The 229,344-nt window shown below is 64.2% G+C and carries 196 protein-coding genes, 1 tRNA gene, 3 other RNA genes and 2 pseudogenes (1 of these 202 only partly in view); 100 read left to right on the forward strand and 102 right to left on the reverse strand.

Annotation, left to right across the window (positions count from 1 at the left end):
* Window positions 1-2,695: S8 family serine peptidase (locus EO170_RS08205; RefSeq protein WP_164740971.1), on the forward strand; the 2,695-nt coding region annotated here is incomplete at its 5' end.
* 76 nt (window positions 2,696-2,771) lie between these two features.
* On the opposite strand, the gene EO170_RS08210 is transcribed toward EO170_RS08205, so the two are convergent.
* From EO170_RS08210 to EO170_RS08220, 3 genes are all read right to left on the reverse strand, one after another.
* Window positions 2,772-3,872 (reverse strand): Glu/Leu/Phe/Val dehydrogenase dimerization domain-containing protein, encoded by a 1,101-nt coding sequence (locus tag EO170_RS08210; protein ID WP_126944009.1) that lies wholly within the window; start codon window positions 3,870-3,872, stop codon window positions 2,772-2,774.
* Between the two features lie 156 nt (window positions 3,873-4,028).
* Window positions 4,029-5,279: a 2OG-Fe(II) oxygenase gene (locus tag EO170_RS08215; RefSeq protein ID WP_126944012.1), complete on the reverse strand. Its 1,251-nt coding sequence runs from the start codon at window positions 5,277-5,279 to the stop codon at window positions 4,029-4,031.
* Window positions 5,280-5,465: 186 nt separating this feature from the next.
* Entirely contained in the window at window positions 5,466-5,993 is a 528-nt protein-coding gene (locus tag EO170_RS08220; protein ID WP_104583449.1) for a M48 family metallopeptidase, read from the reverse strand.
* Between the two features lie 175 nt (window positions 5,994-6,168).
* On the opposite strand from EO170_RS08220, the gene EO170_RS08225 reads away from it, so the two are divergent.
* Window positions 6,169-6,342 carry a DUF1328 domain-containing protein gene (locus tag EO170_RS08225; protein ID WP_003489471.1) on the forward strand — a complete coding sequence of 58 codons (174 nt, stop codon included), beginning with the start codon at window positions 6,169-6,171 and terminating at the stop codon, window positions 6,340-6,342.
* A 174-nt stretch (window positions 6,343-6,516) separates the two neighbouring features.
* Here the strand turns inward: EO170_RS08225 and EO170_RS08230 are convergent, their stop codons facing one another.
* On the reverse strand, window positions 6,517-6,771 hold the full coding sequence (locus EO170_RS08230; protein WP_115676431.1) for a DUF2789 domain-containing protein: 255 nt from the start codon (window positions 6,769-6,771) through the stop codon (window positions 6,517-6,519).
* Between the two features lie 131 nt (window positions 6,772-6,902).
* On the opposite strand from EO170_RS08230, the gene EO170_RS08235 reads away from it, so the two are divergent.
* Window positions 6,903-7,169 (forward strand): DksA/TraR family C4-type zinc finger protein, encoded by a 267-nt coding sequence (locus EO170_RS08235; RefSeq protein ID WP_115676432.1) that lies wholly within the window; start codon window positions 6,903-6,905, stop codon window positions 7,167-7,169.
* Window positions 7,170-7,341: 172 nt separating this feature from the next.
* Here EO170_RS08235 and EO170_RS08240 read toward each other — a convergent pair whose 3' ends face one another.
* The 3 genes from EO170_RS08240 to EO170_RS08250 form a co-directional block, all read right to left on the reverse strand.
* Window positions 7,342-7,935 carry a mechanosensitive ion channel family protein gene (locus EO170_RS08240; RefSeq protein ID WP_164740972.1) on the reverse strand — a complete coding sequence of 198 codons (594 nt, stop codon included), beginning with the start codon at window positions 7,933-7,935 and terminating at the stop codon, window positions 7,342-7,344.
* A gap of 233 nt (window positions 7,936-8,168) precedes the next feature.
* A complete protein-coding gene (locus tag EO170_RS08245; RefSeq protein ID WP_039520183.1) occupies window positions 8,169-8,417 on the reverse strand; it encodes a hypothetical protein in 249 nt (82 codons plus the stop codon).
* Window positions 8,418-8,540: 123 nt separating this feature from the next.
* Window positions 8,541-8,616: non-coding RNA, sX9 sRNA (locus tag EO170_RS08250), on the reverse strand.
* Between the two features lie 132 nt (window positions 8,617-8,748).
* Here EO170_RS08250 and EO170_RS08255 point away from each other — a divergent pair.
* The 3 genes from EO170_RS08255 to EO170_RS08265 are packed head-to-tail and all read left to right on the forward strand — an operon-like array spanning window position 8,749 to window position 10,765.
* A complete protein-coding gene (locus tag EO170_RS08255) occupies window positions 8,749-9,336 on the forward strand; it encodes a sigma-70 family RNA polymerase sigma factor (protein WP_126944018.1) in 588 nt (195 codons plus the stop codon).
* Complete coding sequence (locus EO170_RS08260) at window positions 9,333-9,869, forward strand: hypothetical protein (RefSeq protein ID WP_102256801.1); 537 nt, start codon at window positions 9,333-9,335, stop codon at window positions 9,867-9,869. The genes EO170_RS08255 and EO170_RS08260 overlap by 4 nt, the downstream gene beginning before the upstream one ends.
* 11 nt (window positions 9,870-9,880) lie before the next feature.
* A complete protein-coding gene (locus tag EO170_RS08265) occupies window positions 9,881-10,765 on the forward strand; it encodes a DUF4097 family beta strand repeat-containing protein (protein ID WP_126944021.1) in 885 nt (294 codons plus the stop codon).
* 83 nt (window positions 10,766-10,848) lie between these two features.
* On the opposite strand, the gene EO170_RS08270 is transcribed toward EO170_RS08265, so the two are convergent.
* From EO170_RS08270 to EO170_RS08285, 4 genes are all read right to left on the reverse strand, one after another.
* On the reverse strand, window positions 10,849-11,034 hold the full coding sequence (locus EO170_RS08270) for a hypothetical protein (protein WP_010366034.1): 186 nt from the start codon (window positions 11,032-11,034) through the stop codon (window positions 10,849-10,851).
* Window positions 11,035-11,223: 189 nt separating this feature from the next.
* Window positions 11,224-12,600: an Hsp70 family protein gene (locus tag EO170_RS08275; protein WP_126944024.1), complete on the reverse strand. Its 1,377-nt coding sequence runs from the start codon at window positions 12,598-12,600 to the stop codon at window positions 11,224-11,226.
* Between the two features lie 124 nt (window positions 12,601-12,724).
* Window positions 12,725-13,198 carry a peptidylprolyl isomerase gene (locus EO170_RS08280; RefSeq protein ID WP_047130752.1) on the reverse strand — a complete coding sequence of 158 codons (474 nt, stop codon included), beginning with the start codon at window positions 13,196-13,198 and terminating at the stop codon, window positions 12,725-12,727.
* Window positions 13,199-13,482: 284 nt separating this feature from the next.
* The gene (locus EO170_RS08285; RefSeq protein ID WP_080960782.1) at window positions 13,483-14,535 is read right to left on the reverse strand and encodes a cation diffusion facilitator family transporter; all 1,053 of its coding nucleotides are present in this window, start codon (window positions 14,533-14,535) and stop codon (window positions 13,483-13,485) included.
* 98 nt (window positions 14,536-14,633) lie between these two features.
* Between EO170_RS08285 and EO170_RS08290 the strand changes: the two genes are divergently transcribed.
* Window positions 14,634-14,969 carry a zinc ribbon domain-containing protein YjdM gene (locus EO170_RS08290; protein WP_126944027.1) on the forward strand — a complete coding sequence of 112 codons (336 nt, stop codon included), beginning with the start codon at window positions 14,634-14,636 and terminating at the stop codon, window positions 14,967-14,969.
* Window positions 14,970-15,080: 111 nt separating this feature from the next.
* Here EO170_RS08290 and EO170_RS08295 read toward each other — a convergent pair whose 3' ends face one another.
* The 4 genes from EO170_RS08295 to EO170_RS08310 all read right to left on the reverse strand — a co-directional run bounded on the left by EO170_RS08295 (window position 15,081) and on the right by EO170_RS08310 (window position 18,736).
* A complete protein-coding gene (locus tag EO170_RS08295) occupies window positions 15,081-15,869 on the reverse strand; it encodes a hypothetical protein (protein WP_241239399.1) in 789 nt (262 codons plus the stop codon).
* 231 nt (window positions 15,870-16,100) lie between these two features.
* A complete protein-coding gene (locus EO170_RS08300; RefSeq protein ID WP_126944308.1) occupies window positions 16,101-17,156 on the reverse strand; it encodes a L,D-transpeptidase in 1,056 nt (351 codons plus the stop codon).
* A gap of 363 nt (window positions 17,157-17,519) precedes the next feature.
* A non-coding RNA gene (locus EO170_RS08305) (sX9 sRNA) lies at window positions 17,520-17,582 on the reverse strand.
* A 59-nt stretch (window positions 17,583-17,641) separates the two neighbouring features.
* Complete coding sequence (locus EO170_RS08310) at window positions 17,642-18,736, reverse strand: alkene reductase (protein ID WP_126944033.1); 1,095 nt, start codon at window positions 18,734-18,736, stop codon at window positions 17,642-17,644.
* A gap of 246 nt (window positions 18,737-18,982) precedes the next feature.
* Between EO170_RS08310 and EO170_RS08315 the strand changes: the two genes are divergently transcribed.
* The 6 genes from EO170_RS08315 to EO170_RS08345 all read left to right on the forward strand — a co-directional run bounded on the left by EO170_RS08315 (window position 18,983) and on the right by EO170_RS08345 (window position 24,438).
* Complete coding sequence (locus tag EO170_RS08315) at window positions 18,983-20,191, forward strand: MFS transporter (protein WP_164739067.1); 1,209 nt, start codon at window positions 18,983-18,985, stop codon at window positions 20,189-20,191.
* A 601-nt stretch (window positions 20,192-20,792) separates the two neighbouring features.
* A complete protein-coding gene (locus EO170_RS08325) occupies window positions 20,793-21,248 on the forward strand; it encodes a PA2169 family four-helix-bundle protein (RefSeq protein ID WP_016903501.1) in 456 nt (151 codons plus the stop codon).
* Between the two features lie 255 nt (window positions 21,249-21,503).
* Window positions 21,504-22,106, forward strand: coding sequence for an RNA 2',3'-cyclic phosphodiesterase (gene thpR / locus EO170_RS08330; RefSeq protein WP_126944036.1), 603 nt, complete (start codon window positions 21,504-21,506; stop codon window positions 22,104-22,106).
* Between the two features lie 35 nt (window positions 22,107-22,141).
* The gene (locus EO170_RS08335; RefSeq protein ID WP_126944039.1) at window positions 22,142-22,750 is read left to right on the forward strand and encodes a hypothetical protein; all 609 of its coding nucleotides are present in this window, start codon (window positions 22,142-22,144) and stop codon (window positions 22,748-22,750) included.
* A 62-nt stretch (window positions 22,751-22,812) separates the two neighbouring features.
* A complete protein-coding gene (locus EO170_RS08340) occupies window positions 22,813-22,995 on the forward strand; it encodes an oxidoreductase-like domain-containing protein (protein ID WP_104648309.1) in 183 nt (60 codons plus the stop codon).
* A gap of 69 nt (window positions 22,996-23,064) precedes the next feature.
* Complete coding sequence (locus EO170_RS08345) at window positions 23,065-24,438, forward strand: AcvB/VirJ family lysyl-phosphatidylglycerol hydrolase (protein WP_126944042.1); 1,374 nt, start codon at window positions 23,065-23,067, stop codon at window positions 24,436-24,438.
* 546 nt (window positions 24,439-24,984) lie between these two features.
* Here the strand turns inward: EO170_RS08345 and mprF are convergent.
* Window positions 24,985-27,549 carry a bifunctional lysylphosphatidylglycerol flippase/synthetase MprF gene (gene mprF, locus EO170_RS08355; RefSeq protein WP_126944048.1) on the reverse strand — a complete coding sequence of 855 codons (2,565 nt, stop codon included), beginning with the start codon at window positions 27,547-27,549 and terminating at the stop codon, window positions 24,985-24,987.
* Between the two features lie 261 nt (window positions 27,550-27,810).
* Here mprF and EO170_RS08360 point away from each other — a divergent pair, with 261 nt between their 5' ends.
* The gene (locus EO170_RS08360; RefSeq protein ID WP_115676573.1) at window positions 27,811-28,518 is read left to right on the forward strand and encodes a DUF998 domain-containing protein; all 708 of its coding nucleotides are present in this window, start codon (window positions 27,811-27,813) and stop codon (window positions 28,516-28,518) included.
* 10 nt (window positions 28,519-28,528) lie between these two features.
* On the forward strand, window positions 28,529-28,876 hold the full coding sequence (locus tag EO170_RS08365; protein ID WP_104583431.1) for a RidA family protein: 348 nt from the start codon (window positions 28,529-28,531) through the stop codon (window positions 28,874-28,876).
* 232 nt (window positions 28,877-29,108) lie between these two features.
* On the opposite strand, the gene EO170_RS08370 is transcribed toward EO170_RS08365, so the two are convergent.
* The 18 genes from EO170_RS08370 to EO170_RS08455 all read right to left on the reverse strand — a co-directional run bounded on the left by EO170_RS08370 (window position 29,109) and on the right by EO170_RS08455 (window position 48,588).
* The gene (locus EO170_RS08370) at window positions 29,109-30,179 is read right to left on the reverse strand and encodes a cyclopropane-fatty-acyl-phospholipid synthase family protein (RefSeq protein ID WP_126944051.1); all 1,071 of its coding nucleotides are present in this window, start codon (window positions 30,177-30,179) and stop codon (window positions 29,109-29,111) included.
* Window positions 30,180-30,196: 17 nt separating this feature from the next.
* A complete protein-coding gene (locus tag EO170_RS08375; protein ID WP_126944054.1) occupies window positions 30,197-30,979 on the reverse strand; it encodes a DUF1295 domain-containing protein in 783 nt (260 codons plus the stop codon).
* Window positions 30,976-31,521: a DUF2878 domain-containing protein gene (locus EO170_RS08380; RefSeq protein ID WP_126944057.1), complete on the reverse strand. Its 546-nt coding sequence runs from the start codon at window positions 31,519-31,521 to the stop codon at window positions 30,976-30,978. The genes EO170_RS08375 and EO170_RS08380 overlap by 4 nt, the downstream gene beginning before the upstream one ends.
* A gap of 8 nt (window positions 31,522-31,529) precedes the next feature.
* On the reverse strand, window positions 31,530-32,813 hold the full coding sequence (locus tag EO170_RS08385; RefSeq protein ID WP_126944060.1) for a cyclopropane-fatty-acyl-phospholipid synthase family protein: 1,284 nt from the start codon (window positions 32,811-32,813) through the stop codon (window positions 31,530-31,532).
* A complete protein-coding gene (locus tag EO170_RS08390; protein WP_126944062.1) occupies window positions 32,810-33,715 on the reverse strand; it encodes a DUF1365 domain-containing protein in 906 nt (301 codons plus the stop codon). The genes EO170_RS08385 and EO170_RS08390 overlap by 4 nt, the downstream gene beginning before the upstream one ends.
* The gene (locus EO170_RS08395) at window positions 33,715-34,965 is read right to left on the reverse strand and encodes an FAD-dependent oxidoreductase (protein WP_104583424.1); all 1,251 of its coding nucleotides are present in this window, start codon (window positions 34,963-34,965) and stop codon (window positions 33,715-33,717) included. The genes EO170_RS08390 and EO170_RS08395 overlap by 1 nt, the downstream gene beginning before the upstream one ends.
* Complete coding sequence (locus EO170_RS08400) at window positions 34,962-35,960, reverse strand: fatty acid desaturase (protein WP_115676578.1); 999 nt, start codon at window positions 35,958-35,960, stop codon at window positions 34,962-34,964. Before EO170_RS08400 ends, EO170_RS08395 begins: the two co-directional genes overlap by 4 nt.
* A 226-nt stretch (window positions 35,961-36,186) precedes the next feature.
* Entirely contained in the window at window positions 36,187-37,029 is an 843-nt protein-coding gene (locus EO170_RS08405) for an anti-sigma factor (RefSeq protein WP_164739068.1), read from the reverse strand.
* Window positions 37,026-37,589 (reverse strand): sigma-70 family RNA polymerase sigma factor, encoded by a 564-nt coding sequence (locus tag EO170_RS08410; RefSeq protein ID WP_104583421.1) that lies wholly within the window; start codon window positions 37,587-37,589, stop codon window positions 37,026-37,028. Before EO170_RS08410 ends, EO170_RS08405 begins: the two co-directional genes overlap by 4 nt.
* 58 nt (window positions 37,590-37,647) lie before the next feature.
* Window positions 37,648-38,019, reverse strand: a complete 372-nt coding sequence (locus EO170_RS08415) for a DUF4345 family protein (protein ID WP_104648322.1) — start codon at window positions 38,017-38,019, stop codon at window positions 37,648-37,650.
* An 85-nt stretch (window positions 38,020-38,104) separates the two neighbouring features.
* The gene (locus EO170_RS08420; protein WP_126944068.1) at window positions 38,105-38,893 is read right to left on the reverse strand and encodes a hypothetical protein; all 789 of its coding nucleotides are present in this window, start codon (window positions 38,891-38,893) and stop codon (window positions 38,105-38,107) included.
* Between the two features lie 385 nt (window positions 38,894-39,278).
* Window positions 39,279-39,710, reverse strand: a complete 432-nt coding sequence (gene rnfB / locus EO170_RS08425) for an Rnf electron transport complex subunit RnfB (RefSeq protein WP_104583418.1) — start codon at window positions 39,708-39,710, stop codon at window positions 39,279-39,281.
* A gap of 1 nt (window position 39,711) precedes the next feature.
* Window positions 39,712-40,302 (reverse strand): HAD family hydrolase, encoded by a 591-nt coding sequence (locus EO170_RS08430; protein WP_126944071.1) that lies wholly within the window; start codon window positions 40,300-40,302, stop codon window positions 39,712-39,714.
* A gap of 203 nt (window positions 40,303-40,505) precedes the next feature.
* Window positions 40,506-42,590: a methionine--tRNA ligase gene (gene metG, locus EO170_RS08435; protein WP_126942235.1), complete on the reverse strand. Its 2,085-nt coding sequence runs from the start codon at window positions 42,588-42,590 to the stop codon at window positions 40,506-40,508.
* A 256-nt stretch (window positions 42,591-42,846) separates the two neighbouring features.
* A complete protein-coding gene (locus EO170_RS08440) occupies window positions 42,847-43,296 on the reverse strand; it encodes a DUF2147 domain-containing protein (protein ID WP_104583415.1) in 450 nt (149 codons plus the stop codon).
* Between the two features lie 262 nt (window positions 43,297-43,558).
* A complete protein-coding gene (locus tag EO170_RS08445; RefSeq protein WP_126942238.1) occupies window positions 43,559-47,149 on the reverse strand; it encodes a M1 family aminopeptidase in 3,591 nt (1,196 codons plus the stop codon).
* A gap of 12 nt (window positions 47,150-47,161) precedes the next feature.
* A complete protein-coding gene (locus EO170_RS08450; protein ID WP_126942241.1) occupies window positions 47,162-48,055 on the reverse strand; it encodes an ABC transporter ATP-binding protein in 894 nt (297 codons plus the stop codon).
* A 143-nt stretch (window positions 48,056-48,198) separates the two neighbouring features.
* Window positions 48,199-48,588 carry a VOC family protein gene (locus EO170_RS08455; RefSeq protein WP_104583413.1) on the reverse strand — a complete coding sequence of 130 codons (390 nt, stop codon included), beginning with the start codon at window positions 48,586-48,588 and terminating at the stop codon, window positions 48,199-48,201.
* 379 nt (window positions 48,589-48,967) lie between these two features.
* Here EO170_RS08455 and mmuP point away from each other — a divergent pair, with 379 nt between their 5' ends.
* The gene (gene mmuP / locus EO170_RS08460) at window positions 48,968-50,365 is read left to right on the forward strand and encodes an S-methylmethionine permease (RefSeq protein WP_126942245.1); all 1,398 of its coding nucleotides are present in this window, start codon (window positions 48,968-48,970) and stop codon (window positions 50,363-50,365) included.
* Window positions 50,362-51,324, forward strand: a complete 963-nt coding sequence (mmuM, locus tag EO170_RS08465) for a homocysteine S-methyltransferase (protein WP_119132362.1) — start codon at window positions 50,362-50,364, stop codon at window positions 51,322-51,324. The genes mmuP and mmuM overlap by 4 nt, the downstream gene beginning before the upstream one ends.
* A gap of 187 nt (window positions 51,325-51,511) precedes the next feature.
* On the opposite strand, the gene EO170_RS08470 is transcribed toward mmuM, so the two are convergent.
* Window positions 51,512-53,452 carry a DUF885 family protein gene (locus EO170_RS08470; RefSeq protein ID WP_126944076.1) on the reverse strand — a complete coding sequence of 647 codons (1,941 nt, stop codon included), beginning with the start codon at window positions 53,450-53,452 and terminating at the stop codon, window positions 51,512-51,514.
* A gap of 151 nt (window positions 53,453-53,603) precedes the next feature.
* Here EO170_RS08470 and EO170_RS08475 point away from each other — a divergent pair, with 151 nt between their 5' ends.
* Window positions 53,604-54,476 carry an AraC family transcriptional regulator gene (locus EO170_RS08475; protein WP_164740973.1) on the forward strand — a complete coding sequence of 291 codons (873 nt, stop codon included), beginning with the start codon at window positions 53,604-53,606 and terminating at the stop codon, window positions 54,474-54,476.
* Here EO170_RS08475 and EO170_RS08480 read toward each other — a convergent pair.
* From EO170_RS08480 to EO170_RS08490, 3 genes are all read right to left on the reverse strand, one after another.
* Window positions 54,440-55,042 (reverse strand): LysE family translocator, encoded by a 603-nt coding sequence (locus EO170_RS08480; RefSeq protein WP_164740974.1) that lies wholly within the window; start codon window positions 55,040-55,042, stop codon window positions 54,440-54,442. The two genes, EO170_RS08475 and EO170_RS08480, sit on opposite strands and share 37 nt — an antisense overlap.
* Before the next feature lie 219 nt (window positions 55,043-55,261).
* On the reverse strand, window positions 55,262-56,038 hold the full coding sequence (locus tag EO170_RS08485) for a queuosine precursor transporter (protein ID WP_104583407.1): 777 nt from the start codon (window positions 56,036-56,038) through the stop codon (window positions 55,262-55,264).
* 4 nt (window positions 56,039-56,042) lie between these two features.
* On the reverse strand, window positions 56,043-56,717 hold the full coding sequence (locus tag EO170_RS08490; RefSeq protein ID WP_053046264.1) for a DUF502 domain-containing protein: 675 nt from the start codon (window positions 56,715-56,717) through the stop codon (window positions 56,043-56,045).
* Window positions 56,718-56,870: 153 nt separating this feature from the next.
* On the opposite strand from EO170_RS08490, the gene EO170_RS08495 reads away from it, so the two are divergent.
* Entirely contained in the window at window positions 56,871-58,229 is a 1,359-nt protein-coding gene (locus EO170_RS08495; RefSeq protein WP_104583464.1) for a hypothetical protein, read from the forward strand.
* Between the two features lie 128 nt (window positions 58,230-58,357).
* On the opposite strand, the gene EO170_RS08500 is transcribed toward EO170_RS08495, so the two are convergent.
* Entirely contained in the window at window positions 58,358-59,917 is a 1,560-nt protein-coding gene (locus EO170_RS08500; RefSeq protein ID WP_053045252.1) for an alginate export family protein, read from the reverse strand.
* Between the two features lie 346 nt (window positions 59,918-60,263).
* On the opposite strand from EO170_RS08500, the gene EO170_RS08505 reads away from it, so the two are divergent.
* A complete protein-coding gene (locus EO170_RS08505) occupies window positions 60,264-60,632 on the forward strand; it encodes a PadR family transcriptional regulator (protein WP_126944082.1) in 369 nt (122 codons plus the stop codon).
* A gap of 271 nt (window positions 60,633-60,903) precedes the next feature.
* Here EO170_RS08505 and EO170_RS08510 read toward each other — a convergent pair whose 3' ends face one another.
* Window positions 60,904-62,211: a polyhydroxyalkanoate depolymerase gene (locus tag EO170_RS08510; protein ID WP_039520278.1), complete on the reverse strand. Its 1,308-nt coding sequence runs from the start codon at window positions 62,209-62,211 to the stop codon at window positions 60,904-60,906.
* A gap of 431 nt (window positions 62,212-62,642) precedes the next feature.
* Window positions 62,643-63,245, reverse strand: a complete 603-nt coding sequence (locus EO170_RS08515; RefSeq protein ID WP_162490522.1) for a class I SAM-dependent methyltransferase — start codon at window positions 63,243-63,245, stop codon at window positions 62,643-62,645.
* A 74-nt stretch (window positions 63,246-63,319) separates the two neighbouring features.
* Between EO170_RS08515 and EO170_RS08520 the strand changes: the two genes are divergently transcribed.
* Complete coding sequence (locus EO170_RS08520; protein WP_104583405.1) at window positions 63,320-63,766, forward strand: CopD family protein; 447 nt, start codon at window positions 63,320-63,322, stop codon at window positions 63,764-63,766.
* A gap of 395 nt (window positions 63,767-64,161) precedes the next feature.
* Here the strand turns inward: EO170_RS08520 and EO170_RS08525 are convergent, their stop codons facing one another.
* From EO170_RS08525 to lpxD, 7 genes are all read right to left on the reverse strand, one after another.
* Window positions 64,162-65,121 carry an acetyl-CoA carboxylase carboxyltransferase subunit alpha gene (locus EO170_RS08525; protein WP_053045248.1) on the reverse strand — a complete coding sequence of 320 codons (960 nt, stop codon included), beginning with the start codon at window positions 65,119-65,121 and terminating at the stop codon, window positions 64,162-64,164.
* Between the two features lie 156 nt (window positions 65,122-65,277).
* The gene (gene dnaE, locus EO170_RS08530; RefSeq protein WP_053045247.1) at window positions 65,278-68,865 is read right to left on the reverse strand and encodes a DNA polymerase III subunit alpha; all 3,588 of its coding nucleotides are present in this window, start codon (window positions 68,863-68,865) and stop codon (window positions 65,278-65,280) included.
* Window positions 68,866-69,151: 286 nt separating this feature from the next.
* Window positions 69,152-69,889: a ribonuclease HII gene (locus tag EO170_RS08535; protein ID WP_126944088.1), complete on the reverse strand. Its 738-nt coding sequence runs from the start codon at window positions 69,887-69,889 to the stop codon at window positions 69,152-69,154.
* Window positions 69,886-71,157, reverse strand: a complete 1,272-nt coding sequence (gene lpxB / locus EO170_RS08540; RefSeq protein WP_164740975.1) for a lipid-A-disaccharide synthase — start codon at window positions 71,155-71,157, stop codon at window positions 69,886-69,888. The genes EO170_RS08535 and lpxB overlap by 4 nt, the downstream gene beginning before the upstream one ends.
* 29 nt (window positions 71,158-71,186) lie before the next feature.
* Window positions 71,187-71,978: an acyl-ACP--UDP-N-acetylglucosamine O-acyltransferase gene (gene lpxA / locus EO170_RS08545; RefSeq protein WP_104583403.1), complete on the reverse strand. Its 792-nt coding sequence runs from the start codon at window positions 71,976-71,978 to the stop codon at window positions 71,187-71,189.
* 23 nt (window positions 71,979-72,001) lie between these two features.
* Complete coding sequence (fabZ, locus tag EO170_RS08550) at window positions 72,002-72,463, reverse strand: 3-hydroxyacyl-ACP dehydratase FabZ (RefSeq protein WP_053045245.1); 462 nt, start codon at window positions 72,461-72,463, stop codon at window positions 72,002-72,004.
* A complete protein-coding gene (lpxD, locus tag EO170_RS08555; protein ID WP_126944091.1) occupies window positions 72,460-73,473 on the reverse strand; it encodes a UDP-3-O-(3-hydroxymyristoyl)glucosamine N-acyltransferase in 1,014 nt (337 codons plus the stop codon). Before lpxD ends, fabZ begins: the two co-directional genes overlap by 4 nt.
* Before the next feature lie 128 nt (window positions 73,474-73,601).
* Between lpxD and EO170_RS08560 the strand changes: the two genes are divergently transcribed.
* The gene (locus EO170_RS08560; RefSeq protein WP_126944094.1) at window positions 73,602-73,796 is read left to right on the forward strand and encodes a hypothetical protein; all 195 of its coding nucleotides are present in this window, start codon (window positions 73,602-73,604) and stop codon (window positions 73,794-73,796) included.
* Window positions 73,797-73,868: 72 nt separating this feature from the next.
* Here the strand turns inward: EO170_RS08560 and bamA are convergent, their stop codons facing one another.
* The 16 genes from bamA to EO170_RS08640 all read right to left on the reverse strand — a co-directional run bounded on the left by bamA (window position 73,869) and on the right by EO170_RS08640 (window position 91,971).
* A complete protein-coding gene (bamA, locus tag EO170_RS08565) occupies window positions 73,869-76,286 on the reverse strand; it encodes an outer membrane protein assembly factor BamA (protein ID WP_164740976.1) in 2,418 nt (805 codons plus the stop codon).
* An 83-nt stretch (window positions 76,287-76,369) separates the two neighbouring features.
* Window positions 76,370-77,716 carry an RIP metalloprotease RseP gene (gene rseP, locus EO170_RS08570; RefSeq protein ID WP_126944100.1) on the reverse strand — a complete coding sequence of 449 codons (1,347 nt, stop codon included), beginning with the start codon at window positions 77,714-77,716 and terminating at the stop codon, window positions 76,370-76,372.
* 26 nt (window positions 77,717-77,742) lie between these two features.
* Window positions 77,743-78,933: a 1-deoxy-D-xylulose-5-phosphate reductoisomerase gene (locus EO170_RS08575; protein WP_126944103.1), complete on the reverse strand. Its 1,191-nt coding sequence runs from the start codon at window positions 78,931-78,933 to the stop codon at window positions 77,743-77,745.
* 2 nt (window positions 78,934-78,935) lie between these two features.
* Complete coding sequence (locus tag EO170_RS08580) at window positions 78,936-79,763, reverse strand: phosphatidate cytidylyltransferase (RefSeq protein ID WP_126944106.1); 828 nt, start codon at window positions 79,761-79,763, stop codon at window positions 78,936-78,938.
* Window positions 79,760-80,521, reverse strand: a complete 762-nt coding sequence (gene uppS, locus EO170_RS08585) for a polyprenyl diphosphate synthase (RefSeq protein WP_164740977.1) — start codon at window positions 80,519-80,521, stop codon at window positions 79,760-79,762. Before uppS ends, EO170_RS08580 begins: the two co-directional genes overlap by 4 nt.
* A gap of 17 nt (window positions 80,522-80,538) precedes the next feature.
* Window positions 80,539-81,096 carry a ribosome recycling factor gene (frr, locus tag EO170_RS08590; RefSeq protein ID WP_016902392.1) on the reverse strand — a complete coding sequence of 186 codons (558 nt, stop codon included), beginning with the start codon at window positions 81,094-81,096 and terminating at the stop codon, window positions 80,539-80,541.
* 193 nt (window positions 81,097-81,289) lie between these two features.
* A complete protein-coding gene (gene pyrH / locus EO170_RS08595; RefSeq protein ID WP_104648342.1) occupies window positions 81,290-82,012 on the reverse strand; it encodes a UMP kinase in 723 nt (240 codons plus the stop codon).
* A 106-nt stretch (window positions 82,013-82,118) separates the two neighbouring features.
* Window positions 82,119-83,642, reverse strand: a complete 1,524-nt coding sequence (locus tag EO170_RS08600) for a GGDEF domain-containing protein (protein ID WP_119132350.1) — start codon at window positions 83,640-83,642, stop codon at window positions 82,119-82,121.
* A gap of 279 nt (window positions 83,643-83,921) precedes the next feature.
* Window positions 83,922-84,800 (reverse strand): translation elongation factor Ts, encoded by an 879-nt coding sequence (gene tsf, locus EO170_RS08605; protein WP_104583393.1) that lies wholly within the window; start codon window positions 84,798-84,800, stop codon window positions 83,922-83,924.
* A 168-nt stretch (window positions 84,801-84,968) separates the two neighbouring features.
* Window positions 84,969-85,790 (reverse strand): 30S ribosomal protein S2, encoded by an 822-nt coding sequence (rpsB, locus tag EO170_RS08610; RefSeq protein WP_026064294.1) that lies wholly within the window; start codon window positions 85,788-85,790, stop codon window positions 84,969-84,971.
* A 360-nt stretch (window positions 85,791-86,150) separates the two neighbouring features.
* The gene (locus EO170_RS08615; RefSeq protein WP_126944112.1) at window positions 86,151-86,858 is read right to left on the reverse strand and encodes a fimbria/pilus periplasmic chaperone; all 708 of its coding nucleotides are present in this window, start codon (window positions 86,856-86,858) and stop codon (window positions 86,151-86,153) included.
* 2 nt (window positions 86,859-86,860) lie between these two features.
* Window positions 86,861-87,193 (reverse strand): hypothetical protein, encoded by a 333-nt coding sequence (locus EO170_RS08620; protein ID WP_104583391.1) that lies wholly within the window; start codon window positions 87,191-87,193, stop codon window positions 86,861-86,863.
* A 48-nt stretch (window positions 87,194-87,241) separates the two neighbouring features.
* A complete protein-coding gene (locus EO170_RS08625; RefSeq protein ID WP_164740978.1) occupies window positions 87,242-88,276 on the reverse strand; it encodes a spore coat U domain-containing protein in 1,035 nt (344 codons plus the stop codon).
* Window positions 88,273-90,624, reverse strand: coding sequence for a fimbria/pilus outer membrane usher protein (locus EO170_RS08630; RefSeq protein WP_126944115.1), 2,352 nt, complete (start codon window positions 90,622-90,624; stop codon window positions 88,273-88,275). Before EO170_RS08630 ends, EO170_RS08625 begins: the two co-directional genes overlap by 4 nt.
* 16 nt (window positions 90,625-90,640) lie before the next feature.
* Window positions 90,641-91,411: a molecular chaperone gene (locus tag EO170_RS08635; protein WP_104648346.1), complete on the reverse strand. Its 771-nt coding sequence runs from the start codon at window positions 91,409-91,411 to the stop codon at window positions 90,641-90,643.
* 8 nt (window positions 91,412-91,419) lie between these two features.
* Entirely contained in the window at window positions 91,420-91,971 is a 552-nt protein-coding gene (locus EO170_RS08640) for a spore coat U domain-containing protein (RefSeq protein ID WP_104556086.1), read from the reverse strand.
* Between the two features lie 291 nt (window positions 91,972-92,262).
* On the opposite strand from EO170_RS08640, the gene map reads away from it, so the two are divergent.
* From map to dapE, 6 genes are all read left to right on the forward strand, one after another.
* On the forward strand, window positions 92,263-93,039 hold the full coding sequence (map, locus tag EO170_RS08645) for a type I methionyl aminopeptidase (protein WP_039520326.1): 777 nt from the start codon (window positions 92,263-92,265) through the stop codon (window positions 93,037-93,039).
* Window positions 93,036-95,645: a [protein-PII] uridylyltransferase gene (locus tag EO170_RS08650; RefSeq protein ID WP_126944118.1), complete on the forward strand. Its 2,610-nt coding sequence runs from the start codon at window positions 93,036-93,038 to the stop codon at window positions 95,643-95,645. Before map ends, EO170_RS08650 begins: the two co-directional genes overlap by 4 nt.
* Window positions 95,646-95,674: 29 nt before the next feature.
* Window positions 95,675-96,844: a 2,3,4,5-tetrahydropyridine-2,6-dicarboxylate N-succinyltransferase gene (dapD, locus tag EO170_RS08655; RefSeq protein ID WP_164740310.1), complete on the forward strand. Its 1,170-nt coding sequence runs from the start codon at window positions 95,675-95,677 to the stop codon at window positions 96,842-96,844.
* Window positions 96,841-97,305, forward strand: a complete 465-nt coding sequence (locus EO170_RS08660; protein ID WP_126944121.1) for a hypothetical protein — start codon at window positions 96,841-96,843, stop codon at window positions 97,303-97,305. The genes dapD and EO170_RS08660 overlap by 4 nt, the downstream gene beginning before the upstream one ends.
* Window positions 97,302-97,658, forward strand: coding sequence for a Spx/MgsR family RNA polymerase-binding regulatory protein (locus tag EO170_RS08665; protein WP_126944124.1), 357 nt, complete (start codon window positions 97,302-97,304; stop codon window positions 97,656-97,658). Before EO170_RS08660 ends, EO170_RS08665 begins: the two co-directional genes overlap by 4 nt.
* Before the next feature lie 111 nt (window positions 97,659-97,769).
* Entirely contained in the window at window positions 97,770-98,903 is a 1,134-nt protein-coding gene (dapE, locus tag EO170_RS08670; RefSeq protein ID WP_126944127.1) for a succinyl-diaminopimelate desuccinylase, read from the forward strand.
* A 158-nt stretch (window positions 98,904-99,061) separates the two neighbouring features.
* On the opposite strand, the gene EO170_RS21470 is transcribed toward dapE, so the two are convergent.
* Window positions 99,062-99,199: a hypothetical protein gene (locus tag EO170_RS21470; protein ID WP_164740311.1), complete on the reverse strand. Its 138-nt coding sequence runs from the start codon at window positions 99,197-99,199 to the stop codon at window positions 99,062-99,064.
* Between EO170_RS21470 and asnB (EO170_RS08675) the strand changes: the two genes are divergently transcribed.
* A complete protein-coding gene (gene asnB, locus EO170_RS08675) occupies window positions 99,198-100,892 on the forward strand; it encodes an asparagine synthase B (RefSeq protein ID WP_126944130.1) in 1,695 nt (564 codons plus the stop codon). The two genes, EO170_RS21470 and asnB (EO170_RS08675), sit on opposite strands and share 2 nt — an antisense overlap.
* 11 nt (window positions 100,893-100,903) lie before the next feature.
* On the opposite strand, the gene hpaM is transcribed toward asnB (EO170_RS08675), so the two are convergent.
* The 3 genes from hpaM to EO170_RS08690 all read right to left on the reverse strand — a co-directional run bounded on the left by hpaM (window position 100,904) and on the right by EO170_RS08690 (window position 107,214).
* On the reverse strand, window positions 100,904-101,953 hold the full coding sequence (gene hpaM, locus EO170_RS08680; RefSeq protein WP_104583382.1) for a type III secretion-associated outer membrane-bound protein HpaM: 1,050 nt from the start codon (window positions 101,951-101,953) through the stop codon (window positions 100,904-100,906).
* Between the two features lie 230 nt (window positions 101,954-102,183).
* Window positions 102,184-104,328 (reverse strand): TonB-dependent receptor, encoded by a 2,145-nt coding sequence (locus EO170_RS08685; protein WP_126944133.1) that lies wholly within the window; start codon window positions 104,326-104,328, stop codon window positions 102,184-102,186.
* 462 nt (window positions 104,329-104,790) lie between these two features.
* The gene (locus EO170_RS08690) at window positions 104,791-107,214 is read right to left on the reverse strand and encodes a penicillin acylase family protein (protein WP_126944136.1); all 2,424 of its coding nucleotides are present in this window, start codon (window positions 107,212-107,214) and stop codon (window positions 104,791-104,793) included.
* Window positions 107,215-107,363: 149 nt separating this feature from the next.
* Between EO170_RS08690 and bfr the strand changes: the two genes are divergently transcribed.
* Window positions 107,364-107,849: a bacterioferritin gene (gene bfr, locus EO170_RS08695; protein ID WP_126944139.1), complete on the forward strand. Its 486-nt coding sequence runs from the start codon at window positions 107,364-107,366 to the stop codon at window positions 107,847-107,849.
* 283 nt (window positions 107,850-108,132) lie between these two features.
* Here bfr and EO170_RS08700 read toward each other — a convergent pair whose 3' ends face one another.
* The 3 genes from EO170_RS08700 to EO170_RS08710 all read right to left on the reverse strand — a co-directional run bounded on the left by EO170_RS08700 (window position 108,133) and on the right by EO170_RS08710 (window position 112,511).
* Entirely contained in the window at window positions 108,133-108,789 is a 657-nt protein-coding gene (locus tag EO170_RS08700; RefSeq protein WP_126944142.1) for a thiopurine S-methyltransferase, read from the reverse strand.
* 566 nt (window positions 108,790-109,355) lie between these two features.
* Window positions 109,356-111,599: a DNA topoisomerase IV subunit A gene (gene parC, locus EO170_RS08705; RefSeq protein ID WP_104583377.1), complete on the reverse strand. Its 2,244-nt coding sequence runs from the start codon at window positions 111,597-111,599 to the stop codon at window positions 109,356-109,358.
* 60 nt (window positions 111,600-111,659) lie between these two features.
* The gene (locus EO170_RS08710; protein WP_126944145.1) at window positions 111,660-112,511 is read right to left on the reverse strand and encodes a helix-turn-helix transcriptional regulator; all 852 of its coding nucleotides are present in this window, start codon (window positions 112,509-112,511) and stop codon (window positions 111,660-111,662) included.
* A gap of 123 nt (window positions 112,512-112,634) precedes the next feature.
* Between EO170_RS08710 and EO170_RS08715 the strand changes: the two genes are divergently transcribed.
* The 5 genes from EO170_RS08715 to EO170_RS21475 all read left to right on the forward strand — a co-directional run bounded on the left by EO170_RS08715 (window position 112,635) and on the right by EO170_RS21475 (window position 117,835).
* Window positions 112,635-113,075: a MarR family transcriptional regulator gene (locus EO170_RS08715; RefSeq protein ID WP_104583375.1), complete on the forward strand. Its 441-nt coding sequence runs from the start codon at window positions 112,635-112,637 to the stop codon at window positions 113,073-113,075.
* A gap of 23 nt (window positions 113,076-113,098) precedes the next feature.
* A complete protein-coding gene (locus EO170_RS08720; protein ID WP_164739082.1) occupies window positions 113,099-114,586 on the forward strand; it encodes an AdeC/AdeK/OprM family multidrug efflux complex outer membrane factor in 1,488 nt (495 codons plus the stop codon).
* Window positions 114,587-114,596: 10 nt separating this feature from the next.
* Window positions 114,597-115,790 (forward strand): efflux RND transporter periplasmic adaptor subunit, encoded by a 1,194-nt coding sequence (locus EO170_RS08725; RefSeq protein ID WP_104583373.1) that lies wholly within the window; start codon window positions 114,597-114,599, stop codon window positions 115,788-115,790.
* A 6-nt stretch (window positions 115,791-115,796) separates the two neighbouring features.
* Window positions 115,797-117,377 (forward strand): DHA2 family efflux MFS transporter permease subunit, encoded by a 1,581-nt coding sequence (locus tag EO170_RS08730; protein ID WP_104583372.1) that lies wholly within the window; start codon window positions 115,797-115,799, stop codon window positions 117,375-117,377.
* A 281-nt stretch (window positions 117,378-117,658) separates the two neighbouring features.
* Window positions 117,659-117,835, forward strand: a complete 177-nt coding sequence (locus EO170_RS21475; RefSeq protein WP_164740979.1) for a hypothetical protein — start codon at window positions 117,659-117,661, stop codon at window positions 117,833-117,835.
* Between the two features lie 21 nt (window positions 117,836-117,856).
* Here the strand turns inward: EO170_RS21475 and EO170_RS08735 are convergent, their stop codons facing one another.
* From EO170_RS08735 to EO170_RS08750, 4 genes are all read right to left on the reverse strand, one after another.
* Window positions 117,857-118,729 (reverse strand): DUF2884 family protein, encoded by an 873-nt coding sequence (locus EO170_RS08735; protein ID WP_126944148.1) that lies wholly within the window; start codon window positions 118,727-118,729, stop codon window positions 117,857-117,859.
* A 203-nt stretch (window positions 118,730-118,932) separates the two neighbouring features.
* Window positions 118,933-119,019: transfer RNA gene (locus EO170_RS08740), tRNA-Leu, on the reverse strand.
* 142 nt (window positions 119,020-119,161) lie between these two features.
* Window positions 119,162-121,399, reverse strand: a complete 2,238-nt coding sequence (locus tag EO170_RS08745) for a glycoside hydrolase family 3 C-terminal domain-containing protein (RefSeq protein ID WP_126944151.1) — start codon at window positions 121,397-121,399, stop codon at window positions 119,162-119,164.
* A 118-nt stretch (window positions 121,400-121,517) separates the two neighbouring features.
* Window positions 121,518-123,287, reverse strand: a complete 1,770-nt coding sequence (locus tag EO170_RS08750) for a M14 family metallopeptidase (protein ID WP_126944154.1) — start codon at window positions 123,285-123,287, stop codon at window positions 121,518-121,520.
* 321 nt (window positions 123,288-123,608) lie between these two features.
* Here EO170_RS08750 and EO170_RS08755 point away from each other — a divergent pair, with 321 nt between their 5' ends.
* Both EO170_RS08755 and EO170_RS08760 read left to right on the forward strand, forming a co-directional pair.
* Complete coding sequence (locus EO170_RS08755; RefSeq protein ID WP_126944156.1) at window positions 123,609-125,174, forward strand: oligopeptide:H+ symporter; 1,566 nt, start codon at window positions 123,609-123,611, stop codon at window positions 125,172-125,174.
* Between the two features lie 7 nt (window positions 125,175-125,181).
* Window positions 125,182-125,790: a rhomboid family intramembrane serine protease gene (locus tag EO170_RS08760; RefSeq protein ID WP_104532558.1), complete on the forward strand. Its 609-nt coding sequence runs from the start codon at window positions 125,182-125,184 to the stop codon at window positions 125,788-125,790.
* A 141-nt stretch (window positions 125,791-125,931) separates the two neighbouring features.
* Here the strand turns inward: EO170_RS08760 and EO170_RS08765 are convergent, their stop codons facing one another.
* Complete coding sequence (locus EO170_RS08765) at window positions 125,932-126,132, reverse strand: hypothetical protein (protein ID WP_104648364.1); 201 nt, start codon at window positions 126,130-126,132, stop codon at window positions 125,932-125,934.
* A gap of 217 nt (window positions 126,133-126,349) precedes the next feature.
* On the opposite strand from EO170_RS08765, the gene EO170_RS08770 reads away from it, so the two are divergent.
* From EO170_RS08770 to EO170_RS08780, 3 genes are all read left to right on the forward strand, one after another.
* On the forward strand, window positions 126,350-126,634 hold the full coding sequence (locus tag EO170_RS08770) for a GNAT family N-acetyltransferase (RefSeq protein WP_126944159.1): 285 nt from the start codon (window positions 126,350-126,352) through the stop codon (window positions 126,632-126,634).
* Window positions 126,635-126,681: 47 nt separating this feature from the next.
* Window positions 126,682-127,527, forward strand: coding sequence for a DUF3298 and DUF4163 domain-containing protein (locus tag EO170_RS08775; RefSeq protein ID WP_119132334.1), 846 nt, complete (start codon window positions 126,682-126,684; stop codon window positions 127,525-127,527).
* A gap of 66 nt (window positions 127,528-127,593) precedes the next feature.
* Window positions 127,594-128,094 (forward strand): MarR family transcriptional regulator, encoded by a 501-nt coding sequence (locus EO170_RS08780; RefSeq protein ID WP_104583365.1) that lies wholly within the window; start codon window positions 127,594-127,596, stop codon window positions 128,092-128,094.
* Between the two features lie 100 nt (window positions 128,095-128,194).
* Here the strand turns inward: EO170_RS08780 and EO170_RS08785 are convergent, their stop codons facing one another.
* The gene (locus EO170_RS08785) at window positions 128,195-130,393 is read right to left on the reverse strand and encodes a M3 family metallopeptidase (protein ID WP_206513991.1); all 2,199 of its coding nucleotides are present in this window, start codon (window positions 130,391-130,393) and stop codon (window positions 128,195-128,197) included.
* Between the two features lie 437 nt (window positions 130,394-130,830).
* Here EO170_RS08785 and EO170_RS08795 point away from each other — a divergent pair, with 437 nt between their 5' ends.
* Window positions 130,831-131,316: a glutathione peroxidase gene (locus EO170_RS08795; RefSeq protein ID WP_126944165.1), complete on the forward strand. Its 486-nt coding sequence runs from the start codon at window positions 130,831-130,833 to the stop codon at window positions 131,314-131,316.
* Between the two features lie 159 nt (window positions 131,317-131,475).
* On the opposite strand, the gene EO170_RS08800 is transcribed toward EO170_RS08795, so the two are convergent.
* Window positions 131,476-132,255 (reverse strand): ferredoxin--NADP reductase, encoded by a 780-nt coding sequence (locus EO170_RS08800; protein WP_104645084.1) that lies wholly within the window; start codon window positions 132,253-132,255, stop codon window positions 131,476-131,478.
* A 202-nt stretch (window positions 132,256-132,457) separates the two neighbouring features.
* The gene (locus EO170_RS08805; protein WP_104648554.1) at window positions 132,458-134,338 is read right to left on the reverse strand and encodes an ABC transporter ATP-binding protein; all 1,881 of its coding nucleotides are present in this window, start codon (window positions 134,336-134,338) and stop codon (window positions 132,458-132,460) included.
* Window positions 134,339-134,601: 263 nt separating this feature from the next.
* On the opposite strand from EO170_RS08805, the gene EO170_RS08810 reads away from it, so the two are divergent.
* The 4 genes from EO170_RS08810 (at window position 134,602) to EO170_RS08825 (ending at window position 138,225) form a co-directional block, all read left to right on the forward strand.
* Window positions 134,602-136,119 carry a fumarate hydratase gene (locus EO170_RS08810; RefSeq protein WP_164740980.1) on the forward strand — a complete coding sequence of 506 codons (1,518 nt, stop codon included), beginning with the start codon at window positions 134,602-134,604 and terminating at the stop codon, window positions 136,117-136,119.
* 192 nt (window positions 136,120-136,311) lie between these two features.
* A complete protein-coding gene (locus EO170_RS08815; RefSeq protein WP_164740981.1) occupies window positions 136,312-136,737 on the forward strand; it encodes a hypothetical protein in 426 nt (141 codons plus the stop codon).
* 27 nt (window positions 136,738-136,764) lie between these two features.
* Window positions 136,765-137,400, forward strand: coding sequence for a glutathione S-transferase family protein (locus tag EO170_RS08820; protein WP_126944171.1), 636 nt, complete (start codon window positions 136,765-136,767; stop codon window positions 137,398-137,400).
* Between the two features lie 186 nt (window positions 137,401-137,586).
* Window positions 137,587-138,225 carry a carbonic anhydrase gene (locus EO170_RS08825; RefSeq protein ID WP_181116164.1) on the forward strand — a complete coding sequence of 213 codons (639 nt, stop codon included), beginning with the start codon at window positions 137,587-137,589 and terminating at the stop codon, window positions 138,223-138,225.
* A gap of 167 nt (window positions 138,226-138,392) precedes the next feature.
* On the opposite strand, the gene EO170_RS08830 is transcribed toward EO170_RS08825, so the two are convergent.
* Window positions 138,393-139,526, reverse strand: coding sequence for a phospholipase A (locus tag EO170_RS08830; protein ID WP_126944173.1), 1,134 nt, complete (start codon window positions 139,524-139,526; stop codon window positions 138,393-138,395).
* A gap of 209 nt (window positions 139,527-139,735) precedes the next feature.
* A complete protein-coding gene (locus tag EO170_RS08835) occupies window positions 139,736-140,221 on the reverse strand; it encodes a DUF456 domain-containing protein (protein ID WP_126944176.1) in 486 nt (161 codons plus the stop codon).
* Window positions 140,222-140,448: 227 nt separating this feature from the next.
* Between EO170_RS08835 and EO170_RS08840 the strand changes: the two genes are divergently transcribed.
* Window positions 140,449-140,664, forward strand: coding sequence for a cold-shock protein (locus tag EO170_RS08840; RefSeq protein WP_003483561.1), 216 nt, complete (start codon window positions 140,449-140,451; stop codon window positions 140,662-140,664).
* Window positions 140,665-140,887: 223 nt separating this feature from the next.
* On the opposite strand, the gene EO170_RS08845 is transcribed toward EO170_RS08840, so the two are convergent.
* Together EO170_RS08845 and EO170_RS08850 are read right to left on the reverse strand one after the other, a co-directional pair.
* Window positions 140,888-141,370 carry a glycine zipper 2TM domain-containing protein gene (locus EO170_RS08845; RefSeq protein WP_104583358.1) on the reverse strand — a complete coding sequence of 161 codons (483 nt, stop codon included), beginning with the start codon at window positions 141,368-141,370 and terminating at the stop codon, window positions 140,888-140,890.
* A 165-nt stretch (window positions 141,371-141,535) separates the two neighbouring features.
* Entirely contained in the window at window positions 141,536-141,964 is a 429-nt protein-coding gene (locus EO170_RS08850; protein WP_126944179.1) for a hypothetical protein, read from the reverse strand.
* Window positions 141,965-142,038: 74 nt separating this feature from the next.
* Between EO170_RS08850 and EO170_RS08855 the strand changes: the two genes are divergently transcribed.
* Window positions 142,039-142,869: a tRNA threonylcarbamoyladenosine dehydratase gene (locus tag EO170_RS08855; protein WP_126944182.1), complete on the forward strand. Its 831-nt coding sequence runs from the start codon at window positions 142,039-142,041 to the stop codon at window positions 142,867-142,869.
* Between the two features lie 40 nt (window positions 142,870-142,909).
* Here the strand turns inward: EO170_RS08855 and EO170_RS08860 are convergent, their stop codons facing one another.
* The gene (locus EO170_RS08860; protein WP_126944185.1) at window positions 142,910-143,677 is read right to left on the reverse strand and encodes a TatD family hydrolase; all 768 of its coding nucleotides are present in this window, start codon (window positions 143,675-143,677) and stop codon (window positions 142,910-142,912) included.
* Window positions 143,677-143,892, reverse strand: a complete 216-nt coding sequence (locus EO170_RS08865; protein ID WP_023903489.1) for a DUF6116 family protein — start codon at window positions 143,890-143,892, stop codon at window positions 143,677-143,679. The genes EO170_RS08860 and EO170_RS08865 overlap by 1 nt, the downstream gene beginning before the upstream one ends.
* Before the next feature lie 145 nt (window positions 143,893-144,037).
* Between EO170_RS08865 and EO170_RS08870 the strand changes: the two genes are divergently transcribed.
* The 9 genes from EO170_RS08870 (at window position 144,038) to EO170_RS08910 (ending at window position 156,352) form a co-directional block, all read left to right on the forward strand.
* Window positions 144,038-144,829 (forward strand): glycine zipper 2TM domain-containing protein, encoded by a 792-nt coding sequence (locus EO170_RS08870; RefSeq protein ID WP_006451921.1) that lies wholly within the window; start codon window positions 144,038-144,040, stop codon window positions 144,827-144,829.
* Window positions 144,830-144,988: 159 nt separating this feature from the next.
* Entirely contained in the window at window positions 144,989-146,164 is a 1,176-nt protein-coding gene (locus EO170_RS08875; RefSeq protein ID WP_180496930.1) for an acyl-CoA dehydrogenase family protein, read from the forward strand.
* Between the two features lie 58 nt (window positions 146,165-146,222).
* Window positions 146,223-148,793: a DUF3857 domain-containing protein gene (locus tag EO170_RS08880; RefSeq protein ID WP_126944320.1), complete on the forward strand. Its 2,571-nt coding sequence runs from the start codon at window positions 146,223-146,225 to the stop codon at window positions 148,791-148,793.
* A 124-nt stretch (window positions 148,794-148,917) separates the two neighbouring features.
* Window positions 148,918-149,562: a glutathione S-transferase family protein gene (locus EO170_RS08885; RefSeq protein ID WP_164739663.1), complete on the forward strand. Its 645-nt coding sequence runs from the start codon at window positions 148,918-148,920 to the stop codon at window positions 149,560-149,562.
* Between the two features lie 31 nt (window positions 149,563-149,593).
* Window positions 149,594-151,534 carry an asparagine synthase (glutamine-hydrolyzing) gene (gene asnB / locus EO170_RS08890; protein ID WP_126944188.1) on the forward strand — a complete coding sequence of 647 codons (1,941 nt, stop codon included), beginning with the start codon at window positions 149,594-149,596 and terminating at the stop codon, window positions 151,532-151,534.
* A gap of 74 nt (window positions 151,535-151,608) precedes the next feature.
* Window positions 151,609-152,163: an NADPH-dependent FMN reductase gene (locus EO170_RS08895; RefSeq protein WP_104648377.1), complete on the forward strand. Its 555-nt coding sequence runs from the start codon at window positions 151,609-151,611 to the stop codon at window positions 152,161-152,163.
* 222 nt (window positions 152,164-152,385) lie between these two features.
* Window positions 152,386-153,813 (forward strand): replicative DNA helicase, encoded by a 1,428-nt coding sequence (locus EO170_RS08900; protein WP_104583351.1) that lies wholly within the window; start codon window positions 152,386-152,388, stop codon window positions 153,811-153,813.
* A 102-nt stretch (window positions 153,814-153,915) separates the two neighbouring features.
* The gene (locus EO170_RS08905) at window positions 153,916-155,334 is read left to right on the forward strand and encodes a deoxyribodipyrimidine photo-lyase (protein WP_126944191.1); all 1,419 of its coding nucleotides are present in this window, start codon (window positions 153,916-153,918) and stop codon (window positions 155,332-155,334) included.
* A gap of 292 nt (window positions 155,335-155,626) precedes the next feature.
* Window positions 155,627-156,352 carry an OmpA family protein gene (locus EO170_RS08910; protein WP_016902719.1) on the forward strand — a complete coding sequence of 242 codons (726 nt, stop codon included), beginning with the start codon at window positions 155,627-155,629 and terminating at the stop codon, window positions 156,350-156,352.
* A 1,093-nt stretch (window positions 156,353-157,445) separates the two neighbouring features.
* Here EO170_RS08910 and EO170_RS08920 read toward each other — a convergent pair.
* Window positions 157,446-158,480, reverse strand: a complete 1,035-nt coding sequence (locus EO170_RS08920) for a LysR family transcriptional regulator (protein WP_104583349.1) — start codon at window positions 158,478-158,480, stop codon at window positions 157,446-157,448.
* Between the two features lie 129 nt (window positions 158,481-158,609).
* Here EO170_RS08920 and EO170_RS08925 point away from each other — a divergent pair, with 129 nt between their 5' ends.
* The 6 genes from EO170_RS08925 (at window position 158,610) to EO170_RS08950 (ending at window position 166,263) form a co-directional block, all read left to right on the forward strand.
* Window positions 158,610-158,837, forward strand: coding sequence for a hypothetical protein (locus tag EO170_RS08925; protein WP_126944194.1), 228 nt, complete (start codon window positions 158,610-158,612; stop codon window positions 158,835-158,837).
* A complete protein-coding gene (locus tag EO170_RS08930; RefSeq protein WP_104583347.1) occupies window positions 158,834-159,607 on the forward strand; it encodes an SDR family NAD(P)-dependent oxidoreductase in 774 nt (257 codons plus the stop codon). The genes EO170_RS08925 and EO170_RS08930 overlap by 4 nt, the downstream gene beginning before the upstream one ends.
* Window positions 159,604-160,794, forward strand: coding sequence for an efflux RND transporter periplasmic adaptor subunit (locus EO170_RS08935; RefSeq protein ID WP_115676633.1), 1,191 nt, complete (start codon window positions 159,604-159,606; stop codon window positions 160,792-160,794). The genes EO170_RS08930 and EO170_RS08935 overlap by 4 nt, the downstream gene beginning before the upstream one ends.
* Window positions 160,795-160,899: 105 nt before the next feature.
* Entirely contained in the window at window positions 160,900-164,070 is a 3,171-nt protein-coding gene (locus tag EO170_RS08940) for an efflux RND transporter permease subunit (protein ID WP_104552982.1), read from the forward strand.
* 43 nt (window positions 164,071-164,113) lie between these two features.
* On the forward strand, window positions 164,114-164,845 hold the full coding sequence (locus EO170_RS08945) for an SDR family oxidoreductase (RefSeq protein ID WP_016904913.1): 732 nt from the start codon (window positions 164,114-164,116) through the stop codon (window positions 164,843-164,845).
* Entirely contained in the window at window positions 164,839-166,263 is a 1,425-nt protein-coding gene (locus tag EO170_RS08950; RefSeq protein WP_126944197.1) for an efflux transporter outer membrane subunit, read from the forward strand. Before EO170_RS08945 ends, EO170_RS08950 begins: the two co-directional genes overlap by 7 nt.
* 311 nt (window positions 166,264-166,574) lie before the next feature.
* Here EO170_RS08950 and EO170_RS08955 read toward each other — a convergent pair whose 3' ends face one another.
* The gene (locus tag EO170_RS08955) at window positions 166,575-167,549 is read right to left on the reverse strand and encodes a GGDEF domain-containing protein (RefSeq protein WP_104583344.1); all 975 of its coding nucleotides are present in this window, start codon (window positions 167,547-167,549) and stop codon (window positions 166,575-166,577) included.
* Between the two features lie 94 nt (window positions 167,550-167,643).
* Between EO170_RS08955 and EO170_RS08960 the strand changes: the two genes are divergently transcribed.
* Window positions 167,644-167,949: a hypothetical protein gene (locus tag EO170_RS08960; RefSeq protein ID WP_119129048.1), complete on the forward strand. Its 306-nt coding sequence runs from the start codon at window positions 167,644-167,646 to the stop codon at window positions 167,947-167,949.
* A gap of 101 nt (window positions 167,950-168,050) precedes the next feature.
* Here the strand turns inward: EO170_RS08960 and EO170_RS08965 are convergent, their stop codons facing one another.
* Window positions 168,051-169,748 (reverse strand): diguanylate cyclase, encoded by a 1,698-nt coding sequence (locus tag EO170_RS08965; RefSeq protein ID WP_126944200.1) that lies wholly within the window; start codon window positions 169,746-169,748, stop codon window positions 168,051-168,053.
* A 155-nt stretch (window positions 169,749-169,903) separates the two neighbouring features.
* Between EO170_RS08965 and EO170_RS08970 the strand changes: the two genes are divergently transcribed.
* The 12 genes and pseudogenes from EO170_RS08970 to EO170_RS09020 all read left to right on the forward strand — a co-directional run bounded on the left by EO170_RS08970 (window position 169,904) and on the right by EO170_RS09020 (window position 179,162).
* Window positions 169,904-170,152 carry a hypothetical protein gene (locus EO170_RS08970; protein WP_115677062.1) on the forward strand — a complete coding sequence of 83 codons (249 nt, stop codon included), beginning with the start codon at window positions 169,904-169,906 and terminating at the stop codon, window positions 170,150-170,152.
* A 111-nt stretch (window positions 170,153-170,263) separates the two neighbouring features.
* Window positions 170,264-170,434 carry a hypothetical protein gene (locus tag EO170_RS21480; protein ID WP_164739080.1) on the forward strand — a complete coding sequence of 57 codons (171 nt, stop codon included), beginning with the start codon at window positions 170,264-170,266 and terminating at the stop codon, window positions 170,432-170,434.
* Between the two features lie 627 nt (window positions 170,435-171,061).
* Window positions 171,062-171,496: a hypothetical protein gene (locus tag EO170_RS08975; RefSeq protein WP_126944203.1), complete on the forward strand. Its 435-nt coding sequence runs from the start codon at window positions 171,062-171,064 to the stop codon at window positions 171,494-171,496.
* The gene (locus EO170_RS08980) at window positions 171,497-172,279 is read left to right on the forward strand and encodes a toll/interleukin-1 receptor domain-containing protein (protein ID WP_126944206.1); all 783 of its coding nucleotides are present in this window, start codon (window positions 171,497-171,499) and stop codon (window positions 172,277-172,279) included.
* A gap of 45 nt (window positions 172,280-172,324) precedes the next feature.
* The gene (locus EO170_RS08985) at window positions 172,325-173,308 is read left to right on the forward strand and encodes a hypothetical protein (protein ID WP_126944209.1); all 984 of its coding nucleotides are present in this window, start codon (window positions 172,325-172,327) and stop codon (window positions 173,306-173,308) included.
* 654 nt (window positions 173,309-173,962) lie between these two features.
* Window positions 173,963-174,268 (forward strand): annotated as a pseudogene (locus tag EO170_RS21705) (hypothetical protein); the annotation flags it as partial.
* On the forward strand, window positions 174,248-174,463 hold the full coding sequence (locus tag EO170_RS21590) for a hypothetical protein (protein WP_241239405.1): 216 nt from the start codon (window positions 174,248-174,250) through the stop codon (window positions 174,461-174,463). The pseudogene EO170_RS21705 and the gene EO170_RS21590, both read left to right, overlap by 21 nt.
* A 92-nt stretch (window positions 174,464-174,555) precedes the next feature.
* On the forward strand, window positions 174,556-175,623 hold the full coding sequence (locus tag EO170_RS09000) for an ankyrin repeat domain-containing protein (protein ID WP_126944212.1): 1,068 nt from the start codon (window positions 174,556-174,558) through the stop codon (window positions 175,621-175,623).
* 143 nt (window positions 175,624-175,766) lie between these two features.
* Window positions 175,767-176,445 (forward strand): annotated as a pseudogene (locus EO170_RS09005) (thermonuclease family protein).
* 92 nt (window positions 176,446-176,537) lie between these two features.
* Entirely contained in the window at window positions 176,538-177,407 is an 870-nt protein-coding gene (locus EO170_RS09010; RefSeq protein ID WP_126944215.1) for a sce7726 family protein, read from the forward strand.
* Between the two features lie 39 nt (window positions 177,408-177,446).
* Window positions 177,447-178,403 carry a sce7725 family protein gene (locus EO170_RS09015; protein ID WP_126944218.1) on the forward strand — a complete coding sequence of 319 codons (957 nt, stop codon included), beginning with the start codon at window positions 177,447-177,449 and terminating at the stop codon, window positions 178,401-178,403.
* 36 nt (window positions 178,404-178,439) lie between these two features.
* A complete protein-coding gene (locus EO170_RS09020) occupies window positions 178,440-179,162 on the forward strand; it encodes a hypothetical protein (protein WP_126944221.1) in 723 nt (240 codons plus the stop codon).
* A gap of 139 nt (window positions 179,163-179,301) precedes the next feature.
* Here EO170_RS09020 and EO170_RS09025 read toward each other — a convergent pair whose 3' ends face one another.
* The gene (locus EO170_RS09025) at window positions 179,302-180,693 is read right to left on the reverse strand and encodes a site-specific integrase (protein WP_126944224.1); all 1,392 of its coding nucleotides are present in this window, start codon (window positions 180,691-180,693) and stop codon (window positions 179,302-179,304) included.
* A gap of 536 nt (window positions 180,694-181,229) precedes the next feature.
* Between EO170_RS09025 and EO170_RS09030 the strand changes: the two genes are divergently transcribed.
* Window positions 181,230-182,354 carry a DUF4062 domain-containing protein gene (locus tag EO170_RS09030; protein WP_126944227.1) on the forward strand — a complete coding sequence of 375 codons (1,125 nt, stop codon included), beginning with the start codon at window positions 181,230-181,232 and terminating at the stop codon, window positions 182,352-182,354.
* Window positions 182,355-182,542: 188 nt separating this feature from the next.
* Here the strand turns inward: EO170_RS09030 and EO170_RS21485 are convergent, their stop codons facing one another.
* Window positions 182,543-183,619, reverse strand: coding sequence for a hypothetical protein (locus EO170_RS21485; RefSeq protein WP_164740982.1), 1,077 nt, complete (start codon window positions 183,617-183,619; stop codon window positions 182,543-182,545).
* Window positions 183,522-183,938 (reverse strand): hypothetical protein, encoded by a 417-nt coding sequence (locus EO170_RS09035; RefSeq protein ID WP_126944230.1) that lies wholly within the window; start codon window positions 183,936-183,938, stop codon window positions 183,522-183,524. The genes EO170_RS21485 and EO170_RS09035 overlap by 98 nt, the downstream gene beginning before the upstream one ends.
* Window positions 183,939-184,360: 422 nt before the next feature.
* Between EO170_RS09035 and EO170_RS09040 the strand changes: the two genes are divergently transcribed.
* Window positions 184,361-185,251: a MobA/MobL family protein gene (locus EO170_RS09040; protein WP_126944233.1), complete on the forward strand. Its 891-nt coding sequence runs from the start codon at window positions 184,361-184,363 to the stop codon at window positions 185,249-185,251.
* Window positions 185,252-185,475: 224 nt separating this feature from the next.
* Here the strand turns inward: EO170_RS09040 and EO170_RS09050 are convergent, their stop codons facing one another.
* Both EO170_RS09050 and EO170_RS09055 read right to left on the reverse strand, forming a co-directional pair.
* Entirely contained in the window at window positions 185,476-185,868 is a 393-nt protein-coding gene (locus tag EO170_RS09050; protein ID WP_126944237.1) for a hypothetical protein, read from the reverse strand.
* 48 nt (window positions 185,869-185,916) lie between these two features.
* Entirely contained in the window at window positions 185,917-186,228 is a 312-nt protein-coding gene (locus EO170_RS09055; protein WP_033007588.1) for a hypothetical protein, read from the reverse strand.
* Between the two features lie 188 nt (window positions 186,229-186,416).
* Between EO170_RS09055 and EO170_RS09060 the strand changes: the two genes are divergently transcribed.
* From EO170_RS09060 to EO170_RS09125, 12 genes are all read left to right on the forward strand, one after another.
* Window positions 186,417-186,770 carry a helix-turn-helix transcriptional regulator gene (locus EO170_RS09060; RefSeq protein ID WP_181120328.1) on the forward strand — a complete coding sequence of 118 codons (354 nt, stop codon included), beginning with the start codon at window positions 186,417-186,419 and terminating at the stop codon, window positions 186,768-186,770.
* 265 nt (window positions 186,771-187,035) lie between these two features.
* Window positions 187,036-188,739 (forward strand): type IV secretory system conjugative DNA transfer family protein, encoded by a 1,704-nt coding sequence (locus tag EO170_RS09065; protein ID WP_164740983.1) that lies wholly within the window; start codon window positions 187,036-187,038, stop codon window positions 188,737-188,739.
* Between the two features lie 40 nt (window positions 188,740-188,779).
* On the forward strand, window positions 188,780-189,241 hold the full coding sequence (locus EO170_RS09070; RefSeq protein WP_126944240.1) for a hypothetical protein: 462 nt from the start codon (window positions 188,780-188,782) through the stop codon (window positions 189,239-189,241).
* Between the two features lie 740 nt (window positions 189,242-189,981).
* Window positions 189,982-192,924 (forward strand): peptidoglycan-binding domain-containing protein, encoded by a 2,943-nt coding sequence (locus EO170_RS09080; RefSeq protein ID WP_164740986.1) that lies wholly within the window; start codon window positions 189,982-189,984, stop codon window positions 192,922-192,924.
* 304 nt (window positions 192,925-193,228) lie between these two features.
* A complete protein-coding gene (locus EO170_RS09085) occupies window positions 193,229-194,527 on the forward strand; it encodes an HlyD family efflux transporter periplasmic adaptor subunit (protein ID WP_126944246.1) in 1,299 nt (432 codons plus the stop codon).
* Entirely contained in the window at window positions 194,524-196,740 is a 2,217-nt protein-coding gene (locus tag EO170_RS09090; protein WP_126944249.1) for a peptidase domain-containing ABC transporter, read from the forward strand. Before EO170_RS09085 ends, EO170_RS09090 begins: the two co-directional genes overlap by 4 nt.
* A gap of 103 nt (window positions 196,741-196,843) precedes the next feature.
* Window positions 196,844-197,659, forward strand: coding sequence for a pesticin C-terminus-like muramidase (locus EO170_RS21490; RefSeq protein ID WP_159252807.1), 816 nt, complete (start codon window positions 196,844-196,846; stop codon window positions 197,657-197,659).
* Window positions 197,660-197,687: 28 nt separating this feature from the next.
* The gene (locus EO170_RS09100) at window positions 197,688-198,182 is read left to right on the forward strand and encodes a hypothetical protein (RefSeq protein WP_126944252.1); all 495 of its coding nucleotides are present in this window, start codon (window positions 197,688-197,690) and stop codon (window positions 198,180-198,182) included.
* Between the two features lie 201 nt (window positions 198,183-198,383).
* Entirely contained in the window at window positions 198,384-199,154 is a 771-nt protein-coding gene (locus EO170_RS09110) for a hypothetical protein (protein WP_238844067.1), read from the forward strand.
* Between the two features lie 30 nt (window positions 199,155-199,184).
* Window positions 199,185-199,856, forward strand: a complete 672-nt coding sequence (locus tag EO170_RS09115) for a hypothetical protein (RefSeq protein ID WP_126944255.1) — start codon at window positions 199,185-199,187, stop codon at window positions 199,854-199,856.
* A gap of 43 nt (window positions 199,857-199,899) precedes the next feature.
* Window positions 199,900-200,424, forward strand: coding sequence for a hypothetical protein (locus EO170_RS09120; RefSeq protein ID WP_126944258.1), 525 nt, complete (start codon window positions 199,900-199,902; stop codon window positions 200,422-200,424).
* 115 nt (window positions 200,425-200,539) lie between these two features.
* Window positions 200,540-201,124, forward strand: a complete 585-nt coding sequence (locus EO170_RS09125; protein WP_241239403.1) for a hypothetical protein — start codon at window positions 200,540-200,542, stop codon at window positions 201,122-201,124.
* Window positions 201,125-201,224: 100 nt separating this feature from the next.
* Here EO170_RS09125 and EO170_RS09130 read toward each other — a convergent pair whose 3' ends face one another.
* The 3 genes from EO170_RS09130 to EO170_RS09140 form a co-directional block, all read right to left on the reverse strand.
* Window positions 201,225-202,502 carry an MFS transporter gene (locus tag EO170_RS09130; RefSeq protein WP_126944261.1) on the reverse strand — a complete coding sequence of 426 codons (1,278 nt, stop codon included), beginning with the start codon at window positions 202,500-202,502 and terminating at the stop codon, window positions 201,225-201,227.
* Between the two features lie 62 nt (window positions 202,503-202,564).
* On the reverse strand, window positions 202,565-202,996 hold the full coding sequence (locus EO170_RS09135) for a toxin-activating lysine-acyltransferase (protein WP_126944264.1): 432 nt from the start codon (window positions 202,994-202,996) through the stop codon (window positions 202,565-202,567).
* Window positions 202,986-204,800: a protein adenylyltransferase SelO family protein gene (locus EO170_RS09140; RefSeq protein WP_126944267.1), complete on the reverse strand. Its 1,815-nt coding sequence runs from the start codon at window positions 204,798-204,800 to the stop codon at window positions 202,986-202,988. Before EO170_RS09140 ends, EO170_RS09135 begins: the two co-directional genes overlap by 11 nt.
* Before the next feature lie 491 nt (window positions 204,801-205,291).
* Between EO170_RS09140 and EO170_RS09145 the strand changes: the two genes are divergently transcribed.
* A complete protein-coding gene (locus EO170_RS09145) occupies window positions 205,292-206,935 on the forward strand; it encodes a MobA/MobL family protein (protein ID WP_126944270.1) in 1,644 nt (547 codons plus the stop codon).
* Window positions 206,936-207,216: 281 nt separating this feature from the next.
* Here EO170_RS09145 and EO170_RS09150 read toward each other — a convergent pair whose 3' ends face one another.
* Entirely contained in the window at window positions 207,217-207,987 is a 771-nt protein-coding gene (locus EO170_RS09150; RefSeq protein ID WP_126944273.1) for an abortive infection family protein, read from the reverse strand.
* Between the two features lie 115 nt (window positions 207,988-208,102).
* On the opposite strand from EO170_RS09150, the gene EO170_RS09155 reads away from it, so the two are divergent.
* Window positions 208,103-213,703 carry a DUF3320 domain-containing protein gene (locus EO170_RS09155; protein WP_126944276.1) on the forward strand — a complete coding sequence of 1,867 codons (5,601 nt, stop codon included), beginning with the start codon at window positions 208,103-208,105 and terminating at the stop codon, window positions 213,701-213,703.
* Window positions 213,704-214,151: 448 nt separating this feature from the next.
* On the opposite strand, the gene EO170_RS09160 is transcribed toward EO170_RS09155, so the two are convergent.
* Together EO170_RS09160 and ssrA are read right to left on the reverse strand one after the other, a co-directional pair.
* Window positions 214,152-215,678, reverse strand: coding sequence for a site-specific integrase (locus tag EO170_RS09160; protein ID WP_126944279.1), 1,527 nt, complete (start codon window positions 215,676-215,678; stop codon window positions 214,152-214,154).
* 107 nt (window positions 215,679-215,785) lie between these two features.
* Window positions 215,786-216,182, reverse strand: a transfer-messenger RNA (tmRNA) gene (gene ssrA, locus EO170_RS09165).
* 133 nt (window positions 216,183-216,315) lie between these two features.
* Between ssrA and EO170_RS09170 the strand changes: the two genes are divergently transcribed.
* Window positions 216,316-218,772 (forward strand): S8 family peptidase, encoded by a 2,457-nt coding sequence (locus EO170_RS09170; RefSeq protein ID WP_126944282.1) that lies wholly within the window; start codon window positions 216,316-216,318, stop codon window positions 218,770-218,772.
* A gap of 154 nt (window positions 218,773-218,926) precedes the next feature.
* Here the strand turns inward: EO170_RS09170 and smpB are convergent, their stop codons facing one another.
* On the reverse strand, window positions 218,927-219,430 hold the full coding sequence (gene smpB, locus EO170_RS09175; RefSeq protein WP_039520446.1) for an SsrA-binding protein SmpB: 504 nt from the start codon (window positions 219,428-219,430) through the stop codon (window positions 218,927-218,929).
* A gap of 60 nt (window positions 219,431-219,490) precedes the next feature.
* On the opposite strand from smpB, the gene EO170_RS09180 reads away from it, so the two are divergent.
* The gene (locus EO170_RS09180) at window positions 219,491-219,922 is read left to right on the forward strand and encodes a type II toxin-antitoxin system RatA family toxin (RefSeq protein ID WP_104583340.1); all 432 of its coding nucleotides are present in this window, start codon (window positions 219,491-219,493) and stop codon (window positions 219,920-219,922) included.
* Window positions 219,923-219,924: 2 nt separating this feature from the next.
* A complete protein-coding gene (locus EO170_RS09185) occupies window positions 219,925-220,200 on the forward strand; it encodes an RnfH family protein (RefSeq protein WP_126944285.1) in 276 nt (91 codons plus the stop codon).
* 271 nt (window positions 220,201-220,471) lie between these two features.
* On the opposite strand, the gene bamE is transcribed toward EO170_RS09185, so the two are convergent.
* Window positions 220,472-220,867, reverse strand: coding sequence for an outer membrane protein assembly factor BamE (gene bamE, locus EO170_RS09190; RefSeq protein ID WP_039528130.1), 396 nt, complete (start codon window positions 220,865-220,867; stop codon window positions 220,472-220,474).
* Between the two features lie 104 nt (window positions 220,868-220,971).
* Here bamE and fur point away from each other — a divergent pair, with 104 nt between their 5' ends.
* On the forward strand, window positions 220,972-221,382 hold the full coding sequence (gene fur, locus EO170_RS09195) for a ferric iron uptake transcriptional regulator (RefSeq protein ID WP_016901564.1): 411 nt from the start codon (window positions 220,972-220,974) through the stop codon (window positions 221,380-221,382).
* Window positions 221,383-221,493: 111 nt separating this feature from the next.
* On the opposite strand, the gene recN is transcribed toward fur, so the two are convergent.
* Complete coding sequence (gene recN / locus EO170_RS09200) at window positions 221,494-223,158, reverse strand: DNA repair protein RecN (RefSeq protein ID WP_126944288.1); 1,665 nt, start codon at window positions 223,156-223,158, stop codon at window positions 221,494-221,496.
* 116 nt (window positions 223,159-223,274) lie between these two features.
* Between recN and hrcA the strand changes: the two genes are divergently transcribed.
* The 5 genes from hrcA to pdxY all read left to right on the forward strand — a co-directional run.
* A complete protein-coding gene (hrcA, locus tag EO170_RS09205) occupies window positions 223,275-224,327 on the forward strand; it encodes a heat-inducible transcriptional repressor HrcA (RefSeq protein WP_126944290.1) in 1,053 nt (350 codons plus the stop codon).
* A gap of 99 nt (window positions 224,328-224,426) precedes the next feature.
* Window positions 224,427-224,945, forward strand: coding sequence for a nucleotide exchange factor GrpE (grpE, locus tag EO170_RS09210; RefSeq protein WP_010366360.1), 519 nt, complete (start codon window positions 224,427-224,429; stop codon window positions 224,943-224,945).
* Window positions 224,946-225,087: 142 nt separating this feature from the next.
* Complete coding sequence (dnaK, locus tag EO170_RS09215) at window positions 225,088-227,013, forward strand: molecular chaperone DnaK (protein ID WP_126944293.1); 1,926 nt, start codon at window positions 225,088-225,090, stop codon at window positions 227,011-227,013.
* 159 nt (window positions 227,014-227,172) lie between these two features.
* A complete protein-coding gene (gene dnaJ / locus EO170_RS09220; protein WP_126944296.1) occupies window positions 227,173-228,303 on the forward strand; it encodes a molecular chaperone DnaJ in 1,131 nt (376 codons plus the stop codon).
* 348 nt (window positions 228,304-228,651) lie between these two features.
* On the forward strand, window positions 228,652-229,344 hold the 5' portion of the coding sequence (gene pdxY, locus EO170_RS09225) for a pyridoxal kinase (RefSeq protein WP_104648388.1). It continues 216 nt past the right edge of the window; the window shows 693 of its 909 coding nt (coding positions 1-693); its start codon is at window positions 228,652-228,654; its stop codon lies off the right edge, out of view.

Here is a 229,344-nt window from a genome sequence, read left to right on the forward strand (position 1 = left end):
GCCTCCGCCCCCGCCTCCGCCGGTGGTGGCACCGCCGACCACGCCGGAACCTGCAATCGATGCGCATTTGACGCTGACCAACGCACGCGCCGCGCAGGCATTGGGGTTCACCGGCGCGGGATATCGCATCGGCGTGATCGATACCGGCATCAATACCAATCATCCGGCCCTGCAGGGGCGGGTCAGCGACAGCTTCATCTATGTGGATCCGCGCACGAACAACGTCGCCGCTGGCGATGTGGTGGGCCACGGCACCGTCGTGGCGCAATTGGCGGCCGGGCGCGCAGTGGGCCAGTGGCCGGGCGGCATCGCCAGCGGCGCGGGCCTGGTGTCCGCCCGCATCATCAACGACGAAGCGCCGGACGATGATGGCAGCGGCGAAGGCAACCAGGTCGATGGTCCGCTTGGCCTGGCGCCGGTGCATGCCGATCTGGTCAATGCAGGCGTGCGCATCATGAACAACTCGTGGGGCGGGCTGTATTGGAACGACCCGGCCGTCACCAACCAGATCGCGCAGGAATACCGGCCGTTCGTCATCGGCAACGATGGGCTGGTGGTGTTCGCGTCGGGTAATGAATCCAGATCGCAACCGTCCGATACCGCCGCGCTGCCCAGCCAGGTGGGCCCGAACGGCACGCTGCCGGCCGCCGATCTGGAACGTGGCTGGTTGGTCGTCGGCGCACTGGATACCGCCAATCCCACGCAGCTGGCGTCGTATTCCAATGCCTGCGGCGTGGCGATGCGCTATTGCCTGGTGGCGCCGGGCACCTCGATGTTCCTCGACCCCGATGCCACCGCCAGCAATCTCCGTTATTTCTATGGCAGCGGCACCTCGTTTGCCGCACCGCTGGTGTCCGGTGCGGCTGCGCTGGTGTGGCAGGCGTTTCCGTACTTCAACAACGACCTGGTGCGGCAGACGCTATTGGGAACGGCGACCGATCTGGGCGCGGCCGGTGTCGACCCGACCTTCGGCTACGGCCTGCTCAATGTCGGCAAGGCGGTGCTGGGGCCGGCGCGCTTGGATTGGGGCACGGTGGATGTCACCGTCAACACCTTGCGTTCCACCTGGGCCAACGACATCAGTGGCACAGGTGGCCTGACCAAGCGCGGCACCGGCACGCTGGTGTTGAGCAGTGGGGCCAATACGTTCAACGGCGACACCCAGGTGCTGGAGGGCACCTTGCAGACGGCCAGCCTGCAGAGTGCGCGCGTGGGCATTGCCAATGGCGCGGCGTTGATCGGCGCGGGCAGGATCGGCGGACGCGTCGATAATGCCGGCACGTTGCAGGTCAACAGTGCGACGCTGTCGATCGCAGGCAACTACACCCAGGCCAGCGACGGTCGCCTGGCGCTGAACGTGGGCGACCGGGTGAACGTGACCGGGACCGCGACGATTGCCGGCGATCTGCAGGTGCTCGGTCGCCGCGATTACGTGGTCGACAACACCACCTACACGCTGTTGCAGGCCAGCAGCGGGCTGCAGGGCACCTTCGATACGCTCAGCCGCGGCGCGGCCGTGACCTTTCTGGATGCCTCGCTGACCTACGACAGCAATACGGCCTACCTTGCCCTGCGCAGTTTGAATGCCACCGCCGTTGCCGCCACGCTGGGCATGACCGGCACGGCGGCGATGGATTCGGCAATCCGTGTCGAGCAGGCATTCCAGCAGGTGGATGCGCAGCAGCTGCAGGGCACTGGCGGCATCAGCAGCGGCTTTATCCGCGCCGCAGCAGCCTTGCAGCAGTCACCGGATGCCAGGGCTGCCGCCGATTCGCTGCGGAGTCTGTCCGGCCGTGCGCATGCCGAGTCGGCAGCGATGACCTTCGACACCATCGATCTGGGCAGGCGTGCGTTGGCCGCGCATTTCGATGGGGTATCGCAGCAGCCGCGCCTGCTGGGCGTCTGGCAGCGCGCGCTGGGCGGGCCGGGCGAGGGTGGGGTGACCACCGCGGGATTCGCCACTTCGGGCTGGATGATGGGCAACGACCTGCGCCTGGCGTCCGGCGCAGTCACCGGTTTTGCCTTCGGCGAAACGCGCTCCAACAGCCTGGGCGATCTGGACGGTGCACGCGGGCGCGACCGGCAGGTGCAGGGGCAGCTGTACTGGGGCACCACGCTGGGGGCGGCGTACACGCTGGGCCAGCTGGGTTTCGGCAACGTCAACCGGCAGATCGAGCGCAGCCTGCAACTGGGCGAAGAGCGCAGCAATGCCTTCAGCGACTACAGCGGCAGTTACCTCAGCGGCAACCTGGAAACCGGGTATCGCCTGGGCGGCGCGCGCGCCAGCCTGACGCCTTACCTGGGCGTGGATTACGTGCGCCTGCGCAGCGAAGGATTCCGTGAAAGCGGTGGCGACGGCTTCGGCTTGCGTGCCGATGCCAGCACGTCCTCGCGCACCCAGGTGCTGGCCGGTGTGCGTTCGGCCTATCGCTGGCGCGGCGTGCAGCTCGGCGGTTATGCCGAATGGCAGCAGGCGTTGAGCAGCGAAGGCCTGATGCTCGATGCCAGCTTCATCGGCGTGGATGCATGGGCGCCATTGCGCGGCATGCAGCCGGCGCGCTCGGGTGGGCTGTTCGGCATCACCGCGGCCGCGCCGTTGGGACAGCAGAGCCAGTTGCGCTTCGGCTATGACCAGCGGGTGGGCGAGCGCGGTGACGATCGCGCGCTGAGCCTGCGCTACAGCGCCGATTTCTGATCGGCGCGTTGCATGGGTGAGCGTTGGTGTGTGATCGGTGGTGCACCTGTCCAGGCAACGTGCCTGGGCAGGTGGATCACTCGCCGCGCAGCTTGTGCAGAAAACGCGGTGCGGTGCGGCCCAGCGGCAGTTTGAGCTTGCTGATGGCCTCGATCCGCGCCTCGGCAATCTGGTCGGCTGCCTGCTGCGGTGCGACGCCCAAGCGGGTGGACAGGTCGAACACCTTTTCCAGGTTGTGATAGATGCTGCGGATCAGGCGCATCGCGCGTTCGCGGTTGTAGCCGTCGATCTCCAGCGACACATTCATCACGCCGCCGGCATTGACCACGTAATCGGGCGCATACAGGATGCCGCGCTTGTGCAGTTCTTCGCCGATGGCGGCACTGGCAAGCTGGTTGTTGGCGGTGCCACAGATGATCTTGGCCTTCAGCCGCAGCAGTGTGTCTTCGTTGATCGCCCCTTCCAGCGCGCACGGTGCGAACACATCGGCCGGCACCTGGTAGATCTCCTCGATGCTCACCGCTTCGGCGCCGTATTCGGCCACCGCGCGGTCCACCAGCGCCGGATTCAGGTCGGCCACATAGAGTTTGGCGCCGCGTTCCTTGAGCAGTTTCACCAGCTCCATGCCGATATGGCCCAGGCCCTGGATCGCGATGCTGGCCTTGCCGACTTCCTCGTGGCCGAGCCTGCGATTGAGCGAGGCCATCAGTGCCTGCAACGCGCCATAGGCGGTGAACGGGGCCGGGTCGCCGGAGCCGCGGTGCACCTGGTGCACGCCGGTGACGTACTCGCTCTCCAGATAGATCTGTTCCATGTCGTTGACGTCGGTGCCGACGTCCTCGGAGGTGATGTAGCGTCCACCCAGGGTGTCGACAAAGCGGCCGAACGCGCGAAACAGCGCTTCGCTCTTGTCGCTTCTGGGGTCGCCGATGATCACCGCCTTGCCGCCGCCCACATTCAATCCGGCCAGCGCGTTCTTGTAGGTCATGGTGCGGCTGAGCCGCAGCGCATCGTTGAGCGCCGCCTCGCTATTGGGGTAGGGGCGCATGCGCACGCCACCCAGCGCAGGCCCGAGACGGGTGCTGTGCAAGGCGATGATCGCTTTCAGGCCGGCGTCGCGGTTGTGACAGAAGATCACCTGCTCGTGGCCGGTGGTGTCGAGGGTTTCGAAAAGCATCGAAGGCTCCGCGGGGGCTGCGTGATGTGCCTTCCCTGAGGCCGGGCCGGAACCCGTGCAATGGGAAACAAAAACGCGACGTCTGCAGACCCTGTCCGATCACGTCGCGCTGCAACATTTTAAACCACGTCGGCGGGGGCTGGTGTATGAATCTGTTCACCAATGCCGATAGCGCCGCTGCCGAAACCACAGGGTTCCCAGCCATTTCGTCCCTGCGCTGACCGGCAGGCCGGCGTGCAGCGAGTCGGGGTCGGGGCGGCCATCGGCGTGCAGATTGTCAAAGCACACCACCGACCCGGCACGTGGACGCACGCGCACGCCCGCGACCGGGAAGTGGGTGTCGCCACCTGCGTCGACGTCGTTGAGGTAGACGCAGGCGGTGCGCAGGCGATTGCCGGCAGTGGGGCGGTCGGCGGCGATCGTGCCGGGCGGCAGATAGTCGCGATGCGCACGATACTGCTCACCCGGCGCGTAGCACAGCACCGATAGCGCTTCGGCATGGGTCAACGGCAGCTGCGCGCAGGCCGCCACGCGCGCCTGCGCCGCACGCGCGGCAAAGTCTTCGAGGATCGGGTCCAGCGTGGCGCCGCGGCTGGTGCGGATCGGCGCGCGGCGTGTGCTGGCATCGTCGGGGTCGACCACCTCGGAGGCGCGCAGGTGCGGCCGCGCCAGCAACATCAGCAAGCGGCACTCGTCGGCAGACAGCACGCCGGAGATTTCTTCGATCATGGGCGCGTCATGGCGGCGCGTGGCGATGTGTCGGGCAGCGAAACCGATGCGCTGATCGTCGCCGCCCGGATCCGGTGGCGTGACCCGCACGGCAGGCGGCGCGGCAATGCCCAGCGGTTGCAATTGCCGCAGCAGCTGGGCCGCGGCGTCGGGCTGCGGCGGGACACCTTCGCCACGCAGCAGGCGCTCGGCCAGCAGCGCGGCCGCCACTGCATCGCCGGCTGCGGCCGCGCGCTCCAGCAAGGCGACGCAGCGGCGTTGCTGCGCGGGGTGATCGATCCGGCCATGCTGGATGGCCAGCGCGCGCAACGCAGGCGGATGGTCGGCAGCGGCTGCGGCCTGTAGGCGAGAGGTTGCCTGCGCGTCCAGCGTCACAGGGGTGTCGGTGACGGCCAGGGTCGCCAACAGATAGCGCGCTGCCGCCACATCCTGGCGTTCGGCCTGCTGCCAGTGGGTCAGCGCCTGGGCCACGTCCACCTCGCACCCGACACCGTAGGCCAGCATGCGGCCGGCTTCGATCTGCGCGCTGGCATCGCCTGCGGCCGCACTACGCGTGTACCAGTCCAGCGCCTGCTCGGCCTGCCCCATGCGCACCAATGCATGTGCCAACGCCGTCATTGCTGCAGGTTGCGCGGTCTGCGCGGCATCGGTGAGTTGCTGGAGGGACGGTGCCTGCATGGCCGCATTCTAGGAGAGGCCAGCCCCCCTGTCGTATCTGACCTCGGGCGGGCGCGGATGCCGCCCGAGGCCAGGTGGAGGGCAGCAGTGCCGGTGATCGGTGCAGATGGTGCTTGCCGGCCTGGCAACCGGCCGCCACGGACGGGTGGCGACCTCGCGGCGCTGCCTTCGCCTGCCGGTGCGCGATCAGGCGTCCGTGGACAGCGCCAGCTGGGTCAGATACAGGCGCAGGTCGAACTCCAGTTGGTGGTAGTCCGGGCGCATGTGGTTGCACAGCTGGTAGAAGGCCTTGTTGTGGTCGGCTTCTTTCAGGTGGGCCAGCTCGTGGGCGACGATCATCTGCAGGAACGGTTCGGGCGCGTCGCGGAAGACCGAGGCGATGCGGATCTCGCGGCTGGCCTTGAGGCGGCTGCCGTGGACGCGCGAGATCGCCGTGTGCGTGCCCAGTGCATGCTTCACCACCTGCAGATGGTTGTCGTAGAGCGCCTTGTGCACGGTGGGCGAGGAGCGCATGTAGCGCTCCTTCATGGCCTTGACGTAGTCGTACAACTGCCGGTCGCTGCGGATCGTGTGGCGATCCGGGTAGCGGCGTGCCAGCACCAGGGCGAGTTTGTCCTGCGCGATCAGCTCGCGTACCTGATCCAGCACGGCGGGCGGGTAACCGGCGAGGTAGCGAAGAGTGTCCATGCCAATCGATTGCTGCGAAGTGCGCATGATCGCCGATGCGGGTGCTGCTGGCGACGGTGCATGCACGAATGTGGCGTCGTGTGTCAGGCGTATTCACGAATGCGGCACATCCGGATGCGTAGCGTGCAGCGCATGTTTTGCGGCACGACCGCGCAAGCACACGACTGAACACGGCACCGTGCCGGATGAGGAGACAACAAACATGATCAAGTGGGCCATTATTTTCGCCATCATCGGACTGATTGCCGGTGCGCTCGGATTTGGCGGCATGGCAGGCGCTGCGATGGGGATTGCCAAGTTCCTGTTCTGGGCCGGCATCATCATCGCCATCGTGCTGTTCGTGCTCGGCATGACGATCGCCAAGAAGGTGACCTGACCCGCAGGGCGTGGCTGCGGCGTGCGCTTTGCAGGCCGGCCGCATCACCCGGAAAGCAGAAGGAGCGGCCACTGGCCGCTCCTTTTTTGTTCCTGCCATCTGCTGAACCGAGATAACGACAGCGAGGCCGCGAGCGAGGTCGAGCGCAGGGCGATCGCTGCCCGCGTGCGCAGATCAGACGCCGGTGTTCTCGGCAGTGGTATGCAGCGCAATATTGAGTTGATCGATGGTCACGATCCAGTCGGCATCGTCGAGGCGTTCTTCACGCAACAGCTGCGCCTGTGCCGGCGTCCAGAAGGGCGCCTCTTCCAGACGCATGTCGCCCGGCAGCGGCGAGTGTTCATCGATGAAGCCGCGAATGCTGACTTCGTCCGATGGCAGGCCCAACTGGGAAAATAGTTCGGAGAACGGGTGGACGGGTTGTTCCATTGCGACTTCCTCGAAGAGTGCGGATGAGCGGATGCTAAAGCACCTGGTTTGAGCGCACTGTGCACGTGTGGCTTGGATTTGCCCGTGCGCATGCCCATATTCCAATTCTGAGCAGACAAGCCGAGGCGATCATGGCGACCGGATGGGCAGGTGATGGGGCGGTGCAGGACCAGATCGATGCGACCGTCGAGGATGCGATCAAGCGCGCGCGGAGCCAGCTGCCTCAAGGCCCGAGCCTGACGCATTGCGAAGAATGCGATGCCCCCATTCCCGAGGCACGCCGCAAGGCGGTGCCGGGGGTGCATTTATGCGTGAACTGTCAGCAGGCGCACGACCAGGAGCAGGCCGCGCAAGGCGGCTACAACCGTCGTGGCAGCAAGGACAGCCAGCTGCGTTGATTGCCGTCTGGGCGTTCCAGCGCGGCCAACCGACGACTGGGCTAGGCGCAAAAGCGGGCGCGGCCGGTGCGCGTGACGGCCTGTGCCGCTGGTACGCCGCAGCGGCCGATGCGTCGACCGCACCTCTGAAAGCCGCCGGCCAGGTGTTATCGGGCACTGCTGGCGCCTACGCTCAGTTGGGGGTGAAGTGGCTGGTCTCGCGCCAGCGCCGCGTGGTGCGCTGGAAGAACAGGCTGTTGGGAACCTGCAGCACGCTACCGGCGTGGTCGCCCGTTTCTTCCAGGGTCGTGTAAATCACGTTGATGTCGATCACCCGGCCCTTCAGGCCGGGCTTGTCGCCGCCTTCCAGCAGTTCGATGTGGTCGTGCAGGCGGAACGGGCGCGTGGTGATGATCAGGAAGGTGCAGAAGATATTGGACAGCACGCTCCATGCCGCGAAGAACGCCACGGCACCGACCGCCGCGAATCCGGTGAACGCGGTCCACAAGGTGCCGCTGGAGACGCCCAGCACGTTCAGTACCGTCAGCACCGCGGTGACGGAGATGACGAAGCTGCCCACGCGACGGATGCCGATCATCATTTCCGCCGGCAGGCTGTAGCGCGTACACAGGCGGCGCAGCACTTGCCGCAGCAGTAACCGAACTAGCGCGGCAACGGTGAGGATCAGCACGATCTGGACCGTCAGCACTGCCACGGTCAGCCACTGCGGATTCCAGTGCGGCAGCAGGCTACGGATCATGGTGGGCAAAGCGTCGGACGCGGACATCGGATCGTGCAGGTTCACAGAGACCGCCCATTGTAACGGGGGCGTCATTGCGCAGCCGGTGCGCGGGGTGAACGCGCGCTCAGCGGTGGCGGCGGCGAGCTTGATTCAAGGGTGCTGCGATGGATTGCCGCATCTCAGCTGTACGTGGCCGGGGCGCTCGCTGCCATGCGCATTGATGGAGGCCAACACGGCGATACAGCAGCGACCGAAATTCATGATGACGCTGCAACCGGTCAACGCGTTGAACTGCGGCCATGCGCGGACAACGCGACAACGCGCCGCCACAGCTGCTCGGCGCGGCGCACCGGCAACCAGTGCGCTGGTGAGTTCAGCTCGACGCATGACAGCCGCGTCGACGGCAGGTGCAGCAGGCAGGCCTGCAGGCGCGCAGGCGTCAGCGTGAGCTGCACTGCATCCATCGGCAGCGGGGCCGAGCATTGGGTGGAGCACAGGCTCAGCAGTATTCCGAGAACATGCGGCATGGCGACGTCCGATCAGGGGGCCTGCGCCTGGAGCGGCCAACGGCCGTGCTCCCGGCAAACGATGCGGCGCAGGATTGCGCCATCGCAGGCTTGGATGCGGCGGCCGGCGAAAAGGTTTAGAACGGCAAAAAAAGGGAGCGAGCAGTCGTCAGGCGGATGCGGACGGCATGCTCGGAACCGGGGTGTACGAGTGGTCCATGTCGATTCCCAGCACCGGCCGCGCCCGCCGGGCGGCGGCGCAGTAGGCTTGTCCGCCGCTCCTGGAACCGTGCTCGAAAAAAAACCTGGGCGCGGTTTAAACCTTTGCGCTGCCCGGCGCATCGAAGTGGATATGCTCGACACCTCCATGCCCATCGATGCCTCAGCTTGTGACGGTCCGGCCGGACGCGACGACGCGGCGCTGGCGCGTGCCGCCGCAGGCGGCGATCGCACCGCCTACGAGGCCATCTATCGCCGTCATGCGCCGCGCCTGTACGCGGTGGTGTGGCGGCTATGCGGCGGCAATGCGGCGCGTGCCGACGATGTGCTGCAGGAGACCTTCATTGCCGCATGGAAGGCCTTGCCGCAGTTCCGCTTCCAGAGCGCGCTGGGCACCTGGCTGCATCGGCTGGCCGTCAATACGGCCCTGATGGAGCTGCGGGCGCGCTCGGTTGCGGGCGATCAGATGGTGGACGACGCCGATGGCGAGATCCTCGCCGCCATTCCAGGTGCCGCAACCTGCCAGGCCACCCAGATGGATCTGGAGCGCGCGCTGGAGACGCTGCCGCCGCGTGCACGCGCGGTACTGGTGTTGCACGACATCGAAGGCTGGAAACATCAGGAAATTGCCGACGAACTGCAGATGGCGGTCGGCAGTTCCAAGGCGCAACTGCATCGCGCGCGCGGCCTGCTGCGCGTGCGGCTGGGAGACATTGCATGAATCACGATCCGCTTGATCCGCACGCAACCGATGACGCTGCGTTGTCCGCGCGTCTGCGTGCGTTGCCGCAACAACGTCAGCCACCGGCACAGCTCTGGGAGCGCATCGCGCCCGCACTGACGCCGCATACCAACGTGGTTGCCCTGCAGCCGCGCCGCCAGCGTGCCTGGGCCTGGCCCGCGTTCGGTGTGGCGCTTGCTGCGGCGCTGGCCGTGGTGGCGATCGTGCCAGGGCTCGATCGCTCGACGCAGGCGCCAGCGCCAGCGTCGGCGCGCCCTGGCCTGGTGGCGCAGGCGCAGGCAATGGCCGGGCAGTACCAGCAGGCCATCGATGCAGTGCCTGTGCAGCAGGTGCCGGCCGATCTGCGCCCGGCGCTGGCCGAGCTGGACCAGAGTGCACAAGCCATCCACCACGCCATCGCGCAGAGTCCGCGCTCTGCATTCCTGTTGTCGCAGCTGCAACGCACCTATGCCAAGCGCCTGCAATTGACCCGTCTTGCCGCGCAGGGCGAGACGTCCTTTTTTCCAAGCTGAGGAGCATGCCCATGCGTTACGCCCATTTATCCATGTTGTTGCTACTTGCGTTTTGCGCACTGCCGGCGGCAGCGCAGACCACCGTGAAGCAGAGCCATCCGCTGACGCGCGGCGGGCGCGTGGAGCTGGACAACATCGCCGGGCAGATCCGCGTGCGCGGCTGGGACCGCGACGACGTGGCGCTGACCGGCACCCTGGGCGAAGGGCAGCGCCTGGAGGTGGATGAAAGCCCGGACCGGCTGCAGTTCGAGGTGATCTACCCGCGTAAAAACCGCAACAGCAGGGGTGCCCAACTGGAGCTGCGGGTTCCACGCGCGGCGCTGCTGGAGGTGGAGGCGGTGAGTGCCTCGGTGGATGTCGATCAGGTCGATCTGGCGCGGTTGCAGCTCAAGTCGGTCAGCGGCAACGTGGTCGCAGCCGGACGCGCCAGGGAAGCGCAACTGGAAACCGTCAGCGGCGCGCTGCGCAGCACGGTGGCCAGCGCAAGGCTGAGCCTGGGCACGGTCAGCGGGCAGATCGATGCGCCGGCCGGTGCCAGCGGGGTGGTGTCGGTCGAGTCCGTCTCCGGCCAGATCCGGGTCGGCGCGGGGCAGGTGTCGCAGCTGCGCGCCGAGAGCGTGTCCGGCGCGACGGCGCTGACGGTGACCGGTCTGGCGCCGGGCGGCAGCATCGCTGCAGAGAGCGTCAGTGGCACGATCAGTCTGGGCGTGCCGCGCAACGTGTCGGCAGCGCTGCAGGTGGAGGTGTTCAGCGGCGACATCCGTTCGGTGGCCGGGCAGGTGGAGCGGCCGGAGTACGGCCCGGGCAAGAGCCTGAGAACCCGGCTGGGGGCCGGCAATGGCGACATCAAACTCGAGTCGCATTCCGGCTCGGTGCGCATCGATTACGGCAACTGAGCGGCTGCACCAACTGTGGCCGGAAACGAACGTGCCACCTTGCGGTGGCACGTCGGTACAACGCTTCGGCTTGCGGGTGACGCTTAGGCGATCTTGTCGCCGTCGTTACGCGCGGGGCCGAAGTTGGTGGTGAGCACTTCGATCCGGCCGCCGGTCTTGCGGAACGCGGCGATGTCGGCAGCGATACGCTCACGACTGAGCGGCTGCGACTTGCCTTCGCTGCGAGCGATGCTGGGCTGGGATTTCTGCTTGGTCGCGGGACGTGCCATGTGGCCTCCTGTAGCGGGGAAGTGCGATGACACCGCGTGCGGCTAGGGTGGCGCGCGCGGAAGCGGTGTCGAGAGGTGCGGTCGCGTTCGGTGCGCAATCGCGGCGGCACGGCAAGCGTGCCTTGCTGACAAGCCGGCTAAGCGGTATGCAGCAACCGTGCATTGTAACGGATGGGCGCCCGCGTTGCCTTAACCGTCCGACGGACGGGCCTGGCGTGCTGCCGCCCAGGCCAGGCCCTGCACCACACCGAAGGACGGATCGCCCTGCACCAGGCGCGATTCCGGGAACACGGCAGCCACCGTGTCGCGGATATAGCCGGCACGCGACATGCCGCCGGTGAGGAACAGCGTGGCAGGCGGCGCGTCCAGGTCGGCACGGACCTGTGCAAGCAAGCCTTCCAGTTCGCCCAGGAAGCTGGACGCGGACGCAACCAGCGCGCTGGCCTGCACCTCCACCTCCAGCCCGCGTTCGATGAAGTCCAGCCCGGCCTGGTGCCGGTCGCGCTCGCTGAGCGCGATCTTGCAGGCTTCCACGCCGCGGTACAGGCGCGCGGTGTTGCCGGTGTCCTGCAGTGCCTGCAGGCGCTTGTCGAACGGGGCGGGGACGTCCTGGTACTTGTGCAGGCGGAATTCGCGCTGGCGGGTCATGTCCTGCACCATCGCCGCTTCCACGTAGTGGTGGGTGGGCACGCGGGTGATGCCGCGGCCGAATAGCGGCATGTAGGCGGCCAGACTGAGCGCCAGATCGATGTCGGTACCGCCGCGCGCGATGCCCCAGGCGCGGTGGACCTGCGGCGCGGCGCTGCCGCCGACGCTGGCATGGGCGATGTCGGTGGTGCCGCCGCCGATGTCCACCACCACGGTGTCGTGGCGGCTGTCGTGACTGACGTGGTAGTGCATCGCGGCCGCTGCAGGTTCTTCGAGGAAATCCACCTGGTCGAAACCGGCGGCGATCGCGGCGGTCTGCAGGATTTCCAGCGCCTGCGCGTTGCCGGCCTCGCCGATGGAACTGCGGAACTGCACCGGGCGGCCCAGCGTGGCGCTGCGGATATTGATGTCGAACTGGCGCGAGGCGGTGAGCCGGATGTGCTCCAGCACGTGCGTGGCGATGCCGGTGATGGTCTGGCGCGCGCGCGGATGCAGGTTGTAGCCCAGCATCGATTTGGGGCTCTGCACCAGGCTGCCTTCGCCTTCCAGGAAGTACGCATCCAGCGCGTCGTCGCCGTAGACCGCGTTCTGCAGCAGGGCGGCGGAGCTGCGCGGCTCGCGCACCTGCTCTTCCATCCACTGGCGGCGCACGATGCGGATCGCGTCGCGGCGCAGGCTCTCGGTGCTGGACGTGCGGCCGGCCGCGGCCGCGTCGCGACGGCCAGAGTCGATCAGCCGTTCGACCTCGTATTCCAGCGCCGGGGTCAGGCTGAAATCGTCCGGGTCGCGCATCGTGTCGGGGAAATACACCGTGGTGCGGAACTGCAGGGCCTCGCCGAAGCGCACCGGCACTACCTGGCCATCGACGATCGCCGCAGCGGCGGAATTGCTGGTACCGAAGTCGATGCCGAGTTTCATGCGGACGGGCCTGTGAGCGGGCCGCGCACTTTACTACTTCTGCCGCCGGCGACGCCCATCGCCCTGCGTTCGGACGTCGCAGCAAGCGACGTGCCGCATGCCCGCCGGCACGCGGCACGCAGGGTCAGGCAGCGACGCTGGCGACCTGGCCTTCGTTCAGTTCCTCGGTGGTGGCTTCGCGCACGTCGACGACTTCGACCGCAAAGTGCAGGGTCTGCCCGGCCAGCGGATGGTTGCCGTCGACGGTGACCTGTTCCGGGCCGACCTCGGTGACGGTGACCAGCACCGGGCCCTGCTGCGTGCGCGCCTCGAACTGCACGCCCGGCACGACCTCGACATCGGTCGGGAATGCCGCGCGCGGCACCTGCTGGATCAGCTGCGCGTGGCGCGGCCCGTAGCCTTGTTCGGGCACCACGTCGGCAGTGAGCGTCTCGCCGCTGCGCTTGCCGTCCAGCGCCTGTTCCAGGCCGGGCACGATGTTGCCGGCGCCGTGCAGATAGCTCAACGGCGTGTCTGGCGTCGAACGGTCCAGGACCTGGCCGCTGTCGTCGGAAAGGGTGTAATGAATGGTCGCAACGCGACCCTGGCTGATTTCCATCGGAAACCTCCATGCTGATGATCGAGTGGGATGCGTCGGCTGACTCACGACGCCAGGAGTTGGTGCCCGTCTACCGTAGGCAATCGCCCCGGGCGATGCAACCGCAGCCGCGGCGGCGGTTATGGCGAGGATCAGCTTGGTGGTGACGATGTCAGCTCTGCGATGCGGCCCATTCCTGGCGCTGCATCGGTGCTCGAATGTCAGCAGCGCCATGCGCATTACTGCGCAGCCGTTGGCCGCATCGCAGCGGATCGCATCGCGCGCAATCCACGGCCTGCAGTGCGCTATTCCTTCTCGGCACCCTGTTCCATCTGGGCACGCCGCGCGTGCCAGGTTTCCGGTGTCTGCGGCTTGATGAACAGCGCGGTGAGCTCGGGGTGCTGGCGCTTGGCGGCCGCTTCGATGCGCCCGACGCAGGCCTCGATCTGCGGGGTGGTGCGGCTGTCCTCGAACTCGGCGCTCAGGGCGGCGACCACCTGGTTCGGGCCCATCTGCATGGTCAATACGCCATTGGCGGCACGCACGTCCGGATCGCTGGCGGCAATGCGCAGCAGCGATTCGGTGACGTGCGCATGCGCGGGTTCGCCGATCAGCAGGCCCTTGGTTTCGCGCGCCAACAGGAATGCGGTGAAGGCCAGCACGCAGGCAATGCCGATCGAGGCGATGCCATCGAGCTCGGGCATGTCCAGCAATTGCGCGCCGGCCAGGCCCAGTACCGCCATGAACAAGCCGATCAAGGCGGCGCTGTCTTCCAGCAGCACGGTGAACGTGCTGGGGTCCTTGCTCTGCCGGAATGCCTGGAAATACCCCATGCGGCCCTTCTTGGCGCGGAATTCGCGCAGCGCCACCACCCAGGAAATGCCTTCGAACACGATCGACACGCCGAGCACGATGTAGGCGACCAGATGGCTCTTGGCGGGCTCGGGGTTGCGCAGATGCACGATGCCTTCGTACAGCGACACGCCTGCGCCCATCGCGAACACCAGCAGCGCAACGATGAAACTCCAGAAGTACAGCTCGCGCCCGTAACCGAACGGATGGGTCGGCGTCGGTGCCTGCGCTGCGCGGCGCAGGCCGTACAGCAGCAGGACTTCGTTGACGGTGTCCACCAGCGAGTGCACGCCTTCGCTGAGCATCGCCGAGCTGCCCGAAATCCCTGCGGCAATGAATTTTGCGACCGCGATGGCAAGGTTGCCGGCCAGCGCGACGTAGACCACCAGATGCGAGCCGGTCTTTTTTTCCGCGCCCGGTTCGCCAGCCGCGGGCTCGGTGGGTCCTGGCGCAGCGCCGGGGGCTTGGGGAACCGATGGGTTGGACACGCGCGACCTGCAGGGCATTCGACAAGCGCCGCACTATCGCGCTGGTGCCGTGCCGGAGACGTGATCGCGCGGCAGGGAGGCTACAATTCACACCCGTTTCAACTCTCAGGAATCGCATGTCTCCCGTTCCCGCCTGCCCGCAATGTGGCCTGGACAATACCTATGCCGATGGCGCGCTGTGGATTTGCGCAGACTGCGGCTTCGAGTGGAGCGTCGGCGAATCCGCCGCGACCACGACGGTGGTGCGCGACAGCAACGGCAACCTGCTGCAGGCCGGCGACACGGTGACCGTGATCAAGGACCTGAAGGTCAAGGGTTCGTCGATTCCGCTCAAGCAGGGCACGCTGATCCGCAATATCCGCCTGGTCGAAGACGATGCCGAGCACATCGAAGGCAATTCGGAAAAGATCAAGGGCTTGGTGCTGAAGACCTGTTTCCTGCGCAAGGCCTGAGGCTGTTGCGGCGGCGCCGCATGTAGCGTGTGTAGGAGCGCGCTAGCGCGCGATGGGGCGTCATCGCTAATGCTCCCTCGCGCGCAAGCGCGCTCCTACGTTGCGGCACGCTCAGTCGCGCGGATACACCGCCGCGACCATGCAACTCTGGCGCATCCGCGCAGCCAGGCCGCCGCGGGTGGTGCTCAGGTCGCCCTGCTGGCCGGATCCGGCAGCTGCGCCGGCAAGTGCCATTTCGTCGAGCACATCGACCTTGTCGCCGGGATTGCCGCAGATCGCATTCAAGCCCATGCCGGAGACGAAGCGAATCGGCGGCGCGCCGCTGAGTTCGCGGCAGCTGTCCATCAGTTCGACGCGGTAGTGGCGATGCGTGCCGGGGTGACGAGGCGACACTTCCACCACCAGCCCCTGGCCGTCTTCCGACCACGAACGCAGCATGCTGGGGTTGAAGCAGTAGCTGGACGAGCCGGCGAAATTGCGCCGGCGCGCTTCGCGCACGCTGACCCCGTCCAGGGTCGGGATAATGCTGTCGCGTTGCCGCGCCGCGCTGGCGTACTCGCGCGCACTCAAGCTGGCGATCTGGCTGACCGCGCAACGCTGCTGGCCCGAGCTCACGTATGCCGGTGCACCGTTGCAGACCCAGCCGTGCGCCGCCAGCAGGCTGGCATCGGCTTGTGCGGCCAGCTGCGGGCAGTCCTGCGCCAGGCTGATGCGGAACAGCCGTCCGCCTTGTTCGGCCACCGCCAGCGTGCGCGGATCGGCTTGATGCAGTTCCGTCACCTTGCGCGCATCCAGGCACTCGGCGTTCGGTGCGGCAGGGCGCAGCGGCTCGGCCGCTGCCGTGGAGGACGCGTAACCGAATAGCGTGCTGCCGAGCAGAACCGCAGTGAGTAAACGCATCACGCACATCCTTGGCAATGAGGGATGTCCGCATCATCTGCCAGGCAGGTCGCGCTGACAATCGCAGCAACGCGCGTCGGGTCGCGCGCTCAACAGCGCCGGGCGGGCGGCCAGCGCTCGGCACTGCCAGCGCATACGAGTGCCTGCCGATGCTGGGCTGCAAGCATGTGCGCGCGCAACCTCACGCGCTGCTTGCAACTCGCCGGCGCGATAACGCGGCGGAGCCTGCGCTCAGGGCGCCTCGGGCGGGTCCGAATCCAGCACCTGCAGCTTGCCGCCGGTGGTTTCGGGAAGGATGCGTTGATCGGTGGCGACCAACACCACACCCGGCGTCAGCAGCGGCAGCAGGCCGGCCAGGAATGCCGGCGGCACCTGCAGCCGGGCGATGGTGTCGGCATCCAGCGGCTGTCCTGCCGCGGCATTGCTGCCGGGGATGCCGATGCGCATCCAGTTGGGCATGCGTTGACCGGGCAGGCCAGGCACCTCGCCAGGCAGGAAGCCCTGGCCGACGATGAACGCCTGCGTGCCCAGCGGCGCGGCACCGGTCTGTGCGCGCAATGCCACCTGCGCGCGTCCGATTTCCACGCCGTTGCGATACACCACCAGCTGCTGATCGCTGCTGCTGACCAGCATCGAGATCGGGCCGGTGGGCGCCAGTTCCGGTTGCCACGCAAAGGTCTGGCCGTTGGGCAGCGGCAGCAACGCACGCTGCGCGCCGGTGGTGGGGTCGATCGGGCTGAGCGCGCGTGGATGCACCACCGCGTCGGCATCCACGCCGGCCTGCGCAACCACCACCACCATGCCCATGTTGGAGTTGTCGAACAGCAGCCGCGCGAATTCCGACGGCAGATGCACGCAGCCATGCGATTCCGGATACCCGGGCAGGCCGCCTGCGTGCAGGGCCACGCCGTCCCAGGTCAGGCGTTGCTGATACGGCATCGGCGCGGCGTTGTAGAGATTGGAGCGGTGGTCCTTGTCCTTCTGCAGGATGGTGAACACACCGGTCGGTGTCTCGTGCCCGGGCTTGCCGGAGCTGATGGTGGAAATGCCGATCAGGATGCCGTTGCGATACGCATAGGCGCGTTGCTCGGTGAGGCTGACGATCACCGCCATCGGCCCCCAGCCCTTGCTGACGCCGCCCCAGATCCATTCGCCCGGCTTGAGGTCGGCCGGCGCCGTTTCCGCAGGGCTGGACTGGCGCGCGCCCCAGAACGGCACGGCAGACGCTTGCCCGCAGATCAGCAGCGTGCAGAAGAGAACAGCAGTGAACAGGGGCCGCATCGGCAGTCCAGAAAACAGTGTCGGCATGATCCTAGCGGGGCCGGGTGCGCGCGTCATGTGGTTGCTGCCGATAGTGCGACGGTGCGAAGGCATCGGCGTTGCAAGCGCGGTGCCATGGATACGTATGCGTCGTCGCCAGCCTGTTGCGTAACACGCACAAGCGCGTGGTGTTGCGCGCTGGTTCAATGATTGAGTGGGCAGGTGCCCGATGGCCGCCGCATCGCGATCCGGCAGCAGGGCGCTTGGCGCATGCAAGACGCACGGGGCTGCCCGAGGCCCGGAGCCGCGCAGCGTGCATGGACGGACCGACCGACCTGTGGCAGCGGCTGCGCTCGCTTGATGCCGAGCGCAACCGGTGCGCCTTACAGCGGCTGATGAACATAGCGAGCCGTTGTCAGATGGGTGCGGATGGCGCGGAGGAACCGACGTGATGCCGGTTCCGCGCACCGGCCGCGCCCGCCTGACGGCGGCGCGGTAGTGCTGCAGCGCTCTTAGTCCGGCAGGGCGAGGTAGTCGATATAGCCCTTGGCACCGCCGCCGTACAGCGTGGCCTGGTCGACATCGGCCAGCGGGGCGTTCTCGCGCAGGCGACGCACCAGGTCCGGGTTGGCGATGAAGGGCCGGCCGAAGGCGATCGCATCGGCGTAGCCGCTGTCGAGGGCTTTCTCGGACAGTGCCTTGTCGTAGCTGTTGTTGGCGATCCAGGCGCCGTCGAACCTGGCGCGCAGCGCGGCGTAGTCGAAGGCGACGTTGTCGCGCGCACCGCCGGTTGCGCCTTCAATCACGTGCACGAAGGCCAGCCCGCCGATCAGGTTGAGACGCTCCACCGCACGTTCGAACAAGGGCTGCGGATCGGAGTCGTGCATGCCGTATACCGGCGTGACCGGCGACAGCCGCACGCCGGTGCGCTCGGCACCGATCTCGTCGGCAATGGCCTGCATCACTTCGGTCAGCAGGCGGGTCCGGTTTTCGATGTCGCCGCCGTACGCGTCGGTGCGCTGGTTGGAGCCGTCACGCAGGAACTGGTCGAGCAGGTAGCCGTTGGCCGCATGGACTTCCACGCCGTCGAAGCCGGCGTCGATGGCATTGCGCGCGGCGATGCGGTAGTCCTCGATCAAGGCGGGGATTTCGTCCAGCGCCAGCGCGCGCGGCTCGGAGACATCCTGGAAGCCATCCTTGGTGTAGGTCTTGCCCTCGGCGCGGATGGCGCTGGGCGCCACCGGCGATTCGCCTGGCGGCAGCACGCTGGTATGCGAGACGCGGCCCACATGCCACAGCTGCAACACGATCTTGCCGCCACGACGATGCACTTCGTTGGTGACCGCACGCCAGCCCTGGACCTGCGCGGCGGTGTGGATGCCGGGCGTATCCAGATAGCCCTGGCCCAGCGGGCTGATCTGCGTGCCTTCGGCCACGATCAATCCGGCACTGGCGCGTTGGCCGTAGTACTCGGCGGCGAGCGGCGAGGGCACCTGCCCGGCGACGGCGCGATTGCGCGTCAGTGGCGCCATGATCACGCGGTTGGCGAGATCCAGCGCGCCCAGGCGCACCGGTGAGAACAATGGGGATTCAGTGAATGTGGACATCAGCAACCAATTGGGTGTGGATCACGCGCCGTGCGCGACACCGCGCCGATCGCGAGTGCCCCCTAGCGATGGTGGCGGACCAAAGCGGATTCGAGCGATAGCGATAGGACACAGCGTCTTCTGTCGCGACGGGATCGGCCAAACTGTGCTGTGCTGGGGCCTGGCGCTGAATCGCAGCAGGCGCCGCGCTTTCGTCGATTGCTGCGTTGCACAATAATAAGCCGCCCCGTCATCCTGGAGTCGGGCATGTCCGATACCGATCTTTCAACGCCGCGTGTGTCCCGGCGCGATTACGTGCTGATCCTGTTTGCGTTGGCGATGGGTGGCTTTGCGATCGGCATCAGCGAATTTTCCACCATGGGGCTGATGACCCAGATCGCGCAGGGCCTGCAGATCAGCGAGCCGCAGGTCGGCCATGTGATCAGCGCCTATGCGCTGGGTGTGGTGGTCGGTGCGCCGTTGCTGGCGATTGTCGGCGCCCGCTGGCCGCGGCGCACCTTGTTGCTGCTGTTGATGGTGTTCTACGCGCTGGGCAATCTCGCCAGTGCGCTGGCGCCGAGCTACCACACGATGTTGCTGTGCCGGTTTATCGCCGGCTTGCCGCATGGCGCCTACTTCGGCGTTGCTTCATTGGTCGCCGCGTCGATCAGCCCGCCCAATCAGCGCGCCACTGCGGTGGGCCGGGTGTTGCTGGGCCTGAGCATCGCCTTGCTGGTGGGCAATCCGTTGGCGACCTGGCTGGGCCAGATCGTGAGCTGGCGTTGGGCCTACGCGGCGGTATCGGTGCTTGCGTTGTGCACGGTCGCCGCAGTGGCATCACGCTTGCCGCCCGCGCCGGACGAGCCGCGCCAACAGCCGCTGCGCGAGCTGCGGGCCTTCAACCAGCCGCAGGTGTGGCTGGCCCTGGCGATCGGCGCGGTGGGTTTTTCCGGCATGTTCTGCGTCTTCAGTTATCTGGCGCCCACCCTGACCGCAGTGACCGGCGTGGCGCCGGCGCGGATTCCGCTGGCAATGGTGGCGTTCGGTGTCGGCGGCGTGCTCGGCAGCATCCTGGGCGGCTGGCTGTTCGATCGCATGCAGTTCCGTGCGGTACCGGTGTTGCTGGTGTGGTCGGTGGTGGTGATGTTGACCTTCCCGTTGGCCGCGCAGTCGGGCCTGTGGGTATTCGTGTCGATCGTGGCGGTCGGCACCATGGGGGCGCTGGCACCTGCACTGCAGACGCGGCTGATGGATGTGGCCGCAGAGGCGCAGACCCTGGCGGCGGCGTCCAACCATGCCGCGTTCAATACCGCCAATGCGCTGGGCCCATGGTTGGGTGGCATGGCGATCACGGCCGGGTGGGGCTGGACCTCGACCGGCTACGTGGGCGCGGCCACTGCGCTGGGCGGCTTGCTGGTATATGCCCTGGCGGTCTGGCAGGAACGCCGGCAGCGGACGGCGCTAGCGAGCTGCTGAAGCGCAGCGGCTTGGGCGCGGTGGCACAGGCGGTTATCCGGCCGGCTCTGCCGCATGCGGCCGTTGCCGTGATGAGTGGCAGCATGGATAGCGGTCGTACCCGTCGCGATGCAGTTGCACATCCAGGATGCAGGGCTCCATCCACGGCCGACTCACGGCCCGACATCGAGACTGCATGCTTCATCGCGAGCGGACCGTACAGCGCCATGACCGACTTCACCCCACCTCCATGGAAGCGCCCGAAGCCCAAGGGGAGGTCCGCGTCCACGCCGCTGACCGCTGCCCAGAAAACCGCTGCCAGACAGCGTGCGGAGGAGGCTGGCCGGCCGTATCCCAATCTGGTCGACAACATGTGGGCGAGCCGGCAGCCGAAATAGCTTGACTCATTCTTGGCATCGATGAATCGCCATTCATTGCCTGCATGATCGCGTGAGGACAATCGCCACCGCACTCACATCTCGATTATGGGCGGCCCGCCAAGCTAAGGCCGTACACAACGCAATGCATGCAATCAATCCATTGATTGCCTCATCCCCCGAAAGCCAGCGCAAGCGCCTTTTCAACGCGCGCAGCGCTGGCCCATCGTAACCAGGAGCGACACATGAGCATTCAGAGCAAGACCGAGCACAGCCTCAACGACCTCATCGCCATTTCCCGCGACGGCAAGGACTTCTACGAAGAAGCTGCTGCCAAGGTGGGCGATGCAGAACTTGCAACGCTGTTCCGCCGCATCGCCGGCGTGAAGTCCGACATCGTCAGCAACCTGAGCAGCGTCGTCGCCTCGGTCGGTGGCAAGCCGGAAACCAGCGGCACCATGGTCGGCAGCATGCAGCAGTTCTACGGCAAGGTGCGCGCAACCCTGGGCGACACCAAGTATGGCTATGTGGCCGAACTGGAAGAGTCCGAAGATCGTCTGCTGAAGGCATTCGATGAAACCATCGCCGATCAGGACACCCCGGCCGCCGCACGCGACGCCGCACTGCGTCTGCTCCCGGAAGTGCGCGCCTGTCATGACGTGATGCGTAACCGCAAGCATGCGATGAAGAGCGCCGCATAACCTGCGTGCGTGACCCAGGCGCATCCCCGTGATGCAGCTTGTGGAGTGAACCGATAAAGGCGGAAACGGGCAGCGCGAGCTGCCCGTTTCTTTTTGTGCCACGCGCAGCCAGTGACACGCAGTTCTTGTTCCACGCATTGCGCGCGTTCCACGTCGTGGCGTGGATGTTGGAGGCGTGTCACGCACGCAGTTGGTCTGCTAGTATCCGCCGCCCTTCTTCCGGCAGGTCCGCGTACGCGGTCGTGGAATCAGCCCATGAAACAGCAGTTCCTGTACCTGTCCTCGGCCGAGGCGCAGCTGTCGCTTGGCCTTGGCGAGGAGAAGACCACCGAGCGCCTGTTCTTCGCGGTGATGGCCGATGCATCGACTGCCCAGCGCGCCGCGGCGATTGCCGATGGGCTGCTGCATGGTGGCCAGGTCGATGGCAGGCCGCTGGCGCGCGAACGCTTGCATGTGACCCTGCATCATCTGGGTGATTACGCGGGCGGCTTGCCGCCGTCGTTGGTGAGCCGCGCCAGTCAGGCGGCCGAGCGCGTGGCAATGGACGCGTTCGCGGTGGAGTTCGATCGGGTGGGCACCTTCGGGGGACGACGTTCGCAGCTGCCGTGCGTGCTGCGTGGCGAAGACAAGGTGCGCGGGCTGTACGAACTGCAAGGCGCGTTGGGCCGGCAACTGGCGCATGCGGGCATTGCCGGCGATGCGCAGTACACGCCGCATATGACGCTGCTGTATTGCAACCAGTTGTTGCCGCAACGGCGCTGCGAGGCGCTGGCGTGGACGGTGCGGGAGTTCGCGCTGGTGCGCAGCTTTCTTGGCCAGTCGCGTTACCAGCTCGAAGGGCGGTGGTCGCTGCGCTGATGCGCGGGCAGGTGCGTCCACGGTAGCCTGCGTGCATGGACGCCACCACCACACCACTGCCATTGCAGCCGCAGCACCTGGCTGCGCTCGAACAGGCCTATGCCACGCCGCCGCGCGCCTATCACCACTTCGGTCATGTGCGCGCGCTGCTGCAGCATTACGCCGAGGTCGCCGCCGGGCCGGGCTGGCAGCAGCCGGTCGAAGTCTGGTTGGCGGTGCTGTTCCACGATGCGGTGTATCAACCCGGGCGCAGCGACAACGAGGCGGAATCGGCCAGGTGGGCGGCGGACTGCATCCCGCGCTGGTGGCCGCAGGTGTCGGTGGATCTGCAGCGCGTGCAGCACCTGATCCTGCTGACCGCACGCCACGGACAACTGCAGCCGGCGGATGTCGATGCCGAAGCGGCGTTGTTCCTGGATTGCGACATGGCGATCCTGGCCGCACCGGCGGCGGTGTTCGATGCCTACGACCAGGCCATTGCCGTCGAATACCGCGGGCATGTGCCCGGCCTGTTGTTCCGGCTCAACCGCAGGCGGTTCCTGGCCGGCCTGCTGGAGCGTCCGCGCATCTTTCTGAGCGACGATTTCCATGCGCGCTACGACGCTGCGGCACGGGCCAATCTACGGCGGCGGCTGGGGCGCTGACCCGGCACACGGGGCCAGGCGGTTCATCCGGGCGCGCTGGTGGCGCACGCTACAATGCGCACATGCACGACCGCGTCGCTCCCGATCATGATCCACGCCCGCAGCCGCCCGAGCCGCCTGCACCCAACGAGTGCTGCGAGAGCGGTTGCCCGTTGTGCGTGCACGATCTGTACGCGGAGGAACTGGCGCGCTACCGGCAGGCGTTGGCCGCCTGGGAAGCGCGGCAGCAGGCACATGCGCGATAAGCGAAGCGCCGCGCTTCGCGTGGCCGCCCGGAGCGATTATCTTTGAACCACTCTTTCCGATGGTGCGACATGCGACGACTTGAGATGTGGAGCGCGCTCTGCGGCGCGGCGATGTTGACGCTATCGGGCATGGCGGCTGCGCAGACGACGCAGCCAGTGAGCCACGGCCGCTTCGAGCAGGTGCCGGTGCTGATGCCCAAGGGCGAGCCGCAGCGCGTGGTGATCTGGCTGACCGGCACCGGCAACAACGTCAAGCGGCAGACGCAGGCGGAAAGCCTGCGTGCCGATGGCGCGATGGTGGCGATGGTGGATACCGCGCATCTGTATGCGGTGCTGCGCAAGGCCGGCGGCACCTGCGCGTTCTCGGTCGGCGATGTGGAGAATTTCTCGCGCTACGTGCAGGCCTTCTACCACGTGCCCACCTACCGCCTGCCGCTGCTGGTCGGCGACGGCGAGGGGGCCGCGCTGGCCTATGCGATCGGGGCGCAAGCCAAGCCGCATGTGCTGGCCGGCGTGCTGACCGATGGGCTGTGCCCTGCCACGGTATCCGATCAGGCGATCTGCCAGCCGGGCGTGCGCCCGGGCAGCAACACGCTGCTGCCGGTGCCGTTGCAGATTCCCTGGGTGCTTGCCGGGAGCCAGGACAAGCGTTGCCCGGCCGCCGCCGAAGACAGCTTCCTCAAGCAGGTGCCGCAGGCACGCACTTTTACGCGTTCGGCGCGGGGCGACATCCTGCCGGGCCTGCGCGCTGCGGCACGCTCGCTGGGCGAGCAGAAGGGCGTGGCCTTGCCGCCACCGCCGGGCGGGCTGGAAGATCTGCCGGTGGTGGAAGTGCCGGCCAAGCCGGACGGCGACAGCGACGACGACACCTTCGTGATCTTCGTCTCCGGCGATGGCGGCTGGGCAGGCCTGGACGAAGAGGTGGCCGATGCACTGGCCGCGCAAGGCATCCCGGTGGTCGGCCTGGATTCGTTGCGTTACTTCTGGACCGAGCGTACACCGCAGGGCTTTGCGACCGACCTGGATCGCATCGCGCGTTTCTATGCGCAGCGCTGGCAACGCCAGCGGGTGGTGCTGATCGGCTTCTCGCAGGGCGCGGACGTATTGCCGGCCGCGATCAACACGCTGCCGGCGCAGACCAAGCAGAACCTGCGCATGACCGCGCTGTTGTCGGTAGGCAAGCTGGCCGATTACGAATTCCACGTCAGCAACTGGCTGGGTTCGGACGACGATGGCCTGCCGATTGCGCCGGAAGTGCAGCGACTGCCCGCCGGCACCACCGTCTGCATCTACGGCCAGGACGACCAGGATGCGCTCTGCCCGAGCCTGCCGACACAGGCCGCCAGGCGGGTCGCGCTGCCGGGCGATCATCACTTCAAGGGCGATTACGCGACCCTGGCCAAGGTGATCATGGAGCAGTTGCACGCTCTGTCGAAGCCATAAGCAAGCAGTGCATTTTTGCCCATGCGTCAGCCGACTTCCGGCTGACGCATGTCGACAACCTGGTCGTCGCCGTTCGGTTCGGCCGCCAGCAGCCTGGCGGGCGCTTGGCATTTTTCTCCGCGACCGACAGCAACCGGCGGTGCTTGCGCGCGTGTCGGCGTGGGACCTTGAGCGGCATGGATGCCGCGCCAGAGCCTACAGGGACGTACTTGCGGCGTGTCCCACGCCGGTACGCGTGCAAGCGCCCGCAGCAGACCGAAGCATTCGCATGAAGCGGACGGATTTAGTGCGCAATTGATCGGTGTACGGAGTCGGCCGGTGGCGCGGCGCCGCATCCGGTGTCGGGACACGCCGCAAGTACGTCCATGTAGGCTCGGTGGCGGCATCCATGCCGCCACACGGTCCCGCCCCCGGACGCGGCACCACGCTCCCAATTTCGCTACCGCTCACCACCAAGCAATGCCTTCAGGCACAGGCGCAGGCACACGTGCAGGCGCCCACCGCAGACCGACGCATTCGCATGAAAACCGCAGGCCCTGTGTGGTGTTACTCCTGGCGGCCGGGATCCACCGAGATCAATCGGGTGACATCCAGCAATGCGGCCGGCAGATGCATGCCGCCCGGCGCGACCAGGTAGCGCGGGCGCCAGGTCGGGGCGAACTTCGATTTGAAGCGACGCAAGCCGCTGAAGCCATAGAAGCGCTCGCCGTGACGCGCGACCAGGCTGGCGAAGCGATTCCAGCGGCCGGCCAGGCGATGCTCGGCCAGGCCCGACAGCGGCGCCATGCCCAACGAGAAGCGCGTATAGCCGTTGGCTTGCCCCCACAGGAACAGCTCGATGAACAGGAAATCCATCGTGCCCTTGGGCGCCTGCGCGCTGTGCCGCATCAGGTCCACCGACAGCTCGCCGCCGGCCGGCGCTTGCCACACGTTGGCGAAGGCCACGATCTGGCCTTCCGCCTCGGCCACCGCCACCGGAAAGCGGCGCAGATAGTCCGCATCGAAGCTGCCCAGCGAGAAGCCCTTCTCTTCGCCGGATTTTTCTTCCAGCCATTGCTCGGACACTTCGGTCAGGCGCGGCAGTACCGCATCCACCTGCTCGGGCTGCAGCATGCGGAAGGTCAGGCCGCCGCGCTTGCCGCGGTTCCAGGCCTGGCGCAGGTCGGCGCGGTCGCGGCCTTCCAGGGTGAAGCCTTCCAGCGGCACGATCGCCTCTTCGCCCAGTTTGACCAGGGTCAGGCCCATGTCCAGATAGGTCTGCCAGTATTTTTCGCCGACCTGGTAGAACACCGGGCGCAGGCCCATATGGTCGGCCTCTTCGCGGAAGCGCCAGATCAGTGCGCGTGCGACCTCGGGCGTGCCGACCGGGTCGCCCATCGAGATCAGCGAGCCGCCGTAACGCTGCATCATCACAAACCCACGTCCCTGCTCGTCGAGCAGGAACGCCTTGTCGCCGGTCAGCGCCAGGCAGGCCTGGGTGTCGGTACTGCTGGCCAGGACCGGCGCCAGCGTCTGCAGGGTCTGCGCATCGGCGGCCGGCATCGGGCGGCGGCCGCCACGCAGCAGGCGCGCCATGCCGAACACGATCACGCCCACGCACAGGATCAACGCCGCGCGCAGCGCACGTGGCGCGTTGGCCGAGGTGGCGAATTCCCACCACAGGTCGTTGCTGTATTCGACATGGCTGTAGACGAAGAACAACAGCCAGAACGTGGCCACCAGCACCAGGCCGAGGTTGCTCAGCCAGCGCCACGACCAGGCTTCGTCCAGCAGCGCGCCCTGGCGGTAGAACTCGCGCCGTGCCGCCCACAGCGCGACCGCGGCCAGCGCCGCCGACAGCGATACCGAGATATGGCTGCCGCGCAACAGCGACAGCGGCGGCAGCAGGATGCACACGCCCAGTGCCAGCACCCAGGCCGCATGGCTGCGGCGTTGCAGGCCCTGGCCGATCAGCAGCAGCACCATGCCGCCCAGGCTGACCAGCAGATGCGAGGTCTCGATCAGCGGCAGCGGCGCCACTTCCTGGCGCGCGCGCGGGGTCGGCAAGGTGCCGTCGATGACCAGCGCCGCGCCCACCGCAAACACTGCCAACGCCAGGATCTGCGGCAACCAGGGGCGCAGGGCCTTCCACACGGTGCGTGCGGTGCTGGCGCTGGCGCGCACCGGTGCGCCCAGGCCGGAGGCTGCCGCCATCGCCACCGAGATCAGCAGCGGCACGATGTAGTAGGTGACCCGGTAGGCCAGCGCGGCGGCCAGCACCGCAGCCGGGGTGACATGCGGCAACAGCTTGAGCAGGCTCCACTCGAACACGCCCAACCCGGCCGGCACCGTGGAGATCAGCCCGGCGACCACCGCCACCAGCCAGATCCCGATGAAACCGAAGTAGCCGGTACCCGGGTCCGGCGGCAGCAGCACGTAGAACGCGGCAGCCGCCAGGCCCAGCTCGACCACGCTCAGCGCGGTGACGCCGAGCACCGTGGTGCGGTCGGGCAACCAGAAGCGATGACTGCCAATCCCGAATTCGCGGCCCTGCCTGCCAACCAGTCCCAGCATCGCAACGTAGCCGACCAGCAAGGCGATACCGGCGATGCGGATGCCTTCTGCGGTGATCGGCAGTGCGCGCGCGGCCGCTTCCGGTTCCAGCATCAGCGCCAGGCCAAGCAACACCCAGGCGCCGAAGACGAAGCCCAGTGTGCTCATCAGCACCACCTGGCCGATCTCGGCCAGGGTCAGCCCGACGCTGCCATAGCCGCGCAGGCGAACTGCGCCGCCGGTGAGTGCGGCAAAGCCCAGCGTCTGCCCCACCGCGTGCGCCATGAAGGCGGTGATGCCCACGCGCGCCGGGTGCAGCCGCTTGCCGGTGCGCTTGAGCCCGACCCAGTCAAAGCCCACCAGACAGGCGTAGCTGCTCAAGCCCAGCAGCAAGGTGAGCGCGATCTGGCCGGCACCCAAGGCACGGAACGCCTGGCGGATCTGCCGATAGCCGTGGTCGGTGAATTGTCCCGACAGCGCATGCAGCGCCATCGCCAGGATCGCCAGGCTGATGATCACCGGCAAGGCGCGGCGCCAGCCGCTGGCCGGCGCTTGGGAAGACACGGAGGTATCCGTCATGAGGGAAACGGGATCTGCTGGAGGGGAAGAAGGGCACATGCATGGTGCGTGCCGCGCGGGCGATTGGTCTGCATGGGCCGGTCGGTGTCAAGGTACATGCAGGGTGATCGCGTGGATGCCCAATGAGGTGAACGCAGGCTTCGGTCGCGCCGACAGGTGTCGGCTCAGGACGGCCGCGCGCATCATAGGGCATCGCCGCGACCACGTGCCGCAGGCGACCCACCTGGACACGATGACCGTTGCACCACAGACAGGCAATTGATGGACGATCGACACCACACCGGCACCGCGATGCCGCCCGGGCCGTCGTGCCCGCCACGCTGGGCCGGGCAGGCCGGCGCAGTCGCCGCCTGCACGGGCATGGCCTTCATTGGATTGATTCTGCTGTTGCAATGGCTGCGTGGGGATCTGGACTGGATCGACGCACAGCTCAGCGCCTATCTGCACGGCGACCACGGCCTGCTGTTACGCACGGCCTATTGCGTGCTGGCTGCCACGATGGCGTGGATGGCGCCGGGCCTGCAGGCGGCACTTGCGCCGCCCGCGCGCAGCCGCACGGTGGTGGCGCTGTTCTGGAGCGCGGCGCTGGGGCTGAGCATGGTGTCGATCGGCGATAGCTGGATGCCGGAGCTGGCGCCCGACGCGGCCATGCTGGTGCATCTGCTCTCGGCCGACATGACGTTTCTGTGCGTGATCGCGGCGGTGTTGCTGCAATCGTGGTATTTCCGCCGCGACCGGGTGTGGCGAGGCCGCTTCACCACTGCGTTCGGCCTGGGGCTGAGCGCATTTGCGGTGTTGCTGGTCCACGTCACGGTCAGCAGTGTGCCGCTGGGCATCAGCCAGAAGAGCGCCATCGTGCTGATCGTGGCCTGGATGGTGCGGGTGGGGGCGTGGTTGGCGCAGCACCCGCGCGCCGGGGCTGCACGTTTGCCGCATTCGCGGGACAATGCCCGGGTCAATCAACCGTAGGAAGTCTGAAATGTTGCAGCGATTCGAAACGGGTCCGCGGATGTCGGAAATGACCGTCCATGGCGGCGTGTGCTATCTGGCCGGCCAGGTTGCCGAAGACACCAGCGAAGACATCACCGGGCAGACCCGCCAGGTGCTGGGCGAAATCGACAAGCTGCTCGCGCAGGCGGCCAGCGACAAGACCAAGATCCTGCGTGCGGAAATCTTCCTGGCCGACATCGCCGATTTCGACGGCATGAACGCGGCCTGGGACGAATGGGTGCCGCACGGCTTCACCCCCGCGCGCGCCACGGTCGAAGCCAAGTTGGCGCGGCCGGAATGGAAGGTGGAAATCGTGATCACCGCTGCGGCGAGCTGACCGCAGGGCGGCGCGCGGTCGCGGGGCGATCGCGCGCGCCGATGGCATCGTCTTCGTGCATGCGTTGCGCATCGCATCGCAGCGTTGCCAGCAGACAGTGCAAACCCCCGGATGGCGCGCTGGCATGGCCATGGCGCCAACCCGCCTGCCGGTGCGCCGGCACGACCGGAAAGCCGGAATATTCGCGTTCACCCATGCGGGCCGCGATGGCGTCTCGGGCCGCGCGCGGTGATCAGCGTTTGACGAAGCGATAGTGCGCCACGCCCCACTCGCGACCCTGGTCGTAACCGAACAATTCGGCGCAGGCCAGCCAGAACATCCGCCAGCGCTGCCACCAGCGCTGCGCATCCTCGCCGTAGGTCTGCTTCAGCAGCGGCATGATCTGCGCGCGGTGGCGGTCCTGGTTCTCCAGCCAGGCGTTGGCGGTTTTTTCGTAATGCTCGCCCGACAGCACCCAGCGCTGTTCGATCACCACGTCCTGCTGGAAATGCAGCAGGGTATCGGCCGCCGGCATCAGCCCGCCGGTGAAGAAATGCCGCCCCATCCAGTTGTCTTCGCCGGCCACCTCGAACGGGTAGGCCAGGTCGCGATGGCAGAAGATATGCACGAACAGCTTGCCGCCCGGCGCCAGCCAGCTGCCGACGCGCGCCAGCAGCTCGCGGTAATTGCGCATGTGCTCGAACATCTCCACCGACACCACGCGGTCGAAGTTGCCCGGCGGCAGCGCCAGCGCGTTGACGTCGGCGGTGATGACCTGCACGTTGCTCAATCCGCGCACCCGGCATTGCTCCAGGATGTGCGCGCGCTGCGGACGCGAGTTGGACACCGCGGTGATGGTGGCGCCGGGATAGCGCTCGGCCATCCACAAGGTCAGCGAGCCCCAGCCGCAGCCCAGCTCCAGGATGCGTTGGCCGTCGGCCAGTTCGGCGCGCTCACCGTACAGCCCCAGCATGCGTTCTTCGGCCGCATCCAGATCCGGCGTGGTGGCGTCCCAGTAGCAGCTGCTGTACTTGAGCCGGCGGCCCAGGCACAGGGTGAAGAACTGCGGCGGCAACTCGTAGTGCTGGCGATTGGCGGCATCGGTTTCGATCGCGATCGCGCTGGCACGCAGGCTGTCGATGAAGGCACGCTGGCGCTCGCCGCTGGCATCGGCACCGCCGGTGCGCTCATCGCGCAGGCGCTGCGCGCACAACCGGCGGATGCCGTAACGCAATGCGGCGTCGGGGAGCACGCCGGATTCGGCCAGCCGGGTCGCGACGGATTCTTCGGGCAGCGAGGAGGGCGGAACGGTGATGGTGGACATACGACTCTCCAGGCGACTCAGGAAGAAGGGGGAAGCGGGAAAAACGCGCTAGTGCTGCGCTGGTACTGCGCATAGTCCTCACCACGCGAGCGCAGCGCCTGCTGCTCGGTGTAGGGAATGCCGGTGAAGCGATACAGGAACACGAACATCACCACTGGCCCCAGCGCGGCCAGGGCGAGCGGCCATGGCCCGGCACCGACGGCCAGCGCCAGGTAAGCGAACCAGTGCACGAACTCGAAGAAGTAATTGGGATGCCGCGAATATCGCCACAAGCCGCTGCGGCAGGTGACGCCGCGATTGGCCGGGTTGGCCTTGTGCGCAGACAGTTGCCGGTCGGCCAGGGCTTCGCCACCGACCGCGATCAACCACACCGCGATCGCCAGCGTGCTCCACACGCTCCAGGCCGGCTCCGGGTTGCTGGCAGCGGCCAGAAACGGCACACAAAACAGCACCACCACGACTGCCTGCGCCAGGAAAAAGCCCAGGAACTTGCGTTGGTCGCCGTTCCAGTGCTCGCGCAAGGCACGATAACGGCCATCTTCATGCGGGTCGCCAAACACACGCACGCCCAGATGCAGCGCCAGGCGCGCGCCCCAGACACCGCCGAGCACGGCGACCAGCACGCGCGGCAGCAGCGCGCCATCCGACATCCACGCGCAATATGGCGCAGCCAGGGCCAGGCACGCGGCCCACAGCACATCAACCGGGCCGGCATTGCCGCTGCGGCGTTGCCACAGCCAGCCGACCACCATCACCACACTCGCAAACACGCCCACATGCAGCAGCGGCCAGGCATTCATTGCAGTTCTCCCCTCGGATGGTCAGGCGATGGTCGCGCCAGGCGGCGTGCATACAGCGACAACACCCCGCAGGCCAGGCCCCAGCCGATGCCGACCGCGGCCACCGCCTGCAGCTGTGGCGGCCGGAATTCCACCGCCTGCCAGCCGCGGTGTGCCAGCCAGTACGAAAACGGACCGAAAATCGCGCCCAGCAGCACCGCCAGCCACGGCCGCTGCATCACCGATGCCAGCGAATGGTTGAGCGTGAGCGCAAAGCCCAGCCACAACGCCAGGATCCAGGCCGGCGCCAGCAACGTGCCCGGCCACGGCGCGGCGTAGCGCACCCAGCCGCCCGCCGCCAGCGTGGTATCCAGCAGCAGGCCCAGCGACAGCGCGGCGACCAGCAGCTGCGGATCGCCCGGCGCTCGCCGCGACGGCCACAGCTGATACAGCGCAAACAACGCCAGCACCAGCAGGGTGGGCCAGATGCGCGCCTGCGCGGCCGCGCTGACGGCCACCAGCCACAGCACCTGCAGGCCCAGATAGTTGCCGAGCTGCCGCATGCGTCCGCTCAAAGGCCAGGCACGAACTGCGGCGGACGTGCGCCCGGCTTGCTCAGCCACAGATGCACATCGCCGATCGAGCGCTCCAGGAAACCGGCCTCGCAATAGGCCAGGTAAAACTCCCACATGCGGATGAAGCGCTCGTCATAGCCGAGCGCGCGCACCTGCGGCAGCTGCGCCATGAAGCGCTGGCGCCAGGCGCGCAGCGTCAACGCGTAGCTCGGCCCGATGTCTTCCAGGTTGAACAGGCGCAGGTCGCTGGCGCGTGCGATCGCGCCGGTCATCGCCGCCACCGAGGGAATGAAGCTGCCGGGGAAGATATGCCGCTTGATGAAGTCCACCGAGCGCAAGGCCTGCGCATAGCGATGGTCCTCGATGGTGATGGCCTGGATCAGCGCCTGGCCGTCGTCGGCCAGCAGGCTGCCGACCTTGGCGAAATAGGTGTCCAGATACTGATGGCCGATGGCCTCGATCATCTCGATCGACACCACCCGATCATAGCGGCCGTCCAGATCGCGATAGTCGCGCAACAACACCGTGACCCGGTCGCTCAGGCCGGCCGCGGCGATGCGCTGGGTGGCCAGTTCGAACTGCTCGCGCGAGATGGTGGTGGTGGTGACGCGGCAGCCGTGCGCGCGTGCGGCGTGCAGCGCGAAGCCGCCCCAGCCGGTGCCGATTTCCACCACGTGGTGCTGCGGGCCGAGCTGCAGTTTCTGGCAGATGCGTTCGAGCTTGCGTGTGGCTGCGCGCTCCAGGGCCGCCTCGCCCTGGGCCTCTTCGCCGTCGACGAAGATCGCCGAGGAATACATCAGGTTCTCGTCGAGAAACAGGCGGAACAACGGGTTGCCCAGGTCGTAGTGCGCGGCGATGTTGCGCCGGCTGCCGCTGCGGGTATTGCGTGCGAACGCATGCAGGCTGCGCATCGCCCAGCCGCCCAGCCGCGCGGTGCCGGTTTCCATGGCATCCAGGCGGTCGCGATTGCGCAGCAGCAGGCGCATCAACGCGACCAGGTCGTCGCAGTGCCACTGCCCATCCATGTACGACTCGCCGGCACCGACGCTGCCGTTGAGCGCGGCCTGGCGATAGAAGCCGGGGTCGATGACACGCAACTGCACCTGCAGCGCATCGGCGCCACTGGCGTTGCCGAGGGTGGTGACGCCATCGGCTTCGTGCAGCTGCAATTGTCCATCGCGCAGCTCGCCGAGCGTGGCCAGCAGGCGCTTGCGCAACAGGCGGTCCGTCCAGGAAGCCGCGCGCGGCGCAGCGGTGTCGGGCAGGGACGTGGCGTTCATCGGGGTTCTCGCACAGGCGGATGAGGGTGATCGTGGACCGGGTTGCCGCGCAGCCACAGGCGCAGGGCCTGCCAGTGGATGGCCAGCACCACCTGCACGGTCATCAAGGGATAGGCCAGCAGCGTGCGTGCCAGGGTGCGCGCGTTGAGCGGCTGGCGCTGCAGGACCAGGGTGGCATCGAAGCGGCGTGCACCGCTGCCTGCGCCATCGGCCTCGGCCGCGGGGCTGCCGCCCGGCGCGTCGCCGCCAGGCGCATCCAGCACGTCCATATGCACGCGCAATTGCGCCTCGGGCACGCTGAAACGCCAGTCGTACTGGTGCTGCATGCCCATGAAGGGCGAGACGTGGAAGCGCTTGTCGAAGCGCCAGGCATGCACCTGGCGATGCGTGCGCGCCTGCGCGACCGGCAGCACGTAGGTGTGGCGCTGCTGCCACGGCGTATTGGTGATTTCCGCCACGACCCAGCGCAGGCCCCCGTGGCGATCGAAGCAGTAGTAGAAGCTGACCGGGTTGAACACATGGCCGAAGTAGCGCAGATGCGTGAGCAGGCGGATCGCGCCATCGGGGCGCTCGCCGGTCTGGGCCTGCACGCAGTCGCGCACCGCCTGGTCCAGCGGAATGTCCGGGTCACCGAGATAATCGCTGCGCCGGAACTGCGCCAGATTGGCGCGCCCCACCGACCATAGCCAGCGCCGCGCAAACACCACATCGAGCTCGGACAGATCCAGGTACATCAGGAACAGCCGGTAGCGAAACGCCAGTGGCCTGGGCGCAAACCGCCGGTGCCGCACCCAACCGGTGTAGATCGCGCTGTGCATCGCACCCACCCCGCTGACGGCACCGCTGTCCTCGCCGGGAGGCAGCGGTACCGCATCGGGGCTGGCGTCGCGCAGCAGCTGCATCACCAGTCCACTCCCAGGCCATGGGCCACATCCACGCCGCTGCGCAGGCCGTCTTCATGGAAGCCGAAGCCCCAGGCCGCGCCGGCAAACCAGGTGTGCTGCACGCCCTGGATCTCGGCCTTGCGCGTCTGCGCGGCGAGGGCGGCCGCGTTCTGCACCGGGTGGCGGTAGCGCATGCGCCGCAGCACCTTGTCCGGGGCGATGTCGTGGTTGCGATTGAGGCTGACGATGAACGGCTGCGGCGCGTTGAGCGACTGCAGGGCGTTCATCCAGTAACTCACCGTGCACGGCGCCTGCGGGTCGGCCGGCACATGCGCATTCCACGCCGCCCAGGCGCGGCGATCGCGCGGCAGCACGCTGGCGTCGGTGTGCAGGACGGTGTCGTTGTCCTGGTAGGTGATGCCGCCCAGGACCTGCCGCTCGGCTGCGGTGGCGTCGCTGAGCAAGGCCAGCGCGTCGTCGGCATGGCAGGCGAGCACCACGTTGTCGAAGTGCTCTTCGCCACGCAGGGAACTGAGCACCACGCCGTTGGGCGCGCGGCGGATCGCATGCACTGGCGTGGACAGGCGCTCGAGCACCTGCCAGCGCCGGCGCAGCGCACGCACGTAGCTGCTGGATCCACCACGCACCACCTGCCACTGCGGACGCCCGCTGAGCTGCAGCATGTGGTGGTTGGCCATGAAGCCGATCAGCTGGCCCATCGGGAATTCGAGGATGCGCTGCGAGGGCGATGACCACAGTGCCGAGGCCATCGGCACCAGATGCTGGTCGCGAAACGCCGCCGAATACCCATGCCGCTGCAGATACGCGCCCAGCGTGCTGAAGCGCTCCTGGCTGTGCAGCACCGCCGGCGCCTGCCGATAGAAGCGACGCAGGTCGGCCAGCATGCCCCAGAAGCGCGGGCTGAGCAGATTGCTGCGCTGGCAGAACAGCCCGCCCAGGCTGCCGGCGTTGTATTCGAGCCCGCTGCGCGCGTCGTGCACCGAGAAGCTCATCGTGGTCGGCTGCGCGGCCACGTCCAGCTCGGCGAACATGCGCGTGAGCAGCGGATAGTGCTGCGGGTTGAACACGATGAAGCCGCTGTCCACCGCATAGCGTTGGCCGTCCAGCTGGATGTCGTGGGTGTGCGTATGTCCACCCAGATAATCGGCGGCCTCGAACAAGGTGACCTCGTAGCGGCGCGACAGCAGCCACGCCGCGCCCAGGCCGGCGATCCCGCTGCCGACCACGGCAATCCTGCCCTCGCTCATCGGCTCACCCGCTCGGCACGTTGCGTGAGCGATGTCGGCATCGGCTTGAGGTCCCAGACCAGGCCCACCCACGACATCGCGGTGAGCCCGTACCAGGTGAGGTCGTACTCCCACCAGCGCAGCCCCTGGCGCGCCGAGCCGGGAAAGAAGTGGTGATTGTTGTGCCAGCCTTCGCCGAAGGTGAGCAGCGCCAGCAGCCAGTTGTTGCGGCTGTCGTCGCGGGTGTCGAAACGCCGGCTGCCGAAGCGATGTGCCAGCGAATTGATGGTGAAGGTGGCATGGAACAACGCCACGGTGGAGATCACAAAGCCCCATACCAGCAGTTGCGCGCCGTTGGTCTGCAACGCGGGCGCGGCAACCGCCAGCCAGTCGCCGAGCAGGTATAGCCCGGTTGCCAGCAACACCGGCATCACGATGTCGAAGCGGTCCAGAAAGCGCAGCTCGGCAAAGCGGCGCAGGTCCGGGATGACCTCCCAGTCGGTGCGGAAGTTGCGCGGGGTCAGGAACCAGCCGGTATGGCTCCACCAGAAGCCGTGCTGCGCCGGCGAATGCGGATCGCGGCCGGTGTCGGTGTGGCGGTGATGATTGCGATGATGCGCGGCCCACCACAGCGGCCCGCGCTGCACGCAGGTGGCGCCGATGGCCGCGAACACGAACTGCAGCACGCGTGAGGTCTTGAACGCGCGGTGCGAGAAATAGCGGTGGTAGAACCCGGTCAGCGCAAACATGCGCAGCGCGTACAACGCCACCGCCATGCCGACCGCGAACCAGGACGCACCGACCCACAGGACCGCCAGGCAGGCCAGGTGCAGCGCGATGAAGGGCAGGGCACGCAGCCAGTCGATACGGTCTGCGCGTGCTTCGTCCAGCGGTTCGTCGGTTTGCGAATCCACCCAACGACGCAGGCTGCCGGTACGCGCTGCGATCCACCCACGTCGGCGGGTATCGGCAGGCTGCGGCGGCGCGGCATGTGGGTCAAAGCCAGTACTCGGCACGCGTGGTTCTCCGTGTGTAGTGGTGACCCTTTACGGACGCTGCCGGTAAACAGATGCACCAGCGCGTTCGATCGTCGCATGCGTGCGCGCGCTTGGCGTGCCGGTGCGAACGAATCGCGCAATTGCGCACACATTGAACCTCGCCAGCCAGGGGTGACGCAGATGAGGCTGTTGCGCGCCTGACGCCGCCTGCAACGTGGTCGCAGGCGGCGTCAGGCGCGCCGGATCAGGGCGCCATTGCCAGCGTGCTGATGCCGCCCTTGGCCACCACGGTACCGGTGGCGACGCCGCCCGGTGCACCGCCCGGCGGCTCCAGCGTCACTGCCAGGATGGCCTCGTTGCTGAGCATGGGCATCAGCTGGTCGGGAATCTGCGCGCGGCGTGCACGCTGGTCGTCGAAGGTGCCCATCGAATGCGCCTTGCCGTCCGGCGTGATCAGCCACAGCTCGGGTACCTTGTCGGCGGTGGCGGTGCGATCCAGCGGCGTCACCGTGATGGTGTGCTTGTCGGCATCCATCAATGCGACATAGCCGGGGCGGCCGTCTTCGGTGGCCAGCGTGGAGGTCATCGCAATGCCGGTCGCCGGCGCGGTGGTGGCCGCCGGCGGCGTGACCGGTGTCTGTACCACTGGCCCGGTGCCCTGCGGCGGCGATACCGGTGCCGGTGGCGTGCGCAGGTTCAACAATGCCAGCAGGCACACGGCCGCGGTGGCCAGGCCGCCGGCGCTTGCCCAGCGCCAGAACCGCACACTGTTCCACACCGCTGTCGTTGGCGCGCCTGCCGGCGGCGCCGTCGACGGCGCGGGGGGCACTGCGTGCAGTGGCGTATCGAAGCCGAGGGTCTGGCGGATGCGTGCCCAGACCTGGCCGGGCGGCGTCACGGCGGCGATCTCGTCCAGCAACGGCGCCAGATGTTCCTGCCACTGCGTCACCGCCTGCGCAAACTGGCCGTCGGTGGCGACGCGTTGTTCGGCAGCCAGGCGCTCGTCGGCGCTCAACAGGCCCAGCACGTATTCGCCGGCAAGCACGTCGCGCGGCGGTTCCTGGTCGATGGGAAAGGGCGTGCTCATCGTTCCAGACATGCCTTGAGTTTGGCCAGACCGCGGCGGATCCAGCTCTTGACCGTGCCGATCGGGGTGTCGGTGCGCGCGGCGAGTTCTTCGTAGGTGATGCCGTCGAAGAACGCGGTGCGGATCAATTCGCTGCGCGGCGGTTCCAGCTCCGCCAGGCAGTGGTCGATGCGTCGGCGCGTGCTGGCGCGCTCGGTGCGCTCCAGCGGCGAGGCATCGCTGGCGCGCAATTCGCCGGCATCGTCCAGCGCCACGTTGCGGCGTTGCGGGGCATTGGCGCGCAGATGGTCGATGGCCTTGTTGCGCGCAATCATCGCCAGCCAGGTGAGCCCGCGTGCACGGGTGGGATCGAACTGCCCGGCCTTGTGCCAGATCAGCGTGAACACGTCCTGCAGCACCTCTTCGGCTTCGGCACGGTGCGGGATCATGCGCAGGCACACCCCGAACAGTTTGGGCGAGGTCTGCCGGTACAGCGCTTCGAAGGCATGCCGGTCGCCACCCGCGGTCGCGGTCAGCAGTCGTCCGGTTTCATCGTCGTCGTGGCCAGGGATGGCACTCATGCGGTCGGGCGTTTTTTGAGGTGGGGGCGATGCTACCGGACTGGGCGGACGCTGTCCTTCACTTGCGCTGCTGAAACCACAGCAGGACGGCAGCGAGCAGCAACAGGATCTCGACGCCGGCCAATGCCACCGTGGGCGCGGAGACCGGCCACAGGCGCGCCAGCGAGACGCTGCGGAACAGCACGATCGGCACGTAGAACGCGAGTGCGACCAGCAGGCCGGTGCGCGGTTGATCGATCCACGCGAAGTAGCCGAACAGGAACGCCATGCCCAGCTGCAGGCCGCCATAGATGACCAGGTATTCCGATTGCCCGGCCGGCGAGAGCTGGGTGTAGCCCACGGCATTGGCGGTCTTGGCCGGCGAGAGCGTGCACCAGATCGCCAGCACGACGTAGAGCACTGCGTTGATCCAGAGGTAGGCCTTGGCCATGGCGATGGTCCTGTATGGGGAAGAGGTGACCGGGCCGTTGTACGCAACCGCGCGTGGTCGAACGTGAAGATGGCGCGGACCTGGTTCACGGGGCGCTGCAGCTCTTGGCCAGCGGCTGCTCGCGCGCCTGGCGCAGCTCATCGGCGCTGACCGCACGCGCAGCGGTGTCCGGAAAAACGATGCGCACATGCGGATAGCGGCCGCGCTCGTCGCGCAGATTGCCCACGCCGCGGAATTGCAGCAGACGTTTGTCGGCGATCGAATAACGCACTTCGAGCGCGGGCACTGCCGCGCCGTACCACGCATCCAGGCTCAGGCGAAAACGGCGCTGGCCGCCGGTATCGTCGATGCGCTCGACACGGAATGCCAGCTGGCGTTGCAGGCTTGGCAGCACGAAGTCCACGCGCTGCGGCGTGCCGGCAAGCGCCTCCCAGTGGCTGCGCAGGTATGCATCGAAGCCGGCATCGATCACGCGCGGGCCGTCGTCGGCCGGCAGTGGCGTGCGTTGCTCGGCCTTGCCGGGTTCCTGCTGGAACATCTCGCGCACGCCGTCGCGCTGACGCACGCCCTGGCGATAGCCGTCGCGGCCGTCGATCAGGCTGAAGTCGGGCGAGCTGCCGCCGCCATCGACCTGCTTGCGCGCAAACGGGCGTCCGTCGGCGCAGCGATACAGCACGACGCGCCCGCCATCGTCGAGCAACCAGTGCGACTCGCGATAGCGCAGCGCGCCGCTGTCGTCATCGAAGGCATCGCCATCCACACGGGTGACTGCCGCCGCACTCAGCGGCAAGCCGCCCAGGACCAGCAGCAGCAACGGCGGAACCGGTCGGCATACGCTGGCGAGCGCGGCAAGGGCAGCGGCGAGTGGACGCATCGGCGGATTCCTCGATGGAAGTGCCTACCAATACGAGCGCATCCGCAGTGCGGATGCGCCGGATGCGTCAGGACGTTCCTGACACGGTGTCGTACCTGGAGGCCAGTGCCACGGGTTTGGGGCGTTGGGCGCTGCCCAGAGCGCAGGTGCGTGCATGGGATTGCCCATGCCGCGCCGGTCGCGCGCGAGCGGCCAGGGCGAGGGCGAGGGCGCAGCCGGGTGCGGAAGCCGGGGCGTGGACACAAGTCTGCCGGCTCAGGGGGCCGGCCGCGAGCACGCACGCGTCGTGCAGGCACGGATGGCGTGCAGACATCGCGGTGCAGGTGGCACCGCCGATTCCGGGCGGGGCGCGCCTGGCACCTGCGCCGCTCGTCCGGCCAGCGGTCTAGCCGCTGGCGCGCAACACGATGCAATCCACCGGGCAGGCCGGCAGGCAGAGCGCGCACCCGGTGCACAGCGGCGCGATCACCGTATGCATGTGCTTGGCGCCGCCGACGATCGCATCCACCGGGCAGGCCTGGATGCACTTGGTGCAGCCGATGCAGTCGGCTTCGACGATCCACGCCACCTGCGCCGGTGTCTGCAGGCCGCGCGTGCGGTCGTAAGGGCGCGCGGGCACCTGCAGGACATGCGCCAGCGCACGCGCACCCGCATCGCCGCCGGGCGGGCAGTGATCGACATCCGCTTTGCCGTCTGCCATCGCTTGCGCATACGGGCGACAGCCGTCGTAACCGCACTGGCCGCACTGGGTCTGCGGCAGCAGGCGGTCGAGGCGTTCGACCAGGTCGGGCGATGCGGCGGGCGTTGCGGTGTGCATGTCAGTGCAGCAGCTTGCCGCGATACCAGCGCTGCTGTGCCAGCGCCAGCATCGGCTTGTCTTCACGGCTGTCGCCGTAGGCATGCACGCATTCGTATTGCGACAGGTCATAGCGCAGGCGGATCTGCGCGGCCTTGCGCGGGCCGCAATCGCCTTCCGCATAGCGCCCGCTCAGCACGCCGGCGTGGTGTTCCAGCTTGTTGCAGATCAACGACAGGTCATGCTGCGCGCACCACGGCTGCAGGTACAGGTCCAGCGAGGCCGACACCAGTACCACTTCATGCCCCTGCGCCTGATGCCAGTCGATGCGCTGCATCACCTCGGCGCGCAGCACGCCCGGCAATGCAGTGCGCGCGAAATCGGCGCCGTGCGCGGCCACCTCGTCCAGCAGGCGATCACTGAACACGATGCGGGTGACCCGCGCGCGCAGCGCCGCAGCCGACACCATGCCCAACCGATACCCCAGCACCCATGGGCCGACCTGCCACTTCGCCGTCGCCAGCTGCGCGGGCGTGGCCACCTTGCGCAGGAAGCGCGCATAGCTGTCGCAGGTGGTGATGGTGTGGTCGAAGTCGAACAGGGCCAGGTGCATGAGGGGCTGGGATTGGGCAGTCGGGAGTGGGGATTGGTTAACGGCGCGGCGTCTGCTTTCCCTTCTCCCACAGGGAGAAGGTGCCCCGCAGGGGCGGATGAGGGGACGGGCCAGGCACTGGTGTCAGGTCTCCCTCAACAATCAGCTCTGGCTCCTACGATTCCCGACTCCCGATTCCCGACTCCCGATTCCCCATTCCCGCTTCACCGAACAGGCATGCCCGGCTGCGCACCAGCATCGGCGTCCAGCAGTGCCAGCGTGCCGCCGTCGAAGCCGGCCGACAGGATCATGCCTTCGCTGATGCCGAAGCGCATCTTGCGTGGAGCCAGGTTGGCGATGAACACCACGCTGCGGCCGACCAGCGTTTCCGGTTCGCCATAGCTGGCGCGGATGCCCGAGAAGATCTGGCGCTTGCCCAGCTCGCCGGCATCCAGCTCGAAGCGCAGCAGCTTGTCCGAGCCTTCCACAAATTCGCACACCAGCACCTTGCCGATGCGCAGGTCGAGCTTGGCGAAATCGTCGATGCCGATGAGGCTGGGAGCGGCGGTTGGGGACTGGGGAGTCGCAACGGCCGCCGGTTTCGTCTCGGCCTTGGCCGGTGCGGGCTTGGTGGTCGCAGCGGGTGCCGCAGGTGCGGCCATGGTGTCTTTTGAAGCGTCGGTCATGGCGTCGATCAGTTTGGGGTCGATACGGGTGAACAGGGCGGTGTAGGGCTGGATCACGTGCGCGGTCAGCGGGCGCGCGACGTCGTCCCAGCTGGTCATCGGTGCCGACAGGAAGGCTTCGGCCTCGGCACAGGTGCGCGGCAGGATCGGCTTGAGTGCGGCCACCAGGATCCGGAACAGGTTCAGGCCCTGCGTGCACACCGATTGCAGCTGCGCATCGGCACCGTCCTGCTTGGCGATCACCCACGGCTTGGTGTCGTCGATGTACTTGTTGGCCTCGTCGGCCAGCGCCATGGTCTGGCGGATCGCGCTGGCCGCATCGTTGCGCTCGTAGGCCTCACGGATCGGCGCCAGTGCGGCGACGAAGCGGTCGTACTGCGCCGGGTCGGGCAGGGCGTCGGCCAGCTTGCCGTCGAAGCGCTTGCCGATGAAGCCGGCGCAGCGGCTGGCCAGGTTGACGAACTTGCCGACCAGATCCGCATTCACCCGCGCGATGAAATCGCCCAGGTTCAGGTCCAGATCGTCCACGCCGCCGGATGACTTGGCCGCGAAGTAGTAGCGCAGCGCCTCCGGTTCCAGGCCCACGTCCAGGAAGGTCCTCGCCATCACGAAGGTGCCGCGCGACTTGGACATCTTGGCGCCGTCCACGGTGAGGTAGCCGTTGACGTGCAGCCGGGTCGGCGCGCGATGGCCGGTGCCGTGAAGCACCGCCGGCCAGAACAGGCCGTGGAAGTTGACGATGTCCTTGCCGATGAAGTGATGCAGCTCGGTCTGCGTGCCGGCGACCAGATGGGCCTCGAAATCCTCGCCCATCTGCGCGCACAGGGTCTTGAAGCTGCACAGGTAGCCGATCGGCGCGTCCAGCCACACGTAGAAATACTTGCCCGGCTGGCCGGGAATCTGGAAGCCGAAATACGGCGCATCGCGCGAGATGTCCCAGGCGCGCAGGCCGCCTTCGGTGTCCAGCCATTCCTTGAGCTTGGCCTTGACGCCGGGCAGTGCCACATCGCCGGCCAGCCACTCACGCAAGAACCCGTCGAAATGGCCCACTTCGAAGAAGAAATGCTCCGAGTCGCGCAACTCCGGCGTGGCACCGGAGATCACCGACCTGGGCTCCTTCAGCTCGGTCGGCGCGTAGGTGGCGCCGCAGACCTCGCAGTTGTCGCCGTATTGATCGGCGCTGCCGCAATTGGGGCAGATGCCCTTGATGTAGCGATCCGGCAGGAACATGCCCTTGGCCGGGTCGTAGAACTGCGCCACCGAGCGGCGGCTGATGTGACCGGCGGCCTCCAGCCTGGTGTAGAAGGCCTCGGTGAGTTCGCGATTGACCGGCGAATTGGTCGAATCGTAATGATCGAAGGTCACCCCAAACGCGGCGAAATCGCGCTCATGGCTGGCCTGGATGCTGGCGATGAAGGCCTCCGGGGTGACCCCGGACTTTTCGGCGGCAAGCATGATCGGCGTGCCATGGGTGTCGTCGGCGCAGACGAACCAGGTCTTGTCGCCGCGCAGGCGGCGCGCGCGCACCCAGATGTCGGCCTGGATGTAGCCGACCAGATGGCCAAGATGCAGCGGCCCGTTGGCATAGGGCAGGGCGGTGGTGACGAGTGCGGTGCGGGTCATGGCAGGCGTAATGCGGGGGACAGCCGATTATCGCATTAGTCGAGAGCCGGGATTGGGGCTGGGAGATTGGGGATTCGTCAAGGCAGGACCAGGCCACGTGCCGGTCCAGACGCGCGGCCTTGGCCATCGCTGCGGCGGCAGCAGCCGAGGATCCCGCCCAATACGACAAGCCCTCAACGATGCGCCGACGCACAAAAAAGGCGCCCCGCAGGGCGCCCGCTCTTGCGAATCCCGGCTCCCGATTCCCCAATCCCAGCTATTCACGAATCCAGGTCTGGGTGCGGCCCAATGCCTCAACGCCCACATAGCCGCGCATCTGCAACTTCTTGCCGCCGTCGGTCAGGGTGACCTTGGCCTTGTAGGTCTTGCCCTTGGCCGGGTCGAGCACCGAGCCGCCGCTCCACACCGCGGTACCGTCGGGCTTGAGGCCCCACAGGATGGTCATGCCCTTGATCGGCTTGCCCTTCTGGTTGCCATCGCACTTGTCGCAGGTCGGGTTGGGCCCATGGTTGGACTGCAGGATGTCGACCACCTTGCCGCTCAGCGTACCGTTGCCGAGCTGCTCGATCTGCACCACCGACTTGGGCTTGCCGGTTTCGTCGTCGATGGTTTTCCAGCGGCCCACCGGCGAATCGGCGGCCTGGGCCAGCAGCGAGGCGGCGGCCAGCGGCAGGGCCAGCATCAGGGTCTTGAAGGTCTTGCGCATGTGTCCCCTCCCAGGGATTGCTGTGGCCGCCGTCGGCGGCCTGACCGGAATGTATACCGTGGAGTATGGTGGGGGAAAGGCGCGCTGCGGAATGCGTTCATGCCACGCGCGCCCGGTGCCGTTGCCGGTCCAGGTCCGCTGACGGGGCCGGGTATGTCTCATGTCAGCGGTCATGGCGCTGTTCGGCTCGCTTGCGCTGCCGGCTGTGTGTCCCGCATGCCCTCGCCGATCACCGATCAGCAGCCACGGCAGCAACCACCCGCTATTGCAGCGTCACCTGCTTGCGGTTGTCCGCCGGCACGCGATCGATCAGCTTGTTGTCCGGATCGAAGCCGGCCTCGATCGGCAGGCGGTCGACGGTCATGCTGAAACTGGGCGCGGCGCTGGTGACATGCTGCCGTTGCAAGGCCAGTACCGGCGCCTGTGCGTTCTTGCCGGCCGGAGCACCGTAGATCGCCACCTCGATCCAGTCGTCCAGCGGCACCGCCTGCTCCTTGCCCGTGCCGTCGGCCTGCAACTTGGCCGCCTGCGTTTGCACGGTCACCTCGAAACGGCCATCGGGGCGCTTGCGCGCCTGCGCGCTGACCACGCGGTTGTCGTAGAAGGTGATCTTCTCGAACAGGTCGGTGATCAGTTCTTGCTGGTCCGGGCGTGCCTGGGCCCGAATGGCCTGCAGCAACTCGGCCGAGGTGGTGTAGGGCGGCTGCTGGAATGCCTTGGCCGCCAGGAAGCGCTGCAATGCACGATTGAGCGCCTGCTCGCCGAGCTCCTCGCGCAGCCGGTAGAACGCCAGCGAGCCCTTGCGGTAGTGGATGTATTGCTGGTCTTCCACGCGATACAGCGGCAACTCCTCGATGGTTTCGCCACCACGGCCTTCCAGATAGCGATCCAGTTCGTAGCGGAGGAAGCGGCGCATATGGGCGCGTCCGTACTCGCGCTCCATCACCATCAACGCCGAATACTGCGCCAGCGATTCGGACAGCAAGGTGGCGCCCTGCACGTTCGCCCCGATCACCTGATGCGCCCACCACTGGTGCGCCACTTCGTGCGCGGTGACATAGAACACGTAGTCGATGTCGTCTTTGTCGCGCAGGTCGGCGATGAAGCCGATCGACTCGGAATAGGGGATGGTATTGGCGAATGACTGCGCAAAGCGCGCGTAGCCGGGGAACTCGATGATGCGCACCTGACGATGCTGATACGGGCTGAAGTTGGCTTCGTAATAGGTCAGCGACTTCTGCACGCTTTCGATCATGCGCTGCACGTTGTACGGGTGCTTGGAGTCGTAATAGACCTCGATCGGGATGTTCTTGTAACGCGCCTTGCGCACTTGCCAACGTGCCGACAGGTAGGCGTAGAAATTGAGCATCGGCCGGTCCATCACGTAGCGGAAGCAGCGCCTGCCATCGCGTTGGAATTCCTGCTGCAGATAGCCCGGTGCCAGGGCGATCTGATCCGGCGCGGTGCAGACGGTGCTGGCAAAGTCGAGCCAGTCGGCATCGTCGCTGACGTAGGTGTTGGCGCGCGCGGCCTGGTCCTCGAGCTTGGGCATACGCGTGGGTTCGCCCAGGCCGCGCTTGCGGCGGTCGTTGCGGTCGCTGATCTCGGTCCGGGTGTTGTAGCCGAACCAAGGCAGCAAGGTGTTGTTGAAAAAGCTGCCATTGGCGACCAGTTCGGTCTGTGCCTGCTCGGCGGTGAGGCCATGTGGATGCTGGTCCACGTGGAAACGGAATACGCGCTCTTCGCCGGGTTGCAGCGGCCGCTGTAGTCGATAGATGCGGTAGCCGGCCGGCACGTCGTGCAGGGTCAGCGTTTGCCCGCCCAGGTCCACCTTTACCAGGCTGCGGTCCCCCGTGCGGCCCTGCATGCCGATGTGCACCTCGCTGATCGGCGTGGGGTGGGTGTTGCGCACCGTCCAGGTGGCATCGATGACCACCGACTGGGTTTCCGGATGCAGGTCGACATGGTTGTCGACGGCGATGATGCGCGGCTGCGGCAGATCCTTGTATTTGCGGTAATCGCGCTCGTAGCGCGCCTGCAGGTCCAGCCGCTGTTCCGGCGACAGGAAGCTGTTGTAGACGTTGGTGTTCCAGTACAGCCAGCCGCCGACCGCCACGAAGCCGAGCAGGCTGACCGCCAGGGCCGCACCGGTCGGGCTGCGCAGGCGCTGCAGCGCCTGCCGCACACGCTGGCGCAGGCCATGGCCCACGCCACGTGGCCAGAACGCCGAAGACAGCAACAGCAGGGCCAGCAGGAACACGCCCCAATAGCCCTGGAACCACAACTGGCCGGGCAGGAAGTGCCCGTAGCCGTTCATGTCCGAATACGGCGCATTGGGCCAGCCGCCGAAGGTGTAGAGGTTCTGGGTGTAGTCGAGCATCGACAGCGCCGATTGCCCGATCAGCACCAGCATCAGCAACGCATAGCCGACGAACTTGTTGTTGCTCAGCACCTGCAGCGCCAGCGCCATGCCGCCCATCAGCACATACAGTACCGAGCCCAGCGCCAGCGTCTTGAGATACAGCAGCGGCTCGATGCTGGTGTAGCCGTGGCCCAGCTGCAGCGCGATCGCGGTCACCGCACCGGCGAGCTGGAAGCTGGCGATCACCGCCAGCAAGGCGACGAACTTGCCCAGCAGGGGAACCCAGTCCGGCACCGGCATGGCATCGGTGATGCCGTCGATACGGTTGCTGCGTTCTTTCCACACCAGTTCGCCGGCATAGAACAGCACCACGATGATCAGCAGAAAGCTGTAGCTGTTCTGCAGCGCCTGCAGCATCAAGGAGGTGACCGGCAGCACGGCGGTACCGTAAAGGCGCGCAGTGAACAGTGCGGTCGGAATGAAATTGGCCAGGCCCAGCATCAGCAGCACCACGAACGGCGCGCTGCGCAGCACGCCGAGCGTATCGAAACGGATCTGGCGCAGCAGTTGCCGCCATGCGGTGGCCGCGCCGAAGCTGGGCGTGACCGTCAGGCGTGTCGTGGTGACGCGCGCGCTGGCGGGAGGTGCATCAGCAGGCGCAACCGACGCCGCACCACGGCGCCGCCGCGTCCCGCTGCGCTCGGTACGGAACAGCGCGAACGTGGCGGCAAACAACATACCGCTCATGCCCAGCCACAGCGCGCGATTGGCGAGCAGGTAACCGGTCAGCGGCGGCAGCTGGTGATTGCGCTGCTCCACCGACCAGTAGCGCAGCGTCTGCGACAACGCGCGAATGCCGAGCGGGTCGGACAGCGTGGCGATCCATACATTGTCCAGGTCGGCCATCAGCGCACGGCTCACGCCGTACAGCACGAAGAACACGATCACACCGATATAGACCCACAGGATGCTGCGCGTGGTCACCGCCAGCACCGACAGCAGCGCGGTGGTGAACAGCAGGTTGGGCAGCACCAGCACCAGCAGCGACCACAGATAGGGCAGTACGGCGACCGGCCCGAGCCGGGCCTGATCGATCCACGGCATGAACTGGGCGGCGAACATGCCCAGCGCGATCACCACATACATCAGCATGCCGGCAATCAGCGCCGCGCCGATGCGGCCGAGCAGATAGTCGCGTCGCCTTACCGGCGTGGAAAACACCAGCTCGGCGGTGCCCAGGTCGAAGTCGCGCAGCAAGGCATTGCTGACGAACAGGGTGGTCACCAGTAGGCCGAGCAGGCTGAAAAGTCCGAGCAGTGTGGCGATCACCGTAGGCGCATTGCGCAGCACGTTGCCGATGCCACCGCCGATCTGCACCGCGTCGCTGGACAGCGCGGCAAACGCAAGCAGCGCATACAACGCAGCCAGCAGCCACAGCAGGGGCGAGCGCAGTTGTTCGCGCAGCTCGAAGCGCAGGAACGCCAGGATCATCGCAGCGCTCCGTCAGGCGGCCAGCGCTTGCGTGCGCAGGCGTTGGAAATAGACGTCCTCCAGATCGGGAGCGACCTGTTCGAAACCCGGCTCCGGGCAATCGGTACTGAACACGTGGATCACCGGGTGGCCGGCAATCAGGCGCGTGGACAGCACGGTGAAGCGTGCCTCGTAATCGGGCAATGCCTGCTTGCTGACCTGTTTGCGCCAGACCTGCTGCTGCAGCATGGCGATCGCATCGGCAGGCCGCCCGGTCAGCAGCACCTGGCCCCTGTTCATGATGGCCATCGTCGGGCACAGGTCGGTGACATCTTCGACGATGTGGGTGGACAGGATCACCACGACGTTTTCGCCGATTTCGGCCAGCAGATTGAGAAAGCGATTGCGCTCTTCCGGATCCAGCCCGGCGGTGGGCTCGTCGACGATGACCAGTTGCGGGTTGCCCAGCAGCGCCTGCGCGATGCCGAAGCGCTGGCGCATGCCGCCGGAATAGGTGCCGAGCTTGCGCTTGCGCGCATCCCACAGATTGACCTGCTGCAACAGCCGCTCGACCACCTCCTTGCGTTGGCCGCGATCGGTGAGCCCCTTGAGCACGGCGAAGTGATCGAGCATGTCCAGCGCGCTCACCTTCGGGTACACGCCGAAATCCTGTGGCAGGTAGCCCAGCCGGCGCCGCAACGCGTCCTTGTCGGTGAGCACGTCGATGCTGCTGCCATCGGCGCCGGTCAGGCTGACGCTGCCCGAATCGGGCTCCTGCAGCGTGGCCAGCGTGCGCATCAGCGACGACTTGCCGGCGCCGTTTGGCCCCAGCAGTCCGAACATGCCGCGAGGGATGTCGAGCGTGACGCCTTGCAGCGCATGCACGCCATTGGCGTAGGTCTTGGACAGCGCGCGGATCTGCAGCATGGACGGTTCCTGTGTCCTGGGGTGGTTGGATCTTCACGACGTTGCGGTATCGCCGCATCCGCCGGAAGTCACAGCGACGATCGACTACGCCTGTTCGACGTGCCCGTGCGGCGGATGTGACCGAACCCTGCTGTCCGCTGCGCTCAACCGACCTCGTACAGCTCCAGCGGCAAGTCATCCGGGTCGGCGAAGAAGGTGAAGCGGCGGCCGGTGTATTCGTCGATGCGGATGTCCTCGGTGCTCACCTCGTGCGCAGCGAGATGCGCCACGGCCGCGTCCAGATCCTCGACGCGGAAGGCGAGATGGCGCAGGCCGCGGGCTTCCGGGCGGCTGGGGCGCAGCGGTGCGTCGGGAAACGAAAACAGCTCGATCTGTCCGCCATCGGGCAGCGCCAGGTCCAGCTTCCAGGAATCGCGCGCCTGCCGGTAATGCTCATCGAGCACCCGCAGGCCCAGGATGTCGCAGTAGAACCGCTTGGAGACCGCGTAGTCGCCGGCGATGATCGCCACGTGGTGGATGCCGGCCAGCTTCATGCGGCGCCTCGCACGCGTTGCGGACACGGGCGCTGCTGCGGGGCCGGCACGGATGCGCGAGGCGCGGCGACAGCGATCCGGGCTGCCAGACGTGCCGGTAGCCGGGATGCGCTCCAGCGCTGCGTCTGCGCCGCCGTGCGTGTGTGCAGATGGTATGGCATGGCAACAGTCCGGATGAGCAGTCGCGAGGATACCCCCGGTAGCGCCAGGGCGTGTCGTGCCGGCCGGGCCGAGCGCGAAGCGTACGTGGGCCGATCGTGGGCGCGACATGCCGCATGGCATCCCGCAATACCTGGTTGTGCGTCACGCCTGGCCACTGCATGGCTGTGCTCGCCTGCGCGCGCATGGCAGGATGCGCTGCCACCGATCAGACACGCCGATGCCCGACCCGTCGTCCACCGCCGCACCGCAATTCCAGCGCAGCATGCAGGTGCGCCATCTGGTGATGCTCTCGCTGGGCGGGGTCATCGGCACCGGGCTGTTCTTCAATACCGGCTACATCATCGCCAGCACCGGTGCGTTGGGCACGGTGATCGCGTATCTGATCGGCGCGCTGGTGGTGTACCTGGTGATGCAATGCCTGGGCGAGCTGGCGGTGGCGATGCCGCAGACCGGCGCCTTTCATGTATATGCCGCGCGGTATCTCGGCCCGGCCACCGGGTACGTGGTGGCGTGGCTGTACTGGCTGACCTGGACGGTGGCATTGGGCTCGAGCCTGACCGCGGCGGCGTTCTGCATGCAGTACTGGTTCCCGCACACCCCGGCATGGCCTTGGTGTCTGTTGTTCTGCGCGCTGATCTTCGCCCTGAACACGGTCTCGGCGCGCTGGTTTGCCGAAGGCGAATTCTGGTTCTCGCTGATCAAGGTGATCACGATCGTGCTGTTCATCGTGCTCGGTGGCGCGGCGGTGATCGGCGTGCTGCCGTTGGCCGATGGGTCGCCGGCGCCGGGATTGCGCCACCTGCGCGCCGACGGCTGGTTTGCGCAAGGCACGCTGCCGATCCTGATGACGATGGTGGCAGTGAACTTTGCCTTTTCCGGCACCGAGTTGATCGGCGTGGCCGCGGGCGAAACCGCGGAGCCGGCGCGTGCGATTCCGCTGGCGATCCGCACCACGCTGGTACGGCTGGTGGTGTTGTTCGTCGGCACCGTGCTGGTGCTTGCCGCGTTGCTGCCGGCCGAGCAGGCGGCCGTGGACACCAGCCCGTTCGTGCGCGCGTTCGAGTTGCTGGGCATCCCGTATGCGGCCGATGTGTTGAATGCGGTGATCCTCACCGCGATCCTGTCGGCGGCCAATTCCGGCCTGTATGCGGCCGCGCGCATGTTGTGGTCGCTGGCCAACGAGGGCACGCTGCCGGCGCGGCTCGCAGGCCTGACCCGTCGCGGCATCCCGTTGCCGGCCTTGATACTGAGCATGTTGGGCGGCCTGTTGGCGCTGCTCACCGGCGTCTATGCGGCCGATACCGTGTTCGTGGCGATTTCGGCGGTGTCCGGTTTTGCGGTGGTGGTGGTGTGGCTGAGCATCTGCGCCTCGCACTACGTCTTTCGACGCCAGTTGCTGCGCGACGGCATCGCGCCGGAGAGCCTGGCCTACCGCGCGCCGTGGTATCCGTGGACGCCGCTGCTGGGGTTTGCGCTCTGCCTGCTGGCCTGCATCGGCCTGGCATTCGATCCGCAGCAGCGCATTGCGCTGTGGTGCGGCATCCCGTTCGTGGCGCTGTGCTACGGCGCCCATGCACTCACCCAATGGCTTGCCAGCAGGAGGCCACACCCATGACGATTCTTCCCCGCCAGCCGCGCGCCGGGGCGCCTTTCAGCCAGGCGCTGCAGCACGACGGCTACGTGCTGCTCGACGGTGCACTTGCCACCGAACTGGAACAACGCGGCTGCGATCTCAACGATGCGCTGTGGTCGGCGCGCGTGCTGATGGAACAGCCGGAGCTGATCTACCAGGTGCATCGCGACTATTTCGCTGCCGGCGCGCAGTGCGCCATCACCGCCAGCTACCAGGCCACGCCGCTGGGCTTTGCCGCGCGCGGGCTGGACCTGGCGCAGTCGCAGGCGCTGATCGCACGCAGCGTGGCCCTGGCTGCACAGGCGCGCGCCGATCATCTGCAGGCGCAACCGCAGGACGCGCCGTTATGGGTGGCCGGGTCGGTCGGGCCGTATGGTGCGTACCTGGCCGATGGTTCGGAATATCGCGGCGACTATGCACTGCCGCTGGCGCAACTGATGGACTTCCATCGCCCGCGCATCGCCGCGCTGGCCGCGGCTGGCGTGGATGTGCTGGCCTGCGAGACGCTGCCGTCGGCCAGCGAGATCGTCGCGCTGCGGCTGCTGCTGGAGGAATTCCCGCAGCTGCCTGCGTGGTTCTCGTTCACCTTGCGTGATGCGGCGCATTTGAGCGATGGCACGCCGCTGGCGCAGGTCGTGCCGGCGCTGGATGCCTGCGCGCAGGTGATCGCGGTGGGCATCAACTGCATTGCGCTGGAAGATGTCACCGCCGCGCTGCAAAGCCTGTCCGCGCTGACCACGCTGCCGCTGGTGGTGTATCCAAATTCAGGCGAACACTACGACGCCAGCGACAAGCGCTGGCACGCCGGCGCCGCGCAGGCGTGCACCCTGGCCGATCAGCATGCGCAGTGGCTGGCCGCAGGTGCGCGGTTGATCGGCGGCTGCTGCCGCACCACGCCGCGCGACATCGCCGCGCTGGCGGCCGCACGCGTGGCGGGTTGAAACGCAGCCGGTAGGGCAGCGGCGTTGATCGCAGGGCAGCGCCTCGGACGAGCCTGTCAGCCGCGTGTGTGCCACTGGCAGACGCGTCAGGTCGCCTGCGCTTCGGGCCACGCCCACAGGTGACGCGCCTGGTCCGGAGCGCGTTACCTGCGGTTGCTTGACGACCGTGATGCCACGCCAGCTCGCCTCACCCCTTCTGCGTGGCGATCCAGCGCTGGATCTTCTCCTGCAGGATATCCAGCGGCACCGAGCCGTCCTTGAGCACCTCGGTGTGGAAGGCGCGCACATCGAAGCGCGGACCCAGTTCGCGTTGCGCCTGTTCGCGCAACTGCGCGATCTTCATCTCGCCGACCTTGTACGCCAGCGCCTGGCCGGGAATGGCCATGTAGCGGTCCACCTCGGCCTCGGCATCGGTGCGGGTCATGGCCGAGTTGTTGAGCATGTAGTCGATCGCCTGCGTGCGGGTCCAGCCCTTGCTGTGCAGGCCGGTATCGGTGACCAGGCGGATCGAGCGCCACAACGCGTTCTGCAGATAGCCGTAGTAGTTGTACGGGTCCTGATACAGGCCCAGTTCGCGGCCCAGTGATTCGGCGTACAGCCCCCAGCCCTCGATGTAGGCGGTCTCGCCACCCAGGCGGCGGAACTTGGGCAGGTCGGTCAGCTGCTGCTGCAGCCCGAGCTGGAAGTGGTGGCCGGGGATGGCCTCGTGCAGATACAGGCTTTCGGTTTCCCAGGTCCTGCGCGCGTCCAGGTCGGAGGTGTTGACGTAGAACACCCCCGGCGTGCTGCCGTCGCCGCTGGGGCGCATGTACGAGCCGCTGGCGGCCGACTGCGCACGCTGCGGTTCCACCACGCGCACTTCCAGCGCCGGCATGCCCTGGACATTGAACAGGCGCGGCACCGCCGCTTGCACGCGTCCCTGCAGGCCACGGTAATAGCCCAGCAATTCGGTCTCGTTGCGGAACGCGAAGCGCTTGTCGGTCTGCATGAACTTGTAGAACTTGGGCAGGTTGCCGCGGAACCGGACCTGCTTGGCCAGCGCGGCGATCTCGCCCTGCAGCCGCGCCACCTCGTCCAGCCCGATCTGGTGGATCTGCTCCGGGGTCAGGTCGGAGGTGGTGCTCTGGCGCACGTCGTAGGCGTACCAGGCCGCGCCATTGCGCAGCGCGGTCAGGCCGTCGGTGTCACGGCAGGCGGGCAGGTACTCGGTGGCGATGAAGCCGCGTAGCGCCCGGTACGCCGGCATGATCCGCACTTCGATCAGGCGCTTGTATTCGGCGGTGATGCGCTGCTTGTCGGCCTCGGGCATGTCTGCCGGCAGGTTGCGCACCGGGCCCCAGAACAGGCTGTCTTCGGCATTGCGCGCGATGATCGCATCCAGCTGCGGCAGTACCTTCTGCATCAGGACCTTCGGCTGCACCACGCCGGCCTGCATGCCGGCCCGCATGTTGGTGATGGCCTGGTCGAACAGGTCCGGGATGCCCACCGCACGCCGCGACCAGTTGTCGTAGTCCTTGACGGTCTTGAACGGCTGCGCGCCGGTGCCCGAGCCCAGCACCACCGCGATGCTGGCGATGTTGTAGAACTGGTTGATCGGCAGCATCCAGCTGGGGAACTGCTCGGCCGCCAGTGCGCTGCGCGCATCGCGCACGAAGATCTGGTAGCTGAGCAGATCCTGCCCGCTCAGGCCGTCCGGCCCCAGCGCCTCGGCCTTGCCCAGCCACAGCACGGTGAAGTCGTGCGACTGCTGCCGGAACGCCGGCGACAGGAAATTGGGCAACTGGTCGTTGTAGCGGGTCTCGCCCTGGAAGGTGGCCTGCAGCGGGTTGAGCTTGAGCGAGGCATCCCAGTACTGGTCGTAGAGCAGGTTGAGTTGCTGCGCCTTGGTCAGCACCACCGGGGCGGCCACCGCACGCGGCCTGGGCCTGGCGGCCTTGCCACCCTTGGCGGTCTTCGAGGCCTTGGCTGCCGGCTTGGCGGTCTTCTTGCCCTTGCTCGCCTTCGCGCGCGTTTGCGTGGTCTGTGCCTTGGCGGTCTTCTTCTTGGCCGCATCGGCGGGCGCTGCCACTGACAGGCTCAGCACGGCGGCCAGGGCCAGGGACAGCAGGCGGGAAAAGCTGAGGGGCATTACCGGCTCCGGGAACAAGCGAGCGGGGAGCTTGCCCGATCCGCAACGTTCCGGCCACCCATCGGGCGCACGGGGCGCGCCTGGAATTCATGAAGCCCGCTGCGCATGCCTGCGGCGCGCAGGCATGCTGCAGTGCGATAGGCTTGCGCTCATGCCAAGCGATGAATCGACATGCGGGACCCAGGTGCCCGTGCAGGGTGGGCAGGGTTTCTGGCGCGATCCGGCGTTGCCCTTTGTCGAACTGCGCCAGGTGATCAACAGCCGCAGCCTGTGTTATGCCGCGCATACGCACGAGCAATGGTCGGTGGGCGCGGTCGACCGCGGGCTTGCGCGCTATCGCAATGGACGCGTGAGGGCGCAGGTGGGCGCGCGGTCGCTGACCCTGATCAACCCGGGCGAGGTGCATGCCTGCAATCCGGATCAGCAGCAGGACTGGTCGTTCCGCATGCTGTATCTGGACGTGGCGTGGCTGCGCGAACAACAGCGCGCACTCGGCCTGGCCACCAACGCCGATGTGCACTTGCTGGCGGCGCCGCTGTGCCAGACCCCGGCAGCCTATGCCGCCTTCGACCGCATGCATGCGGTATTGACCGATGGCAATGCCGACGCGCTTGCACGCGAGAGTGCATTGATCGCGTTCGTGGCGCGGCTGCATCTGCATGTGGAGCCGATCAGTCGCGCGCTTGCGGTCGATACCGGGCCAATGCGACAGGTGGCCGAGTATCTGCAGACCCATCACGCGCGTGCGGTATCGCTGCGCGAACTGTGCACGCTGGCCGGGATGCCGGCGCCGCGGCTGATTCGCGGCTTTCGCCAGGCCCACGGGATGACCCCGCATGCGTATCTGCTGGATTGCCGTTTCCAGCGTGCACGCGAGGCCTTGCGGCGTGGTGGAGAGATCGCCGAAGTCGCCTATGCGCATGGCTACGCCGATCAGGCGCACCTGCAGCGCAGCTTCAAACGCGCCTGGGCGGTGACACCGGGGCGTTATCGCAATGCGGTCCCTAATTCCATCAGCAGATAGACCGCGCTCAGTACAAGCAGCGCAGCCAACACCCGGTTCAAGCGCCGTAGCTGTTTGGGCACTTGCACATGCCGGCGCAGCGCTGCGCCTGCCAATAACCAGCACGCCAGCGAGGGGTAGCAGACCAGCGCATACACCGCCGCAAAGCCCGCCAGTTGCGTGGTGCCTGTCGTTGCATACAGCGCAACGCCGGAGGTCGCCGCCAACCAGGCCTTGGGGTTGAGCCATTGCATCGCCGCACCGGTCCAGAACGAGGCGGCCGTGCGCGGCCTGGCAGTCTCGATGACGCCATCGTCGCGCAGCAGGCGCCAGGCCATGTAGAGCAGGAACCCCACCCCTGCCAGATGCAAGGCACGGCCGAGCAGCGGCCAGCGCAGCAACACCTGCTGCAGTCCCAGGCCCACCAACAGCAGCAGCGCGACGAAGCCGACGGTGGCGCCGATCACGTGGCCATGCCCGGCACGCGCGCCGGCACTGGCGCCGGTGCTCAGCGCGACCAGGTTGACCGGCCCGGGCGAAATCGAGCACACCAGCGCAAAGCTGGCCATTGCGACAAGATGGTCCATGGCGCGGAATCCGTAGCGGGGCGCACCAGCATGGCTGGCGACCGCAGCCGCGGATTGAACAAAATTTCGATGGGCGGCCGCTGCGGCCGTCGCATGATCGGCAAGCGCAGCGAACGGGCGGCAAGCGGGCTGCGCGCAAGACCAAGGGGCCGGTTCGATGCCGCCGCCCGGGCGCCGGTGGTTGTCCTGCAGCGATGCGGCCGGCAGGCTTCCGCGTTGTCAGCCGGAGGCGGCTTCTTCGCGCAGCTGCTCGGCGCGCTCGGCGCCCAGGTAAGCGCCGATGGCGCGGCGCGCCAGATACAGCAGCGGGATCAATGCGATCGCAAAGCCCATCTTGTAGACGTAGTTGAGCGTGCTCACCGCCAGGAACTGGTCGATGGACCAGTGCTGCGGTCCGAGCACGAAGGCGATGTAGATCACCACGAAGCTGTCCACCAGTTGCGACACCGCCGTGGAGCCGGTGGCACGCAGCCACACGTGCTTTTCGCCGGTGGCGCGGCGGATGCGATGGAATACCGACACGTCGATCAACTGGCCGAACAGGAACGCCACCAGCGAGCCGCCGATCGTCCACAGGCCCTGGCCGAACACCGCCGCAAAGGCCGCCTGGTAGTCGGGCACGCCCTGGCCCTGCGCCGCAGTGACCCACCAGGCTGCCGGCGCCAATGCGATCGCGGCAAACGCGAACACGAAGCCGTAGCCGATCAGCACCACCGCCACCCACGAGATGAAACGCACCCCGCGGCTGCCGAAGAACTCGTTGATGGTGTCGGTCATGATGAACACCACCGGCCACAGCAAGGTGCCGGCGGTGAAGCTGAGCGAGCCGGTCTGGCCGAACAGGTTCCAGTTCAACGGCGCGATGCCGAGCGTGTCTTCCAGCGCGAAGATCTTGACGCCGATGAACTCGGCCAATGCCGCGTTGACGCAAAAGAACGCGGCCAGCGCAATGAACAGGCGGACCGCACGATCGTCGAGGGTACGCGGCCGTGTCATTGCGTCAGCGATCCGCCGTGCGGGTGAAGGGAACCGAGTCGGGCGCCACTGCGCCGCCGGAGATGATGAAGCTCATGGCCTGATCCACGCTCCAGTCGGTGGGCGTGAGCAGCTCCACCGGCACGATCTCCAGATAGCCGGAGGTCGGGTTGGGCGTGGTCGGCACATACACCGCCGCCAGCTCGCGGCCGGTGCCCTGTTCCTTGATCACCCGCGTGACCAGGCCGATCGACTTCATGTCGCGATGCGGGAAGTCGATCAGCACCACGCGCTGGGTGCTGCCGGGCTGGGTCTGCAGGATGTCGAGCAATTTGCGCGCGCTGTCGTAGACCACGCTGGCCAGCGGGATGCGCCGCATGATCGCCTCGAACCAGCGCAGCAGGCGCTGGCCGATCACGCGCCGGCTCAGGATGCCGACGAACAGGATCACGCCCACGGTGGCGATCAGCGCGATGGTGTTCTGCACCCACAGCGCCTTGATCCAGCCCAGATAATCGGGGAACGAGGCGGCGATGCGTTCGGACAGCGGCACCACCCACGGGCTGCTGATGCCCGACAACAGCGAGAACACGAACTTCACCACCACCCAGGTCAACCAGACCGGCAGCAGGGTGAGCAAGCCGGTCAGGAAGACCCGTTGCAGGGAAGGGCGGGAATGCGGAGTGGGGGATTCGGACATGCGCGCATTGTAGGCATTCGGCCGTGCCCGGTGCAGGCGCGCGGCGCGCCTTGTTCGCCGGGGAGACGGCAAGTGCGCATCGGCGTATGCCACTCGCAGCTCTGTCCGGGCCGCTCTAAGATGGCGCAGCTCATCCACGGACGGTGCCCGCGCATGCTCGCCAAATTTCTCAAGTCGGCCCTGCTGGGGCTATGCATCCTGATCGCCCTGCTGGTGGCCCTGTACGCGATCTCCGCGCGCTGGCCGATTCCTGACGCGCAGCGCCAGGCGTTGGCGCAGATCGATCAACCACCAGCCGCACCGCCGGCAGGCTCGAATCTATTTGCTGCACTCTGGTTGCTGCCGTATGTCGTCCCGGCTACCGAACAGGACGTCGTGATGGAACGCGATCTGCAGCGGTTTGCGAACGCCAGGACTGCGGCCGGTTTTGTCAGCGACGCAGCGCGCTATCCGCGCACGCCGCCGTGGCCAGCCGCCGCACCGCCCAAGTGCAACTGGTCCACTCCAGACTGCCTGGACAAGGTGCGCGCTCAGCCCCAAGCCTATGCCGATGCGCTGATGTCACAGGCACCGCTGTTGCAGCGCGCCGCCACGCTGTCATCGCGTGACTATTACCGCAATCTGTTTCCGACCCGTGCCGACACACCGCTGCCGGAGTTGCAGGGGTTGAGTGTGCCGATGACCCAGCACGCGCTGGACTTCGTCCAGGGCCACCAGCAGGCTGCGTTGTCTGGCGTGTGTGCGGACGCACAGGTGGCGCGCGTGCTGTTGCGCGGTCAGGACACACTGATCGCGACGATGATCGGGGCAGCCATGTTGCGCGGTAACGCCGAGCTGTTCACCGACATGCTGAGCGAACTGCCGTCGACCCAGCCGTTACCTGCGCGTTGCCAAGCGGCATTTGCGCCGTTGACGATGGATGAGACCAGCCTGTGTGGAGGCCTACGCGGCGAAGCACGCTTGGTCAGTGCCAATTACCGCGCGGTCGTCGAAGCCGGCGGCGACCAGCGGCGCTGGTACGACAGTTTGGTGCCGCCGCTGCTGGACGTTGAACGAACCCGTGCACTGACCGCGCCGTATTACACCTGGGCCTGCCACACCGACGTGCGCACGCAGGTGGAGCAGGACCGCAAGGTGCCGACCAGTGCCATACCCGCCGCGCCAACAGTGACCTTCGCCTGTATCGCCAACGCAATCGGCTGCCTGTTCGCCGACGTGGAGCATATGGATAGCGCGCAGTATCAATGGCAGTTGCAGGATCTGGCCGCGACAACGCGGCTGACCTCGGCAGTGCTGTGGCTACGTGCGCATCCCGCCGAGCAACAGACGCTGGCGCAGCGCCTGGATCAACTGCCCGCCACGCTGATCCGACCAGGGCGCGACATCACCGCTGGCGAAGATGGAAAGACGCTAGAACTGCCGCGTTACGCGCGCAGCGATCACGCCAACCTGCAGGTGCCATTGGCGGCAAGCAAGGTGGCACAGGCAGCAGCGATGCAGGGCAAGCCGTGACATTTGCGGCTGCAGAAGGCGACACCAGGGCAGGCAAGCACGCGTCGCTGATTGCATAACGGACAACGCCACCCAGGAACGGATCCCGGACGGCGTTGTCAGTCGCTACATCAGTGTGATGCCCCTGTTTAGAACCGGAAATTCAGCCAGCCCATGACGAAGGTCGAATCGCCGTAGCCGGCTTTTTCCAGCGCGGGCCCCGCCATCAGGTGTTCGGCGCGGAAGGTCACCGACCAGTTCGGGTCGATGTTCCAGGTGGCGTTGATGCGCGGCATGGTGCCGATGCGGCGCTCGCCGGTGTTCTGCGTGCGTGCGTAGGCGCGTGCCTGGTTGTTGTAGATCGCATCGCTGGTGGTCTGGCGCCACAGGGTTTCCCATTCCAGGTTCACGGTGAGCTTGGACGTGGGCGAGAAGGTGAACGTGGGCGCGGCGGTGACCAGGTTGACCGGGCCGAAGAACGTCGCCCAGCTGAAGTAGATCGTATTGCCGTACAGGAAGTTGTTGTTGCGCAGCGTGCCGGTGCCGGAGGTGCCGCCGCCGCCGGAGGCGATTTCGCTATGGAAGCCCAGGCGCGGCTTCCAGCCGTTGTCGCTCAGCGTCCACGCATTGGAGGTGCTGGCCATGTAGGCACGCAGGTCGCGCCCGCCGTAGCTGCCGCGCTGCACGGTCACGAACGAGTCGGTGCGCAGCTTGCCCACATTGCCCCACAGGCGCAGCCCGTAGTAGTTGCGGTTTTCTTCAGCGGTCTGCCGGCCCCAGACCTGGTTGTCGTTGCGGAACTGATAGAAGAACGGCTCCAGATACATCGGCTTGGCGGTCGGCATGCGCCAGCCGCCGACCACGCCGCGGAAGTGCCGCGAGCGGTCGATGCGATCGTCGCCCAGTCCCTCGGTGCCATCCAGGTTGAAGTTGAAATCGAACAGGTCCACGCGGGTCTTTTCGCCGATCGCCCAGGCGCGCACACCGTTGAAGGTCACGAAGATGTCGGTGTTGTCGCGCAATGCCATCAGCGTGGTGGGGCCATCGACAAACACCTGGCGGCCCACGCGCAGGCCGAGGTCGGCATCGTTGACGCGTCCTTTCACATCGAAGAACACCTGCTGCAGGATCGCGTTGTTTTCCTGCGTACCGGTCTTGGCCCCCTCGTTGCGTCCATCCAGGCTGCCGTGCGCCAGTTCCGTATACAGACGGAAGTGCTCGCCAATATGGAAGTCGGCACCGAAGAACGCGCGTAACAGATACTGCTGCTGCGAGTGGCTGCCGGGAATCAGACCGGGATTGGTGATGGTGTTGCTGCGCACGCGCAGTTCGTTGCTGAGCGAGACATACACATCGCCCGATTCATTGAACGGAATGTACTTGAGCGGATCGAACGGGCTCTTGCGCTTGGAGGGATCCTTCAGATACGACCAGTCCTCGGCCCAACGCACCTGCCACATGTTGCCGCCCTGCTTGGCTCCCCAGCCCTGCGCTTCGAGCGGATACCCCTTGGCGGGCGCGGGCGCCGCAGGAGCGGCGGGCGCGGCCTTCGCCGGTTCCGGCTGGGTCTGCTCGGCATTGACCGGCGCGGTCTGCGCCTGCGCAAACCCCAGTGCCGGCAGTGACAACCCGATCGCCAAGCACAGGCACCGGGTGGCGCCAAAGGAAGTTTCAGCCATGGCCGGCTGTGCCAAGCGTGCTAGTCGCATCGTGTCGCCCTATCGAAAAAGTGAGTCGTCTGAGCAAGTGGTATCGGCCCAGTGGGCAATGACTGTAGTGGAGCGCTGCCGCAAAGGGAGTAACCCAATGGTTCTAAGTACATGAGCGGGGATTGGGGAGTCGGGATTGGGGATTCGCAAAAGCGGGCCTGCAAATAACGCGCCAGGTCTTCTTCAGTTCGCTTGAGTCGTGTACAGAAATTCTCGGTTGCTTGCCTTGCAAATCCCTAATCCCGATTCCCCAATCCCGATTTTCCTATCCCGGCCCGTGACTACCGACATATTCGCTATTCCTCACTTCGCAATAGCATTGCCTTCGAGCTGGTGGAGCTGGCCGATGAGCGAATCCGATGCCTGCCTGCGGACATTCCAGAAGGAGCTGAGTGCCGGCACGGTGTCGCTGGCCTTGCTGGCCTTGCTGGCAGTGCTGGCGCAGGCCGATGCGCCGCTGTACGGCTATCTGATCGCCAAGCGGCTGGAGTGGCTGGGCGGCGTGCTCAGCGGCACGCACAGCGCGCTGTATCCGGTGCTGCGTAACCTGGACGGCGCAGGGCTGCTGCACAGCCATGTCGAGCCCTCCGCGTCCGGGCCGCCGCGGCGCTATTACCGCATCACCCAAACCGGGCGTGATTGCCTGCGCGACTGGAGCGCCGCCTGGCGCGCCACCCGCGATTCCGGTGACGCAGTGCTGGAGGGGACCTACTGATGACAGGCGCGTCCGTTGCCGACCACCAGTCCCGATGACCTTGTGCAAGTGCGCCAGCCCTGGCCTGCGCGGACCCGGCGACGCTTCAGGATGCGCTCCACGATGCCGAACCGGGAAGGGTTCATGGCACTCCTGCGGGCGGTGAGGGCGGTGAGGGCGGTGAGGGCACCGCGCACGCGACCAGTCCTCTGGGTTGGCGCGAACCAGGCATTTGTGCATAAAAAAAATGCCCCTCGATCGGTCTCGATCGAGGGGCGTTTTTTGTTGCCGGTCAAGCGCGTTTGCCGCGCTTGCGGATCGGGGTGACGGTGGCCGGATCGCGGCTGCCCACCGGGTCGGCATCGTAGCGAGCGATGAATTCGCGCACCTGCGGGTACACCACTTCGCGCCAGCGGCGGCCGCTGAAGATGCCGTAGTGGCCGGCACCTTCCACCACCAGATGACGGCGATGCGCCGCGTCGATCCCGGTGCACAGATCGTGCACCGCTTCGGTCTGGCCGAGGCCGGCGATATCGTCCAGTTCGCCTTCGATGCTGAGCAGCGCGGTGTTGCGGATCGCCGAGGGCTTGACCAGCTGGCCATCCACTTTCCACTTGCCCTGCGGCAGCAGGAAGTCCTGGAACACCACGCGAATGGTGTCCAGGTAATACTCGGCCGGCATGTCGAGTACGGCGTTGTATTCGTCGTAGAACTGCCGGTGCGCCTGCGCGTCCTGCAGATCGCCCTTGACCAGGTCGGTGTAGAAATCCCAGTGCGACATCACGTGCCGGTTGGGGTTCATCGACAGGAAGCCGGCGTGCTGCAGGAAGCCCGGATACACCTGCCGGCCATGGCCCGGATACGGGAACGGCACGGTGTGGATCAGGTTGTTCTGGAACCACTCGATGCCGTTCTCGGTAGCCAGGTTGTTGACCTGGGTCGGGCTGCGGCGCGCATCGATCGGCCCGCCCATCATCACCAGCGAGCGCGGCGTGGGCTCGTCGTTGGTGGCCATCAACGACACCGCCGCAAGCACCGGCACGGTGGGCTGGCACACGCTCACCACGTGCAGGCGCTCGGCGCCGATGTGACGGATGAACTCCTGGATGTAGCTGATGTAGTCCTCGAGCCGGAAGGCACCGGCTTCCAGCGGCACCATGCGCGCGTCCACCCAGTCAGTCACGTAGACCTTGTGGTTGCGCAGCAGCGTGCGCACGGTGTCGCGCAGCAGGGTGGCGTGGTGGCCGGACAACGGCGCCACCACCAGCACGGCCGGCTGCTGCTTCATCGTGCCGATCAACTCGACATGGTCGCTGAAACGCTTGAAGCGCAGCAGGCGGCAGAATGGCTTGCTCAGCACTTCACGTTCGATGATCGGCAGCGAGTGGCCGTCGACCTCGACATCGTCCAGCGCCCAGGCCGGCTTTTCGTACTCCTTGCCCAGGCGATGGAACAGCTCATTGCTGGCCGCCATGCGTTCGGCGCCCGGGAGCGAGGCCCACAGACTGTCGGGGTCGGAAAACATCTTGGCGTTCGCCTGGGCCTGGTGCACCCAAGGCGCTAGCAGATTGCGGGTCAGCTCGTGCAGTTGATAAAGCATTCCACCCATCCGTGCGGCTCTTTGCTGCCGCGCAGCATACCCCCTTTGGCGCATTTGCACCTTAATGGGGCTGCGGACGGTAGAGGCTGTCATCCAAGCTGTGGCAGGCGCGAGCGCCCTGATTTGCCGCGATTTTACGTTGCCGCCATCGGAGATACGTCGGACGACGGCGCCGCGCTGGAAGTGCGCGTTCTCGCAGAGCCGTGCGGACTGCCTGGCAGGCTCCTCTGCCTGCGGGGAGGGGCGAGGAAGGCAAGGGACATGGGGCCCACACGCACTCAACTTCCACCAGGCTTCGTGCGTACCTGCGGGGACACCTTCTCCCGCCGGGAGAAGGGAGTAAGGCCGCTTTCCCGCGGGCGAGGGTGGCGGGAGGGCGCGCGGCGAGCCACTCGCCTCGCCATGTGTGCCTCAGCCGGCCAACGTCCTGCTCAGCCGCGCTCCAACGCAGACGCCTCATCGGCCAATTGCGGCGACAACCAGCAGTGCGAACCGAGTGCAGCAAACCCCACGCCGGCGAAGCGGCGCCGATACCAGCGCGCCGGCCGCGCCTGAAAACCCTCGTGGTCGCCCTCGAAGGCGTCTTCTTCGGCAAATGTCTCCAGAAACGCCACGCCCGCGCACATCTCGGCCAGCCCCGGCAGCCCCTGGTTGAACTCGCGGGTGGGCACGTAATGCAGCACGTCCGAGCAGATCAGCAGATCCACCGGCGCGCAGGGGCGCAGCCAGGCGAAATCGCCGAAGCGGGCAGGATGGATCTGCCGGCTGCGTCCGTAACGCTGTACCGCATAGGCGCTGCTGTCGAAGCCCAGATAGCTCAGCCTGGGGCGCAAGGCCAACAATGGCGCGCGCCAGGCCGCCTCGCCACAACCGATATCCAGCACGCTGCGGATCGGGCGCTCCAGGTAGTACTCGGCCTGACTCACCGCCAGTGCGACCTTGCGTCGCAGGCGCGCAGGGTCGGCCAGCCCCGCATCCCTGTACCAGCGGCGGAAATAGTGGGCGTCGTACTGCTTGTCGTCGGGTTCGGACATGGACGTCAGGTGCTTTCGCATGAGCGGATGGGTGAAAATGCGGGCCATCCTACGCCAGCCAGCGAAGCCAGCACATGACCCTGTACCTGTGGATCAAGACCTTCCATCTGTTGTTCGTCACTGCGTGGATGGCGGCGGTGTTCTACCTGCCACGCATCCTGGTCAATATCGCCGAAGCCGGTGCCGAGCCTGCGGTACGCACACGCCTGGTGCTGATGGGGCGCCGCCTCTACAGATTCGGCCACAGCATGCTGGGCCTGGCGCTGCTGCTGGGCGCGGTACTGTGGCAGGGCTATCGGGTGATTCCGGATTTCCCGACGATGGTGGCCGGTGGCTGGCTGCACGCAAAACTGTTTGCGGTGGCCTTGATCCTGGCGCATTACATCGTGGCCGGGCGCTGGTTGAAGGGCGTGGATCAGGGCCGCAGCCTGCCCAGCGGCCGCGCGCTGCGGCTGTTCAATGAAGTGCCGGTGGTGTTGCTGGTCGCGGTGATCTGGCTGGTGCTGGCCAAGCCGTTCTGAGCGTTGTTGAAGTACAGGCAGCGCGTGCGTTTGCCTGACGCAGTCGATGCGCAGCGACGATGGCGATGCGATCCCACGGGGTGCAGGCCGGCACCGCGCGCCGATGGCGGACATCACCTGGGCGCGCAGTGGCCGACACGCATGGGAGACAAGCCGGGATCCGGCGACGTCTGCAGCCGCACACCTGGATCAACACCGCCAGGAACGCGAACGCGATCAGGACGAAGATGCAGTACAGCGCCCGCCTGCTGACTACGACATGCGCGCAGCAGGCGGGCTGCAACACCGGTGACAGGAGAGGCAGGGCTTATTGCAACCAAGTCCTTCCTCGATGACCAATCGTCTCGCTGGCTGGCGATGGTGCACGCAGCACCATCGCCTCGGCGTATCGCCGATCAGTTGCCTTCGTAGGCACCGTAGCTGCGCAGGCGCTCGTAACGACGCTGCAGCAGGCCTTCGACCGGCAGCTTTTCCAGCGCTTCCAGCTCATTGAGCAACACGGCCTTGAGGCGCTTGCCCATTTGTTCGGGATTGCGATGCGCGCCGCCGGTGGGTTCGCGGATCACCTTGTCGACCAGGCCCAGGCCCTTCAGGCGCTTGGCGGTCAGGCCGAGCTGCTCGGCGGCGTCCTTGGCCTTGGCCGCGTCCTTCCACAGGATCGAAGCGCAGCCTTCGGGCGAGATCACCGAATAGGTGCCGTATTCCAGCATCAAGGTGCGGTCGCCCACGCCGATCGCCAGCGCGCCGCCGGAGCCGCCTTCGCCGATCACGGTGCAGATCACCGGCACTTTCAGTTCGGCCATCTCCAGCAGGTTGCGCGCGATCGCTTCGGACTGGCCGCGTTCCTCGGCGCCGATACCGGGGTAGGCGCCCGGGGTGTCGATGAAGGTCAGCAGCGGCAGGCGGAAACGCTCGGCCAGCTTCATCAGGCGCAGCGCCTTGCGGTAGCCCTCCGGACGCGGCATGCCGAAGTTACGGGCGACCTTGCTCTTGGTGTCGCGGCCCTTCTGGTGGCCGATGATCACCACCGCGCGGCCATCGATGCGGCCCAGGCCCCCGACGATCGCCTTGTCGTCGGCATAGGCGCGGTCGCCGGCCAGTTCCTGGAATTCGTCGCAGATGGTGTTGATGTAGTCCAGCGTGTACGGGCGCTGCGGGTGGCGCGCCAGCTGCGAGACCTGCCAGGCCGACAGGTCGCGGAAGATCTGTGCGGTACGCACGCGCAGCTTGTCGCGCAGCGCACGCACCTCGGTGTCCACGTTGACTGCAGGGCCGGTGCTGGCCTTGCGCAGTTCCTGGATCTTGGCTTCCAGATCGGCGATGGGTTGCTCGAAGTCGAGGTAGTTAGGATTCATGCAGTGGTGTCGTCAACGTAAGGCGGGGAGTGTAGCCGAATGCGTCCGATGAACCCGTACGGTGGGGTTGGGAGAATCGGGAATCGGGAATGGGGAATCAAAGCAGGGCGGATGGCGGCCTCGCTTTTGCGATTCCCCATTCCCGACTCCCCATTCTCACGCCCACGGAGGGCTGTACTTGATCTTCAGGGTCCGCACCGCGGGATCGGCGCGCAGGCTGTCCATCAACTGCTGGTCGATGCGCACCGAGTGGCTGCCGTTGAGGTCGAGCATGCCGGCCACCCCACCGGTCGGGGCGCGCAGCAGCAGGTCCAGGCGCAAGGGGGTCTTGCCGGGGCGGTGCTTGGCCAGCAGGGCGTCGATGCGCTTCCAGGCCTGCTTCTCGCGCAGGTCCAGGCGCAATGACAGGCGTTGCGCATGGTCGGCGCAGATCTGCTCGTAGTCCCAGCATTGGCGGATCCGCAGGCTGTAGCCGCCGTTGAATTCGTCCTCGCGCAGGCCGCCCTTGACGATCAGGATGCGGTCGCGGGTGAGCAGGTGCCCGAACTCGGCCATCGCATCGGAGAACGCGCTGCATTCGACCCGGCCACGGCCGTCTTCGAGCTGCACGAACACCTGGCTGTCGCCCTTGCGCCGCACGCCGATCACCTGGCCGGCCAGGATGGCGCTGACTTCCGGGCGCCAGGCGCGTTTTTCGCCATCGCCGCCGCCTCCGCCGCCGCGTTGTTGCGAGGCGAGGATCTTCTCCAGCGACCCCAGGTCGCAGCCGACCAGCTCGCGCACCTCGTCGCGGTGCGGGTCGAACGGATGGCCGCTGAGATAGAAGCCCAGCGTTTCGCGCTCGCCGGTGAGCAGCTGGCCCAGCGGCCATTCCTCGCTTTCGGGCAGGTCCAGGCGCAACGCCGGCGCGCTCGGGTCCGGCCCGCCGAACAGCGAGTTCTGGCCCGAGGCGCGCTCGCGCGCCAGCTGCTCGGTGGCCTTGACCACTTCCGGCAGCTGCAGCATCAGCGAGGCGCGGTTCTTGCCCAGCCCGTCCATCGCGCCGGCATTGATCATGGCTTCGAGCGTGCGGCGGTTGAGCTTGGCGGTGCCCACGCGCGTGCAGAAATCCAGCAACGTGGTGTAGGGGCCGCCGCGCTGGCGTTCTTCGACGATCGCCTCGCAGGCGCCCTGGCCGACACCCTTGATCGCGCCCAGGCCGTATTGAATCGTGTCCGGGCTGGCAGCTTCGAACATGTAGGCCGACTCGTTGACGCGTGGCGGCTTGACGGTCAGGCCGAGATTGCGCACCTCATCGAGAAAGCCGACCACCTTGTCGGTGTTGTCCATGTCCGAGGACAGCGTCGCGGCCATGAATTCGGCTGGGTAATGCCGTTTCAGCCACGCGGTCTGGTAGCTGACCAGCGCGTAGGCGGCGGCGTGCGACTTGTTGAAGCCGTAGCCGGCGAACTTCTCCATCAGGTCGAAGATTTCGTCGGCCTTGGCCGCGCCCACCCCGCCCTTGGCCGCGCCCTCGCGGAAGATCTCGCGGTGCTTGGCCATTTCGGCCGGCACTTTCTTACCCATCGCACGGCGCAGCAGGTCGGCGCCGCCCAGCGAATAATCGCCGACGATCTGCGCCATCTGCATCACCTGCTCCTGGTACACCATGATGCCGTAGGTGTCCTTGAGGATGGCTTCGGTGCGCGGATCCGGGTAGATGATCTCCTGCTGGCCGTGCTTACGCGCGTTGAAGTCCGGGATCAGGTCCATCGGGCCGGGGCGGTACAGCGACACCAGCGCGATCAGGTCTTCGAAACGGTCCGGGCGCGCGTCCTTGAGCAGGCGGCGCATACCCGAGGATTCGAACTGGAACACCGCGCCGGTATTGCCCGAGGCGAACACGCCCTTGTAGGTGGGCACGTCGTCGAGCGGAATGGTGGTGATGTCGACCGGGTCGATGCCGGCGCGCGCATGGCGCACGTTGATCGCCTTGACCGCCCAGTCGATGATGGTCAGCGTGCGCAGGCCGAGGAAGTCGAACTTCACCAGGCCGACCGCTTCGACGTCGTCCTTGTCGAACTGGGTGACCGGATTCTTGCCGCGCCCGTCCTCGTCGTGTTCGGCAAACAGCGGGCAGAATTCGGACAGCGGCTCGGGCGCGATCACCACGCCACCGGCGTGCTTGCCGGCGTTGCGGGTCAGGTCCTCGAGCTGACGGGCCAGATCCATCAGGTCGCGCACGTCGTCTTCGACCTGATAGCGCTGGATCAGGTCCGGCGAGGCCATCTCCGAGTCCTTGCCTTCGCCCATCGCATCCTTGAGCGTGATGCCCAGGATGTTGGGGATCAGCTTGGCCACGCTGTCGACCAGCCCGTAGCTGAAGCCGAGCACGCGCCCGGCGTCGCGTACCACCGCCTTGGCCGCCATGGTGCCGTAGGTGATGATCTGGCTGACCCGTTCGCGCCCGTACTTGCGCGCCACGTAATCGATCACCTCGTCGCGGCGATCCATGCAGAAGTCGATGTCGAAGTCGGGCATCGACACGCGTTCGGGGTTGAGGAAGCGCTCGAACAGCAGGTTGTACGGCAGCGGGTCCAGGTCGGTGATCTGCAGTGCCCAGGCCACCAGCGAACCGGCACCGGAACCGCGCCCCGGGCCGATCGGAATGCCCTGGTTCTTGCCCCACTGGATGAAGTCGGCCACGATCAGGAAGTAGCCGGGGAAGCCCATCTTGATGATGGTGTCCAGCTCGAATTCCAGCCGGTCGACATAGTCCTGGCGGGTCTTGCCGGGCGCGATTGGGCTCTTTTCCAGGCGTGCGGCCAGACCGTCGCGCGACTGGCTCCGGATCCAGCTGTCCAGCGTCTCGTCTTCGGGCACCGGATAGGCGGGCAGGAAGTAGGTGCCCAGGCGCATCTCGATATTGCAGCGCTGCGCCAGCGCCAGCGTGTTGTCGATTGCATCGGGCACGTCGGCGAACAGCGCGGCCATTTCGTCGCCGGACTTCAGGTACTGCTGGTCGCTGTACTCGCGCGGGCGCTTGGGATCGTCGAGCACGCGGCCGGAGGAAATGCACACCCGCGCCTCGTGCGCATTGAAGTCGCTGGCGTACAGGAAGCGCACATCGTTGCTGGCCACCACCGGCAGGCCGCGCACACCGGCCGCATGCAGCGCGAACTGGTTGAAGCGTTCTTCGCCCTGGCGCCCGGTACGGGTGAGTTCCAGATGCAGGCCGTCGCCGAACACGCGCTGCCAGTCGGCCAGCTGCTGCTCGGCCAGGTCGGCGCGGCCCTCGCCGAACAGGCGCCCGGCCAGGCTGTCGCGGCCGGCCAGGGCGAACAGGTTGGCATGGCCGCTCTGCAGCCATTCGGGGTGGATCGCCACGCCGCCTTCGGGGCGGTGGCCTTCCATCCAGGCGCGGGTCAGCAGGCGCGACAGGCTCAGGTAGCCTTCGCGGTCGCGGCACAGCAGGGTCATGCGCCAGGGCGTCATGTCCGGGGTGGCGATCATCACGTCGGCGCCGGCGATCGGCTTGATGCCCACGCCCTCGGCGGCCTTGTAGAACTTGACCAGCGCGAACAGGTTGTTGAGGTCGGTGACCGCCAGCGCGGGCATGTCGAGTTCGACCGCGCGGCTCAGCAGGTTGGCCTGCTTGGCCTTTTTCGGGTCAGCCTGATCCGGTTTCTCGGGCACACGGATGGTGGAATCCGCCAGCGAGAACTCGGTGTGGACGTGCAGATGGACGAAGCGGGAAGTGGACATGCGAGACCGGAATAATGCGGGGTCAGGGTAGCGAGCGTGGTCGGGTCGGACAAGGCTTGACAGCACCGGCGCGGCGCCGCGGCCAGCTGCCACGGGGGCTGGGCGGTGTGGCCGATTCAGGCTGTGGCTAGCTGGATGCAGCGCAGCGGTGGCGATTGCGCGGATCGGGGGGCGTGCGGGGCTGGGCGTGCGTGACTTGCTGCGCGAAGCCCTGGCTGCACCGGCCGTTTCCGTGCCACTGGTGGGTGGCGCCGGGACCGGGCCAGGTCAGCCTGGAAGGGGGCGCTCAGTCAGCAAGCAGCAGCGCATCGGCCGGGGGCGCGCAGGGCACGTCCCACGGCGACTGCGCCGCCTCGATGCCCAATGCACGCCGCACCGGGGCGAAGCTGCGACGGTGCTGCGGGCACGGCCCATGGCTGCGCAGCGCGGCCAGGTGCACCGGCGTGGCGTAGCCCTTGTGCTGGTCGAAGCGGTATTCGGGGTGCTGGACGTGCAGGTCGTGCATCAGGCGGTCGCGGGTGACCTTGGCCACGATCGAGGCGGCCATGATGGCGCGATCGAGCGCATCGCCGCCGATCAAGGCCTCGGCCGGGCAGGGCAGGCCCTTGGGCACCCGGTTGCCATCGATGCGCGCAAACCCGGCCACATGCGCGACGCCTTCCACCGCACGCCGCATGCCCAGCATGGTCGCCTGGTAGATATTGATGCGGTCGATCTCCTCGCTGTCGATCAGCACCACCGACCACGCCAGCGCCCGCTCGACGATGCGCGCATACAACTGCTCGCGCCGCTGCGCGCTCAGCTGCTTGGAATCGTCCAGCCCGTTGATGCGCGGCTTGCCGGGATCGAACACCACCGCCGCCACCGCCACCGGCCCGGCCAGCGGGCCGCGCCCGGCTTCGTCGACACCGGCGATCAAACGCCGGGATTCGGCATTGGGGATTTGGGATTGGCCAAACAAGGGCGACTGGCGCGCCTCGGCGTTGCCGCTATCGGCTTGAGTGCCCGAAGCAATGATCTTCATGCCTTTGCTCCTGACGAATCCCGAATCCCCACTCCCGAATCCCCGCCTTCCAGCAACTCCGCCACCGCATCGGCCGCGCGTGCCGATGCGTCGCAGCGTAGTTCTGCGTGCAGGGCGAGATAGCGTGGTTGCAGCGCGGCGACCTTTTCCGGGTGCTTGAACCAGTCCAGCAGGGCCGCGCACAGGCGCTCCGGGGTGCAGTCGTCCTGCATCAGCTCCGGGGCGAGGTCATCGTTGGCCAGGATGTTGGGCAGCGCGTAGCGGTTGACCTTGAGCAGGCCCAGCGTCTTGACGATGCGGTAGGTGAGCGGGGCGACCTTGTAGCCGACCACCATCGGGCGCTTGACCAGCATCGCCTCCAGCGTCGCGGTACCCGACGCCAGCAGCACCACGTCGGCGGCCAGCATCGCGGTGCGCGCCTGGCCATCGAGCAGGTGCGACCGCAGCACCGGCAGCGACGAGCGCGACAACTGCTCGGCCAGCAGCTGCTTGCAGCCAGGATTGGCCGCCGGGACCAGCACGTGCAGGTTGGGCAACTGCTCGGACACCAGCCAGGCGGCCTGGAAGAACGTCTCGCCGAGCTTGCCGATCTCGCCATGCCGGCTGCCGGGCAACACTGCCAGCACGGTGCTGGAGGCGGACAGACCCAGCTTGGCGCGCGCGGCGGCGCGATCGGCCTGGTAGGCGATGTCGTCGGCCATCGGGTGGCCGACAAAGCGCGCATCGATGCCGTGCCTGGCGTAGATCGGCGGCTCCATCGGAAACAGGCACAGCACCAGGTCGGCGCTGGCGCCGATCTTTTCCGCACGCTTCTCGCGCCAGGCCCACACCGAGGGGCTGACGTAATGCACGGTGCGCACACCGCGCTGCTTGAGCCAGCGCTCGACCGACAGATTGAAATCGGGTGCATCGATGCCGATGAACACGTCCGGTTTCCATGCCAGCACACGCTCACGAAACGCGCGGCGCAGCTTCAGCAGCCGCGGCAGATGCTGCAGCACTTCGGTCAGCCCCATCACCGCCAGTTCGCTGGCATCGAACCAGGTCTGGCAGCCGGCGCCACGCATCGCATCGCCACCGATGCCGACGAACTCGGCAGCCGGATAGCGGCGCCGAAGCTGCTCGATCAAGCCGGCACCCAGGATGTCGCCGGAAGCTTCGCCGGCGATCAGCGCGATGCGTGGGGAGCAGGGATTGGGGATTGGGGATTGGGGATTGGCCAGTGCGTCGTGCACGACTTGGCCCGGTGTGGCGAGGACGCTTTGCATCCCCAATCCCGAATCCCGAATCCCGGCCTTCATCGCAACAACGGCCTTTCCGCCGCCTCGATGAACTCGAGCAGCCCGCGCACGTCTTCGCTGCTCTTGGCCTGTTCGGCCAACTGCAGCTTGGCCTCGGCCAGCGGCAGCCCGGCGACGTACAGCGTGCGGTAGGCGCGCTTGATCGCAGTGATGCGCTCGGCATCGAAGCCGCGACGCTTGAGCCCTTCGCTGTTGATGCCGCGTGGGCGGCCCAGCGATTCGCTCCCGACCATGGTGAACGGCGGCACGTCGCCGTTGGTCAGCGCGCCCATGCCCAGGAAGGCGTGCGCGCCGATCCGGCAGAACTGATGGGCACCGGCAAAGCCGCTGATGATCACGTAGTCGCCCACGGTGACATGGCCGGCCAGCGTGGTGTTGTTGGAGAACACGCAGTGGTTGCCGACATGGCAGTCGTGCGCCACGTGGGTGTAGGCCAGCATCCAGTTGTCGTCGCCGACCACGGTGATGCCGCCACCGCCGCCGGTGCCGCGATTGATGGTGACGAATTCGCGGATCACGTTGCCGTTGCCGATCACCAGTTCGGTGCGCTCGCCGGCGTATTTCTTGTCCTGCGGTTCGCCGCCGATCGCGGCATGGCCGATGAAGCGGTTGTTGCGGCCGATCCGGGTCGGGCCGTGGATCGAGCAATGCGGCCCCACCTCGGTGCCCGCATCGATCTGCACATCGGCGCCGATCAACGAAAACGCGCCCACGCGCACATCGCTGGCCAGTTGCGCCGACGGATCGATGACGGCGGTGGGATGAATCAAGGGTGCTTGATCACGCATCGTGTCTCACCTCCAAAAACGGGTTATTCCTTGGCGCCGGCGCACATGATTTCGGCGCTGGCCACGACTTCGCCGTTGACCTTGGCCTCGCCGTAATAGCATCCCATGTTGCGGATCAGGCGCTTCATCTGCACTTCCAGCATCAGCACGTCACCCGGCACCACCTGCTTGTTGAAGCGGGCGTTGTCGACCTTGACCATGTAGAACAGCTTGGATAGCGCGTCGCGCCCCAGCCCGAGCTGGGTCATCACGCCACCGGCCTGCGCCAGTGCCTCGATGATCAGCACGCCGGGCATCACCGGGCGGGTAGGAAAATGGCCCTGAAAAAATGGCTCGTTGATGCTGACGTTCTTCTGCCCAACGATGCGCTTGGCTTCCAGGTCGAGCTCGACAACCCGGTCGATCAGCAGAAACGGATAGCGGTGCGGGATCAGCGTCTGGATCTGGTTGACGTCGATCGGCAGCTCGTAAGTGGGGTGACTCATTCTTTCTCCTTGCCCACAGCCAGGATGCGCCTTGCCAGCACATCCAGTTGTTTGAAGCGCGCGGCATTCTTGCGCCACGTGCGATTGTCGGTGAGAGGGGTGCCGGACGAATACTCGCCCGGCTCATGGATGGAATTGCGCACCACCGACTTGCCTGTGATCACGACCTTGTCGCAGATCTCCAGGTGCCCGACCACGCCGACATGCCCGCCAAGCAGGCAGTAACGGCCGATCTTGGCGCTGCCGGCGATTCCGGTGCAGCCGGCGATGGCGCTATGTGCGCCGATGTGGCAGTTGTGCGCGATCTGCACCAGGTTATCCACGCGCACGTCTTCTTCCAGCACGGTGTCTTCCAGTGCACCGCGGTCGATGCAGGTGTTGGCGCCGATCTCGCAATCGTCGCCGATCACCACACCGCCCAGCTGCGGCACCTTGATCCAGTGGCCGGCATCCATCGCCAGGCCGAAGCCGTCGGCGCCGATCACCGCACCGGGATGGATGCGCACGCGCTTGCCCAGGCGCACCCGGGTGACCAGGGTGACGCGGGCGAGCAGCTCGCTGCCGTCATCGACCACGCAATCCTCGCCGATGATGCTGCCGGTGCCGATCACGCAGCCATCGCCCACGCGGCTACGCGCACCGACGCTGACGAACGGGCCGACATGCGCAGTTGGCGAGACCTGGGCACTGGGATCGATCACCGCCGACGGGTGAATGCCCGGTTCGCGCACCGGCGCCACATCGAACAAGGCGGCGATCTTGGCGAAGGCGGTGTAGGGATCCTTGGCGACCAGCGCGGTGCCGCGTGCGTCCTGCGCATCGTCGGAGCGCAGCACCACCACGGCGGCCTGGCTCCGGCCCAGCTGCGGCCGGTAGCGCGGATTGGACAGGAAGCTCAGTTGCCCGGCGCCGGCATGCGCCAGGGTGGCGACGCCACTGACTTCGATGGCGCCATCACCGATGACGGTCAGACCAAATTGTTCGGCAATCGCACTGGCGGTCAAGCGCATCAGGGTGAACCTCTTGTAAGTGTGGGAGAGCCGCTTTAACGGGGAGAAAACACCATTAAACAGTTCCCAACAAAGCCTGCGTATCTAGGGTCCCGTCGCAATCAAGCGGCCAATCCAGGAACACGCATATGAAAACCGTTCTTTCCGTCCTTGGTGGTCTGGTCATGATGGGCGCGGTCGCAGGTGCATCGGCCCAATCCTTCGATGTCGAGCAGGGCAGGGCAACCGGTGAGCAGCAGCTGCAGTGTCTCAGCCTGCCTGCCGGCGACATCGCCAGCTGCCTGTCCAACACCGTCTCCACATGGTTGGACAGCTGGTTCTGACCGGCCCACATTCAACCGGTGATACACGGGCGGCCCGCTTGCGCGGGCCGCCTTCTTTGTTGCCGTTCGCTATTAGAACTGGCCGCCGAAGGTGAACTGCAGACGTTCGATCTCGTCGTTGTCTTCCTTTTTCAGCGGGAACGCGTAGCTGATCGAGATGGGGCCGACCGGGGCGCGCCACAACAGCGCCACGCCGGTGGACGCACGCAGCTCGTTGGCCTTGAAGTTGTCCACGCCGTCGTAGACGTTACCGAAGTCGAAGAACGCCGACACGCGTGCCGACGGGCTGTCGAACAGCTTGGGGAAGTACATTTCCACCGAACCGACGGTCTTGAACGAGCCACCCAGCGGCTGGCCGCGCGAGTAACTGACAGTGCGTTCCGAACGGGGGCCCAGCGTGTTGTCTTCGAAGCCGCGCACCGAGTTGGTACCGCCGGCGTAGAAGTTCTCGTAGAAAGGCAGCCCGGTCGCAGTGACAGTACGGATCAGGTTGCTGCCGTTGCAGCCTTGCTCCGTGTAGGTGGGGATGTTGTTAGTGTTGGTGACTACGCCGCATATGTCGCGGCGGCTGTCATTGCCATAACTGTCGCCGTAACCCAGCTCGAAGCGGGTGTTCAACACGATCGCCGGGATGATCGGCCAGTAGTTGGAGATCTGGTAGTTGAACTTGTAGTACTCGATCGTGGAGCCGGGCAGGGTGGTCTCCAGGCCGACGCGCTGGTACATGCCACGGGTGGGCATGAAGAAGTCGTTGCGGGTATCGCGTGCCCAGCCCAGCTCTGTGCGCCAGGCATGGAAGGTGCTAGTACCGATTGCATCGATGTAATTGATGATCGCCTGCGGGGTCTGGGTCGGGAACGTGTTGATCTGGTTGCTGTCGATGCCGACCATCGCCGAGACAGTATCGTTCTCGGTGATCGGCACGCCGAACACCACCTGCGCCGAACCATTCTTGCTGTTGTACTGGGCGGTGTTGAAGTCCGAGTAGTCCAGCGAGCGCCAGGACAGGTTGTAGCCCAGCGACACGCCGTCGTCGGTAAAGAACGGGTTGGTGTAGGAGAACGCGTAGCGCTGCTGGTAGCTGCTGCGCGAGGCTTCCACCGCCACCCGGTTACCGCCGCCCAGGAAGTTGTTCTGCGACAACTGCACCGAGGTGGTCACACCGAAGCTCTGCGAGTAGCCCAGGCCGAACACGAAGCTGCCGGAGGTGGTCTCCTTGACGTTGTAGACCACGTCGACCTGGTCGTTGCTGCCCGGCACGGCCGGCGTTTCCACATCCACGCTCTCGAAGTAGCCCAGGCGCTGCAGGCGGATCTTGGAACGGTCGATCGCCGCCTGCGAATACCAGGTGTTTTCGAACTGGCGCATCTCGCGGCGCAGGACTTCGTCCGAGGTGCGGCTGTTGCCCTTGTACAGGATGCGGCGCACGGTCACGCGCGGGCCCGGCACCACCTGCAGGTTCACCGCGACAGTGCGGTCCTCGCGGTTCGGGGTGGGGATCGGGTTGACCTTGGCGAAGGCGTAACCGACGTTGCTCAGCGTATTGGTGATCGCGTCGGAGGTGTACTCAAGCAGCGCACGCGAGAAGATGTCGCCGGCCTTGGGGATGACCAGGCGCTCGATGTCGGCCTGCGGCAGCACGGTGTCGCCGGTGACCTTGATCTCGGAAATCTTGTACTGCTCGCCCTCGGTGACGCCGGCGCTGACGAACATGTCGCGCTTGTCCGGGCTGATCGACACCTGGGTGGAATCGATGCTGAAGTCCACGTAGCCGCGGTCCAGGTACCAGGAGTTGAGCTTCTCCAGGTCGCCGGACATCTTTTCCTTGGAGTACTGGTCGTCGCGGCGATACCACGAGGCCCAGTTGTGCTCCTTGGATTCCCAGTTCTCCAGGATGTCCTCGTTGGCAAACTTCTCGGTGCCGATCAGGTTGACGTGGCGGATCTTGGCCGCCTTGCCTTCCTTGATCGCAATCGCCACGTCCACGCGGTTACGGTCCAGCGGGCTGACCGTCGGGGTGATCTCGACGTTGTACTTGCCGCGGTTGTTGTACTGGCGGGTCAGCTCCTGGGTCACGCGGTCCAGGCTCAGGCGGTCGAAGGTGCCCCCCTCGGTCAGGCCGATGTCGCCCAGGCCCTTGAGCAGTTCCTCGGACTTGATGTCCTTGTTGCCGGTCACGGTGAGCTTGTTGATCGCCGGGCGCTCCTTCACGGTGATCACCAGGATGTTGCCCTGGCGATCCAGCTGCACGTCCTCGAAGAAGCCGGTGCGGTACAGCGCACGGATCGAGTCGGCGACCTTGCCATCGTCCACGGTGTCGCCGCGGTTCACCGGCAGATAGGTGAACACGGTGCCGGAGGCGATGCGCTGCAGGCCGTCGACGCGGATGTCGCTGGCAACGAACGGCTCTGCGGCCAGGGCAACGACTGGCAGGCTGAGGCCGGCGGCGAGAGCGAGGGCAAGCAGGCGGCGAGTGGGAAGACGCGTCATGTCACATCCGGTTGGAGTCGATTTCGGGTGTTGCTGGATGCCGACGTATGACGACGACAACAGGCGGAAAGAGTGGAGCAGCTTCATCGTGGAACCAGGCCGAGGATGTCGTTGTAGAACGCCAGTCCCATCAGCCCGGCCAGGACCGCCAGGCCGACATATTGCCCGGCAATCATGGCCCGTTCGCTGATCGGGCTGCCCTTGACCAACTCGATAAGGTAATACAGCAGATGCCCACCGTCCAAGATCGGGATCGGCATCAGGTTGATGATCGCCAGGCTGAGCGACAGCAAGCCCAGGAAATACAGGAACCAGTCGAGCCCGCGTTCGGCCGAGGCGTTGGCGGCGCGCGCAATGGTGACCGGGCCGGAGATGTTCTTGACCGAGGCCTGGCCGGTCAGCATGCGCTTCATCATGCCCAGCGAGTCGGCGGTCATCCGGCCGGTCTCGCGGATCGCGGCAGGCACCGCGGCGAACATGCCGTACTGCTGGCGGCTGTCGTAGGCCGGCGCCTGCGCTGGCGCAAACCCCACGCCGAGCAGCCATTGCCCCTGCGGCGACCGGCGCGGGGCGATTTCCAGCGCCAGCCGGTCGTCGCCGCGCGCGACCTCGATCATGCCGGTCCCGCCCTGCGCGCCCAGTGCCTGCAGCTGGGCGGGAATCTCGTCGGCCGACCGGATCGGCTGGCCGTCGATGGCCACGATGCGGTCGCCCGGCTGCAGCAGCCCCTGCGCCGCCGAGCCGGCGACCACCTGGCCCACCACCGGCGGCTGCAGCATGAACTGCCAGCCGATGCCGGCCAGCGACGCCACGCGGCGCTCGTCAAAGCCGGCCGGCAGCTGCGACAGGCGCAGCGTGTGCTCGCGGTTGCCGGCGCCTTCGGTGGCGGTCAGCACGCGGATGTCGTGCCGGTCCATCGCCGCCGTGGTGAGCTGCATGCTGGCATCGCTCCAGCTGCTGACACTGCGCCCATCGATGCGCACGATGCGCTCGCCCGGGCTCAGGCCGGCTTCGGCGGCCAGACCGTCGGCGCGGCCGATGGTGGCCGAGTAATCCTGCTTGCCGACCACGAACATCGCCCACAGCATCGCCATGCAAAGCAACAGGTTGGCGATCGGGCCGGCGGCGACGATGGCGATGCGCTGCCATACCGTCTTGCGGTTGAAGGCCTGGTCCTGCTCGGCCGGATGCACGTCGCCTTCGCGTTCGTCGAGCATCCTGACGTAGCCGCCCAGCGGAATGGCCGCCACCACGAACTCGGTGCCGTGGCGGTCACGACGCATCCACAACGGCTTGCCGAAGCCCACCGAAAAGCGCAGCACCTTGACGCCGCAGCGGCGCGCGACCCAGAAGTGCCCGAATTCGTGGAAGGTCACCAACACGCCCAGGCTGACGATCATCCACCAGACCGAACCGATGAAATCACCCATGGATGCAACTCGGTTGCGTAAATCGATCAGGCATGAAGGCGGTGATTGGCGAGGGCGCGTTCGGTGATCTGCCGCGCTTGCGCATCGGCAGACAGCAGGGTGTCGAGGGAGTCGGCATTGTGCCGTGGGAGCGTTGTCAGTGTGTGTTCGACCAACGCGGGAATCGCTAGGAAACCCACCTGGCCCTGAAGAAACGCTGAAACAGCCACTTCATTGGCCGCGTTCAGGATCGCAGGCGCGGTCCCGCCGGCCTCCAGCGCCTCCCAGGCCAGGCGCAGGCACGGGAAGGCGGCCGTGTCCGGCGCCTCGAAATCCAGCCGCCCCTGGGTCAGCAGGTCCAGCCCGCCAACGCCGGACTCGACCCGCTCCGGCCACGCCAGGCCAACCGCCAGCGTGGTGCGCATGTCGGGCAGGCCAAGCTGGGCCAGGGTGGAGCCGTCGACGAATTCCACCAGCGAGTGCACCAGGCTCTGCGGATGCACCAGCACATCGATCCGGGCGCCGGGCAGGCCGAACAGGTGATGCGCCTCGATCACCTCCAGGCCCTTGTTCATCAGCGTCGCCGAATCCACCGAAATCTTCGGGCCCATCGACCACTTGGGATGGGCGACCGCCTGCGCGGGCGTGACCGCACCGAGCGCGGCGCGGTCCCAGCCACGGAACGGACCGCCGGACGCGGTCAGGATGACCCGGCGCACGCCGCGGCTGGCGTCGCAGGAGCGCAGGCACTGGAAGATGGCGCTGTGCTCGCTGTCGATCGGGATGATCTCGGCGCCGGCCGCAGTCGCGGTGCGGGTCAGCAATTCGCCGGCCAGCACCAGCGATTCCTTGTTGGCCAGCAGTAGGCGCTTGCCGGCGCCGGCCGCGGCCAGCGTGGACGGCAGGCCGGCCGCTCCCACGATCGCCGCCACCACGGTATCGCAGGCATCGCTGGCAGCCAGCGCGTCCAGGGCCTCGCTGCCGGCGTGGGCCTGGGTGGCCAGTCCGGCCGCGCGCAAACCGTCGCGCAGCGCCGGGTACAGGGAGTGGACGGCGATCACTGCGTGCGCAGGGCGATGGGTGACGCAGAGCGCCAGCAGCTCGTCGACCTTGCTGCCGGCCGACAGCACGCTGGCGCGCAGCCGCTGCGGATGACGGGCGATCACATCCAGTGCCGATGCACCGATCGAGCCGGTGGCGCCGAAGACGGCGACGTGACGGAGAGCAGAGCCAGCCATATCTAGAACCCGAGAATTTCCTTGCCGAGTGCGAACACCGGCAGGGCGGCGAGCACGCCGTCGATGCGATCCAGCACGCCGCCGTGGCCCGGAATCACCGTGCCCGAGTCCTTGGCGCCGGCATGGCGCTTGAGCAGGCTCTCGAACAGATCGCCCAGCACCGATGCCAGCACCGCCACCGCCGCCACCAGGATCAGCTGCGGCACGTGCGCCAGGGTGAGCCCGGCCAGCCAGCCGAACGCGCAGGCGACCACGATGCCGGCGACCATGCCGCCGAGCAGGCCTTCGATGGTCTTGTTGGGGCTGACCCGCGGCGCCAGCTTGTGCTTGCCGAACGCGCGGCCGGCGAAATAGGCGCCCGAATCGGCCGCCCACACCATGGTCAGCGCGGTCAGCAGCCACAGGTTGCCCTTGTCCGGGTTGGCATGCAGCAGCACCAGCGCGGCCCAGGCCGGCAATACCGCCAGCGTGCCGGCGGCGAGCTTGAGCGCGCGCGCCTGGCCGTTGCCGTGATCGGCACCGAAGGTGAAAAAGCGCAGCCACAGCAGCGCCAGCAGCCACCAGACCACCCCCACCAGGGCGGCGATCTGGAACAGCACCATGGAGCCGGCCGAGGCCCACACCATCAGCACCATCAGCAGCAGATTGAGCATCAGCAGCACGGTGCGCGGCAGGCTGTCGTCGATGCCGGAGAGCTTGAGCCACTCCCACAGACCGGTCAGGAACAGGATCGCCGCCAGCGCCGCCAGCCATTGCGTGGGCAGCAGCACGATCGCGCAGATGGCGAGCGGCGCCATGATCAGCGCGGCAATCACGCGGGTCTTGGTCATGCGGAGGAGCTCTCCGTCGCCTTCTCGGCGATCTGGGCACTGGTCAGGCCGTAGCGGCGTTCGCGCCCGGCGTAGTCATCCAGCGCCTGCTGCAGCACGCCGGCATCGAACTCCGGCCACAGGGTTTCGGTGAACCACAGTTCGGTATAAGCCAGCTGCCACAGCAGGAAATTGCTGATGCGGGTGTCGCCGCCGGTGCGGATGAACAGGTCCGGCGCCGGCAGATCGGCCAACGCGACGCGGCTGGCCAGCAGCGCTTCGTCGATCTGCTGCGGTTGCAGGCGGCCGGCGGCCACTTCTTCGGCCAATGCCCGCGCGGCCAGCGCAATGTCCTGGCGGCCGCCATAGCTGGCGGCGATGCTCAGCACCAGCCGCGCATTGGCGGCGGTGACGCGCTCGGCGGCGGCCATGCGTTCGCGCAGCGGCGTAGCGAAACGGCTGCGATCGCCGATGAAGCGCACCTGCACGCCGCGCCGCTGCAGTTCGTCGACCTCGCGATCGAGCGCGTGCAGGAACAGCTTCATCAGTGCATCGACTTCCTCCTGCGGGCGGCCCCAGTTTTCACTGGAAAACGCGAACAGGGTGAGCGCCGAAACGCCTTTTTCCAGGCAGAAATCGATGGTGCGATTGACCGCGCGCGCGCCGGCGCGATGACCGATCATGCGCGGACGCCGCCGACGCTGCGCCCAACGCCCGTTGCCATCCATGATGATGGCAATGTGGCGCGGCACGGCGGCAGCGGAAGGTGCTGGATGCATGGCAGGCGATGCCACGATCAGACCGTCATCAGTTCCTGTTCCTTGGCCTTGACGACCTCATCCACATCCTTGATGGCCTTGTCGGTGAGCTTCTGGATGTCGTCTTCGGCGCTGCGTGCCTCGTCTTCGGTGACCGCCTTGTCCTTGAGCAGGTCCTTGACCTGCTGGTTGGCATCGCGACGGATGTTGCGGATGGCCACCTTGCTGTCTTCGCCCTCGCCATGCACGGCCTTGCTGAGCTCCTTGCGGCGCTCCTCGGTCAGCGGCGGCAGGTTCAGACGGATCACGGTGCCGACCACGGTCGGGGTCAGGCCCAGATCCGAGGCGTAGATCGCCTTTTCCACGTCCTTGATCATGCCCTTGTCGAACAGGCTGATGACCAGCGAGCGGCCTTCGGAGACGCTGATGCTGGCGACCTGGTTGAGGGGGGTGTCGGTGCCGTAGGCCTTGACCTTGATGCCGTCCAGCAGCGCCGGAGAGGCGCGGCCGGTGCGCACGGTGGTCAGGGAATGGCGCAGAGCATCGATGCTCTTGGTCATGCGCGTCTGCGCGTCTTGTTTGATCTGGTTGAGCATCGCCGGAATCCGTGTGGAGCTGAATCCGGAGATTATAGCCGGGACTGAGGTTTCACGACTCGCGGGTCGTCAGGACCCGCGCAGCCGGTTCACTTGCCGGCACTTCACGCCCGGCGCCGCCATCGTGAGCTATCAGCGCAGCCCGGGCGCCGCGCCTTTGCGATTCCCCAATCCCGATTCCCGATTCCCAGCCTCAGCTGCGGCCCTGCACCAACGTGCCGATCTGCTCGCCGTGCAGGATGCGCAGCAGCACGCCGGGCTCGCTCATGCCGAAGATGCGCAGCGGCAGGTCGCTGTCGCGCGCCAGTGCGAAGGCGGCGGTGTCCATCACTTCCAGGCCCTGCAGGATGACCTGGTCGTAGGTCAGGCTGTCGTAACGCACCGCATCGGTGTGCTTCTTCGGGTCCTTGTCGTAGACGCCGTCGACCTTGGTTGCCTTGAGCAGCAGGTCGGCACCGATCTCGATCGCGCGCAGCGCCGCGCCCGAGTCGGTGGTGAAGAACGGATTGCCGGTGCCGGCGGCGAAGATCGCGATGCGGCCCTTTTCCAGGTGGCGGATCGCGCGACGGCGGATGAAGTCCTCGCAGACATCGTTGATCTTGATCGCGCTCATCACGCGCACCTTGGCGCCGAGCTTCTCCAGCGCATCCTGCATCGCCAGCGCGTTGATCACGGTGGCCAGCATGCCCATGTGGTCGCCGGTGACGCGGTCCATGCCGCTGGCGGCCAGGCCGGCGCCCCGGAAGATGTTGCCGCCGCCGATCACCAGGGCGACCTGCGCGCCGGCCTGCTGGGCTTCGATCACTTCATGGGCGAGGCGGTTGATGACCTTGGGATCGATGCCGTAATCCCCGTCTCCCATCAGCGCCTCCCCGGAAAGTTTGAGAAGAATGCGGCGATAGGCAAGTTCGGACATGGGGGAAACCTCGGTGTGGGGGATCGGCAAACGCCGGCAAGTCTAGCGGAAGCCTGTCACCGGGCGTGGTAAAAATTCGGTAGTTGGCGATGACGTGACACGTTGCTCAGTGCGCGCGCGGCGGCTGCGGTGTCGGCACGTCGGTCGCATCGTAGGCGGTGACGCGGTTGCGGCCGCGATGTTTGGAGCGGTACAGCGTGCTGTCGGCGGCCTGCAGCAGATGCTCGATGCTCTCGAACTGGCGGTCGTCGCCGCCGTGGGTGGCCAGCCCCGCCGAGAAGGTGATGTGCAACGGGCCGCCCTGCAGTTGCGCCATCGGCGTGCGTGCGGTTTCGGCCAGGATGCGCTCGACCACCATCAATGCCGCTTCGGCCGCGGTGTTGGGCAGGATCACCAGGAATTCCTCGCCGCCATAGCGGGCGACCAGGTCGCTGGTGCGCACCATGCGCTGCAGCGTCTGCGCGAAGTTGCGCAGTACCTCGTCGCCGACCAGGTGACCATGCGCATCGTTGACGCGCTTGAAGTCGTCCAGGTCGATGAAGGCGATCGACAGCGGCCAGTTCTGGCGCGATGCCAGCTCGAACTCGTGCGCGAGCGCAGTGCCGAGCTGATGGCGATTGAACACGCCGGTCAACGCATCGCGGCTGGCCTGTTCGGCCAGATGGCGCATGCGGTTTTCCGATTCGTCGGCATGCCGGCGCGCTTCGGCCACGTCCTGCAATTCGCGCAGGCTGCGCAGCATCGCCAGCTCGCGCGCCTGCTCGAAGATCATCTGGATGTGCTCGGGCTGCGGCACGCGAATGTCGAACAGGGCTTCCAGTTCGGGCAGCGATTCGGCAATGCGTTCGATCACCTTCTCGAAGCGTTCGGCGTCCAGGTCCAGCACCTCTTGCGCCTGTTGTTGCGCGCGTTCGGTGGCCGCCACGGCACTGGCCGACAGCCAGATGTCGGCCAGGCGCCCGGACAGCGCGACACAGGCCATGAACGGCTCCAGGCCGGCGGGCTCTTGCTCGCTTTGCGCGATGGCGTTCTGCAGGTACGGCGGCAACTGCCATTGATGCGCGAGCCAGGCGCCGACTTCGGCATGGGTGGCGCCCAGCTGCTCGCGTTCGGCCTCGAGCAGCGCGGCGTTGTCGGGCGCCTGCTCCAGCAGCGGCGCATACAGCTCGGGCGCGCCCTGCAGCAGGGCCAGCTTGCCGATGTCCTGCAGCAGGCCGGCCAGCATGAGTTCTTCGGGTTTGCGGATGCCGTAGGCCTGCCCGAGGATGCGGCTGGCCAGCGCGCACAGCCCGGCACGGCGCCAGATGCGCTCATGCAGCGGATGCGCGGCGAAGGTGCTGCGCACGCCGTGCACCATCGAAAACCCTAGTGCCAGGCTCAGGGTCGCGTTGAGGCCGAGCATGGTCAGCGCCTGGCCGAGGTTGTCGATACGGCGGCGGCTGGCGTACAGCGGCGAATTGGCAACCCGCAGCATGCGCGCGCTCAATGCCATGTCCATGCCGATGACGTTGGCCGTGGTGGTCATGTCCACGTCGGGGTCCTGCGCCAGCTCGATGACGCGCAGCGCCACACCCGGAGGCGACGGCAGGTTGCGGCAATAGTGCAGGGCGGCCTGTAGATCTGGTTGCATGGGTCATCGCCGACGGTGAACGCAAGCATACCGCTGCGTTCGTTAATGGGGCACGCCATGCTTGGCCGCCGCCGCGCCGCAGCGCGTGCGTGATGGACGCGGAAAGCCTGGTCGGCATCCAGCTGTAGCGGCCACCGCCACGACATCTGTAGATGTTGAGGCCGGTTGCGGGCCTGGCGGATGCGTTCGCTTCAGTTTCGCGCGTTGCTGGCGCGCGCGCCAGCGCCGGGCAAAAAAAAGCCGCGGCAAGCCGCGGCTTTTTCTACGGTGCGGCGAGGATCAGGCCAGTCCGGCCTGCTTCATCACTTCGGCGGCGTAGTCTTCCACCACCTTCTCGATGCCTTCGCCAACGGCCAGGCGCTGGAAGCCGACCACGTCGGCACCGGCGGCCTTGACCGCCTGCTCGACGGTCTGGTCGGTGTTCAGCACGTACGGCTGGCCGTACAGCGTCACTTCGTTGACGATCTTGCTGATCTTGCCGCTGATGATCTTTTCCAGGATCTCGGCCGGCTTGGCCTTGTCCTTCTCGGACATCTTGGCCAGTTCGATTTCCTTTTCCTTGGCGATGAACTCGGCCGGGACGTCGGAGGCCTTGACGTGCGGCGGGTTCATCGCGGCGATGTGCATGGCGATGCCGCGAGCCAGCTCGATGTCGCCACCCTTCAGCTCGACCAGCACGCCGATGCGGCCGCCGTGCACGTAGGCTGCGACGTTGTTGGCGCTGTCGATACGGACCAGGCGACGCACCTGCAGGTTCTCGCCGACCTTGGCGATGACCGCGGCGCGACGCTCTTCGATGGTCTCGCCGCTGTCGAGCTTGACGCTCTTGAGCGCTTCGGCATCGGCTGCGTCTGCGTTCAGCGCGGCGGTGGCCACAGTCTCGGTGAAGGCCAGGAAGTTCTCGTCCTTGGCGACGAAGTCGGTCTCGGAGTTGACTTCGACCAGCACGGCCTTGCCGCCGGCCTGTGCGGTGGCGATGCGGCCTTCGGCGGCAACGCGGTCAGCCTTCTTGTCGGCCTTGGCCAGGCCGGACTTGCGCAGCCATTCGGCAGCGGCGTCGATGTCGCCTGCGTTTTCGACGAGTGCCTTCTTGCACTCCATCATGCCGGCGCCGGTGCGCTCGCGCAGTTCCTTGACCAGGGAAGCAGTGATTTCCATGGAATTACCTCATATGGACGAATGCGTGCGGCGGAATGTTCCGCCAGTAGGAGACGACGCAGCCATGCCGGCCGCCCCCGTAGAGATGTTCGGTGGCCTCGGCGACGGGCCGCGGGGGCCCGTCGGGGCTGCGGCCGCACAGCATGGTGCGGCCGCATTGCAGGCCGATTACTCGGCAGCCGGAGCGGCCGCGTCGGCCGGCGCGTCAGCCTTCTTGTCGCCCTTCTTGGCCGGAGCGCGACGGCCCTTGCCTTCGTCGGCGGACTCGGCGGAGAACTCTTCCTCGCGCACCGACGCGGAGTTCGGCGCAGCGGCCTTGCCTTCCAGCACGGCGTCGGCAGCGGCGCGTGCATACAGCTGCACGGCACGGATGGCGTCGTCGTTACCCGGGATGGCGTAGTCGACCAGGGCCGGATCGTAGTTGGTGTCCACCACCGCGATCACCGGAATGCCGAGCTTCTTGGCTTCCTTGATGGCGATGTCTTCATGGCCGATGTCGATCACGAAGATCGCGTCGGGCAGGCGGTTCATTTCCTTGATGCCGCCCAGCGAGGCGTCCAGCTTCTCGCGCTCGCGACGCAGGCCCAGCACTTCGTGCTTGACCAGCTTGTCGAAGGTGCCGTCGGTCTCGGCCGACTCCAGTTCCTTCAGGCGGGCAACCGACTGCTTGACGGTACGGAAGTTGGTCAGGGTGCCGCCCAGCCAGCGCTGGGTCATGAACGGCATGCCGCAACGCTCGGCTTCTTCCTTGATGGACTCGCGCGCGCTGCGCTTGGTGCCCAGGAACAGCACGGTGCCGCGCTTCTGCGCGATCGAGGAGAGGAAGTTCATCGCGTCATTGAAGAGCGGAACGGTCTTCTCGAGGTTGATGATGTGGATCTTGCCGCGCGCGCCGAAGATGTACGGCGCCATCTTGGGGTTCCAGTAGCGGGTCTGGTGACCGAAATGGACGCCGGCTTCCAGCATCTGACGCATGGTGACTTGGGGCATTGAAGTAACTCCTGATAGCGGAATCACCGTGCGCGGCCTTGACTTTGAGGAGTCCGCACATGGATGTGCGGGCTGTTGCGAGGGACTCGCATCAAAACGCACATGATTCCGGGGTTGGGCTTCCCTGTCGCCTCCGTGTCGAACCCCCTGTTGGGGGCACCCCGGCACGGATGGCGGCGGCAGGTGTGAATTCGTCGGTGACGTCCGACGTGAACGACGCACTGCGTGCAATACGCAAAACAGCCGGCGGAGTATAGCCGGCGGGGCGGGGAGGTGCAATTGGGGCTCGGGATTGGGGATTTGGGATTGGCAAAAGCTGGGCTTCCTCGATGCGAATCCCCAATCCCCAATCCCCAGAGCTTATGGCTCCAGTGCCAGCGTAGTCTCGGTATCGCTGTTGATGCGTGCCACGAAGCGGCCGTTGCCGGCGGGCAGGTTGGCCGGCAGCGGCCATTGGCGGGTCTGGCCGGGCAGCACGTAACCGGCCAGGTCGTCGCGGATGCTGCGGCGGGTACCGCCGGCATCGATGTAGGCCAGGTCGGCCAGCCGGGCGTGGCTCGGCCCGGCATTGTGGACCTGCAGGGCGCGGCCGCTGCCGTGGCCGGACACGCTGGCCTGCAGCACCGGGTGCTGTTCGCCGGGCTGGCTGGGCAGGGCGAATACCGGCGTGGAATACCGCAGCAGCTCGGTATCGCTGCCGGCGGCATGCTGGGTCACCACCAACCGGTAGCTGTCCTCGGCCTGTGCCGGGCTGGGGCCCAGCCGGATCACCCGCAGCAGCTGCCGGCCTTGCGACAGAATTTCGAACTGCGCCGGGCTGACGGTGGCCGCGGTGGCCGGTTCGAGCAGCTCGCGGTCGCCGTCCTGGCGCCAGCGGTAGAGTTTGGCTTCGGCGCGCCATGGCAGCGCGGCCTGGTTGTAGAGCCAGACGGCCGCCTGGTCGCTGTCGGCGGGAATGCGTGCAGTGGTCGGGGCGATGGCGATCTCGGCGCCAGCGGCGGTGCCGACGATGGCCAGGCCGGCCAGTGCAAGCGCCAGCAGGCAGCAGCGGGAGCGAGGCGTGGCCATGCTCAGAACGCGATCGTGGTCATGCGCGCACTGCCGGCAGGCGCAGGCCCGGCGAGTGCACTGGCATCCTGCCCGGTGCTGGTGACGGCGGGGTCTTCGGCGGTGCTGGCCGGCGGGGCGATCGCCATCGGCGTGCCCCTGGAACAACTGGCGCGCGGGGGCGCAGTACGCAGCTCGCAGCCGCTGAGCAGGCGCAATCCGATGTGCAGGGTGAAGTTTTCCGGGCCGCGCGCAGCGGCCGCATTGGCCGCGGTCGAGGTCGCGGTGCAGACGAGGGCGACCAGCGTCAGGCGCTTCAGGAGAGTGACCAGCGTCATGAAGGCAATCGTTTGCATTGGAGACGTAACAGATAGCGACGCCCCCGATGCGAACTTTATTAACTGTCAGTAAGTGATGGAGACCGTCACCGTGTCGTTGTAGGCCCCTGCAATGGGCTGCTGCGGTGCCGGCGCGCGCCCATAGACGGTCACCGTCTGCGCGACGCCGTTGCCGGTGCCGCTGAGCGTATCGACGCCGATGCTGGTGCCCCAGCGGCTGCCGCGGCCGGCGTCCCGATACAGCTCGTAGGCGATGTAGTTGGCACTGCTGACATGGCGCATGCGCCGGACGCTGCCGGTGGCATTGATGCCATCGCCCAGCCCGATATTCCAGGCGGTGCGGTTGGTGCACGACAGGCTGATGGTGGAAGTGCGATCGATGGCGGTATCGATGGTGCCGGCGATGCTGCCGAAATCCAGGTCGGTGGTGACGTAGGTATTGCAGCGTGCCGGCACGTTGGCCGAGGCAGTGAAGGGGAACGCATTGCTAGCGGTCTTGGCGCCGCTGCCGCCGGCCGTGCAACTGCTCGGCGCCGCCGGGACGCCGATGATGCTCTCGTTGTAGGAGTAGCGCAGCACGGTGTCGGCGCCGCCGAAACTGCTGGTGTGGTTGCCGACCGACAGGGTCTGGCTGGCCGGAATCCGCCCGTACAGGGTGAGGGTGGTCGTCTGCGAGCCGCCGGTGATCACCGGAACGCCGTAGGACAGCGTCAGCAGGCGCGGCGAAGGCGTCGTCGATCCGGTGGAGCCCCAGACCTGGGTGCGCGTGGCCTCGCTGTAGATCTGGAAGTCCAGGCTGTCGCCGGTGGGGTTGAGCATGCGGCGCGGCGCATACAGGCCGTTGCTGGCGCTGCCCGGCCCAAGGTCCAGGCAAAGACTCACCTGGGCATAGCCCAGCACGCTGAGCGCGGCGGTCGCGCAGGTGACATTGAGCGTTGCCACCGCATCGGTGGTGCCGTTGGCCGCCACATTGCCGAATGCCAGCGGGGTGCCGAGGGTGACGCTGCAGGTGGTGTCGGCGCGCGCGTCCTGGCCGGGGGCAAGCCACAACACGGCGATCGCCAGCGCGAGCAGCAGGCGCCAGGGTGCGGGCAGGCTCATGGGGTCTCCTGCTCGAGCACGCAGGGCAGCGGGCCGACCCGCGGAATGCCGCCGGGGTTGGCCGGGTAGGTGAACCGAGCGCTGCAGCGGCCAGCGGGCAGCTCGACCAGGATGCGGTTGTCGGTCTGCAGGTTGTCCAGATAGGTTTCGCCGTCGTAGCCGACCACCACGCGTTCGGCATCGCCTTCGCGCTGCACCACGCTGCCGACCGGCAACGGCACGCCCTGGGCGTCGTGCAGCACGATCATGGCCGCGCGCACCCGGGTGATGCCGAAGCGCACCGCCACCCCGGACTGCTGGCGCGGTGTCACTGCGGTATCGACGCGGTCCACGCGCAGGTCCGCCGGCAGGTTCAGGGTGTCGATGGACAACTGGTTGCGCTGCCACGACTGCAGCGGGGTGATCAGCAGCATCCCGCGGGCGTCGGTGACGCCGATCAGGCGATTCTCCAGCCGCACCGGAATGCCGGGCTGGCCGTCGGTGGACACCACCGCGAAGGCATCCTGGATGTCGCGCGCGGCAAAGCCGCGGCCGTTCATCCACACCAGGCTGCCGCTGGCACTGGCATAGCCGAAGTTGTTGCCATCCTGGTTGGCGACGCCGAGGTTGTAGCGGCCGATGCGGTTCAACCATCCCAGTTCGGCCAGGCCGCCGCTGGCATCGTCGCCGGCCCGCCCCTGCAGGCGCCAGCCGATCCCGCCCAGGTCGCCGTCGCCGGGCAGCGGCTGGCTGAGGTCGGCCACAAAGCCGGTGCGGTTGCCGTTGCGCTGCATCGACGCGCTGGCCTGACGCAACTCGCCGAACGTGGTCGACAGCGACAGGTACAGGCTGCGGTCGCTGCGCACATCCAGGTTCTGGTTGCCGGACAGGTTGGCCGCCCAGTTGCGCCCGAAGTTGCGCGACCAGAACAGGCTCGCGTAACGCGAGGTGTCGCCTTGCGGGTAGCTCAGGCGCACATAGCTGGTGCCCAGCGAGCCGATCGGATTGACGTTGATGCCGAATGCCACGCGATCGCTGATGCGCGCCGGCAACGCGCCCTGCAGCGCGCCCAGGTCGCGATAGTCGCCGTGGGTGCGCTGGGTGCCGGCGGTGACGTTGAAGCGACGGTTGTTCCAGGCATAGCCCAGCACGTACTGGCCACCGCGCAGCGCATCCATCCGGCTGTGCGCATAGGCGGCGTTGGCCACGCCGCCGACGCCGAGCAGCCACACGCCGCCCGCACCGGCATTGACCACGCCGCCGCCGGCCTCGGCGTGCGCCTCGATGGTGAAGTCTTCGCGCAGGCCTTTGCGCAGCGTGGCGCTGGCAACCGTACGCGAGGCGTAGGAAAACGAGCGCACACCGTAGTCCTGGCGCAGATGGCCGATGCCGGCCGACCACTCGGAAATGCCGCGGGCCAGCAGTTGCGGCGTGCCATAGAACGCGAAGTCCAGCCGGCGCACCTGGCCGAACGCATCGGTCACCACGATCTGCGCCTGTCCGGTCCCGCTGATGCCTGGTTGCGCGGCCAGCTGGAACGGGCCGGCCGGCACCTGGCCGCTGTACTGGCGCAGGCCATCGACGTAGAGCTCCACGGTCGAGGGCACCACCGCCTCGCCCAGGAAGCTTGGCGTGGGGGTCAGTACGCGATACGGCTGCAACGCGTAATTGCGCCCGATCTGCACCCCGCCCAGGCGGATCGAGCGGCTCCAGTCGACAAAGCCGCTGTAGAAATCGCCGACCGTCAGGCTGGTGGCGCTGTCGGGGAAGTCCATCTGCCAGGCGCTGTCCAGGCGCACCGCTTCGCTGCGCCAGCGCTGGTCCTGCGGGCGGTCGTAGGCCAGGAACACCGCAGTGGTATCGACCATGCCGCGGCCGATGCCGAAGCCGCGCAATTCGGTCGCCAGCGACACGCTGCTGGCCCCGGCATTGCGCGTGGCATAGAAGTCGTAGTTGAGCAGCATGCCCGGCGAGGCGGTGGCGCTGGGCGGTGCGACCTGTTCGGCCTTCAGCACCGTGGTGGAGAGCGACAGCTGCGCCAGCGGTACCTGCAGCGCCAGCCGTTGCAGCGCGGCGTCGTAGCGCACTTCCACGTCGGGCAGGCGATCCAGGTCGACCAGTTCGTTGGCGGCGCGGTCGGCCAGGATGAAGCCCAGCTTGCGCAGCGTGTCGACCGAGCCGCGCAGGTGACCGTCCACCAGCTCGAACGGTGCCAGGCCGCGGTCGGCCTGATTGAGGGTGACATCCAGGTACAGCGTCTGCGGCAGGGCCGCCACGCTCTGCGGGGCCTGATCGGGCAGTGGCGCCATATCGGCCAGGTCGCCGGAGCCGGCATGCGCCAGGCAGGTGGCGGTCGCAAGCAGCGTCATCGCCAGCCGGCCCGCATCACGGCGCTGTCGGCGCTGCCAACAAGGTGCGTTCGTCCGCCTCACCATTGATCCTTGCGATGATGGTGCCGCGGCCGAACTGGGCCAGCGGTGCGCCCAGTGACCAGCGCATGGTCTGGCCGGGCAGGACATAGCCCACCAGCCCGTTCAATGCGGTCTTGGTCGTGCCGTCGACCCGATGCTGCAGGTCGGCGACCTGGGCGTGCCCATTGCCGGTGTTGCTGATCTGGATCTGCGCAGTGCCGTCGCTGCCGGCGATCACCTGCGTGTTCAAGGTCGGCGCGGATTCGGTCCTGCCCGGCGGCAGCAGGAAGATCGGCACCGAGTAGCGCAGCACGAACTGCATGCCCTTGCGATCGGCATCGGCATTGGGCAATTCGTCGACGATGATGCGGTAGCAGGCTTCCTCGCTGGTGGGCGCGGGCCCGGCGCGAATGACCCGGATCAGCTGGCGCTCGCCGGCGGCCAGCGTGCGCATCGGCGGGCTGATCAGCAGTTCCTGGGTCGGGTCCAGCTGATCCTTGCCGTCGCGCTGGGTCCAGCGATAGGCCCGGGTCTGTACCTGCACCGGCGCGCTGCCGCTGTTGCTCAGCCACAGCCCGTCGGCGGACTGCTGCGCGTTCAGCGTCAGCGAGGTCGGTGCCAGCTGCAGGCTGGCCGCATGGGCCGGTTGCAGCGGCCAGCCGCTGCCAAGCGCCAGCATCAGTGCCAGCCCGGCCGTGACCAGCCGGCCCGGCATCCGGTAGGACAGGGGGTGGTGCAATGGCATGCGCGCGCTCAATAGACGATCGTGGCGGTGATGGTGTCTTGGTAGGTACCGGTGGCGGGATTGTTGGCCGACGGGTTGGTCACGCGGCCGTAGACCGGATAGACCTGGTTGATGCCGGTGGCGGTGCGGCTCAGCGTATTGGTGCCGGTGGTGCTGCCCCAGACCGTGCTGCGGCCCAGATCCTGGTACAGCTGGTAGGCGATGAAGTTGTTGGTGGTGACCAGCGCATCGGTGTTCTTCATGCGGCGGGTGGTGACGTCGTTGGCGGTGCCGGCATTGCTGCCCGCGCTCAACGCAATGTTGTAGGGGGTCAGCGCGGTGCACTGTGCGGTCACGCTGCCGTTGGCGTCGGCATTGGCGGTGGAGGTGGACAACACCGAGCCGAAGTCGACGTCCGTCGCGGAAGCGGCGGTGATGGTGCAGGCCTTGGTGACGGCGATCTTGACGTTGAATGTGGTGGTATCTGCTGCAGTGGCAGCGCCAATGGTCGAGAGCAGGCCAAGGGACAGCAGGACAGGGCGGACAGTACGCATGGACATTTCCTTGACCGGTCTGGTCATTGGTGACGCGACGACTCGTCGCCCCTGACCCAATGCATCAGCCATGCCAAAGATTACCCTGAATGATTTGGCTATCTCACTGTTTAACCTCAGGGTTTTTCCCGAAAGTGCGATGTCTCTCGGATGACTCCGCTGACAGGCTTTTTGACGCGCGCGGTAGTGCGTCACACATGAATACGTGGCGCCGCCAGTTTCCTGCTGCCCCGTCCGTTTCTGTGGTTCTGCCTCCGCAGCGCAAAAACGCGCGCGCAGGCCGTTCAGATTCAGCCCGAATCGGCGATAATCGTGGCCATGAGCGTCAATCTGAAAACCAAAGAAGAAATCGAACTGATGCGCGTCGCCGGCCGTTTGGCCGCCGAGGTGCTCGATGTCGTGGCTCCGTACGTGCAGGCGGGCGTGACCACGGCCGAGCTGGACCGCATCTGCCATGACCACATCGTCAACGTGCAGGGCACCATTCCTGCCAATGTCGGCTATCGCGGCTTTCCCAAGAGCGTGTGCACCTCGGTCAACAACGTGATCTGTCACGGCATCCCGAGCGCGGCCAAGGTCCTGAAGGACGGCGACATCGTCAATATCGATGTCACCGTCATCAAGGATGGCTGGCACGGCGACACCAGCCGCATGTACTACGTCGGCACGCCATCGGTGATGGCCAAGCGGCTGGTGGAAACCACCTACGAAGCGATGTGGCGCGGCATCCGCGCGGTCAAGCCGGGCGCGACGCTGGGCGATGTCGGTCACGCGATCCAGAAGTTTGCCGAGGCCGAGCGCTTCAGCGTGGTGCGCGACTACTGCGGCCACGGCATCGGCAAGGTCTACCACGACGAGCCGCAGGTGATGCATTACGGCCGCCCCGGCGAAGGTCTGGTGCTCAAGCCCGGCATGACCTTCACCATCGAACCGATGATCAACGAAGGCACCTACCACCATAAGACCCTGCCGGACGGCTGGACCGTGGTGACCAAGGACCGCAAGTTGTCCGCCCAGTGGGAACACATGGTCGCGGTGACCGAAGACGGCGTGGATGTGCTGACGCTGTCGCCGAACGCTCCCGCGCCGGTATGACGGCCACGCCGGCGGACCGACCCGACCCGGGTGCCGCCGGCGATGCCGAGTGGGCCGCGCAGGCGCGCCCGCTGCTGGTGCACGCCGACATGCGGCTGTGCAAGCGCTTCGACCAGGGCGAGCCGATCGAGCGCCTGGTGGCCTTGCGCGCACGCGCGGTCGATCAATTGATGCGCAATGCGTGGACGCGCTGCATCCCGGCCGATGCCGAACTGTCGTTGCATGCGGTCGGTGGCTACGGGCGCGGCGAACTGTTCCCGCGGTCGGACGTGGATGTGCTGGTGCTGGGCGAGACCGGCGTGCAGCAACAGCACGAGCAGGCCCTGGCGCGGTTGTTTGCCTTGCTGTGGGATGTGGGCCTGCCGATCAGCCACGCGGTGCGCTCGCCGGCGCAATGCACCGCCGCGGCCGCCGACCAGACAGTGCTGACCGCCTTGATCGAGTCGCGCCCGCTGGTGGCCGGCAGCCAGGCGCGTGCGGCCCTGGCGGCCGCGATTTCGCCGCAACAGGTCTGGCCGGCGCGCGAATTCTTCCAGGCCAAGCGCGAAGAGCTGCTGGCGCGGCACCAGCGCTTCGGCGATACCGCCGACAATCTCGAACCGGATATCAAGGACGGCCCCGGTGGTCTGCGCGACCTGCAGACACTGGGCTGGATGGCGCTGCGCGCGTTCGGGGTCAAGGATCTGGAAGCGCTGGTCGGGCTCGGCCATGTCGGCTTCGACGAAGCCGCAGCGCTGCGGCGCGAGCGCGAGGAGCTGGCGCGCTTGCGCTTCGGCCTGCATCTGGTCGCCAAACGGCCGGAAGAGCGGCTGGGGTTCGATTACCAGAAGACGCTTGCCCAGCGGCTGGGCTTTGCCGACGACCCGGAGAGCCTGGGCGTGGAAAAGATGATGCAGCGCTTCTACCGCAGCGCTGCGTTGATCCGCCGCATCAGTGACCGCTTGCTGCAGCGCTTCGAAGAACAATTCGATGGCGAAGCGGTGCCGGAGCCGCTCGGCGAGGGCTTCAGCCTGCGCCGCGGCTATCTGGCCGCGGATGCGGAGGACTGGCCGGCCGGCGATGTGCTGCAGGTCTTTGCGCTGTTTGCGCAGTGGGCGGCGCACCGCGAGGTGCGTGGGCTGCATTCGCTGACGGCGCGCGCGCTGGCCGAGGTGCTGCGCGAGTTGCCGGCCTACGACGTGGCCGGTGCGACTGCGCGCGACCGCTTCATGGCGTTGCTGCGCGGCCCGCGGGCGGTGGAGTCGCTCAACCGCATGGCGCGCCTGGGCGTGCTGGGCCAGTGGATCCCGGCATTCGCCAGCGTGTCCGGGCGCATGCAGTTCGACCTGTTCCATGTCTACACGGTGGACCAGCACACCTTGATGGTGCTGCGGAACATCGCGTTATTCGCCGCCGGTCGCGCCGACGAGCGTTTTTCGATCACCCACGAAGTCTGGCCGCGCCTGCGCAAGCCGGAATTGCTGCTGCTGGCCGGGCTGTTCCACGATATCGCCAAGGGCCGTGGCGGCGACCATTCCGAGCTGGGCGCGGTGGATGCGCGCGCGTTCTGCCAGGCGCACCGGCTCAGCGACGGCGATACCGCGCTGGTGGCCTGGCTGGTGGAGCAGCACCTGCGCATGTCGGTGACCGCGCAGAAGCAGGACATCTCCGACCCGGAGGTGATCCACCGTTTCGCCACCCTGGTCGGCACGCGCGAGCGCCTGGACTACCTGTACCTGCTGACCTGCGCCGACATCGCCGGCACCAGCCCCAAGCTGTGGAACGCGTGGAAGGACCGGCTGCTGGCCGACCTGTACTTCGCCGCGCGGCGCGCGCTGCGCGAGGGCCTGGAACATCCGCCGCCGCGCGAAGAGCGCCTGCGCGAAGCGCGCGAGTCCGCACGCGCGTTGATGCAGGCGCAAGGCCACGACGATGCCACCATCGACCGCCAGTTTGCCGGCATGCCGGATGAAAACTTCCTGCGCTTCCGTCCCGAGCAACTGGCCTGGCAGGCGGTCTCGCTGATCGAAGTGCAGATCGGGCAGACCCTGGTCAAGGCGCGTCGCGCGGTGCCGGACAACGACGCGCTGGAAGTGTTCGTGTATTCGCCCGATCGCGATGGCCTGTTCTCGGCGATCGTCGCCACGCTGGATCGCAAGGGCTATGGCATCCATCGCGCCCGCGTGCTGGATGCGCCGCACGATGCGATCCTCGACGTGTTCGAGGTGCTGCCGCAGGACAGCTCCGCCGATGGCGACCCGCAGCGTCTGGCTGCGGCCTTGCGCCAGGTGCTGGCCGGCGACCTGCACAAGGTGCGGCCCTCGCGGCGGGCGGTGCCGCGCCAGCTGCGCCACTTCCGCTTTGCGCCGCGCGTGGAATTCAGCGAAAGCGCCGGTGGCCGCCGTACCCGCATCAGCCTGGTGGCGCCTGATCGCCCCGGCTTGCTGGCCGATGTGGCCAATGTGCTGCGCCTGCAACACCTGCGTGTGCACGATGCGCGCATCGCCACCTTCGGCGAGCGTGCCGAAGACCAGTTCCAGATCACCGACGAGCACGACCGCCCGTTGCCCGAATCCGCACGGCAGGCGCTGCGCGATGCGCTGTGCGCCTGCCTCGATCCCACCTAAGTAGTCCGTCAGTCCGTTCGGAGACCCCCATGGCCACCAGCAAGAAGACCGCGCGCAAGCAGGGCGCGACCACCACCAGCGCAGCGCCCAAGCGCGCCACGCGCGACAGCGGCAAGGCGCGTCAGGCACCGGCTGTCGACAAGACCAAGGTCACCGCGGCGGCCGGCAAGGCCGTTGGCGCCGGCAAACGTGTCGTCAAGAAAAGCGTTGCCAAGAAAAGCGCGGCCAAGCCGGCCGCCAGTGCGGCCCCGCGCGTGGCCAAGCAGCCGACCAGCGTGGTGTCGGCACCAGCTGCCAAGAAGGCTGCCGCTGCAAAGAAACTGCCGATCGCCGAAAAGGCGGTGCAGGGTGCTGCAACGCAGGTGGGCAATGACGAACTCAGGTTCGGCATCGAGAGTGCGTTCGAGCGCCGCGCCAGCCTGACCGTCGATGAGATCGACGGCTCCACCCGCGCCATCGTCACCCGCGTCATCGACGGCCTGGAGCGCGGCGAGTTCCGCGTTGCCGAGCCGGACGGGAAGGGCGGCTGGACCGTCAACGAATGGTTGAAGAAAGCCGTGCTGCTGTATTTCCGCGTCAACGAGATGGCGGTGATCGACGCGCAGCCGGCGCCGTTCTGGGACAAGGTGGAGTCGCGTTTTGCCGGCTTCGGCGAGGCCGAGTTCCGCAAGGCCGGCGTGCGCGTGGTGCCGGGCGCGGTGGCGCGGCGCGGCAGCTACTTCGGCAAGGACGTGGTGCTGATGCCGAGCTTCACCAACATCGGCGCCTATGTGGGCGAAGGCACCATGGTCGATACCTGGGCCACGGTGGGGTCGTGCGCGCAGATCGGCGCGCATTGCCACCTGTCCGGTGGCGCCGGCATCGGCGGCGTGCTCGAACCGCTGCAGGCCAGCCCGACCATCATCGAAGATCATTGCTTCATCGGTGCGCGTTCGGAAGTGGTCGAAGGCGTGGTGATCGGTCACCACAGCGTGATCGGCATGGGCGTGTTCATTGGCCAGAGCACGCGCATCTACAACCGCGCCACCGGCGAGATTTCCTACGGTTACGTGCCGCCTTACAGCGTGGTGGTGTCCGGCCAGCTGCCGTCGAAGGACGGCTCGCACTCGCTGTATTGCGCGGTGATCGTCAAGCAGGTGGATGCCAAGACGCGCAGCAAGACCAGCGTCAACGAGCTGCTGCGCGGTCTGGCCGATTGAGTAGCGCGCAGCCGGTGCTCGGCGCCATGCTGTCGCGTCCGGCCAGTGGCTGGATCCGTTGGGGCATCCCGGCCATGTGGTTGGGATGGGTGGCGCTCTACGTGGCCGGCGCGCTGGTGCGCGATGGCGTGCCGCAGCAGCTGGAGGTCCTGCGTTGGCTGGCGCCTGCACTGGTGGTGCTGATGACGCTGCGTCTGGCATGGGCATCCACCCGCTGGGCGCAGGTCGGCGATGCACTGGTGATCGTCCAGCATGGACGCTCGCAGCGCGTGGATCTTGCCGAGTTGCGCTCGGTCGATGCCGCATGGCTGATTCCGCCACGGCGGATGGCGCTGAGATTCCACGGCACACGCGCCGATGTGCTGTTCCTGCCCGCACACGGGCAGGAACACGATCAACTGGTAACCACCCTGTTGGCGCGTGCAAACGCGCGCCGCGGGGTCGAGAAGGAGACGAAATGACCACGCTCTACGGATTGAAGAACTGCGACACCTGCAAGAAGGCGACCAGGTGGCTGGACCGCTTCGGCGTGGCCTACACCTTCGTCGACTACCGCGAGCACCTACCCGCGCCAGAGACGCTGCTGGATTGGGCCGGCAAGGCCGGCGGATTCGAGGCGATGATCAACAAGTCCTCGATCACCTGGCGGCAGCTGCCCGACAACAAGAAGACGCCGGGTTCGGACGCCGAATGGAAGCTGCTGCTGCGCGAATACCCGCAATTGATCCGCCGCCCGGTGGTGGTGAGCGACGATGGTGCGTTCAGTCAGGGCTTCTCCGACAACGGCTTCAAGGCCAGGTTCAACATCGCCTGACGGCGCCATCGCGTCATCGGCTCGCGCACATGTGGGCGTGGCGGGCGCGTGGAAGGCAGGCTGCCTGCTGCTGCGACGGCCCGGGTGCATCTTTTTATCGGAAGGACGAGCATGACCAGTGACGTACTGCAACTGACCTGTGAGCTGATCGCACGCGCCTCGGTGACACCGGACGATGCCGGCTGCCAGGTGCTGATTGCGCAACGCCTGGAGGCCGCCGGATTCACTTGCGAGCATTTGCGCCTGGGCGAGGTCGACAATCTGTGGGCCACGCATGGCAGCGGTGCGCCGGTGCTGGTGCTGCTCGGCCACACCGATGTGGTGCCGCCCGGACCGCGCGAGGCGTGGACCAGCGATCCGTTCGATCCGCAGATCCGCGATGGTGTGCTGTACGGGCGCGGCACGGCCGACATGAAGGGCAGCGTGGCCGCCTTCGCGGTCGCCGCCGAACAGGTCGTCGCCGCCCATCCGCAGCACGCCGGTACGCTGGCGGTGTTGCTGACTTCCGATGAGGAAGGCGATGCCATCGATGGCGTGCGGCGCGTGGCCGAGCTGTTGCGCACGCGCGGGCAGGCGATCGACTGGTGCATCACCGGCGAGCCGTCATCCACCGAACGGCTGGGCGACCTGCTGCGCGTGGGCCGCCGCGGCAGTCTGTCCGGCACGCTGACGGTGAAAGGCGTGCAGGGGCATGTGGCGTATCCGCACAAGGCGCGCAATCCGATCCATCTGGCCGCGCCGGCATTGGCCGAGCTGGTGGCACGGCAGTGGGACGAGGGCTTCGAGAGTTTTCCGCCGACCAGCCTGCAAATTTCCAACATCCATGCCGGCACCGGCGCCAATAACGTGATTCCGGGCGAGCTGCAGGTGGCCTTCAATCTGCGCTACACCCCGCTGTGGGATGCGCCACGGCTGGAAGCGGAGATCGTCGCATTGCTGGATCGCCACAGGCTGGACTATGCGCTGCGCTGGCATCGCAGCGGCGAGCCGTTCTATACCCCGGAAGGGCGCCTGCGCAGCGTCGCACGTGTGGTGCTGGGCCAGTTTGCCGGCGCGCCGCCGGAGGAAAGCACCGGCGGCGGCACCTCCGATGCACGCTTCATTGCACCGTTAGGCGCGCAATGCATCGAAGTCGGTCCGGTCAACGCCAGCATCCATCAGGTCGACGAGCATGTGCGCGTGGCCGATCTGCAGGCCTTGCCGGCGCTGTACCGCAGCCTGATCGAGCGGCTGCTGGTCGACTGAACTGCCTGGCTGCCGCCCTCGTTGCCGCTGAAACAGTTGCGCCCGCGAAAACGAACGGTTAGCGTCGGCCACATGGTCTTCCAGCGCGCCAAGCTCAATAACGCCAACCGCAACAATCTGCGCGCGAACAATCGTGCGCGGCCGATGCGGGTCTGCGACTAGGCGACGTCCACCAAACGCCCAGGAATCAGAGAACCCGCATCGGCCGATGCGGGTTTTTTTATGGGCGTCACTTCCTGCAGCACGCTCTTCCACCGGCCGCCAACCCCCGCAGTTTCATCCAGGAGTGTTTCCATGTGTTCCATCTTCGGTATTTTCGGCCTGCAACCCGGTGACGATCTGCAGGCTTTGCGCCGGCAGGCACTGGAATGTTCGCAGCGGCAGCGCCATCGCGGACCCGACTGGAGCGGGGTGTATGTCGACACCGGCGCGATCCTGGTGCACGAGCGCCTGGCCATCGTCGACCCGGCCGGCGGCTCGCAGCCCTTGTTATCCGACGATGGCGAGCTTGCGCTGGCAGTGAATGGCGAGATCTACAACCATCGCGAGCTCAAGCAGGAACTGGTGCAGCCGTACGCCTTCCAGACCGGCTCCGATTGCGAGGTGATCAACGCGCTGTACCGCGAGGATGCGCCGGCCTCCTACCTCAACCGCCTCAACGGCATCTTCGCGTTCGCGCTATGGGACAAGGCAGCCGGGCGGGTGATCATTGCGCGCGATCCGATCGGCGTGGTGCCGCTGTACTGGGGCCACGATCGCGAGGGCCGGCTGCGGGTGGCCTCGGAACTGAAGTCGCTGGTGGACGATTGCGCCGATGCGGCGCAGTTCCCGCAGGGTCACTGGTACGACAGCGCCACCGGCGCATTGAGTCGCTATTACGAGCGTGCCTGGCGTGAATACGCCGAGGTGGAAGGCGTGCAGGTGCAGTTGCAGGAATTGCGCGAGGCCTTCGAGCGCGCGGTGCATCGTCAATTGATGACCGATGTGCCGTATGGCGTGCTGCTGTCCGGTGGGCTGGATTCTTCGCTGGTCGCCGCGGTCGCTGCACGCTACGCGCGACATCGCATCGAAGAGAACGACACTACCGAAGCCTGGTGGCCGCGCCTGCATTCGTTCGCGATCGGCTTGAAAGGCTCGCCGGACCTGGCCGCTGCCGAAGTCGCCGCCGCCGCACTGGGCACCGTGCATCACGGCTTCGAGTACAGCTTCGAAGAAGGCCTGGATGCGCTGCCCGAGGTGATCCGCCATATCGAGACCTACGACGTCACCACCATTCGCGCGTCCACGCCGATGTTCCTGCTGGCGCGCCGCATCAAGGCGATGGGCGTGAAGATGGTGCTGTCGGGCGAAGGCAGCGACGAGATCTTCGGCGGCTATCTGTATTTCCACAAGGCACCGAACGCGCGCGAATTCCACGAGGAGCTGGTACGCAAGCTGGATGCGCTCAACAACTACGATTGCCTGCGCGCCAACAAGTCGATGATGGCCTGGGGCGTGGAGCCGCGCGTGCCGTTCCTGGATCGCGAGTTCCTGGACGTGGCCATGCGCATGGACGCCAGCTTCAAGATGATCGACAAGACCAGTAGCGGCGCCACGCGGATGGAAAAAGGCGTGTTGCGCGAGGCGTTTGCCGGGTATCTGCCCGAATCCATCCTGTGGCGGCAGAAGGAGCAGTTCAGCGATGGCGTGGGCTATGGCTGGATCGATGGACTCAAGGCACATGCCGCCGCGCAGGTGAGCGACCGCGAGCTGGCTGCCGCCTCCAGGCGTTTTCCGGTCAATCCGCCGCAGACCAAGGAAGCGTATTTCTATCGCACGCTGTTCGAACAGTTCTTCCCCAGCCAGGCGGCCGCGGAGACGGTGCCGGGCGGCAAGTCGATCGCGTGTTCGTCGCCGACCGCGATCGCCTGGGATGCCAGCTTTGCCGCGATGGCCGACCCATCCGGCCGTGCGATTGCCGGCGTGCACGAACAGGCGTTGGCGTCGTAACGCTGCTGCGCTCACTCGTGGCGCACGCAGTAGCCGTAGCGCTGCGGCTCGATATCCACACCGGCCACATCGGCCTGGTTGTTGCGCCACAGGTTCGGCTTGAAGTCGGCCGCAGTGCAGTTGGCAGCGCGGTCCACGCCGATGGTGTAGGTAAACGGCGTATTGGAGAAGCGGTTGTTCTCGAACACGTTGTCCTGGCTCATGCTGTTGTCCCAGCACAGGATTTCCGGTGTGCGGTAGCGGATGGCGCAGGCCAGGAACACACCGGCGACCTTGTTGCCGTCGAACTGATTGTTGCTGAAGCGGTTGCGGCGCGCGTCGGACAGATAGATGCCCTGGCTGCCGTTGCGCTCGAAGCGGTTGTTGCGGATCTCGCTGTCTTCCAGATGTTCGGTGGTCAGGCCTGCGGCCACGTTGTCGTGGATGTAGTTGTTGACCATCGTGACCTTGGCGGTGCGGTTGAACGACACCCCGTCCCAGATCGCGCCGGAGACATCATTGTTTTCGATGGTGATCTCGCGCGTGTCGTACTCGCTCAGCAGGCAGGCGCTGCGGCACTTGTTGACCTGCAGGCCGGCCAGGCGAATCCCCTGGCCGGAACGCACGACCACCGCGCTATTGCTCAGGTACGGGCGCTCGGGCATGAATTCCTTGTCGCCGGTGCTGGCGACGATCTGCATGTCCTCGATGCTGACATTGCGGATCACGCCGGTAGGCTGCTGGTTTTCATAGTCGCCGACCACCAGCGCCGGTTGCTGCACGCCATCGGCCATGCGCAGCACCGTGGTCGGACCCGTGCCACGCAGGGTGAGATTGCCGCGATGGATCGAGACCAGGCCATTGAGCGGAAATTCGCCTTTTTCCAGGCACAACACCGCACGCGTATCGCTTTGCGGAAGCTTGTCGATGGCTTTTTGCAGATCCTGCCCGGGGCGCAGCTTGGCGGTGCAGGCCGCGACCGGCGCGTCCGGTGGGCCGGACTTGGCGGGCGGCGCTGCCGAGCAGGCAGTGGCAACGAGCAGGGGCAACAGGGCGGAAACGGAGCGGGCAAGCTGAGGCATGCGGATTCCGGTCAGTGGGGGGAAGAGGGCGATCGTGTGGAAACACTTCCAGATCGCGACGGCCTCTAGTGTGTCCCACCGGACGTTAAAGTCTGGCTGATTCCGGCCGGCCTGATTCGGCGCAGGTTCATTGCACTGTCGTGGTCGAGGCTGCAATCGTGCATGCGGTGGCCGACGAACGTCACACTTGGGCAACGTTCGAGACCTGCACAGACGCGTGCTCGCCCTGCTCAGAAATCGTAAGCCAGCTGCGCGTAGATGCGGCGCGGTTCGCCAGGAAAGTGGCCGGTGCGCTCAGTGAACCCGCTGACGGCGTACACCTTATCGAACAGGTTCTTGACGTTGACCTGCAGCTTCCAGGCATCCCACTGCGTCTGCCAGCTGATGTCGAAGATGGCATACGGCTTGACGCGCTGGCCTTCCAGGCTGACCCGCTCGCCCACGTAGTCGGCACCGAAGGCAATTGCCGAGTTCCAGGCCGGCAGGTCGTAGCGCGTCCACAGGCCGAAGGTGTTGCGCGGTGCATTGGCGAAGCGGTCGCCGGACGCGTTGGTGATGCCGTTGGTGCCCGCATCCAGCACGCGTGCATCGTTGTAGGCGTAGGTCAGGTTGAGCACCCAACGCTCGGTGAGGTCGGCCAGCAGATCCACTTCCAGGCCTTCGCTGCGCACCAGGCCGAGCGCGGCGAGTTGATTGACCCCAGCGACGACGCTGCCGTCGGCCTGCACGATGTTGCTGCGTTCGATGCGATACAGCGCGGTGTTGAGCGTCAGCCCGCCGTCGTTGAGCGCGGTCTTCAGGCCTACTTCCCACTGCGTGCTGCGCTCGGGATCGAACGGGCCACCGACGCTGCTGTCCTGATTGGCCGCATCCTGCGGCAGGAAGCCGCTGGCATAACTGGCGTACGCGTTGACGCCATCGCGCAGCACGAACGTGCTGCCCACACGCCAGCTGAGATCGTTGCCGGTGACGCGCGAGCCGTCCAGCCGGTTGTCGTCCTTGAAGCCGTCCCAACGCAGTCCGGCCATCGCAAACCAGCGCGGCGTCAGCGTGAGTTCGTCCTGCAGATACGCGCCGTAGCGCTGGCTGCGCGTGCTGGTGGCGCGCCAGGGCAGGCTGTCCAGAGCGTAGTCGTAAAAGCCGCTGCGCCCGTACACGGGGTTGAACAGATCGATACCCGGCACCGGCCCGCGCACGCGGCCGGTGTCGGCGGTGTTGGCGGTCTGCGCGCGGAAATCCGCATCCAGCCGATAGTAGTCCGCGCCCATCAGCAGCTTGTGCTCGATCGCGCCGATGCGGGTGCGGAACACGGCGTTGACGTTGCTGGAGATCGCATCGTTGTCGCGGAACTGGTTGCGCAACTGCCGCGTCATCCATTCGGCGGTGCCGTCGCCATCGCGGTCGATCAGGCCCATCGGCTCGTGATAGATCTGATGCTCGTCGTTCTTGAACCAGCGCAGCGCCATGTCCACGTCCCACGCATCCGACGGCGCAAAGCGGTACTGCGCGAATGCGACCTTGGCGCGCATGTCGAGGAAATCGGTGGGTTCGTTGTGGTTCCAGCGCCGGTCGGTAAGGAAGTTGCCGTCGTCATCCACCGGCACGCCACGCAGGCGATTGCCGCCCAGGTTCTGGGTGATGTCGGTGTACTGCAAGGTGAGCTCGCCGGTCTGGCCGATATCGAACGCCACCGACGCATCGCCGATCTGGCTCTGGCTATCGGTGTTGCGGCGAAAACCGTCCTCGCCATCGGCATAGGCGCCGATGCGGTAGCGAATGCGTCCGTCGTCGCGTGCCGGCCCGGTAGCTTCGAACGAGGCGGCTCCGAAGGATTGATTGCCCGCCTGCAGCTCCACCCGACGCGCGGCCTGATGGCCGGGCTTGCGGGTGACGTAATTGATGACGCCGCCGGGTTCGCCGCCACCGTACAGCGCACCGGCCGGACCCTTGAGCACTTCCACGCGTTCGATATTGAACAACTGCGGCACCGAGAAGCCGGCATACGGATCGCCGCGCAATCCGTCGTACAGCACGTTTTCCTGGCGGAATCCGCGCAGGGTGACGCCGGCATAGCTGAAGAAGCTGATGCCGCTGATGCTGCGATACAGGTCGGTGATCTGGCGTGCGGCCTGGTCGTCGATCAGTTCGCGCGGCAGTACCTGGACCGACTGCGGCACCAGCGCCAACGGCGTGTCGGTGCGTGTGGCCACTGCGGCGTCGTCGGATTTGTACAGTGTCTGCGCACGGCCGACGACCTCGACGCCATCCAGGTCGGTGACGGTTGCCGAGGTGCTGCCGTGTTGTTGAGCGAAGGCGCGGGGCGAAGGCAGAGCGAAGGCGGCGGCGAGCGCGGTGACAAGGAGCGTGGGGCGCATTGGTCACTAATGGGAATGGTTATCAAATGCATCTTAGCATGTTGTGCTCGCTTGATTGCGCAGGTCGGCGGGTGGGCGTTGCGGCACAGACTGCGGCGTGCGCGTGCGCGTGCGCATGCGAGGTGCGCGGCGCCGCATGCGGCATGCGAGGCGCGAGCTGCGGTCTGAGATCTGCGAGTACCGGGACGCGCAATGCCCTCGGTCGCACGGCGTGTGCCCGTACCCTCACCCGGACCCCTTTCCCGACGAGAGGGGTTCGCGGCTGTCCTACTCCCTCCCGGAGATGTGCTCGCGGCTGTCCTTCTCCCTTCCCGGAGAGGTGCTCGTGGCTGTCCTTCTCCCTTCCCGGAGAGGTGCTCGCGGCTGTCCTTCTCCCCTCCCGGAGAGGTGCTCGTCGCTGTCCTTCTCCCTCCGGGAGAAGGTGCCCGAAGGGCGGATGAGGGCCCGCGCGAAGCCTCGTGCCTACTTCGGCTGCAGTTGCAGCGTGTAGCGGGTAGCGGTCGGCAGGAAGGGGGTCGGCCGCCCGTGCACCCAATCCTCGTGCCCCGCGCCCCAGAACGGCGACAACGGATGTCCGCTCTGGCCGCCCGGCATGTGCACGATGCCGTCCTGCTCGTGGCCGGGCGACACCACCATGCGTTCGGAGGCGCCGAAGGCCGGGCCTTGCACGCGCGGCATGTCGCGATCGCCGGGAAGCTGGTCGGGCGGCATGCACAGCCAGCGCCTGGCAAGCGCAGGCAATGCCCGCGCGATCGGGTGACAGATGGCAGCGGTGTTGCGTTCGCCCCAGCTGCGTTCACTCAAGGGGCTATCCGGCGAGGCGCCGTCCTGCGCAGCGAGCTCCGCCTGCGCGTTGCGTGCCGCTTCGGCAAGCAACTGGTCCCAGTTCGCATAGGTCGGCGGCAGCAGATGCGCCGGGCGTTGCTGCAGCAACGGCCAGACGATGCCTTCCAGTTGCGCGCGACGCGGCGGTAAAAAGTCCTTGCCAAGCGCGGCTTTTGCCGGGGCCAGCAGGCCGGCTTCCACTGCGTCGATGGTCATGCCGCGAAAGCCGCGCACGATGCGATAGCTGGCCGAGCGGGTGGAGGCGTGCCCGTCCCACTGCCGTGTGGCGGCTTCGATCTGCTGCAAGGCCGGGTCCTGGCTGTGTTCGACCACGCTGCGCAACAACTGCCACCAGCGCGTGAGCAGCACGGCGCGATCGTCGAGCTGGATGGCGAGCAGATCCAGCTCGTTGAAACGCTGCCTGGCGAACAAGTCGTCGCGGATCTGCTGCGCTCGCGCGCCCAGGTCGTAGCCGGCATTGCCGAGCGTGGCCAATTGCTGCGCATCGACGACGCGGCTGTTGGCGGTCCAGAGCCGGTGCGAGGGGGGATCGATCAGCGCAGGGGCGGCGTCGCTGCGCACCGGCCAGGGCAGGCAGCCGGTCGGCGCGGGTGCCGAGGCTGTGATGACCGCAACCGACGGCAACGCCGCGTCCGCGTGCTGCGCCGAACCCGCCAGTTCGGCGATGCCGCTCGGGCCACACCCGGCATTGCGCACCGGGCGCGCGCCGATCAACCGCCAGGCGATGCGCCCGCTGCGATCGGCCAGCAACAGATTCTGTGCCGGAATGCCCGAACGATCCGCCACCGCAAAGGCGGCCTGCAGATCGGCCGCGGTGCTCATCTGCGCAAAGTCCAGGCGGATCGCGCCGGGCAGCTGCGCGGCCCAGCGCAGCGCCAGCACGCTGCCATCGGGGTTGTCGTGCAGGATCGGTCCCCACGCGCTCTCGCGGACCGCAAAACGCACCGGTGCGGCGCCGGCCACGCGAATCGTTTCGACATGGGTGGTGAGCGCCTGCGGATGGCCCGGCGTGGCCGGCGCAATCCGCGCGAAGTCGGCGGTGTCGATATAGCTGTTGGTGAAGGCCCAGGCCACATGCCCATTGCTGCCGACCACCACCGCCGGCAAACCGGGCAGGGTGAAGCCGGTGACATCCACCTTGCCGTCGGGCGCACTGGCGTCCGGGTAACGCAGGCGTGCACGGAACCAGATGTTGGGCGCGCGCAGGCCCAGGTGCATGTCGTCGGCGACGATGGCGCGGCCGTCGCTGGTGAGGCTGCCGTCCACGGCGAAGTTGTTGCTGCCCGGCGTCGGCGGCTCGGCGCCGGGCGCGGCGGCCGGATGCGGCAGGCGGCGCAGGTCCAGTGCGGCGGCATCGGGCAGCACGGCATCGCCTTGCGCGGCGCCGAGCAGCGGGGCATCCCAGCTGGAACCTTGATGATCGAGCAAGGCCGCCAGCGCCGCCGGCACCACCGCGCGGATGCGTGCGGCTGCCAGTTCGGTCTGGTTGTCGTTGTCCTGCAGGTCGGCATACATCGCCATGCCGGTGAGGATGGAATCGTCCAGCGTCCACGGCCGCGGCGTCTGCCGCAGCAACAGGTACGGCCACGGGCGCACGCGCAGGGCGGCCAGCCCGGCATTGACGCCCTCGGTATAGGCCTGCAGCGCCGCGCGCTGGCTACCGGCGGCGATATCCAGGCTGGCCTGCACGCGGGCGCGCAGCCGGTGCACGCGATTGCGCTTGTCCAGGTCCAGCGCCGCGGCGCCGAACAGCTCGGACAACTCGCCGGCCGGTGCGCGGCGCATCAGGTCCATCTCGAAGTAGCGCTCCTGCGCATGCACATAGCCGAGTGCGCGCATGGCATCGACCTGGCTGGCCGCATCGATGGTGACCACGCCGCGCCGGTCGCGTTGCACGCTGACCGGTGCCGCCAGGCCCGTCAGTGCGCTGTTGCCGTCCAGCTGCGGCAGGCTGCCACGCATCAGCAGGTACACGGCCAACAGGGCCGCCACGGCCAATACCACGATTGCCAGCAGCAGCCGGCCCAGCCATTTGCGCATTGTTGTCGGGTCCTTGAGTTCGATCACAGTGTGGCCGCCGGTCATGACCGTGGCGGGTCTGGCCGCAAGCGCAACTGAAAGTGATTCCGATTAGATCATTGCCCGGCGGGTTAGGGCACCATGCGCGCATTGCGTCGCTGGAGCACATCATGAAAGGCCATCCCGAAGTCGTCGACTACCTCAAACAGCTGCTGCGCGGCGAACTGGCGGCACGCGACCAGTATTTCCTGCACTCGCGCCGTTACGAGGACCAGGGCCTGATGGCGCTGTACGAGCGCATCAACCACGAAATGGAAGAGGAGACCGAGCACGCCGACGCGTTGCTGCGGCGCATCCTGTTCCTGGAAGGCGACCCGGACATGCGGCCGGCCGAGTTTGCGCCCGGCAAGACCGTGGTGGAAATGCTCGAGCGCGATCTGGTCGTGGAATACGAAGTCCGCGCCAATCTCGCCGCCGGCATGAAGCTGTGCGAAGAGCACGGCGATTACGTCAGCCGCGACATCCTGCTCAAGCAGCTGCAGGACACCGAGGAAGACCACGCCTGGTGGCTGGAGCAGCAGCTCGGCCTGATCAAGCGCATCGGTGTGGAGCTGTATCAGACCTCGAAGATCGACAAGGGGCATGTCGCCGGCTGAGCCCGGTGACTGGCGCTGCGCAGCCGCCGAGCGGGCGCAGCGCAGGTATGCAGCCGCGGGTGCCGGGTTGTGCTGTGCATTGCCATTGCCGCGGTCTGGGCCGGCTGCCGGCTGTCTACTGCAGCATGCCGCCTGGCGCGTCACACTGTTCGGCAACATCGCTGCGTGGCGCAATGCCGCGCAGTTGGTGATCGGCTCGCAAGGCGCCGATCGTGCGGCGCATGCGGCGGCCGACTGCCGTGAATGCATGGTCCGGCTACGAGGGAGCGGTTGCCAGGGACAATCAGTTGCGTTGCAGGCGATACACGCCGGTCGACAGGGCAGTGACGCCGTCGGCACGGAAGCGCGGCTCCTGGTCGAGGATGTCGCGGTGTTCCAGTTGCTGCACCTGCCATTGCGTGCCGAACAGGGCGTGCACCTCGGCAGCGTCCACCGAAAACGGCGGGCCGGCCTTTTCGGCCTGCGGATAGTCCAGCGTGATCAACAGGCCGCGGCATCCCGCAGGCAGCTGCGCGTACACGCTGTGCAGATAGCGTTGGCGCAGGCCGGCAGGCAGGGCGATCAACGCGGCGCGGTCGTAGACGGCGCTGCAATCGGCCAGCATGCCGGGCTCCAGTGCAAATGCGTCGCCGCAGATGATTTCGATCGGGCCGACGATGAAGTGCTCGCCCGCGCGGCTGGTGTGTCGCTGCGGTTGCAGGCCGGCGTCATCGAAGAAGTGCGTCACCGCCAGCGGCGACAGCTCCACACCGAGCACGCGATGCCCCTGGGCGGCCAACCAGTGCAGGTCCAGCGTCTTGCCGCACAACGGCACCAGCACGCGGGCAGCCGTCGGCAATTGCAAGGCCGGCCAATGTTTTTGCAGCAGCGGCATCACCTCGTCCTGATGGAAGCCGGTCTGACCGTTCTGCCAGCGTTGCAACCAGAATGCTGTGTCCATGATGGTGTCTTGCCGGTTTGCGTTGACGAGTGACGTGTTGTCGGAATGACAGTGACACTGCAGATCGAAATGAGCCGCTCAGACCATACCGCACCACCGCGCGACATTTACTGCGCTTACCATGCACACCGACCCTCTCGACTGGTCCTTGCCCGCCCAGCGTCGCGTGACCTTACGCGGCATGGATGCCGAGTAAGAGCTTACAAGGACGTACTTGCGGCGTGTCCTGCGATGGTGGGCGGACAAGGGCACTGCAGCCAAGCCGCAGATCAGCCGCTCCACAACCGACGCATCCGCATCGTTCGCTCAACCTCTCAAGGCGATGCAGAGCTTGAGCCTCAGCGTAGCCTCGCCGTTGCAAACCAACCCGGCCGAGGGCGCGATGCCCTAAAGCCGGCAGCGTCCAGCTGGCGGTAGTCTTGTGGGTCGCCCAAGACCGCACGGCCAACGCGCCATCGCGCGGCGCGTCAGCGCATCACCGTTGCACTCCAACCCGTCGACCTTCTGCCGCGCCTCAGTAAATCGAGGCAGCGGCAGCGTCGAACGCGCGCGTCGGTGAACAGCCGTTACTGCACTTCCAACCCGTCCACCTTTTGCCAGCCACGCGGCAACAACGCCCCGCGACTCGCGCGCGCGCCCACATACACATCCAGGTCCTTGAACGACAGGCTCATGGTGCGTGCGCCGCTGCGTACCAGCAGCGTGTTGCCCGGTGCCACCGCCACCACCGCGACCACGCGCTCGGTGCCGAGCTTGGCCTTGGGGATGTCGATGATCTTGTTGCCTTTGCCCTTGTCCAGCTCGGGCACATCGCTGGCGGTCACCGCCAGCAGATTGCCGGCACTGGTGACGGCCACGATGCGGTCGCTCTGCGGGTTGGTCACCTGCGCAGGCGTCAGCACGTGCGCGCCGGTGGTCAGGTTGAGCATCGCCTTGCCGGCCTTGTTGCGACCGGTGAGGTTTTCGAAGCGGGTGACGAAGCCGTAGCCATGCGAGGACGCCAGCACGAAGCGGGTGGCGTTGTCGGCACTGGCCATGACCTGGAATGCCGCGCCCGAGGCCGGCGAGAAACGGCCGGTCAACGGTTCGCCGTTGCCGCGTGCCGAGGGCAGGGTGTGCACCGCAGTCGAATAGGCGCGGCCTTCCGAATCCAGGAAGGCCACCTGATGCGTGCTGCGGCTGCGCACCGCCGCCAGCAGGCTGTCGCCTTCGCGATACGACATGCCGGCCGGATCGACCTCGTGGCCCTTGGCCGCGCGTACCCAGCCCTTTTCCGACAGCACCACGGTCATCGGTTCGCTGGCGACCATCTCGGTTTCATCGATCGCCTGGGCGGCGCCACGCTGCACCAGCGGCGAGCGACGCGCATCGCCGAACTTCTTGGCGTCGGCGGTCAGTTCGTCCTTGATCAGCTTCTTCAGCTTGGTCTTGCTTTCCAGGATGGCCAGGATCTGTGCGCGTTCCTTGGCCAGTGCTTCCTGCTCGCCGCGGATCTTCATTTCTTCCAGGCGCGCCAGCTGGCGCAGCTTGGTTTCCAGGATGTATTCGGCCTGCTCTTCGCTGAGCGCGAAGCGGGCGATCAGGACCGGCTTGGGCTCGTCCTCGCTGCGGACGATACGGATCACTTCATCCAGGTTGAGGAAGGCGATCAACAAGCCTTCCAACAGGTGCAGGCGGCGCTCGACCTTCTGCAGGCGATGGTTGAGGCGGCGGGTGACGGTGTCGCTGCGGAAGGTCAGCCACTCGCTCAGCAACTGGCGCAGGTTCTTCACCTGCGGGCGGCCGTCCAGGCCGATCACGTTGAGGTTGACGCGGTAACTGCGCTCAAGATCGGTGGTGACGAACAGGTGGCCCATCAACTGTTCGGCGTCGACACGGTTGGAGCGCGGCACCAGCACCACCCGCACCGGGCTGGTGTGGTCGGACTCGTCGCGGATGTCTTCCAGCCACGGCAGCTTCTTGGCGCGCATTTGCTGGGCGATCTGCTCGATCACCTTGGACGGCGAGACCTGGTACGGCAGCGCGTCGATGACGATGTTGGCGTGTTCTTTCTTGTAGGTGGCACGTGCGCGCACGCTGCCGTGGCCGGTCTCGTAGATTGCGCGCAGGTCGGCCACCGGGGTGATGATTTCGGCGGTGGTCGGGTAGTCCGGGCCGAGCACGTGTTCGCACAGTTCGGCAACCGTGGCATCGGGATTGTCGAGCAGGCGCAGCAGCGCGCTGACGATCTCGTTGAGGTTGTGCGGCGGCACATCGGTGGCCATGCCGACGGCAATACCGGTGGTGCCGTTGAGCAACAGGTGCGGCAGGCGTGCCGGCAGCCAGGTCGGCTCCTCTAGCGTGCCGTCGAAGTTGGGCGCCCAATCGGTGGTGCCCTGGCTGATCTCGCCCAGCAGCACCTCGGCGATCGGGGTCAGCTTGGATTCGGTGTAACGCATCGCCGCAAACGACTTGGGGTCGTCCGTGGAGCCGAAGTTGCCCTGGCCCTCGATCAGCGGGTAACGGTAGGAGAACGGCTGCGCCATCAGCACCAGCGCTTCGTAGCAGGCGCTGTCGCCGTGCGGATGGTACTTACCGATCACATCGCCCACGGTACGCGCGGATTTCTTCGGCTTGGCCGCGGCATTCAGGCCCAGCTCGCTCATCGCGAAGATGATGCGCCGCTGCACCGGCTTCAGGCCGTCACCCAGGAACGGCAGGGCGCGGTCGAGCACCACGTACATCGAATAGTCGAGATAGGCGCGTTCGGCGTACTCGCGCAGCGGCAGCTGCTCGAAGCCGTGGAAGGTGGGGCGGGTCAGATCGGTCATGTAAAGCCAGGTCCTACGAAAGAGGAGCCCGCGCCGTGGCGCGCGCTCGAAGAGCGCCGATTATCCGGATGCGGCGGGGGATGCCAAGCCGCGCGCATGCGTGCCGGCCAGATAACGCGTGGGTGGGGCGCCGAAATGGCGGTGAAACACACTGACGAAGGCGCTGGGGCTGCTGTATCCGAGCTGGTCGGCGACCTGGGCGACCGGGCTGCCCTGGCTGAGCCGCCGCAGTGCTTCCGCCAGCCGGGCCTGCTGCCGCCATTGCGCGAAACTCAACCCGGTCTCGCTGCGGAAATGCCGGCTCAGGCTGCGCGCCGACAGCCCGCCCCAGTCGGCCCAGGCGTCCAGCGGGCGCGGGTCGGCCGGCGTCTCCAGCAACTGCCGGGCGATGCGCAGCAGCCGGCGGTCGGCCGGCATCGGCAGGTGCAGGTGGTCGATCTGCACCTGCCGCAGTTCGTCCAGCAGCACCGCGGCCAGGCGTTGCCGCGCGGGGTCCAATGGCTGACCCAGGGGCCAGTCGGCTGCGCGCATGATCACCTCGCGGGCGAGTGCGGTCAGCCGGATCACCCCGCCTTGCGCGGGCAGCGCAGCGCAGGCATCCGGCCGGACCACCACGCCCCAGCCGCGCAGCGGCCCGGCCAGCTCCACGGTGTGCTGCTGTCCGGGTGGCATCCAGCCGGCGCAGCCCGGCGGCAGCGACAGGGTTCCCTGCTCGGTATGCACCGTCAGCACGCCGTGCTCCACGTACATCAATTGCCCGCGGACATGGGCGTGCCGGACCGCCTCCGGCGCCCATACCGCGCGCAGATTGGCCAGGAACGCGATCACCTCCGGTCCGTCGGCCCATTCGAAGCTGTCCCGCACACCGGGCGGCAGCGCATCGACCGTGGTTGGCGGGTTTTCGACAGTCATTGGCGCAATTGTATTACCAGGCCAGACATGTAGCCGCGTAAGGTGGCGATCCTTGCCGGCGGTTTAATCCCTTCCGGGATATTTGCGTTGACAAATATATTTTTCGGAAGAAAATAGCCCGCCATGAATGACCTCTCCACCACCTCGCCGTCGTTCGGGCTGCTGTTGCGCCAGGTGCGTGACGCGCTGATGCGCCAGCTCGATGCCGAAATGAAGGGCGAGCTGCCGGACTTTGGCTTCAGCCACTACGTCGGCCTGAAGATCCTGGCGGTGCGCTCGCCCTGCACGGCCAACGAGCTGGCGCTGGCGCTGGACCAGACCCCGAGCGCGGTCACCCGCCTGCTCGACAAGCTCGAAGCGCTCGGTGCGGTGCGACGCGAGCCGCATGCGCAGGACCGGCGTGCGCTGCAGATCGTCATGACCGAACAGGGCGTGGCGCTGTGGGAGCGCCTGAAGCTGCGCGGCGAACGCGCCATCGAGCATGGCCTGCGCGATCTGGCCCCGCCCGAGCGCGAGCAACTCACCTCTCTCCTCATCCGTGTCCGCGATGCACTCAACTCATGAACGCTGCTAGTTCCCCGATTCAGATGCTGCGCCTGCGCTCCACGCAGCTTGCGCGGCCGCTCGTCCTCACTGCGCTGACGCTGGCGCTGGCCGCCTGCGCCAGCAGCCGCGGGCTTGCCCCGCAGGGCACCGTGCTGGAGCCGGGCGCGCTGCATGCCGAGCGCACCCTCGCCCAGGCCAACCTGAGCCCTGCCGCCTGGCCGACCAGCGACTGGTGGCGCGCCTTGGGCGATGCGCAATTGAATGCGCTGATTGCCGAAGGCCTGCAGCACAGCCCCAGCCTGGCCGCGGCCGACGCACGCCTGCGCCAGGCGCAGGCACGCATCGGTACCGCCCAGGCCGATCGCGGCCCCAGCCTGTCGGTCTCCGGCGGCTACACCGGCCTGCAATTGCCCGAATCGATGGTGGGCGAGGAGCGCGGCGGCAGCTATGCCGGCAGCGCGCAGGTGGTGCTGGACTTCCGCTACGGCGTGGACCTGTGGGGCGGCAAGCGCGCCACCTGGGAAGCGGCGGTGGACCAGGCGCATGCGGCCGACGTGGATGCACAGGCGGCACGCCTGAACCTGTCGGCGGCGATTGCCGAGGCCTATGCGCAGCTCGACTATGCATGGCGCCTGCACGACGTGGCCAACGATGAATTGACCCGCGCGCAGAAGACCCTGGACCTCACCCGGCAACGCCGCAGCGCCGGCATCGACAGCGATCTGCAGGTGCGCCAGGCGCAGGCCCGCGTGCCGTCGGCGCAGCAGCAGCTGCAGTCGGCGCAGCAGCAGATCGACCAGGCGCGCAACGCGCTGGCCGCCCTGGTCGGGCAGGGCCCGGATCGCGGGCTGGAGATCGCGCGCCCGACGCTGGGCGCGGCCATCGCTGCGCAGCTGCCCAGCAACCTGCCGGCCGACCTGCTGGGCCGCCGTCCCGATGTGGTCGCCGCGCGCTGGCGCGTGGAGGCGGCCAATCAGGACATCGCCGCGGCCAAGACCCGCTTCTACCCCAGCTTCAACATCACTGCACTGGGCGGGGTGGTGAATCGCGACGTCGGCCAGTTGCTGGAAAGCGCCTCGGTACTCGGCGTGGTTGCGCCGGCGCTGAGCCTGCCGATCTTCGATGGCGGCAAGCTGCGCGCCAATCTGGCCGGCAGCGATGCGCAGTACGACCTGGCGGTGGCCGATTACAACCAGAAGGTGATCGACGCCCTCCGCGAGGTGGCCGACCAGGTCAACGCGGTGCGTTCGCTGGAGCAGCGCACACGCGCGCAGGACGACGCCGTGCAGACCGTGTCGGCCGCCTTCGCGCTTGCCCAACAGCGCTACCACGCCGGCATCGGCAGCTATCTGGAAGTGCTCAGCGTGCAGGAGCAATTGCTCACCGCGCGCGAGCGCATGGCCAGCCTGCAATCGCAACAACTGTTGGCCTCGGTGAGGTTGCAGCGTGCCCTGGGCGGCGGATTCACGCCGGAACCTGCACGCGATACCGCACACGCCGAGACCACTTCCGCACAACCGAATTCCTGAGACAGCGACGATGAGCCAGACGACTCCAACTTCTTCCCAACCTGCGCCGGCCGCGCCCAGCAAGCGCCGCGCGGCGCTGCGCATCGTGGCCATTGTGGTGATCCTGGCGATCATCGGTCTTGTGGTGTGGTACTTCCTGGTCGGCCGTTGGCACGAAGACACCGACGACGCCTACGTGCAAGGCAACCAGGTGCAGATCACCCCGATGGTCGGCGGCACCGTGGTCAGCATCGGCGCCGAAGACGGCATGCGCGTGGAGCGCGGCCAGTTGCTGGTGCAGCTGGACCCGGCCGACACCGCGGTCGCGTTGCAGCAGGCCGAGGCCAATCTGGCCAAGACCGTGCGCCAGGTTCGTGGTCTGTACCGCAGCGTGGAAGGCGCGCAGGCCGACCTGTCTTCGCGCGAGGTTTCCCTGCGCAGCGCGCGTGCCGACTTCGCGCGCCGCAAGGATCTGGCCGCCAGCGGCGCGATCTCCAGCGAAGAACTGGCGCATGCCCGCGAAGAGCTGGCCGCTGCCGAAGCGGCAGTGAGCGGTTCGCGCGAGAGCTTCGAACGCAACCGCGCGCTGGTGGACGATAGCGCGGTGGCCAACCAGCCCGACGTGCAGACCGCAGCCGCACAGCTGCGCCAGGCCTATCTCAACCATGCCCGCACCGGGGTGATTGCGCCGGTGTCCGGCTACGTGGCACGCCGTTCGGCGCAGCTGGGCCAGCGCGTGCAGCCCGGCAGCGTGCTGATGGCGGTGGTGCCGCTGGAACAGGTGTGGGTGGAAGCGAACTTCAAGGAAACCCAGCTCAAGCACATGCGCCTGGGCCAGGAAGTGGAACTGCATTCGGATCTGTACGGCGGCGGCGTGAACTACACCGGCCGCATCGAGAGCCTGGGCCTGGGCACCGGCAGCGCGTTCTCGCTGTTGCCGGCGCAAAACGCCAGTGGCAACTGGATCAAGATCGTGCAGCGCGTGCCCGTGCGCATCGCGGTGGATGCCAAGCAACTGGCCGGCAATCCGCTGCGCATCGGCTTGTCGATGAAGGTCGACGTCAACCTGCACGACCAGCAGGGCAGCGTGTTGCCGACCAAGTTCGCCAATGGCGCGGTGTTCTCCACCGACGTGTATGCGCAGCAGTTGCAGGCCGCCGACGCGGACATCCAACGCATCATCCAGGACAACCTGCCTGCGCAGGCTGCGTCCAAGGCGGGCTGAGCCAGCATGTCTTCGCAAGCTCCCACCGCGCCAGGCGGCCCCTCGGCACCTGCGCCCGCCGCCGGCTTTCGCCCGGCGAGTGTGGCGCTGTGCACCGTGGGCCTGGCGATGGCCTCGTTCATGCAGGTGCTGGACACCACCATCGCCAACGTCTCGTTGCCGACCATCGCCGGCAATCTCGGCGCCAGCTCGCAGCAGGCGACCTGGGTCATCACCTCGTTCGCGGTCAGCACCGCGATCGCCTTGCCGCTGACCGGCTGGCTGAGCCGCCGCTTCGGCGAGACCAAGCTGTTCGTGTGGTCGACGCTGGCCTTCACCATTGCCTCGTTGCTGTGCGGCCTGGCCCAGAGCATGGGCATGCTGGTGGTGTCGCGTGCGCTGCAGGGCTTTGTTGCCGGACCGATGTACCCGATCACCCAGAGCCTGCTGGTGTCGATCTACCCACGCGAAAAACGCGGGCAGGCGCTCGCCCTGCTGGCGATGATCACCGTTGTGGCACCGATCGCCGGGCCGATCCTGGGCGGCTGGATCACCGACAACTACAGCTGGGAATGGATCTTCCTGATCAACGTGCCGCTGGGCATCATCGCCAGCAGCATCGTCGGCTCGCAGTTGCGACATCGCCCCGAGCAGCTGGAAAAGCCGCGCATGGACTACATCGGCCTGATCCTGCTGGTGGTCGGCGTCGGCGCATTGCAGCTGGTGCTGGACCTGGGCAATGACGAGGACTGGTTCTCCTCCGACAAGATCGTGGTGCTGGCCTGCGTTGCCGCGGTAGCGCTGGTGGTGTTCGTGATCTGGGAACTCACCGACAAGGACCCCATCGTCGATCTCAAGCTGTTCCGGCACCGCAACTTCCGCGCCGGCACCCTGGCGATGGTGGTGGCGTATGCGGCGTTCTTCAGCGTGAGCCTGCTGATCCCGCAATGGCTGCAACGCGACATGGGCTACACCGCGATCTGGGCCGGCCTTGCCACTGCGCCGATCGGCATCCTGCCGGTGTTGATGACGCCGTTCGTGGGCAAGTACGCGCTGCGGTTCGACCTGCGCATGCTCGCCACCGTTGCCTTCATCTTCCTGTCGTTCACCAGCTTCCTGCGCTCCAACTTCAACCTGCAGGTGGACTTCGGCCATGTGGCCACGGTCCAGTTGGTGATGGGCGTGGGCGTGGCCCTGTTCTTCATGCCGGTGCTGCAGATTCTGCTCTCGGACCTGGACGGTCGCGAGATCGCGGCAGGTTCCGGCCTGGCCACCTTCCTGCGCACCCTCGGCGGCAGCTTCGCCGCATCGTTGACCACCTATCTGTGGGCACGCCGCACCCAGGTGCACCACGCGCACATCACCGAACACATCTCGGTGTACACCCCGGGCATGCAGGAGCAGGTCACCGCGATGGGGCAGGGCGACCTGCAACGCGGCGCGGCCTCGCTCAACAACATGATCAATCACCAGGCCTCGCAGATGGGCTTCAACGACATCTTCTACCTGCTCGGCTGGACCTTCCTGGCGATCATCTTCTTCCTGTGGCTGGCCAAGCCGCCGTTCGGTGCAGGTGCGGGCGGCGCAGCGGCGGCCGGGGGGCATTAGGCGCCGGCTAACAAGGCGCTTGGCCGTTCTGACATCGGCTAAGACAACGACCTCACGTCGGTCCAGTGCAGAGCGAATGATCTGCGACTTGGTTGCGGGGCCCTTGCCCGCCCACCATCGCGGGACACGCCGCAAGTACGTCCTTGTAGGCTCTTACGCGGCATCCATGCCGCGTAAGGTCCCGCGACGGTGGGCGGGCAAGAGCCAGTCGGGATGGTCGGTTGCGTAGCGCTTCGCAAAGCAACCAACGAACCGTTTGGGGCGGTGAGGGCCCTGCAGCCTTGACCGACGCAGATGCGGCGATTCGTGTGTTTGCGCTCAACGTGTTGCTGTTTCCGGCGTCCCGCAATGCGCTGGACAGCCTTGCCGAGGCGTATGAGGCAAGCGGAGATCTCGCCCGTTCGAGCGCCATCCGGCAGCGCATCAAGGGCATGCCCGCCCCGCCAGGGAAACAATGATCCGACCGAGGGCGTGAGGCCTCAGCTGTTTGTTACTGGTTGCAGCTTGACTGCGCGGTTTGGTGGTGCGTCGCCGTTGTCAGACTTCTGTTCGGCATGCTCGGCGTCATGGCGCGGCGTGTCGTCCTGCAGGGGCGCGAGCAGTTGCAGCCGCTTGCCCTGGTAGCGGAACTCAAGCGCGTCCTGTAACTGACGCAGTGCTTGCACCTGGGTGCACAGCGCGTTGGCGTTGGCCTCGATGGTGAACGCCTGGGCGTCCAGCCTTGCATCCAGTTGGCCCTCCATCTGTTGGGCGCGTTTGTCGATTCCGTCCGAACGCCCGGTGACGATCTGCCAGAGCATGTGGCGCGCGATGCTGCCCTTGAACTGCTCGGCTTCGTGTTCGACGTAATTTGCGAAGTTGCCGTCGAAGGCCTTCTGCTCCCAACGCCCCTTGCCCAGGGTGCCGTCCACATACGCGCGTGCGCGTTTGCGCAGCCGTTCGATCTTGCGGGCGTTGAGCGCACTGCCTGTCATGACCTCGATGACACCGCCGAGTGCGTCGTAACTGAGGTCGATTACCTGATGTGCAATGCCGGCAACCTGCGGCATCAGTGCGCGGGTGCGCTGTTCCATCTCCCAGAGGCGTCGTGCATCGGCCGTGCTGGTCTGCTGCAGCTTGTGGTCGATGCTCAGTTCGCCGCCGTGGAAGAAAATTTCGCGTGGCCAATCGCTGTCGCGGTAAAGCCAGATGCCGCCGCTGTCGGCGAGCACGTTGAATGGTGTGCCGAGACCGCATTGCTGCGAAGACACCTGCGTGCGATGGCGCGGGGCATCCTGTTTGTCGGTCTGCTGTGCCTGTGCATGCAGACTGGCAACGGCCGGCAGCAGGGCAATCCAGAGGAGGATGCGCATGGGGCGTGCTGCCGTCGTGGAGGCGTCGTACATGGTCGCCACAGCGACAACAGCTGGTCGCGTGTCGAAAGTCACTGGCGCCGCAGCCTTGCGACGCTGCCGATCTGCAGACATCACCGATGCCGCACACTATCGTCCCATAGCACGGCCCAGACGCAAAAAACCCCGCCTGAGCGGGGTTTTTTACGATCTACCGTGAGTCGTGGTGCCCAGGAGAGGACTCGAACCTCCACGAAGTTGCCCCCGCTAGCACCTGAAGCTAGTGCGTCTACCAATTCCGCCACCTGGGCGACTCAGGAGGAGAATTGTGCAAGTTACGCGCGACGCTGTCAACGCATCTGGCACAAATTCTTCGTGGTGGCCGGTGTCTGCCGGCCACGGGAGAAGACGGCGCGACGGACACGCGCACTGCATGCCCGCCGCGGCACGCAATTACGGCAGCTGCGCCCCCTGCAAGGTGACCTCCGCACTCTGCACCGGTTCGCCTGCCGAACGCGCCAGCTGCACGCGATAGGTGCCGGCGGCAATCGTCCAGTGGCGTGCCTTGGCATCGAAGTCGGCCAGCGTCTTGGGTTCGGCGATCACCTGCACGTTGCGCTTTTCGCCCGGCTTGAGCGTGAGCTTCTGCCAGCCGATCAGGCGCAGCGGGGTGGCGTGGCCGTCGGGCAGGGTGACGTAGAGCTGCGGCACGGCGGCGCCTTCGCGCGGGCCGATGTTTTCCACCTCGAAGTTCGCCGTGAGCTGGCTGCCGTTGGCGTCCACGCGCAGCCCGCCCATGCGGAACTGGGTGTACGACAGGCCATGGCCAAACGGGTAGCGCGGGGTCAGCTTGCGCGCGGCGAACCATTTGTAGCCGACGTTGGCGCCTTCGATGGCGTAGTCGATCGTGTCTTCGCCCGGCTTGGCCGGCTTGAAGCCCAGGCCCGGAATCGACGGGCGAGGCAGCTGCGATTCGTCCACCGGCCAGGTCACCGGCAGATGGCCGGAGGGATTGACCTTGCCGGTCAGCAGGTTGGCGATCGCCTCGCCGCCGCCGATGCCCGGATACCACGCCTGCAGCACCGCCGGCACGCGCTCGGTCCATGGCATGCGTACCGGGCCGTTGGTTTCCAGCACCACGGTGGTCCTGGGGTTGGCCCTGGCCACCGCCTCGATCAAGGCATCCTGGTTGTCGGGCAATTGCATGTCCGGCAGGTCCACCGATTCGGCCGACCATTGGGTGGCGAACACGATCGCCACATCGGCGGCCTTGGCCGCGCGTGCCGCGGCAGCGCGGTCCTTGCCGTCGACATAATCGATCTGCACGTTCGGCAACGCGGCGCGCAGTGCCTGCAGCGGCGAGGACGGGTGGATGATCACCGGGCCGGGCCAGGTGGTCGGGGTGATGCCGGGCACGGCGTTGCCGCCGTTGATGGTGTAGTCCACCCGCGAGGAACCGCCGCCGGACATCACGCCCTTGTCGGCGTAGCCACCGATCACCGCGATGCGGCGCACGTCCGTGGACAGCGGCAAGGTGGCCTGCTCGTTACGCAGCAGCACGCTGCCTTCCTCGGCGACATGCTGCGCCGACAGCAGCCCGGCCTTGCCATCGATCGGCTGGCGCTGGGTCGGATGATCGAACGCGCCATGCGCGAACAGGCTGCGCAGCACGCGCTTGACCATGTCGTCGAAGCGCGCGCGCGGCACCACGCCGGCCGACACCGCCATGCGCAACGGCGCGTCGAAGAACACCGCCGCATCGAACACTTCGCCGGCCGATTGCTGATCCAGTCCGGCCAGGGCCGCCTTGGAGCCGCTGTGCACGCCACCCCAGTCGGACATCACATAGCCGGGGTATTTCCATTCCTGCTTGAGCACCTGGTTGAGCAGGTAATCGTGCTCGCAGCCGTAGATGCCGTTGATCTTGTTGTAGGAGCACATCACCGAGGCGGGGTCGCCGATCTTCAGCGCAATCTCGAACGCCAGCAGATCCGATTCGTGCATCGCCTGCTCGCCGATCTCCGCGCTATGGAAATTGCGGCGCGTCTCCATGTCGTTGAGCGCGTAGTGCTTCATCGTCGACAGCACGTGCTCGCTCTGCACGCCGCGGATCGACTCGCCCACCATGGTGCCGGCCAGCAGCGGGTCTTCGCCGGCATATTCGAAATTGCGCCCGTTGCGCGGGTCGCGCTGCAGGTTGACGCTGCCGGCCAGCAGCACATTGAAGCCCTGCTGCCAGGATTCGCGGCCCATGGTCTTGCCGCCGGCATACGCCAGCTGCGGATTCCAGCTCGATGCCGTGGACGGGCCGGACGGCATTGCGGTGGCGAAGTCGCCCTTGCGGATGCCGCCGGGATTGGTCACGCCCACGCCCGCATCGGCCAGTTGCTGCGCCGGCACGCCCAGGCGCGGGATGCCGGGGACATAGCCGGCCGAACCCAGCGCGCCTTCGGGCTTGGGAATCTTGTCGGTGCCCAGGCCGAAGTAGCTGCGCAGCATCTGGAATTTTTCGTCTTCGCTCATCTGCGCGAGCAGGCGGTCGGCACGCTGGTCCGCGGTCAGGGCGGTGTCCATCCACGGCTGCGTTGCAGCGGCGGTCTGTGCGCCGAGCGGGGCGGCAAACGCGACGCTGGCGCCAACGGCGATGGCGAGCGCGAGACGGCGTGGTCGGGAATTTGTAAACGGTTTCATATCGGGATGTGGCACGAGTGGTCCTTGTGGTGCGGTTGCAATCAGGGGAGGGCAGCGCAATGCCCGTGTTCGAAGGGCGCGCGTGCGCGCCGAGGTGTTGGCCGGAATCGGTGCCGCGTCAGAACTGCGTCTGCGCGGTGCGTAACACCGGATACAGGCGGTAGCGCTCGTCCCAGGAGGCATGCAGGCGAGCGAAGAATTCCAGGCGTGCCTTCGGGTCGGCCGCGAAGGCCGCGTCGCTGGCCAGGCGCTGTTCGAATTGCGCCTTCACTGCCGGGTCGCGTTCGAGCATGTCGCGCGCGACCTCTTCAGCCACGTAATCCTCCATGTATTCCTTGCGCTCGAATGCGGTGTTGAACTGGCCCCATTGCAGCAGCGAATCCGGCGCCTGCGGTTCCAGCATCGCCATCACCAGGCGCGACCTGGGCTGGGCGATCGGCACGAACAAGGAGCCGGCCGGCACGGTGCGGGTGTCATCGCGCCACTGCCCGGTGATTGCCAGGTTCTGGTGGCCCTCGTTGGAGCGCGCGGCAAACGTGGCGGTGTCGGCACGGAAGCTCTGTACCGGATGGGGGCCGGCGGTGGCGATGGTGTCGAAGGCGATGCCGTGGAGGCGCAGTTTCTCCGCCACCAGGGCCGCTTGCGCGGCAGGCACCAGATAGCCGCCGCGTGGCGCATCGACCACCACGTCGGGCTTGATCTGGTCGCGTAACGGCACCTTCCAGATCTGTGGCCTGGTCTCGTCGTAGCGCGTCATCAACGCGCCGGAAATCGGCGAGGGCGTGCGCGTGTAGGCGTAGCCACGGAACGCCACGGTGCGTGCGGCGGGGCCGGCAGCGAAGCTCAACGGCTCCATCTCGCCAGCCAATTTGGTTGCACGCTGATCGGCCGCCAGTGCATCGGCGCGCCATCTGGCACCGTTGCGCGCGGCCTGCTGCAGCACCGACACGATCGCGTTGCGGGTGACGCGCACACGTACCGGGTAGGTCTTCCACGAATGCGTTTCCACCAGCATGCCGAAGCGGTTGCGCAGCAGGAAATAGCCATGCGAAAAACGCGGCGGCGACACGTCGTCGGCAAAGCCTGAGGTCGGGTCGTCCTCGTGCACGAACGAGGGGTAGTACGGCAGCGGCAGCGAGCCCTGCTTGGCCAGGTCGGCAATCACCGCATCGCGCCAGCGCGTGCCGTCGCGTTGCAGCGTGGCATCGCCGGCGTGCACGGGCTCCACCTGCACAGACACGTCGTGTTCGAACTTGGCGCCATCGGTGACGTGCAGGTCCACATACATCAGCGGATCCCATTGCTGCACCAGCCGCAGCATCGCCTGCATTTCCGGTGCGTCGGCCTTGAGGTAGTCGCGATTGAGGTTGAGGTTCTGCGCGGTGGTGCGCCAGCCCATCTGTGCGGGGCCGCGCTGATTGGGCCGGTTCCAGGCGCCGAAGCGCTCGTGGCCGTCGACGTTGAACACCGGCACGAACACCCAGACCAGTTTGTCGAGCACGCCTTTGCCGATCCTGCCGTCCAGCAATTCGCGCAGGGCCAGAAACCCCGCGTCCTTGCCGTCGATCTCGCCTGCATGGATGCCGCCTTGCACCAGCACCACCGGCAACGTGCGTTGCGCAGCGCTGCCGGTATCCAGTGCCCCGCTGGTGGAGACGACCAGCGCCTTCATCGGCCGGCCTTCCGGGGTGGTGCCGAATTCGATGCAGCGCACCGCCTGCGGGTAGCGCTGTGCAAAGGCATCGCAGAGTGCGATGACTTCATCGTAGCGTCCGGTTTGCGCGAACCCGCTGCGCTCGGCCTGGGTGGTTAACGGTTCGGCGGCCAGTGCGGCGGGGCAGGTGGTCAGCAGCAGCAGGCTCAGGGCCAGGCGGGTGAAGCGGGGCATCCAGCGGTCCAGTGTTCCAGGAAAACGTTTGCAATGTAGCCGAGCCGGCGCAGCAGGCCAATCTGCACTGCGTCATGACTTGCGTGTGATCGGCGTGGTTGCGGTGCATCGACGGCGGGGACGGCACGCCTGGGCCGAGTCACTGGCCAGGTGTGCCGCAACGGCAGCAACCTGCCCGCCGGGTCTGCAATCAACGCCTGCCAGGCGCGGTGCTCGACGCATGCAGCGGCGCGCCCGTGGCCTTATCCCATGGTCGCGATGGCGGCCAACCGGCAGCCGCCGGTACGATAGCGCGTGTTTTTTCGCTCGACCGGACTGCCCTTGACCACTTCCACCTTGCCGGGCCCCACTGCCGGTGCGCGGCTGCCGCGCCAGATTCCCTTCATCATCGGCAACGAAGCCTGCGAGCGTTTCAGCTTCTACGGGATGCGCAACATCCTGGTGCAGTTCCTGATCACCTCGCTGCTGTTGCAGGAAGTCAGCGGGCCCGGCCGTGAGGCCGAGGCCAAGCACATCCTGCACAGCTTCATGATCGGGGTGTTTTTCTTCCCGCTGCTCGGCGGTTGGCTGGCCGATCGCTTCTTCGGCAAATACAACACCATCCTGTGGTTCAGCCTGGTGTATTGCGCCGGCCATGCCTGCCTGGCGCTGTTCGAAGGCAGCCGCAGCGGATTCTTCCTCGGGCTGGGCTTGATCGCGCTGGGTGCGGGCGGCATCAAGCCGCTGGTGGCCTCGTTCATGGGCGACCAGTTCGACCAATCCAACAAGCACCTGGCCAAGGTGGTGTTCGACGGCTTCTACTGGATCATCAACTTCGGCTCGTTGTTTGCCTCCTTGTTGATCCCGCTGGCGCTGAAGCATCTCGGCCCGGCGTGGGCGTTCGGCATTCCCGGCATCCTGATGTTCGTGGCCACGCTGGTGTTCTGGCTGGGCCGCAGGCGCTATGTGCGGGTGCCGTTGCCGCCGAAGGATCCGCACGGCTTCGGTACGGTGGTGCGCACTGCATTGCTGGCCCATGCACCGGGGCAGGGCCGTCCGGGCCTGATGCTGGCAATCGTCTCGGTGCTGCTGGCGCTGGCCTGCGTCGCGCTGGTCGACCAGCTCGGCATCGTCATCTGCCTGTGCATGGCGCTGGTGCTGTTGCTGGCCGGCATCGGTGGCGGCACCTGGTGGCAGCTGGAGCGTGCGCGTGGCATCCATCCCGATACCGCGGTCGAAGGGGTGCGCGCGCTGCTGCGGGTGCTGGTGATCTTCGCGCTGGTGACGCCGTTCTTCTCGCTGTTCGACCAGAAGGCCTCCACCTGGGTGCTGCAGGGGCGCGAGATGACGATGCCGGCCTGGTTCACCGCCTCGCAGATGCAGGCGCTCAATCCGCTGCTGGTGATGCTGCTGATCCCGTTCAACAATCTGGTGCTGTATCCGCTGCTGCGGCGTGGCGGCTGGGAGCCGACCGCGCTGCGTCGCATGACCTGCGGCATCGCCTTCGGCGGCCTGGCCTGGATCACGGTCGGTGCCATCCAGATCAGCATGGACGGCGGCGAGCCGATGCATATCGCCTGGCAGATCCTGCCCTATGCGCTGCTGACCTTCGGCGAGGTGCTGGTGTCGGCCACCGGGATCGAGTTCGCCTACAGCCAGGCACCGCCGTCGATGAAGGGCGTGGTGATGAGCTTTTGGTACCTGACCACCACGGTGGGCAATCTATGGGTGCTGCTGTCGAACGTGGCGGTACGCAATGCGACGGTGACCTCCCACATCGCCGATACTGGACTCAGTGAGGCGGCATTTCTGATGTTCTTCTTCGCGGCCTTCGCGTTTCTGGCGGCACTGGCCTTCGGCCTGTACGCGCGCCGGTATCGCATGGTCGACAATTACCGTTCTGCCTGAGGTCCGCATGATTACCCTGATCCTGATCGCCATCACCGGCATCGTCTCGTGGATGGCGTTCAACAACCGCAAGCTGGCCGACCGGCTGGTGCTGTGGCCGCCGGCGCTGGACAAGCACAAGCAGTACGACCGCCTGGTCACCTACGGCTTCATCCATGCCGACCTGGGCCACCTGGTCTTCAACATGATCACACTGTTCTTCTTCGGCCGGGTGATCGAAAACGTGATGACCCAGCTGACCGGCAGCGTGCTGACCTATCCGCTGTTCTATCTGGCGGCGCTGGTGGTCTCGATCCTGCCCAGCTATCTGAAGAACCAGAACAACCCGAACTATCTCAGCCTGGGCGCCTCCGGCGCGGTGTCGGCGGTGTTGTTCGCCTTCATCCTGCTGCAGCCGTGGACCATCATCCTGGTGCTGTTCATTCCGGCGCCGGCGATCATCTACGCGGTGTTCTACGTCGGCTACAGCCTGTGGATGGACCGCCGCGGCGGCGACCGCATCAACCACAGCGCGCACCTGGCCGGTGCCGCGTTCGGCGTGATGTTCATGCTGATCATGGAGCCGCGCGTGCTGCAGGTATTCCTGGAGCAGCTGTCCAACCCGCGCTTCGGCTGATAGCGGCGGGCACACGCGCCGCTGGCCGCAGGCGGGCATGCGCGGTAGGTCGAAGTGGTGGCAATAGCGGGTCGCCTTGGGCGACCGGGCCAGGACCAGCGCCAACGCGCGATGGGTCCTGGCGAGTGATGCGATGCCGGCTCAGGCCGCGTCGCGCTTCTGCCCGTTACCGACGCTGCTGGTGGGCACCGCGCCGTAGGCCTGCTGCAGGCGCTGGTACACCGTGTCGTTGAGCTGCGCGAAGTCGGGGTTGTGGGTGTCGCCCTTGATGGCGAACTGGAACAGGCCTTCCAGCAGCGAGCTATCGCTGTCTGCGCTGTGTCCTGCCGAATCGGTGTGCATGCGGTGACTCCTCGTAGGTAAGGCGAAGGCCTTGGCAGGTCGTACCGCCCCCAGTGGCAACGGGCGCCTTCGACTGAGCTATCGGCGCGGCGCGAGCGAACTTAAGTGCCTGCTCGGCAGGCTGCGCGGGCAGTCACGGCATCGATTCATTTTCACGCAGGCGCGGCGCCGCGCTGGTCACACTGATCGTCATCGTCACTGCCTCGTGCAGACCACCATGGAGGCAGCGAAAGTGCAGGCAGATCACGATTCCGCGCAGCAGCTTTTCAGCGTAGACACCGATGGACAACGCGCCGATCTGGCGTACCGTCTGGAAGGCGAGCGCATGACCATCACCCACACGCAGGTGCCGGACGCGATCGCCGGGCGCGGCATTGCCGCAGCGCTGGTCGAGGCGGCCCTGGCCCATGCACGCCAGCAGGGCTACAAGGTCGTGCCTGCCTGCAGTTACGCGCAGGCGTATATCCGGCGGCACCAACAGTTTCAGGATCTGCTGGCCTGAGCGGCGGCGGCGAGTCTTTGCAGATGTATCGAAGGGAGCAGGCGGGAATGGGGCGGTTGTCAGGAGTGAACGCAGTCGGGGGCTTGCTGATGCTGGCGGTGCTGGCAGGCTGTAGCCAGCGCGCGCCGACGACGGCCGAATCTGCAGAGCCGGCCGCCGAGGCGAGCGTTGCGACGGCACCGCCGGCAGAGCCTGTGCTTGTGCAAAGCGGCCCGCTGGAAGACGTGATCGAGCACGCGCCCGCCTATATGGTAGGTATCAGTTATCCGCGCGGGCTGGACGCATTTCCCGAACTGAGCGCGCTGATCCGCAGCTATGCGCAGGCAGCGCGTGCCGAACTCATGCAGGCGGTGTCCGGGCTCGGCAACGACAAGCCGGCTGCGCCCTACGAATTGTCGCTGGCGTTCGAGACCGTGTTGCAGACCCCGGACCTGATCGTCGTGTCCGCCGACGGCAGCCGCTACACCGGTGGTGCGCATGGCGAACCGTTGGTGGCGCGCTTCGTCTGGCTGGTCAAGGAGCGCAGGCAATTGACCGCGCAGGCCCTGATTCCGGACCCGGCAGGCTGGGAGGCGATCGGGCGCGAGGTGGCGGTGCAATTGCACAACGCCGCCGCCCAACGCGTGGAAGCCGAGCGTGTGCCGGTCGAAGAGCAGGCCGCGCAGGTGGCCTCGGCCGATCGCATGATTGCCGAAGGCACTGCGGCGCAGGTCGACAACTTTGCCCAGTTCGTGCCGGTGCTCAATGCTGCCGGGCAGATCACCGCGCTTCGGTTCGTGTTTCCGCCGTACCAGGTGGGGCCGTACTCGGATGGCACGCAGACGGCCGAGGTCGCTGCCTCGACGTTGTTGGCGTGGGTCGCGCCGGAATATGTACATCTCTTCGCACGCTGAGGTGTCACCCGGCAGACGATGTGATTGAATGGCTTGGCCATTCAGTAATGTAATCAAACGGGTGATATGAGTAGTTTCGATCCAACCGCACGTCGCGTGGACCACACCTGTGTGCGCTATCCGGCGTTTCCGCGGGAACCGGCCGTCCTGGTGAGGCTGATCAAGCATCTCTACAAGCGGCTGCACACGCAAGGGTGTGTGCGGTTGAAGCCCTATGGCATCAGCCCGCCGGAGTACGAGATTCTGATGATGCTCTACGGCACCCCGGAGCAGGCGATCACGCCCACCGAGGTGGCCGAGGCTGCCAGCGAGAAGCCGGCCAACATCACCCGCCTCACCGATCAGTTGTGCGAGAAGGGATTGATCGCGCGGGGCAGCAGTCCGGACGATCGACGCAAGATCATGCTGACCTTGCAGCCTGCGGGGTTGGCGTTGATCAACAGTCTGCTGCCCGATGCCTGCACGCTGCTCAATGCAGAGACGTCCGGCATCAGCGATGCCGAGCAGGTGCGGCTGGAAAAGCTGTTGAGGAAACTGCTCGACGGCGTGGATTCGGTCGAGCTCTGAGCGCGGCGTTTGCGCTGACTGCAGCAGGTCTTCTGATGGCGACCAACAAAAACGCCGCCCGGATCGCTCCGGGCGGCGTCTTCATTTCACTGCAGTGCGATTACGGCTTGGACTGCGGCGCTTCCGGTGTGGCGCCATCGCCGCCTTGCGCGCTCAGGCCGCGCTTCTCGAGCAGCGGCTCGATCTGCGGTGCATGGCCGGCAAAGTTCTGGAACAGCTCCATCGCATCGACGCTGCCGCCGCGCGAGAGCAGGGTCTGACGAAAGCGGTCGCCGTTGGCGCGGCTCAACCCGCCGTGCTGCTTGAACCACTGCTGGGTGTTGGCGTCGAGCACTTCCGACCAGATGTAGGCGTAGTAGCCGGCCGCGTAACCGCCCATGATGTGGCTGAAATACGGGGTCTTGTAGCGTGGCGGCACCGGCGCGTAGGCGATGCCGTCCTGCTGCAGGGCCTTGGCCTCGAAGGCCATCACGCCGGCGGCGTCGGGCACCTGGCTGGCGCTGATCTGGTGCCAGTTCTGATCGAGCATGGCCGCACCCAGGTACTCGGTGGTGGCAAAGCCCTGGTTGAACTTGGACGCGGCAATCACCTTGTCCAGCAAGGCCTGCGGCATCGGCGTGCCGTTCTGGTAATGCTTGGCGTAGTTCTTCAGGATCGACGGCTCGTCGGCCCACATCTCGTTGACCTGTGAGGGGAACTCGACGAAGTCGCGCGGCACGCTGGTGCCGGAGAAGTACGGGTATTTGACGTCCGAGAACATGCCGTGCAGCGCATGGCCGAACTCATGGAACATGGTGGTCACTTCATCCCAGGTCAGCAGCGTCGGCTGGCCGGCCGGCGGCTTGGGGATGTTGAGGTGGTTGGCGACCACCGGCTTGAAACCGGTCAGCGCCGACTGCGATACGTAGGAGTTCATCCAGGCGCCGCCGCGCTTGGATTCGCGTGCGTACATGTCGGCGATGAAGATCGCCAGCTGCTTGCCGTCGGCGTCGAACACGTCATAGACGGTGATGTCGTCGCGGTAGGTCGGCAGGTCGGTGCGCTGCTTGAAGGTCAGGCCATATTCCTGGTTGGCCGCGTAGAACACGCCGTTTTCCAGCACGTTCTTCAGCTCGAAGTACGGCTTGAGCTGGGATTCGTCGAAGTTGTACTTGGCCTGGCGCACCTTCTCGCTGTAGTAGGCCCAGTCCCAGGCCTCGAGCTTGAAGCTCGGCTTGCGTGCGGCCTTCTGTTCCTTGTCGATCATCGCCTGCAGGTCGGCCGCCTCGCGCTTGGCATTGGCCACCGCCGCCGGCGCCAGTTTGCCCAGCATCGCGTTGACCGCTTCGGGCGTCTTGGCGGTCTGGTTTTCCAGCGAATAGGCCGCGTAGGTCGGGAAGCCGAGCAGCTTGGCCTTGTCGGCGCGCAGCTTCATGATGCGCGACACCAGCGCGGTGTTGTCGTACTGGCCGCCGTGGCTGCCACGCGACACCGAGGCGTCGTAGATCTTCTTGCGCAGTTCGCGATTCTTCAACTGTGTCAGCGGCGGCTGGCCGGTGGTGTTGAGCAGCGCGATCACGTACTTGCCGTCGAGCTTGCGCGCCTTGGCGGCTTCGGCGGCGGCGGCGATCTGTTCCTCGGACAGGCCGTCGAGCTGCTTGACGTCATCGACGACGACGGCAGCGGCATTGACTTCGGCCAGCACGTTCTGGCTGAAGGTGGTGCCCAGGTTGGCCAGCTCGGCATTCATCGCCTTGAGCGTGGTCTTGTCGGCATCGGAGAGCTTGGCGCCGTCGCGGACGAAGTCGCTGTAGTACTTCTCGACCAGGCGCACGCCTTGCGCGTCCAGGCCCAACTGGTTGCGTTGGTCGTACAGCGTCTGGATGCGCGCGAACAGCTTGCCGTTGAGCGAGATCGCGTCACGGTGCGCGGCGAACTTCGCCGAGTAGTCGGCCTGCAGTTTCTTGCGCGCGTCGTTGGTGTCGGCACCGACCAGATTGAAGAACACCGTGGTGGCGCGATCGAGCGTGGCGCCGCTTTTTTCCAGCGCGATGAGGGTGTTGTCGAAGCTCGGCTTGGCTTTCTGGTTGGCGATCTTGTCCACTTCCTTCAACTGCTCGGCCATGCCGGCGTCGAAGGCGGGTGCGAAGTCGCTGTCGGTGATCTTGTCGAACTGCGGGTAGTGCAGCGGCAGCGTGCTGTCTGCGAAGAACGGATTGGCGTGGGTGGCGGCCTGCGTGGTGGCAGGTGCGGCGATGCTGTAGGACGGCATGGCAAGTCCCAGGGAAGCGGCCAGGGCAAAGGCGAGACGGGTGGTCAAGAGGGTTGCTCCAAAGTGCGAACCGCCGAGGCTACCCCAGCCAGGCCGGACAGGCGTGTGACAAAAGGCATGGCTGCAAGGTCTTCGCCTTGCCATCAGGCGGGCGCGAGCAGTGCGGGCCTTGCGGGCCCAGGACCGCTGCCGCCGTGCGTGCGCCGCCGCCGGACGGGCGCTGCCGATACGCGCTGCGGCACGTTTTTCATTCGGCTGCATGCCGGCTGCCCGGCGAGCTGCCGATCTGCCTGCCTGGCCGATGCTGGCCGCTAGCGCGCCGTGCCAGCGGCCGGCCACGGTCGGGATCATCGGGTAGGGCCAGGTGGCTGCGGCAACGGGTCCGTCGAAAACCGCCTTTTTCCCCGGCTGACACGCTTGCGATCGCGATGCCGCGCTGCGGGCCGTTGCGTTACGCTGCCCTGCTTGCACACAGCGGGGCGGCCATGAGCGACATCTCCACGTTTGAATTCACCGACCTGGACGGTCGTACACAGTCGATGCGCGATTACGCCGGCAAGGTGGTGCTGGTGGTCAATGTCGCGTCGAAATGCGGCTTTACCCCGCAATACGCCGGACTGCAGGCGCTATGGCAGCGCTATCGCGACCGTGGGCTGGTGGTGATCGGGTTTCCCTGCGACCAGTTTGGTCACCAGGAGCCGGGCGATGCCGCGCAGATCCGCCAGTTCTGCTCACTCGATTATGCCGTGGATTTTCCGCTGGCCGAGAAGGTCGAGGTCAATGGCAGCGGCGCGCATCCGCTGTGGCGGTGGCTCAAGCACGAACAGCGTGGCGTGTTGGGATCGGAAGCGATCAAGTGGAACTTCACCAAATTCCTGATCGGCCGCGATGGCACGGTGCTGGAGCGTTACGCGCCGACCACCAAGCCGGACGCCCTGGCGGCGGACATCGAACGCGCGCTGGGCGCGTGATCGCGCAGGGCATGGCGCTGGAACCGTAGGAGCGCACCCGGGCGCGACGAGGCATTACCGGGAATGCCTCGTCGCGCCCAGGTACGCTCCTACGACAGCGGATTTCGCCGAGGCGTGATGTGAAACGCCGCATTGCGCTGGCGTTTCACGCCGGTCGCATCACTTCTCGACGAAGGCGCGCTCGAACACGTAATGCCCCGGCGTGCCGATGCGTGGCGAGGTCTGGAAGCCACGCGCGTCCAGCAGGGTGCGCAGGTCGGCCAGCATCTGCGGGCTGCCGCAGATCATGAAGCGGTCGTTGGCCGGATCCAGCGGCGGCAAGCCCAGCGTGTGCTGCATGCGGCCATCGGCCATCAGTTCGGTCAGGCGGCCCTGATTGGCGAACGCCTCGCGCGTCACCGCCGGGTAATACAGCAACTTCTCGCGCAGCAGGTCGCCGAGGAATTCGTGCTGCGGCAGCTCGCGCTCGAAGTAGTCGCGGTAGGCCAGATCCTGCACGAAGCGCACGCCCTGGGTCAGGATCACCTTGTCGAAACGCTCGTAGGTTTCCGGATCCTTGATCACCGACAACCACGGCGCCAGGCCGGTGCCGGTGCCCAGCAGGTACAGATTGCGGCCCGGGTGCAGGTCGCTGATCAGCAGCGTGCCGGTGGGCTTCTTGCCGACCAGCACCTTGTCACCGGGCTGGATGTGCTGCAGCCGCGAGGTCAGCGGGCCATCCGGCACCTTGATGCTGAAGAACTCCAGATGTTCTTCCCAATTGGCACTGGCGATCGAGTACGCCCGCAGCAGCGGGCGGGTTTCAGTCTCCAGGCCGATCATCACGAACTGCCCGTTCTCGAAGCGGAAACCGGCATCGCGGGTGGTGGTGAAGCTGAAGTAGGCATCGGTCCAGTGGCGGACCTCAAGCACCGTTTCGGCGCCGAAAGCGGAAGACATACCGGTAAGTGTCGTGGGAAGAGTACCGGCCAATTCTACCTCAAGCCGGCCAAATGAGATGAACTCTCATTTGGATGGCCGGGATTCGGGAGTCGGGATTGGGGATTCGCTAGAGCAGATCCTGGGTTCTGGAGTCATAGGGGCTTGCGGATGAACCGGCAGCTCTTACTAATCCCCAATCCCGACTCCCCAATCCCCAGCCTCACCGATACCCCGCCGCCTGCAACTCGAACAGTTCCGCATAGCGCCCGCCCTGCGCCATCAGCTCGGCGTGGGTGCCGTTGGCCTCGATGCGGCCGGCGGCCAGCACCAGGATGCGGTCGGCCATGCGCACGCTGGAGAAGCGGTGCGAGATCAGCACCGCGGTGCGGTTGTCCGACAGCTCCTTGAAGCGCTGGAACACCTCGAACTCGCTGCGCGCATCCAGTGCGGCGGTGGGTTCGTCCAGGATCATCAGCTGCGCATCGCGCATGTAGGCGCGCGCGATGGCGATCTTCTGCCACTGCCCGCCGGACAGGTCCACGCTGTTCTTGAAACGGCGCCCGACCAACTGGTCGTAGCCATCGGGCAGGCTGTCGATCAGCTCGCCGGCCATCGCACGCTGCGCAGCGGCGCGGATGCGCGGCGCATCGTCCATCGCATCGACCTGGCCGACGCCGATGTTCTCGCCCACGCTCAGGTGATAGCGCACGAAGTCCTGGAAGATCACGCCCAGGTTGGCGCGCACATCGTCCAGGTCGTAATCGCGCAGGTCCTGGCCATCGAGCAGGATGCGGCCTTCGTCCGGGTCGTACAACCGCGCCAGCAGCTTGACCAGGGTGGTCTTGCCGGCGCCGTTTTCGCCGACCAGCGCCAGCACTTCGCCGGCACGCAGTTCGAAATCCAGATGCCGCACCGTCCACTGCTCGGCATCCGGGTAGCGGAAGCCCACGTCCTCGAACACGAAGCCCTGGCGGATCGGGCGCGGCACCGGCAGCGCGTTCGGGCGCGAGCGGATCTCCGGCACGATGTTGAAGAACGAATACAGATCGTCCAGATACAAGGCCTGGCCGGCGACCTGCGAGAACCCGATCAGCAGGCCTTCCAGCAACTGGCGCAGGCGCAGGAAACTGCCGGCCAGGAAGGTCAGGTCACCGATGCTGAAATCGCCGCGCACAGTGCGCCAGGCGATGTAGCCATAGGCCATGTAGTAGCCCAGCGTGCCCAGTGCAGCCAGCAACGCGCCCCACAACGCACGCTTGCGCGCCAGTGCGCGGTTGGCCTGGAAGAACTTGTCGGCCAGCCGGCGATAGCGCGTGATCAGGAACCGGTGCAGGTTGAGGATCTTGACTTCCTTGGCGGTCTCGACGCTGGCGCCGACCTGGCGCAGGTAGTCGAGCTGGCGCCGCTCCGGCGTCCACTGGAAGTTGAGCGAATAGCCCAATGCGTTGAAATGCGCCTCGCCGATGAAGGCCGGGATCAGCGCGATCGCCAGCAGCAGGATCAACCACGGCGCATACACCACCAGGCCCACCGCCAGGCTGACCACGGTGATGGCGTCCTGCACCTGGCCGAACAGCTGGCTCATCAGGTTCATGCGGTTCATGGTCTGGCGCCGCGCGCGATCCAGCTTGTCTTGCCGGTCGGGGTCTTCGAAATCCTCCAGATCCAGCTGTGCGGCGTGTTCCATCAGGCGCACGCTGGCGGCGTTGTTGAACAGTTCCGACAGCAATGCATCGGCATAGCCGACCAGCCGGCCGAGCAGGTCCGACCCGATCGCCAGGGCCAGTTCCAGCGCCAGCAGTTCCAGCAGCCGGTTCAGGCGCCCGCTGCCCAGCGCCTGGGCCAGCGAGTCGAAGGCCGGTGGTTGGCCGACCAGGTGGATCGCCTCGTCGATGATCAGTTTGCCGATATACAACGAGGCCACCGGCATCAACGCGCGCAGCACGCGCAGGCCGATGCTGCTGGCGCTCAGCCAGCGGCTGGTCTGCCAGATCTGGCGCAGGAACGGGGGCAGGTTGCGCAGCGCATCCAGGCGCTCGCGCAGGGTGGGGCCGGGACGGGGAACGGTGGGCGCGGTGGCGCCGGAACGGGAAGCTGACATCGCATCAGTGTGCAGCGCTTTGCGTGGGCGCGGGGTGTTGGAGCGCAGCAGTGCGCATTGCGGCAGTGGCGCGCGATCGCTGCTGCGGCGCTGGCTGCAGGCTTGCACGGCAACGCGATCGGTGTCTGGCGGCGCGCCCGCGCCGCGGGCCGACCCTGCGCGCTCGATGGCCCGATCAATCGCCTCGATTGACGCAACGCCCGGACGCGCCGGAAGTTTCGACTAAAATGGCCGGATTGCCCCCGCCAGCCGTAGAGCCAGCCGTGACCTCGATCAAGCAGGAAGACCTCATCCAGTCCGTCGCCGACGCGTTGCAGTACATCAGCTACTACCACCCGGTCGATTACATCAGGAACCTGTCCGCTGCCTACGAGCGCGAAGAGTCGCCGGCGGCCAAGGACGCCATCGCGCAGATCCTGATCAACTCGCGCATGTGCGCCGAAGGCCACCGCCCGATCTGCCAGGACACCGGCATCGTCACCGTGTTCCTCGAGATCGGCATGAACGTGCGCTGGGACGACGCCACGATGGGCGTGGAGGACATGGTCAACGAAGGCGTGCGCCGCGCCTACAACCACCCCGACAACAAGCTGCGCGCCAGCGTGCTGGCCGACCCGGCCGGCAAGCGCACCAACACCCGCGACAACACCCCGGCGGTGGTCAACACCAAGATCGTGCCCGGCCACCATGTCGAGGTGATCGTCGCGGCCAAGGGCGGCGGCTCGGAGGCCAAGAGCAAGTTCGCCATGCTCAACCCGTCCGACTCCATCGTCGACTGGGTGCTCAAGACCGTGCCGACCATGGGCGCGGGCTGGTGCCCGCCGGGCATGCTCGGCATCGGCATCGGCGGCACTGCGGAAAAGGCCATGCTGCTGGCCAAGGAAGCGCTGATGGAGCCGATCGACATCGTCGACCTGCAGGCGCGCGGCGCCTCCAATCGTGCCGAGGAACTGCGGCTTGAACTGTACGAAAAGGTCAACGCGCTCGGCATCGGCGCGCAGGGCCTGGGCGGCCTGACCACGGTGCTGGACATCAAGGTCAAGGATTACCCGACCCACGCCGCCAACCTGCCGGTGGCGTTGATCCCCAACTGCGCGGCCACCCGCCATGCGCACTTCACCCTGGACGGCAGCGGCCCGGTGATGCTGGATCCGCCGTCGCTGGAGGACTGGCCCAAGCTCACCTATAACCCGAGCAACGCGCGCCGGGTCAACCTGGACACCATCACCAGGGAAGAAGTCGCCAGTTTCAAACCGGGTGAAGTGGTGCTGCTCAACGGCAAGCTGCTGACCGGCCGCGACGCCGCGCACAAGCGCATGATCGACATGCTCAACCGCGGCGAGACCTTGCCGGTCGACTTCACCAACCGCTTCATCTACTACGTCGGCCCGGTCGATCCGGTGCGCGACGAAGTGGTCGGCCCGGCCGGCCCGACCACCGCCACGCGCATGGACAAGTTCACCCGCCAGATGCTCGAGCAGACCGGCCTGCTGGGCATGGTCGGCAAGTCTGAGCGCGGCGATGCCGCCATCGATGCGATCCGCGACAACAAGGCCGTCTACCTGATGGCGGTCGGCGGCTCGGCTTATCTGGTCTCCAAGGCGATCAAGGCCGCACGCGTGCTGGCCTTCGAAGATCTGGGCATGGAGGCGATTTACGAATTCGAGGTCAAGGACATGCCGGTGACGGTGGCGGTGGATGCCACCGGCGAGTCGGTGCACAAGACCGGCCCGCGCCAGTGGCAATCGCGCATCGGCAAGATTCCGGTGGTGGTGGAATAAGTAAACCTGGAACGGCGACGCACGTGCACTGCGTCGCCGTTTTCGGTTTGGGCGCTGCGCGTGCCTGCTGTTCGCACGCGGTGCCTGGGTCCTGGAAAACGCCTGCATGCGTGTCTCACTTCGGTGGCGGACGGCCCGGCAGGAACGGGCTATGCTCGGGGCCTACATGCCGGCACCCTCAGGAGAACAGGAATGCTCCGTCTCATCTGCCTTGCCGTCCTGGTGTGCGCCAGCCTGCCGCTGGCAGCGCAACAAAGGACCCCGCCCACCGTGCTGTTTCCGTCCGGCAACTATGCGCCGCACCCCGCCGCGCCAGTACCGTTTGCCGAGAAAAAGCCGCTCAAGCCCAGCGACACCGCAACGCGCTTCGACGGCCCCTCGGCGATGGAGCGCTGCCTCGCGCAGTGCAACCGCCGCGCCGCGCAGTGCGCCGCCGACCGGCCCAGCGAAAGCAGCTGCCGCATGGCGGTGGCACCACGCGGAAAGAGCTGCGACGCCACCCAGAATCCGGCGCAGCGGGCCAATTGCATGGCCCAGGTGTTCGATTGCACCCAGCAGAGCGATGTCAATCGCTGTGAACCGCACAAGCTCGCCTGCTTGCGTTCCTGTACCAACTAGTCCTGCACCAACTACGAGGGAGTCTGCATGACCACGACGCTGTACCACGCCCCCAGCACTGCCGCACTGGTCGTGCATTGGCTGCTGATCGAACTCGATGTGCCGCACGTGCTGCATCCGCTGGATTTCGAGCGCGCCGAGCAGAAATTCCCCGCGTATCTCGCACTCAACCCGGCCGGCGTGGTGCCGACCCTGGTGCTGGATGGGCAGGTGCTGACCGAGGCGGCGGCCATCGTGCTGCACCTGGCCGACCTGCATCCGCAGGCTGGCTTGGCACCGCCGCCGGGGACGCCGGCACGGGCGGCGTACTACCGGTGGATGTTCTTCTGCGCCAACACCTTGCAGCCGGCCTACCGGGCCTGGTTCTATCCGGACGAGCCGGCCGGCGCCGCGCATGCCGATGCCGTGCAGGCCCAGGCACGCGCCAGGCTCGAAGCGGCCTGGGCCCAGGTCGACGCGCACCTGCAGGCCAATGGTCCGTATCTGCTGGGCCAGACCCTGTCCGCAGCCGATTTCATGCTGACCATGCTGATGCGTTGGTCGCGCAACATGCCCCGGCCCAGCGACACCTGGCCGGCCCTGCAGGCGCATGCGCAGCGAATGAAAGTCCGCCCGGCATTTCAGGAAACCTATCGCCGCGAGGGTCTGACGGACTGGACCTGAACCCGGGGGCGCGGGTTGCGAAATCGTGTCGACATAAGCCCGCGCCGGGCCATGGTGCCGCGCCTGGCCCGGTGTACGATCGCGAGACAACCAGAGAGCAGGGGCTCGTCCATGTCGCACTCCGCATCCCGTCGAAAACTGCTGCAATGCGCCTGTTGTGCGCCGATTGCCGCCGCCGCCGCGTCACTGCCGTTTGCCGCGGGCGCGGCGCCGTCGAAGAAGACCGATCTCAATGCCGAGCAGGCCTTGCAGATCCTGCGTGACGGCAATGCCGCGTTCGTGGAAAACCGCCCCAAAAAGGTCATTTCCGACAGCAAGCGCCGTCTGGAACTGGCGCTGGGACAGACCCCGTTCGTGATCCTGGTGTCGTGCTCGGATTCGCGGGTGCCGCCGGAGTTGCTGTTCGGGCGTGGCCTGGGCGAGATGTTCATCGTCCGCAATGCCGGCAATACCGTCGACACCACCGCGTTGGGATCGATCGAATACGCGGTCAGCCAGCTCGGCGTGCCGCTGGTGGTGGTGATGGGCCACGAAAGCTGTGGCGCGGTTGCTGCGGCGGTGTCGGTGGTGGAGCAGAACGCCTTCTTCCCCGGTGCGATCGGCGCGATGATCGAGCCCATCGTCCCGGCGGTACTGACCGCCAAGAGCAAGGGCGGCGACGACCTGCTGGCGGCCTCGGTCAAGGCCAACGTCAAGCGCACCGTGGACCGCCTGCGGGGCGCGTCCGAACCGGCGCTGCTCGAACCGCTGCGTGCAGGCAATGTCCGCGTGGTCGGTGCGTACTACACCTTGAAAGATGGCAAGGTCGATTTCTTCGACGTCTGATCGCCGCCAACACCGCGTCATCCAGCAAGGCCGTTTTTCATGAACACGGCGCAGCACGGTCTGCTGCGCTGTTGTCTACCCGCAATCGCATAAGTAAAAAGCCGGCATGCGCGCATGCCGGCTTTTCAATGAGTCTGGACGTTGCTCACTGCAGCAACGCGACCTGCTTAGAACCACTCCAGCAACGACACGCCCAGGCCGATGTAGGTGGCCTTGTGGTTGTAGTCGATCAGGCTTTCGCCGTAGCCGTCGAACACCTGCACGTGACCGCGCAGCAGGTTGGTGATCGGGAAGCCGTAATCCAGCTGCACCGAGCCGTGCGAGCGGTCGCCGCCGCGTAGCGAATGCCGCGCGATCAACGCCACTTCGTGCCCGTCCTTGTTGTAGACCAGCGTGGCATCGCCACGGCCCATGTAATCCTCGATATCGGGATTGTTGTCGTCGGCACGGTCTTCCTTGATGCGGAACCACGGGCGCAACGTCAGCGCCCAGTTCTCGCGATCCAGGCCGATGTTGAGGATGACCCGGTTCCAGGAGCGCGACAGCGGATCTTCGCGGCCATTGGACATGTGGTTGATGCTGATGCCGCTCATGCGGCCCTTCCAGCCGAACAGGCTGTAGTTGTTGCGGAACACCAGCATCGCTTCCGGCTCGTAATTGGTTTCGCGGAACGGGCGCGAGGCATCGCTGTTGTAGGCCTGCCAGCGCGAGCTCTGGGTGTAGCCCATCCAGATGTCGCCGTTGTCGCCGAACAGATCCTCGACCACCTTGGTCTTGAAGCTGAGCTGGAACTTCAGTTCGGTGCTGTCCAGTTGCTGCGGGGTGGACACCGAGTTGGCCGGATTCGGCGACTGCGGGGTGCGGTTGGAATCGCTGGTCCAGAACGCCGGCAACAGGTAGACCGGCTTGTAACCGCGCAGCTGGAAGGTGCCCAGCTTGGAATCCTTGGCCAGCTCCCAGCGGCGATCCAGCAACGAGCCGCGGCCGGCATTGGCAACTGCCTCGGCCTTGGGCTGGTCCTGGCCATCGGCGCGGAAGAAATCGCCAACGCGGCTGATGGCGCGCTCATCCTGCGGCTTGGACTCCTTCTGCTTGGCGATCTGCGCGGCGGCGTCGGCCTCGGCGGTCAATTGCGGCGTGTAGCCCAGCGCCTGGTCGTAACAGGCCAGCCGCGCCGCATCCGAGGTGACGGAGGTGCAGGCCTGCGGCGAAGCCGGAGTGGGGGCGATTTCCTGGGCGTGCGCCAGCGGCGCGGCCGCCAGGGCAATCAGTATCAGGGGACGGGTGCGGTGCTTGGACATGGGCAGTCTGGCCGAAGAAGGCGCCAGGCAGGCGCGTCAGATGCGAAGCTTAACGGTCGCGCCTGCATACGCGATGTGTACACGGTGGCATAACATCCTGGCGGTGCTGCAATTGAAGGGCGTCGGCAGCCGACGAACGCTTGCGCCGTCCTCGTCAGGACGAGCCTGCATGCAAACAGGAGTGGTCGTGGTCGGGCCGTCGCGAGCGACTAGAAGAACCAGGCAATGGCAAACACGCCCAGCATGCACAGGCCGAGCGCCAGCTTGGTCGCGGTGCCGAACACGATGCCCAGCCAGGTGCCGATGCCGACCTTGGTGGCCTGGTCGGACTTGCGGGTCTGCCAGTATTCGCCGAGCCACGCGCCGGCGAACGGGCCGACGAACAGGCCGATCGGCATGAAGAAGATGCCGGCGACCGAGCCGATCACCGATCCCCACAATGCCGCCTTGCTGGCACCCACCCGCTGGGCGCCGTACACCGTGGCGAGGAAGTCGATCGCAAACGACAACGCGGTCATCAGGCCCAGGATCACCAGCGCCACCCAGCCGACATGGGCGAAGCCATCTGCCCAGGCGGCCACCAGCAGTCCTGCGAACACCAGCGGCAGGCCCGGCAGCGCTGGCAGGACGACCCCGGCAAGGCCGATCAGTACCAGCACGCCAGCCAGGAAGTAGTAGACGACGGTCGTATCCATGAGGTTCAAAAATGTCCTGTTTCAGGCTTGACAAAATTGTGCAAGACCTGCTTGAAAATTCGTTTTGTGCGGGTTAAGTTGCCAGCGCTGCTGTTTGCAACGGTCACCGTGAATCGTGGCCTGATGCGGTAGATCGTTCGATCCGCTACATCCTTGTACCTCGCTTCCTCCTTGCAATCACAGCCACCACCGTCAGTCCATCACAGTGTCGTAGGGAGTCAGTCGAGATGTCCAATATCGAACGCGAGAATGGTGTCGTGAAGTGGTTCAACGATGCCAAGGGCTTTGGCTTCATCAGTCGCGAAAACGGCGAGGACGTCTTCGTCCATTTCCGTGCGATCCAGATCCAGGGCTTCAAAAGCCTCAAGGAAGGCCAGAAGGTCAGCTTCACCGTCGTGCAGGGACAGAAGGGCCTGCAGGCCGACGCGGTGCAGGTGGTCTGAGCGAGGCGCGACACGCCAGGCCATCGTGCAGACAGCAGAAAGGCCCGTTGCCGGGCCTTTCTCTCGTCTCGCCAACGCTGGCGAATCGAATGTAGCGAGCAGTCGTCAGGCAGGTGCGGAGCAATCGCATTGCACGCGTGGTCCACGCCGGTTCCGGCGGCCAACCGCGCCCACCTGACAATGCGCGCCGTCGTTGTGCTGGCGCTCCGGCTGCGTGCGTCGATCAGCGCAGCACGACCTTGCCGTTGACCACACGCACATAGGCGTTTTCGCGCACGCCGGCCAGATCGCGCTGGTTCACCACGATGACGCGGCCATCGTCCATGCGCACCTGCACATCGAAGCTCTCGCTGGTGACGTTGTTCTGGATCGCATTGCCCGCCACCGCGCCGGCGGCGGCACCGGCCACGGCCGAGACGTTCTTGTTGCCCTTGCTGCCACCGGTCTCCTTGGAGATCTGGCGCCCGGCCACCGCGCCGACGATGCCGCCGAGCACCGCGCCGGTGCCAGTGGGAGCGCTGCGGGTCGGGCCGACTTCATCGATGCGGGTCACGATGCCGCAATCCACACAGCGTGCCTGCGGCTGCGAGTAGCCCTGGTCGTAGCCGCGGTCGCCGCGGTAGCTGCCGTACTGGGGCTGGGAGGTGGCGCAGCCAACCAGCGTTGCGGTTGCAGCCAGGCCAATGACGAGCAGTCGGGTCTTCATGAGGTCTCTCCGGGGTGGTTCGAAAAAGCGGTCAGGGCCGCGGCGACGTCATCCTGTGTTGGTCCGGGTGAACGGTCTGCCAACTGCATCACTCCAGGCTTAACGAAACCCGAGCGTCCTGTTCACCACCGCGGCAATGCGTAGCGCCTGGGCGCGCGCTGGCGGTCAGCGGAAGTCGCGATGACAGGCCTCGCAGGCGTCATTGATCTGTGTCCTGACCGCAGCAAGCGCGGCGCAATCGGCTGGGGGCGTGCGCCGTGCCTGGTCCAGAACGGTGCGCAGGGCGCTGGCATGCTCGCCGAAGCGGCGGTCTTCGCCGATGTCAGGAAACGCCGGTTCCACTTCGTCGGCAAGCAGGCGCAGCGATTGCAGCCGCGCTCGCTGGCGTGTGGCATCGCAGCTGGCATTGGCGTCGGATTGCAAGGCGCGCAGCTGGTAAGCCATCACCTGCATCAGGCTGTCCGGCACCGGATCGCGTGTGGCCTGCAGCACGCGCGCCACCATCACCGTGCCGACCAGCCCGATCAGGATGCCCAGCACCAGCAGGAACGCATAGCGGGAGGCGCGCGATTGTTCGGTGGGTGGGGCGGGCATGGACGGAACTCCGGTGGACGCGGACATCAGTATGTCGATGGGCGCGCGCTGAGCGGCGCGCGTAAAATAGGCCGATGAAAGCACAATGGCGTGAACGCTTTGCCGGTATCGACCGGCTGTACGGAGTCGGCACGGTGGAGCGGCTGGCCGCCTGCCGCGTGGCGGTGGTCGGGATGGGGGGCGTGGGCTCGTGGGTGGTCGAGGCGCTGGCGCGCACCGGTGTCGGGCACATCCGCTTGATCGACGCCGACGACCTGTGCGTGTCCAACACCAACCGGCAACTGCCGGCGTTGGCAGGGCAGTACGGACGCAACAAGGCGCGCGCGATGGCCGAGCGCTGCCTGGCGATCAATCCGGAGATCCATGCCGATGCGGTGGAGGCGTTTCTCACCGCCGGCAATATCGAACAGCTGCTCGGCGATGACTTCGATCTGGTGATCGATGCCTGCGACAGCTTCCGGGTGAAGGTGGAAACCATCGCCTGGTGCCGCCGACGCAAGCTGCCCTTGCTGACGGTGGGCGCCGCTGGCGGGCGCACCGACCCCACCCTGGTGCGCGTACGCGATGTCTCGCGCACCGAGCACGACGCGATGCTGGCGCTGATCCGCAAGAAGCTGCGCAGCGAGTTCAACTTCCCCAAGAATCCGCAGCGCTATTTCGGCGTGCCGGCGGTGTACTCGCTGGAGAACGTCAAATATCCGCAGGCCGATGGCAGCGTCTGCGGCATCCGCCCGCAGCTGGATGCCGACGCCACGCTCAAGCTGGATTGCGGCGCCGGGCTGGGCGCGGCCACGCATATCACCGGCACCTTTGCGTTTGTCGCGGTGGGCAAGGCCCTGGAGATGTTGCTCAAGCCGAAGGTGGCTGCTGCCAGGCCTGTTGCCGAGGCTGCCTCGGCGGGGTGAGTGCGCGTGTTGCCGCTTCGTGCGGCAACGGGCAGTGCGATCAGCCCGGCAACCCGAACAACCGCCGCGCGTTGGCGCTGGTCTGCGCGGCGATGTGCTCGACCGCCTCGCCGCGTAGCTGTGCGATGCAGTCCAGCACCGTGCGCAGGTAGGCCGGCTCGTTGCGTTGGCCGCGGATGCTGGCGTCGGGCTGATCCGGCGCATCGGTTTCCAGCAGCAGCCACTCCAGCGGCATCGTTGCGGCCAGGCCGCGCAGGCGATTGGCACGCGGGTAGGTGACCGGGCCGCCCAGGCCGATCATGAAATCCAGCTTCCACAATTGCCGTGCCTGTTCGGGGCTGCCGGCGAAGCTGTGCACCACACCACGCAGGCCGCCCACGGCCTTGATGCGGGCGATGACCTCTTCGGTGGCGCGCCGCGCATGCACGATCAGCGGCAGCTCGAAGCGCCTGGCCAGCTGCAGTTGCCCGTCGAAATAATCGCGCTGCATCTGCGCGTCCAGCCCGTCCAGATAGAAGTCCAGCCCGCACTCGCCAATGGCGCAGGGCCGCTCGCGCTCGATCCACTCGGACAGCAGCTCCAGATGCTCGGGGCGGTGCTGATCGAGAAAGATCGGGTGCAGCCCGTAGGCGGGGTGCAACCCGGGGGCCTGGGTGCAGACGGAGCGCAGCGCCGGCCAGCTGGCGGCGGTGATCGCCGGGATCACCTGCTGCACGACACCGGCCGCCTGCGCGCGCGCGATCACCGCGGCGCGGTCGTGCTCGAACTCGCCGGCATCCAGATGGCAATGGCTATCGACCAGCTGCATCAATCGCGGCGCACCGGCGCGGGCAGCGGTGCCTTGCGCGTCTTCCAGTTGGCCAGCAGCAGCGTGGTCAGGCCGAACAGCAGCTCGTCCAGGAACGGGATCGGGTCCGGGAGCACCAGGTCGACCAGAAACAGCGCCGCAGCCAGCTTGAACAAGGTGGGGTAGCGCAGCTTGCTGGCCCAGTCCAGGGCGCGCGAGGTGATGGGGTTGCGCATGCGAATGCTCCGGCTGTTAGAGGCGCATGAAGTAACCGCTAGCTGAACTTAACTGCGGCGTTCATGAGCGAGGGCGTTTTTGTTCAGGGTTCACGTGCTGGAATCACGCCGTCAACAACGCGGCGTGTCCGCACGGAGCTGGATCATGAAGAGCAATACGACAACTATACTGGTCGCTGCTGGTGCGTTGCTGGTCGGAGGCGTGGCCACTGCTGCCTTTATGAACAATCGCCCGTCATCCGGCGATTTCGTCGCCAACGGCGAGCCGGCACCGCGTGGTCTGGAATACGCCGACGTGGTCAAGGTGGCACCGATCACCGAGCGCGAGCCGCAGTACGCGCAGGTCGTCAACAGCGCGGCCATCCGCGAAACCACCACCAGCTCCTCGCCGCGTGAAGTCTGCCGCGACGTGGTGGTGCAGGAACGTCTGCCCGAGCGCGATGGCAATGTCGGCGGCACCGTCGCCGGTGCGGTGATCGGCGGCCTGCTCGGCAACCAGGTCGGCGGCGGCAACGGCCGCAAGCTGGCCACGGTGGCCGGTGCGGTCGGTGGCGGCATGGTCGGTAATCGCGTGGACCGCAACCATGTCGGTGGCCGCGTGGTGGATCGCACCGAGCGCCAGTGCCATACCGAAAACGCCAATTCGCAGTCCTCGCGCGTGGTGGGCTACGACGTGACCTACCGCAATGCCGACGGCACCACCGGCACCATGCGCATGGACAGCAAGCCGGGCGAGCGCATCTCGCTGGGCGATGCCGACAACGTGGTGGCCTACGACGTGACCTACCGTTATGACGGTTTCGAAAAGACCGTACGCATGAACGACAAGCCGGCCAGCGACCGCCTGCCGGTGGTCGACGGTCAGCTGGTGACCCAGACCGCCTCGACGGCCGGTGACCGCGGCGTCCGTGTGGATGCGGGCAGCACGCGCCAGTAAATCGCTGGCAGCCACCCACCCGGGATCGCTGCAGTAGCAGGAAAGGAGCCGGCATTGCCGGCTCTTTTCGTTTCCAGGCGCCAGCGGTGCATCCCGTGCGCTGCACGGGCGCCGCCATGTCCGGCCGGCAACTGGCTGATAATCGTTGCTTATCCTGCAGTGGAATCCGACATGCCGGTACGTCCCGATGATCTGTTCGATGTACGCGCGCTGCTGACCGATGAAGAGCGGGCAGTGCAGGATGCGGTGGCGCGCTTCACCGACACGCGGGTGCTGCCGGCGATCGGCGACGCCTTCGATGCAGGGCGCTTCCCGCGCGAATGGGTGCCGGAACTGGCGGAGCTCGGCCTGCTGGGCGCCAGCCTGCCGGTACGCGATGGCGGCGCGGGCCTGGGCGCGGTGGCGTACGGATTGATCTGCCAGGAACTGGAGCGCGGCGACAGCGGCCTGCGCAGTTTCGTCAGCGTGCAGTCCTCGCTGTGCATGTACCCGATCCATGCGTACGGCAGCGACGAACAGCGCCAGCGCTGGTTACCGGAGATGGCAGCGGGGCGTCTGATCGGCTGTTTCGGGTTGAGCGAAGCCCAGGGTGGCTCGGACCCGGCCGCGATGACCACGCGCGCGGTACGGCAGGGCGATGGCTGGCGCTTGAACGGGTCCAAGATGTGGATCACCAACGGCAGCATCGCCGGCATTGCGATCATCTGGGCACATACCGATGACGGGGTGTGCGGCTTTCTGGTGGAGACCGGCAGCGCCGGCTTCCGTGCGCAGGACATCGGACACAAGATGAGCCTGCGCGCGTCGGTGACCTCGGGGCTGTTCCTGGACGATGTCTATGTGCCGGAGCAAATGCGGTTGCCGAACGCGGCCGGTCTGAAGGCGCCGTTGAATTGCCTCAATCAGGCGCGTTACGGCATTGCCTGGGGTGCGATCGGTGCGGCGGTGGCCTGTCTGCGCGAGGCGCTGGCCTACAGCGGGCAGCGCATCCTGTTCGGCCGGCCGCTGGCGGCCACGCAGAGCGCGCAGATCAAGCTGGCCGACATGGCCCGGCGGATTTCCACTGCGCAGCTGCTGGCGCTGCAGCTCGGACGCCTGAAGGAAGCCGGCCAGCTGCGGCCCGAACAGATCTCGCTGGCAAAATGGAATAATTGCCGCATGGCCCTGGACGTGGCGCGCGAGTGCCGCGATCTGCTCGGCGCGGCCGGCATCACCACCGAGCATGTGGCGATCCGGCATGCGCTGAACCTGGAATCGGTGATCACCTACGAGGGCACCGAGACCGTGCATCAGTTGGTGGTCGGGCGTGCGTTGACGGGACTCAATGCGTTTTGACGAGGAGTGGGTGTTGATCGACAAGGATGGAAGGCGGCGCCTGCGTGGCGTGTCCTGGATGCTCTGCGTGCTGGCGGTGGTTGCGAGCGTGATCGTACCGGCACAGGCCAGCGAGGCGCCGCGCATGGCGCCGCCACCGGCCTGGGTCATCGCCGATGCGGTGCCCGACAAGGTGCCCGGTGCCAGCGGGCTGCGCTATGAGCTGGTCTCCGATCAGGTCGATCTGACCGGCGCCGCGCCGCAGGCGTATCGCCGCCTCAGTTACACCGTGCAGCGTGCGAAGAGCCTGGACGAAGCCGGGCAGATCTCCATCGATTACCAGCCGCAATACCAGCAGCTGGCGCTCAACAGCCTGGAGGTCTGGCGCGACGGCAGGCGCATCGACATGCGCACACAGGCGCACTACGCCAGGTTGCGCCGCGAAAGCGGACTGGAAGAGGGCCTGATCGATGGCGCGCTGACGCTGTCGATCACCTTGCCGGACCTGCGCGTGGGCGACCGGGTCGACTATGGGGTGACCATCACTGGCAGCAATCCGGTGTTCGGCAAGGGCTATTACGACGTGTTCGACGCGCGCTACGGCGTACCGCTGGGCGAGCGCCGGGTGCGAGTGCGGTATCCCGCCGGGATGGGATTGCAGTGGCGGGTGAGCGCGCCAGGCTTCAGCCGCAACGTCAGCCGCGCCGGCGACGTGGCGACGCTGGACATTGCAGCGCGCGACCTGCCCGCGGTACAGGAGGAAAAAGACGCCCCGGAGGATGTCGATCCGTATGGCCTGATCGAAGTCTCCACGGCCGGCAACTGGGAAACGGTGGCGGCGTGGGCAGCGCAGCTGTATCCGCGCGCGTTCAAGGACGCACGCGCCGCCGAGGGCATGGTGCAGAGCCTGCAGCTGCGCAGCGACGAGCCGCAGGGCGCACTGCTGCGTGCAGTGGCCTTCGTGCAGGGCGAAATCCGCTACGTTGGCCTGGACATGGGTGAGAACTCGCACGCGCCGCATACGCCGGAGGTGACGCTGCGCAACCGCTATGGTGACTGCAAGGACAAGGCCACGCTGCTGATTGCGCTGCTGCAGCTGGCCGGCATCCGCGCCGAGCCGGTGCTGGTCAGCAGCGACAAGGGCCATGGACTGGATCTGCGCTTGCCCAGTCCGTATGCCTTCGATCATGTGGTGGTACGCGCGCACCTGCCGCAGGGCGAGGTATGGGTGGATGCCACGCGCGATCGCGAAGAGGGCCCGCTTGCGCAACGGCTGCCGTTGCCCTTCGTGCGTGGCCTGCCGGTGATGGCCGGCCAGCGCGACCTGGTGGCGGTGCCATCGCCGATGCCGACGCTGCCGCTGATCGAGGTGGACGAGGAGATCGCGGTGTCGCTGCGCAAGCCGCAGCGCGTGGCGACCTTCAGCGTGGACACGACGTACCGGCAGGGGCGCGGCGAACGTGTGGCGACCAGTTTCGACGACAACGGCGCGCAGGCGGTCGGCGAACACTATCTGGAATTCATGCAGCAGTACTACAGCGCGCTGACCCAGGTCGGCGTGCCGACCATCGACGCGACCGATCGACTGAACGTACGCACGCACGAGGCCTATCGCCTGGAGTGGCCGGCCGACGAGGGCGACGAAGTCGGCTTCCCGCTGTTCCAGCTCGGCGAATGGATGGACGCCTTGCCCGCCGCGGCGCGCAAGAGCCCGCTGGCACTGGACGGCCCGCGGCTGGCGCGGCAGACCGTGCGGGTGCGGGTCGATCCGGCGGTGCCGGTGGAGGCCGATACGCAGGTGGTCGCCAACCCCTGGTTCCGCTTTTCGCGCACGGTCTCCATGCACCAGGGACGCATCGTCATCGTCGGCGAGTGGCAGCGCCTGTCCGACCGCATTCCCGCCAGCGGCGTGAAGCGTGCGGCCGCCGACATGGAGCGTGCCCGCGACCTGCTGTACTTCAATCACGATCTCAAGCCGCATCCGCGCAGACAGCCGCTGGAGATGCACGTCTTCGTCTATCCGCTGGCCGGGCTGCTGGCGCTGGTCGTGTTGGTGCTGGCATGCCTGGCCTGGTGGCGCGGCGGTGGCCTGGGCGGGATGCTGTTCGATCCGCACACCGTTGCGCAGCGCTTGCACGCGCAACCCGGTGCGCGCTGGAGCGCGTGGTGTGTATTCGGCCTGGTCGTCGTGCTCTCGAGCTGGATGTGGGTGTCTCCGCGGCCGCTGTGGGTGCACGCCATCGCCGTGGTGATCATGCTGGCCATCACGCTGGCGGGCTGCGTGCTGCTGCAGCGGATATTGCGCTGGATGGGCGGTGTCGCACAGGTCGGTGCGTTGCTGCCGGCGCTGCTGGGCAGCGCGTTGCCATGGCTGGTCTGCCTGCTGGCGGCGCTGGCCGCGCTCGGTGGCAATAGTGTCCTGTTCGGCACCGGCGTGCATGATCCAGCCAGGCTGGCGCAGCTGGCCATGGCGGTGCTGCTGATGCTGCTGGGCGGGCTGTGGTGGTCGATCGCGGCGGTCCAGGCGGTCGCCGGTGCGACCGGCGGTACACGGGCGCGTGCCTTTGGTGCGCTGGCATTGACATTGTCGGTGCTGGGCATGCTGATTGCCGTGCTGGGGGTGCCGGTGGCGCTGGTGGCGATGCGCTGAGGCGCGCCGCCCGCAGCGCACGCAGCCGCGGCCACGCCTTGCGGCAGAATCGGCGCAGGGCTTTGCAAAGACTCCCGGGGCTGTGACACTGCCAGCCCCTCGTTGCTGCCGCGGAGCCAGCCTGATGTCGAGCGTGCGTCCCCCGTTGACCGTCCATGGCATGTCCAGTTCCGGCAACTGCTACAAGGTGCGCCTGCTGCTGGAGCAACTGGGCAGCCGCTATCACTGGGTCGAGGTCGACAGCGTCGCCGGCGAAACCCGCACGCCCGCGTATCTGGCCATCAATCCCAATGGCAAGGTGCCGATGGTGGAGCGTGACGACGGCCGCGTGCTGGTCGAATCCAACGCAATCCTGTTCTGGCTGGCCGAAGGCACCCCGTATCTGCCCACCGACGCGTGGCAGCGTGCGCAGGCCCTGAGCTGGATGTTCTTCGAGCAGTACAGCCATGAGCCGTATGTGGCGGTGGCGCGTTTCATCAGCCTGTGGACGCCGCGCGATGCCGCGCGCCGCGCCGAATTGCCGCAGCTGCGCGCACGCGGCGAGCAGGCGTTGGCGGTGATGGAACAGCATCTGCAGCAGCACCGCTGGTTCACCGGCAGCGACTACGGCATCGCCGACATCGCGCTGTTTGCCTACACCCATTGCGCCGAGGACGGCGGCTTCGATCTGGAGCGCTGGCCGGCGATCGGTGCCTGGCTGCAGCGTGTGCAGGCAGTACCTGGTTTCATTGCAATGCCGGCACCGGCACCCGGCGCGGTGACGGCATGAGTGGCATGCGCTGCCGGCAGGAGCACTGACGATGTGTGGATTGGCTGGACTGCTGCTGGCCTCGCCACGCATGCATGGCGAACAACTCGACGCCCTGGTGCGGCCGATGGGGGCCGCCTTGCGTCATCGCGGCCCCGACGATGCCGGCACCTGGTGCGATGCGCAGGCCGGCGTGGCGCTTGCGCATCAACGCCTGAGCATCCTGGATCTGTCGCCGCTCGGCCATCAGCCGATGCGCTCGGCCGATGGCCGTTATGTGCTGGCCTACAACGGCGAGATCTACAACTTCGCGCAGTTGCGCGCGGCCCTGTCCGCGCTCGGGCACCGCTTCCGTGGTCATTCCGATACCGAAGTGCTGTTGGCGGCGGTGGTGGAGTGGGGGCTGGACGACACCCTGACCCGCTGCAACGGCATGTTCGCGCTGGCGCTGTGGGACGAGCGCGACAACTGCCTGTCTCTGGCCCGCGACCGCGTCGGCAAGAAGCCGCTGTACTACGGCTGGGCCGGCGACACGCTGGTGTTCGGTTCCGAACTCAAGGCGCTGTGGCAGCACCCGGAGTTCGATAACGGGGTAGATCGCAATGCGCTGACCCTGCTGCTGCGGCTGGGCTACATCCCGGCGCCGGCCTGCATCCACGAGCGCACCTTCAAGTTGATGCCCGGGCGCGTGCTGCGGCTGGATGCGCAGATGGTGGCGGCCGGCGCGGCGGCGCATCGGCCGGACCAGGCGCAGCAGCCGTTCTGGAACGCACGCGAGGCGATGCAGCGCGCGCTGGCGGCACCGTTCACCGGCAGCGATGCACAGGCCGAGGAACAGCTCGACGCAGTGCTGCGCGATGCGGTGGCGCTGCGCATGGTGGCCGACGTGCCGGTGGGCGTGTTCCTGTCCGGCGGCACCGATTCGTCGATCGTCACCGCGATGATGCAGGCGCAGAGCACCCAGCCGGTGCACACCTTCAGCATCGGCTTCGAAGGCTCGCATCACGACGAGGCGCCGCTGGCGCGCGAGGTGGCCACGCATCTGCACACCGACCACACCGAGCTGTACGTCAGCGGCGCCGATGCGCTGGCGGTGGTGCCGACCCTGCCGGACATGTTCGACGAGCCCTTCGCCGATGCCTCGCAGGTGCCGACCGCGCTGGTCGCACGGCTGGCGCGTGGCGGGGTGACGGTGGCGTTGTCCGGCGATGGTGGCGACGAGTTGTTCTTCGGCTACGGCCGGTACCAGCGTGCGCTGCGCAACTGGCGCATGCATGGGCTGGTGCCGGGGCCGCTGCTGCGGCTGATGGCGCTGGCGGCACGCCGCAACGGCGAGTCCTCGCGCACCGGCGGCCTGGCCGCGCTGGTGGCCGAGGCCGGCGCACGCGGCATCGGCGACATCTACCGCAACCGCATTTCGCGCTGGCGCGATCCGGCCGCGGTGGTGCTGGGCGCGACCGAGCCCGACAGTTTCTACAGCCTGGCCGACCCGCTGCACGGCTCCGGCACCCCGGCCGACGCGATGATGCTGGCCGACTTTGCCGCCTATCTGCCTGACGACCTGCTGTGCAAGGTGGACCGCACCACCATGGCGGTGGGGCTGGAAGCGCGCGCGCCGTTGCTGGACTGGCGCGTGGCCGAGTTCGCCTGGTCGCTGCCGCTGTCGCTGAAGTACCGTGACGGAGTCAGCAAGTACCTGCTCAAGCGCGTGCTGTGCCGGTATCTGCCCGAGCCGATGGTCTACCGCGGCAAGCGCGGCTTCGGCGCGCCGGTGAGCGCCTGGCTGCGCGGGGATCTGCATGGCTGGGCCGACGATCTGCTGGCGCACGCCACCCTGGAGCGCGACGGCGTTTTCGCTGCCGACACCGTGGCCGGGCTATGGCGCGACTTCAATGGCGGCGAGCGCAAATGGCATACCCATCTGTGGACGGTGCTGATGTTCCAGGCCTGGCAGGCGCACTGGCGCACGCAACGCGCCGCAATCGGCCGCTGAGGCGGCCGCGCTTCACCGGGTATGAGCGCCAGGCTGACTAGAGTCGGGCGCTGATTCCCCAATGGAGCGTTCCCATGAGCAAGATCACCATCGCCGTGCTGGTCGGCAGCCTGCGTGCAGCGTCCTATAACCGCCAGCTGGCGCACGCGCTGGAGCATCTGGCCGGCGACAAGGCGGTGTTCGAGTATCTGGAGATTGGCGACATCCCGCTGTACAACCAGGACCGCGACGGCGATTTTCCGGCTGAAGGCACGCGGCTGAAGCAGCAGATCCGGGCGGCGGATGCGGTGCTGTTCGTGACTCCCGAATACAACCGCTCGATTCCCGGCGTACTCAAGAACGCCATCGATACCGGCTCGCGTCCCTACGGCGACAGCGCCTTTGCGGGCAAGCCGGCTGCCGTGGTCGGCATCTCGGTCGGGGCGATCGGCACCGCCACCGCGCAGCAGCATCTGCGCAATGTGTTGTCGTATCTGGACATGCATGTGCTCGGCCAGCCGGAAGTCTTCCTGCAGTACAAGGACGGGCTGTTCGGGGCCGACAACCAGATTGCCAACGCCGACAGCCGCAAGTTCCTGCAGGGCTTTGTCGACGCCTTCCTGGGCCTGACCGAACAGTTCAAGCGCTGAGTTGACCACAGCGGTGGTGCGCCTGGAGGCGGCCGCCAATGGCGGCCGGTGGTGCGGCGCAAACCCAGGCACCGCAAGCGTCTCGGCGGTTGCGACAGCTGCCGCGTAGAACGGTGATGCACCGGCTGTCCACCAGTTATCCACAGAGTTGTGCATGGTCGTCGGCGCCGCCGATGACTATGCTTCCTGCCCCCGTCTCCCTCGTGTCAGGTCTGTTTGTCCATGTCTGCTCGTCCTGGTTTCCGTTCCAAGCGCAATCGCGATCGCGATGACGATTACGATCGTCCCGAGCCGCGGCTTGACCAGTTGCGGGTGCCGCCGCATTCGGTCGAGGCCGAGCAGGCCGTGCTCGGTGGGCTGATGCTGGCGCCGGAGGCGTTCGACCGGGTCAACGACCAGCTGACCGACAACGATTTCTACCGCCGCGATCATCGCCTGATCTACCGCGCGATTCGCGAACTGAACGAAAAGGACCGCCCCTTCGATGCGGTGACCCTGGGCGAGTGGTTCGAATCGCAGGGCAAGCTGGAACAGGTGGGCGATGGCGCGTACCTGATCGAGCTGGCCAGCACCACGCCCTCGGCGGCCAATATCGCCGCCTACGCGGAGATCGTGCGCGACAAGGCGGTGCTGCGGCAGCTGATCGAAGTGGGTACCACCATCGTCAACGACGGCTTCCAGCCCGAGGGCCGCGAAAGCGTGGAGTTGCTGTCGTCGGCGGAAAAGGCGGTATTCAAGATCGCCGAGGCCGGCGCGCGAGGGCGCACCGACTTCGTGGCGATGCCGGGCGCATTGAAGGACGCCTTCGAAGAATTGCGCAGCCGTTTCGAAAACGGCGGCAACATCACCGGCCTGCCGACCGGCTACAACGATTTCGACGCGATGACCTCCGGCCTGCAGCCGACCGACCTGATCATCCTGGCCGCGCGTCCGGCGATGGGCAAGACCACCTTTGCGCTGAATATCGCCGAATACGCCGCGATCAAATCCAAGAAGGGCGTGGCGGTGTTCTCGATGGAAATGTCGGCCTCGCAGCTGGCCATGCGCCTGATCTCGTCCAATGGCCGCATCAACGCGCAGCGGCTGCGTACCGGTGCGCTGGAAGACGAGGACTGGGCGCGGGTGACCGGCGCGATCAAGATGCTGAAGGAAACCAAGATCTTCATCGACGACACGCCTGGCGTGTCGCCGGAAGTACTGCGTTCCAAGTGCCGCCGACTCAAGCGCGAGCACGACCTTGGGCTGATCGTCATCGACTACCTGCAGCTGATGTCGGTGCCGGGCAACAGCGAAAACCGTGCGACCGAGATCTCGGAAATCTCGCGTTCGCTCAAGGGCCTGGCCAAGGAACTCAACGTGCCGGTGATCGCGTTGTCGCAGCTCAACCGCTCGCTGGAAACACGTACCGACAAGCGCCCGGTGATGGCCGACCTGCGCGAATCCGGCGCGATCGAGCAGGACGCGGACATGATCGTGTTCATCTACCGCGACGACTATTACAACAAGGAAAATTCGCCGGACAAGGGCCTGGCCGAGATCATCATCGGCAAGCACCGCGGCGGACCGACCGGTTCGTGCAAGCTCAAGTTCTTCGGCGAATACACCCGTTTCGACAATCTGGCCCACGACTCGGTAGGCAGTTTCGAGTAAGCGTCCCGCGTGGTGCCGGGCGGCAATCCGTCGCTGCGGCATCGCGCCATCGTTGCAGCGGCTGGCTTATCCTGCGCGCCTCATCGTCGCTGCCGAGCTTGTATGTCATACGCCATCGTCTGGTTCCGTCGCGATCTGCGCCTGGAAGACAACCCGGCCTTGCAGGCTGCGCTGGATGCGGGGCACCAGCCGATTCCGCTGTATATCGATGCGCCGCACGAAGAAGGCGAGTGGACACCGGGCGCGGCCTCGCGGAGCTGGCGGCATCGCTCGCTTGCGGCACTGGATGCGGCCTTGCGCGCGCTGGGCAGCGGCCTGGTCATTCGCGCCGGCGACAGCGCGCAGGTACTGGATGAGGTGATCGCGCAGACCAAGGCGGTGGCGGTGTACTGGAACCGCAAGTACGAGCCGGCCACACAGCCGCGCGATGCGCAGATCAAGCGCAGCTTGCGTGAGCGCGGGATCGAGGTGCACAGCTGCAACTCCGCACTGCTGTTCGAACCCTGGCAGTTGGCGACGCAGCAGGGCGGCCCGTACAAGGTGTTCACCCCGTTCTGGCGCAACGCACTCACGCAGCTGCAATTGCCTGCTGCGGAGCCGGCACCGCGCAGCCTGCCGCCGTTGCCGGCGCAAGTGAAGACTATGGCGGTGGAGACGCTCGGGTTGCTGCCGACGCTGGACTGGGACCGGGGCTTCTGGGACCACTGGCAGCCCGGCGAGGCCGGCGCGCACGAGATGCTGGAGATCTTCATCGACGGTGCGCTGTCCGGCTACCGCGAAAACCGCGACCGGCCCGATCGGGTTGGCACCTCGCAGCTGTCGCCGCATCTGCACTTCGGCGAGATCGCGCCGTGGCGGATCGCCAGCACGCTGGAAGCCAATCGCAACGCACGCAACGCGGCGGAGATCGACGGCTATATCCGCCAATTGGGCTGGCGCGATTTTGCGTATCACCTGCTGCACCATTTTCCCGATACCACCAACCAGAATCTCAACCCGCGCTTCGAAGGCTTCGACTGGGCACAGGTGGACCCGGTCGCGTTGCAGGCCTGGCAGCGCGGCCGCACCGGGATTCCGATCGTCGATGCCGGCATGCGCCAGCTCTGGCACACCGGCTGGATGCACAACCGGGTGCGCATGATCGTGGCGAGCCTGTTGTGCAAGCATCTGCGCGTGCACTGGATCGAGGGCGCGCGCTGGTTCTGGGACACCTTGGTGGATGCGGACCTGGCCAACAACACGATGGGTTGGCAATGGGTCGCCGGTACCGGCGCCGATGCAGCGCCGTATTTCCGCGTGTTCAACCCGGTCACGCAGGCGGAGAAGTTCGATCCGCAGGCGGCCTACATCACGCGCTGGATACCGGAACTCGGCAAGCTTGCGGTGAAGGAACGCTTCGCGCCGTGGCTGCATCCGTTGTCGCTGGCGCGTCTGGCACCGGAGTATCCGCGTATGCCGGTCATCGGCCTGGCCGAGGGCCGCGATGCGGCGCTCGCGGCGTATGCAAAGACGCGCGGCTAAGCCCGCGTTTCAGCGCGAAGGCCAACGGTGCTGCGTACTCACCTGAGACCCAAGTTTCGCGCGTTTCTTTTGCAGGGCTGAGCCGTCGCATGCTTGCGCTGCGTCGGTTGCGTGGCACGCCCACGAAGACGATGCAGAGATGTAAGGCGCAGTTCGAACAGAAAACGTTTTCCTGAATGCAGCACTAGCCAGATGCAGCCGGCGGTCGGTTTCATCATGCGCCAGTCGCGTTGGCCTGTTTATCCTCGCCGACACGATTGAGTGCCGGATGGTCCGGCCACAGGAGAACACCATGTCCCCAGCAGCCACCAAGAGCCTTGCCGTTGCCCTGGCCAGCGCCATCGCGTTGTCCGCCTGCGCCACCGGCGGCTCGTATGTGCAGCGCGACCAATATGGCGAGCAGACGCAACAGCAGAATCGCACCGGCCGCAACGCGCTGATCGGTACTGCGATCGGCGTGGCCGCTGGTCTACTGACCGGCGACAGCGCCACCGAGCGTCGTCAGCATGCGATGGTGGGTGCCGGCATCGGCGCGCTCAGCGGCGCGGCGGTTGGCCAGTACCAGGATCGCCAGGAGCGCGCGCTGCGTGAGCGCACCGCCAACACCGGTATCGAAGTGCAGCGCCAGGGCGACAACATCACCCTGAATCTGCCCGACGGCATCACCTTCGACTTCGGCAAGTCTGCATTGAAGCCGCAGTTCTACAGCGCGCTCAATGGCGTGGCCTCCACGCTGCGCGAATACAACCAGACCATGGTGGAAGTGGTCGGTCATACCGACAGCGTGGGCAGCGACGCGGTCAATCAGCGTCTGTCCGAAGAACGCGCCGGCGCGGTCGCGCAGTACCTGACCGCACAAGGCGTGCAGCGCGAGCGGATGGAAACCATGGGTGCCGGCAAGCGCTACCCGATTGCCGACAACAGCACCGATGCCGGCCGCGCGCAGAACCGCCGCGTCGAAATCCGCCTGATCCCGCTGCGCTCCGAAGGTGCCGGGAACAACACCGGCATGCGTTGAGTGTGCCGAACTGAATCGTGACGAGTCGATTGACGAGCCGCGATGAGTAAACAAGACGGGCCGCGAAAGCGGCCTGTTTTTTTTTGCGCTGCGAATTTTTTTGATCAAGCGCGACGCGTAAGTCTCTTGAGTGCTGTTTTGGCGGGTGCGGTTCCATTGCGGTTGCGGGATCTATGGGGCGGAATGGATCCTTCCATGGATGGATTTACGGCGTGCAGGGAGAAGCGAGGGGAGAGCATCGCGACCTAGGTCAACCGGATTGAACATTCCATCACCGCAGAAGTTCGGGTTTTGGTCGCCTTTGTGGTGATTGGATGGTGTGGGTGCGTCGGGTGCGAAGCTGCCGATCTGCGGGTCTTCTGCAGGGTCCTTGCCCGCCCACCATCGCGGGACACGCCGCAAGTACGTCCGTGTAGGCTCTTACGCGGCATCCATGCCGCGTAAGGTCCCGCGACGGTGGGCGGGCAAGGACCTGTCGGGATGGTCGGTGTGCGTGGTTGCAAGCAGGGCACGAGGTGCGCTGGGCGGTCACTCTGGGTCCCATCAGCTTTTTATCGCCTTCCCATCGCAAACGGGGCGGCCGACAGGCTTTCAACACGTGACCTGCAAACTTCTCACCTGTCTGGCGCAAGCCGAGCGACATGCCTTCGAGAAAGCAGCCGACCAACTCTCTGGTGCGGTGTCCTTGCCGGTTGCGGGACCCTCGGCGGCATGGATGCCGCCGAGGAGCCTCCATGGACGCATTCACGGCGTGTCCCGCAAGCGGTGAGGGCACCGCGCACTCTACCAACTGGTCTTTTGACTTGCAGTTAGACGCTACCGCTAGGCGTTGACCAACGCAGCTTCGGATCTCCAGACCACGCTAAAGCTCGCGCGTTCGGTCGCTTCAAGATTGCATCCGTCGACAGAGGTGATTCGCCACGACAAAAAGTACCGGCGCCGGATGGCACAGACACTCCTGCAGCGATTCGGGATTCGAGATTTGTAGCAGCCAGGACGTTTTCGCTTGTACGGGTAACGTCTCCCCATCGCCCTTCGGGCACCTTGTCCGAGGGGGCGATGGTGCTCCGTTAGGCGACTATTCGAGTTCTGACTACGCCGTGACGTTTTCCAGGATGCGCTTGCCTTCTGCACGCAATTGCGCGTCTGCGCCGACTTCGATCTTCGCATCGTTGTCGGCCTTCTGTGCCGCCAGACGCGCAGGGCACTGCGCCATCATGTAATCCGCATCGAAGTTCATCCGCGTCACCAGGAAGTCCACGAAGGCGCGCACTTTCGGCGAGACCAGACGGCCGCCGGCGAACACCGCGTTGAAGTCCACCTCCGGCCCGGTCCAACCCGCAAGCACCCGGCGGACCAGACCCGATTGCACGAATGGCTTGGCCATCACGTCGCCGGTCAGCAGCAAGCCTTCGCCGCATAGCACCGCGCCATTGAGCGCAGCCGGATCGTTGGCAACCATCAACGGATTGACCGGGAAATCGCGCACATCGCTGCCGTCGCTGAGCGACCAGAAAAAGCGGTTGTTGTGCACGTTGCGGTTCTTGCGCAGCGCCAGCGTGCGATGGAACTGCAGCTCGTCCGGATGCAACGGCTCGCCATAGCGCTCGATGTAGGACGGGCTGGCGAACACCTGCGTGCGCAGGCTGCCGAGCTTGCGCGCGACCAGATTGGAATCGGGCAGGGCGCCGACGCGCAGTGCCAGATCGGCTTCGCCGCCGATCAGGTCCAGCTTCTCGTTGCCCAGATGCATGTCCAGCTGGATTTCCGGGTACTGCGCATGGAACTCGCCCAGCAATGGTGCGATCCAGGTGATGCCCAGCGAGTAGGGCACGGTGAAACGCAGCCAGCCGCGCGGGCCGGACTGCAATTGCCCGACGGCGCTCTCGGCCTCTTCCAGTTCGCGCGCGATGCGCTGGCAGTGTTCGTGGTACACCGAGCCGGCTTCGGTCAGGCCGATGCGGCGGGTGGTCCGGTGCAGCAGGCGGGCACCCAGGCGGGTTTCCAGCTCCTGCACCTTGCGGCTGACGGTGGTCTTGGGCAGGCCAAGCGCGTTGGCTGCCGCGATGAAGCTGCCTTGTTCGACCACCTTGACGAAGATCAGGGTGTCGTTGAGATCGTGAGTCATGGGACTGCCTTCCGGGGGTCAGGAGGGATTAGACCGCTTACGGGACGATTATTCCCCTAAATCCGGACTAATCAAGTGCTGGTTTGAGGCCTAACTTATGCGCCATCCCCTCCATCCAGGAGCACGGCCATGTGGTTGTGCAATGTGTTCGGCGTGTCGTCCGCCTCTCGTAGCGCCATCGAAGGCGCCTTCGATCCCGTGATTCCGGCGGCGAGAAGCCCGCGTGCCAGTGTTTCACGTGCATTTTCGGCGCCGCCCAGGCGTCAGGCCGGCGGGGCGCCTGCGCAGCGGACCGGACTGTCGGCGCGTCTGGTGCAGCGTGGCATTGTCCCGATGTCGGGAGTGAAAGTCCCATGACCGGGATGGTCCAATCCGAGACGGCCGTCATCGGCGGTACGGGCGATGTCGGCGCCGGGATCGTCGCCGCCTTGCTCGATGCCGGGATGCCGGTGCTGGTGATTGGACGCGACACCGCCAAGCTCGACGCGCTGCGCGCGCAGCATGGCAACACACCGCTGCTGGAGACCTTGCGGGGTTCGGTGGCCGACGACGCCTCGGCGCAGGCGCTGGCCGGCGAACTGGCCCAGCGCCCGCGTCCGCTGGCGGCGGTGATCGCCAGCCTGGGCAGCCCGCTGAAGGCCGGCCGCCTGCTGGACCGCCCGGTCGCTGCGCTGCGTCGCCGCCTGGAGCGCGACGTGCTGCCGCATCTGGCGGCCGCGCGGCATCTGCTGCCGCTGCTGGCCGAGGCCGAGGGCGGCGGTCGCTACCTGCTGCTGGGCAGCCCCTGCGCGCTGCGTGCCTGGGCTGCGCACGGCGATACCTCCATTGCCGCCGCGGCCACGCGCATGCTCGCCCAGGTCCTGCACGAGGAAGCCAAGCCGTTCGGCGTCCGCGTGCATCTGCTGTCGGTCGAGCAGCCGGTGTGCACGCCGGGCCGTGCCAAGGATGCGTGTCCGGAATGGATCCGCGCCGTGGATGTCGGCCGCGCCGCAGTCTCGCTGATCGCCGGGCCTGGCCAGCCCGGGCAAGCCATCGTGACCGTCAGCCGTCGCCCGCACGCCGCTCCATCGGCCGACCGGCTTGCCGGTCTGCATTTTCCCATCCCCACCCGAGAGATCTCCCCATGACCCCGAACGCCACCCCGTTCCGTTTTCCCTTGCGTACTGTATTGACGGGCGCCGTACTCGCGGTTGTGCTGGCCGGTTGCGGTAGCAAGGCTGCCGAGACCGGTGCGCCGCCGCCGCCCAGCGTCAGCGTCGCCCCGGTGTTGATGAAGGAGATCAGCCAGTGGGACGAATTCAGCGGCCGCATCGAGCCGGTGGAAAGCGTCGAGCTGCGCCCGCGCGTGTCCGGCTATATCGACAAGGTCAATTACGTCGAAGGCGCCGAGGTGAAGAAGGGCGATGTGCTCTTCAGCATCGACGACCGCAGCTACCGTGCCGAATTCGCCCGCGCCAACGCCGCGCTGGTGCGTGCACGCACGCAGTCCACGCTGGCCCGCAGCGAGGCGGCACGCGCGCGCAAATTGTCCGACCAGCAGGCCATTTCCACCGAGACCTGGGAGCAGCGTCGCGCTGCCGCCGATCAGGCCGACGCCGATCTGCTGGCCGCGCAGGCTGCGCTGGATACCGCCAAGCTCAACCTGGACTGGACCCGCGTGCGTGCGCCGATCGATGGCCGCGCCGGACGTGCGATGGTCACCGCCGGCAACCTGGTCACCGCCAGCGACAGCGCCAGCGTGCTGACCACGCTGGTGTCGCTGGACAAGGTGTTCGTGTACTTCGATGCCGACGAAGGCACCTTCCTGCGTTATTCGCAGATGGCGCGCAACGGCGAGCGCCCGGATGCGCGCGGTGGCGAGTTGCCGGTGCGCATCGGCCTGGTCGGCGAGCAGGGCTTCCCGCACACCGGGCGCGTGGATTTCCTGGATAACCAGGTCACCCGCAGCACCGGCACCATCCGCGTGCGCGCAGTGCTGGACAACGCCCAGCGCCAGTTCACGCCAGGCCTGTATGCGCACGTGCAGTTGCTGGGCAGCGGCCAGTTCAAGGCCATGCTGGTCGACGAAAAGGCCGTGCTGACCGACCAGGACCGCAAGTACGTGTACGTGGTCGACAAGGACGGCAAGGCACAACGGCGCGATATCGAGCTTGGCCGCAATGCCGACGGCCTGCGCATCGTGCGCAAGGGACTGGCTGCCGGCGACCGCGTGGTGGTCGATGGCGTGCAGAAGATCTTCATGCCCGGCATGCCGGTCGATGCCAAGCCCGTTGCCATGGCCACCGCACCGGACAAGCGCACCGCCTCGAACTGATTCATCGCTGCATCGCACCCGTGACCACCGGCCTCGCAACGAGGCCGGCTCGGGCCCGCTGTGCCGCGCCGCCACCCGGCGGCAACCTCTTTCAGGACCACCCCCATGGACTTTTCCCGTTTTTTCATCGACCGACCGATCTTTGCCGCGGTGCTGTCGATCATCATCTTCGCCGCCGGCCTGATCGCCATGCCGCTGCTGCCCATCAGCGAGTACCCGGAAGTGGTGCCGCCGAGCGTGCAGGTGCGTGCGGTGTATCCGGGCGCCAACCCCAAGGTCATCGCCGAGACCGTCGCCACGCCGCTTGAGGAAGCCATCAACGGCGTGGAAGACATGATGTACATGAAGTCGGTCGCCGGCTCCGATGGCGTGCTGGTGGTCACCGTGACCTTCAAGCCGGGCACCGATCCGGACCAGGCGCAGGTGCAGGTGCAGAACCGCGTCAGCCAGGCGCAGGCGCGTCTGCCCGAGGACGTGCGGCGCCAGGGCGTGACCACGCAGAAGCAGTCGCCGACGCTGACCATGGTCGTGCATCTGACCTCGCCCAAGGGCAAGTACGACTCGCTGTACCTGAGCAACTACGCCACCTTGAAGGTCAAGGACGAGCTGTCGCGCCTTCCGGGCGTGGGCCAGATCCAGATCTTCGGTGCCGGCGACTACGCCATGCGCATCTGGCTGGATCCGGACAAGGTCGCCGCGCGCGGGCTCACCGCCAGCGATGTGGTCGCCGCCATCCGCGAGCAGAACGTGCAGGTCTCCGCCGGTCAGCTCGGTGCCGAGCCGATGCCCAACAAGAGCGATTTCCTGCTCTCGATCAATGCCCAGGGCCGCCTGACCACCGAAGAAGAGTTCGGCAACATCGTGATCCGCAGCGGCAACAGCGGCGAGATCGTGCGCCTGTCGGACGTGGCGCGCCTGGAACTGGGCGCCGGCAACTACACCTTGCGCTCGCAGCTGGACAACAAGAACGCGGTCGGCATGGGCGTGTTCCAGTCGCCCGGTGCCAACGCGATCGAGTTGTCCGATGCGGTGCGCGCCAAGATGGCCGAGCTGGAAAAGCAGTTCCCGCAGGACATGGCGTGGTCGGCTGCGTACGACCCGACCGTGTTCGTGCGCGACTCGATCAGCGCGGTGGTGCATACCTTGCTGGAAGCGGTGCTGCTGGTGGTGCTGGTGGTGATCCTGTTCCTGCAGACCTGGCGCGCCTCGATCATTCCGTTGCTGGCGGTGCCGGTATCGGTGGTCGGTACGTTTGCCGCGCTGTACCTGCTGGGTTTTTCGATCAACACGCTGAGCCTGTTCGGCCTGGTGCTGGCGATCGGCATCGTGGTCGACGATGCGATCGTGGTGGTGGAAAACGTCGAGCGCAACATCGAAGAAGGGCTGGCCCCGTTGGCTGCTGCGCATCAGGCGATGCGCGAAGTGTCCGGGCCGATCATCGCCATCGCGCTGGTACTGTGCGCGGTGTTCGTGCCGATGGCGTTCCTGTCGGGCGTGACCGGCCAGTTCTACAAGCAGTTCGCGGTGACCATCGCCATTTCCACGGTGATTTCGGCGATCAATTCGCTGACCCTGTCGCCGGCACTGGCCGCCATGCTGCTCAAGCCGCATGACGCACCGAAGGATGGCCCGTCGCGGTTGATCGATCGCTTGTTCGGCTGGTTGTTCCGTCCGTTCAACCGCTTCTTCAACAGCAGTTCGCACAAGTACCAGGGCGCGGTCTCGCGCACCCTGGGCAAGCGTGGCGCGGTGTTCGCGGTGTATGTGCTGCTGCTGGTGGTCACCGGTTTCATGTTCAAGGTGGTGCCGGGCGGCTTCATCCCGACCCAGGACAAGCTGTACCTGATTGCCGGCACCAAGTTGCCGGAAGGCGCCTCGCTGGAACGCACCAACGAGGTGATCCGTCAGATCACCCAGATCGCCTTGCAGACCGAAGGCGTGGACCACGCGATCGCGTTTCCGGGCCTGAATCCGCTGCAGTTCACCAATACGCCCAATACCGGCACGGTGTTCCTGACGCTCAAGCCGTTCAGTCAGCGCAGCCGCACGGCGGCGCAGATCAACGCGGAGATCAACGCGCGCATCAGCCAGATCCAGCAGGGTTTTGCGTTTGCGTTCATGCCGCCGCCGATCCTGGGCCTGGGGCAGGGCTCGGGCTACTCGCTGTACATCCAGGACCGCGCCGGCCTGGGCTATGGCCAGTTGCAGAGTGCGGTCAATGCGATGTCCGGTGCGATCTCGCAAACGCCGGGCATGCAGTTCCCGATCGGCACGTATCAGGCCAACGTGCCGCAGCTCGATGCCAAGGTCGATCGCGACAAGGCCAAGGCACAGGGCGTGCCGCTGACCAACCTGTTTGACACCTTGCAGACCTATCTGGGCTCGTCCTACATCAACGACTTCAATCGCTTCGGTCGCACCTATCAGGTGATCGCCCAGGCCGATGGACAGTTCCGCGACAGCGTCGAGGACATCGCCAACCTGCGCACCCGCAACGATCGCGGGCAGATGGTGCCGATCGGCAGCATGGTCACGCTGGGGCAGACCTACGGCCCGGATCCGGTGATCCGCTACAACGGCTATCCGGCCGCCGATCTGATCGGTGAGGCGGACCCGCGCGTGCTTTCCTCCACCCAGGCGATGCAGACGCTGGCCGGCATGGCGCCGAAGGTGTTGCCCAATGGCATGAACATCGAGTGGACCGATCTGAGCTATCAGCAATCCACCCAGGGCAACTCGGCGTTGATCGTGTTCCCGATGGCGGTGTTGCTGGCGTTCCTGGTGCTTGCCGCGTTGTACGAGAGCTGGACGCTGCCGCTGGCGGTGATCCTGATCGTGCCGATGACCCTGCTGTCTGCCTTGTTCGGCGTGTGGCTCACCGGTGGCGACAACAACGTGTTCGTGCAGGTAGGCCTGGTGGTGCTGATGGGCCTGGCGTGCAAGAACGCGATCCTGATCGTGGAGTTCGCCCGCGAACTCGAAATGCACGGCAAGGGCATCGTCGAGGCCGCGCTGGAAGCCTGCCGCCTGCGTCTGCGTCCGATCGTGATGACCTCCATCGCCTTCATCGCCGGCACCGTGCCGCTGGTGTTCGGGCATGGCGCCGGCGCCGAAGTGCGCTCGGTCACCGGCATCACCGTGTTCGCCGGCATGCTTGGCGTGACCCTGTTCGGGCTGTTCCTGACCCCGGTGTTCTACGTGGCCCTGCGCAAGTGGGTGACGCGTCGCGAACCCGCCGCACCGGCCGCTGTTGCGCACGATCACGTCAAGGCGTGAGTGCGTCATTCCCAACCCCCATTCGCAGTAGAAGGACATTGAAATGAGCAACCACAAGATCGCATTGGTCACCGGCGCCACCCGCGGCATCGGCCTGGAAACCGTCCGGCAGCTGGCCCAGGCCGGCGTGCACACGCTGCTGGCAGGCCGCAAGCGCGACGATGCCGTCGCCGCCGCACTCAAGCTGCAGGCCGAAGGCCTGCCGGTGGAAGCCATCCAGCTCGACGTCAACGACGACATCAGCATCGCCGCGGCGGTCGGCACGGTGGAACAGCGTCACGGCCACCTGGACATCCTGATCAACAACGCCGGCATCATGATCGAGGACATGCAGCGCACCCCGTCGCAGCAGAGCCTGGAGGTGTGGAAGCGGACCTTCGACACCAACCTGTTCGCGGTCGTCAGCGTCACCAAAGCGTTCCTGCCGCTGCTGCGTCGTTCGCTGGCCGGACGCATCGTCAATGTGTCCAGCATGCTCGGCTCGCTGACCCTGCATACCCAGCCCGGCTCGCCGATCTACGACTTCAAGATTCCCGCCTACGACGCCTCCAAGAGCGCGGTCAACAGCTGGACGGTGCATCTGGCACATGAGCTGCGCGACACCGCCATCAAGGTCAACACCGTGCATCCGGGCTACGTCAAAACCGACATGAACGGCGGTGGTGGCGAGATCGAGGTAGAGCAGGGCGCGCACAGCAGCGTGCAGATGGCGCTGCTCGACGCGCACGGCGCCACCGGCAGCTTTACGCATCTGGGAGAAGTGTTGCCATGGTAAGAAACCTTCTGAGCGTGGCACTGGCCGCGCTGGTGCTCAGCGGTTGCGCGGTCGGGCCGGATTACCGGCCCGACCCGCCGGCCGCGGTGACCTTGCAGGGCGCGCAGGACGCGGCCTTCAGCGCCGAATCGCCGGTCGGCAACTGGTGGTCGCAGTTCGACGACCCGGTGCTGGAACAGTTGGTGCGCGATGCCTTGTTCGCCAACCACGATCTGCGCATCGCCGTGTCGCGCGTCAAGCAGGCGCGTGCGGTGTTCGTCGAGCGTCGCCTCGACCAGGCCCCGCACATCACCGCGCAGGGCAGTTTCGATCGCCGCGAGCAACAGCAGGTGGTCGCCGGCAACCAGCGCTTCCTCACCGAGCAGACCACCCTGGGGCTGGATGCGGCCTGGGAGCTGGATCTGTTCGGCCGTCAGCGGCGCGCCTCCGAAGCGGCACGCGCGGATCTGGAAGCCGAGCAGGCCGGCCTGCTCGACGTGCAGGTCACCGTCGCCGCCGAAGTGGCGCGCAACTACTTCGAGTTGCGCGGCACGCAGAAGCAGCTGGAGGTTTCCAAGCGCACGCTGACCAACCTGCATGACACCCAGCGGCTGACGCAGACGCGTTGGGACCTGGGCGCGGGCAGCGAGCTGGATGTGCAGAGCAGCCTGGCGCGCTTGAAGGCGATCGAGGCGGACATTCCGCTGCTGGAAACCGCCGAAGCGCAGTACCGCCATCGCCTGGCGGTGCTGCTCGGCCAGCCGCCCAATGCCCTGGATGCCACCCTGGTGGCGCGCACCACGCCGGCGTTCGCACGTGCGTTGCCGCTGGGCGATACCGCCGGGTTGCTGCGTCAGCGCCCGGACGTGCGCAACGCCGAACGTCGGCTGGCGGCGGCCACGGCGCAGGTCGGCGTGGCCACGGCCGACCTGTTTCCGCGCATCAGCGTCAGCGGCTTTGTCGGCTTCCTGTCCGGCGACGCGGCCAGGCTGACCGAGGGCAGCGGCAAGGCCTGGTCGATCACCCCGTCGATCAGCTGGGCGGCATTCGACTTCGGCACCGTGCGTGCACGCCTGCGTGCCAGCAAGGCGCAGGCCGACGGCGCGTTGGCGCAATACCAGCAGACGGTGTTGCTGGCGCTGGAAGACACCGAGAACGCCTTGATCGGCTACGGCCGCCAGCAGGCGCGCCTGGCCATCGTGGTGGAGCAGGCCAATGCGGCGCGGCGTGCCGAACAACTGGCGCAGATCCGCTACCGCGAGGGCTCGGAAGACTTCCTGACCCTGCTGGACGCACAACGCACCCAGTTGGCCGCCGACGATGCATTGGCGCAGGCCGAAGCAGCGGTCAATGTCGGTGTGGTCGGTGTGTACAAGGCCTTGGGCGGCTGGAAGCAGGACCAGGCGCCTGCAGCACCGGTGGCAGTGCTCGATCGCTAGGCAGGCATCCGGGGCGGCGGTCAGGTCGCCCCGCAGTCTCACTCGGAAACGTAACCGTCTGGCGCGGCTGACTCCCTGATGGACCGCCGGCGGGCGAGTGCGGACAGTGCTCGCCATCGGCAAGTACCACCGGTACCCGCCGGTTGCCGTGTGACCTGATGGCTGTTCGCCAGCCGTGTGAGCCGCTGTCAGCTGCGCCGGTCTGCGACAAGCGGCGCCGACGCGTTGTCGGCTGTTGGCCAACGCGGTGCCGGGATCTCAGCACCGAGCCGGTGTGCCCGCTGCCCGGGCGCTGAGACGACGGCCTGCGCTCAGTCGGCCACCCGCACGCTGTCGCGGCCGCCGTTCTTGGCCAGATACAGCGCGGCATCGGCCCGCGAGAACCAGTCCTGCCAATGCGTCTCGCCATCGTGGCGCGCCGCGCCCAGCGATACCGTGATACGGCCACCCGGGCCGCGCAGACCGTTGCGGATCACCTTGCGCAGGCGTTCGGTGGCCGCTTCCAGTTCCTGCAAGGAGCCGGCACGCAACAACACCACGAATTCTTCGCCGCCGAAGCGGAACACCTGATGCGGCTCGCGCACTTCGAAACGCAGGATGGTGGCCAGATCCGACAGCGCGGCATCGCCTGCGGCATGCCCGTACAGATCGTTGACCTCCTTGAAATGGTCCAGATCCAGGATGATCAGGCTGTTGAGCCGTTCATGCGGCTGGCGCCGATCGATCTGGTGGGTGAGCGCACGCTCGAGCATGCGTCGGTTGGGCAGGCCGGTCAGCGCATCCAGCGAGGCCAGTTCTTCCAGATGCACGCGGTCGTCCTGCATGCGCAACGAAAACGCATAGCCCACCGCCAGCGTCACCACCGTCACCACGACCGTCGACACGCCCTGGCCGGGGCTGACGATCAGGCCAGGCAACAGCAGGAGTGCTGCCAGCAGCGGCAGGCTCAGCAGCACCGCGCGTTGCGGGCCGCACAGGAAGTAATTGGTGGCCAGCACCGGAAACAGCCAGGGCAGGGCACCATCGCCGCCGGTCCAGCAGGCCACGAGACAGCCACCGACGTTGATGGAGGCCAGCCACACGCCACCAGCGCCAGTGCGTTCGGCATCGCGCATCCTCCAGCCCCGCCATATCGCAAACATGCCGAGCGAGGCGGTGATGAGGCAGGCCAGCGCCTGACCGGTGATGGCCAGGTACACCGCATAGAGGCAAAGCAACAGCGCGGTGATCGGCCCCAGCGTCTTGACGATGCCGAGGCGGAAATCCCGCCGCAGGTGGAGGATCACAGGGAAGGTTCTATAGGAGTCGGCATCATTATCGGCGGAGCCTTGCGAAAGTTGAGCGTGCACGCGCCGCGGCAACGGGTAGGAAAATGAAGCGTTGCCGCGCCGGGCTTCGCACATCCTTGACGGCCGTGCCGCAACCGTAGCGTCTTTGTCGTCGGAGTCTGCCATGCCCACACGCGAAGAACTCGACACGCGCCTGGATGCGCTGCAGGACGAACTGCCGCAGCTGTCCGCCGATGAGGACGCGGATTTCGACTACCTCGATTTCCAGGCGCGTGCACAGGCCCTGCTGAGCAGCGCCGCGGCCGAGGACGCAGCCTATGTGCGGACCCGTGTGGACGGCATGCTGGCGGGCGCCGGCCTGATTCCTACCGATGAGGATGGGCAGAGCTGCACGTGATTGCTGCTCTGCCCAACCGGCAAGCTGCCTGCATCGCAGTCGGCCGGGGCGGCGCGAAGGTGGGGCTGCAGGCGCAGCCCCAATGCTGGTAACGGCGTGGCTTACCGTGTGGCCGACGCGCCGGCACTGACCACCTGATTGCGTCCGGCCTGCTTGGCGCGGTACAGCGCCTCGTCCGCGCGCCGCAGCAGCTGCGCCATGTTGCCTGCATGCTCGGGAAAGCTGGCCGCGCCGAACGATGCACTGACCTTCGGCAACGAGACGCCATCGGCCATGACCTGCAGGGACTCGATGCCGGCACGCAGTTTCTCGGCCATCCGGCAGGCGGTCGCCAGGTCCACTTCGGGCAGGATGATCGTCAGCTCTTCGCCGCCGTAGCGGCAGCAGATGTCTTCGCCGCGCGTCTGCGCCAGCAGGAATTCCCCGATCGCCGCCAGGACGCGATCACCGCCACTGTGGCCGTGCAGGTCGTTGAACTGCTTGAAGTGGTCCACATCCAGCATCAGCACCGACAAGGGCTGTACCCGTCGCGTGCAGCGCGCCAGTTCGTGATTGAGCGCCTCTTCGAGATACCGGCGGTTATACAGTCCGGTCAACGGATCGCGGATGGACTGCTGGCGCAGCGTTTCGCGCAGACGCAGGTTGTGCAGCGCCAGCGACAATTGTTCGGCCGCTGCCTCGGCCACGGTCAACGAGGCCAGGTCGCGCGGATCCTCGCTGCGCAGCGCCAGCATCCCCAACTGCGTGCCCTGTGCCGCTAACGGGATGCAGACGGTGCTCGCGTGCGCCGGAAGATTGGCGCCGACGTGCTGGCAGAGCATGCCCTGGCTGGCGTCTTGCACCACATGCGTGCGATCGCGGCGCAAGGCCCAGCAGGTGTCCGGCGCGATGCTGGCGTTGTCGTCGTCGGCCATCGTGCCCCAGGCCACCACCTGTTCGGCACGATCGCGCGAGGCGCGCAGCAGATAGACCGCACCGGCCGCGCCCGGGACCAGCGGCGCGATCGTGCGTGCGGTGATTTCCAGTGCTTCCTCGGCATCGCGGCAGTTCTGCAGCAACCCCGAGTAACGCGCCAGCGCCTCCAGCCCCGCCGACGTGCGTTCGAGTGTGGCGAACGATTCGATCAGGCGCTCGCTGGTCGTGCTGGCGGCGTCCTCGGCCCGCACGCGCCGTTCCAGTTCGCGTGACAGCAGCCGGTAGGCCAGCAACATCACCAGCAAGCCGCTGAAAATCCCGACCACCGTGACCCACAGCACCCACTGCGCACTGCGCGTGTTGGTGTCATTGCGCTTCACCAGTTGCTGGCGCTCCAGTTCCGTCATGATCTGCACCTGGCGGCGCAGCGAGGACGAGGTCTGGAACACGCCGCGTGCGATCGAGGCGCGCGCCCCATCCAGGCCCTGCTTGCGGTAGCTGTGCAACAGGTCGTCGATCTGCGTCAGGCGAATGTCCACCAGGCGTCCAAGCTCCACGACATGGCGCCGCTGTACCGGGTTGTCCTGCACCAGGGCATCCAGCCGCACGATGCGCTCGGGCAGTCGCCCGATCGCATCGGCGTACACCCCGAGAAACGCTTCGTTGTCGGTCAAGACATAGCCGCGCACCGACGACTCCGCCGACAGCATTCCGGCCTGGATCTCGTCGATGCTGGCGATCACCTCCTGCGTGTGCGTCACCCAGCCGGCGTCGGACAGCGAACGCTGCGTGGTCAAATACCCGCCTATGCCGATCAGGACGAAGATCATTCCGCCGAGCAACAAGGCGCCGGCAGCGTGGCGTTTTGCTTTCTTGGTCAACACCGTGTTTCCCCGACACTGATTGTCTAGTAGAGGCCGATGCAAGTCGCGTGCCTATGCTTCACTTCGCTTGCCAGTCAGCTGCGGGACGGGCTCAAGGTCGCTCCGGCGGCGGCACGGCGATATGCTTTACGCTCGTCATCGAGCCGGGCAACAGATTGGTCATTTTTCTAGGTAGCTATCAATTGACCTGCCGCGCTGCCCGGGGCGATGGCCCGAGCCCCGGCTGGGTTGCCGACTGGCAGATCGCCCAGATCGGTGCCGGAAGCGCCGGCGACCGGGCAGGCAGCGCACTTTCTGCCACGTTTCCAGACCACCGCAGCGCCATGGCGGCCGCTCGCGTTGCCGGCATGGTGACGTTGGAGGCCATGCACGCCGAAGCGCAACGACAGCTCGAACCCGCCTGAGCGCAGGTGCTGGTGCGCATGGTCGCATCGGCCAAGCCAGCACCAGACAGGCTGGCATGCGGTTTGCTCCAGCCCTGGACAACGCTGGGGAGCGTCTTGGACGGAGGCGACATGCAAGAACCCAACAAAAGTGCCCTGGTCCTGCTGCAACAGGAAGCCACCGAACTGCTCGCGCTCTTCGACCAACTGCGTGGCGATGCGGCACCGGCACACGAGCCAGTCAACGTCGTTGCGGACGGACCTGCCGGGCGCACCGAACAGACCGCCCACGTCAGTAATTGACGCATCCTGCCGGCGTGCACCCGCGCGTGGCGCACGCGCGGCCGATGCGTGGCAAGTTCCCGGCGGGGGTAGGGGGAGGCCTGAGAGGCCCGCGCGCTGGAGGGTAGGCGCACGCCGCAGGCGTTCGACGCGTGCACCAGCACCGGCGCAATTTTCGGCCTGTCTTGTGTGCGGTCATCTCGCAAGGGCTGGCGCGGCAGCCTGTCAGCGCCAGTTGGCGGCAGATCACGCGTCTCCAGAGCCGGCGGTCTCGGTATCGCCCATGAAAAAGGCCGGGAGCCCTCTGCATCGAGGAGTCCCGGCCTTAGTCGGTCGTCTTAGGACCGTTGTTTGGTGGAGGTGGGCGGAGCCTGAAAACGCCCCTACGCAAGCCATTGACCCTAAAGCATTTCGGGGCTTAAAGCTGAGCCTGCTTTGATACCTCAAATGATACCTAAAGTTGCAGGCTACGGAAATTTGTCCAGCTTCTAAGGCATCCATGCCGAAGGTTAGGATTTTTCCCACAGCTGGTTTGCTTCTGTTAACTTATGATTCGATCCTCAAAGACAAGAGCATCGGGCTTGTTTTGATAAGGAAGCAATTTGATTGGAAATGCTAAGAGCTAGGCTTGATGCCTAAGGAGGGGGTATGTCAGAGTTGGTTACTAGTGACAGGGTCGCTTTGCGCATTGCATATTTGAATATAGTGCAGGGAATCGTTGCTCGATTAGCGAACAGCTCATCAGTAATAAAGGGCGCCAGTGTTACTGTTCTGAGCGCAATGCTTGCATTTTCAGCGACTGATGGAATTGATCTAAGGTGGTGGAATTTTTTGCCGATCGGTTCTGTATTTATGATTTATCACGCGTATTTCTTGCAGCAAGAACGTGCTTTTATTCGCCTATATAATAAAGCGGCTGAGAAGGATATATGTGAGGATGTGAGTTTGGTAATTGATGGGCGTGCATTACGAGAGGTCCGTGAATCTTATATTTCAGTTCTTACCCGCCCGTCGATCATTGGGTTTCATTTTCCTGTAATCTTGGGGTTTTCTGCAGCATCTTATATTGGGAGAATCGCTTAAATGTTTTTTGATTTAAGTATCAAAAGCTTCGATTCAAAAAAATTAGATATTTCGGACGACAGAGTTGCCAAATTTGAGGGAAACAAAAAGCATCTGCTCAGTGATTTGGAAGCCTATCTGCTTAATGAGGATGGTTATTTGGATGCCGACAAGATAAGGGGGCATTTATTTCCGTGTGTACAAGTTGATGTGTTCCTTTCCCACTCACACGGAGATAGGCATGACGTTATGCGGCTTGCGGCTGCACTCGAGGATATAGGTATCAGCGTTTTTGTTGATTCTTTTGTTTGGGGATATGCTGGAGAACTGTTGGAAGCAGTTGATAAGAAATATTGTTATAATGAAAAAAAAGAAATCTATGATTATAGGGAGAGAAATTTAACAACGGCAAACGTGTATATGATTCTTAATTCATCCTTGCATAGGATGATTAATAATTCAGAGCTTTTCATTTTCCTGGAGACGGATAACTCTGTTACCATTAAAGATCATATAAAAAATAAAGCGTACGTTCAATCGCCTTGGATATACTCAGAGCTTGAATTTTCTAAGCTAATTTACGAAAAAAATAAGTCAGTTAGAGGTTTTTCTATCGGGTTAGAAGCTCTTGCTGAAGATGCGTCGGCGCGATTTGCTTATGAAGTGCCAAAAGCTACTAAGAAAATGACTGGGGATGATCTGTCTGTTTGGATTAACGCCTGCAAATCTAAGGGTTTAACACGCGCTGACGATTGTTTGAATGAGTTGTATCGGCAGCTTAAGCTTGTAAAAAAAAATCTTTAACTTTTTATTTGCAAAACTTGAGTGATGGATCCGGGTTAAAAGCGAATGGAAATTGATGATATTGAATCGTTGAAGCTAGAGATTTTTAGAGCTTTTGCACTAAGGCCGGTCCCGCCTTCTCTTGGCTTGAACTCGCCATTTCGGCTTGGGACCAAAAGAGCGGTTAGCGGAGGCAAAAGAATTTCTCTCGGAAATAAATTAAGTGATATTAAAAAAGATGATTACAGACTGACGGTTAACATCCAAGCGGGGGAGGTGGAGTCAGTAGAGTTCAGGAATGGCGTTCTCGACATGGCTAAGGGTGAGGTTGATTTCATCCATAGCGATAGGATTGTGGCTGAGTCCATTCCGAATGTAGTGAATTTAAACCGTCCGCTAGTGATTGGCTCTAGCGTCGGTCACCCTTCAGTGGCTGCTGGCTCAATCGGGCTCTTCCCAAGGAGTGCTTCCAACGGAAAGCGGCTTCTCCTCTCGTGCGCCCACATCATCGCTCCAAATGGTAATAGATCTATTGACAAGTCCGTAATTCAGCCCGGGGCTTGCGATGGGGGGATAAGTGTCCACACAGTTGCAGCGTTGGATGACTATATAAGTCTAAATACTATTGGTGTGAATTATTTTGATGCTGCCATTGCTGTTATTTTACCTGGATTTAATTTTTTGCCATTGGTGCATTCTAAGTTGTGTGTAAACCCTAGTGTTGGGGAGTTGCCGCAATCAGGAGAGGTAGTACATAAAATTGGAAGAACTACGGGATCAACGACGGGGAAGGTATATAGCGATAGAAATGACAACGTGGCAGTAGAAATGTTAGGTGATACTTTTTTCTTTGACGACTTGATTGAAATTTGGCATCCCGGCAAAGTGTTTTCACTGCCAGGTGATAGCGGATCAGCAGTATTCACAAATAAAGGGGGTGCGGTTGCACTTTTATTCGCGGGTGCTATGAGTTCTGTTGGTAAGTTAAGCTATGCGCACGGCTTGACACAGGTCTTTTGTCAGTTAGGCTTGGATAAAAATCTAGGATGAAGTTTCCATGGCTTCTAGAAGGAAAGCACAGCATGCAAAAGAAAAATTACTCCAACTAGTTCCTAGGTCTCTTATTTCTGGCGTCGGGATAATTAAATATGAAGGCTTAAATTCATTTTGCGTTAAGGTCAACGTAAGGCCGAATGTCGACGGGAGTATTATTCCTTGCGCTGTGGATGGTGTGGCTGTTGTTAAGCTGATCACAGGTGTTGCTAGTTCGGAGGTTTCGTAAGTTACTTTCACCATTAGACTGCTGTTGAATTGATTTTAAAAAGTAAGGTGCATTAGCGTCAATCATAAGAGCGTTGCTGTTGATCAAAATTACCGGCTGCAAGTAGTTTCGTATCTTTACTTTTATTTTCGCACATTAATTTTAATTGAGAGCGCTGTCGCGAGTAGCTGATTACTCACAATCGGTGCTGAGCCGTCCACCCTGGTCCATTCATCGAGCGCGGTTCGAGGCGTTGGTGCGCGCCCTGTGGGTCCTTTATTGCGCAAGCGACATCGAGGTAGCTTGCTTGCAAGACGAGCTGGCACCGACAGGTGAATCATTATCTAATCGTCTACCTCGGTCACTTGCTTTCAGGCTGGTGAGTGGCAAAGCTTACGATGCAAGGTTCTAGCAGTAAGGCCTGAACAAGTAAGGGGGGGCGGATGACGAACATCGGGAAGGCGGAAAGCTTCGACGACGGATTTCTCCGTGCAGCGCTTGAAGTCATCGCGAGGCGTGATGAGCGCAAAGCCACCATTGTCAGTCAGGACTTCGACGGCCTGAAGAAGCGACTTGATCGCTCACCGAGCACGACGCGCTTCACGCAGCCGATGGCCGAGTTCTACCTCGGTATCCCGAGACGACACTTCGACAAGCTCAAACGAGAGCATGGTAATCCGTTTCTGATCAGCAAGAGCACGCCACGCTCGATTGCTAAGGTAGAACTCTTGACGTGGTATGCCCAAATCGTCCATTGGGCAACGATTGAGGCGAGCTCGCCAGAGGAAGCACTTTCCAAATGCGATATCGACGCGATTGGTTATAGTGAGTTCGATTTCGACCAATGGCACAGCGCACCTGAAATTCTTCGCATCGAAGATGAAGGCGGTTCGCTCATTGCGTGCGACTACGAGGATGATGTTCCTGACATCGATGATCTGTAAGTCCCATTTGGGCTTCTCTAATCGACTGACGCTGTCACGCTGCGATCTTGACGAAAGGCGTGATGGCGTTAAGTTGAAGGGGAGGAGAGAAAATGGACCAGGCACTTAAAAGAAAGATTAGACAGACAGTGAAGCAGGGGAGTGAGGCGTATGTGATGTCACTTTGTCAGGCTCAAAGCGAGAGCGATGCTGCTGCACGCTACGCCATTGAGGTGGCAATCACGAGCGACAAGGAGAGCTTGATTGATCAACTGTTGCCACTGCTGTCAGAGTCATTTGAGGTCTATCCGCTTAATGTGGCTGCCAAGGCGGGTTCGGTGCGGGCGGTTGAGCAGCTCATTGAGTTCTGCGATGCAGAGGATGACGAGGCATTGGTGCTTGCTGCCAGGCACGGTCACACGGAGTGCGTCAAACGACTGCTCAAAGAGTGCAGCCCTCTGCAACACGACTCACTGGCGCTGTATGAGGCGGCGCGCCATGGTCATGCAGATGTCGTCTTTCAGTTGCTCCTGTTCTCAGACGCCAAGGCGCAGGACAGTCGAGCATTGATTGCCGCATGCAAAGAAGGACATTTGGAGGTGATCAAGCACCTGCTGCCGTTCTCATCCAAGATCCAATGTGCGCAGCGCGGCTTTGCGGCGGCGGCCGAGAACAACCATGTCGACGTCGTTGAGTTCTTGATAGAAGCTGGCCTTCCCGATCCGGAAGACACCTACTCATTGGGACTTAACGTCGCTGCTGCGAAAGGCCATGAACGCCTGATGCGCACCTTGCTCGGGGCGATTGTGACAACCCACCGTGCGCCTCGTGACTTTGGCGAAGAGGCGCTGCAATCTGCGGCACGAACTGGGCATGTAGGTATCGTCAAGTCCATCTTGGAGTTTGCGCACAAGACGGCTTATCCCGAGTTGGCCCTACATGCGGCACTTCGAAATGGCCATGATGAAGTGGTGGATGCTCTGGTTCGCCGAGTGAACTTAGATGATGTGCGGGACCTGATCACAGACGAAGCGATTGAGACGAAGCTTGATGAGGCGATTGCCAGAGTTGATGCAGCGAAGCAACACAGAGAGCTTCAATCCAACGAGCGCAAGAGAGTGGCGCAGAGCGATGCGGCAGAGCCGGTGATGAAAAACTCATCCCATAGCGTGCGCTTGTAGCACTCGCGCTGGACTCTCAGAGCTGTTCATCGAAGATCAGCAGGGCAGCTAGATCTCGCTCTCTTGGTTGCTTCCCGCTAAAGTGCTTGGCCTGTAGCAACCTGGTGCCAAGTCCAGGGCAGTCTTGAAAGGAAGCGATGTAGGTGTTCAGAGGTTTAGCGTTTTTGGTTTTTGTGCTTGCCGCAGCGTCAGTGGGAGCCGCAGAGCTGGTTGGTCGTGCGGCCTCACAGATGGTGACACGCTCACCGTAGCGAAGAAGCGCATCCGCCTATGGGGCATCGACGCCCCAGAGAGCGCACAGCAGTGCATTACGCAGGATGGTCATTCTTGGCCATGTGGTCGGCGGTCCGCCGCTGCGCTGGACGGTTACCTGTGGGACAAGACTGTTCGCTGCCAACCCAAGGACACGGACCGCTATGGCCGGGTGGTCGCGGAGTGCTTCGTTCAGGGGCAGTCCGTCAACCTTTGGATGGTGCGCTCGGGTTGGGCGGTTGCGTATCGGCAATACACCGCAGCGTTCGTCGCTGACGAGGCCGACGCGCGCCAGCACCAGGGCAACCTCTGGCAGGGGCCTTTCCAGATGCCTCCAGACTACCGGCGCGGCAAGCGGGACAGGCTGCTCGCCAGGCTCGCGTTGACGAGCCAACCATGCCGGGCGGATGCCGCGTCAAAGGCAACATCTCCCGCCAGGGCAAGAAGATCTACCACGTGCCCGGTCAGCGGGACTGCGAGGGCACCCGCATCGACCTGAGCCGTGGCGAGCGCATGTTCTGTAGTCCCGGGGAGGCGTTGCGGGCAGGGCGGCACCCCGCAAAGCGTTGACGGGAATTTGTGAAGGAGGATGACTGAGCCGGTTGGCGTCCAAGCCTAGCTTGTGAAACACTTACCTATCAGTTCACCCTGGATACGGCGCGATGTTGGCGCAGGACAACATAATTTCGTGGCGCCAAGCGGCGCAAGCATTGAGCCGCCCTGTGCTTGCCCAAGCTGCAAGGACAGGCGACGGCCGCTTCATCCTTAAGCTCCTGACTGACGCCGGTCTGCAGGTTGGCTCAGGTCAAACGGTCGCTGAGTTGCTAGACCAGGTGTTGGATGGGCTTCGACGAAACTATCGGTGCGAATATTTCTACAAGGCAGCCATCGCTGATCGAGTAGTGTTTGGGCGTCATAGCCCACGGACGGCAAGCTTGCATGTCGAATTGCCTGTGGGTCGATCCATTATTGATCTTGCTATCTTCAACGGCACTTCGACGGCCTACGAAATAAAAACTGAGTTCGATAGTCATCGCCGCTTGCTGACCCAAACTCCTGACTACTTGCGTGTCTTTGAGCGGGTCTACTTGGTCACACATCCGTCCATTAGTCCGCAATATCTCCGGGTTTTAGATGACCGAGTAGGTATTTTAACGCTGCAAAGTAATGGATCGTTGAGTGAGATCAGAGCGCCAAGGGCTTCCACGAGTAACTTGGACAAGATGGCGCTTTTTCAGATGCTCAGGGCTCAGGAATATGTCCAAGCAGTGCGAGATTGGTTCGGTGATCAACCTGAGCTACCAAATGGGCGTCGTTACGAGCACTATCGGCGTCTGTGGGAACAGCTGACGACAGAGCAAGCTCATGCATCGGTAATCAGAGCAATGCGGGAACGGACCACCGCCGAGTCGATGGTTGACTTTGTTCGATCGCTTCCCAGAAGTTGTCGAGTCCTAGGCTACGCCACGCCGCTATCTAAGCCTCAGCAAAAACGGGTATTGAACGCGCTCCACGATCTGAATTATGCTTGATCAGAGACCGACGCAGGGGGCGTCGTTGGAGCGAAAAGGATGTATGTTCCGTATATGTATGGTCGGCAGTATGAGCTGTTGGCGATCCGGTGGTTGCTTGGCCATAGTGACCGAGATCTAAGCCAATGGCTTCCGCTTGTTGAGCCCGTCATGGCTCGGCCCAGTGATCTTAGTCGATGTATGGCTATGTGCCAGGATCAGCAACAGGATTTGGCTGTTATCGTCAATCCTCATCGACACCAGTTGAAGGATGCCGGCGCTCGCCATGCTTGGGGGCAGGTGGCTTGGGCTCAAATTGATGCTTTCTCTGCGGTGGTGCCGACCTATCGATTGGACGAGCAGACGACGGTAGCGGAAGTTTCTGCGTTTCTCGCGCGTTTTTCTGATCGCAAGCTGGCTATGGTGATCACGGCCAATGCGCTCTCAGTGGCTGACACGCAGTGGCTTGCTAGTCAGGCAGCCATTCATTGGTTTGTAGTGCTCACGGATAAGGTGCCTGCACATGTCTTGGCGTTATTCCCTTCTAAGCGAACGATTTGGTTGAAAGATTGCTTTGCCAGATTAAGTAGGAACGCTGACTACAAAGGGGCGGAGTATTTCACTGATCGTCATAAGACTTCCAACGGTAAAGCTGGAGGGATTGGTGATTACCTGTGCCTTGGCGATTTCTTCTCTGCTGGGGGTGGCGCTCCTGGCGCTGTCACAATCCATGCGGCTTTTAAAGAGCCGCAGAGTCAAGATGTTTGGATCGAGCATTTCGTGTCGAAGGATCAGGTCCAACATGAGGTCGATACGGCAGTTAAGTTTCTTCAAGCAGCTAAGAAGCTCGTTAAGCAGGTCCGCTTGCGGCCGAAGGAGTTTGGCACTAATCCGGCGCTTGCTGAGTTTGAGTGCTTGGTGCGAGAGGATAAATTTCCCCAGCTTGCAACAAGCAAGAAGCTTCAAATGGTGCACCATATGTGTCTAATGATGGATGTTTTACAAGGTCGCTTGTAGTGCGGCGCTCCTGATGCTGGGTAGGGTAAGAGGCTTATGAACACAATATCTGGCGCCTTCGATGATTTTTCTCATTCGCTAAGAGTTCTGCAAGAGGCAGATTCTCGCGCCGCAAGTGGCTTGCTCGTAGTGGATCGGGCGGAAGCTGTTGGCAACATTGAGAACGCGTGGTCGAGCGTTCTCAATGCTTTTCATAGTCTCTATGATGCGATGGAAAAGGATTCAGGATATTCATTGGATTGGTATGCTAAACCCGAGCTTGCTCTGATTCTGGTTCTACGAAATGCGCGTCATCACAATCATGCGCGGAAGGTGCGCACGCTTTATACACATTATGTGCAAGAGGCCGAGAAGATCGGCAGGCTGGAGATGTATCTCCTCCTAGACTTCCCGGCCGGCGAGGAAGACGGGGATACGTTTGACCTGTACCTGTCTTGGGAAGATTTCAACGAGCTACTGGCGCTACCGCAGGGCACAACGCGAATTCGTCCAGTCGTTGCGCAGGCTATTCGAGAATATTTGGGCACAGCGAGCTTCAATAGCTATGCAGTTCGCCATGATCTTGCTGAAAATCGGGTGGTTTTCAATGCTATTCCTTTGATCTGTAATGCAGCGGCGACGCTAGTGCCCATCATCGAGAAGAGCATTAAGTCGACCTCAACCGAGGCTGGAGCCTTCTTAGTGCTATTCAAGGATATGCCGCATTCTCGCATGCATAAGCCTGAGATCAACGTCGGCCCCATTGCTTATATGCCGTGACTCGAAGATATTTCGCTGATGTGATGAGCGTCAGTATCTTTGGAATTATTGCCGGCAATGCGATGAGAAGCGTGAGGGCTTCAAACTTGGTCATGGAATATGCCTTGTGCGGAGCATTCGCTGGCTTGGATGGCTTCGCTCAAGGATACATCTTTGCTCCCTTCCTCAACCGCTCCTTGAACTGTCCGCGCACGTATGTAGGCAGCGTTACGGATGGCTGATAGTTTCCAAGCGCTTCAACTTGGGCCTTGCGGATGTTCCCAGCCGACTTGTGCACATAGTTGTCCTGCAGCACGGGCGCCTTCTTGTTGAGGGCATGGCCGGTGATCAAGGCAATGTGCTCTACCCGTACGCCCTTGGCGTCAAGCTCGGTAGCCAGGGTATGGCGGAAGGCATGCGACCCGATCCCCTTGCCAAAGCCAAGCCCCTTCAAATACTTCGCAAACTGATTAACGAAGCCTTGGCTGTAGCGCCCGTTTGGCTCACCGGTCTTGCGGCACATGCCGGCAGACAGGTTCGGGAAGAGGCGAGGGTGGCCAGACGCTTTGATGTCGGCAAGGAAGTCGAGGAAGCCCGCCTGGATGAGGCTTGGGTGGATCGGCACCTTGCGAATGGCACTCTTACCTTTCAGGCTTTGACGGCTGCGCTTGCCAGCGCTTAGCGCCAGATCTTCGTCCACGGTCTTCTGGATCGAGAAGCACCACACGCCTTGATCTTGGACGATGTCGGCTACTTTGAGCTGGGCGATCTCATTGATCCGGGCGCCTGTGTAAAGCGCAATGAGCGGGCACCACCAACGGTGCGGATACTTCTTGGCCCAGGGCAGGAAAGTCTCGGGGTTGAAGATCTTCTGAATATCCTCTGGCGAGAGCAGCCGTTCTGGCTCTTCTTGGTCAATGAGGAGATCAACCCTTGGCGCTTCGAAAGCGTCCATCGGTGAATGCGGGATTGCTCTGGCCTTAGCTAGCTTGTTGAAGAATGAGTTCAAGAAGCGGCGATGCAATTCAAGCGTAGCGTTGGCTGGCTGTGTTCTGCCTAAAGCCTGCCCTTTGGCGATCAACCCTTTGACGTCAAGCTTCTGATAGGCTGGATTGGACATGAAGTCCTCAGGGGCCCAGCGCAACAGATCCCACATCTCATAGATATGCGTGTGATTGATGCGCGCGACGGAGATGTTGCCGGTCACGCGTTGCAAGATTGTAAGCGTTCGACGATACGCGTCAATGGTGGATTTCTCGCGGCCCTGCCGATCCTTATCGTTGAGAAAATCTTTCACCTCCTCGGATAGAAGCCGGGCGGGTGTGGCCAGAGGCAAGGGTTCCGGATAGCGTGTGCCCGAGCGGCGAAGCCGACGCTTGCGCTCCTGATCATCGAGCGTCGCTTGAACGAGGTCTTGAAAGTAAACGGCACCAGCGCGGCTGGTGATCCGGATGTTCTTGAAAGCCGATTTCCCACTTCGAACCTCTTCGATGAAAAGGTCGCCGATGGGGTGTTGAAGATAGTGCTGTAATTGAGGAATTTGCAAAAGCATCTACTTGTCCGTGTGTGGAGGTAGATTTGTGATAAGGCAGTGGCAATTTTCGTCAATACAAAAAAGAGACAGAATTTTGATCTGCAAGATTGCCTAAGTCGGTTCTATTTGCGGTGCCAATTTTTTTAAATATGAGTAAATATGTTTCGTCTTTTTGTGTGGGATAATATAAGTGGCATGGGCTTTTAAGCGCGGTTTAATTGAAATAACCATAAACGTGCTTGTAGCGTTTAAAGGTCATAAATCGTGAAAAAACGAGAGATATCTCACGCAAGCAAAATGAACTTCAGATAAATGAAATAAGCTTTGCCTAATCTAATCATTCTTAAGAAGACAGTTAGGCAATCTGACTTATGGCGTTTGGGCTTTTGCAAATTTTTGAAGGGGAGTTTGAGCATTTAAGACATAAGTGGTCTGAAATGGGCCCGGAGATGAGCAACAACGGAAGAGCAAGTGGCCCACCTTCCAGGATGACAATCACCTGATTTTCGCCGCGCGAGGGTTAGCGTCATTCCACAGTTCGAAATGGTCAATATATGAAAATATTCATCAGTTCGCTTATCACCGGAATGGAGGCCGAACGAGCAGCGGTCAAGCAGGCGATCGAGTTGCTAGGCCACCAGGCGATCATGGCGGAGGATTTCGGCGCCCGAGCCAGCTCTCCCCAAGTCGCATGTCTGAGTGGCGTGCGCGAGGCGGATCTTGTCATCCTCGTTCTTGGACCGCGCTACGGGACCAAGCAGGCAGGAGGCGTCTCGGCAACCCACGAAGAGGTGCATGAAGCCAGGAACCGTAAGCCACTCCTGATGTTTGTACAGTCCGGCATGGAGGCGGAACCGGATCAAGCCGACTTGATTAGAGAGATCGGCAATTGGCAAGGCGGTCAGCTCTGGGATGGTTTCGTCTCAGCAGATGACCTGGGGCAAAAGGCAACTCTCGCCATCCATCGGTTTCAGCTGACGCAGGCCGTGGCGCCCCTCGATCCCACAGGATTGCGCGATCGTGCACTGGCGCTCTTCCCACGGATCGAGCGCGGCTATCAGCAAAGTGGCACGGTTTTGCAGCTTGCTGTTGTGGCTGGACCCGATACAACGGTGCTTCGTCCTGCCGAGATTGAGGCCCAGGCGCTCATAGATGCCATGCAACAGCATGCGCTCTTCGGAAGGCCTTCCATTTTTGATCGTGGCTTGGGGATGCAATCGCGCTTAGAGGGAGAGGCGTTGTTCTTGGCCCAAGAAGGTCCACGCAGCGAAGGTGCGTCGATCCGGCTATGGCCGAATGGGGATGTGCGCCTGACCTTGCCCGTGCCACCTCCCGAGCGCGGCATGGGGCTATCGGTCGTCTTGGAAGAAAGCGTCGCTGAGAAGCTCGAAGCGGCGATCGCCTATGCCTCGTGGCTTCTGGGTCAGATCGACCCTACCGAGCGACTCACCCACGTGGTGCCGGCAGTGCGATTGATTGGAGAGCATGCCGGCGCTTGGAGGACCCGTGCTGAGCACGAGGCCAGTCCTAACAGCATGCAAGTGCCTTGGCGACAGGGAGAGCATCAAGAACTGGTGCTTCTCACGCCAGCCCACCAAGTCAGGCAATCGCTATCCATGGATACGCAGCGCATCGTAGAAGACCTGGTTGTGCTCTTGCGCCGCCGCTGGGATGGCTAGGTCGTCAGTCGAAAATCAAGACGCAGAGCGTATTCCTCAAGATCTTCCGGTAGGAAAAGCCTACCGGTTTAGCCATGTTTTGGGGGACGCAATTGGCTGAGCGCTCGCGGGAGCTCGCTGCACGCTGATGCACTTCTAGGGATGAGGGCGCTCGTCCCTTAAATGTCCAGCTTGTGCGATTGGGTGGTCTATCCTTTATTACCAGGCCCTCGCCTAGGGCTTTGTGATTTCTCTGATCCCAGTCCCGGTCCCTCGTTGCTTTGATCGGTTTGGCGCGGACGATGGGCGGAGCCATCGGGACTCACTACATTCGCTGTCCTTACGGCTCTCTTAGTGCGTAATGGCGATGAGCCAGGGTCAAACGGCGTTGGCTCCGGGCCGGGCCTAGTTTGCGCGCTATAAACGGGCATGTGTTCAGCTAGAATACTCGCTACCTGACGCGCTTCTGTAATGTTATTTAGGATGAGCCAGCCCGTGGAGGGTGCTGCTAGCTCGTCCGCGCCCTCAGTTAGCAATTGCTCGAAGAGAACGTTACCGATTATTGACTGATTAGGGAGTAATTGGGGCGACCACAAGCCTTTCACGGTTTCCTTCCATCCTTTCGGGAAGTTCTTAATGTTCTTACCCCATAGCTTTACGCATGCATTCACAATCAAGATATTTTTTGCGCTAAGGATTGTATGGACATTCTGATGATTTGTAATCGCACTACAGCGAATTTTATCGCTCTCGTAAACCAGGTAATGTAACCAGTGTAGGTTTGAAAAGACTGGCGCTATCTTGGGGTGTGCTAAGTCATTTAATATATCGAGCCCATAATCAGCAAGTCTCAGAAATTGTGGTTCGGGTAGCTTCGGGGGGGTTGCTCTCGCGGGCGAGATATGCTCGATGGAGAACGATCCAGTTCCCTTTTCCATTTTGGCCTGAAATACTGAGACACGAAAAGTGCCATCCGGCATGCAAATGACCAGCGCGAAATCAGCCCCGCGCCCTGGTTCTGTCATCAGTCCACTTCCGCTTTTCGCATATCTCACCCAGAGATAGCTCGGGTCGAGAGCGGGCTGGTAGGCCAAGCAACAGAATGGGGCGGCTGCCGTGAACGCGCCTAAGATGGCTGCGGTGATTGTCTCTTCATCATGATCGGCTGTGATGTTTTTTCTCAGCAGTTCAAGGAGTGCCATCTGAAATGTAGCAGCCAGCGCATTTGAGGTCGAGTTCAGCGGAGCGCCGAGTTCGGCTTCTATCCAGTTCTTCAGAGGTTGCACGTTCACGGTCCTTGTCGAGTTTTTTAGGATGCGAGCGACTTGCCAGCTCGTAAGAGCGCAGCGCGGCGAGCTTGTCCTGAGGGTAGTAGTCTGCCCATGGTCGGTCAATAGGCTTATCTGTGGTGAAGATGGCGCTGGCAGCTTTTCGCCAATTCTTTGGGAGTTTAAAAGGCGTAACCGGCACACGGTAAGCTACTTCTGGAGGGGTGTCAGCATCTTCAATCCACCGAATAAATTGCTCTTTTTCTTCCTGGCTTCCTGTATCAAAGATACGGTTGAAAATTTGGTCCATCACGTGTCTGTGTTCGAGGTGCGACATTGCAATTCCATTCCAATACGCTAGAGCTGACGACAACTTAGGGAAGTAAAGTGCCGATGCCCCCCTATGCATGGGTCGAGTCATCCAGCCCTTTTTCCTCTTCTCGTTCGACAGCACCACTCTAAATTGCTTAAGCTGTGCTTGTACTCTTTTTCTATCCATCTCTATCCCCGTTTTTTTTCATGAGGGTAACGGGGTTTTGATGTTCGTCAATATCTGGTGGTCTAGATAGGGATCATCCGAGTAACTTCACAGAATTTTTCTGTAGCCGAAGGGTTAGTTGTGTTCGAATTTTATAATTCAATAAGTCTGGCCTGATTCCATAACAGGCAAAGTAGAATCCTCGGAAATAGGCGTTTTATGCTATTGAGCCTTGCGAAATCTTGAGTCAGAACTGATGAACTCTGACTCAGGAAACACACATGGCCATCTACCACACCCGCATCAAAACTTACAGCCGAGCCAAAGGGCATTCGGCACTTGCCGCAGCGGCATATCGCGGCGGCTACTTGCTCACCGATCCCGCCTCAGGTGCGCGCCACGACTACCGGGGTAGGGCGGGCATCATCCAGTCGCGTTGCCTGGCACCACCTGGTTCGCCGGCATGGGCGGATGACCCGCAAGCACTTTGGGCCGCTGCAGAAGCGGCAGAGCGACGCTGCAACAGCACCGTCTGCCGCGACTTCGCGGTTGCGCTTCCGCACGAACTCGATGACCCCAAGCGCTGGGAGTTGGTGCTCGATATCGCACATCGCCTGATTGGCCGCTTTGGATTTGCGTTGCAAGCCAGTCACCATCGCCCGACCAAAGATGACCCACGCTACTTCTATACGCATCTGCTCGCCACGACGCGAAAGATGGAAGCCTCGGGTTTGACCCAGAAGACGCGCGTCTTAGATGGGCGCATCAATGGCAAGGAAGAAGTCGAATGGATCCGCGCGATGATCGCTGATCGGATCAATGCACACCTTGCCCAAGCTGGCATTGGCAAATCGGTTGAGCATCGGCCCTTGACGGAACGCTTAGAGGCGATGCGAGGCAGCGGGATCTTTGTCCAAGGCCAGGAAGGCTTTGAGCAACTTCTGTCCCGCTACCGCCAAGAGGGGCGACTGTTGAGCGTGCCGGATGGCCACACGGCGGAAGAGGCCCAGCGAGAGCGTCATGGGCCGGACATGGATACTTCTGTTGATGAGGCTTCGGTGGCGCAGATGCCCATCATGCTGTCACCCACTGGCGGGCTCAGTTCAAGTAGGGACGACGAAGCTCTGTCAGCAAACCTAGAAGATCGAACCGGCCATCAAGATACGCATTGATGGCGTCGGCCATGTGCTGATCAACGCCAAAGCCAGCTTCGTTTTGTTGGGCGATCCAGCCTTCAACATGAGCTTGGCGGAGTTGATGTTCTTGCTGGTCGAGGGGCATAGCGGGGGAGTGAACGGCAGAAGACATAATGACGAATCCAGTGTTGTGGTTCTTCGATTCGTAGCAGAGAAGCCTTCGCCGTCAAGCCCAGTCGCCTAGCCCAATTGTCGTTCGGTCAAAGCTTCAATTTTTCGTTGACTGCCTGACTGACCAGTTCATACCACCGGTTCATCTCGGTCTCGTTCCCGAACTTGATGGTCCACACCGGATGATCGATGTCGCGCACGTTGAGCGTCAGCGTGCCTTCGCGGTTGTAGTTATGCCAGTGCTTTTCCCAGGACCGCACATCGCTCAGCGCATACGCCTTGATGCGACTGCCGGCTTTGAACTTGATCATGGCGCGTGCTGTAGACACAGCAATGCGCGTGTTTTTGTAGCCATAAAACCGCTGGAAGTCATGGTCAAATGTTGCGTTGTCGCTGCGCGTTTTCATCGTTTTGGCAAGCACCAAGAAGATCGCGGCGCAGCCAGCGAAGAAGACCAGGGTAAGAAAAGTGCCGACGCTCATGTGAGTTCCTGAGGAAATGATGGGGTCGCCGTTGATCGCCAACGGTGACTACTGGACGCGACCAGTGATTTTCCAAGTGCCGCCCACCTTGGTGAAGGTGTAGACCCCGTCCATTTGATTGCCGAAGTCTTGACCCAATGCCTTTACCTTTGCGCTGGCATCGCACGTGTAGCTGGGCGCACCTTCTGCCTTTTGGCACTGGTTGCTCTTGAAGTCTTCGATCCTGGCCTCGTCATTGCTGTTCTCTTTGACGAACTGCAAAAAAGCGTGCTCCCGCTCAGACTGCGATGGGCGACCTCCCGAGCAAGCCGCCAGAGAGACGATCAACGTGCCGATGACGGCAAAGCGAGCCTTGGACATAGAAATTCCTTGAATAGGGAGGTCGAACGGATCGGCGCATGCACGGATGTTCAGGGCCGGCAGGGCTGCCCAAGCAACGGTTTCCAGTGCAGTTGACAGCTTGCCGATGCAGCGGCAGTATGCGTTCAACGAATGATTCGTTCAACGAATTTTTGCAAGGCGCGTAACTCACGTTCATCCTTGTAGGGATGAGCACCCCCCAACCTGACATCCTGTCGTTGTTCGCTGCGCGGCTTAAAGCGCGCCGCCTAGCAATTGGCCTTGTGCAACAGGACTTGGGTGTCGCTCTTGGATTGGAGAGTCGCATCGCTCAGGCTCGCATCAGCCGCTACGAAACGGGCACGCATGTCCCAGATCTCAAGACTGCCTTGGATCTGGCTGATGCACTGGGTGTGTCCCTCAGTTCCTTGGTCGCCGAGTCTGATCGACTTGGTCAGATCATCGAGCTGGTGCGCCAGCTGCCTGAGGGGCAGCAGGAAGAGCTGGCGAAACACTTGTCGGCACTCGCTGCTTCGTCTCCTTCGAAAGCCGAAAAAGAGTAGGCCGAATAACCTAGGGGGCGGACAAGCTCTCACTCGGGGAGCAGCGAAGGACGTCGCAAAAAAATTGCGGCTGAGCCCAGCGCAGCGGCCCGCTTAGTCCATGGTGCGAAAGGTCCCGTCGCTGTCTTGGCATGCTCCCCGTCAGACAATTCCTACACAGATGCCAATGTGCAACCGATCTGAGCGGGCGGTGTGATCCTGTAATCTTGCGAGCGGACGGTCGTTTTCAAACAAGCCAGGGATCACAGATGGAAGGCAGCGCGTCATGACCGGCAAGATCAAGCTCAGTGTCGCCATCGCGCTCTTGCTCTTCGCCCTCACCGCAGGGGTCTACCTTTCCGGTCAATTGATCTTGATGCTCTTGAAGGTGGCTGGGCCGCTTAGCGTCGGCACCTATTGGTCTTACGTCAAAGCACTCGACTTTCCGCAGTTCGCTCCCTACGCGACCAAGATCAAGCTGGCCGGCGCCATTGGCTTCGGCGTGCCGCTCCTGGCCTGGATCGCGCTGCTGATCCCGCTGTTTAAGCCGAAGGCCGCCGCCTTGCATGGCGACGCCCGCTTTGCCTCCGGCATTGATCTGGCCAAGAAGGACATGCTCAAACCGTCGCCAACCGGCATTGTGGTTGGGAAGCACGGTGGCAAGTTGGTGCGCCTACCTGGGCAACAGTTTGTGATCCTGGCCGCGCCCACGCGTTCGGGCAAGGGTGTGGGCATCGTCATTCCCAATCTGCTCGACTACCAAGGCTCAGTGGTAGTCCTGGACATCAAGCAAGAAAACTTCGATCTCACTTCCGGCTGGCGCAAGAGCCAAGGCCAAGAGGTCTTTTTGTTCAACCCGTTTGCCGAAGACGGGCGCACGCATCGCTGGAATCCACTGAGCTACATCTCGCCCGATCCCGCCTTTCGCGTGTCGGATCTAATGAGTGTCTCGGCGATGCTCTACCCGGACGGCTCTGACGCCCAGAAGTTCTGGGTGAGCCAAGCGCGCAACGCCTTCATGGCGTTTACGCTTTATCTGTTCGATAGCCTCGATGATCAGATCAAGCGCAAGCACCCTAAAGACACCTGGATGTTCCCAACGCTCGGAATGCTCTATCGCGTGTCGTCTGGGGATGGGAGCGACTTGAAGGGCTACCTCAAAAAGCTCTCGCAGCGCGACTTCCTGGGCCGCGATGCCAAGATGGCGTTCGACAATTTGCTCTCGCAAGCCGAAGAGACGTTCGCCTCGATCATGGGCACGTTCAAGGAGCCGCTCAACCAGTTCATCAACCCAATCCTGGATGCGGCAACCAGTGGCAACGATTTCTTGCTGACCGATGTGCGCAAGAAGAAGATGAGCATCTACATTGGCATCCAGCCGAACAAGCTGGCCGAAAGCCGCCTGTTGATCAACCTGCTGTTTAGTCAGCTCATCAACCTCAACACCAAAGAGTTGCCGCAGAACAACCCGGCGCTCAAACACCAGTGCTTGCTGCTGATGGACGAATTCACGTCCATCGGCCGGGTCGACATCATCGCAAGCGCCGTGAGCTACATGGCCGGCTACAACATCCGCTTGCTGCCGATCATCCAGAGCATGGCGCAGCTGGACGCGACCTATGGCAAGGATGTCTCGCGCACCATCATCACGAACCACGCCCTGCAAATCGTCTACGCCCCACGCGAGCAGCAAGACGCCAACGACTACTCGGACATGCTCGGCTACACCACGGTGCGCAAGAAGAACAAGTCGCACACCAGTGGCAAGCAAAGCAGCGTGTCCTATTCCGAAACTGAGCAACGCCGTGCCTTGATGCTGCCGCAAGAGTTGAAGGCCATGGGCTTTGACAAGGAAGTCTTCCTTTACGAAGGCATCCCAAGTCCGGTGCTCTGCGAGAAGATCAAGTATTACGAAGATACCTACTTCACCAAACGGCTGCTACCAAAAGCCGAGGTGAAGAAGTTATCTGCCGCCGTATCGGGCTCATGAAAGTAGCTCTTGACGAAAAAATCCAAGCCATTGCCGGGAAATGAAGATGCCATTTGTAAATGAATTTATTCCTGAGCCAGATGTTGTTAAATACGACCTAGAAGCAATCGACAGAGGCTTCGTGGTCGGTGGCACCAATGCGAGAGACTGGACAATTGATCGTGATCGCGACATCTATTTGCGCAATGTCGCAAACGGTGGCGGCACCGAAAGCGAGGTCAGAAACCAGACAAAGTTCTCCTTCTATTGGCATGGCGAACTCCTAACACTGAGACTGGATTTGGTTGATGGTGGAGGCGCGCGTGGTCAGCCCGGTTGGTCCCATTGGAGACTGATGTGGATCAATGGTGGAGAGGGACTGCCTGAGCATCTCAAGGCTGACAAGGAGCAATTCATAGCTGATCTCAAGGAGGCCTTGCTCGCATACAAGGATTTCGGCGTCCATTCCAGGAACACGGACTACCACATCGTTTTTGAAGTCGATGAGGGGTGCTTGGTGTGAATGGCTCGATATCTGCCCAGGACGCAATCGATAGAATTCGTCAGAACTCTGGCGATTACCAAACACCGGATTCGCTGCGGTCGCTCGCCGCGCAGGTGGACGCGAATGCCTCAGGCAAGGTCACTGTTCTTTACAGTGGCCCGGCAGCGAAAGACATCTGGTCGACTGATGTCATTGGATCGATGATCGAATCTGGCGAAGACATCCGGGTTATCGATAAAAGCCAGGCATCGAAGTTTCTGAATTCCCGTGAGTTCTATACCGCGCTCGCCGACATCTACGAAATTTCGCCTCGTGAGCTGATAGACGGGTCTCATCGTGGGCCTGCCACAGAGTGGCTTTACCACCCCACGCAAGGTCCTTGGGCAGATGCGTCTGGACGGTTTGCAGATGCAACCGTAGGTGAGGTTCATGCCATCGTGGGCGACGCTCAGCCAAGCCGTGTCTTTGGCGAAATTGAAGTGCCTCGCATTCTTGCCAATCCAAACGTCAGCTCGATTGAGGGGCTTCCGCGTGAAGCGCTGACCGGTGTGAAAGACCGGCTCGGTCAGCAAGCAGCCTTTGAGCTGATCGTGGCCCGTGCGCGTGAACACGAGGGCATGCTGCGCATCCCAGCCAGTGATGATGCGCTCCGCGAGAACAAAGTTCTGAGGCTCGACAACAGAGAGTATTTTCGCGGAACGGCCATTGAGGGAACATCAAAGGCGTTAGACCAGAGCACGCTTCCGCTCAGTCAGCGTATGAGTCCGCCAACCGAGCATGCCCAAGCGGGTCAGCAGCGCTGGGATGAGTGGCAGGGACGCAATATCCAGACCACGCCTGAGCCTGAGATCCCAGGCCTGCGTCGCGCCGGGATGACAGCAGGGCTTGCGGGTTTGGGTGTTGCTGCCACCGCCTACGACGCGTCTCAAACCGGCGAGCGTGTTGGCACGCTGTTGGCACAAGACAACCTCACCGCTGCGCGCTCGGAAGCGTTGCACTTTGCTGCCCGAGGCGCGGGCGGCTGGGCAGGCGGCGCTGCTACCGCTGCCGTTGTTGGCACAAGTGGTGCCGGCCCCGTCGCGCTGGTGGTGGCTGATGGTTATCTATTCAGTGCCGCTGCCGACAAGGCCGTGACGCTTTGGGACAACCGTCAGATCTATACACAAACCGACAAGCAGAGCGTGAGTTGGGAGTCCAATGGCAGCCAGTGGCTTCGCCAAGAAAAGGCAGACCTGCAAAACGATGGCGCGGATACCCCACAGAAGCAGGGCATGTTCGCGCTGCCTGAAAAAGCGCGCGAGCTGAACTATCACGCAAGTAGCGAAGCGACCGAGCAGGCGCTGGGCAAGGTGCAACCCAGTAATCCCTATGTGCAGCCATCCAGTGAGGCAGATGCGGCGCATCTCTACGCACGGAATTGGCGGCATGATCCGGCAAGTGGCCAGTGGTCACGGATGATCGCCGACGAAGTCGATCGGAACGATCGACCTGTCTGGACAGTTGATCCAGCGAGCCCTGAGCGCAATGCTGCACTGGACCAGCAGGCAGCCCAGGTGGTGGACGCCAACATTGCCCGTGGCCCAGCTGCGATTGCAGCGACCTATCAAGCTGCTTATCGGCGCAATGGTTGGGACGACTTCGGCCCCGTGCCAGCGGCCGTGCAAACAGCCTTGAACCCAGACTCACTGCAAGCATCGGACGGCAAGCAGTATCAGCGCGATATCCAGGGTCAGTGGCGGCATGATGGTATTGCTGCCGAAGGCAATGTTCCGTTGGAACTGAATGCGACGCGTGAGCGCTTGCAACCGGCCTTGGAGCAGCATGCGCAGGCAATGGCACAAATGCCCGCGCGGCAAACGCCAACGCTGCAGCAGCAGGACCAGGCCAATACCGAAGCGACCTATGCCGCCTATGGCGTTGCGCCCAATGCCCAGACTGCAGGCGCGATCCAGCTTGCGGTGCAAAAAACCCGTGAGGCAAACGGGATTGATGCGGCGACCAGCTCTTTGGCGTTGGAGCGTGATGCGACCGGCCAATATTCGGTGGACAGCCCCATCCAGCATCTGCGCCGTGACGCCGATGGTGTGGTGCGCGTTGCGGCAACCACCAGCACTGACGAGATCCATCAGGCGCTTGGCGAAATGCAATCGCTTCGGCAAGAGCAACCACCTTCGACGGGTGCACCCGAGCTGCGCATTGATGCGCAATCGCCCCAAGAACGTGACGCCTATGAGCAAGCCTTGCGGGAGGCCAATCGGCAGGGCGTTTCGACGCAAGAAGCGCAACAGGTCGCAAGTTTCGCCGCAACGACGGTCACCGCTCCGCGTGTAGACGAAAGCCAAGCGCCTCAGGCAGCCATTGACGTGCAGCGAGATCGAGACGTTGCACGCACACCCGACGCGCCTGCTGCTGCTGCGGAGATGGCAACGCCTGCTCCGGTCGTGATGCCTGCATCCGTCAACGCGCCGCTGCCAGAAGACGTGCGCCCGGTTGCCAAGCCTGCCGAACCGAAGCCCGAGTCTGTCCCGCAACGCGAACCCCAAGAAACCAGAACACCTGAGGTTGCCGCACCCCCGACAGCCGGTGCAGTCCAGCCTAATGCAGAGGCAGTAGACCCACCCACGGCAAGCGCATCTGCGCCGAGCGTCGGATCGCCTTCATCAGCTCTCACGCCTCGTGAGGAAATCCCAACCCGGGCAACTGTTCCAGCGCCGCCGTCATCGCATGAGGTGGAAGGGCTGCGCCTCGGCGACCGGGGACAAGAGGTCGAGTTCTTGCAGTATCGATTGCAGCAAGTGGATGCCCGGGGGCCAAACGGTCAGGCCGTGCCGCAAGACGGGCACTATGGTCCAGAGACCGAACATGCGGTAAGGCGGTTCCAGCAAGACCAGGGTTTGCCTGCAACGGGCGTTGCCGGCCAAGACTTGGATGCTGCATTGTCCCAGGCACAACACGCGCGCCGAGAAGCTCTGAAACCCACGGAGCCTGCATCGGCAAATGCAGCAGTGGAGCAGGGCAGCGAGCAGCAAGCCCGAGTAGGAATGCCGCAGAACGACGTGCCATCGGCTGTTCTATTGCAGGCAACGCAGCAAGAGGCGGTGCGAGCGCCGTCGCCGGCAATCCCAACACAGAGCGAAGCGCCGGCAGAGATCGTCTTGCCTGAGCGCACGTCGTCCTCCTATACATCATCGCCGAGCTTCGGTGGGGCTGGCGGGCGTTCAAACCCAGGTATGAACGATGAGGATCGGGTCGAGCAAGCGAGACCCTCTCAAGATGTCCCTCAGCAGGGGTTTCCCTCGGATCATCGGGACTACCCCTTGTTCTCTGCCATCCAGGCGCAGCTCCCGAGGGGCACATCTGATGAGAAAACGGCCGAAGTGCTCCATGCCGTCAAAGAGTCAGGGATCGAGCGCGCGGATCAACTCCGGAAAGTGATCATCCAAGATGATGTCGCCTTTGTCTTTGGAAAAACGCCCGGCTTTCACTCGGAAACCTCGCTCAACACGCCATCGCCTGGCATCAATGAGACCTTGCAGAAGACGGAGGCATTGGATCAACAACGGACGCAGGAGATGGTGCAATTCCAGCGCGAGCGCGGGGAGATCGACAAGAACCCAACAGGCCCTGTGATGACGCTTGCTGCGCGCTCTCAGCAGCAAATGATGTCAGACGCGTCCAGTGGTGATGGGGGCGGTGGCTGATGTGGTGGAAGCCTAGGATCGGCGTGATAACGATTGGGAGCAGCACGTGCTCTAAGTTGATGTTGACGCGTTCTCTGCGCTATCCGCCGTTGTCCGACTCCGCAATGTGTGGCTGCGCTTTGCGCAACGAACCTTCGCTTGACGCAAACCTTTGTTGCTGAAAAAGCAGTAGCGTGGGGCTTGCAACCTTAGGTTTGGCGCCAATGCCAACGCCAGATCAACAAAATGCAAATGTAATTTTAATGTCTGCGCGGGTAGCCTCAACTCACGCAAGTTGTGCAGTAGATCTCGAAGTGTAGGTGCTATGGATAGCGAGTCAGGTCAGACGGATGACGCAGAACAACCGCTCTTTCGCAAGCGAAAGGGGCCGGAGACAACTTCCACACTCGGCGACCTAAAAGATGCGTTTCCCTCGTCCATCCGAATCTGGATCGGCTGTGGCTGTGTGCTTTTCCTCTTGCTAGCCACGTTTGTTCTGACCGCGTCCTACTCCAAGCGAGAGCATGTATCAGGCCAGATCACTTCCACGCATGGGCGAGTGGACATCCGCAGTGGAACGCCTGGGCTCATCCTGTCAACGACATTGAAGCCCAATGCTTTGGTCAAGAAGGGCCAAGTGCTCGCGGAGCTGTCAGCCGACATTACCGACGAAGCGGGCCGCTCTCTGTCCGATGAGACCATCAAGCGTGCGCTCACCCGATCAGAAGAGCTGACCAGGGAGCAATTGCAGGCGCATGATTTTTCCGGCCAGCGCGAGCGGGAATTGACGCGTCAAGTCGAAGAAACGAGCGGTGCGATGCAGGAAGTCGCTCGGAAGATCTCAATCTTGGAAAAGAAATATGCCAAGAACCAAGAACTGTTGAAGACCATCGAGCCGCTGCTTGCTGAGAAGTATGTGTCCAAATACACCTACCTCACCTACGAAAATGCCCTCTTGGATGCAGAGGCGCAGATCCAGGATGCCCGCGCGCAGCAGTCCACACTTCGCAATCAACGTGCCGCATTGCTGGGTGAGATCACCGAGATAAAGACAACGGCCAGCAGGCAAGCAAGTGAAATCGAGCGCGAGAAATCCACGATCGAAGATCAAGTGGCCAGAGCCAAGTCCGACCGGCTGCAGACCATCACCTCACCATTGAGCGGCACAGTCGCAGCGATCTACGCATCACAAGGTCAACGTATCGGCACCGACTCGATCATTGCATCCATCACCCCAAGCGAGTCGGTGTTCGAAGCTGAAATCCTTATTCCTTCAAGGGCCATTGGACATGTGACGGTCGGCACCGAGGTGCTGCTTAACATCGCCGCATTCCCAAAAGCAAAGTATGGCGCCATCCAGGGGCGCATAGCATCGCTGTCAACCCAAACCAGCCCTCTTGGCGAGTTGGAGCGCCGCTATGGTCGCCAGTCGCCTACTGAGCCGGTTTACACCGCCAAGGTGGCATTGCCCTCTCAAACCATCGGAGCCGCCCAAGAAGCGAAGTCCTTCCTGCCGGGGATGGAAGTGGATGCGGAACTGATCTTGGAGGGGCGCAAGATTTGGGAGTGGATGTTTGACCCCTTCCAAACCATGGGATCACGCTTGACGGGTGAAAAGCGATGAAGGATGTCTTGACACCATCAGCTAATGGCAATGTGGAGCCGGATCGCTCTTCCGAACCAAGCCTAGTGTTCTCCTCGAAGCGCCGTGTGCCGCATATCCGCCAGACGGAGTCCAGTGAGTGTGGCTTGGCCTGCATTGCGATGCTGCTCTCCTACTACGGCCATGAGACGAGTCTCGGGGAGCTTCGCAACCGCTTTACGGTGTCAACCAGTGGTGCGACGCTGGCTTCGCTGATTGAAATCGCTGATGCCAACGGGCTCACAACGCGTCCGCTTCGCTTGGAGCTTTACGAACTTCCCAAGCTGTCGCTGCCTTGTATGGTCCACCTGCACCACGGGCACTTTGTCGTTCTGACGGCTGTGCGGGGCGGGCACGTGCACATCAGCGATCCTGCGACCGGCGTCAAGAAGATCAAGCTCGACGAGTTCGATGAGGTTTTTAGCGGCATTGCGTTGGAAGCGCATCCAGGCCCGGCCTTCAAGAAGATCAAGAGCGTGCCATCGGTATCGCTTCGTGATCTGGCAGGCTCGCTTCGGTCCCTGGTGCCCGCGTTCTGGGTTGTGGGTATCTTGGCGCTCTTCTTGGAAGGCTGTGCGCTGATTGCACCCCAATATCTGCGACTGACGATGGATCAGGTGCTCAGCGTCAAGGACGATGGCCTGGTCACCACATTGGCGATCGGCTTTTCGATCGTGCTCTTGGTCCAACTCGTCCTGACCGTTGCCAGGAAGTGGACCTTGCTGTGGATCTCTTCCACCACCGGCTTGCGGTGGAGCAGTAACTTGTTCCGTCACCTGGTGTCGCTACCCCAGTCGTATTTCGTGAAGCGGCATACCGGGGACATTTCAAGTCGCTTCCAGTCGATCTACTCAATCCAGCAGTCACTCACGACGAAAATGCTGGAAGCGGTCATCGATGGGGTGATGTCTTTCCTCATGTTGTTGCTCTTGATGAGCTACGACGTGACGCTTTCCTTTGCCTTGTTGGCTTTCACCATTGCCTATGTGGGTTCGCGCTACGCTTACTACGCCAAGCTGAAAGAAGCCAACCTCGACCAGATCAACATCGATGCACGCCGGCAAAGCTTGCTCTACGAAACGGTCCGAAGCATCCAGCCTATCAAGCTGTTCAACAAGTCAGCGCTCTGGGCGTCGCGCTTCACGAACTACAGTGCGAAAGCGACCAACGCGACCATTGGGGCCGAGCGGATCCGCATTGGTTTTGATTCTGTCCAGCTTCTCATCCAGGGCCTGTGCCGCATCTTTGTGATCTGGGAGGGCACGCGGCTGGTGCTCAGTGGGGATATGACGATCGGGGTGCTGACGGTCTTTCTGATCTATGCGACCCAGTTCAGCCAGCGCAGCATCAACCTGGCTGACTACTTGATGCAGCTGCGGCTGCTTCGCTTGCACACGGAGCGCATTTCAGACATCACCCACAGCGAGCCTGAGTCGTTTTTGCATGGCAACGGTGCGCTGGAGGATGCCGCTCCCGCCATTGCAATTGTCAACGGCTACTTCCGCTACTCGTCCACCGACAAGTGGATCATGAGCGCCTTGCAGCTCAGGGCTCCGGCAGGCCAGGTGATTGCGATTGTCGGGAACTCAGGCGTGGGTAAGACCACACTCATCCGCGTTCTGGCGGGGCTTGAAGATCTTCAAGTCGGGGACTTCTTGGTCAATGGCGAGGATCTGCGCAAGGTCGGTAAGTCGAGCTACCGGAGCAAGGTCAGCATCGTCATGCAGGGAGACAATCTGTTGTCGGGAACGTTGTCGGAAAACGTCTCCATGTTCGATGAGCACATTGACCAGGAACGCCTCGTGCAGGCTGCGAAATTGGCGTGTATCCACGACGATATTCAGCGCATGCCAATGGGCTTCAACACCAGAGTCGGCGACTTGGGAAATACGCTGTCAGGCGGTCAAAAACAACGGATCTTCTTAGCCAGGGCCTTTTACAGGCGCACCAAGCTGTTGTTGATGGATGAGCCAACGACTGGGGTTGATGAGCAGATGGGCATACAGCTGATGAAGAACATTAGGAGCATCGGCGCAACCACAGTCATTGTGACGCACGACAAGAACATCTCTCGGATGTGCGATATGCACTATCTCTTCGTGGGCGGGATTCTAAGACCCTTGATCAAAGAGCAGCCAAGAGCATCTGAAAAGAGCGATGCAGCGGAAACGGCTGAAAAGTTCAGGCAGCAATGAGTAATCGGTTCTTGTGAATTAATTCAAAGGGGAGGGGTGCTATTGAGAAGTCGGCAGTGGGAATGATTGGGACAAAATTAAACACATAGTATGGAGTGCTGTAATGAGAGAGCTGACAAATGAAGAGCTATTGCTAGTGGCAGGTGCCGCAGCTGCTGCGGATGTCGATCCCAGTGAGCCGCCAACTACGGAGCTGCCGCCGGTGGTTGTTAATCCGCCGCCCTCAGAACCACCAACATTGCCGCCATCTCCGCCAGTTGAGCAACCGCCGCCGCCGCCACAAGGTGGTGGTGGAGGCAACGATGGTGATGTATTCGTCCCGCTGACTGCTGAAAACAGAATCGATAACGCCTTTATTGATAGCGTAGAGGGCGGACAGCAGCTAGATGCATATGTCCCCACCGATAACGGAGTCGTCATAGATCAGAGTGGAGTGACTGTGGCAACTGGAGTCGATTTGGGTGGTCAAACTGTCGAAAGCCTTACCGCGCTTGGAGTAGATCAAGCGCTTGTTACTACGTTAACGCCCTATCTTCATCTAACAGGCCAAGATGCGTTAAATGCCGTTCAAAACGCCCCTCTACACATCACCGAAGCGCAGGCAGATGCGTTGGATAACGCAGTTAGATCAAACATCTTAAATACGGTTGTCAACAACTATAACAACTCATCCGACTATGCTGACTTTTATCAGCTGCCTGGTGGCGTCCAGACCGCCATCGCAAGTGTTGCTTACCAATACGGTCCTGGCCTTGCCACAGCAACCCCCAATTTCTGGACGCAAGTAACAACAGGGCATTGGCAAGATGCTGTTACCAACCTGAACGATTTCGGCGATGCATTTGATACAAGGCGAGACAGGGAGGCCGCGCTTATTCAGCAAGATATTACGAATGGTAGTGTGCCAAGTGGCGGTTAAACGTTGACTTATAAAAGTGAGGTTAGAGATGAAGGCCAATAAGAGAATTGCATTAATCGCAATAATGATTTTTCCATTATGGGGAAGTTTTTTGGCTATGGCTGCGCCGGCCAAGATTACTTCTGCGGTCTTATCAGACTACTTTGGCCAGGCAGCAGGTGACTATATTATTCCTGGAAAGTCCTTGGTGAAGCAGTTCGGGGAGGCCCTGAGTGGGCCGCCGAATAAAGATGTTGATGCAGGGAATGGCTTGACATTGATATCGGGCTGCCGCTACAAGAGCTGCATCGAGAAAGGTGCAGTCGCGATCAAGGGTGATAATACGGTCGAAGCTGCTGGGCTCATTCACTTTAACTGCAAAACCAACACCCAAAACTCGGGCGCCTCTTGCTCAAAAGATCCTACCTTCACGCTGTTTGTGCCGAGGAGTAATAAGAACCTAGAAGCGGAAATATCAGTCCTGAAGTGGGCGCATGAATACGCACCAGATGCTACTTTTGAAACAGTAACGTTAGAGAAATAACGTAAGCATGCCGAAAATGAGGGGGGCAGAGTCATCATTGTTTTGGAATGATCTGAATTCGCTATCCCTAGCCCTGTGTGAGACCGCCTCCTACAGGGGTGTTATTTATTTTACTGGTGGGTAATTGACAATGACGTTTATAAAGAAGACAAGCATTATAAATAGTGATTTTCTAATCAAAGTATTGCACGGAGCGCTGTGATGAGAGAGCTGACGAACGAAGAACTGTTCCTAGTGGCAGGTGCCGCAGCCGCTGCGGATGTCGATCCAAGTGAACCACCCACTGACTTTCCACCAGTCGTAGTAAACCCACCTCCCAGTCCACCGCCGACTATTCCCCCTTCACCGCCAGTTGAGCAGCCAGGCCCGATCAGTCCTCCAGGTGGAGGCGGCACTCCTCTTCCAACAGCGCCGGAATACGATCTCAACTTCACGCGTGCGTTGACGGCGGAAGAGTCTGCCGCCCTGGTTAAATTTGACGATGCAATTTACTTTGTTAAAGACTCTATCAGCTCGCTTCCTGATAATGCTTATATGAAAATGAGCGATGGTTCGACTGTGCAGATGTCTGAAATTAAGAGTCTGATGCTCAATGCAGACTATAAGGTAAACGAAGCAGGCACTAGCTATAGTAATGGGTTTGCAACAGGGCAGTCTGACTACAATAGCGGCGACCCACAGATATCAATAAACATTGACACCATTAAGGGATATTCTGATCTAATGGGAGGGGCTAATTTCTTGGTGATGCATGAGTTGGCTCATAACGCAGCAGCTGCTCGGACCCTTTACCAAAATCTTTATCAAGATGGTTTTACCAATGCTGAGTTCAATCAAAACGAGAAATTTGCCAATGATATAGTGAGGGGGATTGCAAATTATCTCAGTATAGGCGTGCTTGGTCCTAGTGATACAAAGGTTGTTGGTGGATATAGTGAGGTAACTCCGAGTATCGTTGTTCCAACTCCTTGATTTTACATCCGCGTTAAAAAGGTGCTTTCGATGTCCATAGTTAGGGTTGCCTTAAATTCGATTTGCGTGCTTATGCTTGCCGGCCTAGCGGTCGGGCAGGCCCGGTCAAATGACCAACGAGATAGTGCTGCTAAGGCTTTATGTTCAGAAAAGTCTCGTCTTAAAGACAATTTCTATGTGGAGAGTGGGAGTGCGAATTTAGTAGTCCCGCTAGCCAAGGTAAGCAAGGTTGACAATGTTCGAGTTCATGCAATCAAAGGCGCGTGCGCTCAATTTGTTGACTATTATTCTGGTGATACCTACTACCTGTCCACTAACCTAAAAATTCAGGCGAAGCCAGGGATCATTGGTGATATAGATCCTCGTCCCGAGAAGGTTAATAATAATTCTCTTGGAGCTAAAGATGGTGCGCTGTCAAAAGGCGTGTTGGTCGATTCAATTCTTGTATCGCCATCGCATGATAATTCAGACGACAAATACGTGGGGGCCTGGGTCACTAATGGTAAAACACGCCTCATGATATATTCAAAAAATAAGACAGGACTTCTGAAAAAGGGAGAGGCAATTGCCGAGATCGATGGTCAAGTAGTTTCACTGGCTCAAATTGGTGCGCTGCACAGGGTTGACCAAGGGACTCTTTATGCTTTGGTCAAAGGTGACTCTTCCTTGTTGTCGGTTGCTTTAGATATTTATCGCCTGTAGATCAGGTTGAAATTGAATTGCGTGCTTATTTGAAAGGCCAGGAATGTTGGGCGTTCACAAAGGTCTTGCGGTTACATCGCTGATGGCTGTCTTCTGCACAAGCGCCGTTGCGGAAGATGGAATTTCAGGGCTCTCCATGGATGAAATAATTGGTAAAATCTTTGACCCTAATAAGCCAGTAAACTATGAGACCTTTCGCGAAATTGGGCTTAGTAATTTCCATCAAGTGAGTTCAAGTCGATCTTTGAATATCGCTTTTCGCTCAAAGGCGGTCAAGACGTGGGATCAGTATGCGATCTCCTTTGTTGAGTTCAGGGTCTCGCCTGAACTCGGTAAAGGAGTGGGTTTCATGTATATGGAGCTCGCTCCCGGTCGTTGTTACGAGGTATTTAAGATCAAGCAAAAATTTGCGCTCACTCCGTATGTCTTGCCACCCAATCCCCATGCGCAAATGGCCGACGCCAGCAAGGAGGTTTTCTATAAAAAAAATCTTGGTGAAACGTCGGTGTATGTAAAGGCGAGTTCGAAGGGCGAGTGCTTGCTTGGTCTTACGAGAAGTCGAAACTGATGAGGCTCGCCGGTTCCAGCCAAGTAGATGCCTAATTGGCTAGCACCAATGCGAGCCGATACCTAGGCAGGCTTCAAACAACACTTGATGCGCGTTGAATGCTACGAGGACTTTAATGAAAGCTTATGTGAGTGGTATGCAGCCCTTAGCTGTTGTGGCTTTTTCTATTTTAGTATCGGCCGCATTCTGTGATGATGCCTATGGTTCAGAAAAGGTTCTTGACGAGCTGGTCTCACTATTCAGTAGCGGCGTTATGGTCGAACAGTCTGAGAACAGTAAATTACTTGGAGCTGGCAAGGTCGAGATTGTCAGAGACGAGCCCCTTCGTCGTCACTATCGAGTTTCATTGAATGATCAGAAGTCCCAGGTAACAGCGTTGAGCTTTGGCGTTCATCGCAGTGACGAAAGCTCTCAGGCTTGGACAGTAGGTGCCCTCGCGGTAATTTCTGCTGACAAAAAAGCCCGGGGTTGTGAAAGATATAGCGATATCGTAAAAAAATATGCCTTCGTGGAAGGTATACGTGAGCCTCGGGCCGTGATAAAAAATGCAGCTTGGACCCAACCGGCGACATTGACGAAAGGGCCATATAACATCTATGTTTCGACTACGGACGTGACCTCGCCTTGTGCTTCTGGGCTGAGCGTTTCTATGAGACGGACTGATGGTTTGGATGCTCCTTTTCAAACGTCAAACAAATAGTCTTCATTTTTCTACCGGCCGGCGCGAAGTTAATAAGCTCAGGCACTACACGCTCGTAAATAGCGGAGACAGTCATTGCAAAGCAGTAGCGTAATGGCACTTACGGTTCGGGTCGCTCTCTCAGGGTGTTACGAATGATGAGGGAGTAGACGAGGAGGGCAGGCACGCAAGTCAAGCAGATGCCGATGAAAAACGTGCCATAGCCTAGGCTTTGTCCATGGAGCGTGGTGAGATAAGCCACTGCAAGGCCTGAGAAGCCGGCAAGCACCCTGCCGAAGATCGAGTAGAAGCTTGTTAGCCAAGCGTAGTGCTCTCCTGCCCGTCCGAGTGTGACTAGCTTTGACATGTAAGCAACCAACGCGATGCCGGTATAGCTACTGGCAAGGTTTTGAAGAATAACGCTAGCCCAAAGCAGCTCAACAGACCGCTCGTTGGACGAAAGCAAGGCAAGACCGAGGAGGGCAAGGGCTTGGAGAGCTGCGCCAACAAGAATGGTCGTGCCCAGAGACATGCGTCTCAAGCTGGTGCCTGCGGCCAAAATTCCGAGGAAGGCAGCAGGGATGGCTAGCCAGATGTGCAATGATCCGACCGCACTCTTCCCGATGCCAAGGGCATAGAAAAAAGGATTGATCATGGGACCCAAAAGAATGTCCGGTAGGCGATAGCAGCCGATGAAGACGATCACCGCGATCCATCCTTGCATCGTGGAGGGTCGAAGCGACACCAACGGAGCCCTCTGCTTCTCCGCACTCGTGGCATCTGGGGTGCGGTCGCTATCGGGATGGGATTGCAGAAAGAGCGTTCCGCAGATGGGCACCAACATCAGTGGCAGCAGAAGGGCATAAGCAACTTGCCAAGACAGCCGCGCTGCGAGCAAGAACACCAGACCGTCGCTTAGCAGAAGAGCAATGCGGTAGCCAAACTGATAGGCAGTGAGGAGCTTGGCTGGCTGCTGGTGCACTGCCTCCTGTTCGATGCGAAATGCATCGACTGAGGCATCCAGGGTCGCACCGCCAAAGGCGGCTGCGATGGAGCTCAATGCAATGAGCGGCAGACTACCGGTGACGACGCTCAGGACAAGGCCCAGGAGGGAGAGGGCGACCATGACCGAAGACAAGACAATCCAGCCCTGACGGTGCGACATGGTGCTTCCAACGGCCGGCGCGCGGTGTTGGTCGAGATGGCGGGCCCATAGGAATTTGAGGGAGTAGGGAAGCGCGGTCCAAGCCAAGGCACCGATGACCGCAATCGAGAGCGACTTTTCGCTGAGCCAATAGCCTAAGGTGCTGCCGATCAGCGGATAAGGCAAACCAGAACCGAAGCCCAGGAACAAAAATCCAGTCCAGGCCTTGGTCGGTCTTGATGTCACTTCCTGCATGGGCTGCAACTGCCTTGTCGCTTCGGTTCGTCCATTCGTATCAAGGAAGCAACCTGTCTTCCTCAGCCATCTTTGCGAAGTGTGTAAGCCTTGGTTCCAAGCATAGCGCCCGTCTTATCTCGCACCAAGCGATGCGCTTGCTTGAAGTGTGGTCGCACGCGGTCCCGGAGTGCTCTCGCCAGGCGTCGGTGATGCCCTGGCACAGCCACGAAATCCAGGATCCAGAGTTGATCACCTTCGTTCCAGTCGCTAATCGGCAAGAACGGCGGATCTTGCAGAACCAAATGACTGGCGGTTTCAGGCGTCAGATAAGCCCATAAGGCGTAGCCGGTCCAGACCCCGTCTTCGTCTTCGATCGTGACGAGCTGGCCTAGGCGAATTGCAGGCCACAGCCACACATAGGCAGCCGCGATACTGAACTTCTTGCGGTCAGTCTTGAACAGGAGTTGCATTGCCAGGCCAAGCGCCTGCGCATCAACGGCATTAGGTTGCATGGGCGGTGGTTGAGCTCAATGTCTGCGCTGCAACTGCAGCGTCCGGGAAGGTGAGCAGTGCGGCAGGGATTGATGCACGCCCGTTCAAGCTTAGACCTACCAGGTAGCTGGTGGGTTCGCAGTCGACCAGCACGACGGTTCGATGGCCAGAATTGGTGATGCCGAGTGTCTCATCTGCGACTTGGGCACCGAAGAGCAGTGTTCCCCCGTGCACGCGTGGCCCCTCCGGCTGGACTGTATAGGCCATGCGATGCGTATCAAAGAAATACAAGGCGGTGGACACGTGATCGCTTGCGTAGCCCAGGACAAGCCAGTGTGGCGGTAAGTCTTTCCAAACGCGGCGTGACACCGCGACCTCGGTTGCGATAAAGGCCGAGACCCGCTCGGGTCCCGACGACCGATCGGCCAGGATCGACCGCACCAGCTTGATCGCCCGGCGCTTGGAGACGCGATAGGAAAGGCGTGGTCGTGGTCTCAGCCAGCGGTTGGCGGCACAAAGATGAAGAGCCGCGTTCGGAAGTGCGCGTAGGAGCGCCGCGATCTCCTCGCCAACAGGAGACCCGTAGCTTGCTTTGCCTCTGATGTGGTCGGAGAGCCAATCGTGGCGCTCATCGTGCTTTGTGGGTTGATCGAACGCATAGTCACTGCGCTGTTGCTCGCGGTAGTAGCGCGCAATGAGTGCTTTGAAATGCAACGCCTCTGGGCTTGACTCAGGCAAGGCACAGGCTTCTGCACAGTGATGGAGAAACGCAGCTTCCATGTGATGCTCGATCTGGATAAGCAGCTGATCGATGTTGGCGATTGCCTTGTCAAAGCGGGAATACTTCTTGAAGAAATAGGCAAGCGAGGGAAGCGAGTGGCGAACATCACGCATCTCATCGCCGAAAAAGTGACGATGCCCATCGGTGCCACGCTTCCAGGTGGGAACTGCGCGGAAGCCGCCGAAATCCAGGAACTGCGCGTTCGATGTGATGTTGTCGCTTGTCGGGCGTCCGGTCCAGAGGCGATGCGCGCGACTTGCGGCAATCTGCTCGGCAAGGCGCAGGTAGAGCTCACACAAGTTAACGCCTAAGCCATTGGGATTGCCGGCATCGCGCTGCGAGTGCTCGTTGGCAAAGTGGATGGCGTCTCTGACCCGCAGGCTATCTTGAAATTGATCGCTGTCGGCGTTGCCTGATGTTCCGAAATACAGGCTGCGCTCGAAGTGCGCCAAGCGAAGGAAAGCGGGCCTGATCAGAATGGCGCACCGCTCCGGTTCGTCGGCATCGGTGCGTGCCAGGGAGAAGCCGGCATCAATGATGGCAACGATGGGCACTGCCCCGTGGGGGAGTTCTGCGTTGAGGATCTCGCTGGCGACTGCCTCGCGAATGGCATCGTAAAGATAGAGACAGCCATGGGAGTGTGACCAATCATGGGCCTCGGAGACCAATGGCGTGGGGCCGGTTCCTTTGGCGATGAGCATGCCATCGGAGCCACAGCGGCCACTCCCTCCATGGATTGCCCCACCGCTCCCACCATAGCGATCAGCGCCCAGTGTCCGTCCGCCGAAGCTGCCGGCAACGCAGTGAGCTTCGAGGGAGGTCACGGCGAAGCGTTCAAGCAAGGACGCTGAGATGCTGGTCCGAGTGGGCTTGTCGTGGATGGCGATGCCCAAGTCATGAAACCAGCGCTCATTGAGCCAGAGCACGGAAGCATCTGGCAGCTTTCCCACTGGGAAGGGCACGAGCATCGAAGTGCTCACGCTGGCGAGGTTCAACAGGTTGGGGGCGTTCTTGTCATCCATGTCCCAGTAGTCATTGGGCATTTCGCTTCCTTGTTTCCGCAGCTGTTACGAATTCGCGTTCGATCGGCTTTGGTGATGCTATCAACCTGACGGCAATTCGTCCTGCTGCTGCTTGGATTTCCGAAAGCCAACGGACATCACGACTGAGTGGACAGGTAGCTTAAAAGCGGCACAGGACATTGCAAAAATCAGATCTGTACAGGTCTTATTCATTTTATGATATAACTAATAATCATACGTAGGGGCGCAATTGCTGACCCAACCGTAGCGCGGAAATTCAAATAAAGAATCAAACAGCAAGAGCGCACTTATGGTTTCTGCTTTGCAGAAACCGTGCGCCAACGCTGCGCGTTGGTGCGGTGGCTTTCGCCACCTCGTTGCTATGCTTCGCTAGGCAACACAGCTTCTTCAAAACCCCGAGATTCATGTCTCTTTGTTGTCGAGTTCGCTTTTCTCTCGACACGGGATGTTATGCCGCTTCTTTGTGTGCTCCACAAACAGGAGTTTCACAAATGGCGATTTATCACGCAACAATGAAGTCTTTCAGCCGAGCCAATGGCGACTCGTCCGTCGCCGCAGCGGCTTACCGAGCAGGGTTCGATCTGCTCGATACAAGCACGGGGCTTGGTCACAATTATTCCCACAGAGGCGGTGTGGATTTCCATCAGATGCTTGCACCGAAGGGAGCGCCGTCTTGGTGCTTCGATGCGCAGTATTTTTGGAACGCGAACGAAGCGGCCGAGACCCGCAAGAATGCACGCGTTTGCCGAGAAGTCGAGGTATCGCTTCCGCATCAACTCGATCCGCACCAACGAAGAGTGCTCGCTTTGGCGCTTGGTCAATTGCTCGTCGAGCGCTTCCAAGTCGCTGTGCTGGTGGCAGTCCACACGCCAAGCAAGCTGGGTGATCAGCGCAATCATCATGTGCACTTATTGATGTCAGCCAGGCAAGTCGGTCCGTGTGGGCTTGGTGAGCGCGCCTGCGCTGAGTTCGACGCGCGACAAGGCGGCGGCACGCGAGCAATGCGGCAAATCCGCAAAGACATCGCAACGGTCATCAATGCGCACTTGAAGAATGCCGGCAACGCGGCTCGTGTGGATCACCGCAGTCTCCGAGCACAGGCGCAGGAGGCCGCGCGCAATGGAGAGTTTGAACGCGCTCGTGAACTCACGCGTCGGCCTGGCAAGCACTTGGGCAAAGCCAACGTGGCGGTGATGCGCAAAACGAAGTTCACCGCAGAAGTCAAAGGTGCAGGTGGAAAAGCTGCGGCATTAGCGCTTTCAAAGCTTGTCGCTGAGCACATGAAAAAAAGCGGTGGTCTCGTGCACGAGGTGCCACCGTCTCATAGCCATGCGACAGCACTTCGGGATCGGGCCAATGCAAAAAAATCTGGATTGGAAGGGCGCGCAGCGGTTGGGCAGGGGAGGTTGTCAGGCGCAGAGCGGGTGCGGCAGATCAAAGAGCGCTTGGCGCGTGCGCCAGCGCCAAGCGCAGGACTCTACACACCTTACAGTGGTCAGACCCGACATCTTGGTCGCGTGACTCGTCTGGCTCGTTCTTCAGGCCGACAAGACGCGGAGGTGCTCAATGCGGAGGCTCAGCTCATCGAAGACTGGCTCGAAGCGCAACGGGAGGTCGCGCAGCAGTCTCTCGAAGTATTGCGGCAGATCCCGGGTATCCAGATTGAACCAGAGTTCCAGCGGGCGCACTCCGCACTCATTTGCAGGCGGGTCGACAGCTACGCCACAAAGCCGTTTTTGTTCGAAGACACAGAGATGCTTGCTCGCTCAATCAGCAGGTATGCCCATACGCTGGTGCGACCCTACAAAGCGCGTGTGGCCGTGCTGGATGCGCAAGCCAAGCTTGTTGAGCAAGAAGGCAGCGGAGACACGCAAGCGGTGGCGAGGGCGCGCCAGCGTTTGGGGAGGGCAAAGGTGCATGTCTCTCCTCGCATCCAGGCAATCCAGCAATGGCGCATCAAGCAGGCTCGAAAGGCAATGGTGGACGCAGCTGAGGCCTTGGAGAAGAATTTTGCCCCACAGCCGATCGAGGTGCTGACGCCTGAGTCATCTGGCGATGATGCGCTTCCACCACAGGCCGAAGGTGATGCCGGGCATTGGGAGTTGAAGTTCCGTCCGCCCAAACCAAGTCTATGATGGCTCAGATATTTCTGACCATTGATCGCGCAGCAGACTGATAGTGCGCCTAGGCATTTGCCTGGAAGCTAGGGTCGTCGCAAAAGGTTTCCGCCAAATGATTGGAACAACGCCGCCCGCCATTGGCAGCCGGCGCCGAGACTAAGGCTCCAACCCCCAGCGACACAGGAGCCCCGCATGCGGGGCTCTTTCCCGTGGCCACGACTTTCGCCTTATGCATTCGGATGAGAGTGGCAACACTGACAGACAGATCTCGGTTTCGTCGTTGCTGAGGAAGCCCGTCATTGGCGGCAAGATGGCTCCTTAGCGAACTTCTTATCCAGATACTGGAAAATCGCTCTGGCAGCGTTGATGACCAGGACCGCCTCATCGTTTTCTAACAACGCATCGTTTGGATGCGCCAAGCTTCCGTGATTGCGAGCTGGATTTAGACTGTCGATGACATTGCTGAATGACCGCAGAACATTGTTCATCGTGTCCGATTGGCTGCCCATGTCACGCAGGCCCGGATGCTCTGTCCGAAGCTGCTTGAACAAGTTGGTGATGGTGGCGCCGGGTTGGGCCTGGATTTCTTGCGCGTAACAAACTGCTTTGAGGTATGCATGAAGTGCGGTGTGAATTCGGTCCACCGCATGGGTCGGTCCTGCACTTTGGATCAGCGTGTTGGCATCAGCCAATGCGCGCTTCAAGACATCGCTGGTGATAGATGGACTGCTGTCTTGGACCGAAAGTCCATCAGCACAGCGCGTGGCCAATTCCAACAACCGACTATAAGCTTGTTGAGTTCGAAGGTGCTCACTGCCTTGGGGATACTTACGAGCGATGCCCCGAAGGATTGCTGCTTGTTGATGTCCTTCGACCCCCGTCAGGATTGCAATAAATCGTTCCCTGGTCGTGTCGCCGGTGAAGGTATCCGGATCCAGGTTCAGGTCGCAAAAGCCTGGGTAGAACTCTCGATGTGTCTTGTAGGAGAAATCACCCAGGTAGCCGCCTTCAACCCCGATGTAGCTGTGAACCACCCAGTGAATCTCACTGCTTCGCAACTCGCCCACAGGGCCCCCTAAATGGCTGGAATACGCGCTATATTGAAAGCATTATAGTCAATGCGCGGTGTGGCGGCGGAGGGGCACTTGACACCCGCCAAACACCGTTACAGGGGGAGAGTCGATGGACCAGACGGCAGTGGGGCAGGTAGGTGAAGAGGCTTCTTCGCTCCGGGGAGCAGGTAGCCTCAAAGACAAGGTTGAAAAAGCGCGTTTGGAGCTTTTGGATCTGTCGACACGCAATCGCCTGCTCCACACACCCAGAGGCGGGCGTGCAAAGACCATTGAAGTTGTTCATGAGCTTGCCAAGGCGATGTATCAGACATTGGTCATCGATGGCAAGCGCTTCACCTTCGTAGCAGGCAAGCAAGACCCCAAGCAGGGCATCGCGATGCCTGACTTGGATGAGGATGATGCGGAAGTTTTTCTGGATGAAGTGCCGGAAGATTCCGAGCTGATCGCGCAACCAGACTTTGAGCTGGATGAGGACGGGCGTGTCAAGGCGCATTGGGATGCGAATCTCACAACACGTCTAACGCCGACAGGTCTGCAGAAGCGCTTATTGGATCTCTACATGGACGCGCGGACGCTCCAAGAAGAGCAAGGCGTCAATGTTCTTTACCTAGCCGTCGGCTACTTGCGTTGGCGTGCTACTTCCACTCCACAGACTGACCGCTTCGCGCCGTTGGTGCTCATCCCGGTTCAGTTGGAGCGAAGCACGGCTGGCGAGAAGTTCCACCTCAAATGGACCGGCGACGATATCCAAGCGAACTTGTCGTTGCAGCTGTTCTTGCAGCGCGAGTTTGGGCTTCGCTTGCCGAGCATTGAGGAGTTCGAAACGCTCGATATCGATGCCTACCTGGCATCTGTGGAAGCCATGCTGGAAGGGAAGGAGACCTGGGGCGTGCTCCGCGATGACGCCATCCTGGGCTTATTCTCGTTCGCTAAGTTCATGATGTATCGGGATCTTGACCCCCAAAGCTGGGATACACTGGGCGGACTGGACGCCATCCCTATGCTGCGCGGGGTGGTTCAAGACGGTTTCCCAGGTGCAAGCCTGACCGACGAAAATAGCGAACTCGACCATATCATCCCACCAGAGAGGATGCGCCATGTCGTCGATTGCGACTCATCGCAAGCTCTGGTCGTGCACGACGTGCTTCAAGGCAACAACATCTTGGTCCAGGGCCCGCCTGGAACGGGCAAGTCCCAAACCATTGCCAATATCATTTCAGGCGCCGTGGCTGAAGGAAAGCGGGTATTGTTTGTGGCCGAGAAGATGGCCGCGCTCGAAGTCGTGAAGCGCCGACTGGATCATGTCGGTGTGGGCGTGGCCTGTTTGGAACTCCACAGCAACAAGGCTAACAAGCGTTCTCTACTTGAAGAGCTTCGGCAAACGCTGCACTTAGGCGAGCCCAAGCGAAACAACACTTCGCCAATCATCGAGCAACTAACGGAAAAGCGCGACACACTCAACGCCCATGTTGCGCGGCTCCACGAAACTCACGAGCCCTCTGGACTGACGCCATACCAAGTCTTCGGACACATGGTGCGTCTGCGTCGTTTGGGCTACACGACTCAAAGCCTGCCTCTCGAAGCACCCACCGCCTGGGCGTCCCATCAAAAAGAGGAGCGGGAATCGCTCCTACGCGAACTGATTGAGCGAATTGAAGAAATTGGCGTTCCAGATGAGCACGCTTGGAGCGGCGTTCGGAACGACGGCCTCTTGCCGAGTGAACGCGATCGGTTGCTCATCTTGGTCGCTGGATTGACCGAACGATTGAACGATTGGGAGGACTCGACTACCGATCTTCACAGCGCGCTGGATCTTGCTCCTCCGGTCCGATTTGATGATGCCGGCCTTGCCGTTCAACGCGTTAAGGCGCTGCTCGAAGCACCAAAACTTGGCTCCGATGCGCTTCAAAGCAAGGTCTGGGATGAGCCTGGTCGCGCTTCGACAGTCATTGATGGGCTTGAAAGCGCTCAGAAGGCCAGAGCTGCGGTCGAGGCCAAGATCCAGGTGGAGGCGTTTGCGCAAGACTGGGGCGCTACCAAGGCCATTTTGAGCGCTTTGCCAAACAGCTTCGTTTTGGGGAAAGAGCTGGCAACGTTGGTTGGGGCACACAGTGCTCTGGTTCGGCTCGGGCCTGATCTGAGACGATTGACGCAGCTCCTAGCCGAGAAGGCACCGCTTACGCTTGATCTGGCGCTTGGGCTGGTTGCCATCGCGGAGCGCGCCACGACCATCCCGGAACTTGACCGTGATGCATTGGTCGCGCATATCTGGGATCGGGGCGTCGACGCGATCGAAGAGGTCGTTGTGGCCGTTGAAACGGTCCAGCAGGCAAAGAGCAACCTGGCCTCTTTGTTCCGCGACGCTGCATGGAGCAAAGATAGCGCGGAGCTTGAAGCGGCGCGTGGTCAGTTGGCGATGCGCGGCACGAGCTTGTTCCGCTTCCTAAGCGGAGATTGGCGTCGCGCCAATCAGACCATCCGCACACTCCTTTCTAACCCTAAGCTTCCGGCGTTGGACATGCTTGGATCGCTCGATGTTCTCCTGGATGCCAAGAGCGCTCAGAAGAAGATCGTTGAGCACGACGCCCAAGGACAAGAAGCGTTTGGCTCAAACTGGCAGCGCGAGCGCTCCAACCCATCCTTCCTCAGAGGCGTCGTGGCCTGGATGCGCACGCTCCGACCCTTGGGGAGCGGAGTTCGTGAGCGTTTGGCCGACATCAGCGATCGCATATTGGCAACCGAAATCGCCAAACGCGTAAAACCAGTTCTAGAAGAACTCGCTCGCGATTTGGCGCCTGTCCATGAGGCGCTGTTGTCTGCTGAGCGCAATCCATGGGGCGAGGAGACCGTCCTCAAGCGCGTTGCTCTATCGGAACTGGAAGAGAAGTCCGCCCTTTGGCAAGCCGCGTCCCAGCAATCATCCCTATTGGCTAATGCGCAGGAACTCACGGTCGAGCAGGCGCTTGCGGTCATTGAAGAAGTCCAGCTGGCGCAAACTGCTACTACCGCTTACGACGCTCTGGTCGCTGATGGGACCTCAGCCTTTGGTCCGTTCTGGGGAGCACTAGATAGCAAGGCGCCTGAGCTTCGCCAAGTCGCATCTTGGATTGAACACAATCCAGAGCTTCGCTTGTTGGCTGCGCGCATTGTTGATCCCCAGTCATTGCTTGATCGGGCTGAGGGAGGTTCTTCTGCGGCAGGAGTGTTGGCCGGCGAAGTGATGGATCTTCTGGTCGGCTTGCAGTTCGACGGTAACGCAGAGATCACGCGTGATCCGAGCCATGCACCTTTGACAACCCTCAAACTCCAGTTGGCCAGCTGGCAAGCCGACCCGGAAGGGCTTCGGAGTTGGGTGTCTTACCTTGCCATTGCCAAGGAGGCCGAGGGTAAGGGCTTAGGTGCGATAGTCGGTGGTCTTGCCAGTGGCAAGCTGGCGAGAGCCGATGCCTTAGGCGTGTTCGATCTGTCTTACTACGAAGCGTTGCTTCAAGCGCTGGTGCAGCGCGATCGTGCGTTGGCGAGTTTTGACGGGCAACGGCAGTCTCAGGTGGTGGCAAGCTTTGCAAGCCTTGACCAAGAGCGTATGCAGCTGGCTCGGTATGAAGTGGTCAAGGCGCATCACAGCAAGATCCCGCGCCAAGGCGGTGCAACCGGCCCGACAGCTATTCTTATCGGCGAGATGGCCAGGAAAAAGGGTCATCTGCCGATTCGTCAATTGATGCAACGGTGTGCCCCTGCGATCCAGGCGCTCAAACCCGTCTTCATGATGAGCCCATTGTCTGTTGCGCAATTTCTACCGGCAGGCGCGCTGGACTTCGACATGCTGGTCATCGACGAAGCAAGTCAGGTGCAGCCGATCGATGCGCTCGGTGCGATCGCACGCGTCAAGCAGTTGGTGATCGTGGGTGACGAGCGTCAGCTCCCGCCCACACGCTTTTTCTCCAAAGCACTCGGCGATGGCGGTGACCAGGGTGACGATGAGGGTGGGGCACAGGCGTCAGATGTCGAAAGCATTCTGGGGCTTTGCCGCGCAAGAGGATTACCTGAGCGCATGCTCCGCTGGCACTACCGGAGCCGCCATCAGTCGCTCATTGCCGTTTCCAATCAACAATTCTACGAAGGCAAGCTCTTCATTGTCCCCAGTCCCTACACCAGTGAAGCAGGTGTGGGCTTGCGGCTGCATCATTTGCCAGAAGCCATCTACGACCGGGGCAACACGCGCACCAACCCCAAAGAAGCCAAGGCTGTGGCACTCGCAGTGCTCGCTCATGCGCAGAACACGCCCAAGCTCACGCTGGGTGTGGCGACCTTTTCAACTGCCCAGCGCCGCGCCATTCTCGACGAGTTGGAACTCTTGCGCCGACAGCACCCAGAAACGGAAGGGTTCTTTGCCGATCACCCGGCTGAGCCCTTCTTCGTCAAGAGCCTCGAAAACATCCAGGGCGACGAGCGCGATGTCATCTATATCTCTGTGGGCTATGGGCGTGATGCGCAGCGCCACATGACGATGAATTTCGGTCCTGTGAGCAATGACGGCGGCGAGCGACGCTTGAATGTGCTCATCAGTCGCGCCAAGTCGCGTTGCGAGGTCTTTACCTCGATCACCGATGAAGACATCGACACCGACCGTGCCAAGGGTAAGGGCACCTTTGCCTTGAAGCTCTTCTTGAACTACGCAAGGACGGGTCGCCTTACCCTTGCCACCCAGGCGCGAGACGCTAAGCACAGCGTATTCGAACAAGAGGTGGCCCAAGCACTTCGCGCGCGAGGTTACGATCTGCACACCGATGTCGGTTTGGCTGGCTTCTTCGTCGACATTGCGGTGTCTAATCCTGAAGAACCTGGGCGCTACATTTTAGGCATTGAGTGCGACGGGCAGTCTTACCGAGACGCGAGAAGTGCGCGTGATCGAGACCGATTGCGTGAGAGTGTGCTGCGCGACAAGGGCTGGCAGGTTTATCGGATTTGGAGTTCGGACTGGTTCCACCGGCCTGAGGCCGAGCTTGAAAAGCTTGTTGTAGCCATTGAACGAGCAAAGTCGGAGTCGGTCACCTCAGAGCCCAGCCCCAAGTCTTCGCACCGTGCAGTGCCGGTGGAGATCCTCACCGTCGATCGCGGTGAAGTGACTGAGATAGGGCTCATCGAGGCGCAAAGTCCGCCAGACACTGAGCCTTACATTGAGGCGTCCTTCGTCGTGCCAAGCAACCAGTTTGAGCTGCACTTAGTGCCGACAGGGCAATTGGCGACCGTCGTGCGGCAGATCGTTGAGGTGGAAAGCCCCATTCATCGTAGCGAGGTCGTGACACGCGCCCGGACGCTTTGGGGCTTGCAGCGTGCAGGCTCGCGCATCCAGCAAGCTGTTGAGGATGCGATTAGGTTGGTGTTGTCGACGGTTGGGATTCAGATCATTGACCATGACTTCTTGGCCATTCCAGGGAAAGAGGTCCGTGTGCGGGATCGCTCCATGGTCGAGTCGTTGACACTGCGACGCCCCGAGTTTTTGCCGCCCGCAGAGATTAAAGTTGCGATCTCAAGGGTTATTTCTGACAACCTTGGCGCAAGGCCAGATGAGTTGGTGTTGATCGTGTCTCGTCAGCTTGGCTATCGAAGCACCAGCACACAGCTTAGACAGTTGATTTTTGATCAGATCGAGGCGCTGCGGCTTGCGGGCAGGTTGGCTGACAAAGGCGAGTTGGTGGTCTTGGCCTAGCGCTCATTGTCCATATAGGGTTCAGTGAGGTGCTTGAAAACAAGGGAGTTGGCTTGCATGAGAGAGACTAGGCTGCGCCACGGAAGTCGGCTGAGCGGTAAGCGAAATAAGTAAAGAATGGCAGCCAAGAAAAATGCTCCGGTCTCCCGGAGCATTTTTTTGAACCGCCTAAACGGCGTTGAACGATGCAACTCTTTTTGATGAGTGGATTTTTACTTTCTAAACCGACTGAACGTCGTCGAAATATTACATTTCAAGCCCCACGAATGGGGCAAGTGGCATCCCTGCTCACAGCGGCAATCGATGTTTTGTTGCCGATGCATTCAAGCTATGGTGTAAAATATATTTGTCAAGTCTTTCGGTGAAAAATAATTGCAAGCGATATGTGCTTCTCAGCGCGGCTTCTTTATTTGGTTCTAGAACTCGTTTTCACTCTGCCAAAAACTTTTTAATTCCTCCATCCCGTTGTCCGAGTCTTGGTCGTTCTATTCTTTGCCGCCTGCTCGCGCCGTCGCTCCATGTGGCGAACCTGCTTGAACGCACGGTCAAATTGCCCTGGCGTGTAAGCGGGCAATGGAAGCGGAGGGCCAAACCGTTCAATGGCCGCAAAGCGAGCGGGGACAGAAGGTGGATCGACGTAATGCTTCAAGCCCGGCGGAAGCGTCAGCTCGTGGCCGGTAATTTGCTGGGAAATCGGAAGCGAAATGCCGTGCTCATTGACCAGCGAGTTGGACAAGGTGTGCCGGAAGCAATGAAAGCTTTTGAGCCGTTGGGTTAACCCTCGCTTGATCGCATAGGCCCGGAACTGATCCCCGAGCGCGTCGCCGTAGCCGTTTTCGGCGTTGTAGGGCAAGTGCGGGAACAGTCGCTCAAAGCCTGCGCGCTTGATCTCATCCACATAGACCAAGAACCCAGCCTCAATCAGGGATGTGGGCAGGGGCACAAAGCGGGAGGAGTGGGGGTTCTTCAAGCGCTGATCCGGCTTTGCTCCTCGGAAATGCACGCCCCAGAAGTCACCGACCTTGCCGATGTCGTCAACATAGAGCTGAGCGACTTCATTGACCCGAGCACCGGTCGCAAATCCCAACAGCGTGCCAAACCATCGGTGCGGATACTTTTTCGCCCAAGAGGTGAACGCATTCAGCTCGAGCAGCGCTTCGAGCTCAGCCTGGCTAAACGGATCACGACTCGGCTCATCGGTGAGCGACTTGGCGCGGTTGAGGATGGCTTTGTGAGGCGCCTTGCTAATCAGGTCTTCGTTCGTTAAGGCGTTGAAGAAGGACGCAATACGATCCCGATGCTTTTCCTTGGTGCGCATGCTCAGCAGTTCGTGACCACCTTGCCGCGCTTGGTTCAGGATTTCGACAGGGGTGAGACCGGCGAACACTGCCTTCTTGGTGGCATTGCTCGGGTAGTGTTCGAGCGCATCCAGGAACTGGCGGACGTCATCGGTCTTGTAGTTCTCGACCGGTTTGTCGCCAACAAGCGCTACAAAAAGACCCAGGCTGTGTTCGGTATCGAGCACGTTTTTGGCGCTTCGCCCCACACGCCGCATCTCACTGATGTGGATGGTGGCGCGCTCTGACAGCAGCGGTCCTGTGCTTTTCACGGGAGCCAGTTGGTGAAGCGGCAGGTGTTTCAGAGCATCGAGCAGTCGAGCATGATCCTCAGCGCCGTTGGCAGAGAGCTCCACGCCACCGACCTTGATGGTGTAGGGGCGGGCTTCGTTCCCTTGCAACGCGGCCAGCGCCTGGCTCAGCAAATCGTCCCGCATGCCCGCTCCCTGCCGCATCTGATCGAATGCTTCCGAGAGTGCCACAGCCGTTCGTGCCACGGCCAGACGGGCAGCATCACCCAGGGCCAAGCGAACGGGACGGACAAGGTAGCGTGAGCCGATGAGGGCTTGCAGGTCAGTCGGGACGAAAAAGCGCACATACAGCCCAGCTGGGCGACGCAGAAAATAAGGCTTCGGCACGGGGTTTGATACCTCGTTTGATACCTAGACCAGGCTCAAATCGATCATCAAACCCCGGGCCGAACCTTCGCGAAATCAAGCGCTTACTGCTTTTTTCCGCGATCAGATGGTGGAGGTGGGCGGAATCGAACCGCCGTCCGGAAGCACTCCATCCCCAGCACTACATGCTTAGCCCTCCGTTAGATCTCATTCCCAGGCAGCACGGTTGGCAAAGCGCACCTGGAAACCAGCCTGCTTTATCTAACCGGTAGCTGACAGGCAGCCACTACCGATGGTTCCGTGATAATGACCCTACACCTACGAGCACGGGCACAAGTAGGTTCGGGGGTTCGCCTTAGGCGGCTGTAGAACTACAACTAAAGCCAATTAAGCGGCGATAGCGAAGTCCGAACCGTAGTTGTCATCGTTGGCAACTAAAAGTTTGCTGCTGGATTAACGAGGAAAGCTGCCCCCTCGGCATGCGCCAAGCGACTTCGCGACCCCCGTCGAAACCAGTGCACCCCCGGGGAAAGCATCAAAACGCTGACCTGATCAGTGTAGGGATCGGGGCGTCCTGTCACAAGTGGTGAGACGTGCGGCGCTTACAGTGGCTTCAGTCCTATCGGACGGAATAGTCTGGTACTCAAGGAGAGAAGCGATGGCGACAGGCAAGCCCCCCCGTTCGCGGCAGGCACGTAGCGTCCCCCGCAAGCGCGCACCAGGTGTCGATGCAGCCAAGCCTCGGCGCGCAGCCACGGCCCCGCAGCAGGAGGCGCAGGACACCACGCTGACACGCGTGCAGGGCAAGGCGCGCACGGTGATCTACATCCATGGCATCGGCAACAAGCCGCCGGCCGAGGTGTTGCGCTGTCAGTGGGACAAGGCCTTGTTCGGGCGGCCGATGGGCGAGCGCACGCGCCTGGCGTATTGGGTCAATCGCGAGCGCTATCCGGTTGCCGAACCCGGCAATTGCGATGCGCGCGATGTCGGCCCGGCACTCAATCAGAGCGTGCAGCGCGCCCTGAGCACGCTTGGGCTGGTGCCAGGCGAGCAGGACCTGCATCTGCTCGCCGACGCCCTGGCACAGAGCGAGCAGGAACGCAGTGATCTGCATAGTTTGCTGGACGAGCTGGATGCCGCGCCCGCCATGCCGGCAGCCGGCGAGGTGCAGGCCAAAGGTCCGATCGATGCAATCAACCGCGTGCTGCTGCGGCTGATCTCCGCCGCGCTGCTGCAGGACGTGCACGATTTGTTCTTCGTGCCCGAGCGTGCAGCGTTGATGCGCGACAGCCTGGTGCAGCGCCTGCGCTCGGGGGGCGGGCCGTTTGTGGTGGTCGCGCACAGTCAGGGGTCGATGATCGCCTTCGACGTGCTGCGTCAGCTCCAGGCTGCCGAGTGCGAGGTCAGCCTGTTCCTGACCCTGGGCTCGCCCCTGGGCCTGCCGCAGGTGCGCAGCATGTTCAAGCGCTGGACCGGCACGCGCAAGCTGCCGTTTCCTCCGTGCGTGCGGCGCTGGATCAACGTCGCCGACACGCGCGATCCAATCGCGCTGGATCCGGATCTCAGCGACGACATCGCCAATGCCAAGGGACGGTTCGAAAACCTCTCAGGCGCGCGCTTGAACCCGGACTGGCAGCACAACGCGCATTCGGGTTCGGGCTACCTGTCGATCCCGCAGGTGCGTGCGGCGGTGCGCGAGGCGGTGGGCGTCGGGTTCGATCAACCGGTGTCCAATGCCGTGCTGATCAAGGATCTCAGCGAGCAACTGGAAGCGCATGGCGCCGAGTACCGGCACGAGGTGCTCATCGAGCTGGATCGGCGGGTGTCGGGCGACGATCCGGCCGGCACGCGTGCGCTGCTGCTGGCGCAACTGCGCCAGGCCGCTGCAGGCACCACCGGCTTGAGCGGCGAAGCGCTGGACGAGGCGATCGCGCTGGAAGATGGTCTGCAGCGGTTTGTGTCGGCACGGCTGACGCGGTTCGAGATCGAATCGCTGCAGGACCGCTACCGGGCACTGGGATTCCGGCGCATGTGGCGCGATGCCGGCAAGCGCGCGTTGATCAACGTGTCCGGCAACGTCCTGCATGCCGATGCGGCGCGCACTGCGTATCGCGCACGCGGCCAGCAGATCGGCTGGGCAGTGCTGGACACCGGTATCGCGGCCAGTCATCCGCATTTCTTCGCAAAGGGCGAGCGCGACACGGTGGTGGCGCAATGGGATTGCACGCGCCGCGGCGCAGCCAAGCGACTGACACGCGCTGACGGCGATGCCTTCGCCCGGCTGGATCGGCACGGGCACGGCACGCATATCGCCGGGATCATCGCCGGCCAGAGCCGCGCGGTGATTGCCGGCGCGCAGGGCAACCCGGGCAAGCCGCTGGAGTTCGCCGGCATGGCGCCGGATACCCAGCTTTACGGTTTCAAGGTGCTGGACGATGTCGGCAACGGCCGCGATTCGTGGATGATCAAGGCGGTGCAGCAGGTGGCGGCAATCAACGAGCGCGCCGGCGAGCTGGTCATCCACGGCGTCAATCTGAGCCTTGGCGGTTACTTCGATCCGGAGAGCTATGGTTGCGGTTTTACGCCGCTGTGCAACGAGCTGCGGCGGCTATGGCGGCAAGGCGTGCTGGTGGTGGTGGCCGCCGGCAACGAGGGCCTGGCGTGGTTGATGGGCAACGACGGCGATGCGTATCCGGCCAACATGGATCTGTCGATCAGCGACCCGGGCAATCTGGAAGACGCCATCGTGGTGGGCTCGGTGCACAAGAGCAGCCCGCACAACTACGGCGTGTCGTTTTTTTCCTCGCGCGGACCGACCGCCGATGGTCGAGGCAAGCCGGACGTCGTGGCGCCGGGCGAAAAGATCCTGTCGGCCTATTACGACTTCGACCCGAACGACCCGGCGAGCCTGATGGTGGAGATGAGCGGCACCAGCATGGCCGCACCGCACGTCTCCGGCGTGCTGGCCGGATTCCTCTCCGCACGCCGCGAGTTCATCGGCTTCCCGGACCGGGTCAAGCAACTGATGCTGGACACCTGCACCGACCTGCAGCGCGATCGCTATGTGCAGGGCAGGGGGGTGCCGAATTTGATGCGGATGCTTGGGGCGACGTGAGGAATCGGGAGTGGGGAATCGGGAATCGTAAAAGCGCGATGCTTCTCACGGATCCAGCAATGCCCGCGTCTTTAACTAACGTGAGGTCAACGCAGCTGAGATCAACGCAGTGAGCCTGCCCAGCTCTTGCGATTCTCCATTCCCGATTCCCCACTCACGCGTCGCGGTTATGCCGCCGCATCACGCGCTGCTTGTCGCGCTGCCAGTCGCGGTCCTTGGCGGCGTCGCGCTTGTCGTGGTTCTGCTTGCCCTTGGCCAGTGCGATTTCCAGCTTGACCTTGTTGTTGCTCCAGTACAGCGCGGTGGGCACCAGGGTGTAGCCGTCGCGTTCGACGCTGCTCAACACCTTGTCGATCTCCCGGCGGTGCAGCAGCAGCTTGCGGTCGCGGCGTTCCACCGGCACGGTGTGGCTGGAGGCCTGGATCAGCGGGGTGATCTGCGCGCCGATCAGGAAGATCTCGCCTGAACGCACGTAGGCGTAGCCATCGATGATGTTGGCGCGACCGGCGCGGATCGCCTTGACTTCCCAGCCCTGCAGCGCCAAGCCGGCTTCGTAGCGCTCTTCCAGGTGGTATTCGTAGCGCGCACGCTTGTTCAGCGCGATGGTTTTCGTGGCCGTCGCGCCGTTTGCTTTATCCTTGGCTGGTTTCTTGCTCATGCTGCTATTGTCGCCGATTCGGCGTCATCAAACGATCTTCTGTCTTTCACAAGTTAGCGAATGCCTACCATCCGTCGCAGCGCCCTGGTCGAACACAGCGCCACCCGCATGTTCGACCTGGTCAATGATGTTGCCGCCTATCCGCGCCGTTTCGGCTGGTGCGATGCTGCGCAGGTGCTTGAACAGGACCAGGCGCACATCGTTGCGCGGCTGGATCTGGGGCTGGGATCGTTCCGCACCTGGTTCACCACCGAAAACATGCTCGAACGCCCCGAGCGCATCGTCATGCATCTGCGCGACGGGCCGTTCAAGCGGCTGGAAGGCCTGTGGGAATTCCAGTCGCTGGGCGAGAACGCCTGCAAGGTCAGCCTGACCCTGGAAGTGGAAACCAGCTCGCGGCTGTTGGGTCCGGCGCTGGCGCTGGGCTTTCAGGGCCTGGCCGACCGCATGGTCAACGATTTCGTGCGGGTCGCCGATCGCGGCGACACCTGAGCATGCGCGTCGACGTCGTACTGGCCTGGCCGGACCGCTGCAGTTCGGTGTCGCTGGACCTGGCCGAGGGCGCCACCGTGGCCGAGGCGATTGCCGCGTCCGGTCTGGCACCGGACCGACCACCCGCGGCGCAGGCGATCCATGGGCTGATTGCGCGCGCGGATCAGGTGCTGCGCGACGGCGATCGGGTCGAACTGCTCAGGCCGCTGCTGCTGGATCCGAAGGACGCGCGGCGTCGCCGTGCCGGACCGAGCAAAAAACCCGGTCCCAGCAAGTAGCGGCTTGCCAGTGCCGCGATGCGTGTGCGCGTGATAGCGAACTGTTCCGGTGGCAGGTCAGCAGCGTGAACGCACCCGGTGGCCTGGACCGGCGCAGGGTGATGCAAAACATCTGACTGAAAGCCCCAGCTATCGGCAGCTGGCTCGGCACCGTCGTCCGCGAGCAACCACGTCGTTTCGACCAGGCAAATAAAAAACGCATCCGTTCAAAAGGATGCGTTTTCTGATTTGACAAACACTCGGGCGACCGCAAAACCGCCGAGCAGGCGCATCAACGGCCGCGCTGCTTCTTCTTGTCGCGGGCCAGATTGCGGCCGAACTGCTTGGGCGCCGACTTGGCCAGCTGCTCGTCCTGCGACGGGAAATAATCGCCTTCCCAGCGCACGACCTGCTCGTTTTCGAAGAACACGGTGAAGTTCTTGATCTCGGTACGCGCCAGACGGTCCACGCGCTGGGTGGAGGTGTAGTCCCAGCGCTGCGAATGGAACGGGTCGGGAATCGAGGGGGTACCCAGCAACGCGCTGACCTGCTGCTTGCTCTGGCCTACCTGCAGTTGCTCCACGGCATTCTGTTTGATCAGATTGCCCTGGTAGATCGGCTGCTTGTAGATGATGCCGCAGCCAGCGGTGGAAAGAGCAACGGCGGCGACCAGCAGGAGATTACGCATCGGGGATTAAGTGCTGAGGAAATCACGCCGATGATACACTCCCGCCGGTCGCCGCGACCCGTTTGATGGCAGCTGGCGCTAAATCGCCAATGAACGGAGAACATATGGAAACCCACGACCTGCGCAAAGTCGGGCTCAAGGTGACCCATCCGCGGATGCGGATCCTGGAATTGCTCGAGCAGAAGAGCAACCAGCACCACCTCAGCGCAGAAGACATCTATCGGCAGCTGCTCGATCATGGCGACGAAATCGGTCTGGCCACGGTGTATCGGGTGCTGACCCAGTTCGAGGCTGCGGGCCTGGTGCTGAAGCACAATTTCGAAGGCGGCCAGGCGGTCTATGAGCTGGATCGCGGCGGCCATCACGACCATATGGTGGACGTGGACACCGGCCACGTGATCGAGTTCGAGAGCGAAGAGATCGAGGCCTTGCAGCGCCAGATCGCCGCCCAGCATGGCTACGAGCTGGAAGAGCACTCGCTGGTGCTGTACGTGCGCAAGAAGCGCCCGCGCTGACGGCAAGCCAGTGGCATTGCGGCAACGACAAGGCGGCTTCGGCCGCCTTGTGCGTCTGCAGCCATCGGCTGCCCGGCCACCCTGAGCTCTGCCGGCGCCACGTCCGTCGGCTCAGGCGCTCTGCAGCAGCTTGCGTGCCGCCGCGCGGGCTTCCTTGCTGACTTCCACCCCGCCCAGCATGCGCGCCAGTTCTTCCTGGCGGGCCTGCGGGCCGAGCAGTTCGACCGCGCTCTGGGTCATGCCGTCCACCGGCGCCTTGCTGACCCGATAGTGCGCATGGCCCTTGGCGGCCACCTGCGGCAAGTGGGTCACGCATAGCACCTGGCGCTCTTCGCCCAGGGCGCGCAGCTTCTGCCCGACGATGTCCGCCACCGCGCCGCCGATGCCGGAATCGACCTCGTCGAAGACCATGGTCGGCACGCTGTCCAGCCCGAGGGCGGCGACCTCGATGGCCAGTGAAATCCGCGACAGCTCGCCGCCGGAGGCGACCTTGCGCAATGCGCGGGGTGGCTGCCCGGCATTGGCGGCAACCAGGAATTCCACCCGCTCGGCGCCATTGGGATCCGGGCGCAGGGTGTCCTGCGGCTGCAGCTGGATCAGGAACTGCCCGCCGCCCATGCCCAGCTCGCCGATCAGCGTGGTGGTGGCGGCCGACAGGGCCTCGGCAGCGGCCGTGCGGCTGGCACTGAGGGTGCTGGCTGCACTGCGCCAGACGCCGATTGCCGCCTCGATGTGCTTGTCCAGCTGCTGCAGGCGCTCGTCGGCGCCGCGCAGGCTTTCCACTTCCAGGCTCATGCGCTCGCGCTGGGCGGCCAGCTCGTCCGGGGTGACGCGATGCTTGCGCGCCAGATCGTGCAGGCGGCCGAGCCGGCGCTCCATCGCCTCGAACTGGGCCGGGTCGGCCTCCAGGTCGTCGCGCACGCGGTCGAGCAGGGCCAGCGCCTCTTCGATCTGGATGACCGCGCTGTCCAGCAGCGCATCGACCTCGCCCAGGCGTGGCTCGTGCTCGGCCACGCGCGCCAGGTCGTGGCGGCTGTCCTGCAGCAGGCCCAGCGCGCAGGCGCCGTCGTCGCCATTGAGCTGCAAGGCCACGCTGTCGCAGGCGCCGATCAAGGCGGTGGCATGCGCCTGGCGGCGGTGATTGACGTCCAGCGCGGCGATCGCGGCCGGGTCCAGGTCCTCGCGTTCCAGTTCGCCGAGCTGGTGTTCCAGGAAACCGATGCGGTCGGAGACATCGCCTTGCGCGGACAGCGCGTCGCGCTCGTCCAGCAGGGCCTGCCAGCGCTGGCTGGCCTGCCGCACCTGCTCGCGCTGCGCGCCATTGCGGGCGTAGGCGTCGAGCAGGGCGAGCTGGCTGTGGCGGGCCATCAAGGCCTGGTGTTCGTGCTGGCCGTGGATCTCCACCAGCCGCGAGGCCAGGTCCGCCAGTTGCGAGGAGGTTACCGGGCGGCCGTTGATCCAGGCGCGCGAGCCGCCATCGGCACGGATGATCCGGCGCAGCTGGCATTGCGCGTCGTCGTCGAGTTCGTTGTCCGACAGCCAGGTCAGGCCCGGGTGCCGGGCCGGCAGCTGGAATTCGGCCGACAGTTCGGCGCGGTCGGCACCGTGGCGGACCACGCCGCTGTCGGCGCGCAGCCCGGACAGGAAGCCCAGCGCGTCCACCATCAGCGACTTGCCGGCGCCGGTTTCGCCGGAAACCACGGTCATGCCCGGCCCGAATTCCAGTTCGGTGGCGCGGACGACGGCAAAATCCTTGATGGAGAGGTGTCTGAGCATGGGGTCGAGTGTGAACGCTTTGGGGAAGCTTAGGGTGGGAGCGGCGAGCAGGGAATAAGACGCTTGCCAACCGCAGGGCCAGACATTATCTATGCCCAGTCTCACCGGATGATCCCATGCGCGCGTCACAGTCCCCAACGCTCGACCCCCGCGCACGCCAACTGCTGCGGACGCTGATTGCCCGCTATATCCGCGACGGCGAGCCGGTGGGCTCCAAGACGCTGGCCCAGCACGCGGGACTGGACGTCAGCCCGGCCACCATCCGCAACATCCTGGCCGACCTGGAGGACGTGGGGCTGCTCAGCTCTCCGCACACATCGGCCGGGCGGGTGCCTACCGCGCACGGGTACCGGGTGTTCGTCGACAGCCTGGTGCAGATGCAGCCACCGGGCGAGGAGGAGGTGCGGCGCCTGCGCGCGGAGCTTGCCAGCGGCAACGGCACCCAGTCGCTGCTGGGCAGTGCCTCGCAGATGCTGTCGGCGATGAGCCATTTCGTCGGCGTGGTCAGCGCGCCGCGGCGCGAGCAGTTCGCGTTCCGGCACATCGACTTCGTGGCGCTGGACGCCCGGCGGGTGCTGGCGATCCTGGTGTTTGCCGACAACGAGGTGCAGAACCGGGTGATCGAGCCGCGCCGGGCCTACGAGCCGGCCGAGCTGGAGCGGGTGGCCAATTACCTCAATGCGCAATTTGCCGGGCGCGCGCTGGCGGATATCCGCGCCAGCCTGTTGCGCGAGTTGCGCCTGGCCAAGAACGAGATGGAGCAGTTGCTGGCGCACAGCGTGGACCTGGCCAGCGAGGCGCTGGTGCCGGCCGATACCGACGACATGGTGATGGCCGGGCAGACCCGCCTGATGGGCGTGCAGGACCTGTCGGACCTGGACCGGCTGCGCGAGCTGTTCGAGGCCTTCGCCAGCAAGCGCGAGATCCTGCAGCTGCTCGAACGCACCATCCAGGCGCCGGGCGTGCGCATCTTCATCGGCGAGGAGACCGGCATGGTGTCGCTGGACGACGTCTCGCTGGTCACCGCGCCGTACGCCGCCAATGGCCAGGTGCTGGGTGTGCTGGGCGTGATCGGGCCCAAACGCATGGCCTACGACCGGGTGATTCCGCTGGTGCAGACCGCCGCCCAGGTGCTGGGTGCGGCCATGGAACCGCCCGGCACGCGATAAGCGGCAGCGATCGATACGAGCGTTTTGCTTGAAACGCGCGCGCGCGCCCACATACGGGGTGACGTTGGGGCGGGCGTTCCGCTTGCCCGGGAACTGCACATGAACCAAGACCACCCCGAATTCGACTCCGAAGACCTGTCCCAGAACCCACCCGAGACCGATCCGCTCAAGGCCGAGATCGAATCGCTGCGCAGCGAGATCGCGCTGGTCAAGGCCGATGCCCTGCGCGAGCGTGCCGATCTGGAGAACCAGCGCAAGCGCATCGCCCGCGATGTCGAGAACGCGCGCAAGTTCGCCAACGAGAAGCTGCTGGGCGAGCTGCTGCCGGTATTCGACAGCCTGGACGCCGGCCTGACCGCGGCCGGCACCGAGCCCAGCCCGCTGCGCGATGGCCTGGACATGACCTACAAGCAGCTGCTCAAGGTTGCGGCCGACAACGGCCTGACCCTGCTCGACCCGGTCGGCCAGCCGTTCAACCCGGACCAGCACCAGGCCATCAGCCAGGGCGAGGCCGAGGGCATCGCCCCGGGCCACGTGGTGCAGGTGTTCCAGAAAGGCTATCTGCTCAACGAGCGTCTGCTGCGCCCGGCCCTGGTGGTCGTGGCCAAGCACGACTGAACCGTGGCGCCCGGCTGAACTGCCGGGCGCATGCGCGAAACGCAGATTCGTGCAGGTGGCTTGAACACCTGCGCACCACCCCCACATCTCAGCCAGACCCGGCGTCGCCGGACACAGCTAAAGAATCATCAGGAGCGTATCCATGGGCAAGATCATTGGTATTGACCTCGGCACCACGAACTCGTGCGTGTCGATCATGGACGGCGGCAAGGCCCGCGTCATCGAAAATTCCGAGGGCGATCGCACCACGCCTTCGATCGTCGCCTACACCAAGGACGGCGAAGTCCTGGTCGGTGCCTCGGCCAAGCGCCAGGCAGTGACCAACCCCAAGAACACCTTCTACGCGGTGAAGCGCCTGATCGGCCGCAAGTTCACCGACGCCGAAGTGCAGAAGGACATCTCGCACGTTCCGTACGGCATCCTCGCCCACGACAACGGCGATGCCTGGGTGCAGACCAGCGATGGCAAGCGCATGGCGCCGCAGGAAATCTCCGCCCGCGTGCTGGAAAAGATGAAGAAGACCGCCGAGGACTTCCTGGGCGAGAAGGTCACCGAGGCCGTGATCACGGTGCCGGCCTACTTCAACGACAGCCAGCGTCAGGCCACCAAGGACGCCGGCCGCATCGCCGGTCTGGACGTCAAGCGCATCATCAACGAGCCGACCGCTGCAGCCCTGGCCTATGGCCTGGACAAGAACGGCGGCGACCGCAAGATCGCCGTGTACGACCTGGGCGGCGGCACCTTCGACGTGTCGATCATCGAAATCGCCGAAGTTGACGGCGAGAAGCAGTTCGAAGTGCTGGCCACCAATGGCGACACCTTCCTCGGCGGCGAAGACTTCGACAACCGCGTCATCGAGTACCTGGTCGACGAATTCAACAAGGACCAGGGCATTGATCTGCGCAAGGATCCGTTGGCGCTGCAGCGCCTGAAGGACGCCGCAGAGCGCGCCAAGATCGAGCTGTCGACCAGCCAGCAGACCGAAGTGAACCTGCCGTACGTCACCGCCGATGCCTCGGGCCCGAAGCACCTCAACATCAAGTTGACCCGTGCCAAGCTCGAAGCGCTGGTGGAGGACCTGGTCAAGAAGTCGATCGAGCCGTGCCGCACCGCGTTGAACGATGCCGGCCTGCGCGCCAGCGACATCAACGAAGTGATCCTGGTCGGCGGTCAGACCCGTATGCCGAAGGTGCAGCAGGCCGTTGCCGATTTCTTCGGCAAGGAACCGCGCAAGGACGTCAACCCGGACGAAGCCGTGGCCGTGGGCGCTGCGATCCAGGGCGGCGTGTTGGCCGGCGACGTCAAGGACGTGCTGCTGCTGGACGTGACCCCGCTGTCGCTGGGTATCGAAACCATGGGCGGCGTGTTCACCAAGATCATCGAAAAGAACACCACCATCCCGACCAAGGCCTCGCAGACCTTCTCCACCGCCGAGGACAACCAGTCGGCCGTGACCGTGCATGTGTTGCAGGGTGAGCGCGAGCAGGCCCGCTTCAACAAGTCGCTGGCCAAGTTCGACCTGTCCGGCATCGAGCCGGCCCCGCGCGGCATGCCGCAGGTGGAAGTGTCCTTCGACATCGACGCCAACGGCATCCTGCACGTGTCGGCCAAGGACAAGAAGACCAACAAGGAGCAGAAGGTCGAGATCAAGGCCGGTTCGGGCCTGTCGGACGAAGAGATCCAGCGCATGGTCGCCGACGCGGAAGCCAACCGCGAGGAAGACAAGAAGTTCCAGGAACTGGTGCAGGCCCGCAACCAGGCCGATGGCCTGATCCACGCCACCCGCACCGCGATCACCGAGCATGGCAGCAAGGTCGGTGGCGATGTGATCGGCAATGTGGAAGCGGCGCTGTCGGATCTGGAAACCGCCATGAAGAGCGACGACAAGGCGCAGATCGAGGCCCGCAGCAAGACCCTGGAAGAAGCCGGCCAGTCGCTGTACGCCGCCGCTGCCGCGGCAGAGCAGGGCGGCAACGCCGATGCGGCCAGCGGCAACGCGCAGGCCTCCAAGGCCGCCGACGACGTGGTGGACGCCGAGTTCACCGAAGTCAAGGACGACAAGAAGTAAGCCGTGATTTGGGAGTCGGGAGTGGGGATTGGCAGCCGGTAAACGTGCCGATCCTCATCCCGATATCCTTTACGCGTCGCGTCGCCAAGGCGGACCAGCACACGCTGTCCGCTTTTGCGTTTCAACGAATCTCAAATCACGAATCCCCAATACCGGCTTATGAGCAAACGCGATTACTACGAAGTGCTGGGCGTTGCCCGTGGCGCCAGCGACGAGGAGCTGAAGAAGGCGTATCGGCGCTGTGCGATGAAGCACCACCCGGACCGCAATCCCGGCGACGCTGCTGCCGAAGCGATGTTCAAGGAGTGCAAGGAAGCCTATGAGGTGTTGTCGGACGGCAACAAACGCCGCGCCTACGATGCGCATGGCCACGCTGCGTTCGAGCACGGCATGGGCGGTGGTGGTGGTGGGCCGGGTGGCCCGGACATGGGAGATATCTTTGGCGATATCTTCGGCAATATTTTCGGCGGTGGCGCCGCCGGTCCGCGCGCTGCGCGACGCGGCGCCGACGTCGGTTACGTGTTGGAACTGGATCTGGAAGAAGCCGTTGCCGGCATCGAACGCCGTATCGAGATCCCGACCCTGATCGAGTGCGAGCCCTGCCATGGTAGTGGTTCGGAAGACGGCAAGGTGGAAGTGTGCGGGACCTGCCACGGACGCGGCCAGGTCCGCATCCAGCGCGGCATCTTCGCCATGCAGCAGAGCTGCCCGCATTGCGACGGGCGCGGCACGCTGATCCAGAATCCGTGCAAGACCTGCCACGGCGCCGGTCGCGTGGAAGAAGACAAGGTGCTGTCGATCAAGGTGCCTGCCGGCGTGGATACCGGCGACCGCATCCGTCTGGCCGGCGAGGGCGAAGCCGGCCCGGCCGGCACGCCGCCGGGCGATCTGTATGTGGAAGTGCGCGTGCGCGAGCACGCGATCTTCCAGCGCGACGGCGACGACCTGCATTGCGAAGTGCCGATCCGTATTTCGCAGGCGGCGCTGGGCGACACCGTGCGCGTGGCCACCCTGGGCGGGGAGGCGGAAATCCGCATTCCCGCCGAAACCCAAACCGGCAAGCTGTTCCGGTTGCGTGGCAAGGGCGTGCGCTCGGTGCGCAGTCGCAGCGAAGGCGATCTGTATTGCCGCGTGGTGGTCGAAACGCCGGTGAACCTGACCGCCGACCAGCGCGAGTTGCTGCAGCAGTTCGAAGCCACGTTCACCGGCGAGGATGCGCGCAAGCATTCGCCCAAGTCGGCTACCTTCATCGATGGCGTCAAGGGCTTCTGGGATCGCATGACGTCCTGAGGCTGGGAATCGGGAGTCGGGATTGGGGAATCGTAAGGGCGGTGTGGCCCGGCCTGCCGGGGAGTGCGCCAGTGTGGCGATTCGGGCTTCGTGGAAGCGGATGCCGGCTCCCGAAGGTCCGGAAAGTTGCACGATTGAGCGCGGTCCTCCAGACGAATGCCGGCCCCGGGGCCGGCATTCGCGTTCTTGCGGCAGGAGCCCGCGCAGATCGGAGGCGATATCGACTGCTGCCAGTGCACGGACCGGCCTGGCGAGAACTGGCTTGGCGGCGGTAGGCGTTGCGGCGAGCGGACGACGGTCGCGTCGATCGACGGTGGGCGCGCCGTGGCGCTGGCGTAAAATGCTGCGATGAACAATGCCCCCGACAGTCATCTGGTCCACGGCCGCCGCCAGCGTCCGGATGGTCCTTCGCCGATCGATGTGATCTCGGTCCAGTCGCAACTGGTCTACGGCCATGCCGGCAACAGCGCGGCGGTGCCACCGCTGCGTGCGCTGGGCCTGCGGGTGGCGGAAGTGCCGACCACGCTGCTGAGCAATGCGCCGTTCTACGCCACCTTGCGCGGCCGCATCTTGCCGGCCGACTGGTTGGCCGACCTGCTGCTGGGGGCGAGCGAGCGCGGCCTGCCGCAGCGTGCCCGCATGCTGGTTTCCGGCTATTTCGGCAGCCTGGCCAATGGCGAGGCGTTTGCCGACTGGCTGGAGCAGACCCTGCCGCAGGCCCCGCAACTGCGTTATTGCCTGGATCCGGTGATCGGCGACACGCATACCGGCCCGTATGTCGAACCCGGACTGGAGCGCGTGTTCGCCGAGCGGCTGTTGCCGCATGCCTGGCTGGTGACGCCGAATGCGTTCGAGCTTGGGCGACTGACCGGTTTGCCGAGTCTGGAGCAGGACGATGCCGTCGTTGCCGCGCGCGCATTGCTGGCGCGCGGCCCGCAATGGGTGCTTGCGCACAGCGTGGCCGGTGCGGCCGGTGAGCTGGTGACCCTGGCGGTCAGCAACACGGCGGTGTATCGCTGGGCCACGCCGCATCTGCCGGTG

This window comes from Xanthomonas sp. BRIP62409 (assembly GCF_003992965.1).
In the GTDB taxonomy this organism is placed as follows: Bacteria; Pseudomonadota; Gammaproteobacteria; order Xanthomonadales; family Xanthomonadaceae; genus Xanthomonas; species Xanthomonas euroxanthea.

Excerpts from the sequence above, each read along its gene's own strand:
- EO170_RS08210 (WP_126944009.1), bottom strand. The coding sequence starts at position 3,872 with ATGCTTTTCGAAACCCTCGACACCACCGGCCACGAGCAGGTGATCTTC.
- EO170_RS08215 (WP_126944012.1), bottom strand. The coding sequence starts at position 5,279 with ATGCAGGCACCGTCCCTCCAGCAACTCACCGATGCCGCGCAGACCGCG.
- EO170_RS08220 (WP_104583449.1), bottom strand. The coding sequence starts at position 5,993 with ATGCGCACTTCGCAGCAATCGATTGGCATGGACACTCTTCGCTACCTC.
- EO170_RS08225 (WP_003489471.1), top strand. The coding sequence starts at position 6,169 with ATGATCAAGTGGGCCATTATTTTCGCCATCATCGGACTGATTGCCGGT.
- EO170_RS08230 (WP_115676431.1), bottom strand. The coding sequence starts at position 6,771 with ATGGAACAACCCGTCCACCCGTTCTCCGAACTATTTTCCCAGTTGGGC.
- EO170_RS08235 (WP_115676432.1), top strand. The coding sequence starts at position 6,903 with ATGGCGACCGGATGGGCAGGTGATGGGGCGGTGCAGGACCAGATCGAT.
- EO170_RS08240 (WP_164740972.1), bottom strand. The coding sequence starts at position 7,935 with ATGTCCGCGTCCGACGCTTTGCCCACCATGATCCGTAGCCTGCTGCCG.
- EO170_RS08245 (WP_039520183.1), bottom strand. The coding sequence starts at position 8,417 with ATGCCGCATGTTCTCGGAATACTGCTGAGCCTGTGCTCCACCCAATGC.
- EO170_RS08255 (WP_126944018.1), top strand. The coding sequence starts at position 8,749 with ATGCTCGACACCTCCATGCCCATCGATGCCTCAGCTTGTGACGGTCCG.
- EO170_RS08260 (WP_102256801.1), top strand. The coding sequence starts at position 9,333 with ATGAATCACGATCCGCTTGATCCGCACGCAACCGATGACGCTGCGTTG.
- EO170_RS08265 (WP_126944021.1), top strand. The coding sequence starts at position 9,881 with ATGCGTTACGCCCATTTATCCATGTTGTTGCTACTTGCGTTTTGCGCA.
- EO170_RS08270 (WP_010366034.1), bottom strand. The coding sequence starts at position 11,034 with ATGGCACGTCCCGCGACCAAGCAGAAATCCCAGCCCAGCATCGCTCGC.
- EO170_RS08275 (WP_126944024.1), bottom strand. The coding sequence starts at position 12,600 with ATGAAACTCGGCATCGACTTCGGTACCAGCAATTCCGCCGCTGCGGCG.
- EO170_RS08280 (WP_047130752.1), bottom strand. The coding sequence starts at position 13,198 with ATGGAAATCAGCCAGGGTCGCGTTGCGACCATTCATTACACCCTTTCC.
- EO170_RS08285 (WP_080960782.1), bottom strand. The coding sequence starts at position 14,535 with ATGCCCTGCAGGTCGCGCGTGTCCAACCCATCGGTTCCCCAAGCCCCC.
- EO170_RS08290 (WP_126944027.1), top strand. The coding sequence starts at position 14,634 with ATGTCTCCCGTTCCCGCCTGCCCGCAATGTGGCCTGGACAATACCTAT.
- EO170_RS08295 (WP_241239399.1), bottom strand. The coding sequence starts at position 15,869 with ATGCGTTTACTCACTGCGGTTCTGCTCGGCAGCACGCTATTCGGTTAC.
- EO170_RS08310 (WP_126944033.1), bottom strand. The coding sequence starts at position 18,736 with ATGTCCACATTCACTGAATCCCCATTGTTCTCACCGGTGCGCCTGGGC.
- EO170_RS08315 (WP_164739067.1), top strand. The coding sequence starts at position 18,983 with ATGTCCGATACCGATCTTTCAACGCCGCGTGTGTCCCGGCGCGATTAC.
- EO170_RS08325 (WP_016903501.1), top strand. The coding sequence starts at position 20,793 with ATGAGCATTCAGAGCAAGACCGAGCACAGCCTCAACGACCTCATCGCC.
- thpR (WP_126944036.1), top strand. The coding sequence starts at position 21,504 with ATGAAACAGCAGTTCCTGTACCTGTCCTCGGCCGAGGCGCAGCTGTCG.
- EO170_RS08335 (WP_126944039.1), top strand. The coding sequence starts at position 22,142 with ATGGACGCCACCACCACACCACTGCCATTGCAGCCGCAGCACCTGGCT.
- EO170_RS08340 (WP_104648309.1), top strand. The coding sequence starts at position 22,813 with ATGCACGACCGCGTCGCTCCCGATCATGATCCACGCCCGCAGCCGCCC.
- EO170_RS08345 (WP_126944042.1), top strand. The coding sequence starts at position 23,065 with ATGCGACGACTTGAGATGTGGAGCGCGCTCTGCGGCGCGGCGATGTTG.
- mprF (WP_126944048.1), bottom strand. The coding sequence starts at position 27,549 with ATGACGGATACCTCCGTGTCTTCCCAAGCGCCGGCCAGCGGCTGGCGC.
- EO170_RS08360 (WP_115676573.1), top strand. The coding sequence starts at position 27,811 with ATGGACGATCGACACCACACCGGCACCGCGATGCCGCCCGGGCCGTCG.
- EO170_RS08365 (WP_104583431.1), top strand. The coding sequence starts at position 28,529 with ATGTTGCAGCGATTCGAAACGGGTCCGCGGATGTCGGAAATGACCGTC.
- EO170_RS08370 (WP_126944051.1), bottom strand. The coding sequence starts at position 30,179 with ATGTCCACCATCACCGTTCCGCCCTCCTCGCTGCCCGAAGAATCCGTC.
- EO170_RS08375 (WP_126944054.1), bottom strand. The coding sequence starts at position 30,979 with ATGAATGCCTGGCCGCTGCTGCATGTGGGCGTGTTTGCGAGTGTGGTG.
- EO170_RS08380 (WP_126944057.1), bottom strand. The coding sequence starts at position 31,521 with ATGCGGCAGCTCGGCAACTATCTGGGCCTGCAGGTGCTGTGGCTGGTG.
- EO170_RS08385 (WP_126944060.1), bottom strand. The coding sequence starts at position 32,813 with ATGAACGCCACGTCCCTGCCCGACACCGCTGCGCCGCGCGCGGCTTCC.
- EO170_RS08390 (WP_126944062.1), bottom strand. The coding sequence starts at position 33,715 with ATGCAGCTGCTGCGCGACGCCAGCCCCGATGCGGTACCGCTGCCTCCC.
- EO170_RS08395 (WP_104583424.1), bottom strand. The coding sequence starts at position 34,965 with ATGAGCGAGGGCAGGATTGCCGTGGTCGGCAGCGGGATCGCCGGCCTG.
- EO170_RS08405 (WP_164739068.1), bottom strand. The coding sequence starts at position 37,029 with ATGAGCACGCCCTTTCCCATCGACCAGGAACCGCCGCGCGACGTGCTT.
- EO170_RS08410 (WP_104583421.1), bottom strand. The coding sequence starts at position 37,589 with ATGAGTGCCATCCCTGGCCACGACGACGATGAAACCGGACGACTGCTG.
- EO170_RS08415 (WP_104648322.1), bottom strand. The coding sequence starts at position 38,019 with ATGGCCAAGGCCTACCTCTGGATCAACGCAGTGCTCTACGTCGTGCTG.
- EO170_RS08420 (WP_126944068.1), bottom strand. The coding sequence starts at position 38,893 with ATGCGTCCACTCGCCGCTGCCCTTGCCGCGCTCGCCAGCGTATGCCGA.
- rnfB (WP_104583418.1), bottom strand. The coding sequence starts at position 39,710 with ATGCACACCGCAACGCCCGCCGCATCGCCCGACCTGGTCGAACGCCTC.
- EO170_RS08430 (WP_126944071.1), bottom strand. The coding sequence starts at position 40,302 with ATGCACCTGGCCCTGTTCGACTTCGACCACACCATCACCACCTGCGAC.
- metG (WP_126942235.1), bottom strand. The coding sequence starts at position 42,590 with ATGACCCGCACCGCACTCGTCACCACCGCCCTGCCCTATGCCAACGGG.
- EO170_RS08440 (WP_104583415.1), bottom strand. The coding sequence starts at position 43,296 with ATGCGCAAGACCTTCAAGACCCTGATGCTGGCCCTGCCGCTGGCCGCC.
- EO170_RS08445 (WP_126942238.1), bottom strand. The coding sequence starts at position 47,149 with ATGATCCTGGCGTTCCTGCGCTTCGAGCTGCGCGAACAACTGCGCTCG.
- EO170_RS08450 (WP_126942241.1), bottom strand. The coding sequence starts at position 48,055 with ATGCTGCAGATCCGCGCGCTGTCCAAGACCTACGCCAATGGCGTGCAT.
- EO170_RS08455 (WP_104583413.1), bottom strand. The coding sequence starts at position 48,588 with ATGAAGCTGGCCGGCATCCACCACGTGGCGATCATCGCCGGCGACTAC.
- mmuP (WP_126942245.1), top strand. The coding sequence starts at position 48,968 with ATGCCCGACCCGTCGTCCACCGCCGCACCGCAATTCCAGCGCAGCATG.
- mmuM (WP_119132362.1), top strand. The coding sequence starts at position 50,362 with ATGACGATTCTTCCCCGCCAGCCGCGCGCCGGGGCGCCTTTCAGCCAG.
- EO170_RS08470 (WP_126944076.1), bottom strand. The coding sequence starts at position 53,452 with ATGCCCCTCAGCTTTTCCCGCCTGCTGTCCCTGGCCCTGGCCGCCGTG.
- EO170_RS08475 (WP_164740973.1), top strand. The coding sequence starts at position 53,604 with ATGCCAAGCGATGAATCGACATGCGGGACCCAGGTGCCCGTGCAGGGT.
- EO170_RS08480 (WP_164740974.1), bottom strand. The coding sequence starts at position 55,042 with ATGGACCATCTTGTCGCAATGGCCAGCTTTGCGCTGGTGTGCTCGATT.
- EO170_RS08485 (WP_104583407.1), bottom strand. The coding sequence starts at position 56,038 with ATGACACGGCCGCGTACCCTCGACGATCGTGCGGTCCGCCTGTTCATT.
- EO170_RS08490 (WP_053046264.1), bottom strand. The coding sequence starts at position 56,717 with ATGTCCGAATCCCCCACTCCGCATTCCCGCCCTTCCCTGCAACGGGTC.
- EO170_RS08495 (WP_104583464.1), top strand. The coding sequence starts at position 56,871 with ATGCTCGCCAAATTTCTCAAGTCGGCCCTGCTGGGGCTATGCATCCTG.
- EO170_RS08500 (WP_053045252.1), bottom strand. The coding sequence starts at position 59,917 with ATGCGACTAGCACGCTTGGCACAGCCGGCCATGGCTGAAACTTCCTTT.
- EO170_RS08505 (WP_126944082.1), top strand. The coding sequence starts at position 60,264 with ATGAGCGAATCCGATGCCTGCCTGCGGACATTCCAGAAGGAGCTGAGT.
- EO170_RS08510 (WP_039520278.1), bottom strand. The coding sequence starts at position 62,211 with ATGCTTTATCAACTGCACGAGCTGACCCGCAATCTGCTAGCGCCTTGG.
- EO170_RS08515 (WP_162490522.1), bottom strand. The coding sequence starts at position 63,245 with ATGTCCGAACCCGACGACAAGCAGTACGACGCCCACTATTTCCGCCGC.
- EO170_RS08520 (WP_104583405.1), top strand. The coding sequence starts at position 63,320 with ATGACCCTGTACCTGTGGATCAAGACCTTCCATCTGTTGTTCGTCACT.
- EO170_RS08525 (WP_053045248.1), bottom strand. The coding sequence starts at position 65,121 with ATGAATCCTAACTACCTCGACTTCGAGCAACCCATCGCCGATCTGGAA.
- dnaE (WP_053045247.1), bottom strand. The coding sequence starts at position 68,865 with ATGTCCACTTCCCGCTTCGTCCATCTGCACGTCCACACCGAGTTCTCG.
- EO170_RS08535 (WP_126944088.1), bottom strand. The coding sequence starts at position 69,889 with ATGAAGATCATTGCTTCGGGCACTCAAGCCGATAGCGGCAACGCCGAG.
- lpxB (WP_164740975.1), bottom strand. The coding sequence starts at position 71,157 with ATGCAAAGCGTCCTCGCCACACCGGGCCAAGTCGTGCACGACGCACTG.
- lpxA (WP_104583403.1), bottom strand. The coding sequence starts at position 71,978 with ATGCGTGATCAAGCACCCTTGATTCATCCCACCGCCGTCATCGATCCG.
- fabZ (WP_053045245.1), bottom strand. The coding sequence starts at position 72,463 with ATGAGTCACCCCACTTACGAGCTGCCGATCGACGTCAACCAGATCCAG.
- lpxD (WP_126944091.1), bottom strand. The coding sequence starts at position 73,473 with ATGCGCTTGACCGCCAGTGCGATTGCCGAACAATTTGGTCTGACCGTC.
- EO170_RS08560 (WP_126944094.1), top strand. The coding sequence starts at position 73,602 with ATGAAAACCGTTCTTTCCGTCCTTGGTGGTCTGGTCATGATGGGCGCG.
- bamA (WP_164740976.1), bottom strand. The coding sequence starts at position 76,286 with ATGACGCGTCTTCCCACTCGCCGCCTGCTTGCCCTCGCTCTCGCCGCC.
- rseP (WP_126944100.1), bottom strand. The coding sequence starts at position 77,716 with ATGGGTGATTTCATCGGTTCGGTCTGGTGGATGATCGTCAGCCTGGGC.
- EO170_RS08575 (WP_126944103.1), bottom strand. The coding sequence starts at position 78,933 with ATGGCTGGCTCTGCTCTCCGTCACGTCGCCGTCTTCGGCGCCACCGGC.
- EO170_RS08580 (WP_126944106.1), bottom strand. The coding sequence starts at position 79,763 with ATGACCAAGACCCGCGTGATTGCCGCGCTGATCATGGCGCCGCTCGCC.
- uppS (WP_164740977.1), bottom strand. The coding sequence starts at position 80,521 with ATGCATCCAGCACCTTCCGCTGCCGCCGTGCCGCGCCACATTGCCATC.
- frr (WP_016902392.1), bottom strand. The coding sequence starts at position 81,096 with ATGCTCAACCAGATCAAACAAGACGCGCAGACGCGCATGACCAAGAGC.
- pyrH (WP_104648342.1), bottom strand. The coding sequence starts at position 82,012 with ATGTCCGAACTTGCCTATCGCCGCATTCTTCTCAAACTTTCCGGGGAG.
- EO170_RS08600 (WP_119132350.1), bottom strand. The coding sequence starts at position 83,642 with ATGCAACCAGATCTACAGGCCGCCCTGCACTATTGCCGCAACCTGCCG.
- tsf (WP_104583393.1), bottom strand. The coding sequence starts at position 84,800 with ATGGAAATCACTGCTTCCCTGGTCAAGGAACTGCGCGAGCGCACCGGC.
- rpsB (WP_026064294.1), bottom strand. The coding sequence starts at position 85,790 with ATGCCCCAAGTCACCATGCGTCAGATGCTGGAAGCCGGCGTCCATTTC.
- EO170_RS08615 (WP_126944112.1), bottom strand. The coding sequence starts at position 86,858 with ATGGCCACGCCTCGCTCCCGCTGCTGCCTGCTGGCGCTTGCACTGGCC.
- EO170_RS08620 (WP_104583391.1), bottom strand. The coding sequence starts at position 87,193 with ATGCAAACGATTGCCTTCATGACGCTGGTCACTCTCCTGAAGCGCCTG.
- EO170_RS08625 (WP_164740978.1), bottom strand. The coding sequence starts at position 88,276 with ATGAGCCTGCCCGCACCCTGGCGCCTGCTGCTCGCGCTGGCGATCGCC.
- EO170_RS08630 (WP_126944115.1), bottom strand. The coding sequence starts at position 90,624 with ATGACGCTGCTTGCGACCGCCACCTGCCTGGCGCATGCCGGCTCCGGC.
- EO170_RS08635 (WP_104648346.1), bottom strand. The coding sequence starts at position 91,411 with ATGCCATTGCACCACCCCCTGTCCTACCGGATGCCGGGCCGGCTGGTC.
- EO170_RS08640 (WP_104556086.1), bottom strand. The coding sequence starts at position 91,971 with ATGACCAGACCGGTCAAGGAAATGTCCATGCGTACTGTCCGCCCTGTC.
- map (WP_039520326.1), top strand. The coding sequence starts at position 92,263 with ATGAGCGTCAATCTGAAAACCAAAGAAGAAATCGAACTGATGCGCGTC.
- EO170_RS08650 (WP_126944118.1), top strand. The coding sequence starts at position 93,036 with ATGACGGCCACGCCGGCGGACCGACCCGACCCGGGTGCCGCCGGCGAT.
- dapD (WP_164740310.1), top strand. The coding sequence starts at position 95,675 with ATGGCCACCAGCAAGAAGACCGCGCGCAAGCAGGGCGCGACCACCACC.
- EO170_RS08665 (WP_126944124.1), top strand. The coding sequence starts at position 97,302 with ATGACCACGCTCTACGGATTGAAGAACTGCGACACCTGCAAGAAGGCG.
- dapE (WP_126944127.1), top strand. The coding sequence starts at position 97,770 with ATGACCAGTGACGTACTGCAACTGACCTGTGAGCTGATCGCACGCGCC.
- asnB (WP_126944130.1), top strand. The coding sequence starts at position 99,198 with ATGTGTTCCATCTTCGGTATTTTCGGCCTGCAACCCGGTGACGATCTG.
- EO170_RS21470 (WP_164740311.1), bottom strand. The coding sequence starts at position 99,199 with ATGGAAACACTCCTGGATGAAACTGCGGGGGTTGGCGGCCGGTGGAAG.
- hpaM (WP_104583382.1), bottom strand. The coding sequence starts at position 101,953 with ATGCCTCAGCTTGCCCGCTCCGTTTCCGCCCTGTTGCCCCTGCTCGTT.
- EO170_RS08685 (WP_126944133.1), bottom strand. The coding sequence starts at position 104,328 with ATGCGCCCCACGCTCCTTGTCACCGCGCTCGCCGCCGCCTTCGCTCTG.
- EO170_RS08690 (WP_126944136.1), bottom strand. The coding sequence starts at position 107,214 with ATGCGCAAATGGCTGGGCCGGCTGCTGCTGGCAATCGTGGTATTGGCC.
- bfr (WP_126944139.1), top strand. The coding sequence starts at position 107,364 with ATGAAAGGCCATCCCGAAGTCGTCGACTACCTCAAACAGCTGCTGCGC.
- EO170_RS08700 (WP_126944142.1), bottom strand. The coding sequence starts at position 108,789 with ATGGACACAGCATTCTGGTTGCAACGCTGGCAGAACGGTCAGACCGGC.
- parC (WP_104583377.1), bottom strand. The coding sequence starts at position 111,599 with ATGACCGATCTGACCCGCCCCACCTTCCACGGCTTCGAGCAGCTGCCG.
- EO170_RS08710 (WP_126944145.1), bottom strand. The coding sequence starts at position 112,511 with ATGACTGTCGAAAACCCGCCAACCACGGTCGATGCGCTGCCGCCCGGT.
- EO170_RS08715 (WP_104583375.1), top strand. The coding sequence starts at position 112,635 with ATGAATGACCTCTCCACCACCTCGCCGTCGTTCGGGCTGCTGTTGCGC.
- EO170_RS08720 (WP_164739082.1), top strand. The coding sequence starts at position 113,099 with ATGCTGCGCCTGCGCTCCACGCAGCTTGCGCGGCCGCTCGTCCTCACT.
- EO170_RS08725 (WP_104583373.1), top strand. The coding sequence starts at position 114,597 with ATGAGCCAGACGACTCCAACTTCTTCCCAACCTGCGCCGGCCGCGCCC.
- EO170_RS08730 (WP_104583372.1), top strand. The coding sequence starts at position 115,797 with ATGTCTTCGCAAGCTCCCACCGCGCCAGGCGGCCCCTCGGCACCTGCG.
- EO170_RS08735 (WP_126944148.1), bottom strand. The coding sequence starts at position 118,729 with ATGCGCATCCTCCTCTGGATTGCCCTGCTGCCGGCCGTTGCCAGTCTG.
- EO170_RS08745 (WP_126944151.1), bottom strand. The coding sequence starts at position 121,399 with ATGAAACCGTTTACAAATTCCCGACCACGCCGTCTCGCGCTCGCCATC.
- EO170_RS08750 (WP_126944154.1), bottom strand. The coding sequence starts at position 123,287 with ATGCCCCGCTTCACCCGCCTGGCCCTGAGCCTGCTGCTGCTGACCACC.
- EO170_RS08760 (WP_104532558.1), top strand. The coding sequence starts at position 125,182 with ATGATTACCCTGATCCTGATCGCCATCACCGGCATCGTCTCGTGGATG.
- EO170_RS08765 (WP_104648364.1), bottom strand. The coding sequence starts at position 126,132 with ATGCACACCGATTCGGCAGGACACAGCGCAGACAGCGATAGCTCGCTG.
- EO170_RS08770 (WP_126944159.1), top strand. The coding sequence starts at position 126,350 with ATGGAGGCAGCGAAAGTGCAGGCAGATCACGATTCCGCGCAGCAGCTT.
- EO170_RS08775 (WP_119132334.1), top strand. The coding sequence starts at position 126,682 with ATGGGGCGGTTGTCAGGAGTGAACGCAGTCGGGGGCTTGCTGATGCTG.
- EO170_RS08780 (WP_104583365.1), top strand. The coding sequence starts at position 127,594 with ATGAGTAGTTTCGATCCAACCGCACGTCGCGTGGACCACACCTGTGTG.
- EO170_RS08795 (WP_126944165.1), top strand. The coding sequence starts at position 130,831 with ATGAGCGACATCTCCACGTTTGAATTCACCGACCTGGACGGTCGTACA.
- EO170_RS08800 (WP_104645084.1), bottom strand. The coding sequence starts at position 132,255 with ATGTCTTCCGCTTTCGGCGCCGAAACGGTGCTTGAGGTCCGCCACTGG.
- EO170_RS08805 (WP_104648554.1), bottom strand. The coding sequence starts at position 134,338 with ATGTCAGCTTCCCGTTCCGGCGCCACCGCGCCCACCGTTCCCCGTCCC.
- EO170_RS08815 (WP_164740981.1), top strand. The coding sequence starts at position 136,312 with ATGCTCCGTCTCATCTGCCTTGCCGTCCTGGTGTGCGCCAGCCTGCCG.
- EO170_RS08820 (WP_126944171.1), top strand. The coding sequence starts at position 136,765 with ATGACCACGACGCTGTACCACGCCCCCAGCACTGCCGCACTGGTCGTG.
- EO170_RS08830 (WP_126944173.1), bottom strand. The coding sequence starts at position 139,526 with ATGTCCAAGCACCGCACCCGTCCCCTGATACTGATTGCCCTGGCGGCC.
- EO170_RS08835 (WP_126944176.1), bottom strand. The coding sequence starts at position 140,221 with ATGGATACGACCGTCGTCTACTACTTCCTGGCTGGCGTGCTGGTACTG.
- EO170_RS08840 (WP_003483561.1), top strand. The coding sequence starts at position 140,449 with ATGTCCAATATCGAACGCGAGAATGGTGTCGTGAAGTGGTTCAACGAT.
- EO170_RS08845 (WP_104583358.1), bottom strand. The coding sequence starts at position 141,370 with ATGAAGACCCGACTGCTCGTCATTGGCCTGGCTGCAACCGCAACGCTG.
- EO170_RS08850 (WP_126944179.1), bottom strand. The coding sequence starts at position 141,964 with ATGCCCGCCCCACCCACCGAACAATCGCGCGCCTCCCGCTATGCGTTC.
- EO170_RS08855 (WP_126944182.1), top strand. The coding sequence starts at position 142,039 with ATGAAAGCACAATGGCGTGAACGCTTTGCCGGTATCGACCGGCTGTAC.
- EO170_RS08860 (WP_126944185.1), bottom strand. The coding sequence starts at position 143,677 with ATGCAGCTGGTCGATAGCCATTGCCATCTGGATGCCGGCGAGTTCGAG.
- EO170_RS08865 (WP_023903489.1), bottom strand. The coding sequence starts at position 143,892 with ATGCGCAACCCCATCACCTCGCGCGCCCTGGACTGGGCCAGCAAGCTG.
- EO170_RS08870 (WP_006451921.1), top strand. The coding sequence starts at position 144,038 with ATGAAGAGCAATACGACAACTATACTGGTCGCTGCTGGTGCGTTGCTG.
- EO170_RS08880 (WP_126944320.1), top strand. The coding sequence starts at position 146,223 with ATGCTCTGCGTGCTGGCGGTGGTTGCGAGCGTGATCGTACCGGCACAG.
- EO170_RS08885 (WP_164739663.1), top strand. The coding sequence starts at position 148,918 with ATGTCGAGCGTGCGTCCCCCGTTGACCGTCCATGGCATGTCCAGTTCC.
- asnB (WP_126944188.1), top strand. The coding sequence starts at position 149,594 with ATGTGTGGATTGGCTGGACTGCTGCTGGCCTCGCCACGCATGCATGGC.
- EO170_RS08895 (WP_104648377.1), top strand. The coding sequence starts at position 151,609 with ATGAGCAAGATCACCATCGCCGTGCTGGTCGGCAGCCTGCGTGCAGCG.
- EO170_RS08900 (WP_104583351.1), top strand. The coding sequence starts at position 152,386 with ATGTCTGCTCGTCCTGGTTTCCGTTCCAAGCGCAATCGCGATCGCGAT.
- EO170_RS08905 (WP_126944191.1), top strand. The coding sequence starts at position 153,916 with ATGTCATACGCCATCGTCTGGTTCCGTCGCGATCTGCGCCTGGAAGAC.
- EO170_RS08910 (WP_016902719.1), top strand. The coding sequence starts at position 155,627 with ATGTCCCCAGCAGCCACCAAGAGCCTTGCCGTTGCCCTGGCCAGCGCC.
- EO170_RS08920 (WP_104583349.1), bottom strand. The coding sequence starts at position 158,480 with ATGACTCACGATCTCAACGACACCCTGATCTTCGTCAAGGTGGTCGAA.
- EO170_RS08925 (WP_126944194.1), top strand. The coding sequence starts at position 158,610 with ATGTGGTTGTGCAATGTGTTCGGCGTGTCGTCCGCCTCTCGTAGCGCC.
- EO170_RS08930 (WP_104583347.1), top strand. The coding sequence starts at position 158,834 with ATGACCGGGATGGTCCAATCCGAGACGGCCGTCATCGGCGGTACGGGC.
- EO170_RS08935 (WP_115676633.1), top strand. The coding sequence starts at position 159,604 with ATGACCCCGAACGCCACCCCGTTCCGTTTTCCCTTGCGTACTGTATTG.
- EO170_RS08940 (WP_104552982.1), top strand. The coding sequence starts at position 160,900 with ATGGACTTTTCCCGTTTTTTCATCGACCGACCGATCTTTGCCGCGGTG.
- EO170_RS08945 (WP_016904913.1), top strand. The coding sequence starts at position 164,114 with ATGAGCAACCACAAGATCGCATTGGTCACCGGCGCCACCCGCGGCATC.
- EO170_RS08950 (WP_126944197.1), top strand. The coding sequence starts at position 164,839 with ATGGTAAGAAACCTTCTGAGCGTGGCACTGGCCGCGCTGGTGCTCAGC.
- EO170_RS21480 (WP_164739080.1), top strand. The coding sequence starts at position 170,264 with ATGCAAGAACCCAACAAAAGTGCCCTGGTCCTGCTGCAACAGGAAGCC.
- EO170_RS08975 (WP_126944203.1), top strand. The coding sequence starts at position 171,062 with ATGTCAGAGTTGGTTACTAGTGACAGGGTCGCTTTGCGCATTGCATAT.
- EO170_RS08980 (WP_126944206.1), top strand. The coding sequence starts at position 171,497 with ATGTTTTTTGATTTAAGTATCAAAAGCTTCGATTCAAAAAAATTAGAT.
- EO170_RS08985 (WP_126944209.1), top strand. The coding sequence starts at position 172,325 with ATGGAAATTGATGATATTGAATCGTTGAAGCTAGAGATTTTTAGAGCT.
- EO170_RS09000 (WP_126944212.1), top strand. The coding sequence starts at position 174,556 with ATGGACCAGGCACTTAAAAGAAAGATTAGACAGACAGTGAAGCAGGGG.
- EO170_RS09010 (WP_126944215.1), top strand. The coding sequence starts at position 176,538 with ATGTTGGCGCAGGACAACATAATTTCGTGGCGCCAAGCGGCGCAAGCA.
- EO170_RS09015 (WP_126944218.1), top strand. The coding sequence starts at position 177,447 with ATGTATGTTCCGTATATGTATGGTCGGCAGTATGAGCTGTTGGCGATC.
- EO170_RS09020 (WP_126944221.1), top strand. The coding sequence starts at position 178,440 with ATGAACACAATATCTGGCGCCTTCGATGATTTTTCTCATTCGCTAAGA.
- EO170_RS09025 (WP_126944224.1), bottom strand. The coding sequence starts at position 180,693 with ATGCTTTTGCAAATTCCTCAATTACAGCACTATCTTCAACACCCCATC.
- EO170_RS09030 (WP_126944227.1), top strand. The coding sequence starts at position 181,230 with ATGAAAATATTCATCAGTTCGCTTATCACCGGAATGGAGGCCGAACGA.
- EO170_RS09035 (WP_126944230.1), bottom strand. The coding sequence starts at position 183,938 with ATGTCGCACCTCGAACACAGACACGTGATGGACCAAATTTTCAACCGT.
- EO170_RS09040 (WP_126944233.1), top strand. The coding sequence starts at position 184,361 with ATGGCCATCTACCACACCCGCATCAAAACTTACAGCCGAGCCAAAGGG.
- EO170_RS09050 (WP_126944237.1), bottom strand. The coding sequence starts at position 185,868 with ATGAGCGTCGGCACTTTTCTTACCCTGGTCTTCTTCGCTGGCTGCGCC.
- EO170_RS09055 (WP_033007588.1), bottom strand. The coding sequence starts at position 186,228 with ATGTCCAAGGCTCGCTTTGCCGTCATCGGCACGTTGATCGTCTCTCTG.
- EO170_RS09060 (WP_181120328.1), top strand. The coding sequence starts at position 186,417 with ATGAGCACCCCCCAACCTGACATCCTGTCGTTGTTCGCTGCGCGGCTT.
- EO170_RS09065 (WP_164740983.1), top strand. The coding sequence starts at position 187,036 with ATGACCGGCAAGATCAAGCTCAGTGTCGCCATCGCGCTCTTGCTCTTC.
- EO170_RS09070 (WP_126944240.1), top strand. The coding sequence starts at position 188,780 with ATGAAGATGCCATTTGTAAATGAATTTATTCCTGAGCCAGATGTTGTT.
- EO170_RS09080 (WP_164740986.1), top strand. The coding sequence starts at position 189,982 with ATGAGTCCGCCAACCGAGCATGCCCAAGCGGGTCAGCAGCGCTGGGAT.
- EO170_RS09085 (WP_126944246.1), top strand. The coding sequence starts at position 193,229 with ATGGATAGCGAGTCAGGTCAGACGGATGACGCAGAACAACCGCTCTTT.
- EO170_RS09090 (WP_126944249.1), top strand. The coding sequence starts at position 194,524 with ATGAAGGATGTCTTGACACCATCAGCTAATGGCAATGTGGAGCCGGAT.
- EO170_RS21490 (WP_159252807.1), top strand. The coding sequence starts at position 196,844 with ATGAGAGAGCTGACAAATGAAGAGCTATTGCTAGTGGCAGGTGCCGCA.
- EO170_RS09100 (WP_126944252.1), top strand. The coding sequence starts at position 197,688 with ATGAAGGCCAATAAGAGAATTGCATTAATCGCAATAATGATTTTTCCA.
- EO170_RS09110 (WP_238844067.1), top strand. The coding sequence starts at position 198,384 with ATGAGAGAGCTGACGAACGAAGAACTGTTCCTAGTGGCAGGTGCCGCA.
- EO170_RS09115 (WP_126944255.1), top strand. The coding sequence starts at position 199,185 with ATGTCCATAGTTAGGGTTGCCTTAAATTCGATTTGCGTGCTTATGCTT.
- EO170_RS09120 (WP_126944258.1), top strand. The coding sequence starts at position 199,900 with ATGTTGGGCGTTCACAAAGGTCTTGCGGTTACATCGCTGATGGCTGTC.
- EO170_RS09125 (WP_241239403.1), top strand. The coding sequence starts at position 200,540 with ATGAAAGCTTATGTGAGTGGTATGCAGCCCTTAGCTGTTGTGGCTTTT.
- EO170_RS09130 (WP_126944261.1), bottom strand. The coding sequence starts at position 202,502 with ATGCAGGAAGTGACATCAAGACCGACCAAGGCCTGGACTGGATTTTTG.
- EO170_RS09135 (WP_126944264.1), bottom strand. The coding sequence starts at position 202,996 with ATGCAACCTAATGCCGTTGATGCGCAGGCGCTTGGCCTGGCAATGCAA.
- EO170_RS09140 (WP_126944267.1), bottom strand. The coding sequence starts at position 204,800 with ATGCCCAATGACTACTGGGACATGGATGACAAGAACGCCCCCAACCTG.
- EO170_RS09145 (WP_126944270.1), top strand. The coding sequence starts at position 205,292 with ATGGCGATTTATCACGCAACAATGAAGTCTTTCAGCCGAGCCAATGGC.
- EO170_RS09155 (WP_126944276.1), top strand. The coding sequence starts at position 208,103 with ATGGACCAGACGGCAGTGGGGCAGGTAGGTGAAGAGGCTTCTTCGCTC.
- EO170_RS09170 (WP_126944282.1), top strand. The coding sequence starts at position 216,316 with ATGGCGACAGGCAAGCCCCCCCGTTCGCGGCAGGCACGTAGCGTCCCC.
- smpB (WP_039520446.1), bottom strand. The coding sequence starts at position 219,430 with ATGAGCAAGAAACCAGCCAAGGATAAAGCAAACGGCGCGACGGCCACG.
- EO170_RS09180 (WP_104583340.1), top strand. The coding sequence starts at position 219,491 with ATGCCTACCATCCGTCGCAGCGCCCTGGTCGAACACAGCGCCACCCGC.
- EO170_RS09185 (WP_126944285.1), top strand. The coding sequence starts at position 219,925 with ATGCGCGTCGACGTCGTACTGGCCTGGCCGGACCGCTGCAGTTCGGTG.
- bamE (WP_039528130.1), bottom strand. The coding sequence starts at position 220,867 with ATGCGTAATCTCCTGCTGGTCGCCGCCGTTGCTCTTTCCACCGCTGGC.
- fur (WP_016901564.1), top strand. The coding sequence starts at position 220,972 with ATGGAAACCCACGACCTGCGCAAAGTCGGGCTCAAGGTGACCCATCCG.
- recN (WP_126944288.1), bottom strand. The coding sequence starts at position 223,158 with ATGCTCAGACACCTCTCCATCAAGGATTTTGCCGTCGTCCGCGCCACC.
- hrcA (WP_126944290.1), top strand. The coding sequence starts at position 223,275 with ATGCGCGCGTCACAGTCCCCAACGCTCGACCCCCGCGCACGCCAACTG.
- grpE (WP_010366360.1), top strand. The coding sequence starts at position 224,427 with ATGAACCAAGACCACCCCGAATTCGACTCCGAAGACCTGTCCCAGAAC.
- dnaK (WP_126944293.1), top strand. The coding sequence starts at position 225,088 with ATGGGCAAGATCATTGGTATTGACCTCGGCACCACGAACTCGTGCGTG.
- dnaJ (WP_126944296.1), top strand. The coding sequence starts at position 227,173 with ATGAGCAAACGCGATTACTACGAAGTGCTGGGCGTTGCCCGTGGCGCC.